Consider the following 198,557-nt stretch of genomic DNA (forward strand, 5'->3'; position numbering starts at 1 on the left):
GGAGGAATCCGACGACCAGTTCACGGGTGGCGGTGACCGCGGACGCGGACGCCCGCAGCACGGTGTCGGTGATCTTCCGGCTCAGTGCCCTGGCGTCCCGGTCGTGGAACACCGACGGGGCGACCTCGACGCTGATCAGCTCGCCGCGTGCCCCGACGACAGCGGTCACCTGGCCGTCGTCGGAGCGCTCGGTCACCCGCAGCTCCGCGAGCCTGGTCTGGAGTTCGTCCAAACCGGACCGAAGTCGCTGGTACTGGCCGTACACCTCGTCGAACCGCGCACGCAGCGCGCGGTTCGCGTCCCGGTCCGCGCTCTCGGCCACCGCCGCCCCCTTTCCGTCACCGTCAGTAGGGCCGACCATACCGGGCGCCACGGAATCCGTGGGGTCCGGTAACTTCAGGCTGTGATCGAACGACAGCAGGCCGAGCAACTCGCCGCCGTCTGGGCCCAACGGGACTCCGAGCGACTGGGATTCCCCTGCACTCCGGTGGTCGATGAGTTCGAGCTGGGCTACCTGGTCACGTCCACTGTGTCCCCCGACGCTCGGGCCCTCCCCGGCGACCTGCCCACCACGGTCATCGACAAGGAGACCGGCGAGGTGTCGACCTGGCCGCGGGTGCCGGCCGCCGCCGTGGAGGAGATGTTCCGCCAGCGCCGGCCGGCAGCTCCACGGGCGCCCCGCACCGTGGACCCGGCCAGCCAACTCCTGCGGGAGATCACCCGGCTGCCCACGCCCGGCGCCGTGGCGCACCTCACCCTCGACGGCCGCCTGCACATCGCGCAGGGCGCCAAGGGCGACATCGAGCTGCGCCATCACCCGCTGGTGCGGTCCTATTTGGACGAGCTGGCGCCCGGTCATCTGGTGCGGGGCGCCGAGCGGCACGCCGAGATGATCGTGGTCTCAGATGCCTTGCACGAAGAGGATCAGCGGCGCGCCGCCGAGGGCCTGCCTCGACTGACTCTGGACGAGGCGAAGGCGATCCTCGGCCGCAGCCGGATCGAGTTCTTCCGGATCCGTGAGTCGGGCGACCCCGCGGCCGGCCCCGCGAAGGTGCCGTGTGACTCGTGCGTGAACTTCCTGGTGGCGTTCACCGCACTACCCTGGCCGGTCCTCGCCTACGCGGAGGAATGGCGGTCTCGGCCTGCGGTCGACCCGGACCCCGGGCGGTTCCCGGCCGAGGTCGCGAATGCGCTCGTGGAAGCGGGTTGGCGTCCTCACTTCGGCGACGAGGTGTTGGCCGAGGCGGCGGTCCGGGACGTCCGGGCGGTCAGCGGCAGTCGACAGGGCCACGCCGTCTTCCCGGCCGTGATGCCCACCCTTACCGCCTTTCCTGGCCTGGAGACTCGTCGCCGGGGTCCCGGTGAACAGGTGTGGATCTCCCGGTTCGGCATCCGCCCCTGGGACATGGCCCACACCGCCGACACCCTCGCGGATTTCGGCTCGGTGCTGGGCGCCCGCCTGTTTCCGCTGGGAACGGAGCGTGGCGACAGCATCATCGCCGTCGACGAGCACGGCCGGATCTTCGCGCTCGATCAGGCCGGCGAATGGTTCCTCGGCCCCGACATCGACGCCGCGCTCACCACCCTGCTGCTCGGCCGCGCCCCCGTCCGGGTCCGCGACGACGGCACCTGGTGAGCGGCGCTACAGCCGCACCCCGGTCAGGACCATGACGCGCGGCTCGGTGTAGTCGTCCATGGCGCTGCGCAGGCCTTCCCGCCCCACGCCCGAGCCCTTCACCCCGCCGTACGGCATCTGGTCGGCCCGGTACGACGGCACGTCCCCGACGATCACGCCGCCGACGTCCAGCGTCCGGGACGCCAGGAAGGCGGTCTGCAGGTTGTGGGTGAAGACCCCGGCCTGGAGCCCGTACGCGGAGTCGTTGACGGCGGCGAACCCGGCCCGGTCGTCGGTGACCGGGGCGACGACCAGCACCGGCCCGAACACCTCCTCGGTGCAGACCTTGACCGAGGACGGCACCCCGCTGAGCACGGTCGGCGGGTAGGTGGCGCCGTTCCGCCGCCCGCCCACCTCGATGGTGGCGCCGGCGGCGACGGCCTCGTCGACCCACGCCTCGACGCGTTCGGCCGCTTCGACGGAGACCAGCGGGCCCACGTCGGTCAGCTCGGAGGTCGGGTCGCCGGTGCGCAGTTCCTCGACGGCCGCGACGAGCCGGGGCAGGAAGCCGTCGTAGAGCCATTCGTGCACGTACACCCGCTGCACGGCGATGCACGACTGCCCGGCCTGGTAGTTGGAGAAGGTGGCGATGCGGTGCGCGGCGAAGGTGAGGTCGCCGTCCGACGACCAGTCCTCGCAGATCACCGCCGCGGCGTTGCCGCCGAGTTCCAGGGTGACGTGCTTGTCGGGGGCGGCCCGGCGGATGGCGGCGCCGACCGGCCCGGAGCCGGTGAACGACACGACGGGCAGCCGGGGGTCGGCGACGAGGTCGGCGGCGCGTTCGTTGGGCAGCGGCAGCACCGAGAACATTCCCTCGGGCAGGTCGGTCTCGGCCAGGATCTCGCCGAGCAGCAGCGCGGAGAGCGGGGTGGCCGGGGCCGGCTTGACCACGATGGGTGCCCCGACGGCGATGGCCGGGGCGACCTTGTGCGCGACCAGGTTCAGCGGAAAGTTGAACGGGGCGATGCCCAGCACCGGCCCCTTGGGCACCCGCCGGACCAGCGCTATCCGTCCGGTGGCCGCCGGGTCGGTGTCCAGGCGTTGCAGCTCGCCGGAGAAGCGCCGGGCCTCCTCGGCGGCCCAGCGGAAGGTGGAGACGGCCCGGCCCACCTCGGCCTTCGCCCATTTCACCGGCTTGCCGTTCTCAGCGGTGATGAGGGCGGCGACCTCGTCGGCCCGTTCGGCCAGCCGCCGGGAGACGTGGTCGAGGGCGGCCGCGCGGGCGTGCGCGGGCAGGGCCGCGGCCGCCGCGGCCACCTCGGCGGCTGCCGCGACGGCGGCTTCGACCTGGTCGGGCGTGGCGAGGGTGGTACGCCCCACCGCCCGGCCGTCGTACGGGTGGGTGACGGTCAGCTCCCCCTCGCCGTGGGCGGGGCGGCCGGCGACATAGAAGGCTCTCGGCTCCACGCTCGGCAGCGTAGACCACGCAAGCCCGCGCGGAAACAGTTGCCCAAACCCTTGTCTGCCTCGGATTCAGTAGCCAAGATGGCAGTCAGATTGCGATAACCTCCGCTGACCTTCCCCCCGGCCACCCCTCGGAGACTTCTGATGAGCGACCAGCAACAGCTGCGCAACTTCGTCAACGGCGAGTACGTCGACCCGGTGGACGGCGGCTACGCCGACCTGATCGACCCGTGCACCGGCGAGGTCTTCGCCCAGGCGCCGGTCTCCGGGGCGGCGGACGTGGACAAGGCGATGAAGGCGGCCGCCGCCGCGTTCGAGACCTGGCGGGACGCCACGCCGGGCGAGCGGCAGAAGGCCCTGCTGAAGCTCGCCGACGCGGTGGAGTCCCGGGCGGCCGAGCTGGTCGACGCCGAGGTTCGCAACACCGGCAAGCCCCGCCAGCTCACCGCCGACGAGGAGCTGCCGCCGGCGGTGGACCAGTTCCGGTTCTTCGCGGGCGCGGCCCGCCTGCTGGAGGGGCGCTCGGCCGGGGAGTACATGGCCGGGCACACCTCGTACGTGCGGCGCGAGCCGATCGGCGTCTGCGCGCAGGTCACGCCCTGGAACTACCCGCTCATGATGGCGGTCTGGAAGATCGCCCCGGCCCTGGCGGCCGGCAACACGGTGGTGCTGAAGCCCTCCGACACCACCCCGGTGTCGACGCTGCTGCTGGCCGAGATCGCGTCGGAGTTCTTCCCGCCGGGCGTGTTCAACGTGGTCTGCGGCGACCGGGACACCGGCCGGGCCCTGGTCTCGCACCCGACCCCGCAGTTCGTCTCGATCACCGGTTCGACCCGGGCCGGCATGGAGGTCGCCGCGGCGGCCGCTCCGGACCTCAAGCGGACCCACCTGGAGCTGGGCGGCAAGGCCCCGGTGGTGATCTTCGACGACGCGGACGTGGCGGCGGCGGCCGAGGCGATCGCGGTCGGCGGCTACTTCAACGCCGGCCAGGACTGCACCGCCGCCACCCGGGTGCTCGCCGGGCCGGGCATCCACGACGACTTCGTGGCCGCGCTCGCCGAGCAGGCCCGCAACACGAAGACCGGCGCGCCGGACGACGAGGACGTCCTCTACGGCCCGCTCAACAACGCCAACCAGCTCAGCCGGGTACGGGGGTTCGTGGACCGGCTGCCGGACCACGCGAACGTCGAGACCGGCGGTTCCCGGCTCGGCGAGCGCGGCTACTTCTACGCCCCGACCGTGGTCTCCGGGCTACGGCAGGCCGACGAGATCATCCAGGACGAGGTGTTCGGCCCGGTCATCACCGTGCAGCGCTTCTCCGACGAGGACGAGGCGGTGCGCTGGGCCAACGGCGTGGACTACGGCCTCTCCGCCTCGGTGTGGACGAAGGACCACGGCCGCGCGATGCGGATGACCCGCCGGCTGGACTTCGGCTGCGTCTGGGTGAACACCCACATCCCGTTCGTGTCCGAGATGCCGCACGGCGGCTTCAAGCACTCCGGGCACGGCAAGGACCTCTCGGTCTACAGCCTGGAGGACTACACCCGGATCAAGCACGTCATGCACAACATCGAGGGCTGAACCTTGTCGAGCGAGGAACTGCACAAGCGCCGGGGGGCGGCCGTCGCCCGGGGCGTCGGCAGCACGATCACCTCCTACGTCGACCACGCGGGCGGCGGGACGATCACCGACGTCGAGGGGCGGGAGTGGATCGACTTCGCGGCCGGCATCGCGGTCGCCAACGTGGGCAACTGCGCCCCGAAGGTCGTCGAGGCGGTGCGGGCGCAGGTCGAGCGCTTCACCCACACCTGCTTCATGGTGGCGCCCTACGAGTCGTACGTGGCGGTCTGCGAGCAGCTCAACGCGCTGACCCCGGGCGACTTCGAGAAGCGCTCGGCGCTGTTCAACTCGGGCGCCGAGGCGGTGGAGAACGCCGTGAAGATCGCGCGGCACGCCACCGGGCGGCCGGCCGTGGTGGTCTTCGACCACGCGTACCACGGCCGGACGAACCTGACGATGGCGCTGACCGCGAAGAACATGCCGTACAAGCACCGGTTCGGGCCGTTCGCCGGTGAGGTCTACCGGGTGCCGATGTCGTACCCACTGCGCGACGGCGGCCTCGACGGGGCGACCGCCGCGGCCCGGGCGATCGAGATGGTGGAGAAGCAGGTCGGCGCGGAGAACGTGGCGGCGCTGCTGATCGAGCCGATCCAGGGCGAGGGCGGTTTCGTGGTGCCGGCCGAGGGGTTCCTGCCGGCGCTGCGCGAGTGGGCGACCGCCGCCGGGGTGGTGTTCGTCGCCGACGAGATCCAGACCGGGTTCTGCCGGACGGGCGACTGGTTCGCCTGCCAGCACGAGGGTGTCGAGCCGGACCTGGTCACCCTGGCCAAGGGCATCGCCGGCGGGTTGCCGCTCGCCGCGGTCACCGGCCGGGCGGAGCTGATGGACGCGGTGCACGTGGGCGGCCTCGGCGGGACGTACGGCGGCAACCCGATCGCCTGCGCGGCCGCGCTCGCGGCCATCGAGACCATGCACGAGCTGGACCTGGCCGCCGCCGCCCGGCGGATCGGCGCCGTCATGGTGGAGCGGCTGCGCGCGATCGCCGCCCGCGACCCACGTGTCGCCGAGGTACGCGGCCGCGGCGCGATGCTCGCCGTGGAGATCGTCCAGCCGGGCACGCTGACCCCGGACCCGGCCGCCACGGCGGCGATCTCGGCCGCCTGTCACGCGGCCGGCCTGCTCACCCTGACCTGCGGCACGTACGGCAACGTGCTGCGGTTCCTGCCGCCGCTCGTCATCTCCGACGACGAGCTGGCCCGCGGCCTGGACATCCTGGAGGCCGCGTTCGGCTGACCGAGGTCAGCCCCGATCGTGGAACACCACGGGCGTCGATCCCCCCAGGTGCCGCCCGTGGTGTTCCACCCAACGCCCGCCAACTCCTGCAGGCAGATCCAGCAGTACGCGTCGAGCCCGTCGGCCAGTGCCCGCCGGGCCATTCCGCGCAACTCGTTGACGAGCTCCGCCAGGAACTCCACGTCGGCGCCGCCCCACCAATCCTCGGCGGTCGCCCACACGGCGGCGACCGGCTCGAGCTCATCGCCCGGCCCGACTGCGGCGGCCCGCGCCTGCTCCACAGTGGCCGCGAAGTTGGTCGGTCAGGATGCCCACGACCGGCACGCCAGGACCCATCCCTGACAACGCCCCCACCGCGGCGGCATCCTGTTCTATAGTCCTACTGTCGTAGGACAATAGAAGGGCGTCGCGTGATCGAGTTCGTACTGGACGGCCGGTCCAAGGTGAACACCTATGTGCAGCTCATCCAGCAGGTCAAACAGGCCCTGCGGGTGGGGCTGCTGACCACCGGCGACCAGTTGCCCAAGGTCCGCGACGTCGCGCAGTCGCTGGCCATCAACCCGAACACGGTGCTGAAGGCGTACCGCGAGCTGGAGATCGAGGGTCTGGTCGAGGGACGCCCCGGCGTCGGCACCTTCGTCCGCCGGACCCTCGCCGGCTCGTCGCTGGCCGATCAGGCCGAACTCCGCGAGGAGCTGATTGCCTGGCTGCACCGCGCCCGCGCCGCCGGGCTCACCCCGGAAGACGTCACCGCCCTGGTCGAGACCACCATGCGGGCCGCGCTCGTCGCCGGCACGACGCGTGCCGAACCCGCCTCAGCAGGATGAGAGGACAGCTGATGGAAATCGCGCTCGAGGCCGAGCAACTCGGCAAACGGTACGGAAGAACCTGGGCGCTGCGGGACTGCTCGCTGCACCTGCCCGCCGGGCGGATCGCCGCCCTCGTCGGCCCCAACGGTGCTGGTAAGAGCACCCTGCTGCACCTCGCGGTCGGCCTGCTGCAGCCGGACGCCGGCGCGGTGCGGATCTTCGGCGAAACGCCGTACGCCAATCCGTCGGTGCTGCCCGGAGTCGGCTTCGTCGCCCAGGACACCCCGCTTTACCGGGACTTCACCGCCGCCGAGCTGGTGGAGGCGGGCCAACGAATGAACAAGAGCTGGGACGGGGCACTCGCCCGCAACCGGCTGGCCCAGCTCGGCATCCCGCCGAAGCTGCCCGTCGGCAAGCTGTCCGGTGGCCAGCGGGCCCAGGTCGCGCTGGCGCTCGCGCTCGCGAAGCGGCCCCGGCTGCTGCTCCTCGACGAACCGGTCGCCAGCCTCGATCCACTGGCGCGCCGGGAGTTCCTGCAGTCGCTGATGGGCAGCGTCGCCGACTCCGAGACGACCGTGCTGCTCTCCTCGCACCTGCTGGCCGACCTGGAACGGGTCTGCGACTACCTGGTCGTGCTGCAGGCCGCCCGGGTGCACCTGGCGGGCGCGGTCGACGACCTGGTCGCCGCACACCGGCAGATGGTCGGGCCTCGACACGGCGGCGAACCGATCGAGGGGGTCGAGGCCGTGGTCCGGGCGAGCCACACCGCCCGGCAGTCGACGCTGCTGGTCCGCACGACCGGGGAGATCTCCGCTCCGGAATGGACGGTGCACGACGTGACGCTGGAGGACCTCGTGCTGGCGTACCTCGCCGAGGGCGAGACCACCACGAGCCATGACGCCTGGGAGGTGCCGGCATGATCTGGTTGGCCTGGCGGCAGCACCGCAAGCAGCTGCTCTTCACCCTCCTCGGCTTCGCCGCGCTCGCGGCCCTGATGATCCCGATCGGCCTGTCGATGCGGCACAGCTTCACCGAGCTCGGGCTGCCGAACTGCGTCAGTCAGCTGGCGCGTTCGGACGTCGACCCGGTCACCGCAAACGGCTGTGAGTCGGCGTTCCGCCAGTTCACCAACCGGTACCAGAGCCTGAACCTGGTGGCGGTCCTGCTCGTCGTCCTGCCGGTGCTCGTCGGTCTGTTCTGGGGCGCCCCGCTGGTCGCCCGGGAGGTGGAGCACGGCACGCACCGGTTCGCCTGGACGCAGGGTGTCGGCCGGACGCGGTGGGCCCTGGTGAAGTTCGGCCTGGTCGTCACGGTCACACTGGCCCTGGCGATCGGCTACGGACTGGGCATGGCCTGGTGGGTCAGCCCGCTGACCCAGGCCGCGCACGAGGGCCGCCTCGGCTTCATCGTCTTCGACCTGCAGGGCATCGCCCCGATCGGCTACACCCTCTTCGCGGTGGCACTCGGCATCTTCGCCGGCACCCTCTGGCGCCGGATGCTGCCCGCCATGGGCGTCACCCTGGCCGCGTTCATCGGTGTCCGGGCGGCGGTGGCGATCCTGGCGAGACCGCACTACCAGCCCGCCCTTACCCGCACCTTCCCGATCGAGGGGGCCGATCTGCTGCGGGAGGACCGGGGCAACTGGGTCCTCGCCAGCGGCGTGCGCAACGCCGACGGGAAGATGCTGGCGGCCGACACGCGGATCATGTGCCCGCCGGGCGGCCAGGCACCGGACGGCGGCCGCTGCGGGGCCGATATCGGCGCCGGACCCGGCGCCTACAACTGGGAGCTCTACCAGCCGGCGGACCGGTTCTGGCCATTTCAGTGGATCGAGACCGGCATCTTCGTCGCCCTCGCCGCCGTCCTGCTCTACCTCGCCGTACGCCGGCTCCGCCGGATCGCCTGAGCGGCCCGGCCGGGTGGAACGCTCCGGGGCAGCCGCCCCGGTGTTCCACCCGGCACCGGACCGGCGCGGTCAGCGCAGCCGCTCCACCACGTTGCGGCGGACCAGGTTCTTGCCCGGCTCCCGGATCAGGTCCATGGCCGCCGCGTTGAGCAGCACGCAACTCCCGGACGGCCCGGTGACCGTCACGGTCGCCACCTTGCGGTTGTCCAGGTTGGTCACCCGCAGCCGCGTGCCCACCGGGAACTGCCCGCTGGTGGCGGCCGGCGCGCCGCCCTCGGCCGAGAAGGTGATCGCCCCGGTGCAGACGCTGGCGGGCGCGCCGCCGGGCTGGGCGTTGCCCGGACGGGCCTCGCCGGCCGGGGCGCCCCCACCCGGCCGTGCCGCGCCGGTAGCCGGGGCGCCGCCGTCGAGGCGTTCGACCAGGTTGCGGCGGATCACGTTCCTGCCCGGCTCGCGGACCAGGTCCATGGCCGCCGCGTTGAGCAGCACGCAACTCCCGGACGGCCCGGTGACCGTCACGGTCGCCACCTTGCCGTTGTCCAGGTTGGTCACCCGCAGCCGGGTACCCACCGGGAACCGGTCGCTGGTCGCCGCCGGCGCACCGCCCTCGGCCGAGAAGGTCACCGACCCCGCACAGGCCGACTGCCCGGCCGGGGCGGTCCCCGCGAAGCCCATCCCCGTGCCCACCGCGACGACCGCCGAGGCGGCCAGTGCCACGGTCGCCGCCAGCACGTGCTTGCGCTGCACCCTCACGTTGTCTCTCCCGTCGTCCGGTGATCGCGTTCGACGCCTGGTACGGACGGGAGGGCCGGACCGTTCAGCCGGGGCGGCGGATCACAACGGACCGTAACGGGTGTGCGGCGCTCCGGTGAGCAGCGCCCAGTAGCGGTCGCCGTAGGACCAGTGCCACCACTCGGTCGGGTAGTTCACCAGTCCCGCCCCGCTGAGCGCGGCCACCAGGATCTGCCGGTTCCGCCACGCGCTCACCGGGATGTGCCGCGCTGCCGTGAAGCAGGCGTCGGCGCTCTCCTCCGGGGTGGCGTCGAGGGCGGTGCCCATCGCCAACTCGATGCCGTCGGCGTCGCACAGGGTGAGGTCGACCGCGCCACCGGTGCTGTGCGGCGCCACCTCGACCGGCGAGACGAACTTGGTGGTCTCCCGGTGCAGCCGCTCCGCCGACCAGTCCGGGTAGCGCCGGCGCAGCTCGTCCCGGTAGCCGGTGAAGATGTCGAGCTGCGCCCGGTACGGCCGGTACCCCTCGACGACCAGGAGGCGCAGGCCGGCCGGCAGCGCGCGCTGCGCGGCCAGCAACCGGTCCGCGACCCCGCGCCGCACCCGGGCGTACGCCCCGGCGGGGTCGGCGGCCCGGACGTCCAGCCGCAGCTCCGGCATTTCCCGCAGGTCGACCAGCGGATCGCCGTCGTCCCGGCTGGACACCGCCGCGACCCGGGGATCGGAGAGCAGGATCATGCCGCACCCCCCGGCCGGGCCGCGTGCCGGGCGAACGCGAGCGCGACCAGGCGGTCAACCACCTCGGGGTAGTCGACGCCGGACTCGGCCCACACCTTCGGGTACATCGAGTGCGCCGTGAAGCCGGGCAGGGTGTTCAGCTCGTTGACGAACACCTCGCCGGTCGTCTCGTCGTAGAGGAAGTCGACCCGGGCCAGGCCCCAGCCGCCGATCGCCGTGAACGCCCGGACGGACAGCTCCCGGATCCGCTCGGTGACCTCGTCGGGCAGCGGTGCCGGGACGATCATCGGGTCGGCGTCGCCGAAGTACTTCTGCCGGTAGTCGAACCAGCCCCCCGCGACCCGGACCTCGCCGACCGCCGACGCCTCGGGGCGCCAGCCGCCGAGCACGCCGCACTCCAGCTCCCGGCCGGTCACCCCCTGCTCGACCAGCACCACGTGGTCGTGCCGGAGCGCCTCCTCGACCGCCGCCGCCAGGTCGTCGCCGTCGGCCACCCGGGAGATCCCGATGGAGGAGCCCATCCGGGCCGGCTTCACGAACAGCGGCCGGCGCAGCCCGACGACCAGCTTCTCCGGGTCCTCCGCGGCCCGCCAGGTCGGCGCGTCGAACCAGACGTGCGGGGTGGTCGGCACCCCCTCGGCCCGCAGCGCCCGCTTCATCGCCACCTTGTCCATGCCGACGGCGGAGGCGAGGATGCCGCACCCGACGTATGGCACCCCGAGCGATTCGAGCAGCCCCTGCACCACGCCGTCCTCGCCGTACGGGCCGTGCAGCACCGGGAAGACCACGTCCAGCTCGGCGTGCACCGTGGCGGGCGCGTCGGCCGCGGTGACCGCCACCGTGCCGGCGCGCGCCCCGGCCCGCAGCTCCACGGCGGGGCCGGTCACCGGCAGCCGGTCGTCGATGGCCCGGCCGGCGGCCACGTGCGCGCAACGCTCGGTCAGCACCGGCTCCGGCACCAGCCGCATCCCGCCCGCGCGGGTGATCCCGAGCGCGACCACCTGGTGGCCCCGCTCCACCAGGGCGCGAGCCACGCCGAGCGCCGAAGCGCAGGAGACCTCGTGCTCCGCCGACGGGCCACCGAACAGGACACCGATCCGAACCGCAGCGCTCACGCCGCCACCCCTTCCGTCCGGGCCGGGTCGGCGACGGGTCCCGCCGCCAGCCGGGCCACGAGATCCGCCTCGACATTGCCGCCGGTCAGCACCACACCGACCGTCCGGTACCGCCCGGGCACCCCGCCCTCTGAGCGGCCCGGCCCGCCTGCCACCCGCAGCACGCCGTCGGAGCCGCACCGGGCCGGGAGCCGCAGCACGCCGCCGGGGTCGTCCGACCCGGTCACCAGCCGCAGCGCGCCGGCCAGCCCGGCCGCCCCGGACGGCTCGACGAGAACCTTCAGCTCCAGCAGGAGCAGCCGGAACGCCTCGGCGATCGCGTCGTCGTCGACCCGGACGACGCCCCGGACGGCGTCCCGCGCCACCGCGAACGGCAGGTCACCGACGCAGCCGGGGCGCAGCCCGTCGGCGATGGTGGGCGCCGGGACGACCGGGGTGGGCCGGCCGGCGGCCAGGCTGCGGGCCAGCGAGTCGCAGCCGACCGGCTCGACGCCGTACACCTCGATCGGGGTGCCGGCGGCGGCCAGGCAGGCTCCCGCGACGCCGCCGCCCCCACCCACCGGCACCACCAGCGCGTCCAGCGGGGTGCCGGCGCGCTCCGCCTCCTCGATCAGCTCCAGGCTGGCGCTGCCTTGCCCGGCCACCACGTCCGGGTGGTCGTACGCGTCGACCAGGGGGTGGCCGTCGGCGGCGGCGAGCTGCCGGGCGGTGGCCAGCCGCTCCTCGACGGTGGTGCCGGCGAGGACCACCCGCGCCCCGGCGGCCCGGGCCCGGGCCACCTTGACCGGCGCGGCGTCGACCGGCAGCACCACGGTCGCCGCCAGCCCGTGCCGGCGGGCCGCCAGTGCCACGGCCACCGCGTGGTTGCCGGTGCTCTGTGCGACCACGCCGGTGTGGCCGGCCGCGGCGAGCCGGCCCACCGCCAGCATGGCGCCACGCATCTTGTAGGAGCCCCCGGTCTGGAGGTTCTCCGCCTTCAGCAGGATCCGGGTGCCGGCCAGCCGGTCGATCGCCGGGCAGTTCAGCACGGGGGTACGCACCACCCGGCCGGACAGCCACCCGGCGGCCTCCTCGACGCGGGCCCGGTCCGGCAGGGCCGGGGCGTGACTGCGGGACATGATTTCTCCTTTCGGGCAGGTGGCATCGCGGGATGCCGCATGGGCGGCTCCCGAGGGTCTTTGAGGGGTGGGTCAGCGCACGGCGGGTAGCTGGACGTCGACCCGCAGGCCGCCGTCCTCGCCCGGGCGGGCGGCGATGATGCCGTCGTGCGCCTGGGTGATCGAGCGGGCGATGGCCAGGCCGAGCCCGGCCCCGCCGCCCTGGTTGGTCCGGTCCCGGGCCAGGCGCCGGAAGGGTTCGAAGAGACCGGCGACCGCCTCGCCCGGGACGGTCTGGCCGGTGTTGGCGACGGTCAGCGCCGGGTCCCCACCGACGGTGACGGTGAGCCGGCCACCCGGCCGGTTGTACTTGATCCCGTTCTCCACGAGGTTGCCGACCAGGCGCTCCAGGAGCACCCGCTCGCCGGGCACGACCCGGGGCGCCAGCTGGCTCTCCACGGTCACCCCGGCCTCGGCCGCCCGGTCCGCGTACGCGGCCAGGACGGTGGTGACGATCTCGTCGAGGCGCTGCGGGGTGGAGGAGCGCAGCCCCTGGTCGCTCTCGCTGAGCGCGAGCAGGCCCTCGATGAGCCGCTCGTTGCGTTCGTTGGTCGCCAGCAGCTGGGCCGTGAGCAGGTCGAGCTGCTCGGCGGTGAGCGACTGGGCCATGCCGACCTCGATGAGCGTCCGCTGGACCGCGAGCGGCGTACGCAGCTCGTGGGAGGCGTTCGCGGCGAACCGCCGCTGCCCCTCGTAGCCCGCCGTGACCCGGTCCATCATGTCGTCGATGGCGCGGGAGAGCCGGGCCAGCTCGTCGCGCCCGCCACGCCGGATCCGGTGACCGAGGTTCTGCGGCCCGAGGTCGGCGATCGGGTCGGCGAGGTCGCGCACCGGGCGCAGGCACCAGCGGGCCGCCCCCCAGACCGCGAGCACGCCGGCCAGCAAGACCAGCAGCTCGATCAGCCCGGGCAGCACCGGGATCAGCGGGCGGACGGGCTCGCACACCACGCCGACGGTCTGCAGGTCGCAGAACGCCTGTGCCCGCCACCACACCCCGGCGAGCAGCTGCTTGCCGAGGCCGGGCAGCCAGTATCCGCCGAGCAGGGCGAGCGCCCCGACCAGCAGGACCCGACGGCGGGGGCTCACGCCGGGTCGCCGATCCGGTAGCCGGCCTTCGGCACGGTGTGGATGACGGACGGCTGGCCGAGCTTCTTGCGCAGCGTCATCACGGTGACCCGCACCGCGTTGGTGAACGGGTCGGCGAACTCGTCCCAGGCCTGTTCCAGCAGCTCCTCGGCGCTGACCACGCCGCCGCCGGCGCGCATGAGCACGTGCAGGACGGCGAACTCCTTGGGGCTCAGGCCGAGCGGCCGCCCGTCCCGGGTGACCGTGTGCCGGGCCACGTCGAGCACCACCCCGTGCCGCTCCAGAACCGGTGGCACCGCCGGGGCGGACCGCCGGCCCAGCGCCTGCACCCGGGCCACCAGCTCGGCGAAGGCGAACGGCTTGGTCAGGTAGTCGTCGGCGCCCAGCCCGAGGCCGGCCACCCGGTCCCGGATGCCGGCGGCGGCGGTGAGCAGCAGCACCCGGGTGCCGGCGTCGGACCCGGCGAGGCTGCGGCACACCTCGTCGCCGGTGGCGCCGGGCATGTCCCGGTCCAGCACGGCCACGTCATACCGGTTGACGCCGATCCGCTCCAGCGCGCCGTCGCCGTCGTAGCAGACGTCGACAGCCATCGAGAACCGACGCAGCCCCTCGGCGACCGTGTCCGCCAGCAACCGCTCGTCGTCCGCCACCAACACCCGCACCGCTGTCCGCTCCCCCGTGCTCCTCGGCCGTCCCGCATACGGTCCCAGGCAGGAGATAAGGGTTCCGTAAGCGCCGCCGGAGCAATCCTCCACGTCGGCGGGCACACACGGATCCCCCTCGCGCTCTCTGGGGCGTTCGTCCCGGCCGGAGGGGCCACCGGCGGCTACGGTGTGGGCCGGATCACTCCGGACGCCGGATCCCGAGGGTGCTCCGGGCCGGGAGCAGGCCGGTGGCCACGACCGCCCGGGTGACCGGGGCGACGAGCTGGGCGAACCGGCCGACCGCCGGCCCGAGCGCCCGCCACGGCGCGGCGGCCAGCTCGTCCGTCCGCCGCTCCACCTCGTCGCGGAGCCGACGTCCCGCGTCGGTGGCCGTCCCGTCGCCGTCGACCAGGCCCCGGGCGGCCAGCCGGTCCCGGGCGGCGTTCCACTCCTCGGCGGTCCAGCGGCGGCTGGCGAAGACCTCGACCGGGGCGGCGCCGACCGCGGCGAAGGAGACCAACGACTCGGCCGGGTCCAGCCCGGCGGTGCGCAGCGCGGCGATGTGGCCGTCGCCGCGGTGCTCGCGCAGGATCGTGACCGCCTGCCAGAGCGCCAGGTGCGGCGCGTCCGGCCAGGGCAGGTCGGCGTTGGCGGCGGCGAGCGGACGGCCGGCCAGGTCGGCGGCGCGCACCGCGCGGCGGGCCAGGGTGGCGGCCTCGGCCAGTTCGGCCGACTCGACCCGGTCGCCGAGCAGGGCGCGGAGCGCCCGGTCCACCCCGGACAGCCGGGCGGCGAGCACCTTGGCCGGGTCGGCGGTGGCCCAGACGGCCGGCACGTACTCGGCGACCATCCGGGGGCTGAAGCTGTAGAAGGTGGCAGCGACCAGGTTCGGGCCGGCCGCGCCGAGCGGGGCGCTGCGCAGCGCGAAGTAGCCGGGCCAGCGCTCCCCGGTGGGCAGGCCGAGCGCGGCGGCCTCCTCGGTCAGCTCGGGCGCGTAGTAGACCAGCGCGTGCAGGGGCTCGATCAGCTGCCACATCTTCCGGACCGTCGCCAGTTCCATCTCGACCTCCCGATCGCATCTTGTCGGTGTCAAGTTTGTAAGCGGCAACGGAACTTGTCAATGGCAAGTTCCGGGGCGGCTTGGCGATCGGTGGTGAGCTGGGTCACGATGGGCGCGAGGAGGTCGCCGATGGCTGACCCGTGGCTCGCCCTGGAATTCGGCGCCGATCCGGCGGAGCGGATCGCGCAGGTCGGCGCCGCCCACGAAGCGTTCCTCACCGCCGGCACCACCACCGGCCGGGTCCGCGACGTGGTCCGCCGGTCGTGGGAGCGGTCCGCGCTGCTCGACCCCGAGGCCACCGCCCCGGTCGACCTCACCGACGGCGCGCTGGCGAGCTACCGGGCCGCCCACCCACTGGCCCGCGTGCTGCCCCTCTTCCGCGACCTGCTCGGCGGCATCGCGCAGGACGGCGCCCACCTCATGGCGGTCTGCGACGCGGACGGGCGGCTGCTCTGGGTGGAAGGGCACCCGGGGGTGCTCCGGCACGCCGAGCGGATGAACTTCGTGCCCGGCGCCCGCTGGGACGAGGCCCACGCCGGCACCAACGCGCCCGGCACCGCCCTGGCCGTCGACCACAGCGTGCAGATCTTCGCCACCGAGCACTTCGTCCGGCCGGTGCAGCGGTGGACCTGCGCCGCCGCCCCGATCCACGACCCGGCCACCGGCCGGCTGCTCGGCGCGATCGACATCACCGGCGGGGACCACCTGGCCACCCCGCAGAGCCTGGCCCTGGTCCGGGCCACCGCCCGGGCCGCCGAGGCGTTCCTGGCCGGCGCCGCCCCCGCCGACCCCGACGTGCTGCACGTCGCCGCCCTCGGCCGGGACGAGGCGGAGCTGCGCGTGGCCGGCCGCCGGATCCGGCTCGGTCGCCGACACAGCGAGCTGCTGGTGCTGCTCCTCGACCACCCCGAGGGGCGCACCGGGGAACAGCTCGGACTCGACCTCTACGGCGACGACCGGCTGCACCCGGTCACCCTGCGCGCCGAACTGTCCCGGCTGCGCCGGGCGCTCGGCGAGGAACTGCTCGACTCCCGCCCCTACCGGCTGCGGCCGGCCGTGCGCGCGGACTTCCGCACCGTCACCGAACTGCTGGAACACGGCGATCCGGCGGGGGCGCTGCGCGCGTATCCCGGGCCCCTGCTGCCCGGGTCCGACGCGCCGGGAGTGGCGCGACTGCGCCGGCTGGTCGACGGCCAGCTCCGCGCGGCCGTGCTGGCCGCCGCGGACCCGGCGCTGCTCACGGCATGGACCGCGACGCCCGCGGGCGCCGACGACCTCACCGCCTGGCAGGCCCTGGCGCGGGCGTTGCCGCCGGGCGCGCCGCGCCGGCCGCTCGCCCTGGCCCGGGCCCGCCAGCTCGCCGAGGAGTACGACCTTCCGCGCGCAACGTTGCTGCAACGTCGCGGAAACTAACGTCCCCGCCGTCCACCCCTGACGGACGGCGGAGGTACCCATGACGCGCTACGACGCCCCCACCCACTGGCAGTCCCGATACGACCACTTCATCGGCGGCGAGTACGTGAAGCCGCACGGCGGCCGGTACTTCGAGAACCCCACCCCGGTGACCGGGCAGACCTTCTGCGAGGTGGCCCGGGGCACCGCAGAGGACGTGGAGAAGGCCCTCGACGCCGCGCACGGCGCCGCCGACGCCTGGGGCCGCACCTCGGTCGCCGAGCGGTCGCTCATCCTCAACCGGATCGCCGACCGCATGCAGGAGAACCTGGAATCCCTCGCCATCGCCGAGACCTGGGAGAACGGCAAGCCGGTACGCGAGACCCTGGCCGCCGACATCCCGCTGGCCATCGACCACTTCCGCTACTTCGCCGGGGCGATCCGGGCCCAGGAGGGCTCACTCGGCGAGATCGACGACGATACGGTGGCGTACCACTTCCACGAGCCGCTCGGTGTGGTCGGGCAGATCATCCCGTGGAACTTCCCGATCCTCATGGCGGTCTGGAAGCTCGCCCCGGCGCTCGCCGCCGGCAACGCCGTGGTGCTCAAGCCCGCCGAGCAGACCCCGGCCTCGATCCACTACCTGCTCTCGCTGGTCGCCGACCTGCTCCCGCCGGGCGTGGTCAACGTGGTCAACGGCTTCGGCGTCGAGGCGGGCAAGCCCCTGGCCTCCTCGCCCCGGGTGGCGAAGGTGGCGTTCACCGGCGAGACCACCACCGGGCGGCTGATCATGCAGTACGCCAGCGAGAACATCAAACCCGTCACCCTGGAGCTGGGCGGCAAGAGCCCGAACATCTTCTTCGACGACGTCAGCGCCGCCTCCGACGACTTCCGGGACAAGGCCCTTGAGGGCTTCACCATGTTCGCCCTCAACCAGGGCGAGGTCTGCACCTGCCCGTCCCGGGCGCTGATCCAGCAGGGTCACTACTCCGACTTCCTGGCCGCCGCCGTCGCCCGGACGCAGCAGGTCACGCAGGGGCACCCGCTGGACACCGACACGATGATCGGGGCGCAGGCGTCCAACGACCAGCTGGAGAAAATCCTTTCCTACCTGGACATCGGCCGGCAGGAGGGCGCGAAGGTGCTCACCGGCGGCGAGCGGGCCGACCTCGGCGGCGAGCTGTCCGGCGGGTACTACGTGCAGCCCACGATCTTCGAGGGCGACAACTCGATGCGGATCTTCCAGGAGGAGATCTTCGGTCCCGTCGTCTCGGTGACGTCCTTCGCCGACCTCGACGACGCCGTGAAGATCGCCAACGACACCCTGTACGGCCTCGGAGCCGGCGTGTGGACGCGGGACATGAACACCGCGTACCGGGCCGGGCGGGCCATCCAGGCCGGCCGGGTCTGGACCAACTGCTACCACGCCTACCCGGCGCACGCCGCGTTCGGCGGGTACAAGCAGTCCGGCATCGGCCGGGAGAACCACAAGATGATGCTGGAGCACTACCAGCAGACCAAGAACCTGCTGGTCAGCTACTCCCCCCAGAAGCTGGGCTTCTTCTGATGGGTGACCCCGTCACCCTGACGCCCGCGGCGGCCGGACTGATCCGGTCGCTGCGGGCGGCCCACGGCCCGCTGATGTTCCACCAGTCCGGCGGCTGCTGCGACGGCAGCGCCCCGATGTGCTACCCGGCCGGCGAGTTCCGCACCGGCGCCTCCGACGTGCTGCTCGCCTCGCTGGCCGTCGACGGGGTGCCCGAGCCCGTCGAGTTCTGGATGTCCACAGCCCAGTGGAACCTGTGGAAACACACCCGGCTCACGGTCGACGTGGTGCCGGGCCGAGGCAGCGGCTTCTCCCTGGAGGCCCCGGAGGGCGTCCGCTTCCTCATCCGCTCCCACCTGGCCCCCTGACTGTCCGAGATCTTTCAGCGCCATGGCGCCGCGCCGGTGGGATGCTGACGCCGGTCCACATCGGAGCAGCATCCCACCACCCCGCCAGATAGGAGCCCGCGCATGCGCCCGGTCAGACAGCCTCTGCTCGCCGCCGGCCTCGCCACGCTCGCGACCGCCGCCACGCTCGGCCTCGCGCCGGGCACCGCCGGCGCCGCCGCCCCGGCCCCGAAGATCTCCGTCAACTGGTTCGGCGCCGTCGACGTCCACGCGCACACCGCCACCATCGGCGGCCGGTACGCCTGCGGCGCCGAGCGGGGTCTCGCCTACATCGAGGTGCACCTCGGCCAGCGGGTCCGCCGCGAATCGGTCACCGGCTTCGGGTTCGGCGTGATCGGGGCGTGCACCGACGACCGCACCGCGGGCACGTGGACGGCGACCATCCCGGCCGACAGCGGCACCTTCCGTGGCGGGCCCGCCACGGCCACTGCCCGCCTCGTCGTCGAGCCCAACTCGCTCACCGAGACCACCGAGCCGCTCCGCCTCGTCCCGCACTGCCCCCGGCGTTGACCTTCAGGCGATCTGACGGAGATCGTCGCCGTAGTCGAAGATGATGCGCAGCTTCGCGCCGAGTGCGGTCGCGTAGCGGCTCAGGGTCGCCACCTCGTTCACGTCGAGATCGCCGTTCTCGATCTGGCTGACCCGGCCAGGCGTGACCCCCATGAGCTCGGCGACCTGTCGCTGGGTGAGCCCCAGCCGCTTGCGCTCCTCGGCCAGGTGGAAGGCGCTCACCCAGGCCTCGGTCTGGGCCCGCTCCGCCTCGTAGGCCGCGTCGTCCCCGCCGAGTTCGGCACGGACCTCGTCCCAGTCGTAGAACTCCGTCACGACTCCCCCCTTCGCTCGCGCTCATTGTCGAGCCAAGCCTCGTACGCAACCTCCGCCACCGGGATGTTCTGCTGATACCACCGGCTCCAGTTGCCCGCCTTGTTGCCCGCGACCAGGAGCACCGCCTGCGACCACGGGTCGAAGACGAACAACACCCGGATCGCCACGTCACGGCCCGATCGTGGGCGGCCCAACTATAGCTCGGGCTAAACAGCGGGGAGAAGGGTCAGCGGGCGTCGAGGAGGGGCTGGTGCGGATTCCAGGGGTCGCCGCCGGAGGCGTCGCGGCGGCGGCGGGCGATCGCCGACAGCGCCTCCAGCACCACCCGGTTGCCGAGGTACGCGGTGATGTCGGCGTGGTCGTAGGGCGGGGCGACCTCGACCACGTCCACGCCCACCACCGGCAGCTCGTAGCAGACCCGGCGGACCGCGTCGAGGAGCTGCCGGGAGGTGAACCCGCCCGGCTCGGGGGTGCCGGTGCCGGGGGCCATGCCGGGGTCGACCACGTCCACGTCGACGGAGAGGAAGACGCCCTCGCACTCGTCGGTGGCGATAGCGAACGCCTCCGAGAGGCAGGAGTCCAGTCCGCGCGCCACCACCTCGGTCATCTCGTACGAGCGCATCCGCTGCTCGGCCATCCAGGACAGCGTCTCCGGCCCCGGCCAGTAGCCGCGCAGGCCGATCTGGAGGAAGCGGTCGCCGCGTACGGCGCCGGACTCGATGAGCCGGCGCATCGGCTGGCCGTGCCCGTGCAGGGAGCCGAACTCGATGTCCCCGGTGTCGGCGTGCGCGTCGAAGTGCACCAGCGACACCCGGCCGAGCCCGTGATGGCGGGCCACGCCGGTGGCGTCGGGCAGGGCGATGGAGTGGTCGCCGCCGAGCACGATCGGGATGGCCCCGGCGGCGGCGACCGCGTGCACGGCGGTCTCCAGCGAGGCCAGCGAGCGTTCGATGTCGCCGGAGAACATCTCGACGTCGCCCGCGTCGTACACCTTCAGGTCCTGCAGGCCGTCCACGCGCAGCGCGAGGGACGGGCGGGAGCCGTCGTGCGGCAGGTAGCAGGCCTGGCGGATGGCGGACGGGCCGAACCGGGTGCCGGGCCGGTGCGAGGTGCCGCCGTCGAAGGGCGCGCCGACGATCACCACGTCGGCGTCGGCGTAGGTCACGGGCTCCTCCAGCGTGCACGGGGGCACGCCGAGGAAGGTCACGTCGGGGCCGAACATCGGGCCGTAGCGGGTCACCGCTCCTCCATTCCCCACGGCGAGCCGTAGCCGGTGAGCAGGTCGAGGAACGGCACCGGGGGCAGCGCCTCCGGGCCGAGCACGCCGACGCCGGACCACGCCCCGGTGGCCAGCAGCTCCAGGGCCACGACCGGGTTGACGGCGGTCTGCCAGACCACCGCCTGGTGACCGTACTCCGCCATCGACCACTCGTTGTCGACCACGTGGTAGAGGTAGACCCGCCGCGGCCGGCCGTCCGGCCCGGTGCCGGTCACGTACGTGCCGGCGCAGGTCTTGCCACGCATCCGGTCGCCGAGCGTGGCCGGGTCGGGCAGGCAGGCGGCCACGACGTCGCGGGGCGAGACCTGCGTGCCCCGCACGCTGACCTGCGCGGTCGAGTCCAGGCCGAGCTTGTGCAGGGTCTTCAGCACCTCGATGAACTCGTCGCCGAGGCCGTACTTGAAGGTGACCCGCTTCGCCTTGACCCAGCGCGGGATGAGCAGCACCTCCTCGTGCTCCACGTTGACGCACTCGACCGGGCCGATCCCCTCGGGGAACTCGAACACCTCGGGCTCGGAGAACGGCGGGGTGGTGTACCAGCCCCGGTCGGCCTCCCAGACCACCGGCGGGTTCAGGCACTCCTCGATGGTGGTCCAGATGGAGAACGAGGGAGCGAAGTCGTAGCCGTCGACGGTGAGGTTCGCGCCGTCGCGTACCCCGATCTCGTCGATCTCGGTGAACAGTTCGTCGGCGGCGTAGCGGGCGAAGACGTCGGAGAGGCCGGGTTCGACGCCGATGCCGCAGAGCGCCAGCCGCCCGGCGGCCGACCACTGGTCGGCGAGAGCGAACTGCTCGTCGCCGAGCTTCACCCCGGTCTCGGCGTGCGGCGCGTCCGGGTGCGGCCGGGACAGCGACATGGCCATGTCGAGGTAGTCGGCCCCGGCGGCGAACGCGCCGTCGAAGATCGGCATGACGAAGCGCGGGTCGACCGCGTTCAGCACGTGGGTGATCCGGTGCTCCCGGCAGAGCGCGGCGACCGCCTCGGCCGAGGAGGCGTCGACGGTCGCGGCGACGAACCGGTCACCGTGGCCGGCGACCGCCCGCGCGGCGCGGGCGGGGTCGTGGTCGGCGACCACCACGGTCTCGAAGAAGGAACGGCGGGCGGCGATGGATACGGCGGCGGAGCCGACGCCACCGGCGCCGACGAGGAGGATACGCATCAGGAGTCGAACCCCAGTCCAAGACGATCGAGAGTACGGAGCCAGAGGTTGCGCCGCCCCTCCCGCGCGTCGGCGCGGGCGAGCGACCAGCGGGTGAGGTTGATGCCGGTGGCCCTGATCGGCTCCGGCGGGAACGGCAGCGGCTTGCGGCGGACCAGGTCGAGCCGGGTCAGCGGGGTGTCCTCCCCGCCCAGCAGGTCGAGCATCACCCGCGCCCCGAACCGGGTCGCCCCGACGCCCAGCCCGGTGAACCCGGCCGCGTACGCCAGCCGCCCCTCGTAGGCGGTGCCGAAGAACGCGCAGAACCGGGTGCAGGTGTCGATGACGCCACCCCAGCGGTGGCTGAAGCGCAGCCCTTCCAGCTGGGGGAAGGTCGTGAAGAAGTGCGACGCCAGCGCCGTGAAGGTGGCTTCGCGCTGCTCCAGTTCCGGGGCCATCCGGTTGCCGTAGTGGTAGACGGCGTCGTAGCCGCCGAACAGGATCCGGCCGTCGGCGGTGATCCGGTAGTAGTGGAACTGGTTGCCGGTGTCGGCCAGCCCCTGCCGGTTGCGCCAGCCGATGGCGTCGCGCTGGGCGGGCGTCAGCGGCTCGGTCATCAGCGCGTAGTCGTAGACCGGCACCAGCCAGGCGCGCAGCCGGCGCAGCAGCGGCGGGAACGCGTTGGTGGCGAGCACCACCTGCCGGGCCCGGACCGCGCCGGGCGCGCCGTCCGGGCCGCCGGCCGTGGCCGCGCGCAGCGCGCCGCCGTCGCGGGCCAGCCCGGTGACCCGGGTGTGCTCGTGGATGCGGACGCCCAGGTCGAGGGCGGCACGGCGCAGCCCCCAGGCCAGCTTCGCCGGGTCGAGCAGGGCCACCCGGTCCCGGTCCCACATCCCACCGAGGTACGTCGGGGAGGCGACCTCGGCGCGTACCTCGTCGCGGTCGAGCAGCCGGACGTCGTGGCCGTACCGGCGGGCCAGCTCGGCGTCCTCCGCCAGCCCGGCGAGCTGGTACGGCTCGACGGCCACGGCCAGCTCGCCGGTGCGCTCGAAGTCGCAGTCGACGCCGTGCTTCACGACGGTGTCGGCGATGGCGTCGAGGTTCTCCCGGCCGAGCCGTTCCAGCTCGTCGATCTCGCCGGGCCACCGCTCGGCGCCGTTGGCGAGGCCGTGGGTGAGCGACGCGGCACAGAACCCGCCGTTGCGTCCGGAGGCCGCCCACCCGCAGGTGCCCGCCTCGACCAGGAGCACGTCCCGGTCCGGGTCGGCCTCCTTGGCGAGCAGGGCGGTCCAGAGGCCGGAGTAGCCGCCGCCGACCACCAGCAGGTCGGCGTCGTGGACGCCGGCCAGCGGCGGCAGCGGATCCGGGCGTTCCGGCCGGTCGAGCCAGTACGGGACGGGCGCGGCGTCGGCCAGCGCCCGGCCGGTATGCGGGAGTTTCATGACGCGCTCTTGGGGGCCCCGACGGCGGCGACGGGAGCCGCGAGGGCGGCGCGCCGGGCCCGGCGGCCGCGCAGCGAGCTGGCGCCGACCAGCAGCAGCGCGATCGCGAACATGGCCGTGCCGATGACGTTGACCTGCGGCGGGATGCCCCGCTGGGCGGCGCCCCAGACGTACATGGGGAAGGTGACCGTGGTGCCGGCGTTGAAGTTCGTGATGATGAAGTCGTCGAAGCTGAGCGAGAAGGCCAGCAGCGCGGCGGCCACGATGCCGGGCAGCACCAGGGGCAGGGTGATCCGCCGGAAGGTCTGCCACTCGCTGGCGTAGAGGTCCATGGCGGCCTCCTCCAGCCGCCGGTCCATGCCGGCGAGCCGGGCCTTCACGGTGACCACCACGAACGAGACGCAGAACATCACGTGCGCGATGACGATGGTCCAGAAGCCCTGCGGCACCCCGGCGGCCACGAAGAGGGCGAGCAGCGAGGTGCCCATCACCAGCTCCGGGGTGGCCATCGGCAGGAAGATCAGGCCGTTGATCCCGGACCGGCCGCGGAAGCCGTGCCGGACCAGTGCGAACGCCATGAGCGTGCCGAGAATGGTGGAGACCACCGTGGCGATCAGGCCGATCTCCATGCTGCGCACCACCGCGTCGCACATGTCGGAGGTGGCGCAGGGGTGGGTCCAGTTGTCCAGCGTGAACTCGTTGAAGTCGTAGGACAGCCGGCTGGACGGCCGGTTGAAGGAGAGTCCGGCGACCACGAGGATCGGCAGCGAGAGGTAGCCGAGGACGAGCAGTGCCACGCCCATCACCCACCGGTCGGCGAGCCACCGACGCATCAGAGCACCTCCTCCGTGCCGGCCTTGCGCAGGTAGACGAAGACGATCGCGAGGATCGCGGCCATGAGCAGGAACGACAGCGCCGCGCCCTGCGGGTAGTCCAGCCGGACCAGGAACGCCGAGTCGATGACGTTGCCGATCATGTACTCGTTGGGCGTGCCGAGCAGTTCGGCGTTGATGTAGTCGCCGGTGGCCGGGATGAAGAAGAGCAGCGTGCCGGCGATCAGCCCGGGCATCGACAGCGGCAGGGTGATCCTCCGGAAGGCGCGCAGCGGGCTCGCGTACAGGTCGCTCGCCGCCTCCAGCAGCCGCGGGTCGAGCCGCTCCAGGCTCGCGTACAGCGGCAGCACCAGGAAGGGCAGGAAGTTGTACGTCAGGCCGAGCACCACCGCGATCGGCGTGGCCAGCAGCCGGCCGTCCGCCCCGAGCAGGTGCACCTCGCGCAGCAGCCCGACCACCCAGCCGTTGTCCGACAGGATGGTCTTCCAGGCCAGGGTGCGCACCAGGAAGCTGGTGAACATCGGCGCGACCACGGCCACCAGCAGCAGGTTCTTCCACCGGCCGGCCTTCTGCGCGATCGCGTACGCCAGCGGGTAGCCCATGAGCAGCGCCAGCACCAATGCGATGGCCGAGTAGAGGAACGACCGGGCGAACTGCGGCCAGTACGCCTGCAACGCGACCCAGTAGTTGCCGACCTCCCCGGTCATGGCGTAGCCGGTGGAGAGCGACCCGCTCGGGTCGTAGAGGCTCGCCGCGGCGAGTTGGAGCAGCGGCAGGACGAAGAAGACCAGCAGCCAGGCGGCGCCGGGCAGCAGCAGGAGGTACGGCAGCAGCCTGTTCCTCCCCCGCCGGGGCCCCGGCGGCGCGGCCGGCTGCCCCGACGAGGTGGGTACGTGGGCCAGGGCGCTCATGACAGCGCACCCACCGGCGGCTCGTCGAGCAGCGGGCTGGTCTGGTCGTCCTCACCGGCCGCCCTGGGCAGCAGGAAGGCGTGCCGCGGGTCCCAGTGCGCGGCCACCGGCGCGCCGACGGGCAGCCGCCCGCCGACCCCGCTGTTCGCCGCGAACGCGGACAGCTCGCTGCCCCATGCCGTACGCACCAGGTACTGCGTGCTCACCCCGACGTACGAGGCGTCGCTGACCACGCCGCCGAGGTGCTGGTGGCCGGCGGGCACCTGGTCGGGGCCGCCGACCAGGTGCAGCTTCTCGGGACGTACCCCGAGGAAGACCGGCCCGTGTTCGGCCCGGGCCCGGCCGGCGGGCACCGCGAAGCGCGCGCCGTGCGCCGTGACCAGCACGTCGTGGCCGCTGCGGCCGGCGGCCTCGCCGGCCAGCAGGTTGGACTGGCCGAGGAAGTTCGCCACGAACGCGGTGGCCGGGTACTCGTAGAGGTCGGCGGGGGCGCCGAGCTGCTCGATCCGGCCGGCGTTCATCACCGCGACCGTGTCGGCCATGGTCATGGCCTCCTCCTGGTCGTGGGTGACGTGCACGAAGGTGATGCCGACCTCGGTCTGGATCCGCTTCAGCTCGATCTGCATCTGCCGGCGCAGCTTGAGGTCGAGCGCGCCGAGCGGCTCGTCCAGCAGCAGCACCTGCGGGTGGTTGATGAGCGCCCGGGCCAGCGCAACGCGCTGCTGCTGGCCGCCGGAGAGCTGGGCCGGCTTGCGCCGGCCGTAGCCTTCGAGCTGCACCAGCGAGAGCATCCGCTCGACCTGGTCGGTCACCTTGCGGATGCCCCTCCGGCGCAGCCCGAAGGCCACGTTCTCGTGGATGTCGAGGTGCGGGAAGAGCGCGTAACTCTGGAACACGGTGTTCACCGGCCGCTTGTACGGCCGCAGCCCGGCGATGTCCCGGTCGCCGAGCAGCACCTGCCCGCTGGTCGGTTCCTCCAGCCCGGCGATCATCCGCAGGGTGGTGGTCTTGCCGCAGCCGGACGCCCCGAGCAGGGCGAAGAACGAGCCCTGCGGGATGGTGAGGCTGAGGTCGTCCACCGCGGTGAAGACGCCGAACCGCTTGGTCAGGTTGGCCAGGCGCAGATCGCCGGCCGGTGTCTCGTGTCCCATGTGCCTCACGCCCCGATGACCTGCTGGAACTTGGCCTCGTACTCCTTCTCCCGCTTCTCGTCCAGGGCCATGAAGACCTTGGACTTCGACAGCATCGCCTCGTCGGGGAAGATGAGGGTGTTCGCGGCCAGCTCCGGGTCGATCTTCTCCATCTCGGCCTGCGCGCCCTTGACCGGGCAGATGTAGTTGACGTACGCGGCGAGCTGCGCGGCGACCGCCGGGTCGTAGTAGTAGTTGATCAGCTCTTCGGCGTTGGCCCGGTGGGTCGCCTTGTTCGGCACGAGCATGTTGTCCGACCACAGCATCACGCCCGAATCGGGCACCACGAACTTGATCTTCTCGTCCTCGAAGCCGAGCTGGATCACGTCGCCGGACCAGCCGATGCAGGCGGCGATGTCGCCCTTGGCCAGGTCGGGGGCGTAGTCGTTGCCGGTGAACTTGCGGATCTGCTTGGAGTCCACGGCCTTCTTCAGCTTGTTCAACGCGTCGTCGAACTGCGCCGTGGTGAAGTTCGCCGGGTCGTGCCCGTTGGACTGAAGCAGAAGGCCCATGGTGTCCCGCATCTCCGACAGCGCGGTCACCTTGCCCTTGAGGTCGGGGCGGGTGAGCAGCTCGTCGACGGTGCGGATCTCCTTGGTCACCTTGGCGTTGTACGCGAGCCCGGCCAGCCCGGACTGCCACGGGATGGCGAGCTGGTTGTCGCTGTCGAAGGAGCGGTTGCGCAGCGAGGGCAGCAGGTTCGCCTCGACGTTGGGCAGCTTGGCCTTGTCCAGCTTCTGGATCCAGCCGAGCCGGATCATCCGGGCCGCCATCCAGTCGGTGAGGACCATGATGTCGCGACCGGTGGTCTGGCAGCCGGCCAGCTGGTTCTGCACCTTGCCGAAGAACTCGTTGTTGTCGTTGACGTCCTCGGTGTAGGTCACCTGGATGCCGGACTTCTTGATGAACTCGTCCAGCGTGGGGCGCTTGGACTCGTCCTTCTCGTCGACGTCCATGTACTGCGGCCAGTTCGAGAAGGCCAACTTCTTCTCCGTGGCGGAGAGGTCGTCGCTCTTGCAACCGGCCTCGGTCTGCTGTGCACCCTTCGTGCCGCAGCCGGCCAGCGTGCCCGCCGTGGCGAGCAGGGCGGCCGAGCCGAGGGTCCCGGTGAGCAGACCACGCCGCGTGAGGTGCCGGTGGGGACTACGCATGTGACGACTCCTAGGGGGGTCATCGTCGGCGGCGGGACGGGGGTGGCGCGCCGGCGGGAGGGTCAATGGCGATGGACGACTGATCCTGACATGAGGTGACCTCCCTTACAAGGGATTCCGTTGCGGGATTAGCCAAGGACCACGAAATACGCCAGACTGCGCCGGGGCACTACGCTCAGCACGAGGATTCGGACATGGGGAGCGGACGATGGCCAACCGGCAACTGGAGAACGGCAACGGCAGCCGTCGCGTCACGGTGCGTGAAGGTGCCAGTCACGCTCTGCTCGATGACGTCGCCAAGCAGATCATCGAGCAGCTCCAGGAGGACGGGCGGCGTCCGTACGCGACCATCGGCAAGGCGGTCGGCCTCTCCGAGGCGGCGGTGCGCCAGCGGGTGCAGCGCCTGCTCGACGCCGGGGTCATGCAGATCGTGGCGGTGACCGATCCGCTCCAGCTCGGCTTCCCCCGCCAGGCCATGATCGGCCTGCGCACCGACGGCGACCTGGAGCGGGTGGCCGACCGTCTCGCCGAGTTCGAGGAGATCGACTACGTGGTGATCACCGCCGGGTCGTTCGACCTGCTGGCCGAGGTGGTCTGCCGCAACGACGAGCACCTGCTGGAGATCCTCCAGAAGCTGCGCGGGGTCTCCGGCGTGGTCTCCACCGAGGCGTTCGTCTACCTCAAGCTGCGCAAGCAGACCTACACCTGGGGCACCGCCTGATGCGGATTCCGTTGCGGTGACAAACGTCGCTCGCTGAATCCGTTGCCATCCGCCCCACACACTTGCGTTATCAGCATCGGCTGTGGGATAACCGTGGGCAGAGCGGCCGGAGTCACCCCTGACCGGCCCGAGACCCGATGGGGCTGACATGGCCAACGCCACCGACCACCTCTGGATGCACTTCACCCGGATGGCCAGCTACTCCGCCGGTGAGGTACCGACCATCGTGCGCGGCGAGGGCGCGTACGTCTGGGACTCGCAGGGCCGCCGCTACCTGGACGGGCTCGCCGGGCTCTTCGTCGTCAACGCCGGCCACGGCCGCACCGAACTCGCCGAGGCCGCCGCCAAGCAGGCCGGCGAGCTGGCCTACTTCCCACTGTGGTCGTACGCCCACCCCAAGGCCGTCGAACTGGCCGAGAAGGTCGCCTCGCTGGCCCCCGGCGACCTGAACCGGGTCTTCTTCACCACCGGCGGCTCCGAGGCCGTCGAGGCGGCGTGGAAGCTGGCCCGGGCCTACTTCAAGCGCACCGGCCAGCCGAACAAGTACAAGGTGGTCAGCCGGTACATCGCGTACCACGGCACCTCGATGGGCGCGCTGTCGATCACCGGCCTGCCCGGCATCAAGAGCGACTTCGAGCCGCTGGTGCCCGGCGCCATCAAGGTGCCGAACACCAACTTCTACCGGGCCCCCGAGCACGGCGACGACCCCGAGGCGTTCGGCCGCTGGGCCGCCGAGGAGATCGGCCGCGCCATCGAGCGGGAGGGGCCGGACACCGTCGCCGCGGTCTTCCTGGAGCCGGTGCAGAACTCCGGCGGCTGCTTCCCGCCGCCGCCCGGCTACTTCGAGCGGGTCCGGGAGATCTGCGACGCCTACGACGTGCTGCTCGTCAGCGACGAGGTGATCTGCTCGTGGGGCCGGCTCGGCGAGTACTTCGGCGCCGTCCGCTACGGCTACCAGCCCGACATCATCACCACGGCCAAGGGCATCACCTCCGGCTACGCCCCGCTCGGCGCGATGATCGCCAGCGAGCGGCTCATGGAGCCGTTCCTCACCGAGACCGGCATGTTCGCCCACGGTGTGACCTTCGGCGGCCACCCGGTCTCCTGCGCGGTCGCCCTGGCCAACCTGGAGGTCTTCGCCCGCGAGGACCTCGTCGGGCACGTCCGGGCCAACGAGGGCGCCTTCCGGTCCACCCTGGAGAAGCTCAACGACCTGCCGATCGTCGGCGAGGTCCGGGGCGACGGCTACTTCTACGGCATCGAACTGGTCAAGGACAAGGCGACCCGGGAGACCTTCGACGAGGCCGAGTCGGAGCGGCTGCTGCGCGGCTTCCTCTCCACCGCGCTCTTCCAGGCCGGGCTCTACTGCCGCGCCGACGACCGGGGCGACCCCGTGATCCAGCTCGCCCCGCCGCTGATCGCCCAGCAGCAGCAGTTCGACGAGATCGAGCAGATCCTGCGCGCCGTGCTGACCGAGGCATGGGCGCGCCTCTGACCGGCGACCCGTCGTCGGCCGGGGCCGGGGACCGCGACGGCGGCTCCCGGCCCCGCGCCGTCGGGGGCACCGACCGGACCCGCGTGCGCAGGCTGCCCGACCTGGCCGTCGACGACCGGGCGACGCTGCACGCCGTGCTCGACGCCGGCAAGGTCGCCCACCTGGCCATCGCCGACGGCGACCAGCCGTACGCGCTGCCGGTGGCGTACGCCCGGGACGGTGAGCGGGTGCTCGTGCACGGCTCCACCGGCAGCCGGCTGTTCCGGCACCTCGCCGCCGGCGCGCCGGCCTGCCTCACCGTCACCCTGCTCGACGGACTGGTGCTGGCCCGCAGCGCCTTCGAGTCCTCCATGAACTACCGCTGCGCCATGGTGCTCGGCACCCTCACCGCGCTCACCGGTGAGGCGAAGCTGGCCGCGCTGCACCGCCTCTCCGAACACCTGCTGCCCGGCCGCTGGGCGGAGATCCGGCCACCCTCGGCGAAGGAGCTGGCCGCCACGCTGGTGCTCGCCCTGCCGCTGGACGAGTGCTCGGTGAAGGTCAGCGCCGGCCCGCCCGACGACCCCGACGACGACCTCGACCGCCCGGTCTGGGCCGGGGTGGTGCCGGTCGTCGAGGCGTACGGGATACCGCAGCCCGACCCGCGGCTGCGCCACGAGCTGCCCCCACCGGAGTGGTGATGCGCTACCAGGACCTGTCGTACTGGCTGTCCAGCCTGGACGCCCCGCTGACCCCCCGCCCCGGCCTGCCCGGCGACACCGACGCCGACGTGGTGATCGTGGGCGCCGGCTACACCGGGCTGTGGACGGCCTACTACCTCGCCGCGGCCGACCCGTCACTGCGGATCGTGGTGCTGGAGAAGGAGATCGCCGGGTACGGCGCCTCCGGCCGCAACGGCGGCTGGTGCTCGGCGCTCTTCCCCACCTCGCTGCCGGCCCTGGCCCGCCGGCACGGCCGGGACCGGGCGCTCGCCATGCAGCGGACCATGCACGAGACCGTCCGCGAGGTCGGCCGGGTGGTCGCCGCCGAGGGCATCGACTGCGACTGGCGGGCCGGCGGCACCGTGGTGCTGGCCCGCACCGAGGTGCAGCTCGGCCGGGCCCGGGCCGCCGTCGCCGAGGCCCGCGAACACGGGCTCGCCGACGCCGACCTGGTGCTGCTCGACGCCGCCGAGGCCGCCGCCCGCTGCCACGCCGAGGGGGTACGGGGCGGCACGTACACCCCGCACTGCGCCGCCGTGCACCCGGCGAAGCTGGTCCGCGGCCTGGCCACGGCGGTGGAGCGACGGGGCGTACGCGTCTTCGAGCGGACCCCGGTGACCGCCCTGCGGCCCGGGGCGGCGGTGACCCCGGCCGGCGTGGTCCGCGCCCCCGTGGTGGTCCGGGCGACCGAGGGGTTCACCCCGGCGCTGCCCGGCCAGCGGCGGGCCGTGGCGCCCGTCTACTCGCTGATGGTGGCCACCGCGCCGCTGCCCGAGGCGACCTGGGCGGAAATCGGCCTGGCCGAGCGGGAGACCTTCTCCGACTACCGGCACGTCATCATCTACGGCCAGCGCACCGCCGACGGCCGGCTCGCCTTCGGCGGGCGGGGCGCCCCCTACCACTACGGCTCCCGGGTCCGCCCCGACTTCGACCGGGAGCCCCGGGTCTTCGTGGCGCTGCGCCGGGTGCTCGGCGAACTCTTCCCCGTGCTCGGACCCGAGGTGCCGGTGACGCACACCTGGGGCGGTCCGCTCGGCGTGGCCCGGGACTGGGCCGCCTCGGTGGGGCTGGACCGGTCGACCGGTCTCGCCTGGGCCGGCGGCTACGTCGGCGACGGCGTCGGCACCAGCAACCTGGCCGGCCGCACCCTGGCCGACCTCATCCGGGGCGAGCAGAGCGACCTGACCGCCCTCCCCTGGGTCAACCACCGCTCCCGAAGATGGGAGCCCGAACCCTTGCGCTGGCTCGCGGTCAACGCCGGCCTGAAGGTCATGTTCTCAGCCGACGAGGCCGAGCTGAGAACCAACCGCCCCTCCCGCCGAGCCAAGGCCTTCAACACCCTCCTGGGCCACTGACCCCAAACCCGCCCCCACCGAAAGGCCGCCCAAGCGGGTTGATCATGAAGTTGTTGCCACGACACGCCGAGGCGGAGGGCAACAACTTCATGATCACGCGGGCGAGCGGCTCCGCGGTGGTCTCGCAGGGGGCCTGGCCGGAGGGGACTTCTTAGTGGTTCGGGGGGATTACGCGGAGGTGGCCTCGGCGGCCCTGTTGGTGGGGCTGGGGGGCCTGGTGGTGGTGGTCGTCGTCGTCCGACGGGGGGCGCGGGGGTGCGGGGCGGGCGGCCTCGCGGACCGCCTCGGCCAGGGCGACCAGGTCATCCGTCGTCGGGGGCGGGGGCTCGAACTCGCCCTCGTGGCGCACCACGTCCCAGCCGCGGGGGGCGGTGAGGTTGCGGGCGTGCGGCTCGCACAGGTCGTACGTGTGCGGCTCGGCGAACGCGGCCAGCGGCCCCACCACGGCCGTCGACTCGTTGTAGACATAGGTCAATGTGGCGACCGCTTGCCGGGGGCAGCCGTTACGGGAGCAGCGCCGTGGTGACCTCACGGCGGCAGGGTATCTCCATTACCGGGTGCGGCGCACCGCTTCGCGTTGCGACACGCCCGTCATGGTGATCACAATTCGTCCGATCGGCGCGTCGGCGCGCCGGGCCGGCGGCGCGACGGCGGGCGACCCTGGTCCGGGGGCTACCCTTTGCGTCATGACGAGCCCGGAACACCGCCGCCCCGGCTCCGGCCGGCGCACCCACCGCGACCGCCACGGGCGGGGGCTGCGGGGGCGGCTGGTGCCGGCGACCGTGCCGCTGGCCCGGACCAAGGCCGAGGTCTTCGACGACCTGGTGCTGGACACGGTGGAGACGCTCGAACGCCGCTTCGCCAAGGAGCTGGCCGGGGTCGAGTTCGCCGTCGAGGACGTCCCGCCGGACCTGAACGTCTACGACTCGGACGTGCTGGAGGACGGCGAGGTCCCGCTCGCCCGACTGCTGCCGGGGCGCCCGGGCCGGCAGGAGGTGCCGCCCCGGATCGTGCTCTACCGGCGGCCGCTGGAGTTCCGGGCCATGGACCGTGAGGACCTCGCGGACCTCGTGCACGACGTGATCATCGAGCAGGTGGCGAACCTGCTCGGGGTCGACCCCGACGAACTGGCCTGAGCCGCCACCGGCGGCCCCACCGTCGCCACCTCCGACCGCCGGGCCCTGCCGCCCGTCACCGCGTCCCGGCCGGCCCCCGCCGGCCGGGTCGTCGGCCCGGACCCCGGGCGGCCCCCACCGCCCCGGTCCGGTACGCGCGTCAGGCGGCGACCCGCCGCTTGAGCTTGCGCCGCTCCCGCTCGGAGAGCCCACCCCAGATCCCGAACCGCTCGTCGTGGCCGAGCGCGTATTCGAGACACTCCGTCTTCACTTCACACCGCGAGCAGATGCGCTTCGCCTCGCGGGTCGAGCCGCCCTTCTCGGGAAAGAACGCCTCCGGGTCGGTCTGCGAGCACAGCGCCCGCTCCTGCCACTCCGGCGCGTTTCCGAGCAGGTCGGCCACCTCGAGCTGGCCGTCCATCCGTTGCCTCCTTGTCGCGCACCGGCGTCATCGCCGCTGCAACCCCCCACGCGAAAGGCGTGCTTGTTCGTCCGGTCACAATTTGTTGCGTTCCGCGCGAACAACCCCATTCAAATTACACGCGTGTAATGCGTGCGCCGTCAAGCCAAACTTGATAATGGAGTCGCCCTCCCGACACGTTCCGGGCGACCGCCGTGGCCGCCCGACCCTCGCAACCTGCCCTATCGATTCAGACCCCGGACGAGTAACGCCTTCCCCGGCGAGTTGCCCCAAGTTTTCTCCCGTGGCGCACCGGTGTGGACACCGCCGGCGGCCCCCGGTGGAGGCTTCCGGCGGGCCGCACCCGGGCGGTCGTCGTGACACCGTCCAAGATCAGCATTGGTGGGGCACAGGTTAACCCGGCCGCAGCGATACCGCCCCTCGAGGCCGCAGACGCCGACCGCGCCCCGCCCACCATGTGGACGAGGCGCGACGGTGCGGCGGCCTGAGCGGTCAGTCAGCTCCCGGAGGTGAGCTGGCCGGCCAGACGAATTCGGCGATCGCGCCGCCGGTGACGGAAATCGCTCCGGCGGGGGTGCGGTCGTCCCACCAGACGGTATAGAGGCCGGCCGCCAGATCCGGGTAGACGGCGCTGTGGACGACCCCGTCGCGGACGTGCCGCTCGCGTACGGCGGAGTGGGTGCGGGGGCCGTCCCGGTCGGCGCGGCTGATCTCGATCTCCCGGCCGTGCAGGTTCCGTCCGGTGTGGATGATCAGCGCGCCGGAGTCGCCACCCAGGTCGAGCACGACACTGCCGCTCTGCGAGGGACCGAGTGCGTGGTGGTCCATGGCCGGCCTCAGGACTTCGCCGCCGGCGGGTTGTTGAACCCGTCGTACGGCGTGCCGAGGAACGGGAAGTCACCGAGGAAGGGCGCCGTCACGTCGGCGGCGCTCAGCCCCGGTGTGACCGCGGCCGCCGCGGCGTCCGGCTTGAACGTCTTGTCCACCAGCGGCACGGTCAACCCGGCGATGGCCCGCAGGGCGATGCTCACCACGTCGTCGCCGACCCGCCGGCCGTTCGGGAAGCCCGCCAGGTCGCCGCCGAGCACGCCGAACCGGTCCGGCTTGCGGCTGGGCCGGATCGCCGTGTTCAGCCGCAGCATGTCGGCCTGCACGTCGCCGGTGGTGTTGGCGAAGCCGTCGATCAGCCCGGCCGGCACGCCGGTGAGCAGGATCGCCACGAGGTCCGCCCGCGGCTTCTTCGACTTGTTCAGCGCGTCCAGGTTGGGGAACACGCCCGGGTAGAGCGCGGGCAGCAGCGCGGCCAGTTCGGGGTGCTCGACGAACTGGACGAACCGCTTGTCCTCCGCCGGCGGCAGGGTGTTCCACAGGTCCTTCCTGGACATCGGCACGACGACCTCGTTGAACAGCGGGTTGCCCAACCGGGAGACCTGGGTGAAGGGACCGGCGGCGGTGTCCGCGGCCACCCGGTCGCCGAGCACCCGGACCTGCTGCCGGGAGGCCGTCGTCCAGACGCCGATGGTCGAGGCGCGGTCGGCATGGCCGTACCGGCTGGCCCTGCGCCGCACCTTGGCGAGCGGGACCTGCACGGCGATGCTGTGCACGTTCAGGCGGTCCAGCGCGTTGACCGGCTCACCCTCGGTCCTGAACAACTTCTTGCCGGCCACGTGCAGCTGCTGGAAGGGGCGCAGCGTGCCGAGGTCGAAGACGGCGCCCAGGTCGACGAAGAAGCCGTCGGCCCGCTGGCCGGCGAAGACCTTCTCACCTGTCGACAGCTTGAACGTCGCCTGCCGCACCAGGTCGGCGTACTTCGGTGTGGACAGCGGCCCGACGTTGCACGGCGGGCAGGGCAGCTTGTGCGCCAGCACGTGCTCCCGGCCGTCGGCGATCCGGGTCAGCCGGTAGAACTGCCGCCGGTTCCAGTTCCGGCTCTCCAGCGACTCGATCGGGCCGGTGTTGTAAAGAAAGCTGTTCGGATTCGTGATCTCGGTGGTGAATTCGAAACGATAGGTGACGTCGGGATAACCGTCGCCGTCGTTGTCGACGTGAATCTCGTACCGGACGTCGTCGCCGAACTCGAAGAAGTTGGGGCCGCCGGAGGGGAGCTGCACCGGCACGTAGTTCGCGATCAACGTGACCGTGTCGGGCTGGCTCGGGCTGACGAACGCGTACAGGTCGGAGCTGTCGGCGACCGGATCCTTGGCTATCTCCGGAGCCTCGCGGTGAGAGGACATGGCGGACCACACCTTCGTCGGGGGTAGCGGAAGTCGGGACCGGCGCCGGGAGCCCGCGCCGGGAGGGCCGCGCCGGTGCGGCGCGGGGAGGATCAGCGCCGGGCGGCGGCGCGGACCAGGCGGTCGGCCAGGCCGCGGTCGCGTACCTGGATCCGGGTCGTGCCGACGAAGACGTCCATGGCGCCGGAGGCCGCGTCGCGGAGGTGGACCACGATCGGCTCGTCGCGCCGGCCCGCCGAGGGGGCGTTCTGCGCGGCGGACAGGCCCGGCACGGTGAGGGCGGCGGCGCCCAGGGTGGCGCTCGCCGCGGCGGTCAACGTCTGCCGGCGGGTCAGTCGCGGCCAGGGCCGCCGCTTCGGCTCATCAGTGGTCATGGGCAACCTTTCCGGGCCGGCGCCGCAGCGCCCACGGTGGACCGGGACCCGGACGCCGCCGGATGCCCCGGGCTGGGGGCGCCGGCGGCGGTCCTCGCCGCAACCGCCGCCGGCATCCACTGGTACGGCCGGCGGCGGGGAAAGGTTCGACGCTACGCGCCGGCGTGACCGTACGCGGTCGTCCGCTTGCGGACCGGCCGGCCGGCCGCCGCCGCGATCCCCCGGAGCTGCTCCTCGGTCCGGGCCGAGCCGTTGCCCGAGCCGGCCATCCGGGAGATGGTCTCCTCCATGAGGGTGCCGCCCAGGTCGTTGCAGCCGCCCTGGAGCATCGCGACCGTCCCGGCGTCGCCGAGCTTCACCCAGGAGCACTGGATGTTGGCGATCCGGCCGTGCAGCAGCAGCCGCGCCATGGCGTGCACGACCCGGTTCTCCCGCCAGGTCGGGCCGGGCCGGGCGATGCCGGCCAGGTAGATCGGCGCGTTGGTGTGCACGAACGGCAGCGCCACGAACTCGGTGAAGCCGCCGGTGCGGTCCTGCACGCCGGCCAGCACCCGGAAGTGGGCCAGCCACTGGCCGGGGTGGTCGACGTGGCCGTACATCATCGTGGAGCTGGAGCGGATGCCCAGCTCGTGGGCCGTGCTCACCACCTCGACCCAGGCGGCGGCCGGCAGCTTGCCCTTGGTGAGCACCCAGCGCACGTCGTCGTCGAGGATCTCCGCGGCGGTGCCCGGGATGGTGTCCAGGCCGGCGTCGCGGAGCCGGAGCAGCCACTCCTTCACCGGCACGCCGGCCTTCGCGGCGGCCGTGACGATCTCCATGGGCGAGAAGGCGTGGACGTGCATCCCGGGCACCCGCGCCTTGATCGCCCGGACGATGTCGGCGTAGCCGGTGACCGGCAGCTTCGGGTCGATGCCGCCCTGGAGGCAGACCTCGGTGGCGCCGGCCGCCCACGCCTCCTCGGCCCGGTCGGCGACCTGCCCCAGGGAGAGCCGGAACGCGTCGGCGTCGCTCTCCCGCTGCGCGAAGGCGCAGAACCGGCAGCCCACGTAGCAGACGTTCGTGAAGTTGATGTTGCGGTTGACGACGTACGTGACGTCGTCGCCGACCGCGTCCCGGCGGACGTCGTCGGCGATCCGGCACAGCTCGTCCAGGGCCGGCCCGTCCGCGCCGAACAGCGCCAGCGTCTTGGCCTCGTGCGCCGGTTCCAGCAGCGCGGCCGGGTCGTCGGCGGCCAGTCGCAGGCCGGCCCGCAGGTCGGGGTCGCTCGCCACGGCCACCGGGACGGCGACCTTCGCGGCCACCTCCGACCAGTCGCCGTAGACGTCGTCGAAGTCGCCCCGCCGGTCCCCGGTCCGGCCGGTGGTGTCGATGGTGACGTGCAGGTCGGTACGCCCGCCGAACACCTCCTCCGGCTCCTGCCACGGCCGGCCCACCGGGCGGGCCGCCTCGACGGCGAGCCCGGTCTCCGGGTCGGCCAGGGCGGTGACGTGCGGCAGCAGGCGCGGATCGAGCCACGGGTCGCCGGCCCGGACGTACTCCGGGTAGACGGTCAGCCGCTCGCGCAGGGTGAAGCCGGCCTGCCCGGTACGACGCGCCAGCTCGTCCAGCTGCGGCCACGGCCGCTCGGGGTTGACGTGGTCCGGGGTCACCGGCGACACGCCGCCCCAGTCGTCGATGCCGGCGCGCAGCAGCAGGTCGTACTCGCCCTCGATCAGGTTCGGCGGGGCCTGGATCCGGGCCTTCGGGCCGAGCAGCACCCGGGCCACCGCCACGGTGGCGGCGAGGTCGTGCAGCTCCGCGTCGGGCATCCCCCGCATCGCGGTGTCCGGCTTGGCGCGGAAGTTCTGCACGATCACCTCCTGGAGGTGGCCGTACTCCCGGTGCGCCCGCCGGATGGCGAACAGCGCGTCGACCCGCTCGGCCAGGGTCTCGCCGATGCCGATGAGCAGGCCGGTGGTGAACGGCACGCCGACCCGGCCGGCGTCGTCGAGCACGCGCAACCGCACCGCGGGCTCCTTGTCCGGCGAGCCGTAGTGCGGGCCGCCCGGCTCGGACCAGAGCCGGGTCGCCGTGGTCTCCAGCATCATGCCCATGCTGGGCGCCACCGGCTTGAGCCGTTGCAGCTCCGACCAGGACAGCACGCCCGGGTTGAGGTGCGGCAGCAGGCCGGTCTCCTCCAGCACCGCCACCGCGCAGGCGCGCAGATAGTCGAGGGTGGAGTCGTAGCCCCGCTCGTCCAGCCACCGCCGGGCGGCCGGCCAGCGCTCCTCGGGCCGGTCGCCGAGGGTGAACAGCGCCTCCTTGCAGCCCTGCGCGGCGCCCTCCCGGGCGATGGCGAGGACCTCGTCCTTCTCCAGGTACGCGGCGGGCAGCCGGTGCGGCACGGTGGCGAAGGTGCAGTAGTGGCAGCGGTCCCGGCAGAGCCGGGTCAGCGGGATGAACACCTTCTTGGAGAAGGTGACGACGCCCGGGCGGCCGGCCTCCCGCAGCCCGGCGTCGCGGATCTCGCCGGCGGTCCGGAGCAGTTCGTCCAGGGCCGCGCCGCGCGCGGTCAGCAGCGCGCTCGCCTCGGCCACGTCCAGCGCCCGGCCCGTGGCGGCCCGGCCCAGGGCCCGCCGGACGCTCGCCTCGGTGGGGGCGGGATCGCTGCGATCAACCATCCGCCCAGCCTATGCGCTGCCCGGTGTGGAGCCGCCCGCCCCCGGCCAGGAGACGGGGGCGGGCGGCATCCGACGGCTCAGCGCGGGTAGTTCGGGTCCTCCCGGTCGAAGCGCTGGGTGCGGTCGTCCGGCGGGGCCGGGTGGCCGGGGTCGACCGGCTGGCGCGGGATGGCCTGGGTCGGGTCCGCGGACGGCGGCTGGCCGAACGGCGGGGCCGGGTGCGGAGCGCCCCCGTAGGCCGGCCCGGACTGCGGGGCGCCGAACGGCGGACTCGACTGCGGCGCGCCGAACGGGGGGCTCGACTGCGGGGCGTGCGGCGGGGCGCTGTTGAACGGCGGCGCCGACTGCGGCGGGCCGTACGGGCCGGGCTGCGGGTAGCCGCCCGGCTGCTGCGGCGCGCCGGCCTGCGGGTAGCCGCCAGGAGCCGGGTAACCGCCGGGCTGGCCCGGGCCGGGCTGCTGCGGCCAGCCGGGCTGCGCCTGGCCGTAGACACCGGGCTGCGGCTTCGGCTTCGGTACGTAGTAGAGGGTGCGCCAGATCTTGAAGACGACGAACGCGGCGATCGCGAAGACCGCCAGCCAGGCGACCCGGGTGAGCAGGCCGAGGAAGGCGTCCAGCACCTCGCCGTCGGCGAGCCGGCCGACCATCCAGATCAGGAAGGTGAGCGCGCCGAACACGGCGGAGACGGCGTATTCGATCAGCGCCACCAGGGTGATCAGCTTCGCCTTCGGCAGCACCGGGCGGACGTGGGTGGCCAGCAGCACGGCCAGCAGCGGCAGGACGGTCGACTCCAGGCCGACGAAGGCGAAGAAGGTGCTCCCGGCCCGGCCGCTGAACGTGCTGTAGTCGTCGACCGGCACCAGCAGGCGCAGCAGGCCGACGAAGAGCAGCACGGCGTTCGCGCCGAGCAGGACGAGCGCGGCCAGTTCGCGCAACGGCTTGGTCAACTGGCTGGCCTGCGTGGTGTCGCCGGACGCGGGCTCGGCGGGGCTGGTCACGGACTCCCCCTGGGGATGAAAACGGACAGTTGCCGACGTGAGCGTAGTCTCTCGGGCCACCGGGCGATCGACGGCGGCGCGTGCGGGAGGATGGACGCCATGCGCATCGTGGTTCTGACCGGCGGGATCGGGGGTGCCCGGTTCCTGCTCGGCGTCCGGGCCTACGCCAGGGAGGTGGGCGCCGAGGTGACCGCCGTGGTCAACGTCGGCGACGATCTGCTGCTGCACGGGCTGAAGGTCTGCCCCGACCTGGACAGCGTCATGTACACGCTGGGCGGGGGCGCCGACCCGGAGCGCGGCTGGGGCCGGGTGGGCGAGACCTGGACGGTCAAGTCCGAGCTGGCCGCGTATGGCGCCGAGCCGGCCTGGTTCGGGCTGGGCGACAAGGACATCGCCACCCACCTGGTGCGCACCACCATGCTCAACGCCGGCTACCCGCTGTCCCAGGTCACCGAGGCGCTGGCCACCCGCTGGCAGCCCGGCGTACGCCTGCTGCCCGCCACCGACGATCGTCTGGAGACGCATGTCGTCGTCGATGTCGACGGCGGCCAGCGGGCGATCCACTTCCAGGAGTGGTGGGTCCGCTACCGGGCGGACCTCCCGACGCACCGGTTCGTCTTCGTCGGCGCGGACGCGGCCAAGCCGGCACCCGGGGTGCTGGAGGCGATCCGCGCCGCCGACGTGGTGCTCGTGGCGCCCAGCAACCCGGTGGTGAGCATCGCCCCGATCCTGGCCGTGCCGGGCCTGCGCGACGCGGTCGCCGACGGTCCGGCCCCGGTCGTCGGGGTGTCCCCGATCATCGGCGGCGCGCCGGTCCGTGGCATGGCCGACCGCTGCCTGTCCGTGCTCGGCGTCGAGTGCAGCGCGGCCGGGGTGGGCGGCCTCTACGGCGGCCGGTCGGCCGGCGGCCTGCTCGACGGCTGGCTGGTCGCGCCCGAGGACGAGGGCACCGTGGTGCCGGAGGTGACCGTGCGCGCGGCGCCGCTGCGGATGACCGACGAGGCGGCGACGGTGGCGATGGTCCGGGCCGCGTTGGAGCTGATGTGAGGCTGGAGATCCTGCCGGTGCTGGGCATCGGCCACGTGACCGAGGGCGACGACCTGGCGGCGCTGATCGCCACCGCGGCGCCCTGGCTGCGCGACGGCGACGTGCTGGTGGTGACCAGCAAGATCGTGTCGAAGGCGGAGGGCCGGCTGGTCGACGTGCCGGCCGACGGCCCCGACCGGCTCGCCGCCCGGGACGAGGTGCTGGCCGGGGAGACCGCCCGGGTGGTGGCCGCCCGCGGAGCGACCCGGATCGTGCAGACCCACCACGGGTTCGTGATGGCCTCCGCCGGCATCGACGCGTCCAACGTGGACAAGACCCGGCTCGTGCTGCTGCCCGAGGACCCGGACGCCTCCGCCCGCGCGTTGCGGGCCGCGCTGCGCGAGCGGTACGACCTCGACGTCGCGGTCATCGTCAGCGACACCATGGGCCGGCCGTGGCGCAACGGGCTCACCGACGTGGCGCTCGGGGTGGCCGGCATGCCGGCGATCCGGGACCACCGGGGCGAGATCGACCCCTACGGCAACGAACTCCATCTCACCCAGATGGCCGTGGTGGACGAGCTGGCCGGTGCCGGCGAGCTGATCAAGGGCAAGTGCGACCAGGTGCCGGTCGCGGTGATCCGGGGCTACCTGGGCGCGACCCGGGACGACGACACGGGCGCCCGGGCGCTGGTCCGGGACGCGTCGCTGGACCTCTTCTCCCTCGGCACGGCCGAGGCGCACGCCGCCGGGCTGCGTGCGGCGGCCACCCTGGCCGACGGCACCGGCCCGACCCCGGCCGACCCGGCCGCCGTCGACCGGGCGATCGCCGCGGTCGCCGAGGTGGTCGCGCCCGGCACCGTCTTCACCCACGTCACCGACCAGGAGGTACGCGCCGGACTGGTCGCCACCGTGCCCGGCTGGCCGGCGCAGGCCAGCGGCCTGGTGCTCGGCACGGCACCGGCCCCGGTGGACCCGGCGGACCTGGTCCGGTTCGGCGCCGACCTGCAACGGCTGCGTACCGCGCTGGCCGCCGAGGGTGTCCCGTCGGCGCTGCTCGCCCCGCCGCCCGGAACCACCGCCAGCGCGGCCCTCGCCGTCTGACCGGGTGGGCCGGGCGGCTCGTCAGGCGTCGAGGACGGCCCGACCCAGCGGGGTCAGGGTGTGCAGGACGGTGTTGCGGTCGCGGTGGCTGACCAGCAGCCCGGCGTTGCGCAGCACGGTGGTGTGCTGGCTGGCCGCGGCGGCGGAGATGCGCAGCCGGCGGGCGACCTCCCCGGTGGTGCAGCCCTCGTCGGCGGCCTCCAGCACGCCCGCCCGGGTCCGGCCGAGCAGGGCGGCCAGCGCCTCCCGCTGCGCGGCGTCGGCGCGACCGGCGCCGCTGCCCGCCTCGGGCATGAGGCCGCCGAGCCGGTCGACGGGGTAGACCAGCACCGGCGGCAGGCTCGGGTCGAGCAGCGCGACCGGGGTGCGCGCGCAGAAGAACGAGGGAACCAGCAGCAGCCCCCGACCGTCGAGGTGCAGTTCCCGGCTGTCCGGGTAGTCGAGGACCTCCAGCACCCCGCCGTCCCAGCGCATGCTCGGGCGGAGGCTGGCCAGCAGCCCTTCGGCGCCGCCGTCGAGCATGGCCCGGGCGCGGCGGGCCCGGTCCGCCTCCACGGCGGCCTGGATCCGTGACCAGTACGGGGTGACGGCCAGCGACTGGTAGCGGAGCATCGAGTCGGTCAGGTGGCGCAGCACCTCGGGCTCGCCGCGGGCCAGCGCGCTCGCCGACGACGGCAGGGCGTTCTCCTCGGCCAGCAGGGTGAGGTCCCGGCGGAGCATGTCGGCCGGGGTGCCCCGGACGGCCTCCAGCCCGGCCTCCAGGCCGTCCTTGCTGGCGTACGGGGTGAGGAAGTCGGGGAAGTAGCCGCGGGGCGGGTTGAGGGCCAGCAACAGCCGGTAGCGTTCGGCCACGCTGTCCGTGCGCAGCCCGTGGGCCACGGTGCGTCGCCACTCGGTAAGCAGCGGGTCACGCCCGCGCCCCTGGAGCAGGTGCAGGCTGAGGACCAGTTCCCAGACCGGGTCCGCGGCGGGGGCCACCCTGGTCAGCAGGATGTCCTCGCGGGAGAAAACGACCTTCAGCATGGAACTCTCCCGGGCGGACAGAGGGAGTGCCCGCCACCCTGAGCACTGTACCCGCCGGCACTTATCTCCATTTTTAAGCGTGAGATGAAAAACCTCGACGGTGCGCGGCCGGTTTGGGCAGACTTCCCTTGCCCACCCGTTGCCGGGGCACGCCAGTGCCGGCCCGGTCGACGGTCAGCGGGCGCGCCGGTCGCCCGGACGGCACCACGAGGGTCTGCGGCTCTTCTCCGTGGAGGTGTCGTCCGGCGGCCGCTCAGCCGAGCCAGAGCGCCACCCGATGGTCCTCGTCGGTGACGTAGTAGCAGCGCCCGTCCAGCTCGGCCAGCCCCTCCACGTGGTGGAACGGCGCCAGCTCGGCCACCAGCTTCCCCGCCACCCGCGCGTCCGGACCGACGTCGTGCCGGAACCGGACGTGCCGCGAGGTGACCTCGCCGCCGTGCGGGTGGTCGTCCAGCAGCACCGAACCCTTGCCGACCGCGTCGATCGAGCCGATCACCGCGGCGTAGCCGCCGTCCGGCGTCGGGGCGACGGCCCGGAAGCCGGTCAGCGTGCCCGCCGGCGTCACCCCGGTCAGGGCGTACGCCCCGACGGCGCGCGGCCAACCGGGGTGTTCGCCGAACATGTCGGCCACCCCGGCCACCTCCACCAGGATCGGCTCGCCCTCGGCGGTCACCGGGAAACGCAGCCCGAGCAGCACCGTTCCGGCCGGAGTGAAGGCCGCCGCCTCGACGTTGAGCGGCAGGTCATCCTCGGCCAGCCGGCTCACCCAGCTCTTCGCCCGGGCGGTGCCCCGGGCCAGGGTCTCCACGATGAACCGCTGCCGGACCCGTTCCCCGGGCGGCAGCGGGGTCAGCGGCGCGGCGGCGAGCGCGTCGTTGACCGCCCGGTGCAGCCGGAACCGGTTGCGCACCACGTGCAGCGGCAGCGTCCCGCGCGCGGCGTCGTCCTCCCGGAACCGGGCCACGAACGCCCGCCGGGGGCGCAGCGGTCCGGCCTTGGAGCCGAAGTGCGAGCCGAAGACGTACACCCAGCCGTCGTGGTGGGCGAGCGCCTCGCCGTCCTCGGTGCGGCCGTTCTCCGGGCCGGCGTCGGCGGCCACGTGGTGCGCCACCCACTCGCCGTCCGCGCGCTCCAGCAACAGGGCCAGGCACTGTTCCACCGGGCCCTCGTCGAGGACGGTCCAGAATCCCCGCCGGGCGCCGTGGGCGCGCAGCAGGGCCGGGGAGCGTACCGGCAGCAGGTCGCTGGCCTCGTTGCCGGCCACGACGAACTCGACGAGTCGCAGGGTCACCCGGCCAGGGTACGGAGGGCGCGCCCGTACAGTGGCGGGGTGCCGGAGACCGAGACGTACGCCGACCTGCACGCCGACGCCACCGCGGTGCTGGGCCGCTGGACGGCGACCAGCCCGGCCGCCGCCGTTAACCGGGACCGGACCCTGGCGCTGCTCGCCGCCGGGCCGGTGGCGATGAGCCGGGCGCACCGGCCCGGGCACGTCACCGCCAGCGCCCTCGTGCTCGACCCGGCCGGCGACCGGGTGCTGCTCTGCCTGCACGGCAAGTTCCGCAAGTGGGTGCAGCTCGGCGGGCACTGCGAGCCCGGCGACCGGACCCTGGCGGCCGCCGCGCTGCGCGAGGCCACCGAGGAGTCCGGGATCGCCGGCCTGGTGGTCGACCCGGAGCCGATCGACGTGGACATCCACCCGGTGGCCTGCCAGGGCGGCTCGCTGCACTACGACGTCCGGTTCGCCGTGCTCGCCCCGGCCGGGGCGACCGAGCGGGTCAGCGCCGAGTCCGAGGCGCTGGGCTGGTTCCCGCCGGACCGGCTGCCCGAGCCCCTGGCCGACGGGACCGTCCAACTGGTGGCCCCGGCGCTGGCGACGCTCGCCCGGCGGGTCGCCGGCTGACCCGGGACCGGCTCAGACCAGCCCCTCCTCGCCGCGCTCCTTGAGCTCGTCGACGATCTTCTTCACGTCCTGCGCCCGGTCGCGCGGGCAGACCAGCAGGGCGTCCGGGGTGTCCACCACGATCAGGTCGTGGACGCCGATCGCGGCCACCAGCCGGCCGGACTGAGGCACCACCACCAGGCCGCTGGTGTCCCGCAGCAGCACGCCCGGCTTGGCGTCGCCGCCCAGCACCACGTTGCCGGCGGCGTCGGCGGGGAGCACCTCGCCGAGGGTGTGGAAGTCGCCGACGTCGTTCCAGCCGAAGTCGCCGGGGACGGTCGCCACCCGGCCGGCGGTCGCCGCGCCCTCCATCACCGCGTAGTCCACGGAGATCTTCGGCAGGGTCGGCCAGACCGTGCCGAGGACGTCGTCCTGCTCGGGGGTGCCCCACGCCGCCGCGATCGCGGTGATCCCCGCGTGCAGGGCCGGCTGCTGCCGGGCCAGCTCGGCCAGGAAGACGTCCACCCGCCAGACGAACATGCTGGCGTTCCAGAGGTGCCGGCCGGAGCGGACGTAGACCTCCGCCACCTCGGCGGCCGGCTTCTCCTTGAACTCGATCACCGGGCGCAGCGGGCTGTCGCCCACCGGCTCGCCGGTCTCCAGGTAGCCGTAGCCGGTCTCGGGGCGGGTCGGGGTGATGCCCACCGTCATCAGGGAACCCTGCTCGGCGCCGCGGATGGCCTGCCGGACCACCTCGGCCCAACGCGCCGGGTCACCGATGAGGTGGTCGGCGGCGAACGAGCCCATCACCGCCTCCGGGTCGCGCTCGGCGATCACCGCGGCCGCCAGCGCGATCGCCGCGCAGGAGTCCCGGGGCGAGGGCTCGACCAGGATGTTCTCCTCCGGCACGCCCGCCAACTGCCGGGCCACCGCCGCGACGTGCGCGGCACCGGTGACCACCAGCGTGCGCTCGGGGCTGGTCAACGGCGACAGCCGGTCGACCGTCGCCTGGAGAAGCGAGGCCGGGGTGCCGGTCAGCGGGTGGAGGAACTTGGGGTGGCCGGCACGGGACAGCGGCCACAACCTCGTGCCGCTGCCACCCGCCGGGATGACGGCGTAGAACATCAGCACATCATGCCCGAACCGCCGTGCTACGGGACCGGGGTCGGGCGTACCCGCAGGTGACACTCAGGAACGCGCACGGCTCCACGCGGCGATGTGCACCTCGGCGCTGGACTCCCACGTGAACTCCTTGGCGCGGTCGAACCCGGCCTTGGCCAGGGAGAGCCGGCGCTGCTCGTCGTCGAGCAGGGCGGTCAGGTCGGTGGCGATCTGGTCCGGGTCCTCGCTCGTGTACGCCACGGCGTCGCCGCCCACCTCGGGCAGGGAGAGCCGCGGGGTGGTGAGCACCGGCGCCGCGCACGCCATGGCCTCCAGGATGGGCAGGCCGAAGCCCTCGCCGTAGGACGGGTAGGCGGCGACCAGCGCGCCGCCGAGGAAGCCGGGCAGGTCGCCGTAGCGCAGGTAGCCGGGGCGGAGCAGCCGCAGGTGCGACGGCACCTCGGCCACCGCACGGTCGATGTCGTCGTCGTGCCCCTGGCCGCCGGCGATGACCAACGCGGGCGGGTTCTCCCGGTCGCCCACCGCGCGGGCCCAACCGCGGATCAGGTTCGGGACGTTCTTGCGCGGCTCCTTGGCCCCGAGGAACGCCACGTAGCTGCTGCTGCCGAGCCCGAGGCGGGCCCGGACGCGGGCCTTCTCCTCCTCGCTCGGGGCGTGGAAGGCGGCCTGGTCGACGCCGTGGTAGGCCACGTCGATCCGGGTCGGGTCGGCGTCCAGCAGGCGGATCAGCTCGTCGCGGGTGGCCTTGCTCGGCACGATCACCCGGTTGGCACGGCGCAGCGAGGTCTTGATCGCGCTGCGGAAGAAGGTGCGGCGCGACTTGTCGTAGTGCTCCGGCTCGGTGAAGAAGGTCGCGTCGTGCACGGTGACCGTGACCGGGCAGCCGGCCCGCAGCGGGCAGGTGTAGAAGGGCGAGTGCAGCACCTCGGCGCCGACCTGCTGGGCCAGCAGCGGCAGGCCGGTCTGCTCCCAGGCGAGCCGGGCGGGCCGGTGCGCGACGGCCGCCGGGGCGGGGATCACCTCGGCGCCGGGCAGCATCCGGGTGTAGCGCTCCAGGTCGGTGCGGAGGCTCACCACGGCCAGGTCCACGCCGGAGCCGCAGACCCGGCCGAGGGCACCGAGCAGGCCGTCGACGTATCTACCGACGCCGCCGCGATCGGCGGGGACACTCGTGGCGTCGATGAGCACGCGGGGCGGGCGACCGGCGGTCACGGGGCGACTCCTCAGGCTGGCGCGTCTGTGGGGAACAACACTGTCGGCAAGCCTACGCCGGGCCGGCTGCCCGACGCTGACTGCGACCCGACGGTACGCCGACTTGTCGTTGTCATCGAGTACGCGCCCCGGGCGCGTATCGTTCGCGCCGATGGCCGACAACATTGCCCGGGTGTTCGCCGACGCGATCGCGACCGACCCCGCCCGTCCCCTGCTGACCTGGTACGACGACGCCACCGGCGAGCGCACCGAACTGTCCGGCGCGACCCTGGCGAACTGGGTGGCCAAGACGGCCAACCTGCTCGTCGACGAGGTCGCCCTCGCCCCCGGCGACACGGCCGCCGTGCTGCTGCCGCCGCACTGGCAGACCGCCGCCGTGCTGCTCGGCTGCTGGTCGGCGAAGCTGACCGTGGCCGAGGCCCCGGGCGACGTGGACGTGCTCTTCGCCGCCGCCGGCCGGCTCGACGAGGCGGGCGCCTGGCCGGCCGGCGAGCGGTACGCGCTGGCCCTCGACCCGTTCGCGCTGCCGATGCGGGAGGTGCCGGCCGGCTTCGCCGACTTCGTGTCGGCGGTACGCGGTCACGGCGACCACTTCACCCCGTACCCCGGGGGTGGCGCGGGGGACGCGGCGCTGCTGGCCCGCGCGGAGGCCCGGGCCGCGGAGCTGTGCCTCACCCCCGGCGACCGGCTCCTGGCGGACGTGACCCGACACCCCGACCCGGTCGACTGGCTCCTGGCTCCCCTCACGGCGGGCGCCACCCTGGTCGCCTGCGCCAACCTGGACCCGACCCGCCTCGACTCCCGCACGGCGACGGAGAAGGTCACCCGGGCCCTGACCTGACGCGGAGGTCAGGCCGGGGTGGGGTCCTCGGCGTTGGCGCGGCGTTGGGCGAAGGCGGCGAAGGCGGTCAGCGACTCCGGGTTGGCCAGCGCGCCCCTGGCCGCGGCGTTGTCCACCGGGGTGCCGGTGAGGATCTTCTTCACCGGGACCTCCAGCTTCTTCGCGCTCAGGGTGCGCGGGACGGCCCGGACCTGGTGGATCTCGTCGGGGACGTGCCGCGGCGACAGCGCGGTACGCAGCTCCCGGCAGATCTTGCGCCGCAGCTCGTCGTCCAGCTCCAGGCCCGGGGCGAGCACCACGAAGAGGAGCAGCTCGCCGGCCCCGCCCTCGTCGTCCTCCAGGTGCACCACGACCGAGTCGACCACCTCGTCCAGCCCCTCGACCACCGAGTAGAACTCGGCCGTGCCGAGCCGGACGCCGCCCCGGTTGAGGGTGGCGTCGGAGCGGCCCGTGATCACGCAGCCGCCGCGCTCGTTGATGGTGATCCAGTCGCCGTGCCGCCAGACCCCCGGGTAGACCTCGAAGTACGCCTCCCGGTAGCGGGAGCCGTCGGTGTCGTTCCAGAAGCCGACCGGCATGCTCGGCATCGGCTCGGTGATCACCAGCTCGCCGAGCTGGCCGATCACCGGCGTGCCGTCGGCCGAGCGGGCCTCCACCTTCGCGCCGAGCGCCCGGCAGGTGATCTCCCCGGCGTGCACCGGCAGCAGCGGCACGCCGCCCACGAAGCCGGTGCAGACGTCCGTGCCGCCGGAGAGCGACTGGAGCTGGAGGCGGTCGCCGACGTTCTCGTAGACCCAGGTGAAGCCCTCGACGGGCAGCGGGGCGCCGGTCGAGCCCACCCCGCGCAGCGCGGACAGGTCGGCGTTCTCCTTCGGGACCAGCCCGGCCTTGCGGCAGGCCAGCAGGAACGGCGCCGAGGTGCCGAAGTAGGTGGTGCCGGTCTCCGCCGCCAGCCGCCAGAGCGCGCCCAGGTCGGGGTGGCCCGGGTTGCCGTCGAAGAGCACGATCGCCGCGCCCACCGCCGGCCCGGAGACCAGGAAGTTCCACATCATCCAGCCGGTGGTGGTGAACCAGAAGAACCGATCGCCCGGGCCCAGGTCGTGGTGCAGGGCCAGCATCTTCAGGTGCTCCAGCAGGATGCCGCCGTGGCCGTGCACGATCGGCTTGGGCAACCCCGTGGTGCCGGAGGAGTAGAGCACGTAGAGCGGGTGGTCGAAGGGCACCGGGGTGAAGGCCGGCGGCTCGTCGGTCTCCGCCGCCAGTTCCGCCCACGAGAGCGCACCCTCGGGGGCCTCGCCGGCCGGGTCGAGGTACGCGATGCCGACGGTGTGCCGCAGCGACGGCAGGGCGGCCCGGATGGCGGCCACCTCGGCGCGCCGGTCGACCGGCTTGTCGCCGTAGCGGTAGCCGTCGACCGCCACGAGCACCGTGGGCTCGATCTGCTGCCAGCGGTCGGTGACGCTGCGGGTGCCGAACTCGGGCGCGCAGGAGGAGAAGATCGCGCCGAGGCTGGCCGTGGCGAGCAGCAGGACGTAGGTCTCCGGGATGTTCGGCGCGTACGCCGCCACCCGGTCGCCCTTCCCCACGCCGAGCCGGCGCAGGCCGGCCGCCACCCGGCGGACCTGCTCGCGCAGCTGCGCGGCGGTCAGCGTCTCCGGCGCGCGGGTCTGGCCGTGCGCGATCACCACCGGGTCGTCGTCGCCGAGGCCGGGCATCCGCAGCACGTTCTCGGCGTAGTTGAGGGTGGCGCCGGGGAACCAGCGGGTGCCCGGCATGGTGCGGTCGGTGAGCGTGGCGGTAGGCGGGGTGTGCGCGACCACGTCGAACCAGTCCCAGACCGACCGCCAGAAGGCGGACAGGTCGGTCACCGACCACTGCCACAGCGCGTCGTAGTCGGCGAACTCCAGCCCGCGGTGCTCGGCCAGCCAGCGCAGGTAGTCACCGATCCGGGACCGCTCACGCACGTCGGCCGGCGGCGTCCACAGCACGTCACCCACTGTTCCACCCTCCCTGAGGCCCCGTCACGACACTGTGCATGGGCCGTGGCGCCATCTTGCCCTACCTCGCGAGGCAATTCTCCGCACCGGGTGCCGGTGACGGGGCGTGGCCGGCCCACACGCCCGGGCCGCGGGGTGTGTGGGCCGGCCTCCGTCAGCCGGCCCGGTGGGCCTGGATGGCGCGGCGGCGGGCCAACCGGTGGGCCCGGCGGATCTCGGCCTCCCGGTAGCGCCGCTCGTCCTCCGGCGTCTCCGGCAGCACCGGCCGGACCGGGCGCGGCGCGCCGCCCACGTCCACCCCCACGAAGACCAGGTACGCCGTGGCGACCCGGACGGGTTCGTCCTCGGCCGAGTCCCAGCGCTCGGCGACCACCTTCACCCCGACCTCCATCGAGGTGTTGCCGGTCCAGTTGACCTGAGCGTGCGCGTGCACCAGGTCGCCGACCCGGACCGGCTCGGAGAAGACGATCTCGTCGATCGAGGCGGTCACCGCGGTGCCCCCGCTGTGGCGGGCCGCCGCCGCCCCGGCGACGTCGTCGACGAACTTCATCAGTACCCCACCGTGAACGGTCCCGTACAGATTGACATCGACAGCGGTCATGATGCGACTCAGCGTGACGCGCGAGTACGAGGTCGGCTTGCCCTGCGGGGCGGAGGGGTGATCTGTCATGCCGAAAACGGTACGGTGCGCGGATGCGACATCTCTGGAGCTTCCTCGCCGGGTTGGTGGTGGCGCCCGTCACCTGGGTGCTCGTCACGCTCGGTCAGGACGGATCTGAGCGCACCGTGCACCGCTGGGTGGAGATCGGTACGTACAGCACGCCCAACCTGATCGAGCCGGCCGTCTACCTGGGCGTCGCCGGCATCCTGCTCGGCCTGCTCGGCACGCTGCGCTTCTCGCCACTCGGCCCGGCCGTGGCCGGGCTGCTGCTCGTGGTCCCCTACCTCGGGCTGTTCGTCGCGCCCTTCAGCGTGCGGGACCGGGTCCCCGAGAGCTGGAAGATGCTCGGGGACCCGCTGCCGCTGCGCCACCCCTTGGAGAACGGCACGCTGTTCCTGATCGGTGTGCTGCTGCTGATGGCCGTGTTCAGCGGCCAACGCTGGCGGCAGTGGCCACGCGGGGCGGCGGCCGAGGCGGAGCTGACCCCGGCCGCCGAGCCGATCGAGCACAACCCCCCGCTCGGCGACTGGCCCCCGGCGGGCCCGACGAAGGAGGGCGACACCGCCCCGCTCACGCTGGCGTATCCCGACACCCCCACCGAACCCCTGCCCCGCCGCTCCGGCGGCGAGTCGCCGTGGTCCGCGCCCCCGCGCGCGACCACCCGGCCGGAGGGCACCACCGAGATCCGTTGACGACTGCGGGCGGGCCGGTCACCCGGCCCGCCCGCCCGATCGTCACCCCCGGAGGGTCAGCCCTTGAGCAGCTGGCGCGCCATGACGATGCGCTGCACCTGGTTGGTTCCCTCGTAGATCTGGGTGATCTTGGCGTCGCGCATCATCCGCTCGACCGGGTAGTCCCGGGTATAGCCGTAGCCGCCGAGCAGCTGCACCGCGTCGGTGGTGATCTCCATGGCGGCGTCCGACGCGAAGCACTTGGCCGCCGCGCCGAAGTAGGTCAGGTCGGCGTCGCCCCGCTCGGACTTGCCGGCCGCCGTGTAGGTGAGCTGGCGGGCCGCCTCCAGCTTCATGCCCATGTCGGCCACCATGAACTGGATGCCCTGGAAATCGGCGACCGCCTTGCCGAACTGCTTGCGCTCCTGGATGTAGCCCTTGGCGTAGTCCAGCGCGCCCTGCGCGATGCCGACCGCCTGCGCGGCGATGGTGACCCGGGTGTGGTCCAGGGTCCGCATCGCGGTGGCGAAGCCGGTGCCCTCGGCGCCGATCATGCGGTCCGCCGGGATCCGGACGTTGTCGAAGTAGACCTCGCGGGTCGGCGAGCCCTTGATGCCGAGCTTCTTCTCCGGCGCGCCGAAGCTCACCCCGGCGTCGGACTTCTCCACCACGAAGGCGGAGATGCCCTTCGAGCGGGCTGTGGGATCTGTCACAGCGAAGACGGTGTAGTACTCCGAGACGCCCGCGTTGGTGATCCACCGCTTCACGCCGTTGAGCACCCAGTGGTCGCCGTCCCGGACCGCCTTGGTGGTCATCGAGGCGGCGTCGCTGCCCGCCTCCGGCTCGGAGAGGCAGTAGGAGAACATCGCGTCGCCGGCCGCCACGGGGGTCAGGTACTTCCGCTTCAGCTCCTCGGAGCCGGCCAGGATCAGCGGCATGGTGCCCAGCTTGTTCACGGCCGGGATCAGCGAGGACGAGGCGCAGGCGCGGGCCACCTCCTCGATCACGATGGCCGTGGCCAGCGCGTCCGCGCCGGCGCCGCCGTACTCGACGGGGATGTGCGGTGCGTGGAAGTCGGCGGCCCGCAGCGCGTCGTAGGACGCCTTCGGGAACTCACCGGTCTCATCCGCCTCAGCGGCGTGCGGAGCGACCTTCGCCGCACAGACCTCCCGGACCGCCTCCCGGATCGCGTCGTGCTCCTCCGGCAACCGGTAGACGTCGAACGACTGTTCTGCGGGCATGTCGGCCCTCCCCTTTCACCGCTATCATGCGCAGTCTGTGACGCCCGGAGGCCGCCAACTGACGCAGACTGAAGGATAGCCACCAGGGTTCGGGCGAACCCTACCGGCGGGTAGGCTCGCGCACGAGCGGGGGCGACAGGCCACAACTACCCTCACACACAGAGTTCCCCTCGGTGCCGGCCCTGGCGCCCCAGCAGAACGCGACGCAAGGAAGCGCCGCCAGTGCGAGCGGAGAAGACAGGCGTGACGATTCCGTACCCGAACACCCAGCCGATGCCCGCCATCGCCGCGGTGACGCCGCCCTCGGGCGCGGCCCGACCCCGGGTGACCTTCCTGGGCACCGGCTACCTCGGCGCGACGTACGCCATCTGCTACGCCGAGCTCGGCTACGAGGTGCTCGGCTTCGACGTGGACGCGGACAAGATCGCGAAGCTGAACGCCGGCGAGGTGCCGATCCACGAGCCCGGCCTGGACGAGCTGCTCCGGCGCAACCTGGCCGCCGGCCGGCTCCGGTTCAGCACCGACATCCAGGAGACCGCCGACTTCGGCGACGTGCACTTCATCTGCGTCGGCACCCCGCAGCGGGCCGACGGGATGGGCGCCGACCTGTCGTACGTCGAGGCGTCGGTGACCAGCCTCGCCCAGCACCTCAGCCGCAAGGCACTGATCGTCGGCAAGTCCACCGTGCCGGTCGGCACCGCCGAGTGGGTCGAGCAGCTGGTCGGCAAGCACACCCCCGCCGACCTGGGCGTCGAGGTGGCCTGGAGCCCCGAGTTCCTCCAGGAGGGCTTCGCCGTCGACGACGTGCTGCGCCCCAACCGGATCGTGGTCGGGGTCAAGAGCGAGTGGGCCAACGGCATGCTCTACGCCGCCCACAAGGGCGTCTTCGACCTGGCCGCCACCGAGGACCGCGAGGTGCCGCTGGTGGTCACCGACTTCGCCACCGCGGAGCTGGTCAAGGTCGCCGCGAACGCCTTCCTGGCCACCAAGATCTCCTTCATCAACGCGATGGCCGAGGTCTGCGAGGCCGCCGGCGGCGACGTGACCCAGCTCGCCCGCTCGATCGGGTACGACCCCCGGATCGGCAACCGCTTCCTCCAGGCCGGCCTCGGCTTCGGCGGCGCCTGCCTGCCCAAGGACATCCGGGCCTTCCAGGCCCGCGCCCAGGAGCTCGGCGCCGGCGAGGCGCTGCGCTTCCTGCACGAGGTGGACCTGATCAACCTGCGCCGGCGCACCCGGGTGATCCAGCTCGCGGCCGACCTGCTCGGCCGCCGCTCCGGCCCGGCCGGCCCGGACCTCTCCGGCACCCGGATCGCCGTGCTCGGCGCCACCTTCAAGCCGAACACCGACGACGTCCGGGACGCCCCGGCCCTCGCCGTCGCGGCGCTGCTCGGCAAGGCCGGCGCCGACGTGCACGTGTTCGACCCGCAGGGCGTGGAGAACGCCCGCCGGGCGGTGCCCGAGCTGAACTACGAGACCACGATGAACGACGCCGTCCGCGGCGCCGACCTGGTCTGCGTCCTCACCGAGTGGGCCGAGTTCCGCAACGCCGACCCGGTCGCGCTGGGCGAGCTGGCCAACGGCCGCAAGGTGGTCGACGGCCGCAACTGCCTGGACTCCACACTGTGGACGCAGGCCGGCTGGGAGTACCGCGGGATGGGTCGCCCCTGACCCCGTGAACCGTCGGCCGGTCGGCCGGGGACCCGATCCCCGGCCGGCCGGCCCTTTTTGTTGTCCGGAACGCGCCGGCAACTGTCGAAATCCGGGCCCGGTCAAGGCATGCTGCGACTGGGAGGTCCACCGTGCGGGGGCCGACCGGACGGGAGAGTGTCGTGCAGAGCTTCAGGTGCGCCTCGTGCGGGCGGGAGATCAAGCCCGCCGTCGTCTGCCCGCACTGCGGCGCGGACCAGCCACAGTGGGCCGAGCACCTGGCCGAGATCGAGCGCTCGATCGCCGAGATGAAGGCCCGCGACGCCGAGATCGCCCGCGAGCAGCGGCAGATCGCCGCCAAGATGCAGGCCGCCCTCTTCCAGCGGGACATCCTGGCGCACGCCGGTGAGGAACGGATCAAGCAGGCCACCCGGCCCCGCCGCGTGCTGCGCCGCCGGCCCGGCCGCCGCCCCCCGACCGCCACCACCGGCGCGCCGCCCCGGGTGCCCCGGCAGGGCGCCCCGTCGACCGGCCCGGAGGACCTTCCGCCCCCGCCGCCGCCCCGCAGCCGCCCACAGTGGCTCGACGTTGACAACCCGGAGCACCCGCCGGAGGCGTCCTCGCGGGAGGTGCAGAACATCCCCCTCGGGCTCGGCGCGCTGCTGCTCGGCGTCGCGGCGGTGGTCTTCGCCGCGGTCGCCACCAGCTCGATGGACGCGCTGGCCCGGCTCGGTGTGCTGCTGGTCGCCACCGTGCTGATGCTGCTCGCCCCGCCCGTGCTGGCCCGGCGCGGGCTCACCTCGACGGCCGAGACCATCGCCGCGGTGGGCCTGCTGCTGGTGCCGCTGGCCGGGTACGCGCTCTGGGCCGTCGACCGGATCGGCGGCGGCACCTCCGGCGCCGCCTTCTCCGGGTCGATCTTCCTGGTCACCACCGCGGTCGCCTTCGGGTACGCGTACGGGACCGGCCTGCGGGCGCCCCGCTTCGCCACCGTGCTGGCCGCCCAGCCGGTGCTGCCGCTGCTGGCGTACGAGCGGATCACCGGGCCGGCCGGGTGGGCGCTGGTGCTCACCGTGGTGGCCGTCGTCGACCTCGCGCTGGCCCGCTCGGCGGTGGTGGTCGAACGCCCGGTCCGGCGGGACCTGCCGATCCCTTCCCCCGAGCCCGCCCCGCCGAGGCAGCGCGCCGCCGACGACCGGCCCGAGTCGGACCCGGAGGAGTCCGCCGAGGTGCTCGGCGCGGAGCCGCCCCCCGGCGCGGAGCCGGTCCCGCCGGCGCGCCCGGTGCCGTGGCTGCGCGAGCTGACCTGGCTGCTGCACGGGGCGGCGGTCGCCGTCGCCCTGGCGTACGCGGTCACCGCCCTGCTGCGCGCCGCGACCGTGCCGGCCGCCGCCGGTGCGGGCGCCCTCCTGCTGCTCGCCGCGCTGGTCGGGCTCGCCGGGACGCTGGTGCTGCGCCGGCCGCCGCTGCCGGACGTGGGCGCCGGCATCGTGACCCTCGCGGTGATCGGCGCCCTGGGCCGGGTCGCCTCGGTCGCCTTCCCCGGCCGGTCGCTGCTGCTCATCGCGGCGGTCATCGCGCTCACCGGGTTCGCGGTCCGCGCCGTACCGGAGGCGGCCCGGCGGGGGCCGCAGCTCGCCTCGGCGGTCGCGCTCACGGTCAGCGGCCTCGTGGTGGCCGGTGGCGCGCTGCGCGCCGGACTGGCGCCGGTCCGCGCCGCGCTGCCCGCCTGGTCGGCGGACCTGAACGGGTGGCACGCCGAACTGGCGGCGGCGGTCGGCCCGACCGGGTGGCAACTCGCCGCCAGCGCGCTGCTGCTCACCATCGCCGCGGTGGTCGCCCTGCCGGCCGAGATCCGGCGCGAGTTCGCGGTCGTCGGGGCGGCGCTGACCGCCCTCGCCGTGCCGGCCTCGCTCGGGCTCGGCTGGGCCACCGCCTGCTGGCCGATGCTGCTGACCGCGGTGGCCATCGGCGTGCTCGGGCTCACCGCCGGCACCGAGCGCGCCGCGGTGGCCCACTCGGTGACCGCCGCCGGGCTGGGGCTCATCGGGGCCGGCGCCGCGCTCGCCCGGCCCGCGCTCACGGCCGCCGCGCTGACCCTGCTATTCCTGACCGGCGCGCTGGTCTCGCTGGCGCCCCGGGTCCGGATCGCCGCGGCCGCCGCGGACACCGTCTGCGCCTGGGCGGCCGGCGGGGCCGCGTTCGCGTTCCCGGGCGCGGTGGCCGCGTTCGTCGCCGCCACGGTGCCGACCGCGCCGACCCTCACCCAGGCGAACCTGCGCGAGGTCACCGTCCCGATCCTCGCGGCGAGCTTCCTCGGCGTCTGCGTCACGCTCGGCTACGCCGCCCTCGTCCAGGTCGCGCAGCGGCACCTCAGCGTGCCGCACGCGCTCGGCACCGTGCTGGGCGCGGTGGCGGTCGCCGCGGCCGGATTCGGCGCGCCCGGCGCCACCACCGCCGACGCCTGGGTGGGCGGGCTGCTGCTGGTGGCCGCCGCGCTGCTCGCGCTGGCCCCCCGGATCGACGCCGGCCGCCGCGCCGACCTGTCCCTCGACGGTTCCGACCTGGCCCTCGCCGCCACCACGGTGGCGCTCATCGCCACCCTGGCCCGGATCGCCGCCGTGCTGGCCCCCGGCGGCCAGCTCGTGGTGGCCGCCGCGCTGGTGACCGTCGTCGCCGTCGCCGCCCGGGCGATGCCCGAGGAGTGGCGGCGCGGGCCGGTCCTCGGCATCGCCGTCGGCGGCACGCTGATCGGGCTCATCGCGGCCTGGAGCGCGTTGCGCGGCGGGGTCGGCGTGCTGGCCACGCCGGGCCCGATCTGGGCCGGCGACCTGAGCGGCTGGCCGGCCGCGCCGACCGGCGGCTCGACCTGGCAGGCGCCGGTCGCGCTGGCGCTGCTGGCCGTGGCCGCCGGCATCCTGCTGCCGCCGCCCTGGAAGTACGACGTCTCCGGCGCGGCCGCCGTGCTCGCCACCATCGGCGCGCCGGCCGCGTTCGACCTGCCCTGGTGGTCCCCGGTGCTGGTGGGCGCCATGGTCGCCACGGTCTTCGGGATGGCGGCGGTGGCCGCGGCCGACCCGCGGGCCGCGCTGTCCCGGGCCACGGTGGCCGGTGTGGTCGCCCTGCACGCCGCCGGCGCCGGGCTGGTCCGCCCGTGGACCACCGCGCTGGCGCTGGGCAGCATCGCGCTCATCGGGGTGACCGTGGCCGCGCTGGCCCGGTCGCTCGCGCCGGCCATGGTGGAGGACGTCCGCACCGAGGGGATGCCGCCACACCTCGTGCAGGTCGGCGGTGCGGCGGCCGGCGCCGCGCTGCTCGCCCTGCCCGGGGCGGTGGCCGCCCTGGCCGCCGAGTACGGCCGACCCCCGCAGGTGGTGCTCACGGCCGCGCTGGCCGCGTCCAGCATCGGCCTGGCCGCGGTGGCGGCGGTCCGCCGGCAGGTGCCGCAGTACCTCCCCTACGCGAGCGTGGCCGTGGTCGGCGGTGCGACGGTCAGCGCCGCCGCCGCCGTGATCACCCACCTCCCCGCCGGGGTGTACGCCGCCGCGGCGGCGCTGCTCGGCGTGCTCGCCGAGCTGATCCGGGCCGCCACCGTCCCACCGGTCGGCTCGGCCCAACCGGTCCGCCGCTGGTCGGTGCTGCTCAACGGGGCGCTGCGCCGGGCGCCGGACGACCCCACCGAGCTGCGCTGGCGGGTCAGCCCGGCGGCCGGGGCGCTCGCCGCGGCGTCCCTGCCCACCGCCCTGGCCCTGGCCACCCTGGCGCCGGCGCTGGTGGTGGCGCTGGTCGAGCCGCTCCAGGTGCTGTCCCGGGTCTGGCAGGGGCCGCCGCCGGACCTGCTCACCCCGCCGCCCGAGGCGGTGGATCCCACGCACGTGCTCACCGCGCTGCTGCTCACCGCGACGGCGGCGCTCGCCGCCACCGGGTTCAGCGGCGGCCGGCGGTCCCGGGCCGTGCCGGTGATCCTGCCGGGCGCGGCGCTCACGCTGCTCATCACCCCGGTGGCGCTCGGCCGCGGCTGGCCGGTGACCGCGACGGCCGGGCTGGCCGTCTTCACCGTCTCGATGCTGGGGCTGGCGCTCACCCCGCCGCCGGCGCTGGCCGAACCGGCCCGCTCGATCCGGGTGGCCCGGGTACTGGTGTTCGCCATCGGGCTGGCCGCCGGGAACGCCGGGCTCGCCGGCAGCCTCGCCACCCGGGAGTTGACGCTGTTCACGCTGGGCGGCGCGGTCGGCGTGGGCACGGTCGCCGCGCTCTTCGGCACCACCCAGCGGGCCCGCATCCTCGGCTGGCTGTTCGCCTCGCTGATGGCGCAACTCTTCGTGCTCACCCTCGGCCTGGTGGCCGGGCTCGCCGCGGTCTGGTCCGCGTTCGGGGTGCTGGCCGTCGGGGCGGCGCTCCAGGTCTTCGCCACCGCCCTCCCCCGGCTGCGCCGGCCCGAGGCGTACCGGGAGGCCGCCACCGTCGAGTGGAGCGGCCACGCGGCGGCGCTCATCGCGCTGGCCCTGGCGTACGACTCGCCCCGGCACATCGCCGCGCTGCTGGCCGCCTGGGGCGCGGTCCTCGGGGTGGCGGCCAGCCGCCCGGGCCGGCGGCCGGTGGAGCGGAACCTGCTGTTCTGGGCGGTGGTGATCTGCGAGATCAGCGCCTGGTGGATCCTCATGCGGGTGGCCGACGTGGCGCTGCCGGAGGCCTACACGCTGCCGTTCGCCGCGCTCGCCCTGCTGGTCGGGGTGCTGCAACTGCGCCACCGGCCCGACCTGTCGAGCTGGGTGGCGTACGGGCCGGCGCTGGTCGCCGCGTTCCTGCCGACGCTGACGATCGTGCTGGCCACCGAGTCCAGCATGCTGCGCCAGGTGCTGCTGCTGCTCGGCGCCGTCGCGGTGCTGATCTTCGGCTCGACGAGCCGGCAGCAGGCGCCGGTGATCGTGGGCGCCACGGTCACCGCGGTCGCCGCGGTGCACGCGCTGTTCAGCCTCGGCCCGTGGCTGGTGCTGATCCCGGTCGGCTTCGTCCTGCTGGTGCTCGGCGCGAGCAACGAGCGCCGCCGCCGCGCCCAGGAACGGCTCCAGACGGCCCTACGCGGAATGCGATAAACCGGAGGGGTGGGCGCCCGCCGTCGAGGGCGGGCAGAGGGTGCCGGGTCCGGGCGCGTTCAGCCCAGGGAGGCGCGGAGGGTGGCTTCCTTCTCGGCCACCAGGTCCTCCAGGCTGGCCTGGTAGGCGGCCATCCGGTCGCGCAGCGCCGGGTCGGAGGCGCCCAGGATGCGCACGGCGAGCAGCCCCGCGTTGCGGGCGTTGCCGATCGACACCGTGGCCACCGGCACGCCGGCCGGCATCTGCACGATGGAGAGCAGCGAGTCCATGCCGTCGAGGTACTTCAGCGGCACCGGCACGCCGATCACCGGCAGTGGGGTCACCGAGGCGACCATGCCGGGCAGGTGCGCCGCACCGCCCGCCCCGGCGATGATCACCTTGACGCCGCGGTCGGCGGCCGACCGGCCGTACTCGATCATCTTGACCGGGGTGCGGTGCGCCGACACCACGCCGACCTCGTAGGGCACCCCGAACTCGTCGAGCGCCTCGGCGGCGGCCCGCATGGTCGGCCAGTCCGAGTCGCTGCCCATGATCAGCCCGACGGTGCTCATTCGCGTCCTTCCCGCAGCCAGCGGGCCGCACGCGCGGCCCGGGCCCGTACGTCGTCCAGGTCGTCGCCGAGCACGGTGACGTGCCCGATCTTGCGGCCCGGGCGCACCTGCTTGCCGTAGAGGTGGACCTTGGCCCCGGGTTCCGCGGCGAAGAGGTGGTGCAGCCGCTCGTCGATCGAGATGCCACCCGGCTCGCCGCCGAGCACGTTCGCCATCACCACGACCGGCGCGGTGAGCGAGGTGTCCCCCATCGGGTAGTCGAGCACGGCCCGCAGGTGCTGCTCGAACTGGGAGGTCCGGGCCCCCTCGATCGTCCAGTGCCCGGAGTTGTGCGGCCGCATGGCCAACTCGTTCACCACGAGCCCGGTGGGCGTCTCGAACAGCTCCACCGCCAGCAGGCCGACGACGCTGAGCGCGGTGGCCAGGTCGATGGCGAGCTGCTGCGCGGCCACCGCCCGTTCCTCCGGCAGGTCCGGCGCCGGGGCGAGCACCTCGACGCAGATGCCGTCCCGCTGCACCGTCTCCACCACCGGGTACGCGGCCACCTGGCCGAACGGCGACCGGGCCACCTGCACGGCCAGCTCCCGGCGCAGCGCCACCCGCTCCTCGACGATCAGCGGGGTGCCGCCGGCCAGCAGGGTGGTGGCCAGCTCGGCGGCCGCCGTGGCGTCCTCCACCATCCAGACACCCCGGCCGTCGTAGCCGCCGCGGGCGGCCTTGAGCACCACCGGCCAGCCGATCTCCGCGCCGAACGCCACCAGGTCGGCCGGGGCCGCCACCGGACGCCAGGCCGGATTCGGCGCGCCCAGCTCACCGAGCCGCTCGCGCATCACCCGCTTGTCCTGCGCGTGCACCAGCGCCTCGGCCGGCGGGAAGAGCTTCACGCCCTCCTCGGTCAGGGCGCGGATGTGCGCGTTGGGCACGTGCTCGTGGTCGAAGGTGACCACGTCGCAGCCCTTGGCGAAGGTGCGCAGGGCGGCGAGGTCGGTGTGGTCGCCGTACTGGACGTCGGCGGCGACCAGGGCAGCGCCGTCGTCCGGGGCGAGCGCGAGCACGCGCAACGACTGGCCGAGGGCGATGGCGGCCTGATGGGTCATCCGGGCCAGCTGGCCACCGCCCACCATTCCGACGACAGGCAGTCCGGTACGGGAATCCATAGCGCCGCCAGCCTATCGGGGCGGCGGCGGGCGACGGTCCGGAGGGCCGGACCTGGGAGGACCGGCTCCCGGTTGGCAGGATCACCCCCATGACGACCCGCGATCTGCTCCGCGGCCTGCCGGTGCTGGCCCACGACATGCCGTCCTTCGACCCGGCCGACGTGCCGGCGGAACCCACCGCCCTCTTCGCCGACTGGCTGGCCGGAGCGGTCGCCGCCGGGGTGGACGAGCCGCACGCCATGACGGTCGCGACGGTCGACGCCGACGGCGGGCCCGACGTGCGGGTACTGATCCTGAAGGACCTGGACGCCGAGGGCTGGCACTTCGCGACCACCGCCACCAGCGCCAAGGGGAGGCAGATCGCCAGCAACCCCCGCGTCGCGCTCGGCTTCCACTGGCGGGAGCAGGGCCGGCAGGTCCGGGTGCGCGGCACCGCCCGGCCCGCCGACCCCGCCGTCTCCCGGCGGGACTTCCTGGCCCGCCCGGAGGGCTCCCGGATCGCGACCCTGGCCGGCCGGCAGAGCGCCGTCCTCGCCGACCGCGCCGAACTGGACCGGGAACTGGCCGCGGTGCGGGCCCGGCTGGCCGCCGATCCCGGGCTGGTCGCCGAGGGCCACACGGTCTACTCGGTGCACCCCGCGAGCGTCGAGTTCTGGCAGGCCGACCGGGAGCGCCGGCACGTCCGGCTGCGGTACCGGCGGGACGCCGACGGGTGGAGCCGCGAACTGCTCTGGCCGTGACCGTCAGCCGAGCCGGCTGACCAGATCCTCGACCGTGGTGACCGGCCGGTCGCAGACGAACCCCCGGCAGACGTACGCGGTGGGCCGCCCGCCCAGCGCCGGCCGGTCGGCCAGCAGCGGCACACCGGGCTGGTCGGCGCGGCCCGCCACCATCACGGCCCCGGGCGGGGCGTGTCGGAGCGCGGCGGCCATCAGCGGGTCGCCCACCGGGTCGTCGGTGACCACCGCGATCTCGTACGGCCCGGAGAGCAGCGCCTCGCCGACCGTGGCCGAGTAGCCGGTGAACCGGGCGTGCCGGGCGACGATCGGCGCGACCGTCGACAGGGCCGCCTCGGCCGCCTCCCGGTAGCGGGTCTCCCCCGTCAACGCCGCGTACGCGACGAGCGCCGCGACCATCGCCGAGCGGCCGGCCGGGGTGGCGTTGTCGGTCGGGTCGGCCGGCCGGGTGACCAGGCGCTCGGCGTCGTCGGCGGTGTCGTAGAAGCCGCCGTCCGGTGCGGCGAACCGGGCCAGCGCCACGTCGAGGAGCTGACCGGCCAGCGTGAGCCAGCGACCCTCGCCGGTGAGCTGGTGCAGCGCGCAGAACGCCTCGGCCACGCAGCCGTAGTCCTCCAGCACGCCGGCCGGCTCGCCGACGACCTTGTCCCGGGAGACCCGGCGCAGCCGGCCGTCCACCACGTGCACGGCCGCCAGGTGCTCGGCGGCGTCCCGCATCGCGCCGTCGGCCACGATGGTGACGCCCTCCATGAGGTTGGCGTCCTCGTCGTCGGGGGACGCGTAGAGCGCCGCGACCTGCTGGAACTCGGCGATCGCGGTGATCGCGAGCCCGTTCCAGGCGGCCACCACCTTGTCGTCCCGGGCCGGTTGCGGGCGGGTGTCCCGGGCGGCGAGCAGCCGCCCCACCACCTCCTGCCAGCGGGCCCGGACCGCCGGGTCGGCGTCGTCCACGTCGCGGGCCAGCCGGAGCACGCTCGTGCCGCCCTCGAAGTTGCCCTGCTCGGTCACGCCGAACAGGTCGGCGGCGAACCGGCCGTCCTCCTCGCCCAGCACCTCGGCGAGCTGGGCCGGGGTCCAGACGTAGGTGAGGCCCTCGACGCCCTCGGTGTCCGCGTCCAGCGCCGAGGCGAAACCCTCGCCGGCCCGGTGCAGCTCGTCGGCGAGGAACCGGGCCGTGTCGCGGGCCATTCGCCGGGCCAGCCGGTCCCCGGTGAGCCGCCAGAGCTGGGTGTAGACCCGCAGCAGCAGGGCGTTGTCGTAGAGCATCTTCTCGAAGTGCGGCACCGTCCAGTGCCCGTCCACGGAGTAGCGGGCGAAGCCGCCGGCGAGCTGGTCGTGCAGGCCGCCGCGGGCCATCGCCTCGCAGGTGTGCCGGACGATCTCCAGGCTCCGGGTCGAGCCGGTGCGCTGGTGGTGCCGCAGCAGGAAGAGCAGGTTCATGTGCGGCGGGAACTTCGGCGCGCCGCCGAAGCCGCCGTTCGTCTCGTCGTACTCCGTGGCGAGCTGGTCGGCGGCGGCGTCCAGCAGCTCGGCGGTGAGCGGGGCGGTCAGGCCGCCCACGGCCTGCGCGCCGCCGATCGCCTCGACCACGGCGGCGCCCTGCCGGAGCACCGCCTCCCGCTGATCCCGCCAGGCGGTGGCGACCGAGCCGAGCAGCCGGATGAAGTTCGCCCGCGGGAAGTAGGTGCCGCAGAAGAACGGGGTGCCGTCCGGGGTGGCGAACACCGTCATGGGCCAGCCGCCCTGCCCGGTCATCGCCTGGGTGGCGGTCATGTAGACGGCGTCGACGTCGGGCCGCTCCTCCCGGTCCACCTTCACGCAGACGAAGTCGTCGTTCATGAGCTGGGCGACGCCCTCGTTCTCGAACGACTCGTGCGCCATCACGTGGCACCAGTGGCAGGCCGCGTAGCCGACCGAGATGAGCACCGGCACGTCGCGCCGCTTCGCCTCCGCGAACGCCTCGTCGCACCAGGGCCACCAGTCGACCGGGTTGTCGGCGTGCTGGAGCAGGTAGGGCGAGGTGGCGTCGGCGAGTCGGTTCACCCGACGACCATATCGAGCGCGGAGCGACTGTGCGGCGCGAGCGGGACGGCCGGGCCGGGGATGATTTCCCGGCCCGGCCGACCCGTCGATTCCGCTGTCCCGTCCGGCCCGGTGTCGGTGACGCGACCGAGCGACACGATCCGTCCTTCCGATATTCATCTTTGTTGATTTGAATCAGCGCATGCCCGGCGCCGCCGGGCCGTCCGAAGGAGACGGTTCATGCGCAGACTCCCCACCCTGCTCGCCCTCGCCGCCCTCGCCGGAACCGTGCTGGCTCCCGGCACCGCGTCGGCCGAGGTCCCGCCCGAGACCCGCTTCTCCGCCACCACCGGCGTCGGGATCCACAACGCGTACGAGCGCGGCACCTACCCCTACCTGGCCCAGGCGCTCGACGCCCGGCCCGGGCTCATCGAGCTGGACGTCTGGCCGGACGTGCTGACCCGGCAGTGGCGGGTCAGCCACTCCAACCCGCTCGGCAACGACAACAACTGCGTGGCCGCCACGAGCGCCGCCCAGCTCTACACCGGCACCCGGAACCGGAACCTGGAGCACTGCCTGGACGACATCCGGCTCTGGCTGGGCGCGCACCCCGAGGCCGGCCCGCTGGTGCTCAAGCTGGAGCTGAAGACGGGCTTCAGCGGCCGTACCGGGCAGGGGCCGGCCCAGCTCGACGCGGTGCTCGCCGCCCGGCTCGGCGACCGGGTGTTCCGCCCGGCCGACCTGCTCGGCGGTCACGCCGGCCTGGACGCCGCCGCGCGCGCCGATGCCTGGCCCAGCCGGGCCCAGCTCGCCGGCAAGGTGATCGTCGAGCTGATCCCCGGCACGGTCGAGGAGGGCAACCCGACCGACACGCTCTGGACCGACGTCGAGTACGCCCGCCACCTGGCCGGCCTCGCGGCGGCCGGCACGCTGGGCACGGCCCGCGCCTTCCCGGCGGTGCACCGGGCGCAGGCCGGCGACCCGCGCACCCGGTACGCCGACGCGAGCCTGCGGCCGTGGTTCGTGCTGTTCGACGGCGACGCCACCGCGTACGTCACCGGGGGCATCGACACCGCCTGGTACGACGCCAACCACTACCTGCTGGTGGTGACCGACGCGCAGAACGTGCCTCCGGCGGTCGGCGCGGGCGACGCCGACGCGGCGGCGGCCCGGGTGGCCGAGCTGGCCCGGAAGCACGCGAGCATCGCCTCCGCCGACTGGGCGACCCTGCCCACCGTCCTCGACGACGTGCTGCCCCGCGGCTGAACCGGCGACCGGCCGTCCCGCGCCGCCGTGGCGATCGGTCCCGGCGGCGCGGTCGGTCGCCCGGCGCGGAACGGCCGAAAGACCCGGGACGGCGAGGGTGCGGGACGGTCAGGAGGCGCCGTCGGCGCGGAGCGGGAGGACGTTGCCGCGCGCGGTGTCCCGCAGCGACCCCAGCACCGCACCGATCTTGTCCGCCGGCATCGGCTTGAAGAAGTGGTAGCCCTGGGCGGCGGTGCAGCCCAGCTCGGCCAGGGCGGTCCGCTGCTCGGCGGTCTCCACGCCCTCGGCCACCACCCGCAGCCCCAGCTCGTGCGCGAGCCCGACGGTGGTGCGCACGATCGCGGCGGCCTCCGGGGAGTCGGCCATCCGGATCACGAAGGAACGGTCCACCTTCAACTCGTCCACGGCGATCCGGGTCAGGAAGGTCAGCGAGGAGAACCCGGTGCCGAAGTCGTCGACGGCCAGCTGCACGCCCATCGCGCGGAGGGTGGCCAGCACCTCGTCGATGACCTCCAGCTCGCTCATCACCACCGTCTCGGTGATCTCCAGCACCAGCCGGTGCGGCGGCACCTGGTGCCGGCGCAGCGCCTCGCCGATCTCGGCCGGCAGCCGCGGGTCGAGCAGGCTGCGCGCCGACAGGTTCACCGAGATCGGGATGTCCAGCCCCTCGTGCGCCCAGCCGGCCGCCACCGCGAGGGCCTTGTCGAGCACGTAGCGGGTGAAGCTGCCGAGCTGCTCGCTGTTCTCCACCGGGCGGATGAAGTCCGCCGGACCGAGCCAGCCCCGGCGCGGGTGCCGCCAGCGGATCAACGCCTCCACCCCGGTCGGGGCGCCGGTGGCCAGGTCCACCGCCGGCTGCAACGCCAGCACCAGCTGGTCGTCGGCCTCCAGGGCCTCCCGCAGCTCCGCGAGCAGAGCCAGGTGGTCGGTGCTCGCCGCGTCGCGCGAGCTGTCGTACGCGGCGACGCTGCCGCCGCCCTCCTTCGCCTGGTACATGGCGATGTCGGCCCGGCGCAGCAGCTCGGTCAGGTCGGCGGTGCCCGCGTCGGCGACCACCACACCCACCGCCACCTCGACCGACATGCGCACCCCGGCCACCTCGGTCGGCGCGGCCAGCCGCTCGGCGATCTCCCGGGCCTGCCGCAGCGCGTACGCCAGCGGGGCGGCCCGATCGTCGACCACCGGGACCGTGGTCAGCAGCAGGGCGAACTCGTCGCCGCCGAGCCGGCCGAGCAGGTCGCCCGGACGGGTCATGGTGGCCAGCCGGTTCGCGGCCAGCCGCAGCAGCTGGTCGCCGGCCGCGTGCCCCAGCGTGTCGTTGACCTCTTTGAACTGGTTGATGTCGAGCAGCAGCAGCGCCACCGGGTGGTCGTGGGCGCGCTGCCGCAACGCCTGGTCGCCCTTGGCCAGCAGTGCGGCCCGGTTGAGCAGCCCGGTGAGCTGGTCGTGCACCGCCTCGTACGACGAGCGGGCGGTGACCAGCCGCAGCTCGCGGTGGGTCGCGGCGTCGTGCAGGGCGGCGGCCAGCGCGTCGCCGAACGCCGCGACGCCGTCCCGTTCCCGGGCAGTGGGCGGGGCGGAGCGGGGGAACCGGACCCGCAGCTGGCCGACCTCGGCGCTGCCCACGGCGAGCCGCCGGACCAGCTCGTGCTCGCCGGACCCGGTGGCCGACGGGGGTTCCACCTCGCGGTCGCGCACCTGGGCGCCGGTGTCCGCCCGGTAGCGGCGCCAGCGGCCGTCGCCCCGGGCCACGTCCACCTCGACCAGCTCGGCGCCGAACAGCGTGAGCGCCCCGGTCACGGCGGCGGTCGCCACGCCCCGCTCGTCGAGCTGGTTGAGCGCGGCGGTGGCCTCGGCGAACGCCCGCCAGGTCCGCCGCTCCTGGTCGGCCCGCAGGCGGTGCCGGTAGGTCTGCTGGAGCAGCCAGAGCGGCGGCGGCAGGAGCAGCAGCCAGCGCGGGTCGAGCTCCAGCAGGGTGACCACGACCAGGCCGACCGCCACGTTGCCCACGAACATGAGCAGCTTGCCGCGGAGCGCGGCGAGCAGCGGCGGACCGATGGGGATGCCGTGCAGCAGGGCGAGGCCGGCGCCGCCCAGCCAGGCGGTGGTGAGCAGGTAGGCCACCGCGCCGGCGGTCAGCGCGAGGGCCAGCTCCGGGGTGGGCGCGGCGAGCAGCGGCCGGCCGAGCGCGCTGGCGACCGCCGCGGCGAGCGCGGTGGCGGCGGTCAGCGAACCGGCGATCCGGACCAGCTCCAGCGCGGGCCGGCGGTCGGCGACCAGGGACATGCCGGTCCACGCGGCCCCGGTGCCGAGCAGGGCTGCGGCCGGCAGCCAGCCGGCCGGTACGAGGTAGAGGCAGACGACGAGGGCCGCCTCGCCCCAGGTGATGCTGACCATGCCCGAGGCGGTGCGGAAGCGCAGACGGGCGAGCTGCGCCACGGCGAACACGACGACGGCGACGCCGAACCGGACGAACCCGGGCAGCGGGTCGTCCGGCGGCAGGTGCGCGGGAACGGTGAGGCCGACCACGGCGGCCGCCAGGGCGGTGACGGCGACGGCGACGGTCAGCAGCAGAACGCCGACCGGCGTGCCGCGCAGGCCCCGCTCATCGGGGGGTTGGCCGGCCCGGCCGGAGGTCACGGGCCCACCTCGTCGGACGGCGGCCGGAGGGCACGGTCGGGGGCCGTTGCTGCCATCGACATCGGCGCCCCCCTTCCGCGCACGGCTCGGGGCCTTTACGGTCCCCCCGGCGGAAGGCTAAGCCAAAGCCGGTGGTCGCAACAGGGGTGGACGACCGGCTTCGGCGTGATTCACGCGCTGTTCAGCCGTTCCGGCGCTGCTGGGAGCCGTTGGGGGCGTTCGTCGGGGATTCCTGCGCGGCGGTCCCGTCTGTCGGATCGGCGACTGTCGAGTCGGCCCGGTCCGGCTCGGCCGGCCCGGTCTGCTGCGGGAACCGGTCGGGCAGCCGGCGCAGCCGGGCGTTCATGTTGCGGATCAACAGGACGGTGGCGGTGGCCAGCAGCACGATGAGGAAGAGGCCCATCGGGCCGGCCAGACCACCCGTGCGGGTGTCACCGAAGTTGTTCTCCGCGAGCACCTGGGCGGTGGTCAGCATGGTGTTCCTCCGATGTGCGGCTGACGACCAGCGTAGCCCGCCGGGAAATCAGCGGGCATGGCACGTCTCGCGCACCCCGGCGAAGAGGTCGGACTCGGGCAGCGGGCTGTCGACCATCGAGCGGGCGAGCTGGAAGTCCTCGGTGGGCCAGGCGCGCTGCTGAAGGTCCATCGGCACCTGGAACCAGAAGCCGTCCGGGTCGATCTGGGTGGCGTGGGCGCGCAGCGCGTCGTCGCGGACCGGGAAGTATTCGGCGCACTCGACCCGGGTGGTGATCCGCTCGCCCTTGTCGGGGCGGTCCTCCCAGCGCTTCATCCACTCCCCGTACGGCGACTCCAGGCCGGCGGCGAGCATCGCCTCGTGCAGCGCCATGATCTTGGCCCGGGAGAAGCCCACGTCGTAGTAGAGCTTGAGCGGCTGCCACGGCTCACCCAGCTCCGGGTGGTGGTCCGGGTCGCCGGCGGCCTCGAAGGCGGCCACCGCCACCTTGTGGGTCATGATGTGGTCGGGGTGCGGGTAGCCGCCCTCCTCGTCGTACGTGGTGACGACGTGCGGGCGGAACTGGCGCATGAGCCGCACCAGCGGGGCGGCCGCGACGTCGACCTCCTCCAGCGCGAAGCAGCCCTCCGGCAGCGGCGGCAGCGGGTCGCCCTCGGGCAGGCCGGAGTCCACGAAGCCGAGCCACGCCTGCTCGATGCCGAGGATGGCGCGGGCCGCGTCCATCTCGGCGCGGCGGATGTCGCCGATGTTGGCCCACACGTCGGGCCGATCCATCTTGGGGTTGAGCACGCTGCCCCGCTCGCCACCGGTGCAGGTGACGACCAGGACATCCACCCCCTCGGCGACGTATTTCGCCATGGTGGCGGCGCCCTTGCTCGACTCGTCGTCGGGATGGGCGTGCACCGCCATGAGCCGCAGCTGCTCTGCCACCATCGGCGCTCCTCGTCTGTGCCCGCCGGGCCCGGCCCACCCGGACCCGCCCGGCTGACCTGCCGGAATCTCCCCCCGCGCCCGCGAAAGCCCCCGTGCTGGCCGGTCGGCGGCGGGGCCGACCTGCCATCCTTGGCTCAGCGCCGGGCTGGGAAGATGGACTCTGCCATTCTTGCCGATGCCGCCGACAACAACGCCAGGAGATACCCGCCGGTGAGCGAGACGCACGCCACAATCGCACCGGGTGCACCGGTCTTCCCGCCCGGCCGCTACGGCCGCCGCCGGGAGCCGGGGCGCCGCCGTCCGCTCCTGCTCGTGCTGGTGGGGGCCCTCCTGCTCGCGCTCCTCGGGCTGCTCTCCGTGAAGCTCTACGGCCAGTACGGCGACCCCGACTACCGCGCCGAGGTGATCACCTACACGGGGATCACCGACTCCCGGGTGATGGTCGAGTTCCGGGTCACCGTCCCCGAGGGCGGCTCGGCGACCTGCCTGCTGCGGGCGCGCTCCCACGACGGCGCCGAGGTGGGCCACGTCGAGGCCACGGTGACCGCACCGCCCGGCGAACGGCACGTCCGGACCCGGCAGGAGGTGCCGACCACGGCCCGCCCCTTCATCGGCGAGGTGCTGCGCTGCCGACCGGCCGGCTGAGCCGGGAGCCGGCGAGCCGCCGGCACGCGTACCCCGGGTCCGACCGCCGGCACCCGGGGTGATCGGCGACACCCTGACGTGGTCGGCACTGGTAACTTGGTAGTTCACCTGTCAGCCAGTCCGCACCAACGAGGAGATCGCCTGTGTCCACCAATGACAACGAGGCGCCCGCCACCTGGCTGTCCCAGGACGCGTACGACCGCCTGCAGGCCGAGCTCGACGAGCACATCGCCAACCGGCCGGTGATCGCCGCCGAGATCAACGCCCGGCGCGAGGAGGGCGACCTGCGGGAGAACGGTGGCTACCACGCCGCCCGCGAGGAGCAGGGCAAGGCCGAGGGTCGCATCCTCTACCTGAAGGAGCTGCTCCGCACGGCCAAGGTCGGCGAGGCCCCGACCGCCGACGCGGTGTCGCCCGGCATGGTCGTCACGATCTACTTCGACGACGACGCCGACGACACGGAGACCTTCCTGCTCGGCTCCCGTGAGATCGCCTCCACGACCGACCTCACCGTCTACAGCCCCGAGTCCGCGCTCGGCAAGGCGATCCTGGGCGGCAAGGCGGGCCAGACCTGCACCTACACGGCCCCGAGCGGGGCCGACATCAAGGTGACGGTCGTCAAGTTCGAGCCGTTCTCCGGCTAGCCGCCAACCGGACCCGCGCCGGATGGCTCGGGTCCGACCCGACCGAGGCTGACAGGCTCCTCGGACCCGAGCTGGAACACCCCGACCGCCCCGACCGGCATCGTCCGGCCGGGGCGGTCGCGTCTCAGGGCTCACCCCTCGCCGGCGAAGACCACCTGGTAGCCGCTGGCCCGCAGGGCGCTGATCAGGGTGTCCGAGTGCTCGACGCCGCGGGTCTCCACCGACAGCCCCACCTCCACCTCGCCGAGCCGCAGGTGCGGGTTGGCCCGCTGGTGCACCACGTCGACCACGTTGGCCCGGTGCTCGGCGATCTCGCTGAGCAGCGAGGCGAGCTGACCCGGCCGGTCCGTGCAGCGGACGGTGACCCGCAGGTAGCGGCCGGCCGCCGCCAGCCCGTGTTCGATCACCCGCAGCATGAGCAGCGGGTCGATGTTGCCGCCGGAGAGCACCGCCACCACCGGCGCCTGCACCTCCACGACACCGGCCAGCAGCGCGGCCACGCCGACCGCGCCGGCCGGCTCCACCACCTGCTTGCCGCGTTCCAGCAGCATGAGCAGCGCCCGGGAGATGTCCTCCTCGGTGACCGTGACGATCTCGTCGACGAGCTTGCGGACGTGGGTGAAGGTCAGCTCGCCGGGGCGGCCGACCGCGATCCCGTCGGCGATAGTCGAGAAGAAGGGCAGCCGGACCGGCTCGCCGGCCTTGAGCGAGGGCGGGAAGGCGGCGGCGCTGGCCGCCTGCACGCCGATCACGCGTACGTCGGGGCGCAGCGCCTTGGCGACCACCGCCAGGCCGGAGATCAGCCCCCCACCGCCCACCCCGGTCACGATGGTCTTGACGTCCGGGCACTGTTCGAGGATCTCCAGGGCCACGGTGCCCTGCCCGGCGATGACGTCCCGGTGGTCGAACGGGTGGATGAACACCGCCCCGGTCCGCTCGGCGAAGGTCTGCGCCGCCACCAGCGACTCGTCCACCGTGTTGCCGACCAGCTCGACCTGGGCCCCGTACCCCTTGGTGGCGGCCACCTTCGGCAGCGGCGCGTTCACCGGCATGAAGACCGTGGCGTGCGCGCCGACCAGGCCGGCGGCGAGCGCCACACCCTGGGCGTGGTTGCCGGCGCTCGCCGCGACCACGCCGCGCTCCCGCTCCTCCGCGGAGAGCCGGGAGATCCGCACGTACGCGCCGCGGACCTTGTACGACCCGGCGCGCTGCACGTTCTCGCACTTCAACCAGGTCGGCCCGCCGAGCGCGGCGCTGAGCGGCCGGGACGGCTCCAGCGGGGTGGTGCGGGTGACGCCGGCGAGCAGTTCCCGCGCGGCCTGTACGTCGGCGAGACCGACCAGTTCCGTCATGCCCCGATCGTGCCACCCGACCCGGGCGGAACCTGCGGCGACGTCGCCGACGGATCCTCCGCCACCTGGGGCGACACGCCGGTGACGGGCTGCACCGGGACCGCGCCGGCCGGCCAACCGGGCTGCCCGGCCCAACCGGGGTGCGCGGGCGGCCCGGGGTGCCCGGCCCAACCGGGCTGCGCGGGCCAGCCGGGCTGCCCGGACCAACCGGGCTGCGCGGACCAGCCGGGTTGCGCGGGCCAGGCGGGCCAGGCGGGCACGGCCTTGGCGATCCGGTCCTGCTGCGCGGCGGAGATCCGCCGGATCAGCAGGACGAACGAGACACCGGCGACCAGGCAGACCAGCGCCGGGACGAGCCGCGGGCCGAGGGCCTGCCGGTAGTGGTCGACGTACGCCGCGAACTCCGCCGGGCTGCGGGGCGTCTCGGCCAGCTCGACGTACCGGTCGTTGTCGAGCTTGTTGATCGTCGCGTCGGCGGCGAGGAACAGCAGCCAGGCGGCCCACCAGAGCGCCACCAGCGGGGGCGTCCGCCGCCGCCACAGGCTGTCCCGGGCCACGTTGGCCAGCACCCGCGCCGGGACCACGAGGTTGGCGAACGGCACCAGCCAGCCGGCGATGGCCCAGGCGGGACCGAGGGACGGCAGCGCGCCCGGGAACGCGTCGAGGTTCCTCCGCACGCGCCAGGTCCAGACGATCACCAGCACGCCGGCGACCAGGAGGGCCACCATGTACAGCATCGCGAACAGCCCCTCGGCGACCACCGCGCCGAGCAGCAGGTCACCGTCGCGCCGTGCCGCCGCGGACTGCGCCATCCGCATGCCGACCAGGGGGAACAGCGCGCCCGGCAGGTACGACAGGGTGGCCACGCCGACCGCGACCGCCGCGGCCAGGCCGAAGCCAGGCACCGGGTAGGTGGGTCGGCCGGGCAGCACCGCCGGCATGCCGAGGGGCGTGGCACAGCGCTGGCACTCGTTGTACGCCGGGGATGTCGCGTCCCCGCAGGTCTGGCACCGCATCGCGACCGTCCGGAAGGTGTGCGCGTGAAGAGGTGCGCACACGCTAGACGATCATGCGCGGGCCGGCGACCCCGTCCCGACCCGGGGATAGCCGGGGGCGTGCCGCTGCCACGGCGCCTGCATCTCGAACTGGCCGGCGACGCCGAGCAGCAGCAGCTCCGAGCCTGGCGGGCCGACGAACTGCACGGCGACCGGCAGGCCGTCCGGGCGGCGGCCGACCGGCACCACGATGGCGGGCAACCCGGCGATGTTCCAGGGCGCGGCGTACGGGGCGTACCGGATGTTGGCCTTCATGTTCGCCACCCAGGACCGGCCGGACCAGCCGGCGGCCTCCGGCGGCGGGCCGGCCAGCGCCGGGGTGAGCAGCAGGTCGACCGAGTTGTCGGCGAAGAAGTTCACCGACCGTTCGCGCCAGGCGGCCCGGTCGGCCTCGCGCACGTACCCCCGGCGCTGCGCCCACTCGCCGAGCGCGACGTGCCGGCGGCTGCGCCGCTGCAGGCCACGCCGCTCCACGCCCGCGGCCTGCACGTCGGCGGCGGCCGCGGCGAACCAGGTGGCGATGCCCTGGAGGCCCAGCCGGGTCGGGTAGACCGGGTCGGCGGGAACGGTGTCGTGGCCGGCGGCGGCCAGCAGCCGGCCGGCGGCGGCGACCGCGTCCCGGTTCGGCGCGTCCGGCGAGACGCCGCGCACCGGCGAGCGCAGCGAGACGCCGACCCGCAGCCGCGGCGGCGGGACCAGCTTCTCCGGGCGCCGCCCGGCCAGCACCGAGAAGCCGACCACCGCGTCGGCCACCGTGCCGGTCAGCACGCCGTGCTCGGTGAGACCGAACCAGTCGTCCGCACCGAGCTGGCAGGGCACCACGCCCCGGCCCGGCTTGAGCCCGACCAGCCCGCAGCAGGCCGCCGGGATGCGGATCGAGCCGAGGCCGTCGTTGCCGTGCGCCATCGGCACGAGCCCGGCGGCCACCGCGGCGGCCGCACCGCCGGAGGAACCGCCGGGGGTCCGCGCCGGGTCCCACGGGTTGCGGGTCACCCCGGTCTCGTCGTCGGTGAGGGCCCAGAGGCCCAGCTCCGGCATCCGCGTCACGCCGAGGATCACCGCGCCCGCGCCGCGCAGCCGGCGGACCACCTCGTGGTCGGCCTCCGCCACCGGCGTACGCACGGCGGCCGACCCGTTCCACGTCGGCAGGCCGGCGACCGGGGTGTTCTCCTTGACCGCGACCGGCACGCCGGCCAGGGGGAGGTTGGCCAGGTCCTCCTGCTCGTCGACCTTCTCCGCCTCGGTGATGGCCTCACCGCCGCGTACCGCGCGGAACGCGGCCAGCTCGGCGTCGGCACGGGCGATGTGGTCGAGGTGGTCGGCCACGACCTGGGTGGCGGAGACGTCACCCCGGCGTACGCCGCGGGCGATCTGCTTCGCGGTCGCCCCCACCCAGGTCGTCGGCATGATGTCCTGCACGGCCATCCTCCCCAGCCAGCGGTCAGCCCAGCGCCTGCTCCAGATCGGCGAGCAGGTCGTCGACCGTCTCGATGCCGACAGACAGTCGCACGAGATCGCCGGGAACTTCAAGCGGCGAGCCGGCAGCACTCGCGTGTGTCATCCGTCCCGGGTGCTCGATGAGGGATTCGACCCCGCCGAGCGACTCGGCGAGCACGAAGAGCTTCGCCCGGTTGCAGATGTCCACGGCGTGCTCCTCGCCGCCCGCCGCACGGAAGGAGATCATCCCGCCGAAGCGGCGCATCTGCTTGGCGGCCACCTCGTGACCCGGGTGCGCCGGCAGGCCCGGGTAGATGACCTGCGCGACCTTGGCGTGACCGTCCAGGTAGGCGGCGATCCGCTCGGCGTTGTCGCAGTGCCGGTCCATCCGTACCCCGAGGGTCTTGATGCCGCGCAGGGTGAGCCAGGCGTCGAAGGGGCCGTTGACGGCGCCCATCGCGTTCTGGTGGTAGCGCAGCTCCTCGCCGAGCGCCCGGTCCGCGGCGATCAGGGCGCCACCGACCACGTCGGAGTGGCCGCCGATGTACTTGGTGGTCGAGTGCACCACCACGTCCGCGCCGAACGCGATCGGCTGCTGGAGGTACGGCGAGGCGAAGGTGTTGTCGACCACCAGCAGCGCGTCGGCCTCGTGCGCGACGGCGGCCAGCGCGGCGATGTCGGCGATGCCGAGCAGCGGGTTGGTGGGCGTCTCGACCCAGACGATCCGGGTGGCGCCGGGGCGGATCGCGGCCCGCACCGCGTCCGGGTCGGAGACCCGGGCCGGGGTGTACTCGAGGCCCCAGCGCTCGGCCACCTTGGCGAAGAGCCGGTAGGTGCCGCCGTACGCGTCGTCCGGGATCACCACGTGGTCCCCCGGCTTGCAGACGGTCCGCAGCAGGGTGTCCTCGGCGGCCAGGCCGCTGGCGAAGGCGAGGCCCACCGGCCCGCCCTCCAGGGCGGCCAGGCACTCCTGGAGCGCGTCCCGGGTGGGGTTGCCGGAGCGGCTGTACTCGTAGCCCTCCCGGGGCGCGCCGACGGCGTCCTGGGCGTAGGTGCTGGTCTGATAGATCGGCGGGATCACCGCGCCGGTGCGGGCCTCGGGGTCCTGACCGGCGTGGATGGCGAGCGTCTCGAAGCCGTGACTCATTCCCGAGACGTTAGTCCGCCCGCCGCGTCCCACCGCGTGGAACCCGCCCCGCGCGTCAGGTCCGCTGGCGTCGATCAAGAAGTTTGCGTCGGGATCGGGCGCTCAGGCGACGCGAACTTCTTGGTCAACAAGCCTCGGGAGGCCCGGGGCGCGGGCGGCTGGCCGGGCGGGCTCGTGGGCAGCGCCTAGCCTGGGCGGGTGAGCGGGTGCGTGTTCTGCGGGATCGTGGCGGGTGAGGTGCCGGCGTTCCGGGTCGCCGACGAGGCGGACGGCGTGGCCTTCCTGGACACCCGGCCGGTGTTCAAGGGGCACGTGCTCGTGGTGCCGCGGACGCACCTGGTGACCCTGGCCGACCTGCCGGCCGACGCCCTGCCCGGCTACTTCCGGCTGGTACAGCGGCTCGCCGTGACGGTGGAGGCCGGCCTGGGGTCGGGCGGGACGTTCGTGGCCATGAACAACAAGGTGTCGCAGTCGGTCCCGCACCTGCACACCCACGTGGTGCCGCGGACCAGGGGCGACGGGCTGCGCGGCTTCTTCTGGCCCCGGACGCGGTACGCCGACGACGCCGAGGCCGAGGAGTTCGCCGGCCGGGTCGCCGCCGCGCTGGCCTGAGTAGTCGGCCGTCGGGTAAGGAACCGGAGGCCGGCGCTGTTGAACCCGCTGGGAAAGCCGAGAGAGGAGTCCCACCGTGTTCCTTCGCCGCATGAAGGCCGAAATGATCTCCCCCGACCAGGCCCTGCCCGGCCGTCCGATCGCGATGCCGATCGGCGACCGGCACGAGGTGCTGCCGTCCTCGTTGAAGGGTCCGTTCCCGGCGGGCGCGCAGGTCGCCGTCTTCGGGATGGGCTGTTTCTGGGGCGCCGAGCGGCTCTTCTGGACCCTCCCCGGGGTGATCACCACGTCGGCCGGCTACGCGGGTGGATACACCACCAACCCGACGTATGAGGAGGTCTGCTCGGGGCTGACCGGGCACGCCGAGGTGGTCCAGGTGGTCTACGACCCGTCGAAGATCAGCTACGAGGACCTGCTGAAGGTGTTCTGGGAGAACCACGACCCCACCCAGGGCATGCGCCAGGGCAACGACGTCGGCACGCAGTACCGGTCGGCCGTCTACGCCACCACCGACGAGCAGCTGGCCACCGCGCAGGCGTCGCGGGACGCGTTCGCGCCGATCGTGGCGCGGGCCGGCAAGGGTGAGATCACCACGGAGATCGCCCGGCTCGGCGACTACTACTTCGCCGAGGACTACCACCAGCAGTACCTGGCGCCGACGAAGAACCCGAACGGCTACTGCAACCACGGCCCGAACGGGCTGAGCTGCCCGGTCGGCGTGGCCCGTACCGCCGGCTGAGCGTTCCGGTGTCCGTTTCCGGGCCTGCGGTGTTTGTCACACCGTGGGCCCGGCCCGATTCGGGCACCCGCCCCGCGCGGCCACCGGATCTTCGCCCAGCCCAGCGGCGCGATGAGCGTGGCCGGGCATCCTAGCAAAGACGTAACGTCACCGACATCAGCTCAACAGGCGAGCTGCAACAACCTCTGGCAGCATTGCCCGGCATGTGCGGACTGGCAGGAGAGTTCCGCCGTGACGGTTCACGGGCCGACGTGTCGGCCGTGGAGCGGATGGCGGCCACGATGAGTGACCGAGGGCCCGACGACAGCGGCGTCTGGTCCCAGGGACCGACAGCGCTCGGGCACCGACGCCTGAAAATCATCGACCTGTCCGCGGCCAGCGGCCAGCCGATCGTGGACGCCGCCGCCGGGCTCACCGGCGTCTTCAACGGGTGCATCTACAACTACCGCGAGCTGCGCGAGGAGTTGCAGGCCAAGGGGCACCGCTTCTTCTCCGCCGGCGACAGCGAGGTCGTGGTCAAGGCGTACGCCGAGTGGGGGCTCGACTTCGTCGACCACCTGGTCGGCATGTTCGCGGTGGCGATCAGCGAGCGGGACACCGGCCGGCTGGTGCTGGCCCGGGACCGGCTCGGCATCAAGCCGCTCTACGTGGCCGAGAGCCCCGGCATGGTGCGCTTCGCCTCGACCCTGCCGGCGCTGCTCGCCGGCGGCGGCGTCGACACGGGCATCGACCCGGTGGCCCTCGCCCACTACCTGAGCTTCCACAGCATCGTGCCGCCGCCGCGGACCATCCTGCGCGGCGTCGCGAAGCTCCCCCCGGCCACGGTCCGGGTGTACGAGCCGGACGGCAGCAGCCGCGACCGGGTCTACTGGGACCCGTCCTTCACCCGCGCCGCCGAGCGGGCCGGCTGGTCCGAGCGGGACTGGCAGGACGCGCTGCTCGAATCGCTGACCACCGCCGTCCGCCGCAGGATGGTCGCCGACGTGCCGGTGGGCGTGCTGCTCTCCGGCGGGCTCGACTCCAGCCTCGTGGTCGCGCTGCTGGCCGGCGAGGGGCAGTCCGGGCTGGCCACCTTCTCCATCGGCTTCGACGCGGTGGGCGGCCGGGAGGGCGACGAGTTCGTCTACTCCGACCTGGTGGCGAAGACCTTCGGCACCGACCACCACCAGCTCCGGGTGCCCACCGGCGACCTGCTGCCGCCGCTGGAGGCCGCCGTCGCCTCGATGAGCGAGCCCATGGTCAGCCACGACTGCGTGGCGTTCTGGCTGCTCAGCCAGGAGGTCGCCCGGCACGTCAAGGTGGTCCAGTCCGGCCAGGGCGCGGACGAGATCCTGGGCGGCTACCACTGGTACCCGCCGCTGGCCGGCGTCGACCGGGACCGGGCGCTGGAGACGTACGCGAAGGCGTTCTTCGACCGCGACGCGGCCGGCCTGGCCCGGGTGCTCAACCCGGCGTGGCTGGCCGACGGCGACCCGGCGCGGGAGTTCGTGGCCGCCCACCTGGGCCGGCCCGGCGCGGCGACCGCCGTGGACGCCGGCCTGCGCATCGACACCCAGGTCATGCTCACCGACGACCCGGTCAAGCGGGTCGACAACATGACCATGGCGCACGGGCTGGAGGCCCGGGTGCCGTTCCTCGACCACGAGTTCGTCGAGCTGGCCGCGAGCTGCCCGCCGGAGCTGAAGCTGGCCCAGGGCGGCAAGGGCGTGCTCAAGGAGATCGGCCGGCGGGTCCTGCCGCACGAGGTCATCGACCGGCCGAAGGGCTACTTCCCCGTCCCGGGCCTCACCCACCTGGAGGACAAGCTCCTCGACCGGGTACGCGACGCGCTCACCGCGCCCGAGGCCCGCCGCCGCGACCTGTTCCGCGCCGAGTACGTCGACGCGCTGCTCGCCGACCCGAACGCCGAACTGACCCCGTTGAACGGAAACAAGCTGTGGCAGCTGGGACTCCTGGAAATGTGGCTCCAGAGCCACGGAATCGACTGACCGTGACGGACACCCTCGCCACGGGCGCGGCGCGTACCGACCGGGAACGGGTGCTGGGCCGGCGCCGGGAGCGGGTCGGCCCGGGCGGCGACCCCGTCGCGCCGGGCACTCCCGAGCCGCGCCGGCGGCCCGCCGACGACTCCGGCGTGGTGCTGGACTGCGGCTGGGGCCGGCTCGTCTTCGGGCAGACCTTCGCCGAGCAGGTCGAGGTCGCCGACGTGCTGCGCTCCGAGGCGGTCGGCGCCCGGGACATCTGCATCTACCTGCGCGACCCGCACGTGCTGGTCTCCCGCCTCCCCGACGAGTTGTTCATCGACCCGTCGCTGACCTACCGGCTGCCGCTTGGCGAGCACCGGCCGGCCGCCACCGAGAGCGGGGAGATCCCGGGGCTGGCCGTCCGGCCGCTGCGCGACGCCGGCGACGCGGACGCGGTGAACCGGATCTACGCCCGCAACGGCATGGTGACTGCGCCCGTCGAGGTGCTCGTCGACAACGCGGGCACCGACCGGTTCCTGCACCTGGTGGCGGAGGACGCCACCGGCGAGGTGGTCGGCACCATCACCGGGGTGGACCACGTCGCGGTCTTCGACGACCCGGAGAACGGCGCCAGCCTCTGGTGCCTGACCGTGGACTTCAACACCGCGCCGCCCGGCACCGGCCAGGCGCTGCTCACCGCGCTGGCCGACCGGCTCGACGCGCGCGGCCGGGCGTACGTGGACCTGTCGGTGCTGGCCGAGAACTCGGGCGCGATCCGGCTCTACGAGCGGCTCGGCTTCCACCGCACCGGGACGCTCTGCGTGAAGCGGAAGAACCCGATCAACGAGCGGCTGTTCCTGCCCGCCATGCCGGCGGGGTACGACGAGCTGAACCCGTACGCGAAGATCGTCGCGGACGAGGCGATGCGGCGCGGCATCCGGGTCGAGGTGACCGACCCGCGCTGGGGCGAGCTGCGGCTGACCAGCGGCGGCCGGACCGTGCACACCCGCGAGTCGCTGTCCGAGCTGACCTCGGCGGTGGCCATGAGCCGCTGCGACGACAAGCGGGTGACCCGGCGCATCCTCACCGAGGCCGGGCTGTCGGTGCCGCGCGGCCGGACCGCCACGGGCGACGCCGACGACCTGGCCTTCCTGGCCGACGTGGGCCCGGTGGTGGTCAAGCCGGCCCGGGGCGAGCAGGGCAACGGCATCACGGTCGGGGTACGCACCCCCGAGGCCCTGACCGCCGCGGTCGAGCTGGCCCGCCGGTTCTGCCCCGACGTGCTCATCGAGGAGCTGCGGGAGGGCGAGGACCTGCGGGTGGTCGTCATCGACCACGAGGTGGTGGCCGCGGCGGTCCGCCGGCCCGCGCAGATCACCGGGGACGGGGTGCACGACGTCACCGAGCTGATCGAGCGGCAGAGCCGCCGCCGGGCCGCCGCCACCGGCGGGGAGTCCCGGATCCCGATCGACGACATGACCCGCGAGGTGGTGGCCGAGGCCGGCCACCGGATGCACGACGTGCTCCCCGAGGGGCAGGTGCTGGCGGTCCGCCGGACCGCGAACCTGCACACCGGCGGCACCATCCACGACGTGACCGCCGAGCTGCACCCGGCCATCGCCGAGGCGTGCGTGACGGCCAGCCGGGCGCTGGACATCCCGGTCACCGGGCTGGACCTGCTGGTCCCCGCCGCCGACCGGCCGGAACACGTGTTCATCGAGGCGAACGAGCGGCCCGGCCTGGCCAACCACGAGCCGCAGCCGACCGCTGAGCGCTTCGTCGACCTGCTCTTCCCCGGCACCCGGGCGCCGCAGCGGCTCTGGTCGCCGGCCGGCACGGGAGGGGCGGCGTGAGCCCGAAGCCGCTGGAGCTCGACCTCGACTACCTGCGCCAGGTGCTGGTCGAGCTGCTGGAGATCCCCAGCCCGTCGGGGCGTACCGACCACATCCAGCAGTACGTGGGCGAGCGGCTCTCCGCGCTCGGCATCAGCTCGACGCTGACCCGGCGCGGCGCGCTGAGCGCCTGCCTGCCCGGGCCGCGGCAGACCGGCGCCGACCGGGCCATCGTGGTGCACACCGACACCATCGGCGGGATGGTGAAGCGGCTCAAGGAGAACGGCCGGCTGGAGGTCAAGCCGATCGGCACGCACAGCGCGCGGTTCGCCGAGGGCGCCCACGTGCGGATCTTCACCGACGACCTGGACCGGGTGGTCACCGGGCAGGTCCTGCCGCTGAAGGCCAGCGGGCACCGCTACAACGAGGGCGTCGACCTCCAGGGCGTCGGCTGGGAACTGGTGGAGGTCCGGGTCGACGAGCCGGTCACCGACGAAGCCGGCCTCCGGGCGCTCGGCGTCGACGCCGGCGACTTCGTCGCGCTGCTGGCCAACCCGACGATCACCCCGAGCGGGTACGTCAAGTCCCGGCACCTGGACGACAAGGCCGGGGTTGCCGCCGTGCTGACCGCGTTCAAGGCGATGGTCGACGCGGGCGTCACCCCGGCGGTCACCGCGCACCTGCTGGTCACGGTCACCGAGGAGATCGGGCACGGCGCCAGCCACGGCCTCGACCCCGACGTCGCGGAGATCGTCTCGGTGGACGCCGCGGTGGTCGCGCCCGGCCAGCAGTCCCGCGAGGACGCCGCCACGCTGGCCATGGGCGACGGGGTGGGCCCGTTCGACTACCACCTCACCCGGCACCTGGCCGCCATCGCCCGCGAGCACGGCGTCGACCTGGTCCGGGACGTCTTCGACTACTACCGCTCCGACGTGGCGGCGGCGGTCGAGGCCGGCGCGCACGCCCGGGTGGCGCTGCTCGGCTTCGGGGTGGACGCCACCCACGGGCACGAGCGCACCCACCTCGACGGGCTGCGGCACCTCGCCCAACTGCTCTGCCTCTACCTCCAGAAGCCGCTGGTCTTCCCCGAGTGGGACGCCGAGCCCGAGGGCGATCTGGCCGACTTCCCGTCGCTGGCCGTCCAGCCCGCCTCCGAGGAGGGCCCCCGCGTGGAGTGACGCCGCTGATTCCCGCTCCGGCCTGTGATCGAAATCCGTTGCCGGGCTCGCCGGGAAGTGGATAGCGTGGCGGTACACGGGAAAGGAGGTGGTCCAGACTTGTATAGCAATCGGACTCGTGAGGTGGCTGTCCGCTAGCCGCTGTCCTCGACAGTGAAACACCGTCCGCCGCGAGGCGGGCATCATGCACCATCGTCGAGACCGTGTGGCAGCGGTGCGGCGAAACCACGACAGCCACCCGACCCCCGGGGTGCCGGCCCAGTCCAGCCGGCCCGCGCGCGAGCGCGGAAGCCCCGGGGGTCGCTTCATGTGTGAGGGGGACCCGCATGTCGATGCGCGAACTGGCGGTGCTCGGCACGGCCAGCCAGGCCCCCACCCGTTACCGCAACCACAACGGCTACCTGCTGCGCTGGGACGACGAGGTGCTCCTCTTCGACCCCGGCGAGGGCAGCCAGCGGCAGATGCTGCACACCGGGATCTCCGCCACCGACCTGACCCGGATCTGCGTCACCCACTTCCACGGCGACCACTGCCTGGGCCTTCCCGGCATGATCCAGCGGCTCTCCCTGGACCGGGTCCCGCACCCGGTGGCCGTGCACTTCCCCGCCGGGGGCGCCGACTACTTCGCCCGGCTGCGCCACGCGTCGAGCTTCTACGAGACCGCCGAGCTGGCCGTCGAGCCGATCGAGGCGGACGGGCAGCGGATCGCGCTGGGCATCGGCACGCTGGAGGCCCGCCGGCTGCGGCACCCCATCGAGACGTACGGCTATCGGCTCGTCGAGCCGGACGGCTGCCGGGTGCTGCCGGAGAAGCTGTCCGCGTACGGCATCGCCGGTCCGGCCGTCGGTCAGCTCCTGCGTGACGGCCACCTGGACCTCGACGGGCGCCGCGTCACCCGGGACGAGGTGAGCGTCACCCGGCCGGGGCAGCGGTTCGCCTTCGTCATGGACACCGGGCTCTGCGACGGCGTTTGGGCCCTGGCCGAGCACGCCGACCTGCTGGTCATCGAGTCGACCTTCCTGGAGTCGGAGGCCGCCCTCGCCGCCGAGGTCGGCCACCTCACCGCCGGCCAGGCAGCCCGGGTGGCGGCCGAGTCGGGGGTACGCACGCTCGTGCTCACCCACTTCTCCCAGCGGTACGCGGACCCCCGCCGCTTCGCCGACGAGGCCCGCCAGCACTTCACCGGTGAGCTGGTGATCGCCGAGGACCTGATGACGGTTCAGGTGCCGCCCCGCCGGGTAGCCTCGGCCGGGTGACGATCTCCCTACGCCCCGCCACCGGGGCCGACCTCATGGCGGTCGGCGCCCTGCACCAGCGGTCTCGGGTCGCGGCGTACGCGTCGTTCCTGCCGGCGGACTCGCTGGCCGATCCGACCCCGGAGGCGATGGGCCGGTACTGGACGGAACGGGTGGCCTGGGAGGGCGCGGACCACCGGATGACCGTGGCCGAGCGGGACGGCCGGCTGGTCGGCTTCAGCTACCTGGGGCCGGACGACGCCGGCGACCCGGCCACCGGCCTGCTCAACGCCATCCACCTGGAGCCGGACGAGCGGGGCCGGGGCACCGGGCGGGCGCTCATGGTGGACGCCCTCGACGCCATGCGGGCCCGCGGCTGGTCCCGGGCGGCGCTCTGGGTGCTCCGGGAGAACGCGACGGCCCGCCGGTTCTACGAGCGCGGCGGCTGGACCGCCACGGGCGAGCAGCGCGACGACGTCATCGGCGCCACCGTCGTCCCCCAGCTCCGCTACGCCCGTTCGCTCTGAGCGGATCGGGGCATGGGCGTCGATGCCGGCGCGTTGGCACCGGCATGGACACCGAGCACACCGAGCGGGCGGAGGACGCCGCGCTCGACGCGTACTCCCGGGTGGTGACGGGCGTGGCCGCCCGGGTGCTGCCCAGCGTGGCCGCCCTGTCGGTGCGGACCCCTCGCGGCGCCGGCGCCGGCTCGGCCGTGGTGATCGGCCCGGACGGGCTGCTGCTCACCAGCGCCCATGTGGTGCAGGGCGCCCGGGACGGGTCGGCCGCCTTCGGCGACGGCACCGAGACCGAGTTCCGGGTGGTCGGCGCCGACCCGCTCTCCGACCTGGCGGTGCTGCGGGCGGAGCGGGCGACCGTCGAGCCCGTCGAGCTGGGCGACGCGGACCGGCTGCGGATCGGCCAGCTCGTGGTCGCGGTCGGCAACCCGCTGGGGCTGGCCGGTTCGGTCACCGCCGGGGTGGTCTCCGGCCTGGGTCGGTCGCTGCCGGCCCGGGACGGGCGGGTCACCCGGCTCATCGAGGACGTCATCCAGACCGACGCGGCGCTGAACCCGGGCAACTCCGGCGGGGCGCTTGCCGACTCGGCCGGCCGGGTCGTCGGGGTCAACACGGCGGTCGCCGGGTACGGCCTCGGGCTGGCCGTGCCGGTCAACGCCACCACCCGGCAGATCATCGCCGACCTGACCAGCGACGGCCGGGTGCGCCGGGCCTGGCTGGGCGTGGCCGGGGTGCCGGTGCCCCTGCCACCGGAGACCACCGCCCGGACCGGGCAGCGGCGCGGGCTGCGGGTGGTCGAGGTGGTGCCGGGCAGCCCGGCCGGGATGGCCGGGCTCTACCTCGGCGACGTGATCGTGGCGGCGGGTGGCCGGCCCGTGCAGGACGGCCAGGGCCTGCAACGGCTGATGCTCGGCCCGGCGATCGGCGCCCGCCTGCCCGTCACGGTGCTGCGTCGCGGCGCCTTCGTCGACGTCATCGCCGTCCCCACCGAGCTGGGGCGCTGACACGACGAGGGCCGCACCCCCGGCGGGGTGCGGCCCTCGTGTCGTCGGTCAGCGCGCGCCGAGGTGGGCGAGCAGGTCCTGCCGGGTCAGCACGCCCTTGGGCTTGCCGTCGACAAGCACCAGCGCGGCATCGGCCTTCTCCAGCAGCGCGACCGCCTCGCTCACCGGCTGGCCACCACCGATCATGGGCAGCGGGTCGGCCATGTGCCGCTCGATCGTGTCGTGCAGGTGGGCCTGGCCGGTGAACAGCGCGTCGAGCAGGTCCTTCTCGGCGATCGAGCCGGCCACCTCGCCGGTCACCACCGGCGGCTCGGCCTTGAGCACCGGGAGCTGGGAGACACCGTATTCCCGCATGTAGTCGATGGCGTCGCGGACCGTCTCGGTCGGGTGGACGTGCACCAGCTCCGGCAGGCCGCCCGGCTTGCCGCCGAGCGCGTCGGCCACCGTCGGCTCGGCGCCCGAGTTGTCCAGGAAGCCGTAGCGGGCCATCCACTGGTCGTTGAAGATCTTGGACAGGTACCCCTTGCCGCTGTCCGGCAGGAGCACCACGATCACGTCGTCCGGGCCGGCCTTGCGGGCCACCTCCAGGGCGGCCACCACGGCCATGCCGCAGGAGCCGCCGACCAGCAGCCCCTCCTCGCGGGCCAGCCGCCGGGTCATCTCGAAGGACTGCTTGTCCGAGACCTCGACGATCTCGTCGGCCACGCTCCGGTCGTAGGTCTCCGGCCAGAAGTCCTCGCCGACGCCCTCGACCAGGTAGGGCCGGCCGGTGCCGCCGGAGTAGACCGAGCCCTCCGGGTCCGCGCCGATCACCCGGACCCGCCCCTCGGACGCCTCCTTCAGGTAGCGGCCGATGCCGGAGATGGTGCCGCCGGTGCCGACGCCCGCCACGAAGTGGGTGAGCTGCCCCTCGGTCTGCCGCCACAGCTCTGGGCCGGTGGTCTCGTAGTGCGAGCGCGGGTTGGCCGGGTTGCTGTACTGGTTGGGCTTCCAGGCGCCCGGGATCTCCCGGGCCAGCCGGTCGGAGACGTTGTAGTAGGAGCGCGGGTCCTCCGGCGCCACGGCGGTCGGGCAGACCACCACCTCGGCGCCGTACGCCCGCAGCACGTCCTGCTTGTCCTGGCTGACCTTGTCGGGGCAGACGAAGACGCACTTGTAGCCCTTGAGCTGGGCGACGAGGGCCAGCCCGACGCCGGTGTTGCCGCTGGTCGGCTCGACGATCGTGCCGCCCGGCTGGAGCAGGCCCGCCTTCTCGGCGTCCTCGACCATCCGCAGCGCGATCCGGTCCTTCACCGAACCGCCCGGGTTGACGTACTCCACCTTCGCCAGCACGGTCGCCTGGATGCCCTCGGTGACGTTGCGCAGGCGGACCAGCGGGGTGTTGCCGATCAGCTCGACCACGTTGTCGTAGTACCGCACCTCGTTGTGCCCTTCGTCGCGCCGCCGTCGTGGGGCGGCCGGTAAGTCGTCAGTTCGTCGCCCAGGGTACGTGCCCTCAGGGCGCCACATGCCCCGGGATGACGGACCTGCGACGCGCCTCCCACTCCAGGAAGCGGTCGGTCTCGGCGAGCACGCTGCCGGCCAGCCAGGTGACCATCACCGCGTCGTCGGCCAGGCCGAAGATCGCCAGCGGGATCTCCGGCAGCAGGTCGATCGGCGAGACGATGTACGCCGTGGCACCGGCCATCAGGGCCAGCCGCAGGCCGCCGTCGTACTCGCCGCGGGCCGTGGCCCGGATCATCCGGGGCAGCGCCGCCAGCCGGACGCCCAGCGACGGGCCACCCCGCGCCCCGGCCGCCAGCGCCCGGGCCAACGCGGTGAACGCCGCGCTCCGCTTCAATGTCTTAGCCATCTCCTCGCCCCTCTCCGCTCGATCAGGGTGCGGTCCCGGCGCAAGCCCGCCCCTACCCGTACCGGTACCCGGAACGGTCCCGTTCCAGCCGTGGCGATCACGGGGAGAGCGGGTGTCGTGGCGGCACGATAATGTCGGTGCATGGGGGACGCTGGTTCCGTCGCGCCGGGCGGCTGGCAGCGCGCCCGGCGGATCGCCCGCCTGACGGCGATCGGCACGGGCGCCACGGTGGCGGCCACCGTCGCCACGGGCGGGGTGCTGCTCGGGCAGGCCCGCCAGGCCCGGCGCACCATCCCGATGGCCGAGGCGCCCCCGCCGCGCTGCGACGGCGTCTACGGGGCGAAGCTGCCCGGGCCGCCGGTCACCATGGTGATCCTCGGTGACTCCTCCGCCGCCGGCTACGGCGTGCACCGCCGCCGGGAGACACCGGGCGCGCTGCTGGCCACGGGGCTGTCCCGCCGGCTGCACCGGCCGGTCCGGCTGCACCGGTTCGCCGTGGTGGGCGCCCTGTCCGCCGGGCTGAAGCCGCAGGTCGAATCGGCCCTGGAGGTCGAACCGGACATCGCGGTCATCCTGGTCGGCGGCAACGACGTCACCAACCGCACCCCCCTGTCGGTGGCCGTGCGCTACCTGGTCGCCGCGGTCCGCACGCTGCGGGCCGCCGGCTGCGAGGTGGTCGTGGGCACCTGCCCCGACCTGGGCGCCATCCGGCCCATCCAGCCGCCGCTGCGCTGGCTGGCCCGGCGCTGGAGCCGCCAGCTCGCCGCCGCCCAGACGGTGGCCGTGGTGGAAGCGGGCGGCTGGACGGTCTCCCTCGGCGACCTGCTCGGCCCGCGGTTCGCCGCCGAGCCGGCCCGGATGTTCGCCTGGGACCGGTTCCACCCGTCCGCCGAGGGGTACGCGGTCGCCGCGGCGGCGCTGCTGCCCACCATGCTCTCCGCGTTGGGCGCGGGCCAGGAACGCCGGCCCTCGCTCGCCGGGGTCGAGGGCGTGCGGTCGCTGCCCGAGGCGGCCCACGAGGCGGCCCGGCACGCCGGCACCGAGGTCAGCGGCACCCGGGTCCGGGGCCGCGAGCGCGGGCCGGGTGGGCGCTGGGCGCAGCTGCGTCGGCGGGCCTTCTTCGGCGTCGGCGCGGTGCCGCAGCCCGGCGCCGCCGGCGACCCCGCCCAGCTGGAGGGACTGGCATGAGCGGGGCGGCGGGGGCATCATCAGCAGGCACAACGTGTGCCATGCTCATGTCGACGCCGTTTCGCCACGAGCAGACCGGCCCTCGGGCCGTGGGAGCTGGGGAGGTGTCGCCATGACCGAGCGTAACGAGCTCGCGGTCCGGCTCGGTCGGGCCGCCGCGCTCTCCCTGCTCGCCGGCACGGTGGGCGGGGCGGCGGTCCTCGCCGGCCAGGCCATCGCCGCCCGCAGCCGGGAGTACGCCCAGCCCGAGCTGGGCCTGGCGCTGCGCGCCACGGTCGGCCGGGCGGACGCCCCGCCGCTGCGGCTGGTGCTGCTCGGCGACTCGTCGGCGCTCGGCGTCGGCGTCGAACGCTTCGAGGAGACCATCGGCGGCCAGCTCGCCCACCTGCTGGCCGAGGGACCCACCGGCCGGCGGGTCCACCTGTCCAGCGTGGGGGTCTCCGGGTCCCGCTCCACCGATCTGGCCACCCAGGTGGCCCGGGCGCTGCTCGGCGAGCGGCCCGACGTGGCGGTGATCCTCATCGGGGCGAACGACGCCACGGGGCTGGCCCGCCCGGCCGACGCCGCGGCCTACCTCGGCTCGGCGGTGCGCCGGCTGCGCGAGGCGCACGTCGAGGTGGTCGTGGGCACCTGCCCCGACCTCGGCGCGGTCCGCGCGGTCGCGTCCCCGCTGCGCCAGGTGCTCGGCTGGTCGGGGCGGCGGATGGCGCGCGCCCAGACAGCCGCCGTGCTCGACGCCGGCGGCGGTGTCGTCGACCTGGGCACCGAGACCGGCCCGGTGTTCCGGGCGGATGCCGGCACCCTCTGCCACGACGGCTTCCACCCCTCCGCCGACGGCTACCGGGTCTGGGCGCACGCCCTGCTCCCGGCGGTCGAGGCGGCCGCCACTGTCGCCCACCGGCACCACCACTGAGCGCCGGCGGGTGACATTTCCCGCCCGCTGAGCAGCTTCCGTCGCAAGTTACTCGCGGGTTAACGTTGGTTTCATGCCGATTGAGTCGCCCCGCGACGCCGTCATCGTCGCCACCGCCCGGTCCCCCATCGGCCGCGCGATCAAGGGTTCCCTGCGGGAGGTCCGCCCGGACGACCTCGCCGCCACCATCGTCCAGGCCGCCCTCGACAAGGTCCCGGCGCTCGATCCCACCACCATCGACGACCTCTACCTGGGCTGCGGCCTGCCCGGCGGCGAGCAGGGCTTCAACATGGCCCGGGTGGTCGCCACCCTGCTGGGGCTGGACGGCCTACCCGGCGCCACGCTGACCCGCTACTGCGCCTCCTCGCTCCAGACCACCCGCATGGCGATGCACGCGATCCGGGCCGGCGAGGGCGACGTCTTCATCTCCGCCGGTGTGGAGACCGTCTCCCGGTACGCCCGGGGCAACTCGGACACCCTGCCGCCCGAGGCGCAGGCGCTGGTCGGCGGCGGGTGGGAGAACCCGCGCTTCGCCGAGGCCCGCGAGCGCTCGAAGGCCCGGGCCCAGGGCGGCGCCGAGGTGTGGACCGACCCGCGCGAGGCCGGCCAGCTCCCCGACATCTACCTGACCATGGGCCAGACGGCGGAGAACCTCGCCCAGGTCCACGACGTCACCCGCGCGGACATGGACGCGTTCGGCGTGCGCAGCCAGAACCTCGCCGAGAAGGCGATCGCGGACGGCTTCTGGGCCCGCGAGATCACCCCGGTCACCACGCCGGACGGCACCGTCGTGAGCACCGACGACGGCCCGCGCCCCGGGGTCACCCTGGAGGCGGTCGCCGGCCTGAAGCCGGTCTTCCGCCCGGACGGCCGGATCACCGCCGGCAACTGCTGCCCGCTCAACGACGGCGCCGCCGCCGTGGTGGTCATGAGCGCCGAGCGGGCGCGGGAACTGGGGCTCACGCCGCTGGCCCGGATCGTCTCCACCGGCGTCACCGCGCTCTCGCCCGAGATCATGGGCCTGGGCCCCGTCGAGGCGTCGAAGCAGGCGCTGAAGCGGGCCGGCATGACCATCGACGACGTCGACCTGGTCGAGATCAACGAGGCGTTCGCCGCCCAGGTGATCCCGTCGTACCGGCAGCTCGGCATCCCGGAGGAGAAGCTGAACGTGATGGGCGGCGCGATCGCCGTCGGCCACCCGTTCGGCATGTCCGGCGCCCGGATCACCGGCACCCTGCTCAACGCCCTGGAGTGGCACGACAAGACCATCGGTCTGGAGACCATGTGCGTCGGCGGCGGCCAGGGCATGGCCATGGTGCTCGAACGCCTGAACTGAGGTCGATTCACCGGACCGGGAGCCGGGTACGGGAGGCGCCATGGCGACCGTCGTGGAACGCGAGCGCAAGTACTCCGGCGACGAGGGATTCCGGCTGCCCGACCTGACGGGGTGCGGTGGCGTCGCGACGGCGTCCGACGCCACCGCCCTCGACCTGGACGCGGTCTACTGGGACACCGCCGACCTCCGGCTGGCCCGCAGCGGATACGCGCTGCGGCGGCGGACCGGCGGGCACGACGCGGGCTGGCACCTCAAGGTGGGCGCGGTCGGCGGAGCGCGCACCGAGCACCAGTTCCCGGCCGGTCCGGAGGACGCCGACCCGCTGGCCGAACTGGTCGCGCTCTTCCGGGGCGCGTCCCGGGGCCGGCCGGTCGCCCCGGCCGCGCGGGTCGTCACCCGCCGCCGGGAACGCCGCCTGCTGGACGCGGCCGGCCGCACCCTGGCCGAGGTGGCCGAGGACGACGTACGGGCCGAGGACCTGGTCGGCGGCGAGCGGCAGACCTGGCACGAGATCGAGGTCGAGCTGGTCGACGGCGACGAGGCGCTGCTCGACGCCGTCGACGACCGGCTGCGCGCGGCCGGCGCCCGGACCGTCCCGGTCTCGAAGTCGCACCGCGCCCTCGGCGGCCGGCTCGCCGCCACCCGCCCGGCACCCGCCGACCCGGCGGCCGCGCCCGTGGTCGACTACCTCACCGCCCAGCGCGACACGCTGATCGGCCACCACGCCGGCGCGCTCGGCGGCGACGAGGACGCCGTGCACGACATGCGGGTTGCCGTCCGCCGGCTCCGCTCCACGCTGCGGACCTTCCGCGGGCTGTGGGACCGGGCGGAGAGCGAGGGCGTACGGGCGGAGCTGCGCTGGCTGGGCGGGCAGCTCGGGCCGGTCCGGGACGTCCAGGTGATGGCCGCCCGGCTGGCCGACGCCGTCCACGCGGAACCGGACGAGCTGGTGCTCGACCCGGTCGAGGCCCGGTTCGCCGAGCGGTTCGCCGCCGACCTGGCCGCCGCCCTCGACGGGCTGCGCGCCGCGCTCGGCTCCGACCGCTACACCGACCTGCTGCGCCGGCTGGACGCGCTGGTGGAGGGGCCGACCGCGCGGGCCGTACGGCCCCGGTGGGTGACCCGCCGGGTGCGTCGCGCGGTGACCCGCTTCGACGAGCGGCTGGACCGGGCGCTGGCCGGCGGCGGGGACGACGACACCGCGCTGCACGAGGCGCGCAAGGCGGGCAAGCGGGCCCGGTACGCCGTCGAGGTGCGCCGGCCCGACGCGAAGCTGGTGGACCGGTTGAAGGACCTCCAGGACGCGCTCGGCGCGCACCAGGACTCGGTGGTGACCCGGGAGGTGCTGCGCGAGCAGGCGCTGCGCGCGTACGCCGACGGCGAGAACACCTTCACCTACGGCCTGCTGCACGCCCGCCAGGCCGCAGTGGCGGACCGGGCCGGGCCGGCGCTGGCCCGGGCGCGGGACCGGGCCCGCCGCCGGAAGGTGCGGCGCTGGCTGAAGGGCTGACCGGGGCTACAGGGCGGACCGGGTCCGGGCGACCGCGGCGGCCGCCCCGGCCAGCACCGGCTCCGGCGCGTCGGCCGCCAGCAGGTCGGCGGTGACCACCCGGAGCTGGTCGGGCAGGGCCAGGTCGCTGGGCAGACGGGGCACGTCGCGGCGCGGCTCCCCCTCGGCGTCGGCCGCCAGGTTGGCGATCTCCTGGACCAGCTTGTGCACGAGGTCGGCGCGGGACACGTTGCCGCCCTCGGCCGCCGCCGACCAGCGCGGCTGCTCCCAGTGCCCGACCTGTCGGACCAGCAGTGTCACGGCCCGGTCCAGTTCCGCTGCGCTCATCGCGGTGGATTCTACGGTCAGCGGCGGACGTAGCTGAGCAGGCGGAGGATCTGCCAGTACAGGAAGATCAGCCCGACCAGCAGCCCGAAGGCGCAGAACCAGGCGTACCGGCGGGGCAGGCCGTTGCGGGCCGACCGCTCGACCAGGTCGAAGTCGAGGACGAAGCTGAGCGCCCCGGCGATGATGGCGACCACCGAGAAGAGGTACGGCAGCCAGCCGACCCGCGCCGTGAGGCTGTAGACCTCGGCGCCCTGCCGCCCGGTGAGCAGGTAGGTGACCAGGTTGACCAGGCCGATGGCCACGATGCCGATGAGCGTGCCGAGCACCAGCCGGGCCAGCCGCGGGGTGGCCCGGATCAGCCGGGCCCGGTAGAGCAGCGCCATGCCGAGGAAGACCCCGAAGGTGCCGATCACCGCCTGCGCCACGATGCCCGGGTAGACCAGTTCGAATGCCCGGCTGGCCACCCCGAGCAGCACGCCCTGGAGCACCGCGTAGCCCGCGATGAGCGGCGGGTTGGTGATCTGCTTCAGGGAGATGACCAGCACGAGCACGAGGCTGGCCAGGGCGCTGCCGGCCAGCGCCGCGGAGATCCAGACCGCCTGCGGCACGAGCACCCAGGCCACCGCCGCGGTGACGCCGGTGAGCAGCAGCAGCCCGACCGTCCGGCTGACCACGTCGGCCACCGTCATCGTGTCGGCGGCACCTACGCCGAGCACCTGCCGCTCGGTCCGGCCCACGTCGTCCAGCCGGTCCAGCACCGGGTTGGCACTGCGCACCGCGACCTCCTCGCGCCGACGTACCCCGGCTCCCACTCTGCCCTCGGCGGCCCGGCGGCGACGGGCAAACGACGACGCCCGCCGCCGCGGGCGCGGCAGGCGGGCGTCGCAGGTCGGGCGGGGTCGGTCAGTCGTCGCCCTGGAAGTAGCTGAGCAGGCGCAGGATCTCCAGGTAGAGCCAGACGAGGCCGACCACGATGCCGAACGCGGCCGTCCAGGAGTAGCGCTGCGGGAGCCCCATCCGGACACCCTCCTCGATCTCCGCGAAGTTGAGCACGAAGCTCAGCGCGGCGACCACGATGCAGACCAGGCTGAACCCGATGGCCAGCGGGCTGCCGTCGCGGAGGTGGGTGTTGACGCCGAAGAGCGCGAGCACCAGGTTGATCAGCATGACGCCGAAGAGGCCCGCGATGATCGCCACCATGATCCGGGCGAACTTCGGCGTGGCCCGGATGATCCGCGCCTTGTAGATCATCGCCATCAGGAAGAAGACGCCGAAGGTGGCGACCACGGCCTGGAGCACGATGCCGTCGTAGAAGGTGTCGAACGTCTTGCTGACCATGCCGACGAAGACGCCCTCGACGATCGAGTACGCCACCACGAGCGCCGGGTTGGCCATCCGGGAGAACGAGATGATCAGGCCGAGGACCAGGCCGACCACCGCGGCGCCGATCCAGGCGACGCCGGTCAGGGCGTCCGGCACGAGCACCCAGGCCGCGGCGGCCGAGGCGCCCAGGATGCCGAGCATCAGCACCGTCTTGACGACCACGTCGTCGAGCGTCATGGGGGTGACGGTCGGCGGGGCCGCCGGGTAGCCGTGACCGGTCGGGTACGGCTGCTGCTGCGGGTAGGGCTGGTACTGCTGGGGATATCCGGGCTGACCGTACGGCCCGGGCTGGGCGTACCCGGCCGCCCGCTCCCGCTCAGCCGCCTGGCCGAGCCGGGCGAGCACCGGGTTCGTGGACTTCACTTCTCAGGCCTCCCTCAGGGGGTCGATGCACGTGAACGTGCCTCTCCAGGGTAAACGGGGTGGCAACGCCCTGCGCGGCGCGAAGCTGTGGGAAAGCTGAGAGTCTGGTGCCCGGGGCGGGGGTCGAACCCGCACGCCTTGCGGCAGCCGCTTTTAAGGCGGCCGTGTCTGCCGTTCCACCACCCGGGCGGGTGAACACCGGCGCGCCGACACGCGGCGGTGCAGGTCTCACCGTAGCGGCTGCGCCGCGGCCGGGCGTACCCCGAGGGGCCCGGCCGATATGGTCGAGGCCGTGACCAGCGCCGCCCGCACAGCCCCCGGGCCCGACCCCGACCAGGCACTCCGCCTCGACCCGGCGCCCCGCCCGGGCCGGGCGGCCCGGCTGCTGGCCGCCGGCCGCCGGCACCGCGCGGACCTGCTGGCCGGGCTGCTCTTCGCCGTGCTCGCCGGCTGGCTCACCCACGGGCTGTGGCCGGCGCCCGGGCAACGGGTGCTCGCCCTCAACCCGGCCGACCAGACCCTCTACGAGTGGTTCCTGGCCGCCGACTCGCGCGCCCTGTTCGGCGACTTCGGCCTGATCACCGACCGGCTCAACGCGCCGGACGGCGTCAACCTCATGACCAACACCACGGTCATCGCGCTCGGCGTGCTGCTCGCCCCGGTCACCCTCGTCCTCGGGGCGCCGGTCACCTTCGCCCTGCTGGCCGCGGCCAACCTGGCCGGCACGGCGCTGGCCTGGTACCTGCTGTTCACCCGGACGCTGCGGGCCCGCCGGCTCGCCGCCGGGCTCGGGGCGGCGCTCTGCGGCTTCGGCCCCGGCATGGTCTCGCAGAGCAACGCCCACCTGCACATGACCGCGCAGTGGCTGGTCCCGGTGATCGTCTGGCTGGTGGTCCGGCTGCTCCGGGCCGCCGACCCGGCCGGCCGGCCGTACGGCCCGGACCGCCGCCGGCTGGCCACCTCGTCGCTCGGGCTGGCCGTCACCGTCACCCTCCAGGTGTTCATCGGCGAGGAGGTGCTGTTCCTCACCGCGCTCACCCTGCTGGTCATGGCCGTCGCGTACGGGCTGGCCGACGGGGCGCTGCTGCGCCGGGCGCTGCCGGGCTTCGCCGGCGGGCTGATGTGCGCCGCCGGGCTGGCCCTGTTCGTGCTGGCGTACCCGCTGTGGCACCAGTTCGCGGGGCCGCAGGGCGTCTCCGACGGGATGTTCAGCCCGCACTACTTCTCCGCCGACCTCACCGGCTGGACCCGGCTCTCGTCGCTGTCCGTGCTGGGCGGCGACGACGCGGCCCGCCTGACCACCGGCCCGGCCGAGTTCAACACCTTCCTGGGCTGGCCGCTGCTGCTGGTCGCCGTCGGCTGCGCGCTCTGGCTGGGCCGGCGCGCCCTGGTGGTCGCCTGCCTCGCGGGGGCGCTGGTCATGGCGGCGCTGTCGCTCGGCCCCGAAGTGGTGGTCGGCGGGGAGCGGACCGGGGTGCCCGGCCCGTACGCCCTGCTCGCCGGGTTCCCGGTGGTCGACGGCGCGCTGCCGACGCGGTTCGGCCTGGCGGTGCTGCCGCTGGTCGGTACGGTGCTCACCCTGGCCGTGCACCGCGCGCTGGGCGAGCGGGGACGGGCCCGGCGGCTGGTCCCCCTCGCGGTCGGCGCGGCCCTGCTCAGCGTCTTCCCCGTGCCGCTGCCCACCACCGACCGGCCGCCGCTGCCCGAGTTCGTCACCGGCGGGCACTGGCGGCAGTGCGTACGCCCCGGCGGGGTGCTCGTGCCGGTGCCCACGGCCACCCCGAAGGATCCGTGGCCGATGCGCTGGGGCACCGCGGCCGACGCCGCCTTCGGCATGCCGGAGGGCTTCTTCATCGGCCCGTACGGCCGCAACGGCTCGGCCACCATGGGCACGTACCAGCGCCCCACGTCCGCGCTGCTGGCCGACGTGGCCAGGCGGGGGGTGGCGCCGGCCGTCGGTGACCGGCAGCGCCGGCAGGCCGCCCGGGACATCGAGTTCTGGGGCGCCTCCTGCGTGGCGCTGACCGACGACGCGCCGCACGCGGAGACCCTGCGCCGCACCCTCGAACAGCTCTTCGGGCCGGGCACCCGGATCGCCGACGCCTGGACCTGGCGGTTCTGAGCCCGGAAACGGCGAAGGGCCCCTCCCGTACGGGAAGGGCCCTTTCCGGTCGTCTCAGACGCGCGCGCCGACCGGCGGCGCGGACGCCTCGGCGAACTCCTCGCGCGGGTCGTGCAGCTGGCCCAGGGCGACCACCTCGCGCTTGAGGACGAACGCCAGCGTCCAGTCGACCACGACCCGGACCTTGCGGTTGAACGACGGGATCCGCGACATGTGGTACGTGCGGTGCATGAACCAGGCCGGCCAGCCGGTCATCTTCACGCCGTAGACCTGCGCCACGCCCTTGTGCAGGCCGAGGCTGGCCACGCTGCCGACGTGCTTGTGCTTGTAGTTGACCGGCTCGCGCCCGCGGATCACGTTCGCGATGTTGTCGGCCATCCGGGCGGCCTGCCGCACCGCGTGCTGCGCGCTCGGCGAGCAGAAGTTGCCCGGCTCCTTGGTCAGGTCCGGCACCGCGGCACAGTCACCGGCGCTCCACGCGCCCTCGACCACCCGGTCACCGTCCACGATCTGGAGGGTGGGCAGGCAGGTGACCCGGCGCCGCTCGTCGCGCGGGAAGTCCGTCGCGTCCAGCATCGGCGACGGCTTCACGCCGGCCGTCCAGACGATCGTGTCGGACGGGAAGACCGAACCGTCGGAGAGCTTCGCCACCCCGTCGACGCAGGACTCCAGCCGGGTGTCCAGCCGGATGTCCATGTTCCGCTTGAGCAGCTGCTGCACCGTGTAGGCGCCCATGTCCCGGTCGACCTCGGGCAGCACCCGCTGGGTGGCTTCGACCAGCACCCAGCGCATGTCGTCCGGCTTCAGCTCCGGGTAGTAGCGCAGCGCGTCCCGGGCCATGTCCTCCATCTCGGCGAGCGCCTCGATGCCGGCGTAACCGCCGCCGACGAAGACGAAGGTCAGCGCGCGGCTGCGAACCTCGGGGTCGGTGGTGGCGGCCGCCACGTCCAGCCGGTCCAGCACGTGGTTGCGCAGGAAGATGGCCTCACCGATGGTCTTGAACCCGATGCCGTGTTCGTGCAGGCCGGGGATCGGGAGGGTGCGGGAGACCGATCCGGGGGCGACCACGACGTGGTCGTACTGGATCTCGCGGGTCGGGCCGCTGATCGGCTGCACGACGGCGGTCAGGCGGTCGTGGTCGATCCGGGTGACCGTGCCGGCCACGACCTTGCACTTGCGCAACTCCCGCCGCAGCGGCACCACAGCGTGCCGCGGGGAGATGTTGCCCGCCGAAGCCTCCGGGAGGAACGGCTGGTAGGTCATGTGCGGCTGCGGGTCGACGACGATGACCTCGGCCTCACGGGAGCTCAGCTTCTTGGACAGGCGCAGAGCGGCGTACAGGCCCACGTGCCCGGCACCCACGACAAGGATCCGCTTCGGATTCACGTCATCTATCTTTCCCCGGGGGCCTCGGCTAATCCCGATCGAGACCCCGTTCTGTGACGGAGCACAACCCCTGTGACCTGCGCAACTTTGCGCGGCGTCCCGCTATCTGCGACGCAGGAGCCAGGCCAGGAGGCCGCTGACGCCCACCGCGACCAGCAGCCCCACCACGGTCGCCACCTGCGACCCGGCGTCCCCGCCGGCCCCACCGAGCGAAGCCAGCACGATGCCGAGCACGGCGCCGGCCAGCACCACCCCGCCGGCCCGGGCCAGCCAGCGCAGCACCAGGTCGGGGTCGACCACCGCGTCGTAGGGCAGCAGGGCGGCCAGCGCGCAGAGGGTGTGCGCCAGATAGAGCAGGGTGGCCACGGCGAGCAGCCGCCACAACGCCGGCGGCCGGTCGAAGCCCAGCGTGGCGAGCAGCCAGCCGCCCACGGTCACCAGCGCCGCGAAGGTCGGCCAGAGCCGGCGCGGACCGACCGCCGGCAGCACCGCCACCACCGTGAGGGCCAGCAGCGACCGCGGCGTGAAGGCCTGCGCCGGGTACGCGACCAGGAAACCGACCAGCACCGCGAAGAAGATGCCGGCCCGCACCAGCAGCGGCGTCGGGCTGACCCGCCCCACCGCGTACCGGAGCGCCCGCACGCGCTCGGTCATCCCCTCGACGAGGTCGTTCATCGGCGCCACTCTTCGTTCGCGACTGCGGGACTCCGCTCCGCTGCGTTCCTCGCGCTCACCGCATGCCCGCCTTCGGGGCCGTCGCCAGGCGTGCCACGTCGCGCAGCACCTGGTCGAGGCTGCCGGCGCCGGCCCAGCGCACCACCGGCACGCCGTGCTCGCGGAGCTGACCGATCATCGTGGCGCGGTCCAGCCGCCACAGCCGGTACGCCACCTCGGCCCAGCCCCGGTCCTTCGGCACCGGCAGCTCGGCCGGCAGGGTGTCCACCGCGACCACGAACCGCCCGCCCCTGGCCATCCGGGCCAGCATCTGCGCCGACCGCTCGTCCAGCAGCGGTGTGAGCACCACCACGAGCGCGTCGGAGGAGAGCAGCTGCGGGCCGAAGACCTGGTCGTACGGCTCGTGCGGGGAGGACTCGGCCTTGACGTCGAGCAGCCACTCCAGCACGGTCAGGTACTGCCGCCGGCCGGTGGCCGGGCGCAGCCGGCGGGCCGCCGGACCGTATTCCAGCAGCGCTACCCGGTCACCGCGGTGCAGGTAGTGCTCGGCGATCGCGGCGGCCGCCCGGACTGTGGTGTCCAACACGGACGCCGGGCCGCGTACGCCGCCGGAGCGGCCCGCCTCGGCCAGCACGTCGAGCAGCACCACCACCTCGGCGTCCCGGTCGGAGAGGGTGGCCGCCACGTGCAGCTGGCGGGCCCGCAGCGAGACCCGCCAGTCGATCCGGCGCAGCCGGTCCCCGGGCGCGAAGACGCGGACCCCGGCCAGCTCGCCGCCCTCCCCCGGCCGGCGCGAGTGGTGCGCGCCGACCAGACCGGCGGCCCGGGGCATCGCCTCCACCGCCTCGAACGGCTCGGTCATCGGGTAGACCCGCGTCCGGACCGCGTCGGTGACCACGGCCCGCGACACGAGCAGCCCGTCCGCGGCGGCCACCCGGGCGCCGGCCGGGCCGATCGGGTGCCGCCCCCAGCGCAGCGCCGTCCCGGTCAGCTCCAGGTCGACGGCGGAGCCGGACGGCACCGAGGTCACGAAGGGCCGGTCGGCGCCGCCGGAACGGCTCACGTCCACCCCGGACCCGCCGAAGCCGACCTTCTCCACCCGCAGCCAGCGCGACATCCGGGTCCGCACCACCGCCACGTCGTAGGAGACGGTGTCCGGGTTGGCCACCGCCACGGTGGCGGCCATCGGCGCGCCCTCGACCAGGTGCGTGTCCCCGACGCCGATCTCCAGTTCGGGCAGCGCGGTGGGCCGGCGGCGCAGCGCGTACGCGGTGCCCAGCGCGAACGGCGTGGCCAGCACGACCAGGTCGATCCGGCCGAGCAGCACCGCCGCGACCAGCAGCAGGCCGGTGAGCAGCACGGCACGGCCGAGCGCCCAGGTGGGCGCCCAGCCGCTCGCCGGTTCCTGTCGGTCGGTCATCAGCGCCCGACGGGTCCGGCCGCGTAGCTGGGCAGCGCGCCGCTGGCGGGGGCGGGCGTGGACTCCAGCACCTCACCGACCACGAAGGACGGATCGACCCGGCGCAGCCACATCTCCGGGCGCAGGGTGATCCGGTGCGCCAGCGCGGGCACCGCCACCGCCTTGACGTCCTCCGGCACCACGTAGTCGCGGTTGGCGAGCACCGCGCGTACCCGGGACAGCAGCAGCAGCGCCAGCGAGCCGCGCGGCGACGCGCCGACCAGTGCGGACGGGTGCTCGCGGGTGGCCGCGGTCAGCGCCACGACGTACCGGCCGATCGAGTCCTCGACGACCACGTCCTCCAGCGCGGCCTGCATGGCGCGCAGCGTGGCGGCGTCCACCACCGGCTTGATCTCGGCCTCCTCGCGGCGGCGGGCGATACGCCGTTGCAGCACCTCCCACTCCTCGTCGTGGTTCGGGTAGCCGAACGAGACCCGGAGCAGGAACCGGTCGAGCTGGGCCTCGGGCAGCGGGTAGGTGCCCTCGTACTCGATCGGGTTGGCGGTGGCGAGCACGTGGAACGGCTCGTCCAGCCGGTAGGTGACGCCCTCGACCGAGACCTGCTTCTCCTGCATCGCCTCCAGCAGCGCCGACTGGGTCTTCGGCGGGGTCCGGTTGATCTCGTCGGCGAGCAGCAGGTTGGTGAAGACCGGGCCGGCGCGGAACGAGAAGTCGCCGCTGCGCTGGTCGTAGAGGAAGGAGCCGGTGACGTCGGCGGGGAGCAGGTCCGGGGTGAACTGGAGGCGCCGGAAGTCCAGCCCCAGGGCCTGCGCGAACGAGCGCGCGGTGAGCGTCTTGCCCAGGCCGGGCAGATCCTCCAGCAGCACGTGGCCGCCGGCCAGGATGCCGGCCAGGACCAGCTCCAGCGCCTCCCGCTTGCCGACCACGACGGTGCCGACCGCGTCCAGCACCGCGCGGGCCAGCCGGCCGACCTCGGCGGGGGGCATGCTCCGGTCCACGTCGTTCATGACAGCTTCTCCAGTTCGGCGACGATCGCCGCGAGGTCGCGCGGCGTCGGGGGGCGGCGGGCGGGGGTGCCGAGGAACGTCCACAGCCGCTCGCCCAGCAGGGCGCGGGCACGGGCCGGATCGGACTCACGGGTGACACCGTGCTTCTGGCGCAACCGCTCGTCGGCCAGCTCGCCGAGGCGGGGCAGCACCCGCTCGGTGAACCGTTCCCGGTTGTCGGAGCACCAGTCCAGCGGGCGTTCCCACCCGTTGATGGCGTCACGGAGCGCGTCCCGGGCGGCCCAGTTCCAGGTGCCGGGCTCCTCGCCGGCCGGGGCACGGCCGCCGGCCCGGGGCGGCGGCGGGGGCGACAGCGCGGCGGTGACCCGGCGGACGGCGAGCACGGCGAGCACGCCCGCCACGATGATCCAGAGCGAGACCTGGAGGCCGACCGCGCGCAGCCCGACGACGACCACCACCACGATCGCGGCGGTGACCGCCAGGGTCCGCAGCACCCAGCGCGCCCGCCCGCCGCCCGGCCGGGGCGCCTGCTCGGCGGGCTCCTCGGCGAACGAGAGCAGGTCGTCGATGCTGGTGCTCATGGCGTCATCTTCGTTCGCGACTGCGGGGCTCGCAGACCCGGCTCACTCCTCGCGCTCACGGCGTCGCCTCGCCGGCGGCCACCGTGGTCAGTTCGCCGCGCAGCCGGCGCAGGGCGGCCCGGGCCTGGTCGCGCATCCGCTCGTCGACGGTGTGGGTGGCGTACCGGGCCTCGCGGTAGACGTGCGCGAAGCCGTCCAGCACGTCGGCGCTGGCGATGGCCGGGACGCCGGCCGCCGGGTCGCCGCGCAGCAGCCGGCTGACCAGGTCGGTGGGGGTGTCCCCGGCGCGCCGGGGCACGCCGGCCTCGTCCGCGGCCTCCTCCAGCCGGACCCAGCAGGCGATCACCGCGGTGCGCGGGTCGGTGGACCGGTCGTCCAGGTCCTCCAGGCCGGCGTCCAGCGCGGCCACCACCTCTCGGGCGGTGCCCTCGGCGGTGCGCCGCGCCCGCTGGGTGGGCACCGCGCGGGTGGTCCGGCGCAGCGCCCCGCCCAGCACGGTCCAGAGCACGTACCCGACGACGGCCAGCACGGCCGCACCGAGCAGCACGACGGCCGTGGTGGCGAGCCACCCCGGGATGCCACCCGAGGTGGTTTCTCCCAGGTCTCGGGGCTCGACCGTGATCGAGGGCGCGGGCTCGGCGGAGGGGTAGTCCGGCACGTACGGGATGTTGTCGGCGGCGGGCGGGATCCGGCTCGCCCCGATGGTGGAGTGCCCGGCGGCGAGCGCGGCGACGGCGAGCAGCAGGGTCACCGCCGCGACCGGCCACCACCTGCGCAGCACGCCGAGGTCCATCCCACCGCCCCACGCAATCCTCAGTCCACCCCGGCCAGGTCCTTCGCCCGGGCGAACACGTCGTCCAACATCGCTGGTGTCAGCCGCCCGGTGAAGGTGTTCTGCTGGCTCACGTGGTAACAGCCGAGCAACGCCGGTGCGGACGTGCCGGACCAGTGTGCCCCATGACCGAAGGCCGGGCGCGGCGTGGGCGGGCGCTGCCCGTACACGTGGCGCAGCACCGGCCACCACGCGGCCCAGGCGAACGCCCCCAGGGCGACCACAACGCGCAGCGTGGGCCGGATCAGCGCGACCTCACGGTGCACCCACGGCGCGCAGGTGTCCCGCTCGGCCGGGGTGGGCTTGTTGTCCGGCGGCGCGCAGCGCACGGCGGCGAAGATGCGGGTGTCCCGCAGGGCGAGGCCGTCGTCGGCGGACACGCTTGTCGCCTGGTTGGCCAGCCCGGCCCGGTGCAGCGCGGCGAAGAGCACGTCCCCGGAGCGGTCCCCGGTGAAGATCCGGCCGGTGCGGTTGCCGCCGTGCGCGGCGGGCGCCAGGCCGAGGATGCCGATCCGCGCGTCCGGCGGGCCGAAGCCGGGCACCGGCCGCCCCCAGTAGTCCTGGTCGCGGAAGGCCGCCCGCTTGACCCGGGCGACCTCCTCCCGCCAGGCGACCAGCCGCGGGCAGGCGAAGCAGTTGCTCACGGCCCCGTCGAGGTCGGCCAGGTCGGTCGCCCGCGCGGCGCGGGCGACCACCTCGGCGGGGGTACGCGGCTCAGCCAAGCTTCGCCCGGAAGAGTTCCAGCGTGCGGGCCCAGGCGGTGGCGGCGGCCCGCTGGTCGAAGTGCTCCGGCCGGTCCTCGTTGAAGAACGCGTGGGCGGTGCCCGGGTAGTCGTAGGTCTGGCAGGTGCCGCCGGCCGCCTCGATGGCCCGGCGTACGCTCTGCACCCCGTCGGCGGCGGAGAGGCCGTCCGCCTCGGAGCAGTGGACGAGCGCGGCTTTGCCGGCGTAGCCAGCCCAGTCGGTGCGGCCGGCGTTGTCCGCCGCGCCGGTGCGGCCGGCGTTGTCCACCGCGCCGGTGGGCATGCCCTCCCAGGGCAGCCGCGGGTAGAAGCCGGCCGTGGCGACGATCCGCTCGGAGAACGTGCCGGACCAGAGTGCCAGGCTGGCGCCGGCGCAGAACCCGGCGCAGCCCACCTTGCCGGCGACCTCGGGCCGGTTGGCGAGGTATTCGGCGGCGGCCGCGATGTCGCTCGCCGCCTCGTCCATCTGGGTGCTGTTCAGCATCTGCCGCGGCTCACTCGGCTTGCTCGCCGGGCCGCCGTGCCGGAAGTCGGGCGCGAGGGCGACGAAGCCGGCCTCCGCGAAGCGGTCCACCACCGCCCGGACGTGGGGCACCAGGCCCCACCAGTCCTGGATGACGATGACCGCCGGGCTGGCCGCACCGCCGGAGGGTATCGCGAGATACCCCTCGCTCGTCCCCCCGTTGCCGGTGAAGCTCACCATCTCGCCCATGGTTCCCGTCCTCCTAGCGGTCAGTCATCGTTGGCTGGTCGCACAGTGGGTGTTACGTGCGGGTAGCGTGCCACGCGCTCACCGGCCCGGGGAAGACGAAAGAACAGTGGCATTCACCTCCTGTTCGTCTCCCGGACCGGTCCGTCACCGCCGCCGCGCCCGACCGGCGGACCGCCGTGCGCCCCGGCGCCCGGTGCGGCCCTCCATCATGGACGCGCAAAGGGGCGCCCGCCGGTCGGCGGGCGCCCCTCAACGGTCGGCTTCAGCGGGTCGGCACGGGCTTCAGCGGGTCGGCACGGGCGTCGGCGTGCTCGCGCCGGGCAGGGCGGACGGGCTCACGGTCGGTGCGGGGACGGCGCTCCCGCTCGGCGCGGGAGCCACGCTCCCGCCGGGGGCCGGGGTGACGCTCCCGCCGGGGGCCGGGTCGACGCTCGGGCCGGGTGCGGGCGGGGCGTTCAGGGTCGGCGCGGCCGGCGCCGGCGGCCCGAAGGGCGCCCGGTCGGGGCAGTACGGGTAGGCGTTGCGCGGCGCGGGCATGTTGCCGCTCGCGTCCAGGCAGCTCGGCCAGCCGAGCCGGATCGGCACGCCGTTCTGGTCGAAGAGCTGGGCGTTGCGGACCAGCCGCCCCTCCTGGTCGTAGACGAAGACGTCCTCGATGCGGTCGTACCGGCGGTCGACCGCCACCTCCTGGTAGCTGTCGAACTGGTCGGAGCTGGCGTGCTGGTCGACGTTGACCAGCATCGCGAAGGAGAAGATCAGGAACGCCGCGGTGCCCAGTCGCAGCAGCCGCCGCGGCCAGCCCCGGACGCCGGGTGCGCGCCGGCCCAGCCACACCGAGGCGAGGACCGTGCCGGCGAGCAGGAACAGGCCGGCCAGCACGCTGCCGTCGAGCCGGGGAAGCAAGCCGGACGGCTCCTGGAGCACCACGGAGATCACCAGCGCCGCGAGCCAGCCGCGCAGCAGCCACCAGGCCGGACGCAGCGGGCGGAGGAACTCGCTCACCGAGGACTGCCCGAGCAGCGGGCCGAGCTGGGTGTCGAGGGCGCGGAGCTGGACGCCGGCACGCGCCTGCGCGGCGGCCAGTCGCCGACCCCGGCGCGCCGGACCGGCTCCCGCCTCGGCACCGGCGGCGGCCCGCAGTTCGGCCGCGTACGCCTCCGGCTCGCCCAGCCGGTCGACAAGCGTGCCGTCGGTCTCGGCGGCCACCTCGGCGAGGTGCTCCGGCAGGTCCTCGGTCAACTCGTCGCGCACGGCGGGCGGCAGGTCGGCCAGGGCGGCCCGCACCCGGTCGACGTAGTCCGCGATCTCCTGCCCCGTGACGGTCATGCCGCCATCCCCCGATCGTCGAGCAGTGCGTCCATGGTGGTGGCGAAGGAACGCCAGGTCTTGCCGGAGCGGGTGAGCTGATCCCGGCCGGCGGCGTTGAGTGAGTAGTACTTGCGGTGCGGACCGGACTCGCTCGGCACCACGTAGGTGGTCAGCAGGCCGGCGGCGAAGAGCCGGCGCAGGGTGCCGTAGACCGAGGCGTCGCCGACCTCCTCCAGGCCGGCCTCGCGCAGCCGGCGGAGGATGTCGTAACCGTAGCCGTCCTCGTCCTTGAGCACGGCGAGAACGGCCAGGTCGAGCACGCCCTTGAGGAGCTGCGTCGTATCCACGCTCCGCACACTAGTGTGGATTGCGTAGTACCGTCAAGAACATGGTAGCTACGTAGGCTCGGGGCATGTCGTGGAGCAGCTACGCGTCCTTCCTGGTCTTCGCCACCGTGCTGATCCTGATTCCGGGGCCGGACTTCGCCGTGGTCACCCGCAACACCCTCGCCGCCGGTAGGCGCCGGGGCAGGTGGAGCGCGATCGGGGTGACCGCCTCGAACGCGGTGCAGGGAGTGACCGCCGCCGCCGGGCTGGGCGCGCTCATCGTCCGCTCCCAGCCGCTGTTCGAGGCGATCCGGTGGGCCGGCGTGGCCTATCTGGCGTACCTCGGGGTGCAGGCGTGGCGGTCGGCCTGGCGCGGCGACCACCCGCCCCTGGCCGGCGACACCACCGCCACGCCCGGGCAGGCGCTGGCCGGGTTCCGGCAGGGCTTCCTGTCCAACGTCACCAACCCGAAGGTGCTGGCGTTCTACCTGGCCGTGCTCCCGCAGTTCGTCGGCGGCGCCGCGCCGATCGGCATGCTGCTCGCCTTCGCCCTCAGCCACGCCGTGCTCAGCCTCGCGTACCTGCTGGTCCTGGTCGCGGCGCTGGACCGGGCCCGGGACCTGCTGTCGCGGCGGCGGATCCGGCGCTGGCTGGACGGGCTGACCGGGGTGGCGCTGCTCGGCTTCGGCGCCCGCCTCGCCACCGAACGCACCTGACCGCGGCGCGCGGATCGACTTAATTTTCCCTTATGGGGCCTGCTCATCGACGCGGAACATCGGTACGGTCCCCCGATGCGACACCTCGGAACCGTGCTCGCCGCGGCCATCGTCGGCCCGCTGGCCTGGATACTCTTCGCCCTCGGCCAGGACCGGTCGGAACGGGCGTTCGCCGCCGCACAGAACGGCGGTGCACTGGACAGCGCTGATTTCGTTCGACCCGCGCTGGTGCTGGCCGCCGCCGGGATCGTGCTCGGGCTCATCGCCACGCTCCGCTTCTCCCCCCTGGGCGCGGCGCTGACCGGACTGGCCTACTCGGCCAGCTACCTGGGCCTGCTGGTCAGCCCGACCAGGGTGACGAAACTGTTCGACCACGAACTGACCCTGAGCGGCCACCCGGTCGACCTGGCGGCCCCGCTCCGGACCGGGACGACGCTGCTGGTCGGCTCGCTGCTCCTCGTCGGGGTCGTGAGCATCCGCCGTTGGCAGCGGTGGCCGCGGCCCGCCGACGACACCCCCGCGTCGCCGCAGGCGGACGAGTTCATCCCGCCCGCGACCCCACGGGACCGCCCGCTGGGCGTGGACGGTCTCGGGCTGGGCACGCCCCGCAGCACCCCCGAGCCCGAGCCGGTTCGGGCCGGCGCTTCCGCCGGGGCGGACGGTTCCGACCGGAGCGGACGATCGGACTGGGCCGGGCTGCTGGCCGGCGGCTCCGCGGCCCGGTCCGGCCGGTCGCCGGACTGGCCGCGCCAGCGTTCGCGGTGAGCCGCCGACGGCTCACCGCGCCGGCTACTCGTGGTGCTGCGTCACGTTGACGACCGTGCCGTTGGGGTCGCGGACGAAGAACCGGCGCAGCCCCCACGGCTCGTCGGTCAACGGGTAGACGATCTCGGCCCCGGCGGCGACACAGCGGGCGTGCACGTCGTCGAGGTCGTCCACCTCGATCGACACGTCGGCGTGGACGCCGGCCCTGACGTCCAGCTTCATCACGGACAGCTGGACCTCACGCACCTCGCCGCCGAAGAACAGGATCCACTCGAGCCCGTGACCGCCGTCGAGGCCGATCAGGTCCCGGTAGAAGCGACTGCTGGCCTCGAAGTCGTCGGAGAGGATGTTCGGCTTGATCCGCTTGACCGCCATCCACCGACCCTAGGCGCCCCGACCACGCCGACACGACGCCCGGAAAGACACACCACGTCTCAGGCGCACCGTGGCCGCGGTCAAGAGCGGGGAAGGCCGCGGTACGCGTCCAGCCAGGCCCAGTCACCTGGGCAGGTCGCCAGCTCGGCGAGGCAGTGGTCGAGGGCGTCCGGCAGGGTCCTCGTGTCGACACGGATCACCTGCCGACCACCGAGTCCGGGCCCGGAGAGCAGCATGGTCCAGGGCCGGCCGTTGAACTGCGCCATCCGCTCCCGGTCGACGCGGATGAGGACGTCGACCTGCCGCCGCCCCAACTCGTCCATGAGCAGCTCGACGTCGATCACACCGGGCCGCCTCAGGCCAGGGACCAGGCGATGCCGTCGAGGATGTCGTGTTCGGAGGCGACCACCGAGGGCATCCCGGCGCGTTCCATGATGACCCGCAGGACCAGCGCCCCCGCGCCGATCACGTCGGCCCGCCCGGGGTGCATGACCGGGATGGCCAGCCGCTGCTCGCGCGTCTTGCCCAGCAGGTCGGCGGTGACCTCGGCGACCTGGTCGTACGACACCCGGGCGTGGTGGATGCGCTCCGGGTCGTACTCCTGGAGCCCCTGGGCGATGGCGACCACGGTGGTGACCGACCCGGCGAGCCCGACCAGGGTGGCGGCCTCCCGGCCCGGTACGGCGGTCAGCGCCTGGTCCACCGCGACGGCGATGTCGGCCTGCGCGGCGGCGACCTCGTCCAGGCCGGGCGGGTCGCCGTGCAGGTGGCGCTCGGTCATCCGGACGCAGCCGATGTCCATGGAGATGGCCGCCTGGACGCCGCCCTCGCGGGTGCCGACCACGAACTCGGTCGAGCCGCCGCCGATGTCGACCACCAGGTACGGCGGTTCGGCGTCGGCGGGCAGGCCGCGGACGGCGCCGGTGAAGGAGAGCCGGGCCTCCTCGTCGCCGGTGACCACCTCGGGCGCCACCCCGAGGGTCTCCTCGACCATGGCGCGGAAGTCGGCGGCGTTCGACGCGTCGCGGGACGCGGAGGTGGCGCACATCCGGACCTTCTCGGCGCCCAGCTTCTCGATCTCCGCCGCGTAGTCGGCGAGCGCGACCCGGGTGCGCTCGATCGCCTCGGGCGCGAGCCGGCCGGTCCTGTCCACGCCCTGGCCCAGCCGGACGATCTCCATCCGGCGGCTCAGGTCGACCAGCGGGGCCTGCGGCCCGGCGGACGGGTCGGGCAGGTCGGCGACCAGCAGTCGGATCGAGTTGGTCCCGCAGTCGATGGCGGCCACACGCGTCGTCACGGCTGTCACCCTACGGCAGCGGGACCGGCCGTCGAGCGGATCAGTCGTCGGCCGCGGGGCGGCCGAGCAGGTGGGCGCCGAGCGGGGTGAGGCGGTGGCGGACCGCGCCGCCGTCGCGCTCGGTGGCGAGCAGGCCGGCGGCGCGCAGCGCGGTGGCGTGCTCGGAGGCCGTGGAGAGGCTGACCCCGACGCCCCGGGCCAGCGCCGTGGTGGTGTGCGGGCCCGGCTCGGCGAGGTGACGCAGCACGGCGGCCCGGGTGGCGCCCAGCACGCCGGCGAGCGGGTCGACCGCCGGGTCGGTGGCCCGTGCCGGCATCGCGGCGGGGTACACGAGCAGGACCGGCCGACCGGGTTCGACCAGGACCCGGGGCAGCGGGCCGGCCACCGGCGACGGGAGCAGCACCATCCCCTCGCCGGTGCCGGTCACCTCGCCGCTCCACCAGGTGCGCACCTCCAGCACGGGTGGCCGCCACCGGATCGCCGGGTGCAGCCCGCCGAGGAGGCCGGCCAGCCCGCGCCGGGCCAGCCGGTGCGCGGCGTCGGCCAGCTGCCGCTGGTGGACGGTGGTGAGGGTGGACCAGTGCGGGGCCAGCACCGCCCCGAACCAGGTGTCGAGCGCCCGGCCGAACAGGTCGAGCACCGCCGGCTCGGCGGCGGCGAACCCGCGCCGCAGCGGCGTCGCGGCGACCTCGGCGTAGGCGGCGGCGACCTCCGCCCGGACCCGGCGGGCCGGGGTGGACCGGATCGCCGCGAGGCCCGCGGCCACCGAGTCCAGCCCGTCGAACGGGGTGAGGAAGTCCGGCAGCCGCCCGCGGGCCGGCAGCAGGTGCCGCAGCGACGCGGCGGCGGCGCGGACCCCGCGTACGGAGGTCGCCGCGCCGGCGGCCGCCACGAGATCCGGCGCCATGGCGACGGTGGCCGGATCGTGCAGCGCCTGGCAGGCCAGCATGGCGGTGCCGACCGGGTGCAGCCGGTCGACGAACCGTACCCGGCACAGGTCCGCCGGTCCGAGGTGCAGCCGCAGCATGGGAGCAGCGTGCCCGGCTTCGGCGACGACCGAAAGGGTTGACCGGCCCGGCTCCCGGATCCGACGGTGGAGCCCGGTCGACCCACGGGGAGGACGGGACGTGCGGCGGACGATCGCGGTGCTGGCGGGACTGGTTCTGGCGTTGACGGGTGGGGCGTGCGGAGGGAAGGGCGGGACGGTCGCCACGCCGGCGCCCGCCGAGCGGCCGGCCGCCGGGGACCATGAGCTGACCCTCCGCCACGACGGTGTGGAACGGCGCTACCTGCTGCACGCCCCGCCCGGCTACGACCCGGCGCGCCCCACGGCGCTGGTCATCGCGCTGCACTTCTTTCCCGGCAGCGGGGCCTGGATGCGGGAGCTGACCGGCCTGGACGCCCGCGCGGACCGGGAGAACTTCCTGGTCGCCTACCCGGACGGGCGGGACGGCGGCTTCAACGCGCTGATCTGCTGCGGGTCCGCGGACGACGTCGGCTTCCTCACGACGCTCACCGGCCATCTGGTCGACACCTGGCGGGCCGACCCGGACCGGGTCTACCTGACCGGCATCTCCAACGGCGGTGACCTGAGCTTCCGCCTCGCGGTGGAGGCCACCGGCCTGTTCGCGGCGATCGGCGTGGTCAGCGGCGGTTACAGCGGCCCGCTGACCGAGCCGGACAGCTACGTGCCGAAACGGCCGGTCTCGGTGATCACCTTCGTGGGCGGGCAGGACCGGTACGCCGGCATCTTCCAGGACGGGCTGCGCACCTGGCAGCGGCGGCTCGGCTGCCGGCCGGTAACGGGCAGGACGCCGGCGGCCCCGGCCGGCCTGAGCCGGGCCGACGCGCGCTGCGCCGACGGCAGCGACGTGACCGTGTGGAGCCTCCCCGAGATGGGGCACTCCTGGCCGGGCGCCACGTCGGGGCAGCTCGCCGCACGGGACGCCGGCGTCTCCGCCACCGACCTGATCTGGGAGTTCTTCGCGGCTCACCCGCGACGCACGTGAGGCGGGTCAGAGGCGCAGCAGCATGCGGCTGTTGCCGAGGGTGTTCGGCTTGACCCGTTCCAGGTCGAGGAACTCCGCGACGCCCTCGTCGTAGGAGCGGAGCAGTTGCTCGTAGACCGGCTGTGGCACCGGGGCGCCGTCGATCTCGCGGAAACCGAACGAGCCGAAGAAACCGGTCTCGAAGGTGAGCACGAAGATCCGGGCGACGCCCAGCTCGCGGGCCGCGTCGATCAGCTCGCCCACGATCCGGTGCCCGATCTTGTGCCCCCGGCAGGACGGGTCGACCGCCACCGTGCGGATCTCGGCCAGGTCCTCCCACATGACGTGCAGCGCGCCGCAGCCGACCACGGTGCCGTCGGCCGTGACCGCCACCCGGAACTCCTGCACATCCTCGTAGAGGGTGACGGTGGCCTTGCTGAGCAGCCGCCGGTCGTCGGTGTAGGTGTCCACCAGCCGCCGGATACCCCGCACGTCGGCGGTGCGGGCGCGGCGGACCACGATCTCGTCGGCGGCGGTCATCTCACTCCCCCGCGGGCACGTCCACGCAGGGGCCGGCGGCCCACCACTTCTCCACCAGGGCGAGGGTCTCGTCGCCGAACGGGTTGACCCCCGGCCCGGCGGCGAGCGCGTGCCCGAGGTGCACGTGCAGGCACTTGACCCGCCCCGGCATGCCGCCGGCGGAGATGCCGGCGATCTCCGGCACCTGGCCGATCGCCTCCCGGCGGGTCAGGTAGTCCTCGTGCGCGGCCCGGTAGCGGGCGGCCAGCTCCGGGTCCTCGGCGAGCCGTTCGGCCATCTCCTTCATGAGCCCGGCGGACTCCAGCCGGCTGCACGCCGCGGTGGCCCGCGGGCAGGTCAGGTAGAACAGCGTCGGGAAGGGCGTGCCGTCGGCCAGCCGGGGCGTCGTCTCCACCACGTCGGGCAGGCCGCACGGGCACCGGTGGGCCACCGCCCGGGTGCCGCGGGGCGGGCGTCCGAGCTGCGCGGCCACCGCGGCCAGGTCGGCCTCGGTGGCCGGCTGGCGCTCCGGCGGGGGTACGGATTCCGCCGCCGGATCCTGCGGTGGTACGACGCTCAATGGTGCCTCTCTCGTCTGTCGGTCACTTGTCGGGGCGCTCGGCGTTGGCCGCCTGCACGCTCGACCACAGGGTGTCGTACCAGGGGTCGGGCGGCTTCGGCGGCCCCGGCGTCGCGCCCTTGCCGGCGTCCTTGGCGGCCCCGTCCGGGTCGGAGAGCACCACCAGCAGCGTCTCGCCGGGCCGGCCCATGAAGAACCGCTCCCGGGCCTGCGTCTCGATGTACGCCGGGTCGTGCCACTTCTCCGCCTCGACGGAGAGCTGCTCGATCCGCTTGCGCTGGTCGGCCTGGGCCGCCTCCATCCGCTCGATGTCCCGCTGCGTGTCCAGGTACACCCGGATCGGATAGGTGTAGGCCAGGGCGAGCGCGATCAGCACCGCGAAGAGCACGGTGGCGCGCCCGGTGAAGCGCCGGGGTTGGGGTGCGGTGAGCCGCTTGACCGTGCCACCGGCCGCGGTACGCCGGGCCGCGGCGGGGCGGCTCGCGGAGCGTACCCCCTCGGTGGCGCGGGTGGCGCCGGGCGACCGGCCGGCGGCGCGCGGCTCGGCGCGGACGCCGGCGTCGCGGGCCGTCGACCGGACCCGGGCCCCGCCCGGCCGGCCGGCCTGACCCGGCCGACGGGCGGGCCGCTGGCCACCCGGTGTGCGGCGCTGCTGCATCGTCACACCCCTCCCCCGGAGCTCTCGGCTCAGGCCGAACGGTAACGCGGGAACGCGCCGGCACCGGCGTACCGCGCCGCGTCGGCCAGCTCCTCCTCGATGCGCAGGAGCTGGTTGTACTTCGCGACGCGGTCGGAGCGGGCCGGGGCGCCGGTCTTGATCTGGCCACAGCCGGTGGCGACCGCCAGGTCGGCGATCGTGGTGTCCTCGGTCTCGCCGGAGCGGTGGCTCATCATGCACTTGAAGCCGGCCCGGTGGGCCAGGTCCACGGCGTCCAGGGTCTCGGTGAGCGAGCCGATCTGGTTGACCTTCACAAGCACCGCGTTGGCGGCCTTCTCGGTGATGCCCCGGGCGATGCGCTGCGGGTTGGTCACGAACAGGTCGTCGCCGACGATCTGGATCCGGTCGCCGAGCGCCGCGGTGAGGGTGGCCCAGCCGCTCCAGTCGTCCTCGGCGAGCGGGTCCTCGATGGAGACGATCGGGTAGTCGCCGGCGAGCTTGGTGTAGTAGTTGCTCATCTCCTCGGCGCTCTTCGCGCTGCCCTCGAAGGTGTAGCTGCCGTTGTCGAAGAACTCGGTGGCGGCCACGTCGAGCGCGAAGACGATGTCGGTGCCCAGCCGGTAGCCGGCCTTCTCCACGGCCTCGGCGATCAGGTCGAGCGCGGCGGCGTTGGTCGGCAGGTTCGGGGCGAAGCCGCCCTCGTCGCCCAGGCCGGTCGACAGGTCCTTCTTCTTCAGCACCGACTTGAGAGCGTGGTAGACCTCGGCGCCGGAGCGGAGCGCGTCCCGGAAGGTGGGCGCGCCGATCGGCGCGATCATGAACTCCTGGATGTCGACGTTCGAGTCGGCGTGCGCGCCGCCGTTGAGGATGTTCATCATCGGCACCGGGAGCAGGTGCGCGTTCGGGCCGCCCAGGTAGCGGAAGAGGCTCAGCTCGGCGCTGCCGGCGGCGGCCTTCGCCACGGCCAGCGAGACGCCCAGGATGGCATTGGCGCCCAGCTCGGCCTTGTTGTCCGTGCCGTCGATGTCGATCATCTTCTGGTCGATCAGCCGCTGCTCGCTGGCCTCGTAGCCGATGAGCTGGTCGACGATCTTGTCCTCGATGTTGGCGACGGCGTTCTCGACACCCTTGCCCAGGTAGCGGTCCTTGTCACCGTCGCGCAGCTCGATCGCCTCGAAGGCGCCGGTGGAGGCGCCGGACGGCACCGCGGCGCGGGCGATCGTGCCGTCGTCGAGCCCGACCTCGACCTCGACCGTCGGGTTGCCCCGCGAGTCCAGGATCTCCCGGGCGACGATTCCCTCGATGGTTGCCACTGAGTCGCTCCTCGTTTGTGTGTTCCGGTCCGGTATGGGCCGCGACGGTGCGGCTGAGGCAGGTGTTAAACGCAGCGTATCGGTCCCCGCCTTCACGTACCTGTCTCGGGGCGGCATCCGGTGACTGAACGCGAGGGGCCTCGCCCCACGCGGACCCTCACGTGAATCCCCCACGACGACGGGCGACACGGACATTCCCGGATTAGCGGGCCTCAACCGACAACGGGTTTGCGAGAGCTTGCGTCGATCGACAAGGCTGGGCACCATGCCCGCCGCCTCGACGACTCTCCGCGTGCTCGCTGCCTCGGCCATCGCGTCGCTCTCGGTCACCGGCTGCCAGGCCCTCGACGACACCGGGGTCGCCCTCGGGCGGGCCGACCTGGTCAACGACCTCGCCGCCCGGATGGACCGGGCGCTGGAGCAGACCTGGGCCGCCGAATACCAGCTCAGCGGCGGGCGGACCGCCTCCATCGCGCAGACCGAGGAGCCGCTGCGCTCCTCGTACACCTGGCCGGACGGCAAGATCACGGTGACCCAGGAGGCGGTGAGCCGGTGCCGGACCGCGGCCGGACGCACCTTCTGCACGGTGTCGCCGCCGGTGCTGACCGCCGGCAAGCCGTCGGTGGTCGTGTACGGCGAGGCGCGCGAGCACGGGCTGGTCACCCCGCCGGCGGTGATCCGGCTGCTCACCGAGGCGGCGCTCAACCCCGAGGCGATCATCGAGCAGACCGACACCACGCTGGCCGGGCACCACGCCGCCTGCGTCGACGTCACCGGATCCGGCGACCACTTCACCGCCTGCGTGACCACGGAGGGGGTGCTGGGCAGCTTCATCGGCACCCTCGACGGCAAGCCGGCCGAGGTCACCCTGAGCCGCTACACCGACACGGTCGAGCCGGCCGCCTTCGAGCTGCCGGCCGGGGCGGCCGTGGAGGACCGCCGCCGGACCACGTCGTGAGCCCCGGCGGCGCCGGAACCCGCACGCCCCGCGACGCCGACGAACCGGACCGGACGGGCGCACCGGGCGCCGCCCCGGCCCGCTTCCTTCCCGCCGCCGACCACGGCCGGCCGCCGCACCCGGACGACCTGGGCCTCGCGGTGGCCGGGCGGAAGCTGCTCACCGGCGCCGACGGGCGGCTGCCCAGGATCGGCGAACTGGCCGCCGGGATCGGCTGGGTGCCGGTCGGCACGCTGGACGGGGTGCCGGCCTGGGCGGCCGAGGCCGCCGACCCCGACGCGCTGCCGGGCCGCTGGCGCGGGTGGCGGAGCCTCGCCGCCGACCTGCCCGAGCCGCACGCGGCCCTGGCCGGGCGGGCGCTCGCCGTGGTCACCTGGCGGCGCACGCACCGCTGGTGCGGGGCGTGCCGGACCGAACTGACCGACGTGCCCGGCGAGACCGCGCGGCGCTGCCCCGCCTGCGGGCTGACCGGGTTCCTGCCGCTCTCCGTCGCGGTGCTGGTGGCGATCACCCGCCCCGGCCGGGCCGGCGGCCCCGACGAGCTGCTGCTGGTCCGGCACGCGTACGGGCCGACCGAGCTGTGGGCGCTGGTCGCCGGGTTCGTCGAGGCGGGCGAGTCGCTGGAGGCGGCCGCCCACCGCGAGGTCGCCGAGGAGGTCGGGCTGGCCATCGACCGGCCCACCTACGTGGACAGCCAGCCCTGGGCGATGTCCGGGCCGGGCACCCTGCTCGCCGGCTTCACCGCCACCGTCACCGACCCGGCGGCCGAGCCGGTGGTCGACCCGAAGGAGCTGACCGAGGCGCGCTGGTTCCCGGTGGACGCGCTGCCGGCGGAGCTGCCTCCGGCGTACTCCCTGTCGCGCTGGCTGGTCGACGCGGCCGCCGCCCGCGGGTCGCGCTGAGGGGTCAGATCCCCAGCAGGGTCCGCAGGTGGCGGGGCGGCGGGCAGTCGTGCGCCAGCATGGCGTCGTGCCAGTCGCGCACGGGCACCCCGTCGGGCCGGGCGCGGGCGATGTCGGCCATCTCGCTGTAGCCGACGAAGTAGGTGGAGAGCTGGGTGGACGTGAGCAGCGCCCGCCGCCACTTGCCGGCCGCCTCGCCCTCCTCCTGGAAGCCGCGCCCGGTCATCAACGCCATGGCCTCCGACTCGGGCAGGTCCTCGCAGTGCACGAGCTGGTCGAGCAGCGCGTTGATGGTCATCCGGAGCTGCATCTTGAGCTGCTGGAGCCGGACCGGCAGCCCGCCGAAGCCGAGCCCGGCCATCAGCTCCTCGGTGTAGACCGCCCAGCCCTCGATGAACACCCCGGACTCGGTGAGCGCGCGGACCCGGGTCGGGCCGGCGTAGCGGCGGGCGTGGGCGAGCTGGAGGAAGTGGCCCGGCATCGCCTCGTGCACGGTCAGGTTGCGGATCATGTGGTCGTTGTATTCGCGGTAGAACGACTCGACCCGCTGCGCCGGCCAGTCCGCCGGGGTGGGCGCGATGCAGTAGAAGGTCGGCACGTCGGCCGTCTCCAGCGGGCCGGGCGAGTCGCAGTAGGCCACCGCCACGCCCCGGGCGAACTCCGGCATCTCCTGGATCACGCACGGGTCGTCGACCAGGCTGATCAGGTCGTGGGCCCGGACGAAGTCGCTCGCCTCGTCGAGGGTGACCGAGGCGAGGTCGACGATGGTGGCGTCGTCCGGGTGCTCGGCGGCGAGCAGGTCCAGCGCCCGGCGGACCGTCTCGTCGTCGGCCGGGCCGCCGACCAGCTCGACGGCCGCCGCGCGGATCTCCGCGGTGACCCGGTCGAGGTTGTCCCAGGCGCGGCGCTGGACCTCGGCGGCGCTCAGCTCGGTGTCGAGGGTGTGCCACAGCCGCGCCTCCCAGCGCCGCCGGCCCAGCCGGGGGTCGCGCCCCGGGCCGGCGTCGGCGGCCAGGCCGATGCGCAGCCAGGCCACGAACTCCTCCAGCGCGGCGATCGCCGCGGTGGCCGCCGGCTCGACCCGGTCGTGCAGCGCGGGCGCCTCGGCGAGCAGCCCGGGCACCTCGTCGCGGATCAGCGCGGCAGTGCCGGTGAACTGCCCGACCGCCGTCTCGGCGTGGATCCGCGGCATGTCGCGCAGCGTCGCGCGAGCGGTCGCCAGCGCGTCGGGTACGGCGGCCAGCCGCCCGGCCAGGTGGGTCAGCCGCTCCTCGACCGGCGCGTACGGGCGGGCCATGAGGGCGTGCAGCAGCGGACCCGGGTTGTGCCGCAGCGGGTCCCACTCGTGGCCGCGGATCTCGGTCGCCTCGAACAGCCCGCGGTCGACCATGCTGCTGAGCAGCGCGTGGTCGACCCGTTCCTCGACGTCGAGCGAGTCGGGGTCGATCTCGGAGAGCGCGTCGGCCGCGTCCTTCAGCATCGCCTGGTCGGCGGCGAGGGCATCGGCGGACAGGTCGGGCAGCCGGTCGTCGTACCGGTGGTCCCCGGCCGACGTGGCCAGCCCGGGCCGGCTCTCCAGCAACGCCTCCACGATCCGCTCGGCGAGCGGCACGAACGACTCCATGCCGACGACCCTACCGATCTCCGCCGACGTTTCCGGCGCCGCCGACGCGGGCGCGGCCCGTCCGGTCAGCCGGTCCGGTCCCCGGCGGCGCGTTCGGCGTCGCGGACGGCCTCCGCGTACGCCAGGGTGGCGCGGCGGAGGGCGGCCTCGGGGTCGATGCCGGCCTGTCTCGCGGCGGCGACCGTGGCCAGGAGGCCGGCGCCGAGTCGCGCCTCGGGGTCGACCTGGGACTCCGCCAGCGGTGGCGGGACGGCCAGGCCGATGCGACCGGCACGGTCCAGGATCTTCGCGGCCAGCGCGAGCGCGGGCTGGCTCAACGCGATGCCGTCCAGCACCGACTCGCGGGTCTTCTCGGCCCGCTTGATCCGCTCCCAGTTCGCCTCGATCTCCTCGATCGAGCCGGCCTGCGCACCGGAGAAGACGTGCGGGTTGCGGCGGACCATCTTGTCGACGAGGCCGCCGGCCACGTCGTCGACCGTCCAGCGCCTGCCCTCCGGCAGGTCCTCGGCCAGCCGGGCGTGCAGCAGCACCTGGAGCAGCACGTCGCCCAGCTCCTCGCGGAGCGCGTCGGTGTCGTCGGCGCTGATCGCGTCGTACGCCTCGTAGCACTCCTCCAGCAGGAAGCCGGCCAGGCTGCGGTGGGTCTGCGCCCGCTTCCACGGGTCACCGCCCGGGGAGGCCAGCCGGTCCATCACCTCGACCGCGTCCAGCAGCCGGGCCCCCGGCGGGTCCCAGGACCCGTACATGAGCTCCAGCTCGGCGAGCCCCGGTTGGCGGGCCAGCCGCAGCCCCAGCTCGCGGGCGAGCGCCTCGTCGCCGGCCGGGCCGGCCAGCCAGACCGCGCTGCCGTGCGCGGCCGCCGCGTCGAGCAACGCCTGCGTGCCCTCGGTCACCACGCTGACCTCGGCGCCCGTCGACCGGACCGCCGTGGCCAGCTCGCTCTCCGCGCCGGTCAGCACCGGCGCGGAGCGTACGACGTCCCAGGCGGCCGCGGTCAGCAGGCCGGCCGGCAGCCGGGGCGAGGTGACCAGCAGGACGATGCGCGCGGTCATGCTCAGGGCGCCACCGACGCGCTCGGCTCGGCCGTGCCCGGCTCGGTCGACTCGGGCTCCGGCGTGGAGATCTCGGTGACCGCGGAGCCGGGCTCGCCCAGCGGCACGGAGACCGCGGCCACGTCGCCCTTGAAGCTGAGCAGCGGGAAGAGCAGCGGGCGGTAGCGCGGGTTCACCGAGACGTCGTAGTCGCCGATCGCGTCGGCGAGCACCTTCCGGGTGGCCAGCGCGGACCGGAGCTGCGCACCGTCGAGCTGGCCGGCGGCGTCCGCGTCGCTGACGTCCGGCGGGATGGCGCCGGCGGAGCGGCCCGCCGCGATCACGGTCGCCAGCTCCTCCTGGGTGGGAGCGGCCTGCTCTCCGGCCGGCACCCCGGACAGGCAGGTGTAGAACTCGGCGACCCGCTGCGGGTAGACGGCGTCGGCCGGCAGGCCCGTCTGCTGGGCGACCTGCGCCGCGCTGACCTGCCCCTGCGGCTGGTAGCCCTTGTCGGCGGAGAGGTCGCGGCACACGTCCAGCAGAACCAGGCTGGCCACCACCTGGTCCCGGCCCGGCAGCATGGCCGAGGCCTGCTGCGCGGTGGCCGGCGAGGCGGCGAGGCCGTCCCGCATCTCGTCGAGGATCGAGGTGACCTGGTCCTCGGTGACCCGGTGGTCACCGATGTAGGCGGCGACCCCGGGCTCGGTACGGCAACCGGTGAGGGCGACGAGGCCGACCGCCACGCTGGCGACGGCGACAAGACGGCGAGCACGCATGACGGCCACTCTCTCACGGCCGGCGGCCGGCTGTGACGCCGCCCACCTCACCGCGCCCCCGACCCGGCCGGCTGCGCCGCGACCGGCTCGCTGTGTCACCTTCCGCTCGCCACTGCGGGGCTGGCAGAACCGGCCAGCTCCTCGGGCTCGCCGAGCACATCCTTGAGGAGCTGCGCGCACCACTCCAGCAGCGCCTGGTCGCGCAGCGGCTCGCCGCCGACCCGGCGGGTGCTCGGCCGGGGCACGCTGACCTGGTCGAGCGCCTGCTTGTAGACCGAGTCCGGGTGGTAGCGCTTGAGGCGGAGCTGCTTCGAGTCGGGCAGCGGCAGCGGGCCGAACCGGATGTGCTTGCCCTGCATCGACACGTCGGTGAGGCCGTACCGCCGGGCCAGCAGCCGGAACCGGGCCACCGCGACCAGGTTCTGCACCGGCGCGGGCGGCTCGCCGTAGCGGTCCGTCATCTCGGCGACCACCTCGCGCAGCCGCTCGGAGTCGCGGGCCTCGGCCAGCTTGCGGTACATCTCCAGGCGCAGCCGCTCCACGCCGACGTAGTCGTGCGGCAGGTGCGCGTCGATCGGGAGATCCACCTTGACCTCGGTCTCCTCCTCCGCGTGCTCACCCTTGAACGCGGAGACCGCCTCGCCGACCATCCGGACGTAGAGGTCGAAGCCGACGCCCTCGATGTGCCCGGACTGCTCGCCGCCGAGCAGGTTGCCGGCGCCCCGGATCTCCAGGTCCTTCATGGCCACGTACATGCCGGCGCCCAGCTCGGTGTGCTGGGCGATGGTGGCCAACCGCTCGTGCGCGTTCTCGGTGAGCGGCTTGTCCGGCGGGTAGAGGAAGTAGGCGTACGCCCGCTCCCGGCCCCGGCCGACCCGGCCGCGGATCTGGTGCAGCTGCGCCAGGCCGAGCAGGTCGGCCCGCTCGACGATGAGGGTGTTGGCGTTGGGGATGTCGATGCCGGACTCCACGATCGTGGTGCAGACCAGGACGTCGAACTCCTTCTCCCAGAAGCCGACCATCACCTTCTCCAGCGCTTCCTCGCCCATCTGGCCGTGCGCCACGGCGACCCGGGCCTCCGGCACCAGCTCGCGGATCCGGCGGGCCGCCTTGTCGATCGACTCGACCCGGTTGTGCAGGTAGAAGACCTGCCCGTCGCGGAGCAGCTCGCGATGGATCGAGGCGGCCACCTGTCGGTCGTCGTACGCCCCCACGAAGGTCAGCACCGGGTGCCGCTCCTCCGGCGGGGTGGCGATGGTGGACATCTCCCGGATGCCGGTGATCGCCATCTCCAGGGTGCGCGGGATCGGGGTGGCCGACATGGCCAGCACGTCGACCGAGGCGCGCAGCGTCTTCAGGTGCTCCTTGTGCTCGACGCCGAAGCGCTGCTCCTCGTCGATGATGACCAGCCCGAGCTGCTTGAACCGGGTGGCCGACTGGAGCAGCCGGTGGGTGCCGATGACGACGTCGACGGTGCCGTCGGCCACCATCTCCAGGGTCCGCTCGGTCTCCTTCGGCGTCTGGAACCGGGAGAGCTGCCGGATGGTGATCGGGAACTGGCTCATCCGCTCGGCGAACGTGTTGTAGTGCTGCTGCACCAGCAGGGTGGTGGGCACCAGCACGGCCACCTGCTTGCCGTCCTGCACCGCCTTGAACGCCGCCCGGACCGCGATCTCGGTCTTGCCGTAGCCGACGTCGCCGCAGATCAGCCGGTCCATCGGGACGGTCTGCTCCATGTCCCGCTTGACCTCTTCGATGGCGGCGAGCTGGTCGGGCGTCTCCTGCCAGGGGAACGCGTCCTCCAGCTCCCGCTGCCACGGGGTGTCCGGGCCGAACGAGTGCCCCTTGGACGCCTTGCGGGCGGCGTAGAGCTGGATGAGCTGCGCGGCGATCTCGCGGACCGCCTTGCGGGCCCGGGCCTTCGACTTCTGCCAGTCCGAGCCGCCCATCTTGTGCAGGGTGGGCTGCTCGCCGCCGACGTAGCGGGACAGCTGGTCGAGCTGGTCGGTGGGGACGAAGAGGCGGTCGCCGGGCTGGCCGCGCTTGCTCGGCGCGTACTCGATGACCAGGTATTCCCGGCTCGCGCCGTTGACCGTGCGCTGGACCAGCTCGACGTACCGGCCGATGCCGTGCTGCTCGTGCACCACGTGGTCGCCGGCCTTCAGCTCCAGCGGGTCGATGGTGTTGCGCCGCCGGCTCGGCATCTTGCGCATGTCGCGGGTGGAGGTGCCCCGGCCGCCGGTGACGTCGTTGCCGGTGAGCAGCACGAACCGGGACGCCTCGTCGACGAAGCCGGCGGTCAGGCAGCCGCAGGAGACCAGCACGTCGCCGGGGGTGGGCGCGGCCGGCACCTCCTCGGTGAGCCGGGCGCCGAGGCCGGCGTCGCGGAGCACCTCGACGGCCCGCTGGGCGGGGCCGTGCCCCTCGAAGACCAGCGCGATCGACCAGCCCTCGCCGGCCCAGCGCTTGAGGTCGTCGACCACCCGGGCGGTCTCGCCGTGGTAGAGCGGTGCGGGCTGGGCGGCCAGGGTCACGGCGATGGCGTCGTCCGGGGTGACGTCGACCTCGGTGGGCTCGTCCTCCCAGGGCTGCCGGGCGGGCGCGGCCTCGGCCTCGACCAGGCCGAACGGGGCGAGCGTCCACCAGGGCTGGCGCAGGGCGCGGGCGGTCGTGCGTACGTCGGCGAGGGTCTTGAAGGCGGCGGCGCCGAGGTCGACCGGGGCCTGGCCCCCGACGGCGGCCGCGGCCCAGCTGGCCTGGAGGAACTCGTCGGAGGTACGCACCAGGTCGTGCGCCCGGGTGCGGATCCGCTCGGGGTCGCAGAGCAGCACGTGGGTCCCGGCCGGCATGCAGTCGACCAGCAGCTCCAGGCTGTCGCTGCCGAGCAGTGCGGGGACCAGGGACTCCATCCCCTCGACCGGGATGCCCTCGGCCAGCTTGTCGAGGATCTCGGCCAGCTCGGGGTGCTCCTGCGCGAGCGCGGCGGCCCGCTTGCGCACGCCCGGGGTGAGCAGCAGCTCGCGGCAGGGCGGCGCCCAGAGCTGCGGCACGCCCTCGATGGTGCGCTGGTCGGCGACGGCGAAGGTGCGGATCTCCTCCACCTCGTCGCCCCAGAACTCGACCCGGGACGGGTGCTCGTCGGTGGGCGGGAAGACGTCGAGGATGCCGCCGCGCACGGCGAACTCGCCGCGCTTGGTGACCAGGTCGACCCGGGCGTACGCCATGTCGGTGAGCCGGCGGGCGACCTCCTCCAGGTCCGCCTCGTCGCCGGCGGCGAGCTGCACCGGCTCCAGGTCGCCGAGCCCCTTGAGCTGCGGCTGGAGCAGGGAGCGGACGGGCGCCACGACGACCCGCAGCGGGCCGGTGCGGCCGTGCGCGTCGGCCGAGCCGGGGTGGGCCAGCCGGCGCAGCACGGCCAGCCGCCGCCCGACGGTGTCGGAACGGGGCGAGAGCCGCTCGTGCGGCAGCGTCTCCCAGGACGGGAAGACCGCCACCTGCTCCGGGGGCAGCAGGCTGCCGAGGGCGGCGGCGAGGTCGTCGGCCTCGCGGGTGGTGGCCGTCACGGCCAGCACGGGACGACCCGCGCCGCCGGCCGGCTCGTCGGCCGCGACGGCGGCGACGGCGAACGGGCGCAGCGCGGCCGGGGCGGTGAGGTCGAGGCCGTCGACCTGGGCGGCACCGGAGCGCGCCAGGTCACGCGCCCGGGCCAGCCCGGGGTCGGCCAGGGCGGCGGAGAAGAGGCCGGTGAGCATCTGTGATCACTTCCAGGAGGTCGGCGCACGGCGACGACCCCGCGTCCGGTGCGGACGGGGGGTGGCACCGTTCGAGACTATCTCCCTGCCCGGACATTCCGGGCCTCAGCCGCGCGCCCTGAGATCGATCTTGACGGGTTCGCGTCCGGCGTGGTGCGGTGGGTCGCATGACGGGTGAGTACCGGGCGGTCTTCGACGCCGAGGTGATCTTCGCGAACGGCGGCGGACTGCGCACCGACGGGTTCCGGCTGGACATCCCGGGCCCGGAGATCACCGACGACGAGCTTGCCGCGCTCCTCGTCCGGCACCTCGGGCTGCTGATGGTCGGCGAGGTGCGGATCACCAACCGGACGGTCGTCGAGGAGCCGCACAAGGGCGGTCGCGGGGTGGCCGCCCCGGCGGCCGGCGGGCGGCGGCTCGTCGAGCTGAGCCACGTCATCACCGACGGCATGGTCACTTTGCCCGGCTGGCAGCCGCCCCGGGTCACCGACTGGCTGACCCGCGAGGCCTCCCGCGAGCGGTACGCGCCGGGCGTCGAGTTCCACGTGGCGCAGATCGACATGATCGCCAACACCGGCACCTACGTGGACACGCCGGCGCACCGCTGGGCGGACGGCCCCGACCTGACCGGCATCCCGCTGGACCGCCTCGCCGACCTGCCCGGGCTGGTGGTCCGGGTGCCGGCCGGCACCCGGGCGGTGGACCGCCTCATGCTGGCCCCGTACGAGGTGGCCGGCCGTGCGGTGCTGCTGCACACCGGCTGGGACACCCACTTCGGCACCGACCGGTACGCCGGCCCCGACGCGCCGTACCTGACGGCCGACGGCGCGGACTGGCTGGTCGAGGCGGGGGCGGCGCTGGTCGGCATCGACTCGATCAACATCGACGACATGACCCCGGCGGCGGCCGGCGAGCGCCCGGCGCACAGCGCCCTGCTCGCCGCCGGGGTGCCGATCGTCGAGCACCTGACCAACCTGGCCGCCCTGCCCCCGGAGGGGTTCCGGTTCACGGCCGCCCCGCCGCGGGTCGCCGGCATGGGCACCTTCCCGGTCCGCGCCTTCGCCTCCGTCGCCGGCTGACCTCGGCCGGCCACGGGCCGCGCGGCTCCGACCGCTCGCCGGCGTTCAGGCCGGATCGGCGTCGGCTGGCGGGGGTGCGGGCGCCGACCAGGTGAGCCGGCCGGCACGCAGGTCCTCGACGACCGACCGCAACCACCGCTCCTCGGCGGCGGCGATCGCGTCCAGGTGCTCGTCCTCGAGGTGGAAGACCCGGGGCAGGTCGGCGTGCGCGGCCAGCGCGGCGGCCCGCTCCTGCCGGGCCTGCCCGATCCGGTCGGCACGCCGTTCCAGCAGCTCCGCCGCCTCCGCCGGGCTGATCATCGCGAGGTGTGACAGGGCCGCCGGGAACTGCGGGAACTCCTGCTTCGGCTCGACCAGCATCGCCCTCAGCCAGGTGCGCGCGACCCGCCGCCCGGCGTCGGTCAACTCGTAGACGGTGCGTTCCGGGTACGCCTGGTCCCGGCCGGTCTCCCGCACCGCGATCAGCCCGTCGGCGTGCAGCCGCTCGATGGTCCGGTAGAGGCTCGCCCGCTGCCCCACGTTGACCACCTGGTCCTTGCCCCACTGCTTGATGAGCCGCTGCACCCCGTACGGGTGCAGCGGTTCGTGGTGCAGCAGGGCCAGCACGGTCAGGGCGAGCGGTGAGCTCCGGGCAGCGGCGTCCATGCCGATGATTCTAGAGCCATCAGAACTAGTTGACACGGACTAGTTTCACTGAAACTATTCACCTTGGAACGCGACGGAAGTTCCGCGGCGGGAAGGAGCGAGGAGATGGGCACGGTACGGACGGCAGTGGTGATCGGCGGCGGCATCGGCGGCACGGTCACCGCCATGGCACTGGCCCGGGCGGGCATCGAGGCGACGGTGCACGAGGCGTACCCGGGCGGGGCGGACGGCGTCGGCGCGATGCTGAGCCTCGCCCCGAACGGCCTGGCGGCGCTGCGCATCGTCGGGGCCGAGGAGGCGGTCCGGGCGGCCGGCCACCCGGTCCCCGGTGTGGTCATGGCCGACGGCGCGGGAAACCGGCTCAGCGAGTTCCACGGCTTCCCCGGGCTGCCCGCCACCCACGTGATGGCCCGCGCCGACCTGTACCGGGCGCTGACCGAGCAGGCGCTCGCCCAGGGCGTGAAGATCGAATACGGCCGGCGCCTCGTCGGGGCCGAGGAGGATCACGACGGCGTCACCGCGGTCTTCGCCGACGGCAGCACCGCCCACGCGGACGTGCTGATCGGCGCCGACGGCATCCGCTCCACGGTCCGGACGCTGATCGACCCGACCGCGCCCGGGCCCGAGTACGCCGGCGTGCTCGGCTTCGGCGGGCTGGTCACCGGGGACGTGGCAACGACCGAGGACGTGGCACCCGCCGAGCCGGGCACCATGTACTTCGCCTTCGGCAGCTCGTTCATCGGCTGGTGGCGGCTGCCCGACGGGCAGGTCTGCTGGTTCGCCAGCATCCCCCGCACCGAGCCGCTCACCTGGGCGGAGGTCCAGCGGATCCCGGCGGAGCAGTGGCTGGCGCGGCTGCGCGAGCGCTACGCGGACCACGTCCCCGGGGAGCGGCTGCTGGCCCACACCGCGCCGGACACGCTGATGGCCACCGGGCCCATGGAGCGGATGCCGTCCGTGCCGCACTGGCACCGGGGTCGCCTGGTCCTCGTCGGCGACGCGGTCCACGCGCCCTCGTCCAGCTCCGGCCAGGGCGCCTCGCTCGCCATCGAGAGCGCCGTCGAGCTGGCCCGCTGCCTACGCGACCTGCCGGATCACGCCGCCGCGTTCGGGGCGTACGAGCGGCTGCGCCGGAGCCGGGTGGAGCTGATCGGCGGCAACGCGGCCGCCACGAACCGGGCCAAGGCCGGCCAGGCGGGCGGGCGACCCGCCATGCCGACCCCGGAGCAGATGTTCGGCCCCGTCCACCGCCACCACATCGACTGGCACGCCACGGCGCCCGGCGAGGTTCAGTAGCGCACCGAGATCCGGCGCTCGACCGCGTCGACCCGGATCTCCCCGCCGTACGGGATGATCAGCTGCGGGTCGGTGTGGCCGAGGTCGACGTCGAAGACCACCACGGGGTCGTCGGCGTACGGGGCGAGGGCCCGGAGGATCGCCTCCCGCTGCGCCTCGCCCCAGGCCAGCCGCTCGTCCAGGGTGTGCGGCTTCTCGAAGTCCCACGCCTTGGGCCGGCCGACCACGATGGCCGGGAAGCCCGCGAGCAGCCCGCGCTCGCCCAGGTTGCGCACGATCCGGAAGACCTCCTGGGCGCCGGGCAGCTCGTTGGAGGTCTCGACGACGAGCACGGACCCGGCCAGCTCGGCCGCCGAGGGCACCCGGTCGGTGGCCATCAGCCAGTGGATGATCTCCAGGCAACCACCCCAGGTGCGGCCCTGGACCACCCGGGCCGGCCCGTGCCAGCGCCAGCCCTCACCGGGGAACATCACCGGCTCGTCGGCGAGGGTCGCCGGGTCCCGCCAGTCGCGCGGCTCATCGCCCCACTCCGGTGCCGGGGTCAGGTCGTACCAGCCGGAGGTGAACAGCGCGGCCCGCAGCGAGTCGAAGGTGAGCGGGTGCGGCGCGCCGGACCGGCCGAGGTGCACGAGAACCGATCCGCCGTGATAGGCCACGATGCCCAGCCGGTAGAGGTGGTTGAGCACGTTGGTGTTGTCCGAGTAGCCGAAGTACGGCTTCGGGTTGGCCCGCAGCACCGCGTCGTCGAGGAACGGGGTGACCGTGATCAGGTCGTCCCCGCCGACCGTGGCGAGCACGGCGGTGACGCTCGGGTCGGCGAAGGCGGCGGTCAGGTCACGCGCCCGGTCGCGCGGGTCGGCCCCCATCCGCCGGGTGGTCGGGTACTCCACCGGCTCCAGCCCGAACTCCTCGCGGAGCCGGCGCAGGCCCAGCTCGTACACGTGGGGGAAGAGGCCCGGCAGGCCGGCGGAGGGCGAGACGACCGCGACCCGGTCGCCCGGCTCCGGCTTCTGGGGGTAGTGGGGCAGCGCCATGATCCGAAGCTATCGGGCCGCGCCAGCGAATTCCGCCGGAAGAAACCGCCCGGGTCGGGCATATGCGGGCAATAGGCTGAGCGCGTGGACGAGGCGCAGCGGAACCTTCCGGTACGCGACTGGCTACCCCGAACGGCGGCGCTGCTGCTCGGCACGCTCGCCCTGGCCACCGCGTTCATCGCCGCCTACGTCGGCGCGCTGCACCAGCCCACCCCGCGCGACGTGCCGGTCGGCGTGGTCCTCGGCGACCAGCGCGCCCAGGCCGTCATGGCCGCCGTGCGCCAGCGCACCGACAAGATCGAACCCATCGAGTACGACGACCCGGGCGCCGCCGACGACGGCCTCACCAGCCGCGAGGTGTACGGGGTGCTCACCTCCGGCCCGGACAACGGGTTGCGCCTGACCACCGCCACCGCCTCCGCCCCGGCCGCAGCCGAACTGGTGACCCAGGTGCTCGGGCAGGCCGCCCAGCAGGCGAACCTGCCGATCCAGGTCACCGACGAGGTGCCGGTCGAGTCGACCGACCCGCGCGGCCTGGTCCCCTTCTACCTGGCGGTCGGCTACGTGCTCGGCGGCTACCTGGCCTCCACCGCGCTGGGCCTGCGGACCGGCACCGCCCCGGTCAGCCTGCCCCGGGCCGGGCTGCGGGTCGCCGCCCTGGCGGTCTACTCCGTCGTGCTGGGGATCGTCGGCGCCACGGTCGTCGGCCCGGTGCTCGACGTCTGGCACCACGACATCCCCGCGGTCGCGGCGGTCGGGGCGCTGGCGGTCTTCGCCGCCGCCATGGTGGCCAGCGCCGTGCAGGCGTGGCTCGGGCTGCTCGGCACCGGCATCGTGATCCTGCTGCTGGTGGTGCTCGGCAACCCCGGCTCGGGCGGCATCTACGCCCCGGAGTTCCTGCCGGCCTGGCTGCGCGGGATGCACCGGTGGAACGTGCCCGGCCTGGCCACCGACCTGATCAAGTCGGCGGTCTACTTCGACCGCCGCTCGACGGGTTGGGCGCTGTCCGGGCTCACCCTCTGGGCCCTGCTCGGGATCCTCGGTCTGGTCACGGCGACGGCCTTCCGGGCGCACCGCCGGGCCGCCCGGGCACGCGCCCGCCCCGACACCACCGGCGCGCCGGCCGCCCATGGCTGAGCCCGCCGCCCCGTCCCAGAGTGCAGATCATCACGCGGTCCCCCTCCTGCCGCCGGGGCTCGCGCGGATACCATCCAGAGAGTCGGACAGCGCTGTCCTTCGTACTCGCGTAAGGAGCGCACCGTGACCGACCAGCACGACCACGACGGCCCCGACGCCGCTCTCCGGGCCGACATCCGCCGCCTCGGCACGCTGCTCGGGCAGACCCTCGCCCGGCAGGAGGGGCGGCCGCTGCTCGACCTCGTCGAGGAAATCCGCGCCCAGGTCCGCTCCGACCCGCCGGCCGCCGCCCAACGCCTCGGCGGGCTCGACGTCACCACCGGCACCAAGCTGGCCCGGGCCTTCTCCACCTACTTCCACCTGGCCAACATCACCGAGCAGGTGCACCGGGCCCGCGACCTGCGCCGGCGGCGGGCCACCCACGGCGGCTGGCTGGACCAGGCCGCCAAGATGATCGCCGAGCGCGGGGTGCCGGCCGAGGAGATCGCGGCCGCGGCCCGCCGGCTCGCGGTACGCCCGGTCTTCACCGCCCACCCCACCGAGGCGGCCCGCCGGTCCATCCTGTCCAAGCTGCGCGCGGTCGCCGACGAGCTGGACGCCGAGACCGCCAACGCCATCCTCTACGGCGCCAGCGACGAGGGCCCGGCCAACCGGCGCCTGGCCGAGCTGCTCGACCTCATGTGGCAGACCGACGAGCTGCGGCTGGACCGGCCGGACCCGACCGACGAGGCGCGCAACGCCATCTACTACCTGCGCGACCTGCACGCCGAGGCCGCCCCGCAGGTCCTCGACGACCTCGCCGACACGCTGCGCACCCTCGGCGTGGAGACCTCGCCGACCGCCCGCCCGCTGACGTTCGGCACCTGGATCGGCGGCGACCGGGACGGCAATCCGTTCGTCACCCCGGCGGTCACCCGCGAGGTGCTGCGCATCCAGCACGAGCACGGCATCGAGGCCACCGAGAAGGCGATGGACGAGCTGATCAACGAGGTCAGCGTCTCCCGCCGGCTGCGCGCGGTCTCCCTCGACCTCTCCGCCAGCCTCGCCACCGACCTGGACGCGCTGCCCGAGGTGGCGCCCCGGTTCCGCCGGGTCAACGCCGAGGAGCCCTACCGGCTCAAGGCGCGCTGCGTGAAGGCCAAGCTGGCCAACACCCGGGAGCGGCTGCGCGCCGGCACCCCGCACGTGCCGGGGCGGGACTACCGCGGCTCGGCCGAGCTGATCGCCGACCTGGAGCTGCTGCGCGCCTCGCTGGCCCGCAACTCCGGGCAGCTCACCGCCGTGGGCCGGCTCGCCTCGACCATCCGTACCGTCTCGGCGTTCGGGCTGCACCTGGCCACCATGGACGTCCGGGAGCACGCCGAGAAGCACCACGAGGTGCTCGCCCAGCTCTACGCGGCCGTCGGCGAGGTGTCCGACTACCCGTCGCTGACCCGGCTGGAGCGCACCAAGCTGCTCGCCGACGAGCTGGCCGGCCGCCGGCCGCTCTCCACCCAGGACAGCCCGCTCACCGAGTCGGCGCAGAAGACGTTCGACGTGTTCGGGGCGATCCGCGAGGCGCAGGACCGGTTCGGCGCCGAGGTGATCGAGTCCTACATCATCTCGATGACCCTCGGCGTGGACGACGTGCTCGCCGCGGTCGTGCTCGCCCGCGAGGCCGGCCTGGTCGACGTGCACAGCGGCCGGGCCCGGATCGGCATCGTGCCGCTGCTGGAGACCCCGGCCGAGCTGAACGCCGGCGGCGAACTGCTCGACGAGCTGCTGTCCCTGCCGGCCTACCGGGCGCTCGTGGCGGCCCGCGGCGACGTGCAGGAGGTGATGCTGGGCTACTCCGACTCGAACAAGGAGGCGGGCATCACCACGAGCCAGTGGTCCATCCACCGGGCCCAGCGGGCGCTGCGGGACGTGGCCGCCCGGCACGGCGTACACCTGCGGCTCTTCCACGGCCGGGGTGGCACGGTCGGCCGGGGTGGCGGCCCCACCCACGACGCCATCCTGGCCCAGCCGTACGGCACGCTCGACGGCGCGATCAAGGTGACCGAGCAGGGCGAGGTCATCTCCGACAAGTACACGCTGCCCGCGCTGGCCCGGGAGAACCTGGAGCTGACCGTGGCGGCCGTGCTCCAGGCGACGCTGCTGCACACCGCGCCCCGGCAGCCGGCCGAGATGCTGGAGCGCTGGGACGCGACCATGGACGTGGTCTCCGAGTCGGCCTTCCGGCGCTACCGGTCCCTGGTCGAGGACCCGGACCTGCCGGCCTACTTCTGGGCCTCCACCCCGACCGAGCTGCTCGGCGCGCTGAACATCGGTTCCCGGCCAGCGAAGCGGCCGAACACCGGCGCCGGGCTGGCCGGGCTGCGGGCCATCCCGTGGGTGTTCGGCTGGACGCAGACCCGGCAGATCGTGCCCGGGTGGTTCGGCGTGGGCTCCGGGCTGGCCGCCGCGCGGACGGCCGGGCTGGCGGACGTGCTCGCCGAGATGAACCGGAACTGGCACTTCTTCCGCACGTTCCTGTCGAACGTCGAGATGATGCTGACCAAGACCGACCTGAGCATCGCCCGGCGCTACGTGGAGACCCTGGTCCCGAAGAAGCTGCACCCGATCTTCGAGAAGATCGAGCAGGAGTACGAGCTGACCAAGCAGGAGGTGCTGGCGGTTTCCGCCTCGCCGGCCCTGCTGGACAACTCGCCCGTGCTCCAGCGCACCCTGGCCGTGCGGGACACCTACCTGGAACCGCTGCACCACCTCCAGGTGGCCCTGCTGCGCCAGTACCGGGACTCCGGCGCCGCGGGCCGCGCGGTGGCCACCGCGCCGGGCGGCCGCCGCGCCCCGAACGACGGCACGGCGCTGGAGCGGGCCCTGCTCACCACGGTCAACGGCATCGCCGCCGGCATGCGCAACACCGGCTGACCCCGGTTGACGAGGAAGGCCCCGGTCGCGCCGACCGGGGCCTTCGTCATCCGCGCGGGCGGGCTACCAGTCGCCGCCGCCGAAGTCCCCGCCGCCGAAGTCGCCTCCACCGAAGTCGCCGCCGAAGTCCCCGCCGCCATAGCCGCCGGAGTAGTCGCCCTGGCCACCGAAGTCCTGGCCGGCGAAGTCCTGCCCCTGGTCGCCGAAGTCCTGGCCCTGGTCGCCGTAGTCCTGGCCCTGGTCCTGGCCCTGGTCCTGGCCGTCGTTGAAGCCCTCCTGGTAGCCGGCCTCGTAGCCGTAGCCCGGGTCGGCGAAGGCGGGCGAGAAGAGCGCGTCGGCGATCAGGATGCCGCCGAGCACGCCGGCCCCGGTGCCGAGCGCCGTCTTCCACCAGGGGGTCGAGTACCAGCCGGCCGGCACCGGCCGGCCCTGCCAGTTTCCGCCCGGATAGTAGTAGGGCGTCTGGTTTCCCGGCTGGGGTCCGGCCCGGTAGGTCTGCCCCTGCACGTTGACCTCGCGCTCCTTGGTGAGCATCCCCGCGCCGCGGGCGGCGGCCAGCGGCGGCAGCTCCGGGCCCGGGTCGATGCCCATGGCGGTACGCGCCGCCCGGATGTACGCCAGCCCCTCCAGCGCGGTCTCCCGGGCCAGCGCGAACTGGTGCGGGGTGCGGGCCTGCTCCAGCTGGGAACCGGCCGCGTTGTACCGCTCACCCGCGTCGGCCAGCGCCTGACGGACGGCCGGGGCGTCACCGTGCAGGTTCATCAACTGCCCGCCGAGCCGCTCGTACCAGCGCTGCGCCTCAGCGCGCGCGTCGGCCAGCTCGGTGGCCCGCCGGGACCTGCTCCCCCACCGCCAGAACACGAGCGCACCTCCGAGCATCAGGATCAGGACCACCCACAGGGCAACCTCCATGACCTCGAACGTACCCAGCGGGCGCACGTCGTACCCGTTTGGCAAGCTCTTCGGCATGAGCTTCTCGACGCTGGCCGTGGTGGTGCTCTGCCTCGCCGCGGGCGGCGCGGTGGGCTGGCTGGCCGCCCGGTCCCGCTCGGCGGCCGACATCGCCCGGCTGGAGGCGACGCTGGCCGCCACCCGGGAGGGCGAAGGGCGGCTGGAGCAGTCCATGCGGGCGCTCAGCTACGAGGCGACCGCGCAGTCCCAGGAGGCGGTGGCCCGGGCCGTGGCCCCGCTGCACGACACCCTTCGCCGCTACGAGCAGCGGGTCGCCGAGCTGGAGCGCGACCGGGTCGACGCCTACGCCGAGCTGCGCGAGCAGGTGCGGTCGATGAGCGCGGTCTCCGGCGAGCTGCGCACCGAGACCAAGCAGCTCGTGGCGGCGCTGCGCGCCCCGCAGGTGCGCGGCCGGTGGGGCGAGCACCAGCTGCGCCGGATCGTCGAGGCGGCCGGCATGCTGGAGCACTGCGACTTCAGCGAGCAGGTCACGGCGGCCACCGACCACCAGGGGGTCCGCCCCGACCTGGTGGTCCGGCTGCACGGCGGCCGCACGGTGGTGGTCGACGCCAAGGCGCCCTTCGACGCCTACCTGACCGCCATGGAGGCGCGCGACGAGCGGGGGCGGGACACCCACCTCGACGCGCACGCGCGGCACCTGCGGGCGCACGTCGACGGGCTCGCCGCCAAGACCTACTGGGCGGCGTTCGACCAGACCCCGGAGTTCGTGGTGCTGTTCGTGCCGGCCGACCCGTTCCTCGACGTGGCGTTGCAACGCGACCCGTCGCTGCTGGAGCACGCCTTCGCCCGCAACGTCGTGCTGGCCACGCCGGCCACCCTGGTGGCGCTGCTGCGGACGGTGGCCTACTCCTGGCGGCAGGAGGCGCTGGCCCGCAACGCGGCCACCGTCCACTCGCTGGCCCGCGAACTCTACGGGCGGCTGTCCACCCTGGGCGATCACGTCAGCAAGCTCGGCGGCGCGCTGGGCGGGGCGGTGACGGCCTACAACCGGGCGGTCGGCTCGCTGGAGGCGCGGGTGCTGGTCAGCGCCCGCAAGCTGGCCGAGCTGGGCGTCTCCGACCAGGAGCTGGTCGCCCCCGCACAGGTCGAGCTGGCACCCCGCCAGCCGCAGGCGCCGGAGCTGGTGGAGGGGATGTCCACAGCGGCCGAACGACCGGCGCGCATCGACGGTTGACGCGCAACGTGACGACGACGGCCGATCCGAGTCACGGAGTGGTCACAACCTACTTCGGAGTAGTGACACCGGCAGGGCCAGACCGAAGGATCACGGTCACGTGTGCCCTGTTTCTGTAGGGCCCTGTTCTCTGGAGGAAGAGAACGTGAGTCAACCCCGCAACCGGAGCCGGCGTACCTCCGCCGCGCTCTTCGCCTCGGTCCTGGCGGCCGGCGCCATGACCGTCGGGGGTGGCGCCGCGACCGCGAGCGCAGCCCCCGCCGCCGCCCCCGACGTCCCGCAGCCGACCGCTGCGAAGACGCTGGGCGCCCACGACGCCAAGCTCCTGGACGAGGCGGAGGCGAAGCACGCTCCGACCGTCACCCTGATCATCGCCGCAAAGAAGGGCTCGGCCAAGAAGGTCGCCGACGGGCTTGCCGGCCTGGGCGCCTCCGTGAGCCAGCGCTACGACCAGGTCGGCTACCTGCTGGCCAAGGTCCCCACCGCGAAGGTCCTCAAAGCCGCGACGCTCCCCGGCGTCTCCGCCGTCGACCTCGACGAGACCATCAAGCTCCCCGACCCGACCCCCGAGGCCGCCCCGGCCGGCGCGAAGACCGCCGCGCAGGGCGAGACCCTGGCCGGCCCGGGCGGCGACACGGGCCCGGTCAACCCGTACATGCCGACCAACGAGACCGGCGCGGAGGCCTTCAAGGCCGCGCACCCGGAGTGGGACGGCCGCGGCGTCACCATCGGCATCATGGACTCCGGGGTGGACCTGGACCAGCCGGCGCTGCAGAAGACCACCACGGGCGAGCGCAAGATCGTCGACTGGGTCACCGCGACCGACCCGCTCGAGGACGCCTCCTGGCGCGCCATGGCCACCGACGTGGCCGGCCCCTCGTTCACCACCACGCTGGGCACCTGGACCGCGCCGGCCGGCTCGTACAAGTTCAACGTCTTCCGCGAGAACGTCACCGCGGGCAGCGACGCGCGGGGCGACGTCAACCGCGACAATGACACCAGCGACTTCTGGGGCATCCTCTACAACCCGGCCAACGGCGACGTCCGGGTCGACGCCAACCAGAACAACGACTTCACCGACGACGAGCCGATGCGGCCGTACAAGGAGAAGTTCCAGGTCGGCCACTTCGGCACGGACAACCCGGCCACCGCGGTGCGCGAGCAGATCCCGTTCGTGGTCGAGTACCGCAAGAACGTGGACATCGCGCCGGCCGACGGCCAGGCCGGCCCGTACTACGACTTCGTCAACATCGGCATCATCGAGAGCACCCACGGCACCCACGTCGCCGGCATCACCGCCGCCAACGACATGCTGGGCAACAGCGCCTTCGACGGCGCCGCCCCGGGCGCCAAGCTGGTCTCCGCCCGGGCCTGCTCGTGGGGCGGCGGCTGCACCGCGGCCGCGCTCACCACCGGCATGGTGGACCTGGTGGTCAACCGCAAGGTCGACGTCATCAACATGTCGATCGGCGGCCTGCCGGCGCTGAACGACGGCGCCAACGCCCGCTCCGAGCTCTACAACAGCCTCATCAGCACGTACGGCGTGCAGATGTTCATCTCGGCCGGCAACTCCGGTCCGGGCCTGAACACCGTCGGCGACCCCTCGGTGGCCGGCAACGTCGTCAGCGTGGCCGCGAACGTCAGCAAGGACACCTGGCTGGCCAACTACGGCTCGGTGGTCCGCAAGGAGAACGCGCTGTTCAACTTCTCCTCGCGCGGCCCGCGTGAGGACGGCGGCTTCAAGCCCAACATCTCCGCCCCCGGCTCGGCCATCTCCACCGCGCCGACCTGGCAGCCCGGCAACCCGGTCCCCGAGGCCGGCTACCCGCTGCCCCCGGGCTACCAGATGCTGAACGGCACCTCGATGGCCTCGCCGCAGGCCACCGGCGCCGCCGCGCTGCTGCTCTCGGCCGCCAAGGCGACCGACACGGCGGTCACCCCGGCCGCGCTGCGCCGGGCCGTCTACACCTCGGCCAAGCCGATCGCGGGTGTCCCGACGTACGCCCAGGGCTACGGCATGTTCAACGTGCCGGGCGCGTGGAACCTGCTCGCCGCGGGCGTGCAGACCCGCGGCTACACCTCCTCGGCGCCGGTCTGCACCGAGCTGTCGGCCAACCTGACCCGGTACAACCCGGCCACCGGCGGCTTCGAGCCGACCCCGAACGTGGGCACCGGCATCTACAACCGCTGCGCGGCCGGCGAGGGCGGGCAGAAGGTCAAGGAGAGCCGCTACTACGAGGTCAAGCTGACCCGCACCAGCGGCCCGAACAAGGGCCTCCAGCACACCGTCGCCTTCCGCGGCAACGACGGCACCTTCTCGGCCCCCGCGGTCGTGTGGCTCCCGCTGAACAAGACCGTCACCGTCAAGGTGAAGGCCAAGCCGCTGACCGCCGGCGCGCACGGCGCGATCATGACCGTCGACGACCCGGCCACCTCGGTGGTCGACTTCGAGGTCGCCACCGTCGTGGTCGCCTCGGCCGCGGTCTCCGCACCGGCCTACTCGTTCTCCACCGAGGGCTCGGTCGAGCGGAACGGCTTCACCTCGTACTTCGTGACGGTCCCGGAGGGCGCGGGCGCGCTCCAGGTCAACCTCTCCGGCATCGCCACCGGCTCGCAGACCCGGTTCATCGCCTTCAACCCGTACGGCGTGCCGGTCGAGAGCACCGCGAGCACCGGCTGCTACACCAACTTCTCCGACGCCGCCGCCTGCAAGCCGCAGGAGCGGGACTACCAGAACCCGCTGCCGGGCGTCTGGGAGATCGAGGTGGAGGCCCGGCGTACGTCGCCGACGCTGGACAACCCCTTCCAGCTCCAGGCACGGGTGCAGGGCGTCAAGGTCGAGCCGGCCGTGGTCGAGCTGCCGTCGGTGACCGCCGGCGCCCCGACCGAGGTGAGCTGGGGCCTGACCAACGTCTTCGGCCCGGTCCAGGTGACCGGCGTCGGCGGCCCGCTGGCCAGCGTGCACGCCGAGCGGCCGAGCATCGCCCAGGGCGCCCGCCAGGAGTACACGGTGGACGTCCCGGCGGGCGCCACCTCGTTCACCGCGCGGATCGGCAACCCGTCCGACCTGAGCGCCGACCTGGACCTGTCGGTCTTCCTCGGCGCGACCCGGGTGGGCCAGTCGGCCGACGGTGACTCGGAGGAGGCGGTCACCCTGACCAGCCCGGCCGCCGGCACCTACCGGGTGGTCGTGGACGGCTACGCGATGAGCGACCCGACCACCGCGTACGACTACCGCGACTCGTTCGCCGCCCCGGCGCTGGGTTCGCTCTCGGCCCCGAGCACCCCGCTGGCCCTGGCCAACGGCGCCACCGCCACCCTGACCGGCACGGTGACCGCCCAGGCCACCCCGGCCGCCGGCCGGGAGCTCTACGGCGACCTGGCCGTCACCACCACCGAGGGCGCGGTCGTCGGCCGCGGCTCGGTGGAGGTGGGTGCGGTCAGCTGACCCGCTGACGTCCGGAGCCCCGTCCCCCGTCGGGGGGCGGGGCTCCTTGGTTCCGGCTTATCCCCGGGGAGTGCGGGGTCAGGCGCGGCGGGCGGATTCGACGACGAACGGGGTGCCCTGCTGGCAGGTGGTCATCATGCCGGGCTCCGGGCGGCCGGTGACCTCCACCCGGGCGCCGGGCGTGAGCACGTCGCGCGGGCCGCCGATCAGCAGGTGGTCGTCGATCAGCAGGCAGTTCGGCTCGACGCCGGCGCGGATCGTGCCGGTGAGCGTGGTGGCGCCGGGGCCGGGCGGCTTCGACGGGCCGCCCTTCCAGGTGGGATCCGGGCGGCTGGGGCCGATGCTCGGACCGGTGCTGGGGCCGGGGTCGGGCTGGCTGGTCACCGGGGCGGCTCCCGTCGGGGTGGGGCCGGCGGGCTCGGCGCCCGGGCCGGCGCAGGCGGTCAGCGCCGCGCCGGCGAGCAGGGCGACGAGCGCTGTCCGAGGAGTCTTCATGAGCGCTTGGACGTGGCGGGCGGTCGTTTCGTTCCGGCCGGTCAGCCGCGGGCCGCCGCGGCCTTCAGGTCCCGCTTGAGCTCCTGCGGCAGCGAGAAGGTCAGCCGCTCGTTGGCGGTGGTGATCTCCTCGACGTCGGCGAAGCCGCGCTCGGCCAGGTGCGCGAGCACCTGCTGGACCAGTTCGTCCGGCACGCTGGCGCCCGAGGTCAGCCCCACGGTGCGGGCCCCCGCCAGCCAGGCGTCGTCGATCTCGTGGGCGAAGTCGACCAGGTATCCGGCGCGGGCGCCGGCGTCCAGCGCCACCTCGACGAGGCGGACCGAGTTGGAGGAGTTCCGTGAGCCCACCACGATCACCACGTCGCAGTCCGGGGCGATCTCCTTCACCACGTGCTGCCGGTTGGAGGTGGCGTAGCAGATGTCGTCGCTGGGCGGGGACTGGAGCAGCGGCAGCCGCTGCTTGAGCCGGGCCACGGTCTCCAGGGTCTCGTCGACCGAGAGGGTGGTCTGGGAGAGCCAGACGACCTTGTCGGGGTCGCGCACGGTGACCTTGTCGACGCCGTCCGGGCCGTCCACGAGCTGGATGTGCGCGGGCGCCTCACCGGCGGTGCCGATGACCTCCTCGTGCCCCTCGTGGCCGATGAGCAGGATGTCGTAGTCCTCGGCGGCGAACCGCCGGGCCTCCTGGTGCACCTTGGTGACGAGCGGGCAGGTCGCGTCGATCGCCTTGAGCGAGCGTGTCTTGGCCTGCTCGTAGACCTCGGGCGCCACGCCGTGGGCGGAGAAGATGACGGTGGCGCCCTCGGGCACCTCCTCGTTCTCCTCCACGAAGATCGCGCCCTTGGCCTCCAGCGTCCGCACCACGTGCTTGTTGTGCACGATCTGCTTGCGGACGTAGATCGGCGCGCCGTAGAGCTTCAGCGCCTCCTCGACGGTCTGCACCGCCCGGTCCACGCCCGCGCAGTAGCCGCGGGGCTTGGCCAGGAGCACGCGCTTGCCGGTCCGGGAAGTCTCAGCCTCAGTCACCCGACCATCGTACGTGCCTCCCTTTCCCCCGCCGGACTGCGAGCTGTGCCACGTTCGGGGCACGCCTCCGCCTGACGGGGGCCCGTCGGGGGTGGGGCTTAGGGTGGGCGGGTGAGCGACGGGGAGCGGAGCACGTCCGAGGAGCCGTGGCCGGTCCGGGTGGTGAGCCAGAAGGTCGGTGCCTGGATTGCCCGGTTGGGGTGGGTCTGGGTCGACGGCCAGGTGGCGCAGATCAGCCGGCGGCCCGGGGCGAGCACCGTCTTCCTGACGCTGCGTGACCCGTCGGCGGATCTCAGCCTGACCGTCACCACCAACCGTGACGTGCTCGACGCGGGCGCGCCGGAGCTGCGCGAGGGCGCCCGGGTGGTGCTGCACGCCAAGCCCGAGTTCTACGCCGCCCGGGGCACGCTCAGCCTCCGCGCCGACGAGATCCGCCAGGTCGGGCTCGGCGAGCTGCTGGCCCGGCTGGAGAAGCTCAAGAAGTTGCTGGCCGCCGAGGGGCTCTTCGACCGGGCCCGCAAGCGCCGGCCGCCGTTCCTGCCCGGCCGCATCGGGCTGATCACGGGCCGCGCCTCGGCCGCCGAGCGCGACGTGCTGACCAACGCCCGCCGCCGGTGGCCGGCCGTGGAGTTCCGGACGGTCAACGTGGCGGTGCAGGGCCCGAGCGCGGTGCCCGACATCGTGGGCGCGCTCAAGGTGCTCGACGCCGACCCGACGGTCGACGTGATCGTCATCGCGCGGGGCGGCGGCGGCATCGAGGATCTGCTCCCCTTCTCCGACGAGGCGCTGTGCCGGGCGGTCTTCGCCTGCCGCACGCCCGTGGTCAGCGCGATCGGCCACGAGACCGACACGCCGCTGCTCGACTACGTCGCCGACGTGCGCGCCTCCACGCCGACCGACGCCGCGAAGCGGATCGTGCCCGACCTCACCGAGGAGGTGCGTCTCATCGGCCAGGCGCGGTCCCGGCTGGAGCGGGCCGTGCGCAACCTGGTCGACCGGGAGCAGCACCGGCTGGACCTGCTGCGCTCCCGCCCGGTGCTGGCCCGCCCGCAGGTGATGGTCGACCAGCGGGCCACCGAAGTCGCCGCGCTGCGCGACCGGACCGGGCGCTGCCTGGACCACCGGCTGGGCGCCGCCACCGACGACCTGCGGCACACCCTGGCGCGGCTGCGCGCCCTCTCCCCCGCGGCCACCCTCGACCGGGGCTACGCCATCGTCCAGCGCGCCGACGGGCACGTGGTCCGCGCCGCGTCCGAGGTGGCCAAGGGCGACCCGCTGCGCGTACGCCTCGCCGAGGGCGAGCTGACCGCCACCGTGGACGGCTGATGGAATGGGACCCGATGACTGACACGACGAAGGACGAGCAGCTCAGCTACGAGCAGGCCCGGGGTGAGCTGGCCTCGGTGGTCGAGCGGCTGGAGGCGGGCGGCACCTCGCTGGAGGAGTCGCTGGCGCTCTGGGAGCGCGGCGAGCAGCTCGCCGGGATCTGCCAGCGCTGGCTGGACGGCGCCCGGGCCCGCATCGACGCCGCCCGGCAGCGCGCCGAGGACTGAGCGGCGGGACGGCCGGAGCCGTCCCGCCGGCACGCTCAGTTGAACAGGTTGTAGAACTCCGCCGGCGCCTCGACGACCTGGTCGGCCGGGGGCTTCTGCGCGGCGGCGGCGTTGCCGTAGTCCGTGTAGGTGATCTTCAGGTCCTGCGCGGCGCTCTGGCCGGCGGCCGGAATCTGCAGCACCAGCTCGCTGAGCCGGCCCTGCGTGTCGACCTTGGCGGTGAACGGCACCGACTGGGCCTGCGCGCCGAGCGCGGTGATCACGGCCGGGTCGAGCGAGCCCGCCTCGGCCGCCTTCGACACGTCGACGGTGCCCGCGTACGCGCCGTCGCCGGTCTTGCGGACCTCGGTGACGCCCTGGGTCAGCACCGCGCTGCCGGCCGGGTCGACCTTGTCGAAGTCGAAGCCGAGCGCCCGGTTGCCCTTGATCCGGGTCTGGTCGAGGTGCTGGTACTTGCCGAGGTTGAGGTTCTTGAGCCCCGGCACGCTGGCGGCGGCCTTGCCGCCCAGTTCCAGCTTGACCCAGCTGTCCGGCTTGGCGTGGATGAGGTCCAGCTTCATCATCAGGTCCGACGACGGGTCGCCGATCGTCATGCGCATCTCGGCGCTCTGGCTGGGCTCGTGCACCTGCCCCTCGGCGGTGGAGCCCGCGCCGGACATGGTGAACCGGAAGTTCCCGTCGCGGATCGCGTTGGTGGAGTCCAGCAGGGCCTGCTTGGCGTCGCCGGCGGGCGTGCCGCTCGGGGCGATGCTGCCGGAGGCGGTCGGGGTCGCGGAGGCCCCCGCCCCGGCGGTGCCGGTGTCGTTGCAGGCGGCCAGGCCGGGAATGAGCAGCGCCGCGGCGAACGCGGTGGCGCTGAAGCGTCGAATCTTCACGTCAACCTCTCCAGGTGGGTCGTCCGGCCCACGGAGGTGCCGGAGTCGGGCGCCGCAGCCCGGACGCCGGCTCCGGCGCACGAGCCCGATCCGGCCGGTGTGGTCGGCCCCGGCGGGCTCGTGCCCCCTTCTGTTCCCTGAAGCGGTGTTCCGCAATCCCTGTCCGGTGCGCGACGGCACCGGGGGCGGCGGTCGGGGACGGCGCGAGCCGCCCCCGACCGCTGGAGGATCAGCCCTTGAACATCTCGTAGATGCTGGCGGGGGCCTCGACGACCTGGGCGGCCGGCGGGGTCTGCACCGGGGTGGCGGTGCCGTACTCGGCGTAGGTGACGGTCACGGTCTGCGCCTCGGCGGCGCCGGCGGCAGGAACCTGCACGGCGAACTCGGTGAGCCGGCCCTGCGCGTCGAGCTTGGCGGTGAACGGCACGGCGGTGGCCTTGGTGCCGAGGGCCTTCACGGTCTCGGCGTCGAGCAGGTCCGAGTCGGCGGCCTTGCTGGCGTCGATGGTGCCCTCGTAGGTGCCCTCGCCCGTCTTCTTGACGTCGGTGATCGCCTTGATCATCTTGTCGCTGCCGGCCGGGTCCACGTCGCTGAAGTCGAAGTTCAGCTCCTTGGCGTCCTTGATCCGGGTGCGGTCCAGGTGCTGGTACTTGCCCTTGGTCGCCTTGAAGCCCGGGATGGCGTCGGCCATCGCGCCGTCCAGGTCGAGCTTGAGCCAGCTGTCGGTGTCGATGAACACCAGGTGCATGGTCATCGAGATGTCGTCGGCGGCGGACGCGCCGCTGGACATCTTCATCTCGGCGCTCTTGGACGGCATGTGCACCTTGCCGTCCCCGTTGAACTCGCCACCCTTGATGGCGAAGCTGAAGTTGCCCTTCTGGATCTCCTTGGTGGAGGCGGCCAGCGCCTCCTTCGGGTCCGCGGGCACCGCCGGGGCGGTGGACTTGCTGTCGGCGGTCGGCGAGTCGGCCTCGGTCTTGCAGGCGGCCAGACCGGGGACGAACAGGGCGGCGGCGAGGACGCCGACGCTCCACCGTCGAATGTTCACGGCTGTCTCTTTCCGGTTGCTGTCCGGGACGCGTCACGCGTACCGGTTTGTCGGGCCCGGGCAGCGTAGCGGACCGCCGCCGGCACCGGGGGCAGCGGCGGCGGGAGCGGTTCAGCGCAGCGCGGTGGCCAGCTCGCGCAGCTCCGCCTCCCCGGCGTCACCCACGACGATCACCGTGCGGTTCGGCTCCAGCAGGACGAGGGCCTGCTCGTTGCCCCGGGCCGTGTACCGCTGCCAGCTCACGCCGCCGGGCAGGTCGGCCGGGCCCTGCGGCTGGCCGCCGCTCAGCTCGGCCGGCAGCAGCTTCTCCGCCGGCAGGTTGCTCTCCACCAGCTGCGCGCCCCGGCCCTCCGGGGTCAGGTAGCCGATGCGCAGCGTGCCGCCGCCGGGCTCGGTCTGGTAGCGGGCGCTGACCGTACGCCAGTCGGAGCCCAGGTCCCGCGGCTGCGCGACCGGGAAGGCGTTGGCCGCGCGGGCCTGCTCGACGGCGGGCGCGGGGTCGACGGTGACCGGGTCGTCCCCGCCGAGGAAACCCCGGTAGAAGGCGATCAGCAGGGCGATCGGGACCAGCAGCACCAGCAGCGAGAGCGCCATGTCCTTCGGCGACCGCTCGGACCGGGCCTTCTCCTTCCGGGCGGGCGGGGCGGGATGCTCGCCGGCGTCCGCCGTCGGCACGGGCCCGGTCGGCTCGACCAGGGCCGGTTCCCCGGCCGGCGGGGCCGCCCCGGCGGTCGGTCGCACCGGCGGCTGGCCGTCCGGCGGGGTGGCGTCGGTCGGTGCGCGGTCGGCAGGCTGTGCGGGTTCCACCCGGCCATTCTCGCAGCCGTCCGGGTGACGTGATCCTGGCCTCCTCCGCCCCGCTCCGGCGTCGAACCTGAGATCGTGTGAGGATCAGCGACAAAACCGGCGGCGGCGACGGCCGCATCCCGCCGGTCCACCCCGCAACGTCGCGAGGAGGAAGCCGTGATGACAACCACCAGGACGCGGACCCCGCAGGACCTCGACCGTAACCTCGCCCTCGATCTGGTCCGGGTCACCGAGGCCGCGGCCATGGCCGCCGGTCGCTGGGTCGGCCGGGGCGACAAGGAGGGCGGCGACGGTGCCGCCGTCGACGCCATGCGCAAGCTCATCAACTCGATCCCGATGCGCGGTGTCGTGGTGATCGGCGAGGGCGAGAAGGACAACGCCCCGATGCTCTTCAACGGCGAGGAGGTCGGCGACGGGACGGGTCCCGAGGTGGACGTGGCGGTCGACCCGATCGACGGCACCACGCTGATGAGCAAGGGCATGCCGAACGCGCTCGCCGTGCTCGCGGTGGCCGAGCGGGGCGCGATGTTCGACCCGAGCGCCGTCTTCTACATGGAGAAGCTCGCCGTCGGCCCGATGTACGCCGACGTGGTCGACATCAACGCCGGCGTGGCCGAGAACATCCGCCGGATCGCCAAGGTCAAGGGCACCGACCCCGCCGAGGTGACGGTCTGCGTGCTGGACCGGTCGCGCCACGACGACCTGGTGAAGCAGATCCGGCGTACCGGGGCGGGGATCCGGTTCATCTCCGACGGCGACATCGCCGGCGCCATAGCGGCGGCCCGGGGCGAGTCGGACGTCGACGTGCTGATGGGCATCGGCGGCACCCCGGAGGGCATCACCGCGGCCTGCGCGCTGAAGTGCATGGGCGGCATGATGCAGGCCAAGCTCTGGCCCAAGGACGCGCAGGAGCGGGAGAAGGCGCTGGCCGCCGGGCACGACCTGGACCGGGTGCTCCTCACCGACGACCTGGTGACGGGCGACAACTGCTTCTTCGTGGCCACCGGCGTCACGTCCGGTGACCTGCTGCGCGGCGTGCGCTACCGGGCGGGCGGGGCGTACACCCAGTCGATCGTGATGCGGTCCAAGAGCGGCACGATCCGGGTGATCGACTCCTACCACCGGCTGGAGAAGCTGGCGCTCTACTCGGCGGTCGACTTCGACGGGCGCCCCCTGGCCGAGCAGGAGTGACCACGACCGGGACGGCGGCGCCCCCGACGCTGTCGACCACGCGGCGGGTCGCCGGCACCGGGCTGGCCACCGCCTCGGGGGTCGCGGTGGCCGTCCAGTCCCGGATCAACGGCGAACTCGGCGTACGGCTGGCCGACGGGATCGCCGCCGCGGTGGTCTCGTTCGGCGTGGGCCTGCTGGTGCTGCTCGTGCTGGTCCCCGCCACCCCCGCCGGCCGGCGGGGGCTGGCGGCCCTGCGGGCCGAGCTCCGGGACGGCTCGCTGCGCCCGTGGCAGTGCCTCGGCGGGGTCTGCGGCGCCTTCCTGGTCGCCACCCAGGGGCTGACCATCGGCACCCTCGGCGTGGCGGTGTTCACGGTCGCGGTGGTGGCCGGGCAGACCGGCAGCAGCCTGCTGGTCGACCGGGCCGGCATCGGCCCGACCGGCCGGCAGCCGGTCACCCCGAACCGGCTGATCGGCGCGGTGCTCACCGTGCTGGCCGTGCTGCTGGCGGTCGGCGACCGGCTCGGCGACCCGGGCGCCCTGGCGCTGGCCCTGCTGCCGCTGGCCGCCGGTGTGGGCATCGCCTGGCAGCAGGCGGTCAACGGCCGGGTCCGGGGGGCGGCCGGCAGCGCCATGACCGCCACGCTCGTCAACTTCACCGTCGGGACGGTGGCGCTGCTCGCCACCTTCGCGGTGGAGGTCGCTGTCCGCGGCCGCCCGGCCGGGAGTTTCCCGGCCGAGCCGTGGCTCTACGTGGGTGGCCCCATCGGCATCGTGTTCATCGCGCTGGCCGCCGCCATCGTCCGGTTCACCGGCGTGCTGCTGCTCGGCCTGGCCACCATCGCGGGGCAGGTGGTCGGCGCCGTCCTGCTGGACGTGCTGCTGCCCACCGCCGCCTCCCACCCGACGCCGACCACCCTGCTGGGGGCGGGGCTGACCCTGGTCGCGGTGCTGGTCGCCGCCCTCGGGCCGCCCCCGCGGCCGGTCATCCGCGCAGCGCCGCCACCGTCTCCTTGACCACCCGGTCCAGCGGCGTCGCCTCGACGCCGAGGGTGGCGATGGCGGCGGTCGAGTCCAGCACGTAGGGCCGGTCGAACTGGTAGGCGGTCTCCCGCAGTTCGCGGGCGAACGGGTTGGCCAGCCCGGCGACCCAGAGCATGGGGTACGGCATCCGGGTGAGCCGCGGCGCGGGCGCGCCGACCAGGGCCGCCGCCCGGCCGGCCAGGTCCCGCATCGACACGGCGGGGGCGCTGGGCACGTGCCAGGCCCGTCCCCAGGCCCGCTCGTCGGTGGCGGCGGCGGCGAGGGTACGGGCGACGTCGGGAATGTACGTCCAGGTGTGCGGGGCGTCCCAGTCGACCGGCAGGAACACCCGCTGCCCGGCGAGCACCCGGGGCAGCACCATCATGGCCAGCGAGGTGCCTTCGGGGCCGACGTAGTCGGAGCCGCGTACCTCGGTGATCCGGGCCCGGCCCGCCTGGTGCGCGGCCAGCGCGTCGGCCCACATCCGGTTGCGTACCCGCCCCTTCGTGCCGGTGGCGGCGAGGGGGGTCGCCTCGGTCATCGGGGCGTCGACCGGACCGTACCCGTAGAGGTTGCCGACGGTGGCGAGCACCGCGCCGGTCCGCTCGGCGGCGGTAAGCAGCGCGGCGGCCAGCGGGGGCCAGTCCAGCGGCCACCGGTGGTACGCCGGGTTGGCGCAGTTGTACAGCGCCGCGGCGCCCTCGGTCAGCGCGGTCAGCCGCTCCGCGTCGGCGGCGTCGGCGGCGATCCGCTCGATCGCGGGGTGCGCGGGCCCGGTGCCGCGGCGGGTCACCACGCGCACCCGCTCGCCGCGCTCGGCGAGGAGGCGGGCGGTGGCGGTGCCGACGGGTCCGGCGCCGACGATCACGTGCTGGGCCATGGGGGCCACCCTTCGAATCAGGAGTTCGATGTGAGAGCACTGCTCTCGCAACAGAGCATGCACCGCAACCGACCCCTTCGTCAAGAGCAGTGCTCTCGGTTTTGATTGGCGCTCTCATCCATGGCAGAGTGGAGGCATGGTCGCTCCCTCGCTCCGCGCCCGGGTCCGCGCCGGAATGATCGACGAGATCAAGGCCGTCGCCCGCCGCCACCTGGCCACCGACGGCGCGAACCTGTCGCTCCGCGCGGTCGCCCGGGACATGGGCATGGTCTCCTCGGCGATCTACCGCTACTTCCCGAGCCGCGACGACCTGCTCACCGCGCTGATCCTCGACGCGTACGAGGCGCTCGGCGACGCCGTGGAGGCGGCCGACGCCGGAGCCGACCGCGCCGACCTGCGCGGGCGCTGGCACGCCGCCTGCCGGGCCGCCCGGTCCTGGGCGCTCGCCCACCCCGCCGAGTACGCCCTGCTCTACGGCAGCCCCGTCCCCGGCTACGCGGCGCCGGACGACACCGTGGCGCCGGCCCAGCGCCCCCCGGTGACCCTGGTCGGCATCCTCCGCGACGGGGTGGCCGCCGGGCTGCTCACCCCGTCCGGCGAGGACCTGCCCGAACCGCTGCGGTCGGACGTGGCCGAGCTGGGCGCCCTGATCGCCGTGGACCTGCCGCCCGCCCTGCTGGCCCGGGGCATGGCCGGCTGGACCCAGCTCTTCGGGCTGATCAGCTTCGAGCTGTTCGGCCGGATCAACCGCACGCTGCCGCACCGCGACGAGTACTTCGACCACCAGACCGGGCTCATGGCCGACCTGATCGGCCTGCCCGCCGACTGAGCGCGCCGGAGCCGGTCAGGTGCCGTCGGACGAGTGGCCGGGGAAGAGGTGCGCGGCCGGGTCGATGACGACCGCCGCGTTGTTGACGGCGGTGGCCGCCTCGCCGAAACCGGTGGCGATCAGCCGGACCTTGCCCGGGTAGTCGGTGATGTCCCCGGCCGCGAAGATCCGGGGCAGGTTGGTGGCCATGGCGCTGTCGACCACGATGTGCCGCCGGTCCAGGTTCAGCCCCCACTCGGCCAGCGGGCCCAGGTCGGCGGTGAACCCGAGCGCGGCGACCACGGTGTCCACCGGCAGCGTCTCCACCGCGCCGCCGCGCACGGTCAGCTCGGCGCCGGTGACCCGGTCCTCCCCGTACAGCCGGCTCACCTCGGCGTTGACCACGATCCGCACCGGCAGCGCGCGCACCCGGTCGACGGTCGAGGCGTGCGCGCGGAACCGGTCCCGCCGGTGCACCAGGGTCACCGAGCGGGCGATCGGGGCCAGCGTCACCGCCCAGTCGAACGCCGAGTCGCCGCCGCCCACGATGAGCACGTCCCGCCCGGTCAGCTCGGTCGGCTGCGGTACGAAGTAGACGATCCCGCCGCCCACGAAGCTGTCGGCCACCGGCAGCGGCCGGGGGCTGAAGCTGCCCAGCCCGCCGGTGACCAGCACCGCGCCGCAGCGCAGCTGGTCACCCCCGGCCAGCCCGAGCACCGGCCGCCCGTCCAGGTACGACAGCTTCTCGGCGCGCACACCGAGCAGGTACTCCGGGCGGAAGGGCGCGGCCTGGGCGACCAGGTTGGCCACCAGCTCGCGCCCCTTGATGGCGGGGAACCCGGCGACGTCGAGGATGAGCTTCTCCGGGTACATGGCGGTGACCTGCCCACCCGGCTCGGGCAGCGCGTCGATCACGGCCACCGAGAGCCCGCGGAACCCGGCGTAGTAGGCGGCGAACAGCCCGGCGGGACCGGCCCCGATCACGGCGACATCGACCTCGCGCATGGCGTACCGTCCCGTCACTTCGCCAGGGATCAACGCGTGCTGATCCCGACGGTAGGCGGGCGGGTGGCCGCGGGCAAGCATGTCCCGCCGGCGGGTGGACGCGCCGTCAGGGCGACGTGACCGGTGGTGACCCGAGCGGGTCCCGCCCCGCGACCTCGGCCCGGCGGCGGCGGAACAGGACCGCCGCGACGACCCCGCCGAGCAGCCCGAACAGGTGGCCCTGCCAGGAGATGCGCTCGTCGGTGGGGAGGATGCCGAGCAGTTGCCAGCCGTAGAGCAGACCGACCAGGAGCACGACGGCGAAGTTCCACCAGCTCCGCTCGACGATGCCGCGGGTCAGCAGGATGCCGAGGTAGCCGAAGATCACCCCGCTCGCGCCGACCACCACCGAGTTGGGCGAGCCGGTGAACCACACCCCCAGCCCGCTGACCAGGATGATCACCAGGGTGGACCAGAGGAACCGGCGGGTGCCGGCGGCCAGCACGAAGGTGCCGAGCAGGATCAGCGGGATGCTGTTGCTGTAGAGGTGGTTCCAGCCGGCGTGCAGGAACGGCGAGAAGAACACGCCGTCCAGCCCCTGAATGCGGTGCGGGATGATGCCGGCGGTGACGTCGAGGTCGGCGTTCAGGCCGACGTCGACGGCCTCGACGAGGAACAGCACCGGCACCACCGCGCACATGGCGACGAAGGCGCGGCCGAGGGAGGCGTAGAACGCCTCGGTGCCGAACCGGTGTGGGTCGCCGCCCGTCGGGCCGTCCTGCCAGGTCATCCGTCAAGAGCTATCAGCAATCGCGGCGGACCGCCACCCGAGCCCGGCACGACGACGGCGGGGCGTGCGAATCTCCGCACGCCCCGCCGTCGATGTCCGATCAGTACCAGCCGGTGCTCTGCGAGTGCGCCCAGGCGCCGCAGGGGTCGTCGTAGCGGCCCTCGATGTAGCCGAGGCCCCACTTGATCTGGGTGGCCGGGTTGGTCTTCCAGTCGTCCGCCACCGAGCCCATCTTGCTGCCCGGGAGGGCCTGCGGGATGCCGTAGGCGCCGGACCCCTCGTTGTAGGCCTTGTGGTTCCAGCCGCTCTCCTTGGTCCAGAGCTTGTCCAGACAGGGGAACTGGTCGATGCCGAAGCCCTCGTCGAGCATGATCGCGCAACCGATCTTGCGGTTGCCGCTGAACTCCTCGCACGAGGACGGGATCGGCCCGTCGTACGGCTTGGCCGCCGCCTTCTCCGCGGCCTCCCGCTCCTTCTTGCGGGACGCGGCCGCCGCCTCGGCCTCCTTGGCCCGCTCGGCGGCCTCCTTGGCCGCCGCGGCGGCCCGGAGCTTGGCCTGGTACTCGGCGGCCCGCTGCTTGGCCGAGGCCAGGCGGTGGTCGGCCTGGAGGTCGCGCTGGTACGCGTACTCCGTCCGGTCGACCTTGAGGCCCACCTGCGCGGTCAGGCCCTGTTGCTGGGTCTGTCGGTCTTCGCCCAGGTAGAAACCACCGGCAACGCCCACGGAGAGCAGCGCGACAGCGGCCGTACGGGCGCCGAACCGGCTCCACAGCCGACTCACGAAGTGTCCCTTCGTCGGGGGCAAGGACACGGCGCGACGCGTGGCCCTGGAGCGGCCGCGCCGGCGCCGTGAGCGCCCCGACCCTCTCGGTCGCAGCCGACGCACCGGTGCTCGCAGCTCTCCGCCGGGCTGGTGGTGTGTCGTAAGCGCTCGATGGACACCATTGCGCACAGTGAGGCCGATGGGAAACCAAGGACGCCAAATGTGATCTGCGCCACAAGGCGAGCGCCATCAAATCGGGACAAACCTCACCCTCAGAGCGGAATGTCCTCCAACAGATCGGTGACCATCGCGGCGATGGGAGAACGCTCCGAACGGCTGAGGGTGACGTGCGCGAAGAGGTGATGGCCCTTCAGCGCCTCGATCACCGCGGTCACCCCGTCGTGCCGCCCGACCCGGAGGTTGTCCCGCTGCGCCACGTCGTGGGTGAGCACCACCCGCGAGCCCTGACCGATCCGGGACAGCACGGTGAGCAGGACGCCGCGCTCCAGGGACTGCGCCTCGTCGACGATGACGAAGGCGTCGTGCAGGCTCCGGCCGCGGATGTGGGTCAGCGGCAGGACCTCCAGCAGGCCCCGCGAGGTGACCTCCTCCAGCACGTTCTCGTGCACCACCGAGCCGAGGGTGTCGAAGACGGCCTGGGCCCAGGGCGACATCTTCTCCGACTCCGAGCCGGGCAGGTAGCCCAACTCCTGGCCGCCGACGGCGTACAACGGGCGGAACACGACGACCTTCTTGTGCCGGCGGCGCTCCATCACCGCCTCCAGGCCGGCGCAGAGCGCCAGCGCCGACTTGCCCGTGCCGGCCCGGCCGCCGAGCGAGACGATGCCGATCGACTCGTCCAGGAGCAGGTCGAGCGCGACCCGCTGCTCCGCCGAGCGGCCGTGCACGCCGAACGCCTCCCGGTCGCCGCGGACCAGCCGGACCGTCTTGTCCGGCAGCACCCGGCCGAGCGCCGAGCCCCGCCCCGAGTGCAGCACCAGGCCGGTGTGGCAGGGCAGGCCGGCGGCGGCGTCGAGGTCCAGCGTCTCCCCCGCGTACAGCCGGCCGATCTCCTCCTCGGCCAGTTCCAGCTCGGCCATCCCGGTCCAGGTGGGGTCGCTGGCCTGACCGTGCCGGTACTCGTCGGCGCGCAGGCCGACCGAGGCCGCCTTCACCCGCAGCGGCATGTCCTTGCTGACCAGGGTGACCTCGCGCCCCTCGGCGGCGAGGTTGAGCGCCACGGAGAGGATCCGGGCGTCGTTCGACTCGTTCCGGAACCCGGGCGGCAGCACCCCGTCGTCGGTGTGGTTCAGCTCCACCCGGAGGGTGCCGCCCTGGTCGTTGGCGGGCACCGGCCGGTCCAGCCGGCCGTGCCGCACCCGCAGCTCGTCCAGCATGCGCAGCGACTTCCGGGCGAACCAGCCCAGCTCGGGGTGGTGGCGCTTGCCCTCCAGTTCGGAGATCACCACCAGCGGCAGCACCACCTCGTGCTCGGCGAAGCGGTGGAACGCCGCGGGGTCGGAGAGGAGGACCGAGGTGTCCAGCACGAAGGCCGTGCCGGCTGGTCGGGGCTCCTCGGTGCCGGCGGACGCGGCGGCCGCGCGGCGACCGCGGGTGCTCCGGCGGGTGGTGGCGGTCGCGGCCGGGGTCTGGTCGGCACCGGCGGGGGTACGGCGAGTGGTCACAGGCCTGCTCCGCGGATGGGCACCCGGCCACCCGAGTTCCGCCTCGTCCGGTGCCCGGTGGACACGGGGTCGGATGCGGGCCCCGTGCGCGAGGTCGCAGGTCCGGGCTGTCCGGCTGGCCCGGGAAAGCCCCGTGCCATGCCTAGACGCTAATCGCCGCGGGCCCGGTCGGCTAGTGGTGCGAGTGGATCACTGTTCCTTCTCCGTGCGCGACTGCGGGGCTCGCGACACCGGCTCACTCCTCGCGCTCACATCTGACCCGGGAGATGAACGGCGCGCGGCGGACCGGCCGGGATGCATGCCCCCTGCGCGCATCCCGGCCGGCGGAGCCGTCGTCACCGGTCTGACGACGGCTCCGACGGTGCGCGTCCGCCGCGGACGGCACACCGTGCTCTGGCGGACCTCAGCCCTGCCGCCGCACCAGGGTCCCGGTCCGCGGCCCACCGCCGGCCGCGCCGAACGAGGAGCCGGTGTACGTGGTGCCCTGCCGGGTGGCCAGTCCGCCGAACTGGGCGGTCGCGGTCGCGGTGGCACGCAGGGCCGGGCCGGACGCGGCCCGGGCGGTGACCGCGGCGGGGACGGCTGTGCCGGCGAACGGCGTCGTGCGCCCGGCCGGGGTGGTCACCGCGGCCGGGGCGGGGCCGGCCAGCGCCGAGGCGATCGCGGCCTGGGCATCGCGGCGGCGGCGGTTCCAGGCGCCCCGGTCGCCGTCGAAGTAGCCCTGGCGGTAGCCGAACCGGTAGCCGATCCGGTAGCTGAGCTGGCCGTGCAGCCGGCCCGCCGCGTAGCAGGTCGAGCCGAGCACGAGGACCAGGACGACGGCCAGAAAGGGACTCATCGCTCGTCCGCCCCGGGCAGGGGATCGATGACCAGCAGCCGCTCCAGGTCGGCGGTGCTGACCTCCTCGACCAGTTCGACGCTGATCCGGCAGCCGTCGACGATCACCTCGGCCACCGAGGCCCGGCGGATCTCGCCGCCGGCGTCGTAGACCCGGACGCTCAGCTCGGGACAGCCGAGGTGGGTCCGCCAGGCGTCCCACTCGTCGCGGTCGCCGACGCTGAGGGAGAGGTAGCGGCAGCCCCGAGCGAGGTAGAGCCGCCACGGGGCGCTCAGCCCGGCGGTCACCCCGTCCGCGATCAGGCCGAAGGCCTGCGCACGGGTCGCGAGCTCGGTCACGAGACCCCCTCGGCACCCGCGGAGTGACGCATGTGAGCACTCGTCGTCTCATGCACGTGACACACCGTAAGTTGTCTCATGAGCGTGACAGTATCAGCTTTTCGTCTGTTTACCGCCGTACTGGCGTCCATCTATTCTGCCCGGGTGACACCCCTCAGGAAGAGCGCTGGATCGTTTACCGAGAATCGTGGATCACCGTCACGTGGGCGTGACAGCAGCGTGCCGGGACGCGCCACGGAGACCGACTGGTCGTACCGTCACGGGGTGACCGAGACCGCGAACGCACGGAAGATCGCCTTCGCCACCTTCGTCCGCCGCGCGCTGGAGGACGCGCGCGCCATGCGGGCCTGGAGCGGCACCGAGGTCTCCCGGCGTACCGGCGTCTCCCGCCAGACCATCAACCGGTGGGTACGCGGCGACTGGGCCAGCGACCCCGAGGCCGAGCGGGTGGTCGCCTTCTGCGAGGGGCTGGGGCTCAACCCCGCGGCCGCGTTCGTCGCCCTCGGCTGGGACCGCGCGGCCACCCCCCGCGCCACCCCCACCCCGCCGCCGATGGATCCCGATGTCGAGGCGCTGCTGCGCCGGCTGGTCGACCCGAACGTCTCCGAAGCGGAGAAGTTCCACATCCGGGAAACCATTCGCTACCTCGCTTACCGCCCGACACTCCCGGCCGATTCCGGAAAACGAGGCAGACAGGCCGGATAGACGACACGCCAGTTAGTTCCGCAAATGGCGAAAGAACGGCCGGACAGATCCGATCGATGCCCTCCGGGCGCGGATCGGACGCGCTAGCGTCCCTGTTTGTACTGCTCGGGGCTCGTCATCGGCGGGGGGACGGGACACAGCCGAACTCAGCCCTGCGGGACAGAAGGAGGGGTCTGTCCATGACCCTGAAATGGTTGGCAGTCGTGGTCGCGGTGGTGTCGGTGACATCGTGCGTGACCGGCAACGTGGTGGTCGGCGTTCTGGACGGCGGGCAGCTTCCCCTGGTCGTCAACCTCTTCGCCCTCATCACGGCCGGCACCGCGGTGGTCCTCGCCGTCGTCGCCGAGCTGCACGACCGGCTCAACGACCGGGTCAGCGCGCTCACCGAGTTCCTGGTGGCGCGGCTCAACGAGATCGAGGCGCACACCGGCGACCGGAACACCGGCTTCGTGGAGGGCTACCTGCTGAGCCACGGGCAGGAAGCGGCCGTGGTGCCGTTCGGACGCCGGGGACGGGGAGCCGCCGAACGCTGACCATCCGCGTCGTCCCGACGTCACATCTCGGCCACGAATACGCCGCCGTGCCCGGGGTACGCTGTCGCGCGTGCCGCCGTTGAATCTGGGCAACCAGCAGCCGAAGACCCCGTTGGACGCCGAGCACGCGTGGCGCGCCACCGCCGCGCGCGCGGGCGACATGGTGCTCTTCTTCGACTTCGACGGCACCCTCGCGCCGGTCGACGACGACCCGACCGCGGTCCAGCCCGCGCCGAAGGTGCTCGCCGCGCTGGAGGCGCTCGCCCCGCGGGTCCGCCGGATCGCCATCGTCTCCGCCCGCCCGGTGGAGTTCCTCCGCGACCACCTCGGCGGCCTCGCCGGCATCGACCTCTACGGCCTCTACGGCCTGGAGCACAGCCACTCCGGCGGCGAGACCGTCACCGAGCCGGCCGCCCTGCCCTGGGTGCCCACCATGGCCGAGCTGGCCGAGCAGGCCCGCGCCGAGCTGCCGCCCGGCGCCCTGGTGGAGTTCAAGCGGCTCTCCGTGGCGCTGCACTGGCGCACCGCGCCGCAGCTCGGCGACCTCGTGCAGGAGTGGGGCCGGGCCCGGGCCGAGCGGCTGGGCCTGCGCTGCCAGGCCGGGCGCATGGTGCTGGAGCTGAAGCCCCCGGTCGACCGGGACAAGGGCATGGTCATCGGCGAGGCGGTCCGCGACGCCGGCGGCGCCTGGTACTTCGGCGACGACGTCTCCGACATCAAGGCGTTCGCGGCGCTGCGCGCCCGGGCCGCCACCGACCCGCAGTTCCTCGGCGTCTGCGTGGCCGTGGCGAACCCGGAGACCGGTCACGAGGTGGCCGACGCCGCCGACCTGACCCTGGACTCCCCCGCCGCCCTCGGCGACTTCCTCACCGAGGCGCTGCCCCACCTGGCCTGAGGCCGGACCTCAGGCGCCGAAGCGGCGTTGGCGGGTGGCGTAGGAGCGCAGGGCCCGGAGGAAGTCGACCCGGCGGAAGTCGGGCCAGTTGAGTTCGCAGAAGTAGAACTCCGAGTGCGCGCTCTGCCAGAGCATGAAGCCGGAGAGGCGCTGCTCACCGCTGGTCCGGATGATCAGATCCGGGTCGGGCAGGCCCTTGGTGTAGAGGTGCTCGGAGATGTGGTCGACGTCGATCGAGTTGGCCAGCTCCTCGACGGTGCCGCCGGTGGCGGCGTGCTCCAGCAGCAGCGAGCGGACCGCGTCGGCGATCTCGCGCCGGCCCCCGTACCCGACGGCGATGTTGACCTGAGCCCCGCCGTCGCGCTGCCGGGTGCGCTCCTCGGCCGCCTTGAGCGCGGCGGCGTGTTGCGCGGGCAGCACGTCCAGGGCGCCGACCATCCGCAGCCGCCAGGGGTTGCCCTCCTCGGCCAGCTCGGTGGTGAGGTCCTCGATGATCTGGAGCAGCGGGTCCAGCTCGGCGGCCGGTCGGGAGAGGTTGTCGGTGGAGAGCAACCAGAGCGTGACGTGCCCGACACCGGCGGCGTCGCACCAGCGCAGCAGCTCCTTGATCCGTTCGGCGCCCATCCGGTGGCCGTCGTTCGGGTCGACGAAGCCCATCTCGCGGGCCCATCTGCGGTTGCCGTCGCACATCACGCCGACGTGTCGGGGCACGGGCTTGCCCGCGAGCTTCGCCGTGAGCCGGCGCTCGTACACGGAGTAGAGGAGTTTCCGCAGAGTCATCACCTTGCAGGGTAGCGACCCGCGCGAGAGATCAGTGTCTCGGTGGCGCAACGCGCGATGCGAGGCCGAAGCCGATCATGCCCAGGGTGCGGGCGTCGAGACGTCCGTCACCCAGTCCCAGCTCCACCACGGTCCGGTAGACCCGCTCGTCACGGCGGGCGGCACGCACCGCCGCGTCGACCACCCACCGGCGCCGGGCCAGCCAGGCCGCCACCGAGCTGTGCCGCAGGTGGGTGCCGAGCCGGCGGCGCAGCGCGTCGGCGTACCGGCTGGCCGCCCGGTCGGGGGCTCCGGCCGCGGCCGCGCCGGCCAGGGCCCCGGAGCGCAGCGCGTAGAAGATTCCCTCGCCGGTGAACGGGTTGATCAGCGAGAGCGCGTCGCCGGCCAGCACCACCCGGCCCCGCCCCGGCGCCGGCCGGTGGGTCGAGAGCGGCAGGTGGTGGGCGCGCAGGTCGGTCACCGCCGCCGGGTCGGTGCCGGGGAGCAGGGCGGCCAGCCGGTCCAGCAGGTGCGCGCGGGTCAGCGGCTCCCCGCGCAGCACCTCCCCGTACCCGACGTTCGCCCGGCCGTCGCCGATCGGGAAGGACCAGGCGTACGCCGGCCAGCGCGGCGACGAGGTGACGATGAGCTGCTCGGGCGGGCCCGGGAGCGTCGGGGCGTAGCCCCGGATGGCGAGGGCGAGGTGCCGGTCCGGGTTCACCGGGTGGCCGAGCGTCCGGCGCAGCACCGAGCCGGCCCCGTCCGCACCGACCACCGCCCGGGCGGCCAGTTCCCCGTCGAGCACCACCCGGTCGTCGCGCACCTCCACCGCGCGTACGGTGTGCCGGCGCAGCTCCGCCCCGGCCGCGGTCGCCGCCGCCACCAGCCGCGCGTCGAACACCCGGCGGGGCACCGTGTACGCGGGCCGGGGCAGTGCCCGGGCCACCGTGCCGCCACCGGGGCCGACCAGGCGCAGCGCGGGCAGCGGGGGGTACCCGTCGACCGCCCCGCGCACCCCCAGCTCGGTGAGGACGTCCAGCGCGTGCGCGGCGATGCCGTCCCCGCACGCCTTGTCCCGGGGAAAGTCGTACCGGTCGAGCAGCAGCACCCGCGCCGCCCCGCCCCGCCGCGCGGCCAGAGCGGCCGCGGCCCCCGCGGGCCCGGCCCCGACCACGACCACGTCCCACAACTCCCCCACCCCGCCATCCTCCCCGCCGTGCCCCGCCCTCCGAGCACGCCGCGCCCACCCCGCCCCGACCCGTCGGGTTGATCAAGAGGTTTGCGTCGGGGAACGGCCGGATTCTGACGCGAACTTCTTGATCAACGGGGCGAGGACGGGGAGGGCTGCGAGGTGGTGCGGTGGAGGGAGTAGAGGGTCAGGAGGGCTGCTGTCAGGAGCGGGGCGCCGTCTCGGATCAGGCCGTCGACGCCGAGGAGCCACCAGCAGAGAGGGAGGTCCACGGCGAGGGTGGCCAGGGTGATGGCGACCAGGAGCTTGCGGGCCCAGGGGCGGTCGCGCATCAGGAAGGCGGTGCAGAAGAGCACCGCGTAGCTGACCGCGATGCCGGCGGCGAACCAGAACAGCACGGCCGGCACGGCGCTGATCCGCCCGTCCAGGATGGACCCGGTCGCGATCAGGGCCGGGACCAGCATCAGCGGGCTGTAGGTGAAGGCGGCGACCCGGGCGGTGAGCAGCCAGCCGGTGACCGGCGGGCGCTTCGGGACGACCTCCCGCCAGGAGATCACCCCGCCCTCCACGACCAGGCCCTTGCGGTGCCGGACCAGGTGCCCGCCGACCGCGTCGGAGCGGTAGAGCAGCGCCACCACCGCGACGCAGAGCGCGGTGAGCACGCCGAAGCCGAGCAGACCGGGCAGCGGCGGCACCCCCGCCCGGGGCACGACCAGCCGACCGACCGCGAAGACCGTGGTCACCGCGAGGATCAGCCCGAACGGCTTCGCCACGGCCCGGCCCCGCTTGACGTGGCCGATCAGCACGAGGAAACCCAGCGAGCGCAGCATCGCCCAGCCGGTGCGGACCGCGAGCCCGAACTCCTGCTCCGGGGCGTACCAGTAGTTGAGCAGCTCGACCACGACGGTGGCCGCCGCCGTCACGGCGAGCAGGGTGGTCAGCGCCCGGACGGCGGACGGCCGCCGGACCTCGACAGGTTCGGCGGCCGTCCTCATGGCATCCGGTGTTGCCCGGTGCGGGCTTCCGTCACACCTCTACTTCTGCGGCTCCGCGTCGAGCCGGGCGCGCAGCGCGTCCAGCTCGGCCCAGAGGACGCCGGGGAGCTTGTCGCCAAACTTCTCGAACCACTCGGTGACCAGCGGCAGCTCGTTGCGCCACTCCTCCGGGTCGACCTTGAGCGCGATCCGGACGTCCTCCGGGGTCATGTCCAGGCCCTCGACGTCGAGCGCGTCCTGGGCGGGGACCATGCCGATCGGGGTCTCGACCGCCTCGGCACGACCCTCCAGGCGCTCGATGACCCACTTGAGCACCCGGGAGTTCTCGCCGAAGCCCGGCCAGAGGAAGTTGCCCTCGGCGTCCTTGCGGAACCAGTTGACGTAGTAGATCTTCGGCAGCTTGGCCTCGTCGCCGTCGGCGCCCTTGCCCATCTCGATCCAGTGCCGGAAGTAGTCGCCGGCGTGGTAGCCGATGAACGGCAGCATCGCCATCGGGTCGCGGCGGACCACACCGACCGCGCCGGACGCGGCGGCGGTGGTCTCCGAGGAGAGCGTGGCGCCCATGTATACGCCGTGCACCCAGTCGCGGGCCTCGGTGACCAGCGGGACGGTGTCCCGGCGGCGGCCGCCGAACAGGATCGCGTCGATCGGCACGCCGTTCGGGTCGTAGTAGTCGTCGGCCAGGATCGGGCACTGGGTGATCGGGGTGCAGAACCGGCTGTTCGCGTGCGAGGAGAGGTTGTCGCTCTCCGGCGTCCAGTCGTTGCCCTTCCAGTCGATCAGGTGCGCCGGCGGCTCACCCATGCCCTCCCACCAGATGTCGCCGTCATCGGTGAGGGCCACGTTGGTGAAGATGGAGTTGCCGCGGTCCAGCGTCCGCATGGCGTTGGCGTTGGTCTTCCAGTCGGTGCCGGGCGCGACGCCGAAGAGGCCGTACTCCGGGTTGATCGCGTAGAGGCGGCCGTCCGGGCCGAACCGCATCCAGGCGATGTCGTCACCGATGGTCTCGACCTTCCAGCCCGGGATGGTCGGCTCCAGCATGGCCAGGTTGGTCTTGCCGCAGGCGGACGGGAAGGCGCCCGCGATGTGGTAGACCTTGCCCTCCGGAGAGGTGATCTTGAGGATCAGCATGTGCTCGGCGAGCCAGCCCTCGTCGCGCCCCATCACGCTGGCGATGCGGAGCGAGTAGCACTTCTTGCCGAGCAGCGAGTTGCCGCCGTAGCCGGAGCCGTAGGACCAGATCTCGCGGGTCTCCGGGAAGTGCGAGATGTACTTGGTCTCGTTGCACGGCCAGGCCACGTCCTGCTGGCCCGGCTCCAGCGGGGCGCCGATCGAGTGCAGCGCGTGCACGAAGTCGGCGTCGTCCCCCATCGCGTCCAGGACCTTCTGGCCCATCCGGGTCATGATGCGCATCGAGGCGACCACGTACGGGCTGTCGGTGATCTCGACGCCGAACATGGGGCTCTCGGCCTCGACCGGCCCCATGCAGAACGGGATGACGTACATGGTGCGGCCGCGCATGGACCCGCGGTACAGCTCCGTCATCGTCCGCTTCATCTCGGCCGGCGCCATCCAGTTGTTGGTGGGGCCGGCGTCCGCCTCGTCGGCGGAGCAGATGAAGGTGCGCTCCTCGACCCGCGCGACGTCCGTGGGGTCCGTCCGCGCGTAGAACGAGTTGGGCTTCTTCTCGGGATTCAGCCGGATCAGGGTGCCGTTCTCGACGAGCTCGTCGGTGAGGCGGCGCCACTCCTCATCGGACCCGTCCACCCAGACCACGCGGTCGGGGGTGGTCAGTTCCGCGACCTCACGTACCCAGGCGAGCAGTTTGGGGTGGGACGTCGGGGCCTGATCGATACCCCGAACAGTAGCCGGAGCAACCATGTCACATCTCCTTGTGGTCGACGCTGACCGATGTATGGGATGCACGAGTTCTGGCGAGCCGGTGCGCCGCCTTCGTGGAAACCTGGGATTGGCCTCAGCGTAAACCGGGCTGCCTCCCCAGTCAGTGGGACTGGTTGTGAAGAACTGCACAAGGTACGGCCACGCTGCGGCATCGCGATCTCTTACCCGCTTTCGCGCGCAGTTTCACGCAAATCTTGCGAAGAACCTCCGACGGCCCGGGACCTCGCCAACCCGGCGGAGGCCTCCGATGCGGGGAAGGCGACCGTCATGTCACGAACGACGATTCCGTGATCCGCTCCACAATTCCGTACGCCCGGTCACACTCCGCTCACGGATATCGGAACCAGACGGCGGTCGCCGGAAGGGGCCCGGCCACCCGTGGGCGACGCGCGGGTGCGGCGGACCGCCGACTCGCCGTAGCGGCCGGTCCCCGGAGCGCGCACCCGGTACTCTCGGCGGGTGGCCGCGACGATGACCGGGGACCAGCCGGGGGCTCCGCAGACCCGTCGAGGTCTGATCGGAGCCCTGATCGACCGCTTCGGTCACCTGGTCCGCGAGATGAGCAAGTTCGCCACCGTCGGCGGCTTCGCCTTCCTCGTCGACTTCGCCCTCTTCAACTACCTGGCGAGCGTGCGGCACATGCCGCCGGTGGCGGCCAAGACCATCTCCACCGTCATCGCGGCCACCCTGGCGTTCCTGGGCAACCGGTTCTGGACCTGGCGGCACCGCCAGCGCTCCCACCCGGCCCGGGAGTACGCACTGTTCTTCTTCTTCAACGCGGTGGGCCTCGGCATCGCGGTGGCCTGTCTCGCGATCAGCCGCTACGGGCTCGGCGCCATCTGGCCCGAGGTGTTCCAGACCCCACTGGCCGACAACATCGCCAGCTTCATCGTCGGCACCGGCCTGGGGACGCTGTTCCGGTTCTGGTCGTACCGACGGTTCGTTTTCGTCGAGGCGGGAACTCCCCCCGTTCCGGCGACGAGCCGCGACCGAGAGTCCGGGGCGTGACCCACCGCCCATCCCGTCCTGCCGGGCCCAGCCGGCCCTGCCCACTGTCTTAAGGTGTTCCGCATGCCTCTTGTCCGTCTGCTGCCCGAGCGCTGGCAGAAGTTCATCCACGAGGCGCTCAAATTCGGCATCGTCGGCGGCATCAACACCGTCATCAATTACGCGGTGTTCAATGCGCTGGCACTCACGGTTTTCCGCGACGGCCAGCTCAAGGCGACCGTCATCGCGACCATCGTCGCGACGATCACGTCGTATCTGATGAATCGGCACTGGACGTACCGGGACCGGCCGAAGTCGGCGCTTCGCCGCGAATATGTCCTGTTCTTCGTCTTCAACGGCGCGGGCCTGGTCATCGAACTCGGCGTCCTGGCGCTGGCCAAGTACGGCCTCGGCGTACACAGCCTGCTCGCGTTGAACGTGGCGAAGACCGGCGGCGTGCTGCTGGCCACCCTGTTCCGCTTCTGGTCCTACCGGACGTTCGTGTTCCAGCCGGTGCCGAAACACGCCGAGGAGACCTGGCACACCATCCCGCGCGACGAGTGGGACACCATGGCCGAGATGGACCCGGTGGCCGAGCTGGCCGAATCGGTAAGCGAACTGGAGGAGACCGAGCCGCCGCTCGGCGAGCGGCGCGCGGGCGACTACGCCCCGCAGCAGGGCCGTCCCGCTCCCGCGGACGCCGGCCTGGGCCGCACCCTCGGCGCCGACCTCGACGCCGAACTGGCCGCCGAACTCCAGCCCACACCCCGCCGCGCCCCGCGCCGCTGACGGACCCGGCGCTCCGGCGCCCGCCCAGCGGGCGCCGGAGGACCCGGGGGGTCAGGCCGACGGGTCGCGCAACGGCTTGCCCTCGGTCATGTCGGCCAGGATCTCGCGCATCTCGCCGTCGCCCAGGCTGTGCCTGTCGTGGTGGGCCTCGACCAGCTCGTAGAGCTTCGTCTGGACCTTGTCGACGTGCGGCACGTCGGTGAGCACCGACTGGCCGCGCTCACCTGCGGACTCGATGGTCAGCGTGCCGCAGCCGAGCATCCGCTCCACGAACTTCTGGTGCATGGCGTGGTCGTTGATCCGGGTCAGCGGCAGGTCGCGCCGGTTGCGGGAGAACACCCCCTCCTGGAGCAGCACCCGCTCGTTGGTGAAGAGGTAGTGGGTGGTGCGCCAGACCAGGAACGGCCACAGACCCAGCCAGAACACCAGCACCAGGCCGAGCGCGGCGATCACGTAGAGCGCGATCGTGCCGCCGTCGCCATCGGGCAGCAGGACCCAGCCCGCGACCACCGCCGCGACGGCGAGCACCAGCACCAGGATCGGCCGGATCAGGGCCTTCCAGTGCGGGTGCAGATGCAGCACGACGTGCTCGTCCTCGGTGAGCACGTCTTCGGGGAACGCCACGGGAACCTCCTCGCAGAACAGGACGCGCTGACCGTAACCGGTCGGCGCATCCTCCGGGATCGGCCGCGCGGAGGGTGCTCAGCGCAGATGCAGCACGTCGCCGGCCGCGAGGCGCAGCTCGCCCCCGGGGCCGTCGACCAGCAGCTGCCCGTCGGGGTCCACGCCGGTGGCGGTGCCGCGCACCTCCCGGCCGTCCGGGAGCAGCACGCGGACCTGCCGGCCGACCGTGGCGCAGCCGGCCAGGTAGGCGTCCCGCAGGCCACTGGCGACCGCGTCGCCGCCCGCGTCGCGCCAGCGCTCGTACCAGTCGGCGAGCGCGCGGAGCAGGGCCCGGAGCAGGGGGTCGCGGTCGGTGGCGGTGGCCCCGGCGAGCTGGAGCGAGGTGGCCGGCAGCCCGGTCGGGTTCTCCGGCAGCTCCTCGGCGCGCAGGGTCACGTTGAGGCCGATGCCGACCACGATCGCCGGCGGCCGGTCCGGCGCCGGGCCGGGCACCGCCTCGGCCAGCACGCCCGCGCACTTCGCGCCGTCCAGCAGCAGGTCGTTCGGCCACTTGAGCCGGGCGTCCAGCTCGGCCAGGCGGGCCACCGCCTCGACCAGCGCGACGCCGGCCAGCAGCGGCATCCAGCCGTACCCCGAGGGTGGCACGGGCGCCCAGCCGCGCTCCGCGACGGCCTCGCCCGGCCGGAGCAGGACGCTGGTCGCGATGCCGGCCCGCGGCGGCGACTGCCAGACGCGGCCGCGCCGGCCCCGGCCGGCGGTCTGCCGCTCGGCGACCACCACCAGGCCCTCCGGCTCACCGGCGCGCGCGGCCTCGACCACGTCGGCGTTGGTCGAGCCGGTCTCGGCGCGCAGTTCCAGCCGGCGCCACGGCCCGTGCGGCGCGACCAGCGCGCGACGCAGCCGGGCCTCCGACAGCGGCGGGCGGTCCAGATCGGTGTACGGCGAGCCGGGCATCCCGCCAGCCTACGGCCCGCACGCCGCCGGGTCGCCGGGAAGCGGTGAGGCGCACTGCACAGCGGCACCCACCTGAACCATCGTTATATTCCCTGAGTGACTACCGAGACCGGGATCAACATCCACACGACCGCCGGCAAGCTGGCGGACCTGGAGCGACGGCTCGACGAGGCGGTGCACGCCGGGTCGGCACGCGCGGTCGAGAAGCAGCACGCGCGGGGCAAGAAGACCGCTCGCGAGCGGATCGAGATGCTCCTCGACGAGGGCTCCTTCGTCGAGCTGGACGAATTCGCCCGGCACCGCTCGACCAACTTCGGGCTGGAGAAGACCCGCCCGTACGGGGACGGCGTGGTGACCGGCTACGGCACGGTGGACGGCCGGCAGGTCTGCGTCTTCGCGCAGGACTTCACCGTCTTCGGCGGCTCGCTCGGCGAGGTCTTCGGCGAGAAGATCGTCAAGCTGATGGACCTGGCCATGAAGATCGGCTGCCCGGTCGTCGGCATCAACGACTCGGGCGGCGCGCGGATCCAGGAGGGCGTCGCCTCGCTCGGCCTCTACGGCGAGATCTTCTTCCGCAACGTGCGGGCCAGCGGCGTCATCCCGCAGATCTCGCTGATCATGGGTCCGTGCGCGGGTGGCGCGGTCTACTCCCCGGCGGTCACCGACTTCACCGTGATGGTCGATCAGACCTCGCACATGTTCATCACCGGCCCCGACGTGATCAAGACGGTCACCGGCGAGGACGTGGGCATGGAGGAGCTGGGCGGCGCCCGCACCCACAACGCCCGCAGCGGCAACGCGCACTACCTCGGCACCGACGAGGAGGACGCGATCGAGTACGTCAAGGCGCTGCTGTCGTACCTGCCGTCGAACAACCTGGACGAGCCGGTGGTCTTCGACTCGCCGGCGATCCTCGACATCACGGACGCCGACCGGGAGCTGGACACGCTGATCCCGGACTCGGCCAACCAGCCGTACGACATGCACCAGGTCATCGAGCACGTCCTCGACGACGGCGAGTTCCTGGAGGTCCAGCCCCTCTACGCGCAGAACCTCGTGGTCGGCTTCGGCCGCGTCGAGGGGCGCCCGGTGGGCGTGGTCGCCAACCAGCCCATGCACTTCGCCGGCACCCTCGACATCGCCGCCTCCGAGAAGGCCGCCCGGTTCGTGCGCACCTGCGACGCGTTCAACATCCCGGTGCTGACCTTCGTGGACGTCCCTGGCTTCCTCCCCGGCACCGGGCAGGAGTGGGACGGCATCATCCGCCGCGGCGCGAAGCTCATCTACGCGTACGCCGAGGCCACCGTCCCGAAGGTCACCGTCATCACCCGCAAGGCGTACGGCGGGGCGTACGACGTCATGGGCTCCAAGCACCTCGGCGCGGACCTGAACTTCGCCTGGCCGACCGCCCAGATCGCGGTGATGGGGGCGCAGGGCGCCGTCAACATCCTCTACCGCTCGGAGCTGGCGAACGCCGAGGACCCGGCCGCCGTCCGGGCCGAGAAGATCGCCGAGTACGAGGACACCCTGGCCAACCCGTACATCGCCGCCGAGCGCGGATACGTCGACGGGGTGATCCCGCCGCACGAGACGCGTACCCAGGTCGTGCGGGCGCTGCGGGTGCTGCGCACCAAGCGCGAGACCCTGCCGCCGAAGAAGCACGGCAACATCCCGCTGTAGCAATCGTTGCCGAGGCCCCCACCGGATGTCCGGCGGGGGCCTCGGCGCGTCAGCAGCCGGGGTTCGCGGCGGCGCACATCCGGCCGGCGGCGACGCGGGCCAGGTCCAGCAGCCGCGCCTGCGTCATGGTGTTTCCCGGCACGCCGGGCTGGAGGGGGTCCTCCGGAACCAGGACCGTGACCAGGTCGCCGACCCGGACGACCAGCCGGTCCTCGGGCCGGGGCGGGATGACCACCGGTTCGCCGGCCGCCGGCTCCACCGCCACGGACATGGAGTGCCGGAGCAGGATCGCCTGGTCGCCGGCGAAGGCGCTCGCGGCAACCGTCCACTGGTGCACCACCATCGTGTCGACCATCCCCTGATCGCCCTGAAGCCGGTTCATCTGCCGCCATCCCGCACAGGCCGCCACCGACCGGTCGAGGTCGGTGAAGAGCCGCTGCGCCGCCCCGGGTTCCAACCGGTAGACGTCCTGACTGATGACCGGCCTCCGGTAGGGGGCGGATCCGCTCAGCTTGGTGGACCCGATCAGTGTCTGCGAGCGCGAGTAGCGCGAGACGGCCTGATCCCCTGGCAGCCCCTGCTCCTGTGCGCACGTCCGGAGGACGTCGTCGACCCGGACCGGCTCGTCGAGGCCCGTGTCGCCGAGCCGCTCGTCGGTCTTCTCCGGCACCTCGGCCGGGGTCAGCAGCGCCTCCACGGGGATCTCCGCGCGCCCCCCGGCGCCGACGCCCGGTGGGAGTGGTGCCGGCGCCCCGGCACGGCCGACGGCGACGGCCGAGACCGAGGCGACCGCCAGCACGGCCGTGGCGGCCGCCACCGCGGTACGCCGGCTGCGCCGTCGGGCCATGCGCCGGATCTCGGCCGGCTCCGGCCAGCGGACCTCCCGCAGGTCGCGGTGGACCAGTTCGACGAATGTCGCGTCGTCACGCATCTGCGGCCTCCTCCTCCAGATCCACGACGGCCAGCAGCCCGGCCAGCGCGGCCCGCCCGCGCGAGAGCCGGGCCTTGACGGTGCCCACCGGCGCCTCGGTCTCCCGGGCCACCTCGGCCACCGGCATCCCGAGCAGGTAGTGCAGCGCGATGGCGGTGCGCTGGGCCTCCGGCAGCCGGCGCAGTGCGGCCACCACCTCCAGCGTTTCGGTGCTCGGCGCGGGGACGCTCTCCTCCGCCCCGTGCCGCAGGTACGCCCGGGCACGGCTGCGCAGGCTGCGCCACCGGCTCACCGCGATCCGGCTCGCCACCACCCGCAGCCAGGCCTCCGGGTCGTCGTACCCGCGTACCGTCGGCCAGCGCTGCCAGGCCCGGATGTACGCCTCCTGCACGGCGTCCTGGGCCTCGGCCAGGTTGCCGGTGAGCACGTAGACGAAGCCGAGCAGCCGTTGCCGGCTGCCGCGGTAGAACTCGTCGAATCCCTCGCTGTCGGGCACCTGTCACCTCCCCGTGTTCGCAGGGGACACGCCTGGCGCGCGGGGTGCGGTTGCCCGGTCAGCCGACCAATTTCTCCAGCTCCGCGAGGGGGAAGCCGCCGGCCGGGATGCGCTCGCGGACCGCCCGGCGGACGGCGGCCTGGACCGCCTCGTTGGCCGGGGTGGGCACCCCGTGCAGCCGGCCGAGCAGCACGATCTCGCCGTTCAGGTGGTCCGCCTCGGCGGAACCGGCGCCCCGGGCGAGGCTCTGCCAGGTGGAGCCGCCGGCCCGCTCCTCGCCGTCGACCGGCCGGTGCCGTACCCGATCGCCCCGCTCGGCGGCCTCCTCCTCGCGGGTCGTGTGCGGGATGCCGGCGGTGGCCAGCGCCTCCTCGCCCTCGGCGCGGACCCGGGCGACCAGCGGCTCGGGCACCTCCGGGCCGAGCAGCGCCTGGAGGCCGTTGCCCAGGTTGCCGAGCAGCTTGCCGTACTTCCAGCGCATCACGTCGTCGCGGACCGGTGCGACGAACCCGGCGGCGGTCAGGTCGGCGGCGATCGCGCGGCTGGTGTCGTCCGCGCCGGACGGGTAGCGGCCGAGGTGCAGCATCCCCGGGTGCGGGTGCCCGTTCGCCACGACCACACCGGGTTCCAGGTGGGTGGCGGGCAGCCAGACGCAGACCGGGTGCACCCGGGCGAACAGCCGCAGCGCCGCCGGCTCGTTGGCGACGCCGTTCTGGGCCAGCACGATCGGCAGCCGCTCGCCGGCCGTCCCGCCGCCCTCGACCGGGGTGTCCACCCAGGTCGCCAGGGCCGCCGCGGTGTCCTGGGACTTGACCGTGAGCACCAGCACGGTGTCCGCCGGCAGCGGGCGGTCGTCCGGCCCGGCCAGCGCGGGCAGCCGGCTCGTGACCGTGCCGTCCGGCGTCCGCAGGGTCAGGCCCCGCTCCCGGAGCGCGTCCAGATGCGCGCCGCGGGCGACCAGCGTCACGTCGCGGCCGGCCTCCCCCAGCCGTACGCCGATGGTGCCGCCGACCGCGCCCGCCCCGATGATCACGTATCGCACCCGTCCGATTCTGCCCCTCCCCGGCCCGGCGCTCGGGGGCGGGCGGGGCACCGCTCAGATGGTCAGCCCCGCGTCGGTGAGGATCGGGCCGGCGAGCAGCAGCGCGCCGGCGCCCAGCGCGGCCAGGCTGACCAGCAGGAACACGGTCACCCAGAACAGCGGCGGGAAGGGGGTGAGCCGGGCGAGCTGGTCCGCGTCGGACTCGGGCATCCGCCCCCGGCTGCGCAGCCGTTGCAGCTCGATCACCGGGCGGACGCCGCCGAAGAGCAGGAACCAGACGGACGTCCAGGCGAACGCGGCCTGCACCTGCGGCGAGGCGTACCAGGAGACGGCGAGCACCACGCCCCCGGTGACCAGCAGGGACAGCACGCCGAAGACGTTGCGGATCATCACCAGCATGGCCAGCAGCAGCGCCACGGCCACCCAGAGCAGCAGCGTGATCCGGTTGCCGGCGAGCAGCCACGCCCCGGCGAGACCGATCAGCGACGGGGCGACGTACCCGGCCAGCAGGGTGAGGATCATCCCCGGGCCGCTGGGGCGGCCGGCGGAGAGGGTGAGCCCGGAGGTGTCCGAGTGCAGCCGGATGCCGCGCAGCCGCCGGCCGGTGAGGAGGGCCGCGAGCGCGTGGCCCCCCTCGTGCGCGATGGTCACCGCGTTGCGGGCGATCCGCCACGGCAGCCGGGTGCCGACCACGACCACCGCGACGACGGCGGTCAGCAGCACCAGCAGTGGCGGCGGGTCGGGCTGGGCGCCGAGCAGCTTGTCCCAGAGGGTGGTCAGGCCGTCGATCAGGGGCATGGGCGGGGAGCCTACCGGCCTGAGCTGTGTCGTTCGAGAGGCGCAGCGTCGTAGCGCCGCTGAACCGACCCGCACCGGTCATCGAGGCGACGACGATCGTCAATGAAAAATTCTTTAAGTCCCCTTGCGATCTAGGGCAGTTACCTCCAAAGATTGGCGTCAATCATTTGACGTCCTGGAGGCATCAATGGCTCGTACCAGACTCTCCGTGCGCCGGCTGCTCGCCGCCGCCCTGACCGTCGCCGCCACCGCGGCGGCGGGCCTCGTCGCGACCGCCGGACCGGCCGCCGCGGCCACCACCCCCGGCATCGACGTCTCGCGCTACCAGGGCACCATCAACTGGACCAGCGTGCGGAACGCCGGCATCCAGTTCGCCTTCATCAAGGCGACCGAGGGCACGAGCTACAAGGACCCGAACTTCAACAGCAACTACACCAACGCCTACTACGCCGGCGTCATCCGCGGGGCGTACCACTTCGCGCGGCCGAACCTCTCCTCCGGCGCGACCCAGGCCGGCTACCTGGCCAGCAACGGCGGCGCCTGGTCGGCCGACAGCCGCACGCTCCCCGCCGCGCTCGACATCGAGGCCAACCCGTACAGCGGGGGCTACTGCTACGGCCTGAGCACCACCGGGATGCGCAACTGGATCCAGGACTTCCTGAACACCTACCGCTCCCGCACCGGCCGGTACGCGGTCATCTACACCACCACCAGCTGGTGGAACCAGTGCACCGGCAGCTGGACCGGCCCGTGGGCCAACCACCCGCTGTGGCTGGCCCGCTGGTCGAGCACGCCGGGCACCCTCCCGGCCGGCGCCCCGGTGTGGAGCTTCTGGCAGTACACCAGCACGGGCAGCGTCTCCGGGATCAGCGGCAACGTCGACCGCAACTACTGGAACGGTGACCGCACCCGGCTGATCGCACTGGCCAACAACACCGCCTGACCGTCATCCACGGTCGCCAGTCGGCGGCAGCGGGATCGGCTACGACCGAGGTCGACAGCTGGTCCGGCTGCCGCCACTGTCGTCCTACCGCCGGGGTCACGCCCTACGTCGCGAGGCGACCGGCACGGGGACGGCGCCCCGACCGGCCAGGGTGGTCCGGCGGGCCAGTCGCCACGTCGCCACCCCCGCGACGGTGAGGGCGACGACACCGAGCGCCGCGACCGGCGCGGACAGGCCGGCGCTCACCAGCAGCAGAACCACGTCCCCGAGCGCGACCAGCATCCACAGTGCCAGCCGGGGGCCGGTGTCCTTGTGTCGGTAACCCATGTCGTACCTCCTTCCGTCGTCGTGGGTCTCAATACCCCCGAGGACGGAAGGCCATGCGAGTCAGTTTCGCAACGGCGGGATTCGCCGGGTCAGTTCACCCGATCGGGCTGGAAGCCCTTGGTGATGATCTCCCAGTTGGCCAGGTTGGCGTCCCAGGCGTTCGCCGGGACCTCCCAGCGCAGGGCGTAGCCCCGGTTGCTGGCGGTGGCCACGCCCCGGTTGCGCACGTGGAATCGGGTGCCGCTGTCCCGCGTCTCCAGCCAGTCCCAGTCGGCGCAGGTCCGGTACCAGTCGCACGGCTTGATGCTGACGTACTGGTAGGCGGTGACCCGGCTCCGGCGGGCCGGCTCCTGCTGCCGCCAGTCCGCGGCCGCGTCACTCTTCGGCGAGTTGGTCCACTGGATCAGCAGCACCCGGTTCGTGCCACCCACCTCGTAGAGCACCACCGAGTTGTCGGCGGAGCGGACCCGCGCCTTCCACCCGTTCGGGATCGGCACCTTGAAGCCGATGGGGCCCTCGTAGAGGGTCCACCCGGCCGGCAGCACGAAGCCCGTGGGCGACGGCGTCGCCGAGGGGGTCGCGCTGGGCGCCGCGCTGCTCGGCGCGGCCGAGGTCGGCGCGACGCTCGTCCCCGGCGCGGGCGGGGCCGCGGCGGACGAGGTGGTGGCGGCCTGCTGCCCGCCCTTCTTGTCGCCGTCACCGGAGTTGAGCAGCGGCACGGCCACCGCCAGGCCGACCAGCAACACCGCGACCAGGGCGCCGATCAGCAGGTTGCGCCTGTTGCGCTCCGGCTTCGTGCCCGGGAGCACCGCCGCCCGGCCGGTCGACGGCGCCGGGCTGACCGGCTCGGCCAGCACCGACGTGGGGTTCCTCGGCGGGGCCGGCGGCTCCACCACCGGCTCGCCGTCCAGCCGCGTCTCGTCCAGGGCCGGGTCGGCACCGTCCACCCGGGTGTCGTCGACCACCGGCTCGGCGTCGAGCTTCGTGGTGGGCTCGGCGACCGGCGGGGCCACCTTCGCGGTGGGCGCGGCGTCCGCACCGGCCGGCACCTTGGCGGTGGCGCCGGCGATCCCCGCGGCACCTGCGGCGGCCGCCGCGGTCGTACCCCCGTCGGGCTTGCGCGGCGCCGGGGTCACCGGCGGCTCGGCCTGGTCGTCGGCCGGACGCGGCGCCGGCACCAGCGGAGGGCGCGGCCCGCGCGGACCGTTCGGCCCCGGCCGGCGTACGCCGTCCAGCAGCGAGATGCCCTTGGCCCGCCGCCCCGCGGCCTTGCGCAGCATGCGCTCCGCGATCTCGGCGGTGATCCGCTCCTCCGGGTCCTTGCGCAGCAGGCCCTGGAGCACCGGCTTCAGCGGCCCGGCGTTCTTCGGCGGCGGCAACGGCTCGGTGGCGAGGGCGGCCAGGGTGGCGATCGCCGACGGCCGCGCGTAGGGCGACTTGCCCTCGACGGCGGCGTAGAGCGTGGCGCCCAGCGACCAGAGGTCGGCCTCCGGCCCCGCCGTGCCGTCCTTCGCCCGCTCCGGCGCGATGTACGCGGGCGAGCCCAGCACCATGCCGGTGCGGGTCACGTTCGGGTCGCCCGGGATCGTGGCCAGGCCGAAGTCGGTCAGCACCACCCGGCCGTCGTTGCCGAGCAGCACGTTGCCCGGCTTCACGTCCCGGTGCATGACGCCGGCCTTGTGCGCGGCCTTCAGCGCGCCAAGCACGCCGAGACCGATCTCGACGGCCTTCGCCGGCGAGACCGGGCCGTCCTCGGCGATGGTGTCCTGCAGGGACTTCGACGCCACGTACTCCATGACGATCCACGGATCGCCGTCGGTGCGCAGCACGTCGAAGATGCGGACCACGTTGACGTTGTTGAGCCGGGCGATCGCCCGGGCCTCCCGCAACGAGCGTTCCCGCATCTCGCGGCGCTCATCCGGCGTGAGGCTGGGCGGCGGAACGAGTTCCTTGATCGCCACGTCGCGGTGCAGCACCTCGTCGCGCGCCTTCCACACCCGACCCATGCCGCCCTGGCCGAGCGGTGAGAGGAGCCGGTACCGGTCGGCGACGAGTTGGGGAAGCGCGTTAGACATCGCTGAGACCGTACCCGGCAGCCGCGACCCGTACACCGGCGGCACGCCACTGTGCGGTGAAGGTCAAGTTCTGGACGCGTACCCTGTCGGCATGTCTGCCGAAGAGCCGCTGTTCCGGATCGTCCGCGGCGTGCCCAGCGCCGAGGAGCTGGCCGCCCTGGTCGGCGCGATCGTGGTGCGCACCCGGCCGGCCGCGGCCACCGCGCCGGCCGCCGTGTCGCACTGGGCGCGCAGCGCCCGTCCGGCCGGCGCGGCGCCGGTCGCCGGCCCCGGCGCGTGGCGCGCCTCCGGCCTCCCCCGCTGACCCTTCCCGGGTACGCCGCCCGCGCATCAGGACTGCCGGGATCCGCGACGAGCCATTAACCTCACTGAGGGAAACCGTGCGGTGACGGGCAGGGAGGGTCGATGATCCCGGAGGACAACCAGCCGGCCGGCTGGCTGCGTGACTACGGCGGCATCGAAGCCGACATCCGACGGATGCGCGAGTTCGCCGACCGGCTCCAGGACGAGGTGACCCGCAACTACGCCCCCCACCTGTCGTACATCGCGGACGACATGAAGGCCCCGGTCCCCAACCCGGCCGACGCATTCGTCGAGCTGGTCCAGTTCCTCCAGGCCCACCACGAGACCCAGCAGGCCACGGTCAGCATGGTCTGGGACCTGGCCCCGGCCACCGGCCGGCTGGCCGGCGCCGCCGCCCACATCGCCACCAGATACGGCGACTCCGACGCGTTCTCCTCGGCCCGGGTCGCCGACGTGGAACGTGCCCTGGCCGCGCCGTCCACCGCGGCGGCCCGCCCCGTGCCGCCCCTGGCCGATCCGACCGCACCCGAGCAGGGGCGGGTGGTCCTGCCGTGATCGAACGGGGCAGCGGGCGCACCTCCGGGCTCACCGACTGGCGGCTCATGGACGTGCTCAGCATGTGGGCGTGCCTCCAGGACCAGGACACCACCGGCCAGTGGAAGCAGGTCGCCGGCTGGCGCAAGGTCTGCGACCTCGCCCTGACGCACCTCAGCCGGCTGCGCGAATACCGGCGCGGGCTCGCCGAGGCGTGGCCACCGGAGACCAACGCCGCCGCGCGGGCGTACCTCGGTGAGCTCGACCAGCTCATCGACCAGGTGCAGCGCACCCACGACGCGGCCGCCGCGAACTACGACGCGCTCGCCGCCGCCACCCGCGCCATCGGCAGCACCCGCGCCGAACTCCAACCGCTCTACGACGAGTACGCGGAGAAGGTGCGGCAGAAGCGGGCGTACGAGACGATCCTCGCCGACCCGAAGGCGGTGGCGGGGAGCCGGCTGCCGGAGAAGCCCCCGGTGACGGATGCTGACCTGGAGCAGCTGAACGTACGTGCCCGCGGGTTGATGACGGGACTGAGCGGCGAACTCCAACAAGCCCAAGTCATGCTCCGCCAACCTCCACCGAGAAAGTGGCCGGGCCGCGATGATGGTGCAGCAGGCCCCAACGAACAGTCGATGGCGCCGGTTATCCCACCTATCGTGGCTGTGCCCCTGCCGACGGCGAGCAGGAGCACCCGCCCGGGTCGGCAGGCAACGGCAGGAACCCCTCTATCGAGTCCTTCAGCGCCGGGAGTGGGGCCAATTCTGGGTGGGGCGGGAGCAGGGCTTGCACCGCCACCCGTTAGCTCAAGCGTCAGCCCGGGCACACCTCACGCCCAGCCCATGCCCCAGCAAAATTTCGGCACGCCACCTTCCATCACCAGTTTTCCGAACTCGTCGGGCCGTTTATTGCCTCCAAGCCGCCTTGGAGAGCCACGGGGGCCACTCGGGCGGCCATCAGTGGGTGACGCCAAGAGCCTTCCACACGCAACTCCACCGAGGACCCCTCCCTTGGGGGGACTGATTGGTGGCGCGCCAGGGATGGGGGTTAGCCAGCCAAGCTCGTCAGTCCCGCCGCGTCGCGTCAATCCTGTCGGTGGTGTAATCGGAGGCGGTGGAGCGGGCACGGCACCAAGCGGCGCAGCGGGGTCACGTCCCGGTGCTGGGAGGGCTGGTGGAACACATAACCTGTCCCCGATCGGCGGCGCACCTGGTTTGGGCCCGACGGGCGCGGGAGGATCGCCGAACCGTTCAATTCGCGGCAGCCAAAGCGAGCGAGACCAGCGCATTTGGGATCCCGACCATCCTTGGGAAATCGACGAAGGCACGCCGCCCATCGTCCGCCCACCCGAGGACAAGGGACCCATTGACCCGGGACCAGCAATCGGGTTTGATAGGTGAGACGTGCCGCAACTTTCGCCACCGCGCAAATCGCTATTGCAGGAGCAATGCTTTGCACGTCACCTGCACTCGCGATCGAGGCGCCACCCCCGAGGACTGATCCAGTTCGCAATAGCGAGTGGCACCTACGCTACCTCAAGGCAGATCAGGCACAGCGGCACGCCACAGGCGCAGGAGTGACCGTGGCAGTACCGGATACTGGCATTGCGCTCCACCCAGACTTGCGGAAGAACCTACTTCCCGGCCTCGACACGACCAACAACAAGGCAGGCGATGGCCGACGAGACTTAGATGGCCACGGGACTGGCATGGCTGGCCTGATCGCTGCCCATGGCGGCCCTGGAAATACAGGCATCCTCGGCATAGCCCCGGAAGCAAAGCTCCTCCCGATCAGGGGCAAAGAGAGAAGTGAAGGCGGAAACACAGAAGACCTCGCAGCCGGCATAGACTTCGCCATCGAGCACGGCGCTGACGTGATCAGCATCTCTGCGGCTGCGGGAGCAGACATACGCCTTCAGCAAGCGATCAGAGCTGCAATTCAGGCGAACATCGTAGTTGTAGCAGCAGCCGGCAATACGACAGAATCTTCTATTGTGGAGTATCCGGCTAGCAGCCCTGACGTGATCGCAGTTGGCGGTATCGATAGGAACGGGAATCGGGCAGCAATATCCGTCAGCGGTCCAGAGATCGACGTAGTGGCGCCGGCGGTGGACATTTACAGCACCGGGATCAATGGCGGTTATCGCGTCGGCACTGGTACGTCCGATGCCACCGCGATCGTGGCCGGGGCTGCCGCGTTGATCCGTTCCAAGTACCCCGATCTCCCCGCTCAGGAGGTCGCCCACCGCCTGACCGCCACCGCGATCGACAAGGGCCCGCCCGGCCGCGACGACGAGTACGGCTACGGCGTCATCGACCTCGTCGCCGCCCTTACCGCCGACGTCCCCCCACTCGGCTTCGAATCGCCGTCGGTCACCGCGCCCACCTCGACGGCGGCCCACAACAACAGCGACGACAACTCGACCGCCCGCGGCCTGGCCACGCTGGGCGTGTTGCTCGCGGCGGGCGGCGGTTATCTGGTCTGGCGCCGCCGTCGACGTGCCGGCGACCCGCCGCCGCGGATCAGCCGGTAGCGTCGGTGGGGTGTTGACCTCCGTGCCGCTGCGCCTCGTACTCGCCTCGCAGAGTCCTGCCCGCCGCAAGCTGCTCCAGGCCGCCGGGATCGAACCCGACGTGCTGGTCAGCGGCGTGGACGAGTCGCAGGTGGTCAGCGATCGGGCCGAGGAGCTGTGCCTGGAGCTGGCCCGGCTGAAGGCGCAGGCGGTGCTGGGCCGGCTGCGTCCCAACCCGGACGAGCGGACGCTGGTGCTCGGCTGCGATTCGGTGCTGGCGTTTGACGGGGAGATTCTCGGCAAGCCGACCGACGCGGCGGACGCCACCCGGCGGTGGGAGCGGATGCGTGGGCGCAGCGGGGTGCTGCACACCGGTCATTGTCTGATCGACGTGGTGCACGAGTCACGCGCGGAGGCGGTCGCCTCGACGACCGTGCACTTCGCGGACATCAGCGACGCGGAGATCGCCGCGTACGTGGCGACGGGTGAGCCGCTGGCGGTGGCCGGGGCGTTCACGATCGACGGGCTGGGCGGGGCGTTCCTGACCGGCATCGAGGGCGACCCGGGCACGGTGGTGGGGCTCTCCCTGCCGCTGCTGCGTAATCTCCTCGCCGACTTGGAGCTGAACATCACCGACCTGTGGACGAAGGTCGCGCCCGGGGGCCAGGAGATCGAGCATCTCGGCTAACGTCCGATCATGAGCACGAAGCCGTTGCCGCTGACCCCGGAACTGCACGCGTACCTCGTGGCGCACGGATCCGCCCCCGACGAGATCGTCCGGGAGCTGGCCGAGGAGACCCGCGCCGCCCTTCCCGCCCAGGCGGACATGCAGGTCGCGCCCGAGCAGGCCGCGTTCCTGACCTTCCTGACCCGGCTGCTGGGCGTGCGGCAGGCGGTGGAGGTAGGCACGTTCACCGGCCTCTCGTCGCTGGCCATCGCCCGGGGCCTCGCCGAGGGCGGCCGCCTGACCTGCTTCGACATCTCCGAGGAGTACACGGGCGTGGCCCGGCGCTACTGGACCCGGGCCGGCGTGCAGGACCGGATCGAGCTGCGTATCGGTCCGGCCGCGGAGACGCTGCGCCAGCTGCCGCAGGAACGCTACCTGGACCTGGCGTTCATCGACGCCGACAAGGTCGGCTACCCGGTCTACTGGGACGAGCTGGTGCCCCGGATGCGCCCGGGCGCGGTGATCGCCGTGGACAACACGCTGCGCGGCGGCCGGGTGCTCGCCCCGCAGAATGCCGACGACCGCGCCATCGCCGCCTTCAACGACGAGATCCTCGCCGACGTCCGCGTCGAGGTCGTCATGCTCCCCATCGCCGACGGTGTGACCCTGGCCCGGGTGCTCTGACCAGCCGCCGTGGTGGCGCCGTGGTCCGCACCCGCCGGGCATCACCACCCGCGCCGACCCGGCGCCGATCAGGCAACGACCGGAGGCAGGTCGAGCCGGGGAGCGGTCACGCGGCGGCGGCGACCGGGGTGCGGTCGTCGCCGGGTGCGGGCCGGCGCAGGGCGCGGCCGAGCCGCACGGTGAGGAGCATGGCCGCGGCGATGAAGCCGGGCAGGAGCAGGAAGGCCAGGTGCGGGCCGACGCCGTCGGCCACCCACCCGAGCGCGACCGGCGCGATCCCGAAACCCACAGCCATCGAGTACGACGCCCAGCCGGCCGCCTTGTCCGCGGCCGGCCCGGCCGCGGCGAGGGCGATGGAGATCGCCAGCGGGTAGTGCAGGGCGTTGCCCAGCCCGAGCACGACCAGGCCGGTGACCGCCAGCCAGCCGACCGGGGCCGACCAGAACAGCGCGAACCCGGCCAGGGAGACGGTCAGCGCGGCGAGCAGCAGCGGCACCGGCGGCCAGCGCAGCGCGAGCCGGCCGCCGGCCAACCGGCCCACGAACATGCCGCAGACGATCGCCGCGACGGCCGCGGACGCCCCGCCGGCGCTGAGCCCGGCGTGGGTACGGAGCACGTCGGCGGTCCAGAGCGACAGGCAGACCTCGATCGAGCCGGTGACCGACATCAGCACCCAGGCGATCCAGTACGCCCGCGGCAGCCGCCCGGCGACCGCGCGATGTCCGAGATCTTGGACAGTTTCCGTTCGAGACGAACGGTGAGTCTCCAAGATCGGACGTGCCGGCCGAGCGGGCGCGGCGGCAGCCGCGACAGCGGGTGCGGCCTTCGGGAGGCGTACCCGGAAGGTCAGGGCGGCGAGGGCGACAAGCGTGATGAGCCCGACCTCGACGGCCATCACCGGCCGCCAGCCGAGGCCGCCGTCCACGGTCGCGCCGATGACCAGCGGCGCGAGGATGCCCATGCCGGCGCAGGCCGCGTTGGCCTCGCTGAGCGCGGCGGGCGCGCCGGGCCCGTGGTGGGCGGTGAGCACGACGTTGACTCCGCTGATCACCATCATGCCGAAGGTGGCGATGACCGCGACGGCGGCGATGGTGGCGGGCAGCGGGCGGAGCAGGCCGAGGGCGGTGACGCCGGCGGCCACGCCGGCCAGCCCGAGCCAGATCGCCGGGCCGCGGCCGAGGCGGCGGGCGGCCGGCGCGAACAGCGCGCCGCCGGCCAGCGCGCCGACCGCGATGCCGGTGCTGTGCAGGCCGGCGACGGCGGCGCTGGTGCCCTGTTCGTCGCGGAGCAGCGGGACGACGGGACCGAACCCGTAGAGGAAGAAGCCCCACATTCCCAGCTGGGCGTAGGTCAGCCAGGTCGTCCGGTCACGGGTGAGGCGGGGCACCGGCCTTACGCTACGCGCGCGCGGCCGGCACCCCGCCCCGGTTGAGAGGCAGCTCTCGTCCCCCTCAGCGGACGCTGCGCGCGAACTGCCGCGCGGCCCAGACCACGCCGGCGACGGCGAGCACCGCGATGATCGTCAGGCCCTGCCAGACCTTGTCGTTGCCGAGTTCACCGGCGAATAGCGCCCGGGTGCCGTCGACCGCCCAGGAGAACGGGTTCCAGTCGGCGACGCCCTGGAGCCAGCCGGGGGCGTACATGAGCGGCAGCAGGATGCCGGAGAGCAGCAGCACCGGCTGGGCCACGGTGTTCATGAGCGGGGCCAGCGCGTCCTCACTCTTGACCTTGAGCGCGACGCCGTAGGAGACGGCCGAGGTCATGAGCGCGATGAGCGCGAGCATCAGGTAGGCCAGCAGCAGGTAGCCGATGAAGACGCGCAGGTCGAACAGGAGCGCGAGCAGGGTGATGATGACCGCCTGCGCGATCAGCGAGACCACGTCCCGCAGCGAGCGGCCGAGGAGCAGGGCGAGGCGGCTGACCGGGGTGACCCGGGACCGCTCGATGACCCCGGCGCGCAGCTCGGCGATCAGGCCGAAGCCCTGGAACAGGCCGCCGAAGATGGCCAGCAGCACGAGCAGGCCGGGTACGAAGATCTTGTACGCCTCGGCCTGGGTCGACACCCGCAGCGCGGGCTTGAGCAGCGGGGCGAAGAGCAGCAGGTACATCACCGGCTGGAAGACGCCGACGAAGACCCAGACGGGGTTACGCAGCAGGAGCTGGATCTGCCGCTGGAAGATCAGCCACGTGTCGCGGGCGAGTTTCATGTCAGTGCTCCCGATGCTCAGGACTCGCGCAGCGAGCGGCCGGTCTTGGTGAGGAAGACGTCGTCGAGGCTGGGGCGGTGCAGCTCGATCGAGCGCAGCTCCAGCCCGGCGTGGTCGAGGCGGCGCAGCACCTGCGGGATGGCGGTGGCGCCCTCGTCGACGTAGAGCCGCAGGCCACCCTCGTCGACGGTCTCCAGCTTGCTGACGTACGCCTCGGTGTCGAGCAGTTCGGCGGCCTTGGGCGCGGTGGCGGCGTCGAGGCCGACCAGCACGACCTCGCCGGAGATCTCGCGCTTCAGCTCGGCCGGGGTGCCCTCCGCGACCACCTCGCCGTGATCCATGATCGCGATCCGGTCGCAGAGCGCGTCGGCCTCGTCGAGGTAGTGCGTGGTGATGAAGACGGTCATCCCCTCGGTGCGCAGCCGGCGGATCTCGTCCCACATGTGGGCCCGGCTCTGCGGGTCGAGGCCCGTGGTCGGCTCGTCCAGGAAGACGATCTTCGGTTCGTGGATGATGCCGAGCGCGATCTCGACGCGCCGGCGCTGGCCGCCGGAGTAGGTCTTGCACTTGCGGTCGGCGTACTCGCTGAGCTGGAAGGCGTCCAGGGCGCGGGCGGCGCGGCGGTGCGCCTCGGCCTTGGAGATGCCGTAGAGCCGGGCGTGCAGCACCAGTTCCTCGCGGGCGGTGGACTCGTCCCAGGTGCTGCCGCCCTGGGCCACGTAGCCGATCCGCCGGCGCACCTCGGCCGGGTCCTTGCGCAGGTCGGCCCCGGCGATGGTGGCCTCGCCGCCGTCCGGCTCGATGAGGGTGGCGAGCATCCGCAGGGTGGTGGTCTTGCCGGCGCCGTTGGGGCCGAGGAAGCCGAAGATCTCCCCCTCGGCGACCTCGAGGTTGACGCCGCGGACCGCGTCCACGGTCTTCGTCTCGCGACCCGCGCGGGAGCGGAACGACTTCCGCAGCCCCCTGGTCTCGATCATGTCTGCTCCTGGTCCTCCGGGCCGGACGCGACCGGCCGTCGATGGTCCGCGAGGACGCACGGCTCCCCCACGGCTCGCGCAGAGACTAACGCGATATAGCTCTTGTGGTCAACGTTGATTATTCCGCGTTGGGAGCGCCGTCCCGCCAGCCCGGCCACCCCTCGGCCTGCTCCAGCCCAGCAGGCAGGTACGACACTCCGGACTCGATCCGCTCGGCGATCCGCTCGCACCAGGCCATCTCCGCCTCGGCCCGGGCCAGCCAGAGCTCGAACATCCAGCCGACGTGCACCGGCTTGCGGTTGCGCACCCAGTCCGAGTCCAGCGAGGCCCGCATCGACTCGACGCCGGCCCGCAGGAGGTTCGCCCGGTTACGCAGGGCCGCCGCCGCCTCGTCGCGGGGCATGGCGGGCAGGAACGAGAAGGCCGCCACGAACGGGTCCGGTGGCTCGTTGAGCTGCCACCACTGCGCCCGCAGCAGGGTCTCGAACTCCTCCTCGCCCTTCGCCGTCACCTCGTACGTGGTGCGGGCGGGGCGGGCGCCGACCTGCTCCACGGAGACCGTCCGGAGCAGCCCTTCGTCGGTGAGCTTGCGCAGCGCGTGGTAGATCGAACCGGGCTGCACGTTGGCCCACTTGTCCGCGCTCCAACTGAGCAGCTCACGGCGTACGTCGTAGCCGTGCACCGGCTGCATCCACCTGACCAGGCCCAGAATCATCATCCGTGTTGCCGACACCGGGCAAGCGTAATAGCCAAATTTGACTACAGTGCGGCATCCCACACTGAGCGATCGTTAGGGCCGAATTCCCCGGCCGATACACTCCCGGCAACGACCTCGGGAGGAGCCACCAAGGTGCGCAAGGTACTCATCGCCAACCGCGGCGAGATCGCCGTCCGCGTCATCCGCGCCTGCCGCGACGCCGGCCTGGCGAGCGTCGCCGTCTACGCGGACTCCGACCGGGACGCCCTGCACGCCACCCTCGCCGACGAGGCGTACGCCCTGGGTGGCGACACGGCGGCCGACAGCTACCTGCGGATCGACAAGCTGATCGACGTGGCCGCGAGGGCCGGCGCCGACGCGGTGCACCCCGGCTACGGCTTCCTCTCCGAGAACGCCGACTTCGCCCAGGCCGTCATCGACGCCGGGCTGAGCTGGATCGGCCCGACCCCGCAGGCCATCCGCGACCTGGGCGACAAGGTGACCGCCCGGCACATCGCCCAGCGGGCCGGCGCGCCCCTGGTCCCCGGCACGCCGGACCCGGTCGGCAACGCCGACGAGGTGATGGCCTTCGCCGTCGACCACGGGCTGCCGGTCGCCATCAAGGCGGCGTTCGGCGGCGGCGGGCGCGGCCTCAAGGTGGCCCGCACCATGGAGGAGATCCCGCACCTGTTCGAGTCGGCCACCCGCGAGGCCGTCGCGGCGTTCGGCCGGGGCGAGTGCTTCGTCGAGCGCTACCTGGACCAGCCCCGCCACGTCGAGGCGCAGGTCCTGGCCGACCAGCACGGCAACGTGATCGTGGTGGGCACCCGGGACTGCTCCCTCCAGCGCCGGCACCAGAAGCTGGTCGAGGAGGCCCCGGCGCCGTTCCTCACCGAGGCCCAGCGCCGCCAGATCCACGACAGCGCCAAGGCGATCTGCCGGGAGGCCGGCTACCACGGCGCCGGCACGGTGGAATACCTGGTCGGCGCGGACGGCACCATCTCCTTCCTGGAGGTCAACACCCGGCTCCAGGTCGAGCACCCGGTGACCGAGGAGACCTCCGGCATCGACCTGGTCCGTGAGCAGTTCCGCATCGCCGACGGCGAGAAGCTGCGGTTCACCGAGGACCCGACCCCGCGCGGGCACTCGATCGAGTTCCGGATCAACGGCGAGGACCCGGGCCGCAACTTCCTGCCCGCCCCGGGCACCATCACCGCGCTGCGGCTGCCCACCGGGCCGGGCGTGCGGGTCGACACGGGCGTCGCGGCCGGCGACGTCATCGGCGGCAACTTCGACTCGCTGCTGGCCAAGGTGATCATCAGCGGCGAGACCCGCACCGAGGCGCTGGAGCGGGCCCGCCGCGCGCTGGACGAGATGGTCGTCGAGGGCATGGCCACGGCGCTGCCCTTCCACCGCCTGGTGGTCCGCGACGAGGCGTTCACCGCCGAGCCGTTCACCGTGCACACCCGGTGGATCGAGACCGAGTGGGACAACACCGTCCCGGCCTTCACCGCCGCCGCCGGCGCCGCCGAGGGGCCGGCCGAGCGCGAGACCGTCGTGGTCGAGGTGGGCGGCAAGCGGCTGGAGGTCACCCTCCCGGCCGGCCTCGGCGGGGGTACGGCGGCAGCCGCGCCCGCCGCGAAGAAGCCGGCCCGCCGGGGCGGCGGCGCCAAGGCCGGCGCGGCGGCCGGCGGCGACACGCTCGCCTCGCCCATGCAGGGCACCATCGTCAAGATCGCCGTGGCGGACGGGGACACCGTCGCCGAGGGCGACCTCGTGGTGGTCCTGGAGGCCATGAAGATGGAGCAGCCCCTGCACGCCCACAAGGCCGGCACGGTCAGCGGCCTGTCGGCCGAGGTCGGTGCGGTGATCACGGCCGGCGCCGCGATCTGCACCATCTCCTGACGTCCGCGGCGGTCCCGCCGGCCGGGGTGGTTTGGGCCACCAGCGGCGGCGGGACCGGCCGCGAGCGGGAATGATGGCCGGGTGCGGTTCCTTCATGGCGCGGTCCCCGCGCACGACCTGACCTACAACGACGTCTTCATGGCGCCCAACCGCTCCGAGGTGGGCTCCCGGCTCGACGTCGACCTGGCCTCGGCCGACGGCACCGGCACCACCATCCCGCTGGTGGTGTCGAACATGACCGCGGTCGCCGGCCGCCGGATGGCCGAGACGGTGGCCCGGCGCGGCGCCATCGCGGTGATCCCGCAGGACATCCCCATCGAGGTGGTGGCGAACGTCGTCGCCTGGGTCAAGCAGCGGCATCTCGTGCACGACACCGCGATCACGCTCGGCCCCACGGACACCGTGGGCGACGCCATCCACCTGCTGCCGAAGCGGTCGCACGGCGCGGTGATCGTGGTGGACGAGGCCGGCCGCCCGCTCGGCGTGGTCACCGAGGCCGACACCGTCGGGGTGGACCGCTTCGCCCAGCTCCGGCACGTCATGTCGACCGAGCTGCACACCGTGCCGGCGGACGCGGACCCGCGTACCGGCTTCGACCGGCTCTCGGCGGGCCGGCGGCGGCTCGCCCCCGTGGTGGACGCCGAGGGGCGCCTGGTCGGGGTGCTGACCCGGTCGGGCGCGCTGCGCGCCACGCTCTACAAGCCGGCCGTTGACGACCGGGGCCGGCTGCGCGTCGCCGCCGCGGTGGGCATCAACGGCGACGTGACCGGCAAGGCGGCCGCCCTGCTGGAGGCCGGGGTGGACACCCTCGTGGTGGACACCGCGCACGGGCACCAGGAGCGGATGATCTCGGCGCTGCGGACGGTCCGCAAGCTCGACCCCGCAGTGCCGGTGGCGGCGGGCAACGTGGTCACCGCCGACGGCGTGCGCGACCTGGTCGAGGCGGGCGCCGACATCATCAAGGTCGGTGTCGGGCCGGGCGCCATGTGCACCACCCGGATGATGACTGGCGTGGGCCGCCCGCAGTTCTCCGCGGTGCTCGACTGCGCCGCGGCGGCCCGCTCGCTCGGCCGGCACGTCTGGGCCGACGGCGGCGTACGCCACCCGCGGGACGTGGCGCTGGCGCTCGCCGCGGGCGCCTCGAACGTGATGATCGGCTCCTGGTTCGCCGGCACCTACGAGTCGCCCGGCGACCTCTACACCGACGCCGACGGCCGGCGCTACAAGGAGAGCTTCGGGATGGCCTCGGCCCGCGCGGTGAGCGCCCGTACCGCCGAGGACAGCGCCTTCGACCGGGCCCGGAAGGCGATCTTCGAGGAGGGCATCTCCTCGGCCCGGATGTACCTGGACCCGACCCGGCCGGGTGTCGAGGACCTGATCGACGAGATCATCTCCGGGGTGCGCAGCGCGTTCACGTACGCGGGCGCCCGCAACCTGGAGGAGTTCCACGAGCGGGCCCTGGTCGGCGTGCAGAGCACCGCCGGCTACACCGAGGGCATGCCCCTGCCGACGAGCTGGTGACCCCGGGGCCGGGTCCCGCGCGGAGAGGCCCGGCCGTCAGGGGAAGAGCCGGCTGATCACGGTGCGGGCGGCGGCCTCCGGGTCGGGGCCGACCCGGGGCGGCAGGGCGCCCGAGAGCCAGAGCGTCGCGAAGCCGTGCACGATCGACCACGCCGCCAGCGCGTCGACGTCCGGCCCCCGGCCGGTACGCCGGGCCACGCCGGTGCGCAGCAGCTCGCCGGCGCGGGTCCGGGCGGCCACCACCTCGGGATCGTCGGCCCGGTAGAGGTCGGGGCGGAACATCACCTCGAAGTGGGCCCGGTGCCGGACGGCGAACCCCACGTACGCCACCCCGGTGTCGACCAGATCGTCGCCGGCGTTCCCCAGCGCCTCGGCCAGCAGCGCGAACCCCTGGGCGGCGAGCGCGGTGAGCAGCCCCGCCTTGTCGCCGAAGTGGTGTGCGGGGGCGGCGTGCGAGACGCCGGCCCGGCGGGCCAGGTCGCGGAGGCTCAGCGCGGCCGGGCCGGACTCGGCCATCACCTCCACCGCCGCGTCGAGCAGGGCGCGGCGAAGGTCTCCGTGGTGGTACGCGCGGGACTGGGTCATGCGCACCACTCTAACTTGCCATTGACAAGATGGCCCTTCGCGGCGCAATCTTGTCACCGACAAGTTGACCCCTCGGGAGGCGTACCCCATGGCACCTCTGATCGCCCTCGTCGCCGGCACCGCGGCGGCCCGGCTCGCCGGCCTGCTCGGCGTCGACGCCCTCGACGGCTGGCACCCCGCCCTGCGGATCGGCCTGGCCCTGATGTTCGTGCTGACCGCCTCGGCCCACTTCCTGTCCCGCCGCGCCGACCTGATCGCCATGGTGCCGCCGCGGCTGCCCCGGCCCGACCTGCTGGTCACCCTGACCGGGGTGTTCGAACTGGCCGGCGCGCTCGGGCTGCTCCTGCCGGCCACCGCGCGGGCGGCCGCCGCCGGCCTGGCGCTGCTCATGCTGGCCATGTTCCCGGCCAACGTCTCGGCCGCCCGCCGCGGGCTCACGCTCGCCGGCCGCCCGGTCACCCCGGTCGGCGTCCGGACGGCCCTCCAGGTGATCTTCGTGGCCGCCGCCCTGGCGGTGGCGTTCGGCTGACCGCGAAAATAGTTTGGGGCCTTACCGTTCGGGGGCTAATCTAACGCCCGTGAACATGGGACCGCTCGTCCGCTTCCCCGACGCGCTCCAGCAGGCGCCGCTCGGCCGGCTCATCTCCATCGCCGGGCACATCGTCGAGCAGCACTGGGGCCGCTACCTCGCCGAACACCACGGGCTCACCTCCGCCGGCATGCGGGTGCTGCTCGTCCTGCTGCGGGCCGGCGACAGCACCCACCGGGAGATGGCGGAGCGGTGCTTCGTCCGGCCCGCCACCCTCACCGGCATCGTCGACACCCTGGAGCGCGACGGCTTCGTCGCCCGCCGCCGGGACCCCGCCGACCGGCGCAGCGTCCAGCTCAGCCTCACCGACAAGGGCCGGGAGCACGCGCTCGCCATCATCGACCTCATCCACAGCAACCGGCCGCTCACCTCGGTCGACGCGGACCCGGCGAAGCAGGCGGTCATCCGCGAGTTCCTCACCGAAATCATCACGAGCATGTCCGATGGCGACCTTCGCCGGTTGAACCGGGACAGCGAGTCCGACACCGAGAACCCATCGGGGAGCCGTCCGTGCTGATCCGCCTGCTCCGTACCCACCTGCGCCCGTACCGGCGGTTGCTGGCCGCGGTGGTGGCCTTCCAGTTCGTCGGCACGATGGCATCGCTCTATCTGCCGAGCCTCAACGCCGACATCATCGACCGCGGCGTGGCCGTCGGCGACACCGACCAGATCCTGCGTACGGGCGGCTGGATGCTGCTCGTCAGCCTGCTCCAGATCGCCTGCTCGATCGTCGCCGTCTATCTCGGCGCGAAGACCGCCATGGGCTTCGGCCGCGATGTCCGGGCCGGCATCTTCGCGCACGTCAACCGCTTCTCCGCCCGCGAGGTGGCCCGGTTCGGGGCGCCCTCGCTGATCACGCGGAACACCAACGACGTGCAGCAGGTGCAGATGCTCGTGCTCATGAGCTGCACCATGCTGGTCGCCGCGCCGATCATGAGCGTCGGCGGCGTGGTCATGGCGCTCCAGGAGGACGTGGGGCTCTCCTGGCTCATGCTGGTCTGCGTGCCGGTCCTGGCCGTCGCGCTGGGCCTCATCACCCGGCGGATGGTCCCGGGCTTCCGGCTCATGCAGACCCGGATCGACACGGTCAACCGGGTGCTGCGCGAGCAGATCAGCGGCATCCGGGTGGTCCGGGCCTTCGTCCGCGAGCCCTACGAGACCGAGCGGTTCCGGGTGGCGAACACGGACCTGACCGCGACCGCGCTGCGGATCGGCCGCCTCCAGGCGCTGATCTTCCCGGTGGTGATGCTGGTGCTCAACGTCTCCAGCGTCGCGGTGCTCTGGTTCGGCGCGGAGCGGGTCGACTCCGGCCAGATCCAGGTCGGCGCGCTCACCGCCTTCCTGCAGTACCTGATGCAGATCCTGATGGCGGTCATGATGGCCACCTTCATGCTGATGATGGTGCCGCGCGCGGCCGTCTGCTCCGAACGGATCGTCGAGGTGCTGGACACGGAATCGTCGGTGGTGCCGCCGGTCGAGCCGATGATCGCGATGACCCGGCGCGCGGAGCTGGAGTTCCGCCGCGTCTCCTTCCAGTACCCGGGAGCGAGCGCGCCGGTGCTGCACGACATCTCGTTCCGGGCCAGCCCCGGCCGGACCACGGCGATCATCGGGTCCACCGGCGCCGGCAAGACCACCCTGCTCACCCTGATCCCCCGGCTGGTCGACCCGACCGCCGGCGCCGTGCTTGTCGACGGGGTGGACGTGCGGCTGCTGGAACCGGACGAGGTGTGGCGCCGGATCGGCCTGGTGCCACAGCGGCCGTACCTGTTCAGCGGCACCGTCGCCAGCAACCTCCGGTACGGCAACCCGGACGCGACCGACGCCGAACTCTGGGCGGCCCTGGAGATCGCCCAGGCCCGGGACTTCGTCGCCGAGATGCCGGGCGGGCTGGACGCGCCGATCGCGCAGGGCGGCACGAACGTCTCCGGCGGCCAGCGGCAACGGCTCGCCATCGCCCGCGCGCTGGTCCGCCAGCCGGAGATCTACCTCTTCGACGACTCCTTCTCCGCGCTCGACCTCGGCACGGACGCCCGGCTGCGGGCCGCGCTGAAACCGGTCACCGCGGACGCGGTGGTGGTGATCGTGGCCCAGCGGGTCTCCACGATCATCGACGCCGATCAGATCATCGTGCTCGAGGACGGGGGCGTCGTCGGGATGGGACGACACGAGGACCTGCTGGTGACCTGCCCGACGTACGCCGAGATCGTGGCGTCCCAGCAGACGGCGGAGGTGACGGCATGAGCGAGCGCAGCGAGCGAACCAGCCAGCTCAGTGGCCGCGGGGGTCATGACGGCGCCGAGCGAAGCGAGGTGACGGCATGACGGCCGTACCCGGACAGAAGCCGGCGCCGGACGCGAAGGCCGACGGGCAGGCGCCGCAGCGGCTGCCGGCGGCGGCCGCCGCACGGCGCGGCGGGGGGCCGCCGTGGATGGGCGCCGCCATGCCGGCGGAGAAGTCGATGAACTTCGGGCCGTCCGCCCGCCGACTGCTCGGCCGCCTGCGGCCGCACCGGTTCTCCCTGGCCGCGATCATCACGCTGGCGGTGGCCAGCGTCGGGGCGAGCGTGATCGGTCCGAAGATCCTCGGGCACGCCACCGACATCATCTTCGCCGGTGTGGTCGGCCGGCAGATCCCCGCCGGCACCACCCCGGAGCAGGCGGTCGCCGCGGCCCGGGCCGCCGGCAACGACAACTTCGCCGACATGCTGGCCCGGATGGACGTGGTGCCCGGGGCGGGCATCGACTTCACGGCGCTGGGCCGCACCCTCACCCTGGCGCTCGCGCTCTACCTGGGCGCCAGCCTGCTCATGTGGTGGCAGGGCTGGCTGCTCAACGGGGTCGTGCAGCGCACCGTGCTGCGGCTGCGCGCCGAGGTGGAGGAGAAGCTCAACCGGCTGCCGCTGCCCTACTTCGACAAGCAACCCCGGGGCGAGCTGCTCAGCCGCGTCACCAACGACATCGACAACATCTCGCAGACCCTGTCGCAGACGCTCAGCCAACTGCTCAGCGCGCTGCTCACCGTGGTCGGCGTGCTGGCCATGATGTTCTGGATCTCGCCGCTGCTGGCGCTGGTCGCCCTGGTGGCGGTGCCGCTGTCGGTGGTCGTCACCCAGCAGATCGCCAAGCGCTCGCAGCGCCGGTTCATCGCCCAGTGGCGGCACACCGGCGAGCTGAACGGCCTCATCGAGGAGACCTACACCGGCCACGAGCTGGTCAAGGTCTTCGGCCGGCAGCGCGAGGCGCAGGCCGCCTTCGCGGCCAAGAACGACGAGCTGTTCCAAGCCAGCTTCGCCGCCCAGTTCATCTCCGGGATCATCATGCCGGCGATGATGTTCGTGGGGAACCTCAGCTACGTCGCGATCGCCGTGGTCGGCGGGCTGCGGGTGGCCTCCGGCACGATGAGCCTCGGCGACGTGCAGGCGTTCATCCAGTACTCGCGGCAGTTCACGCAGCCGCTGACCCAGATCGCCTCGATGGCCAACCTGCTCCAGTCCGGGGTGGCCTCGGCCGAGCGGGTCTTCGAGGTGCTCGACGCCGAGGAGCAGGTCCCGGACCGGCCCGCCCCACCCAAGGTCACCGGCCGGGTGGAGTTCGACCACGTCTCCTTCCGCTACGACCCGGACAAGCCGCTGATCGACGACCTCTCGCTGGTGGCCGAACCCGGGCACACCGTCGCCATCGTCGGCCCGACCGGCGCCGGCAAGACCACCCTGGTCAACCTGATCATGCGGTTCTACGAGCTGGACGCCGGCCGGATCACCCTCGACGGGGTCGACATCAGGTCCATGAAGCGAGCCGAGCTGCGCGGCCGGATCGGCATGGTGCTCCAGGACACCTGGCTCTTCGGCGGCACCATCCGGGACAACATCGCGTACGGGCGGCCGACCGCCACCGAGGAGGAGATCCTGACCGCGGCCCGGGCCACCTTCGTGGACCGGTTCGTGCGCAGCCTGCCCGACGGCTACGACACCGTGATCGACGAGGAGGGCAGCAACGTCAGCGCCGGCGAGAAGCAGCTCATCACCATCGCCCGGGCGTTCCTCGCCGAGCCGTCGCTGCTGATCCTCGACGAGGCGACCAGCTCGGTCGACACCCGCACCGAGGTGCTGCTCCAGCGGGCCATGGCGGCGTTGCGCAGCGACCGGACCAGCTTCGTCATCGCGCACCGGCTCTCCACCATCCGCGACGCCGACCTGATCCTCATGATGGAGCAGGGCCGGATCGTCGAGCAGGGCAGCCACGACCAGCTGCTCGCCGCCGACGGCGCGTACGCCCGGCTCTACCGGTCGCAGTTCGCCGGCGCCGCGATCGACGAGGAGGCCGCCGCGCCGCTGCCGGCCGGCGGACCGCCCGGGCTGCCGGGCGGACCGCCCGGACGGCCCGGCGGCGGACCGCCCGGGCAGCCGGCCACCGCGCCGGCCGGGCGCTGACATGGGCGCCACGAGCGGCGACCCGGCCGGAGCGACGCCCCGCCGGTCAGGCCGGCGGGAGCAGGTCGGCCGAGCGGGCGGCCACCACGGCGCCGACCAGCCCCAGCGCGTCAGCCGCCGGCATCGGGTCGAGCCCGCGCCCGTCGCGCAGGCGCAGGGCGACCGACCCGTCGGCAGCCTCCCGGCGGCCGATCACACCGACGTACGGCACCTTCCGGCGGGCCGCGTCGCGGATCCGGGCGCCCAGCGAGCCGGCCAGGTCGACCTCGGCCCGCAGCCCGGCCGCCTCGGCCCGGCGGGCCAGCGCCACCGCCGCGTCGGCCTGGCCGTCGTCGACCGGGAGCAGCACCAGCTGCACCGGGGCGTACCAGGCCGGGAAGGCGCCGGCGTGCACCTCGATGAGGTACGCGAAGAGCCGCTCCATGCTGCCCACCAGGCTCCGGTGCACCATGACCGGCCGCTTCCGGCGCCCGTCCGCGTCGGTGTACGACAGGTCGAACCGCTCCGGCTTGTCGAAGTCGAGCTGGACGGTGGAGATGGTCGACTCCCGGCCGGCCGCGTCCACGATCTGGATGTCGATCTTCGGGCCGTAGAAGGCGGCCTCGCCCGGCCCTTCGTGGTGGTCGACCCCGTCGAGCGCGGCGCGCAGCAGTTCCTCGGCCCGCGCCCAGTCGGCGTCGCCGCCGACGTACTTCTCCCCCGGCCCGCGCAGCGACAGCCGGAACCCGGCCGGCCGGACGCCGAGCGCGGCGTGCGCCTCGCGGATCAGCCGGAGGATCTCGCGTACCTCGTCTCCGACCTGCTCCAGCGCGCAGAAGTTGTGCGCGTCGTTCAGCGAGATGGCGCGGACCCGGGACAGGCCACCGAGCACCCCGGAGCGCTCCGCCCGGTACATCCCGCCGATCTCCGCGACCCGCAGCGGCAGCTCCCGGTAGGAGCGGCCCCGGGCGCGGAAGACCAGCGCGTGGTGCGGGCAGAGCGCGGGGCGCAGCACGAACTCGTCGTCGGCGCTCAGCCGCATCGGCGGAAACATGTCGTCGGCGAAGTAGCCGAGGTGACCGGAGAGCTCGAACAGCTCCCGTTTGCCCAGCGGCGGCGAGTACACGTGCCGGTAGCCGGCGCGGCGCTCCAGTTCCCGCACGTACTCCTCGACGGCGTGCCGGGCGGCCGCGCCGGCCGGCAGCCAGATCGGCAGCCCGGCGCCCGCGAGGGGGTCCGAGACGAACAGCTCCAGGTCCCGGCCGAGCCTGCGGTGGTCGATCATGTCGCTCTCCTTGATCGGGTACGACCCGGAGGCGAGCTGACCCGGAACGCCGCGAGGCCCCGGAGCGGATCGCCCCGGGGCCTCGTCGACGGAAACGTCAGTGCGGCGCGCCGGGGATACCCGGCGTCGTGGTCAGTACCGCGCTGCGCATGCGGCGACGGTACGCGCGGCGGCGCGGCTGCGGCACCTGGATTTCGCGACGCACCCGGCGGTGGTGCGGTGGGAGCGGGTCGCCGGCACGGGACCTGCCGGCGACCCGCGGCGGCCCGTCCGTCGGGAACGGGGGACCCGACGTCTCCGGAGCCGCGCGCCGACAACGGTACGCCGCCGATCGTCGATCCGCCGCCCGCCCCCGGGGCCGGCGACGCCTTCGCGGCTCGTCACATCCGGCGGGGCTGCGTCGTTGAACACCGGTGGCCTGCCGGTGTCGCCGGTCACCGCCGGACGGGGCCGATCACGGTGACGCGGGACACGCCGTCAGGCTCGGTACGGTCGAACGGGGAACTCCGGCGAGGTGGCGGTCGTGGCCGAATTCATCTCTGACGTCGCGTCGCCCACCTGGGCGTACGCGGTGCTGCTCACCCTGCTGGTCGCCGACGCCTTCGTGCCGGTGGTGCCGACCCAGGTCGTCATGATCACCAGCGGGGCACTGACCGTCTACGGCGGGCTCAACCTGCCGCTGACCATCGCGGTAGGCGCGCTCGGCGTCTTCGCCGGCGACCTCGCCTGCTACGTGCTGGGCCGCACCGCACCCGCCCGCCGCGAGCCGCGACACGGGTCGCCGGGCCGGGCCCGTCGGGCCGCCGCCCGGGTCACCCGTGGCCTGCGCGAACCCGGGCCATTGGTGATCCTGCTCTGCCGGTTCGTGCCCGGCGGCCGGATGGCGGCCTGCTTCTCGGCCGGGCGCAGCCGCTACCCGTACCGCCTCTTCGTCCTGTACGAGGCCGCCGCGGCCATCTGCTGGGCGGCGTACGGGACGCTCGTCGGCCACCTCGGCGGCGCCGCGCTGACCGAGTCGGCGTGGCGGCTGCTGCTGATCGGCGGAACGGCGGCGGCCGGGTTCGCGGCGGCGGGCTGGGCCATGACGGTGATCAGCGCCCGCCACACCCGCTCCGAACCCGAGGTGACGGTCGACTGACCCGCGTGTTTCCGCTGCCCTCGTGTGTCCGGGCGGGAAGCGATATAAGCTGCCCTTATATTGGCGACATGTGGGAGATCAGGCTGCATCCAGAGGTCGAAGCGTGGTTCCTGGACCTGTGCCGGACCGATCGCCTCACGGCTGACCTCGTCAGCGAGGCGATCGACCTGCTCGGGGAGCACGGCCCCGCACTGGGACGCCCTCTGGTCGATCGCCTGAAAGGCAGCACCTTTCATCACATGAAGGAGTTGCGACCCGGCTCGGCCGGACCGACGGAGGTGCGGATGATCTTCGCGTTCGATCCGTTGCGGGAAGCTGTGTTCCTCGTGGCCGGGGACAAGGCGGGGCAGTGGCAGAGTTGGTACCGGACGGCCATCCCCCTGGCGGACGCACGATTCCAGGAGCACCTCATCAGCCTGAAGGAAGTCCAGCAATGACAGATGGAGTGAACTGGCGGGACGTCAAGGCCCAGGCGAGGAAGATCGACCCGACCTGGGACGAGCCTGAACGTGCGGCTCGGCGTGGGCAGCTGCGGGAGCAGATGCTCGCCTCGGTCAGCGGTGCGCAGCTCGCCGAGATCCGCAAGCAGCTTGGCATCACCCAGACTCAGTTGGCCGAGGCCGCGGGTCTGTCCCAGGCAAGGATCAGCCAGATCGAGAACGGGGAGAGCACCAACCTGGAGACGCTGAGGGCCTACGTGACCGGCCTCGGCGGGCATCTCGACGTCGTCGCCCGGATCGGGAACATCCAGCTCAACGTTGCCTGACTCCGTGCGCCCCCGGAGCAGCCGGTAGGGGGCGACCCCGGGATCGAAGTGGGTGGTGGTCCCCGATCCGTTTCGGGCGGTTCCGGCGACAGGCTGAGGCATGCCTGGAACCCGGAACAGCGGCCTGCTGGCCCTCGGCGGGATCGCCCTGGCGGCGGTGCTCGCCGTCCTCGGTCACCTCGAGGTGAGCGACGACCTGAATCCCTGGTCGCTGACCGTCAGCGACTTCGCCGTCTCGGACCGGGGCGGCGTCATCGACACGGCCATGGCGGTGCTGGCGGCGGCCACGGTCGTGCTCCTGCCGGCGCTGCGCCGGGCCGGCGCGGGCCGGTTCGCGGGGGCGCTGCTGGTGGCCTGGTCCGCCGGCCTGCTGGCCGCCGCGGTGGTGCCCACCAACGAGCCGGGGCTCCCCATGGACACCGCCGCCTACCTGCACCGCTACGCCTCGGTGGTGGCCTTCCTGGCCCTGCCGGTCGCCGGCTGGCTGCTCGCCCGGCCGCTCGGTGGGCGGGCCGCCGGCTGGCTGCGCGGGCTCACCCTGACCAGCCTGCTGCTGGCCGCGGCCATGATCTGGTCCGCCTACCCTGGCGACCGGCTGCTGATCGGCCTCGCCGAACGCCTGCTCATCCTCACCGAGGTCGCCCTGCTCGCGGTGGTCGCGGCCACGCTGGCCGGGCGTCGCGTCGGCGGCGTGGCGGTGCCCCGGGGGTGGGAACACCGCCAGCTCGCCGAGGTGGCGCGCGAGGTCACTCCAGCTCGTGGAGCATGAGCTGACGGGCCGCCTCGGTGATCGAGCCGGACAGGCTCGGATAGATGGTGATGGTCTGGGCCAGCTCGTTGACGGTGAGGTTGTTCTCCACCGCCATGGTGATCGGCAGGATCAGCTCGCTGGCCTTCGGCGCCACCACCACGCCGCCGATCACCTGCCCGCTGGCGGGCCGGCAGAAGAGCTTCACGAAGCCGTCGGCCAGGTCGTCCATCTTCGCCCGGGCATTGCCGGAGAGCGGCAGCATCACCTGGCGGGCCGGGACCTTGCCGGCGTCGACCTCGTCCTGCGAGACGCCGACGGTGGCCAGCTCCGGGTCGGTGAACACGTTCGCCGCGACGGTACGCAGCCGCAGCGGCCGGACGGCCTCGCCGAGCGCGTGCCACATGGCGATCCGGCCCTGCATGGCGGCGACGCTGGCCAGCGGCAGCACCCCGGTGCAGTCGCCGGCCGCGTAGATGCCGGGGACGTTGGTCCGGGAGACCCGGTCGACCGTGACGTAGCCGCCCCGGGCCAGCTCGACGCCGTACTCGGCGAGGCCCAGGTCGGCGGTGTTGGGGATCGAGCCGACCGCGATCAGCGCGTGCGAGCCGGCCACCACCCGGCCGTCGGAGAGCACCACCTCGACGCCGTCGCCCACCCGGCGGACCGCCTCGGCGCGGGAGTTGTTGAGGATGGTCATGCCCCGGTTGCGGAACACCCGCTCGATGGCCGAGGCGGCGTCGGCGTCCTCGTGCGGCATGACCCGGTCGCGGCTGGAGACCAGGGTGACCGCGACCCCCATGGCCAGGTACGCGCTGGCGAACTCGGCGCCGGTCACGCCGGAGCCGACCACGATCAGCTGCTCGGGCAGCTCCGGCAGGTCGTACACCTGGCGCCAGGTGAGGATGCGCTCGCCGTCGGGCAGGGCAGTGGGGAGCTGGCGCGGGGTGGCGCCGGTGGCGATCAGCACGGTGGTGGCGGCGATCGAGTACTCCTCGCCACCGTCGGCCGGCGAGACGATCACCCGGTGGGTGTGACCGAGGGTGTCCTCGCCGAGCCGGGCGGTGCCGGCGACGAACTCGACCCCGGCCTTGATCAGCTTGGCGTGGATGTCCGCGGACTGGGCCAGGGCGAGCCGCTTGACCCGCTCGTGCACCGCCGGGGCGTCGACGGTGACCGCCTCCAGCCCGTCGGAGTGCACGCCGAACTCCTCGGTGTCCCGGTAGCCGGTGACCACCTCCGAGCTGGCGATGAAGGTCTTGGACGGCACGCAGTCGGAGAGGACGCAGGCGCCGCCGGCCCCCTCGGCCTCGACCACGGTGACCTCAGCGTCCAGCTGGGCGGCGACCAGCGCCGCCTCGTACCCGGCCGGCCCCCCGCCGATGATCACGATCTGGCTCACGGAGCCATCCTTTCGTTCGCGACTGCGGGGCTCCGCTCCGCTGCACTCCTCGCGCTCACCCGCGCTCGCCCCCGATCAATGGTCACAGTGACTTTCTTCTCCCCGTCGCGTTCGACACGCACCGTCGTATTCTCCCCCACCCGTCGGCCGGGCTATCGTCATCGCCGTGCGTCTTTACGCCGCTTACGGCTCGAACCTGGACCCCGCTCGCATGCGCGCCTACTGCCCGCATTCGCCGATGGTGGACACCGGCTGGCTGGAGGGGTGGCGGCTCACCTTCGCGGGCGAGGACGTCATCGGCTGGGAAGGCTCGGTCAGCACGGTCGTCGAGTCGCCGGGCGACCGGGTCTTCGTGGCGCTCTACGACATCCACCCGTACGACGCGGCCCAGCTCGACGAGATCGAGGGCGTCACCTCGGGGACGTACCGGAAGCTGACCGTCCGCGTCTCGACGCTGGACGGGGACGTGACCGCCTGGGTCTACGTGTTCGACGGGTACGAGGGCGGCCTGCCGACGTCGTGGTACCTGTCGGAGATCGCGAACGCGGCGGAGAAGGCGGGCGCGCCGGACGACTACGTCACCGAGCTGCGGTCCCGCCCCACCGGCACCGCGTCCGCGTAGCGCGTCTCCCACGTCTCCAGTCTCCTCCGGCCGGTTCCCCGGCCGGGCGTCGACCCCGCGGCGGGTCGCGTATCACACACCGGCGGCGGGCACGCTCCGCTCGTACATGTCGGTCCAGCGCGCGTCGGCCAGCCGCACCGAGCGGTAGAGGGTGACCGGGGCGGTCGGGTTGGCCAGGTCGACACCGAGGCCGGCCTCGGCCCGGCCCTTGGCGGCGTAGACGGCGAAGGCCCGGCGCAGCAGCGCCGCCCCCACCCCGCGCCGCCGGTAGGCGGGCAGCACGGACAGCGTCCGGACCCAGCCCATGTCCTGGTCGAGAGCCTGGTCGGAGGACTGGAGGGCACCGGCCGGCTCGCCGTCGACCTCGGCCAGGAACCACTCGTCCCACACCTTCCCGGAGGAGGGGAGCGCCTCGCGCCACTGGTCGAAGCCGACCGGCTCGTAGTCCGGGGTGTCCCGGAACGCGATGTCGAAGATCCGGTGGAACAGCCGCAGGTCGGACTCGTCGTCGGCGCGCAGCGGCCGGACGGTCACCCCGGCCGGGAGCGCCGGCTCGGCAGGCAGGTCGGCCAGCGAGCGGGTCATCCGGATGTACCGCTTGAGCCGGGTGAAGCCCGCCGCGGCCAGCTCCTCGGCCCAGCGGGTCTCCGGGGCGAAGACGGCGGTACGGACGGTCAGGGCGGGCAGGCCGCGTTCGGCGGCCCGCTCGGCGACCCGGTCGAGCAGCCGGGCCAGCAGCGGGGCGCGCAGGTCGGCGCCCCGGTCGGGGTCGACGTAGACCTCGACGAACTCCCGCCCCACCCCGGTGGGGTTGCTCAGGATGGTCCACCCCACCGCGGTGCCGTCCGGGTCGGTGACCAGCCAGGAGTCCCGGGCCATGTCGACGAAGGGCGCGGTCAGGGCGTCCCGGACGTCCTCGGCATCGAAGTCGGGGTAGCCGACCGCGAAGGTGTCGGCGGCGTGCACCACCGTGAGGATCGCGGGCACGTCGTCGAGGGTGGGGCGGCGGGCGGTCCAGCCGGCGGGAATCGTCACGCGGCAGATATTGGCAGCCGCTCCGGCGACCCCGCTTCCCATTTATCGGCCCCGGAGGCCCAGCCGCGCGGCGGTCAGCAGATTGAGCAGTTCCGCGCCCTCGCCGGGCCCGAAGGCCCGGAACGCCGGGGAGACCAGCCGGTCGGTCACCGCCTCGGCCCAGAGCCGCCGCCGCACCAGCGGCCCCACCGGCGGGTACGGCGGCGGCCAGCCGCACGCGGCGGCCCCGGCGTCCCCCTCCGGCCCGGCCAGCACCGCCTCCAGCGGGGTCATCCCGGAGGCCCGCACCGCCAGCAGGTACGCCCCGGCGAAGTGCTCGCGGAGCAGCAGCAGCGCGACGGCCGCCCGGGCGCCCGGCGCGGGATCGTCGACCGGCATGGCCCGCCAGGCGGCGAAGAGCGGCATCCCGCTGCCGTCCGCCGCGTCGACGGCCCGCCGCAGCAGCCCGGCGAGCCGGGACGTCTCCGGTGTGTCACCCAGGTTGGCCACGCCCCACCGGCAGCACTCGGCCAGGTTCGCGGCCGCCACCTCCAGCGGCGGGACGGTCCGCACGGCGGCGTCCCAGCCGTCGGCGACCGCCTCCGGTGCGATGAAGCCGAGCGCGGCGGCGACCGTCTCGGCGCGCACGTCGCCGAGGGCCCCGGCCCGGCCGGTGATGTAGAAGGCCCAGCCGGAGATGCCGAGCAGCCGGGCCCGGCGCAGCGTCGACGGGCAGCGGGAGAACGCCTCCCCGAGCTCCAGCACCAGCGGCTTGCTGGCGGCGGCGACCTGCTCCGGGGTCATCGGCGGCACCCCACCGTCCGTCCACCGTGGTCATCCATCACGGTCAGTCTGCCCCGTGACCACCCTCCGCGGCATCCCCCTCTTCGGCGTCGAGCGCCTCCAGCGCGGCCTCCACCTCGCCGGTGCGCCGGCGGGCCGCGGTGAGCGACCGCTCCGCGCCCCGGCGAGCCAGCTTGGCCCGGCTCAGCTCCTGCTCGGCGACGGCCCGGCGGCGTTCGAGTTCGGCCAGCTCGGTCTCGATCCGGTCCAGCGTCGCCCCGCCGTCCCGTTCGGCGTCGGTGGCCTCGGCCAGCTCCGCCTCGGCCCGCTCCTGCTCGTCGCGGGCCTTCGCCAGCTCGCGTTCCACGGCCCGGCGGCGCTTCGCCCGCTCGGCCCTCGCCGCCCGCTCGGCGGCCCGCTCGTCGCGCGTCCGCCGGGCCTCGGCGCGCTCGACCGCCCGGTCCGGTACGGCGGGTTCCTCCTCCCCACCACCGGTGACCAGCCGCAGCTGCGGCCGGGGCACCTCGCCGAACCCGGCGTAGTGGGTGGCCCGCAGCAGCCGGCCGGCGCGTACCTGCTCGGCCACCTCGGTGTCGGAGAGCGCCGCGTTCAGCGTCGCCTCCACCTCACCGAGCGGCAGCTTCCCGACCGGCGGGGCACCCGGTTCGGCGGCGGCGAGCTTGCGTACCTCGGCGACCAGGGCGCCCACGACGGCCCGGCGCTGCGCGGACAGCTCGCGGAGCCGGCCGCCCCGCAGTTCGCGCTGGGCGGAGCGGAGCGACTCGGCGAGCTGCGCCAGGTCGGCGACCAGCTCCGGGCGGCGGATGGCGAGGAGGTTGACCAGCCAGGCGGCGACGGTGGGCCGGCGCAGCTTGCCGATCTCCCGGGCGCCCTTCGGGTCGCCGGCCCGGCGCGCCTCGGCGACGGCGGCGTCCCGGGCCGCGACGAACCGGTCCGGCGGCGTCGCGTAGAGCCGCTGGACCAGGTCGGGGGGTGGACCGGCCATGCGGGGTCAGGCGTCGATCCGGGTGCCCGGTTCCAATCGCCGGTACTCGGTCTTCGACATCGCGGTGTACTGGCGGTCGAGCACGCCGAAGCCCCTGTCGTTGAGCAGCCCGTCGTGCAGCGCGAAGGCCCGCCGCGGGGCGACCGCCCGGATGAAGTCGAGCACTTCGGAGAACTTCGACCAGGGCGCGTGGATCGGGGCGAAGAGCGTGTCCACCTGGATGTCGTCGGGGACGACGAGCGAGTCGCCCGGGTGGTAGACGACGTCGTTGAACACGTAGCCCAGGTTCTGGACGACCGGGATGTCCGGGTGGATGACGGCGTGCTGCCCGCCGTACGCGCGGACCGCCACGCCGGCGGCGGTGAACGACTCGCCCGGCACGACCACGGTCAGCGCCTCGGCCGCGTCGCCGAGGGCGCCGGCGAGCGAGGCGGGACCGAGAACGGGGACCGGACGCCGGTCCAGCGCGCGGGTCAGCGCCTCGACGTTCACGTGGTCCGGATGCTCGTGGGTGATGAGCACCGCGTCCACCCCGTCGAGCGCCTCGGGTTCGCTGTAGACACCGGGGTCCACGACCAGCACTCCGCCGTCGTGCTCCAGCCGGACGCAGGAGTGGGTGTACTTGGTGACCTGCATCGTGACTCCTCGATTATCGAATCGTGACGTCCTCAGCGCAGTCTGCCGGAACCGGCGCGGTGTCGCGTCGCGTCCGACGTATCGGTCCCGCAGCGGGACCGCCGGAGGATCGGAGCGGGGACATGAGGATACGGGACAGCCGGCGCCGGGGCCGGGCGCTCGCGGCGGCCGGGCTGCTGGTGGTGTTGGGCGTCGGGGCCTGTAGCGCGGGCGGTGACTCGGGTGGCGACAACGCGGGTTCGGCCGCCCAGCCGCAGGCGGCGGCGGGTGGGGCGGCGGACCGGGATCAGGCCGCGCCGGAGAAGGCGCAGTCCGGTGCGGGCGGCGCGGACCTGCGGGTCGACCAGCGGGCGATCATCTACACCGGAACGCTGCGGGTGCGGGTGGACGACGTGGAGCGGGCGGCACGCGAGGCGAGCACGGCGGTGACGGCGGCCGGCGGTTTCGTCGGCGGCGACCAGCGCAACAGCGACTCCGCCGACGCCCGTGCCGAGTTGGTGCTGCGGGTGCCGGCGGACCGGTTCACGAACGTGCTGGAGGCGCTGGCGAAGCTCGGCAGGCAGGAGCGGCGCGAGGTCCGGACCGAGGACGTGACCGAGGAGACCGTCGACCTGGACGCCCGGATCGCCACCCAGCGCGCCCGGGTGGACAGCGCCCGGCGGCTGCTGGCCCGGGCCACCTCGATCACCGACCTGGTCACGCTGGAGAACGAGGTGGGCCGCCGGGAGGCGGATCTGGCCTCGCTGGAGGCGAAGAAGCGCCGGCTCGCCGACCTGACGGCGCTCTCCACCGTCACGGTGACCTTCGTCGGCCCGGAGGCCGCGGCCACCGAGGACGAGGAGGACCTCGGCTTCCTGGCCGGGCTGCGGGGCGGCTGGTCGGCGTTCCTGGGCTCCCTGCGGGTGGCGCTCACCGTGCTGGGCGCGGTGCTGCCGTTCGCGGTGGCGATCGGCGTGCCGGTGGCGCTGGTGGTGGCCCTGGCGCGTCGCCGCGGGCGCCGTACGCCGCCGGCCGGTCCGGCGCTGCCGGGGCCGGCGGGTCCGGTGCCTAGCGGGCCGCCGCCAGTGCCCGCAGCGCGGTCTGGACCATGAGGCGTACGCCGACCGGGATGGCGCGCTCGTCCACGTCGAACGAGGCCCGGTGCAGGTCCACGTTGGGCCCGTTCCGGCCGACGCCGAGGCGGGCGAGCGCGCCGGGCACGTGCTCCAGGTACCAGGAGAAGTCCTCGCCGCCCATGCTCTGCGGGGTCTCGGCGATGCCCTCCGGGCCGAGCGCTGCCGCGGTGGCGGCGGTGAGCACGCCGATGGCGCGGGCGTCGTTGGTGACCGGCGGCCGGCCGCGCAGGTATTCCAGGTCGACGGTGGCGCCGGTGGGCGCGAGGACGTCCCGCACCACCTGGGCCACGATCTTCGGGGCCTGGTCCCACGTGTCCCGGTCCATCACCCGCAGGGTGCCGGCGGCGCAGGCCTCGGAGGGGATGACGTTGTAGCGGGTGCCGGCCGAGGCGTGGCCGAACACCAGCAGCAGCCCGCTGTTGGCCGGCACCCGGCGGCTGACCAGGGTCGGCACCTCGGTGACCAGCCGGCCGAGCGCGTCGACGAGGTCGACGGTCAGGTGCGGGCGGGCGGTGTGCCCGCCGGGCCCGGTGAGCCGCACGGTGACGTTGTCGGCGGCGGCGGTGATCGGGCCGACCCGCAGGCCGACCTTGCCGACCGGCAGGTTCGGGTCGCAGTGCACCGCGAAGATCTGCACGACGTCGTCCAGGCCGCCGGCCTCGATGACCTCCAGCGAGCCGCAGGGCAGGATCTCCTCGGCGGGCTGGAAGATGAGCCGCACCCGGCCGTCGAGCTGACCGAGGTCGGCGAGCTGGGCGAGGAGCATGCCCACGCCGAGCATGACGCTGGTGTGCACGTCGTGCCCGCAGGCGTGGCAGACGCCGTCCACCGTGGACCGGTACGGCACGTCCTTCGGGTCGGTCAGCGGCAGCGCGTCGATGTCGGCGCGGAGGGCGATCACCGGACCGTCCGGGCGCCCGTCGATGTCGCAGATGACGCCGTTGCCCTTGGGCAGCAGGCGCGGGCTCAGCCCGGCGAGGGAGAGCTCGCGGTGGACCAGGGCGGCCGTCTCGAACTCCTCGCCCGACAGCTCCGGGTGGGAGTGGATGTGACGGCGGGTGGCGATGAGGCCGGGTACCCGCAGCGCGAGCAGATGGTCGAGCTCGAATGGCAGGGGCTGGGACCCGGTCGGCGCCTCCGGCCAGGACGACGCCAGCGGGCTGCCCGACGGCAGCGTCAACGCACTCGTCACGTCGAATTCTCGATCACTAGAGATGGATGGATCATCGGGGAGAACAGCAGACAGCCTAGACCTCCGGCGGTGACGCTGCGCAACGTCTTTCGCGTAGCGGTCGGACCGCGCAGCGTCACGAATGCCCTGGTGGGAGGGCCCGAATATCTGCGGGACAGCAGGTAGATCGCGGTCGAACGCCGTCATCTGCCCCACACCTCCTACAACGCGTAACCGATTCATCGGTCACCAAATCCCCGGTTGTCGTTCCGAATTGTCGCATTAGTCGCGGCAATTAACTGCCGCTCCGACAATTGCGTGACAACGGTCGGCTGTCGAGCGACTCCCGACGGTGACATGCCGGTCCTGACTGCGACCGCACAGGCTGTCCGTCCGGTTCACCCGACCGGCTTACCCGCATTCCCGATCCGCACACGCGCGCCGACTCCGGCCACGCTGCCCGACGGACCCGGGAGCGGCGCCCGGGCGGCGTCGCCCGGGGAGGATCCACACCGAGCCGTCACCGCCCCCGCCGCGTGCGGGGAGAGCATCGACTGTACGCCGCCCTGCGGCGAACGCCCAGGTCAGCGCGCGTCGGG

The 198,557-nt window shown here is 73.6% G+C and carries 187 protein-coding genes and 1 tRNA gene (1 of these 188 only partly in view); 79 read left to right on the forward strand and 109 right to left on the reverse strand.

The window, feature by feature from the left end; all coding sequences use genetic code 11:
• Positions 1–322, reverse strand: partial view of a YbaB/EbfC family nucleoid-associated protein gene (locus NLX85_RS06830; RefSeq protein WP_254332375.1) — the 5' portion only. Its footprint begins 92 nt before the window's first position; only the first 322 of its 414 coding nucleotides appear in the window; its start codon is at positions 320–322; its stop codon lies beyond the left edge, outside the window.
• A gap of 81 nt (positions 323–403) precedes the next feature.
• Between NLX85_RS06830 and NLX85_RS06835 the strand changes: the two genes are divergently transcribed.
• Positions 404–1,636: an SUKH-3 domain-containing protein gene (locus NLX85_RS06835; RefSeq protein WP_254332376.1), complete on the forward strand. Its 1,233-nt coding sequence runs from the start codon at positions 404–406 to the stop codon at positions 1,634–1,636.
• 6 nt (positions 1,637–1,642) lie between these two features.
• Here the strand turns inward: NLX85_RS06835 and NLX85_RS06840 are convergent, their stop codons facing one another.
• A complete protein-coding gene (locus tag NLX85_RS06840) occupies positions 1,643–3,082 on the reverse strand; it encodes an aldehyde dehydrogenase family protein (protein ID WP_254332378.1) in 1,440 nt (479 codons plus the stop codon).
• A 141-nt stretch (positions 3,083–3,223) separates the two neighbouring features.
• On the opposite strand from NLX85_RS06840, the gene NLX85_RS06845 reads away from it, so the two are divergent.
• The 5 genes from NLX85_RS06845 to NLX85_RS06865 all read left to right on the forward strand — a co-directional run bounded on the left by NLX85_RS06845 (position 3,224) and on the right by NLX85_RS06865 (position 8,647).
• Positions 3,224–4,660 carry a gamma-aminobutyraldehyde dehydrogenase gene (locus NLX85_RS06845; RefSeq protein ID WP_254332380.1) on the forward strand — a complete coding sequence of 479 codons (1,437 nt, stop codon included), beginning with the start codon at positions 3,224–3,226 and terminating at the stop codon, positions 4,658–4,660.
• A gap of 3 nt (positions 4,661–4,663) precedes the next feature.
• Complete coding sequence (gene gabT / locus NLX85_RS06850; RefSeq protein WP_254332382.1) at positions 4,664–5,932, forward strand: 4-aminobutyrate--2-oxoglutarate transaminase; 1,269 nt, start codon at positions 4,664–4,666, stop codon at positions 5,930–5,932.
• A 410-nt stretch (positions 5,933–6,342) separates the two neighbouring features.
• Positions 6,343–6,759 (forward strand): GntR family transcriptional regulator, encoded by a 417-nt coding sequence (locus NLX85_RS06855; RefSeq protein WP_254332389.1) that lies wholly within the window; start codon positions 6,343–6,345, stop codon positions 6,757–6,759.
• Positions 6,760–6,770: 11 nt separating this feature from the next.
• A complete protein-coding gene (locus NLX85_RS06860; protein ID WP_254332391.1) occupies positions 6,771–7,661 on the forward strand; it encodes an ABC transporter ATP-binding protein in 891 nt (296 codons plus the stop codon).
• Positions 7,658–8,647, forward strand: coding sequence for an ABC transporter permease (locus tag NLX85_RS06865; RefSeq protein ID WP_254332393.1), 990 nt, complete (start codon positions 7,658–7,660; stop codon positions 8,645–8,647). Before NLX85_RS06860 ends, NLX85_RS06865 begins: the two co-directional genes overlap by 4 nt.
• Before the next feature lie 69 nt (positions 8,648–8,716).
• Here the strand turns inward: NLX85_RS06865 and NLX85_RS06870 are convergent, their stop codons facing one another.
• The 7 genes from NLX85_RS06870 to NLX85_RS06900 all read right to left on the reverse strand — a co-directional run bounded on the left by NLX85_RS06870 (position 8,717) and on the right by NLX85_RS06900 (position 15,179).
• A complete protein-coding gene (locus NLX85_RS06870) occupies positions 8,717–9,400 on the reverse strand; it encodes a septal ring lytic transglycosylase RlpA family protein (protein ID WP_254332395.1) in 684 nt (227 codons plus the stop codon).
• An 81-nt stretch (positions 9,401–9,481) separates the two neighbouring features.
• Positions 9,482–10,117 (reverse strand): M15 family metallopeptidase, encoded by a 636-nt coding sequence (locus tag NLX85_RS06875; protein ID WP_254332397.1) that lies wholly within the window; start codon positions 10,115–10,117, stop codon positions 9,482–9,484.
• The gene (locus NLX85_RS06880) at positions 10,114–11,232 is read right to left on the reverse strand and encodes a D-alanine--D-alanine ligase family protein (RefSeq protein WP_254332399.1); all 1,119 of its coding nucleotides are present in this window, start codon (positions 11,230–11,232) and stop codon (positions 10,114–10,116) included. The genes NLX85_RS06875 and NLX85_RS06880 overlap by 4 nt, the downstream gene beginning before the upstream one ends.
• Positions 11,229–12,350 (reverse strand): threonine/serine dehydratase, encoded by a 1,122-nt coding sequence (locus NLX85_RS06885; protein WP_254332401.1) that lies wholly within the window; start codon positions 12,348–12,350, stop codon positions 11,229–11,231. The genes NLX85_RS06880 and NLX85_RS06885 overlap by 4 nt, the downstream gene beginning before the upstream one ends.
• Positions 12,351–12,422: 72 nt before the next feature.
• Positions 12,423–13,475, reverse strand: a complete 1,053-nt coding sequence (locus NLX85_RS06890; protein WP_254332403.1) for a HAMP domain-containing sensor histidine kinase — start codon at positions 13,473–13,475, stop codon at positions 12,423–12,425.
• The gene (locus NLX85_RS06895) at positions 13,472–14,137 is read right to left on the reverse strand and encodes a response regulator transcription factor (protein WP_254332405.1); all 666 of its coding nucleotides are present in this window, start codon (positions 14,135–14,137) and stop codon (positions 13,472–13,474) included. The genes NLX85_RS06890 and NLX85_RS06895 overlap by 4 nt, the downstream gene beginning before the upstream one ends.
• Before the next feature lie 181 nt (positions 14,138–14,318).
• The gene (locus NLX85_RS06900) at positions 14,319–15,179 is read right to left on the reverse strand and encodes a hypothetical protein (RefSeq protein WP_254332407.1); all 861 of its coding nucleotides are present in this window, start codon (positions 15,177–15,179) and stop codon (positions 14,319–14,321) included.
• 129 nt (positions 15,180–15,308) lie between these two features.
• Between NLX85_RS06900 and NLX85_RS06905 the strand changes: the two genes are divergently transcribed.
• The 4 genes from NLX85_RS06905 to NLX85_RS06920 all read left to right on the forward strand — a co-directional run bounded on the left by NLX85_RS06905 (position 15,309) and on the right by NLX85_RS06920 (position 19,034).
• Positions 15,309–16,592, forward strand: coding sequence for a GAF domain-containing protein (locus tag NLX85_RS06905; RefSeq protein WP_254332409.1), 1,284 nt, complete (start codon positions 15,309–15,311; stop codon positions 16,590–16,592).
• A gap of 40 nt (positions 16,593–16,632) precedes the next feature.
• Positions 16,633–18,138 (forward strand): aldehyde dehydrogenase, encoded by a 1,506-nt coding sequence (gene adh, locus NLX85_RS06910; RefSeq protein WP_254332411.1) that lies wholly within the window; start codon positions 16,633–16,635, stop codon positions 18,136–18,138.
• Positions 18,138–18,485 carry a DUF779 domain-containing protein gene (locus NLX85_RS06915; protein WP_254332413.1) on the forward strand — a complete coding sequence of 116 codons (348 nt, stop codon included), beginning with the start codon at positions 18,138–18,140 and terminating at the stop codon, positions 18,483–18,485. Before adh ends, NLX85_RS06915 begins: the two co-directional genes overlap by 1 nt.
• A 102-nt stretch (positions 18,486–18,587) precedes the next feature.
• Positions 18,588–19,034, forward strand: a complete 447-nt coding sequence (locus NLX85_RS06920) for a hypothetical protein (RefSeq protein WP_254332416.1) — start codon at positions 18,588–18,590, stop codon at positions 19,032–19,034.
• A gap of 3 nt (positions 19,035–19,037) precedes the next feature.
• On the opposite strand, the gene NLX85_RS06925 is transcribed toward NLX85_RS06920, so the two are convergent.
• The 9 genes from NLX85_RS06925 to NLX85_RS06965 are packed head-to-tail and all read right to left on the reverse strand — an operon-like array spanning position 19,038 to position 27,294.
• A complete protein-coding gene (locus tag NLX85_RS06925; protein WP_254332418.1) occupies positions 19,038–19,349 on the reverse strand; it encodes a helix-turn-helix domain-containing protein in 312 nt (103 codons plus the stop codon).
• Positions 19,346–19,516: a type II toxin-antitoxin system RelE/ParE family toxin gene (locus NLX85_RS06930; protein ID WP_254332420.1), complete on the reverse strand. Its 171-nt coding sequence runs from the start codon at positions 19,514–19,516 to the stop codon at positions 19,346–19,348. Before NLX85_RS06930 ends, NLX85_RS06925 begins: the two co-directional genes overlap by 4 nt.
• Before the next feature lie 59 nt (positions 19,517–19,575).
• Entirely contained in the window at positions 19,576–20,589 is a 1,014-nt protein-coding gene (gene speB / locus NLX85_RS06935) for an agmatinase (RefSeq protein WP_254332427.1), read from the reverse strand.
• Positions 20,586–21,788 carry a saccharopine dehydrogenase family protein gene (locus NLX85_RS06940; protein ID WP_254332429.1) on the reverse strand — a complete coding sequence of 401 codons (1,203 nt, stop codon included), beginning with the start codon at positions 21,786–21,788 and terminating at the stop codon, positions 20,586–20,588. The genes speB and NLX85_RS06940 overlap by 4 nt, the downstream gene beginning before the upstream one ends.
• On the reverse strand, positions 21,788–23,209 hold the full coding sequence (locus tag NLX85_RS06945) for an FAD-binding oxidoreductase (protein WP_254332431.1): 1,422 nt from the start codon (positions 23,207–23,209) through the stop codon (positions 21,788–21,790). The genes NLX85_RS06940 and NLX85_RS06945 overlap by 1 nt, the downstream gene beginning before the upstream one ends.
• A complete protein-coding gene (locus NLX85_RS06950; protein ID WP_254332433.1) occupies positions 23,206–24,042 on the reverse strand; it encodes an ABC transporter permease in 837 nt (278 codons plus the stop codon). The genes NLX85_RS06945 and NLX85_RS06950 overlap by 4 nt, the downstream gene beginning before the upstream one ends.
• Positions 24,042–24,953 (reverse strand): ABC transporter permease, encoded by a 912-nt coding sequence (locus NLX85_RS06955; RefSeq protein ID WP_254332434.1) that lies wholly within the window; start codon positions 24,951–24,953, stop codon positions 24,042–24,044. Before NLX85_RS06955 ends, NLX85_RS06950 begins: the two co-directional genes overlap by 1 nt.
• Positions 24,950–26,104, reverse strand: a complete 1,155-nt coding sequence (locus NLX85_RS06960) for an ABC transporter ATP-binding protein (protein ID WP_254332436.1) — start codon at positions 26,102–26,104, stop codon at positions 24,950–24,952. Before NLX85_RS06960 ends, NLX85_RS06955 begins: the two co-directional genes overlap by 4 nt.
• A 5-nt stretch (positions 26,105–26,109) precedes the next feature.
• Entirely contained in the window at positions 26,110–27,294 is a 1,185-nt protein-coding gene (locus tag NLX85_RS06965) for a PotD/PotF family extracellular solute-binding protein (RefSeq protein ID WP_254332438.1), read from the reverse strand.
• A gap of 208 nt (positions 27,295–27,502) precedes the next feature.
• On the opposite strand from NLX85_RS06965, the gene NLX85_RS06970 reads away from it, so the two are divergent.
• The 4 genes from NLX85_RS06970 (at position 27,503) to NLX85_RS06985 (ending at position 31,566) form a co-directional block, all read left to right on the forward strand.
• Entirely contained in the window at positions 27,503–28,015 is a 513-nt protein-coding gene (locus tag NLX85_RS06970; RefSeq protein ID WP_254332440.1) for an Lrp/AsnC family transcriptional regulator, read from the forward strand.
• A 148-nt stretch (positions 28,016–28,163) separates the two neighbouring features.
• Positions 28,164–29,510 carry an aspartate aminotransferase family protein gene (locus tag NLX85_RS06975; protein WP_254332442.1) on the forward strand — a complete coding sequence of 449 codons (1,347 nt, stop codon included), beginning with the start codon at positions 28,164–28,166 and terminating at the stop codon, positions 29,508–29,510.
• Positions 29,495–30,190: a pyridoxamine 5'-phosphate oxidase family protein gene (locus tag NLX85_RS06980; protein ID WP_254332444.1), complete on the forward strand. Its 696-nt coding sequence runs from the start codon at positions 29,495–29,497 to the stop codon at positions 30,188–30,190. The genes NLX85_RS06975 and NLX85_RS06980 overlap by 16 nt, the downstream gene beginning before the upstream one ends.
• The gene (locus NLX85_RS06985) at positions 30,190–31,566 is read left to right on the forward strand and encodes an FAD-binding oxidoreductase (protein WP_254332446.1); all 1,377 of its coding nucleotides are present in this window, start codon (positions 30,190–30,192) and stop codon (positions 31,564–31,566) included. The genes NLX85_RS06980 and NLX85_RS06985 overlap by 1 nt, the downstream gene beginning before the upstream one ends.
• 151 nt (positions 31,567–31,717) lie before the next feature.
• Here the strand turns inward: NLX85_RS06985 and NLX85_RS06990 are convergent, their stop codons facing one another.
• Positions 31,718–32,098 (reverse strand): DUF3499 domain-containing protein, encoded by a 381-nt coding sequence (locus NLX85_RS06990; RefSeq protein ID WP_254332453.1) that lies wholly within the window; start codon positions 32,096–32,098, stop codon positions 31,718–31,720.
• A 154-nt stretch (positions 32,099–32,252) separates the two neighbouring features.
• On the opposite strand from NLX85_RS06990, the gene NLX85_RS06995 reads away from it, so the two are divergent.
• The gene (locus tag NLX85_RS06995) at positions 32,253–32,702 is read left to right on the forward strand and encodes a metallopeptidase family protein (RefSeq protein ID WP_088963879.1); all 450 of its coding nucleotides are present in this window, start codon (positions 32,253–32,255) and stop codon (positions 32,700–32,702) included.
• A 139-nt stretch (positions 32,703–32,841) separates the two neighbouring features.
• On the opposite strand, the gene NLX85_RS07000 is transcribed toward NLX85_RS06995, so the two are convergent.
• The 6 genes from NLX85_RS07000 to NLX85_RS07025 form a co-directional block, all read right to left on the reverse strand.
• Positions 32,842–33,102 carry a WhiB family transcriptional regulator gene (locus tag NLX85_RS07000; protein WP_013284161.1) on the reverse strand — a complete coding sequence of 87 codons (261 nt, stop codon included), beginning with the start codon at positions 33,100–33,102 and terminating at the stop codon, positions 32,842–32,844.
• Between the two features lie 492 nt (positions 33,103–33,594).
• On the reverse strand, positions 33,595–33,930 hold the full coding sequence (locus NLX85_RS07005; RefSeq protein WP_254332455.1) for a phospholipase: 336 nt from the start codon (positions 33,928–33,930) through the stop codon (positions 33,595–33,597).
• An 8-nt stretch (positions 33,931–33,938) separates the two neighbouring features.
• Positions 33,939–35,336, reverse strand: coding sequence for a DUF4331 domain-containing protein (locus NLX85_RS07010; RefSeq protein WP_254332457.1), 1,398 nt, complete (start codon positions 35,334–35,336; stop codon positions 33,939–33,941).
• A 92-nt stretch (positions 35,337–35,428) separates the two neighbouring features.
• A complete protein-coding gene (locus NLX85_RS07015; protein WP_189192817.1) occupies positions 35,429–35,710 on the reverse strand; it encodes a hypothetical protein in 282 nt (93 codons plus the stop codon).
• 152 nt (positions 35,711–35,862) lie between these two features.
• Positions 35,863–38,370: a bifunctional FO biosynthesis protein CofGH gene (locus tag NLX85_RS07020; RefSeq protein WP_254332459.1), complete on the reverse strand. Its 2,508-nt coding sequence runs from the start codon at positions 38,368–38,370 to the stop codon at positions 35,863–35,865.
• A 77-nt stretch (positions 38,371–38,447) separates the two neighbouring features.
• Positions 38,448–39,368 carry a hypothetical protein gene (locus tag NLX85_RS07025; protein WP_254332461.1) on the reverse strand — a complete coding sequence of 307 codons (921 nt, stop codon included), beginning with the start codon at positions 39,366–39,368 and terminating at the stop codon, positions 38,448–38,450.
• A 99-nt stretch (positions 39,369–39,467) separates the two neighbouring features.
• On the opposite strand from NLX85_RS07025, the gene cofD reads away from it, so the two are divergent.
• Positions 39,468–40,415, forward strand: a complete 948-nt coding sequence (cofD, locus tag NLX85_RS07030) for a 2-phospho-L-lactate transferase (protein WP_254332463.1) — start codon at positions 39,468–39,470, stop codon at positions 40,413–40,415.
• On the forward strand, positions 40,412–41,497 hold the full coding sequence (locus NLX85_RS07035) for a coenzyme F420-0:L-glutamate ligase (protein WP_254332465.1): 1,086 nt from the start codon (positions 40,412–40,414) through the stop codon (positions 41,495–41,497). The genes cofD and NLX85_RS07035 overlap by 4 nt, the downstream gene beginning before the upstream one ends.
• Before the next feature lie 21 nt (positions 41,498–41,518).
• Here the strand turns inward: NLX85_RS07035 and NLX85_RS07040 are convergent, their stop codons facing one another.
• Positions 41,519–42,520, reverse strand: a complete 1,002-nt coding sequence (locus tag NLX85_RS07040; RefSeq protein WP_254332472.1) for a helix-turn-helix transcriptional regulator — start codon at positions 42,518–42,520, stop codon at positions 41,519–41,521.
• Positions 42,521–42,773: 253 nt separating this feature from the next.
• Entirely contained in the window at positions 42,774–43,811 is a 1,038-nt protein-coding gene (locus tag NLX85_RS07045) for a DUF4185 domain-containing protein (protein WP_254332474.1), read from the reverse strand.
• Positions 43,812–43,850: 39 nt separating this feature from the next.
• Here NLX85_RS07045 and NLX85_RS07050 point away from each other — a divergent pair, with 39 nt between their 5' ends.
• A complete protein-coding gene (locus NLX85_RS07050) occupies positions 43,851–44,423 on the forward strand; it encodes an NUDIX hydrolase (RefSeq protein WP_254332476.1) in 573 nt (190 codons plus the stop codon).
• Positions 44,424–44,435: 12 nt separating this feature from the next.
• Here NLX85_RS07050 and NLX85_RS07055 read toward each other — a convergent pair whose 3' ends face one another.
• Both NLX85_RS07055 and NLX85_RS07060 read right to left on the reverse strand, forming a co-directional pair.
• Entirely contained in the window at positions 44,436–45,527 is a 1,092-nt protein-coding gene (locus NLX85_RS07055) for a mannose-1-phosphate guanylyltransferase (RefSeq protein ID WP_254332477.1), read from the reverse strand.
• 63 nt (positions 45,528–45,590) lie between these two features.
• Positions 45,591–46,736: a glycosyltransferase family 1 protein gene (locus NLX85_RS07060; protein ID WP_254332479.1), complete on the reverse strand. Its 1,146-nt coding sequence runs from the start codon at positions 46,734–46,736 to the stop codon at positions 45,591–45,593.
• Between the two features lie 151 nt (positions 46,737–46,887).
• Here NLX85_RS07060 and NLX85_RS07065 point away from each other — a divergent pair, with 151 nt between their 5' ends.
• The gene (locus NLX85_RS07065; protein WP_254332481.1) at positions 46,888–47,577 is read left to right on the forward strand and encodes a TIGR03089 family protein; all 690 of its coding nucleotides are present in this window, start codon (positions 46,888–46,890) and stop codon (positions 47,575–47,577) included.
• Positions 47,578–47,585: 8 nt separating this feature from the next.
• Here the strand turns inward: NLX85_RS07065 and NLX85_RS07070 are convergent, their stop codons facing one another.
• Together NLX85_RS07070 and NLX85_RS07075 are read right to left on the reverse strand one after the other, a co-directional pair.
• Positions 47,586–49,574, reverse strand: a complete 1,989-nt coding sequence (locus tag NLX85_RS07070) for an acetoacetate--CoA ligase (RefSeq protein ID WP_254332483.1) — start codon at positions 49,572–49,574, stop codon at positions 47,586–47,588.
• Between the two features lie 154 nt (positions 49,575–49,728).
• A complete protein-coding gene (locus tag NLX85_RS07075) occupies positions 49,729–50,244 on the reverse strand; it encodes an acyl-CoA thioesterase (RefSeq protein WP_107077192.1) in 516 nt (171 codons plus the stop codon).
• A 23-nt stretch (positions 50,245–50,267) separates the two neighbouring features.
• Between NLX85_RS07075 and NLX85_RS07080 the strand changes: the two genes are divergently transcribed.
• Complete coding sequence (locus NLX85_RS07080; protein WP_254332485.1) at positions 50,268–50,927, forward strand: hypothetical protein; 660 nt, start codon at positions 50,268–50,270, stop codon at positions 50,925–50,927.
• Between the two features lie 56 nt (positions 50,928–50,983).
• Here NLX85_RS07080 and NLX85_RS07085 read toward each other — a convergent pair whose 3' ends face one another.
• On the reverse strand, positions 50,984–52,147 hold the full coding sequence (locus NLX85_RS07085; RefSeq protein WP_189192830.1) for an acyl-CoA dehydrogenase family protein: 1,164 nt from the start codon (positions 52,145–52,147) through the stop codon (positions 50,984–50,986).
• A 243-nt stretch (positions 52,148–52,390) separates the two neighbouring features.
• On the opposite strand from NLX85_RS07085, the gene NLX85_RS07090 reads away from it, so the two are divergent.
• Entirely contained in the window at positions 52,391–53,818 is a 1,428-nt protein-coding gene (locus tag NLX85_RS07090; protein ID WP_254332487.1) for a UDP-glucose/GDP-mannose dehydrogenase family protein, read from the forward strand.
• A 161-nt stretch (positions 53,819–53,979) separates the two neighbouring features.
• Positions 53,980–58,893: an SCO7613 C-terminal domain-containing membrane protein gene (locus NLX85_RS07095; RefSeq protein WP_254332489.1), complete on the forward strand. Its 4,914-nt coding sequence runs from the start codon at positions 53,980–53,982 to the stop codon at positions 58,891–58,893.
• Positions 58,894–58,952: 59 nt separating this feature from the next.
• Here the strand turns inward: NLX85_RS07095 and purE are convergent, their stop codons facing one another.
• Together purE and NLX85_RS07105 are read right to left on the reverse strand one after the other, a co-directional pair.
• Positions 58,953–59,444 (reverse strand): 5-(carboxyamino)imidazole ribonucleotide mutase, encoded by a 492-nt coding sequence (gene purE, locus NLX85_RS07100; RefSeq protein WP_254332491.1) that lies wholly within the window; start codon positions 59,442–59,444, stop codon positions 58,953–58,955.
• Complete coding sequence (locus NLX85_RS07105) at positions 59,441–60,601, reverse strand: 5-(carboxyamino)imidazole ribonucleotide synthase (protein ID WP_254332493.1); 1,161 nt, start codon at positions 60,599–60,601, stop codon at positions 59,441–59,443. The genes purE and NLX85_RS07105 overlap by 4 nt, the downstream gene beginning before the upstream one ends.
• An 89-nt stretch (positions 60,602–60,690) precedes the next feature.
• On the opposite strand from NLX85_RS07105, the gene NLX85_RS07110 reads away from it, so the two are divergent.
• Positions 60,691–61,341, forward strand: coding sequence for a pyridoxal 5'-phosphate synthase (locus tag NLX85_RS07110; protein ID WP_254332501.1), 651 nt, complete (start codon positions 60,691–60,693; stop codon positions 61,339–61,341).
• A gap of 3 nt (positions 61,342–61,344) precedes the next feature.
• Here the strand turns inward: NLX85_RS07110 and NLX85_RS07115 are convergent, their stop codons facing one another.
• Entirely contained in the window at positions 61,345–63,381 is a 2,037-nt protein-coding gene (locus NLX85_RS07115; protein WP_254332503.1) for a thioredoxin domain-containing protein, read from the reverse strand.
• Positions 63,382–63,600: 219 nt separating this feature from the next.
• On the opposite strand from NLX85_RS07115, the gene NLX85_RS07120 reads away from it, so the two are divergent.
• The gene (locus NLX85_RS07120) at positions 63,601–64,626 is read left to right on the forward strand and encodes a phosphatidylinositol-specific phospholipase C domain-containing protein (protein WP_254332505.1); all 1,026 of its coding nucleotides are present in this window, start codon (positions 63,601–63,603) and stop codon (positions 64,624–64,626) included.
• A gap of 108 nt (positions 64,627–64,734) precedes the next feature.
• Here the strand turns inward: NLX85_RS07120 and NLX85_RS07125 are convergent, their stop codons facing one another.
• From NLX85_RS07125 to mca, 3 genes are all read right to left on the reverse strand, one after another.
• Positions 64,735–67,266 (reverse strand): putative bifunctional diguanylate cyclase/phosphodiesterase, encoded by a 2,532-nt coding sequence (locus NLX85_RS07125; protein ID WP_374628057.1) that lies wholly within the window; start codon positions 67,264–67,266, stop codon positions 64,735–64,737.
• Positions 67,267–67,447: 181 nt separating this feature from the next.
• On the reverse strand, positions 67,448–67,741 hold the full coding sequence (locus tag NLX85_RS07130; protein WP_254332507.1) for a hypothetical protein: 294 nt from the start codon (positions 67,739–67,741) through the stop codon (positions 67,448–67,450).
• Positions 67,742–67,789: 48 nt separating this feature from the next.
• Complete coding sequence (gene mca, locus NLX85_RS07135; protein WP_254333687.1) at positions 67,790–68,671, reverse strand: mycothiol conjugate amidase Mca; 882 nt, start codon at positions 68,669–68,671, stop codon at positions 67,790–67,792.
• Between the two features lie 213 nt (positions 68,672–68,884).
• Here mca and NLX85_RS07140 point away from each other — a divergent pair, with 213 nt between their 5' ends.
• Together NLX85_RS07140 and greA are read left to right on the forward strand one after the other, a co-directional pair.
• The gene (locus NLX85_RS07140) at positions 68,885–69,319 is read left to right on the forward strand and encodes a DUF4307 domain-containing protein (protein ID WP_254332509.1); all 435 of its coding nucleotides are present in this window, start codon (positions 68,885–68,887) and stop codon (positions 69,317–69,319) included.
• Between the two features lie 143 nt (positions 69,320–69,462).
• Complete coding sequence (greA, locus tag NLX85_RS07145; RefSeq protein ID WP_154230043.1) at positions 69,463–69,963, forward strand: transcription elongation factor GreA; 501 nt, start codon at positions 69,463–69,465, stop codon at positions 69,961–69,963.
• A 131-nt stretch (positions 69,964–70,094) separates the two neighbouring features.
• On the opposite strand, the gene ilvA is transcribed toward greA, so the two are convergent.
• From ilvA to NLX85_RS07170, 4 genes are read right to left on the reverse strand one after another with little or no spacing between them, the layout of a single operon-like run.
• Positions 70,095–71,315, reverse strand: coding sequence for a threonine ammonia-lyase (gene ilvA / locus NLX85_RS07150; protein WP_254332511.1), 1,221 nt, complete (start codon positions 71,313–71,315; stop codon positions 70,095–70,097).
• The gene (locus tag NLX85_RS33260) at positions 71,312–72,373 is read right to left on the reverse strand and encodes a DUF4328 domain-containing protein (protein WP_308210679.1); all 1,062 of its coding nucleotides are present in this window, start codon (positions 72,371–72,373) and stop codon (positions 71,312–71,314) included. Before NLX85_RS33260 ends, ilvA begins: the two co-directional genes overlap by 4 nt.
• A gap of 9 nt (positions 72,374–72,382) precedes the next feature.
• Positions 72,383–73,795, reverse strand: coding sequence for an amidase (locus NLX85_RS07165; RefSeq protein WP_254332513.1), 1,413 nt, complete (start codon positions 73,793–73,795; stop codon positions 72,383–72,385).
• Between the two features lie 16 nt (positions 73,796–73,811).
• Positions 73,812–74,954, reverse strand: a complete 1,143-nt coding sequence (locus NLX85_RS07170; RefSeq protein ID WP_254332515.1) for a cystathionine gamma-synthase — start codon at positions 74,952–74,954, stop codon at positions 73,812–73,814.
• A 198-nt stretch (positions 74,955–75,152) separates the two neighbouring features.
• On the opposite strand from NLX85_RS07170, the gene NLX85_RS07175 reads away from it, so the two are divergent.
• From NLX85_RS07175 to NLX85_RS07210, 8 genes are all read left to right on the forward strand, one after another.
• Positions 75,153–75,566 carry an HIT family protein gene (locus NLX85_RS07175; RefSeq protein WP_254332517.1) on the forward strand — a complete coding sequence of 138 codons (414 nt, stop codon included), beginning with the start codon at positions 75,153–75,155 and terminating at the stop codon, positions 75,564–75,566.
• Positions 75,567–75,642: 76 nt separating this feature from the next.
• Positions 75,643–76,305: a peptide-methionine (S)-S-oxide reductase MsrA gene (gene msrA / locus NLX85_RS07180; protein WP_254332526.1), complete on the forward strand. Its 663-nt coding sequence runs from the start codon at positions 75,643–75,645 to the stop codon at positions 76,303–76,305.
• A gap of 203 nt (positions 76,306–76,508) precedes the next feature.
• Positions 76,509–78,293 carry an N-acetylglutaminylglutamine amidotransferase gene (locus tag NLX85_RS07185; RefSeq protein ID WP_254332528.1) on the forward strand — a complete coding sequence of 595 codons (1,785 nt, stop codon included), beginning with the start codon at positions 76,509–76,511 and terminating at the stop codon, positions 78,291–78,293.
• Between the two features lie 2 nt (positions 78,294–78,295).
• Entirely contained in the window at positions 78,296–80,122 is a 1,827-nt protein-coding gene (gene ngg / locus NLX85_RS07190; protein WP_254332530.1) for an N-acetylglutaminylglutamine synthetase, read from the forward strand.
• Positions 80,119–81,279, forward strand: a complete 1,161-nt coding sequence (locus tag NLX85_RS07195; RefSeq protein ID WP_254332532.1) for an osmoprotectant NAGGN system M42 family peptidase — start codon at positions 80,119–80,121, stop codon at positions 81,277–81,279. Before ngg ends, NLX85_RS07195 begins: the two co-directional genes overlap by 4 nt.
• Positions 81,280–81,605: 326 nt before the next feature.
• On the forward strand, positions 81,606–82,535 hold the full coding sequence (locus NLX85_RS07200) for a ribonuclease Z (RefSeq protein ID WP_254332534.1): 930 nt from the start codon (positions 81,606–81,608) through the stop codon (positions 82,533–82,535).
• Positions 82,532–83,041 (forward strand): GNAT family N-acetyltransferase, encoded by a 510-nt coding sequence (locus NLX85_RS07205; RefSeq protein WP_254332536.1) that lies wholly within the window; start codon positions 82,532–82,534, stop codon positions 83,039–83,041. The genes NLX85_RS07200 and NLX85_RS07205 overlap by 4 nt, the downstream gene beginning before the upstream one ends.
• A 44-nt stretch (positions 83,042–83,085) precedes the next feature.
• On the forward strand, positions 83,086–84,036 hold the full coding sequence (locus NLX85_RS07210) for a S1C family serine protease (RefSeq protein WP_254332538.1): 951 nt from the start codon (positions 83,086–83,088) through the stop codon (positions 84,034–84,036).
• Between the two features lie 48 nt (positions 84,037–84,084).
• On the opposite strand, the gene NLX85_RS07215 is transcribed toward NLX85_RS07210, so the two are convergent.
• The gene (locus NLX85_RS07215) at positions 84,085–85,455 is read right to left on the reverse strand and encodes a cystathionine beta-synthase (protein WP_254332545.1); all 1,371 of its coding nucleotides are present in this window, start codon (positions 85,453–85,455) and stop codon (positions 84,085–84,087) included.
• 76 nt (positions 85,456–85,531) lie between these two features.
• Positions 85,532–85,888 (reverse strand): YkvA family protein, encoded by a 357-nt coding sequence (locus NLX85_RS07220; protein ID WP_254332548.1) that lies wholly within the window; start codon positions 85,886–85,888, stop codon positions 85,532–85,534.
• Between the two features lie 141 nt (positions 85,889–86,029).
• On the opposite strand from NLX85_RS07220, the gene NLX85_RS07225 reads away from it, so the two are divergent.
• From NLX85_RS07225 to NLX85_RS07240, 4 genes are all read left to right on the forward strand, one after another.
• Complete coding sequence (locus NLX85_RS07225) at positions 86,030–87,076, forward strand: SGNH/GDSL hydrolase family protein (protein ID WP_254332550.1); 1,047 nt, start codon at positions 86,030–86,032, stop codon at positions 87,074–87,076.
• Positions 87,077–87,188: 112 nt separating this feature from the next.
• A complete protein-coding gene (locus NLX85_RS07230; protein ID WP_254332552.1) occupies positions 87,189–87,989 on the forward strand; it encodes an SGNH/GDSL hydrolase family protein in 801 nt (266 codons plus the stop codon).
• A 73-nt stretch (positions 87,990–88,062) separates the two neighbouring features.
• The gene (locus tag NLX85_RS07235; protein ID WP_254332554.1) at positions 88,063–89,325 is read left to right on the forward strand and encodes an acetyl-CoA C-acetyltransferase; all 1,263 of its coding nucleotides are present in this window, start codon (positions 88,063–88,065) and stop codon (positions 89,323–89,325) included.
• 40 nt (positions 89,326–89,365) lie between these two features.
• Entirely contained in the window at positions 89,366–90,835 is a 1,470-nt protein-coding gene (locus NLX85_RS07240; protein WP_254332556.1) for a CYTH and CHAD domain-containing protein, read from the forward strand.
• 6 nt (positions 90,836–90,841) lie between these two features.
• Here the strand turns inward: NLX85_RS07240 and NLX85_RS07245 are convergent, their stop codons facing one another.
• From NLX85_RS07245 to NLX85_RS07260, 4 genes are all read right to left on the reverse strand, one after another.
• The gene (locus tag NLX85_RS07245; RefSeq protein ID WP_254332558.1) at positions 90,842–91,162 is read right to left on the reverse strand and encodes a hypothetical protein; all 321 of its coding nucleotides are present in this window, start codon (positions 91,160–91,162) and stop codon (positions 90,842–90,844) included.
• Positions 91,163–91,179: 17 nt separating this feature from the next.
• Positions 91,180–91,938 (reverse strand): Bax inhibitor-1/YccA family protein, encoded by a 759-nt coding sequence (locus NLX85_RS07250; RefSeq protein WP_254332566.1) that lies wholly within the window; start codon positions 91,936–91,938, stop codon positions 91,180–91,182.
• A gap of 127 nt (positions 91,939–92,065) precedes the next feature.
• Positions 92,066–92,908 (reverse strand): Bax inhibitor-1/YccA family protein, encoded by an 843-nt coding sequence (locus tag NLX85_RS07255; protein WP_254332568.1) that lies wholly within the window; start codon positions 92,906–92,908, stop codon positions 92,066–92,068.
• A gap of 105 nt (positions 92,909–93,013) precedes the next feature.
• A tRNA-Leu gene (locus tag NLX85_RS07260) sits at positions 93,014–93,097 on the reverse strand.
• 103 nt (positions 93,098–93,200) lie between these two features.
• Here NLX85_RS07260 and NLX85_RS07265 point away from each other — a divergent pair.
• Complete coding sequence (locus tag NLX85_RS07265; protein WP_254332570.1) at positions 93,201–95,030, forward strand: hypothetical protein; 1,830 nt, start codon at positions 93,201–93,203, stop codon at positions 95,028–95,030.
• Between the two features lie 54 nt (positions 95,031–95,084).
• Here the strand turns inward: NLX85_RS07265 and NLX85_RS07270 are convergent, their stop codons facing one another.
• From NLX85_RS07270 to NLX85_RS07315, 10 genes are all read right to left on the reverse strand, one after another.
• Positions 95,085–96,416, reverse strand: coding sequence for an NAD(P)/FAD-dependent oxidoreductase (locus tag NLX85_RS07270; protein WP_254332572.1), 1,332 nt, complete (start codon positions 96,414–96,416; stop codon positions 95,085–95,087).
• 102 nt (positions 96,417–96,518) lie between these two features.
• Positions 96,519–97,091: a hypothetical protein gene (locus tag NLX85_RS07275; RefSeq protein WP_254332574.1), complete on the reverse strand. Its 573-nt coding sequence runs from the start codon at positions 97,089–97,091 to the stop codon at positions 96,519–96,521.
• A gap of 55 nt (positions 97,092–97,146) precedes the next feature.
• The gene (locus NLX85_RS07280; RefSeq protein WP_254332576.1) at positions 97,147–98,511 is read right to left on the reverse strand and encodes a DUF58 domain-containing protein; all 1,365 of its coding nucleotides are present in this window, start codon (positions 98,509–98,511) and stop codon (positions 97,147–97,149) included.
• Positions 98,511–99,518 (reverse strand): MoxR family ATPase, encoded by a 1,008-nt coding sequence (locus tag NLX85_RS07285; RefSeq protein ID WP_254332579.1) that lies wholly within the window; start codon positions 99,516–99,518, stop codon positions 98,511–98,513. The genes NLX85_RS07280 and NLX85_RS07285 overlap by 1 nt, the downstream gene beginning before the upstream one ends.
• Entirely contained in the window at positions 99,515–100,099 is a 585-nt protein-coding gene (locus NLX85_RS07290) for a hypothetical protein (protein ID WP_254332581.1), read from the reverse strand. The genes NLX85_RS07285 and NLX85_RS07290 overlap by 4 nt, the downstream gene beginning before the upstream one ends.
• Before the next feature lie 55 nt (positions 100,100–100,154).
• The gene (locus NLX85_RS07295) at positions 100,155–100,892 is read right to left on the reverse strand and encodes a DUF4129 domain-containing protein (protein WP_254332583.1); all 738 of its coding nucleotides are present in this window, start codon (positions 100,890–100,892) and stop codon (positions 100,155–100,157) included.
• Between the two features lie 20 nt (positions 100,893–100,912).
• Complete coding sequence (locus tag NLX85_RS07300; protein ID WP_254333689.1) at positions 100,913–101,626, reverse strand: uracil-DNA glycosylase; 714 nt, start codon at positions 101,624–101,626, stop codon at positions 100,913–100,915.
• Between the two features lie 19 nt (positions 101,627–101,645).
• Positions 101,646–102,386 (reverse strand): dienelactone hydrolase family protein, encoded by a 741-nt coding sequence (locus tag NLX85_RS07305; protein ID WP_254332585.1) that lies wholly within the window; start codon positions 102,384–102,386, stop codon positions 101,646–101,648.
• 282 nt (positions 102,387–102,668) lie between these two features.
• On the reverse strand, positions 102,669–103,712 hold the full coding sequence (locus tag NLX85_RS07310) for a hypothetical protein (RefSeq protein ID WP_254332586.1): 1,044 nt from the start codon (positions 103,710–103,712) through the stop codon (positions 102,669–102,671).
• On the reverse strand, positions 103,709–104,041 hold the full coding sequence (locus tag NLX85_RS07315; protein ID WP_254332588.1) for a PadR family transcriptional regulator: 333 nt from the start codon (positions 104,039–104,041) through the stop codon (positions 103,709–103,711). The genes NLX85_RS07310 and NLX85_RS07315 overlap by 4 nt, the downstream gene beginning before the upstream one ends.
• A gap of 65 nt (positions 104,042–104,106) precedes the next feature.
• Here NLX85_RS07315 and NLX85_RS07320 point away from each other — a divergent pair, with 65 nt between their 5' ends.
• Entirely contained in the window at positions 104,107–104,736 is a 630-nt protein-coding gene (locus NLX85_RS07320) for a LysE family translocator (RefSeq protein WP_254332590.1), read from the forward strand.
• A gap of 75 nt (positions 104,737–104,811) precedes the next feature.
• Positions 104,812–105,501, forward strand: a complete 690-nt coding sequence (locus NLX85_RS07325; protein WP_254332592.1) for a hypothetical protein — start codon at positions 104,812–104,814, stop codon at positions 105,499–105,501.
• Positions 105,502–105,525: 24 nt separating this feature from the next.
• Here NLX85_RS07325 and NLX85_RS07330 read toward each other — a convergent pair whose 3' ends face one another.
• The 4 genes from NLX85_RS07330 to NLX85_RS07345 form a co-directional block, all read right to left on the reverse strand.
• Positions 105,526–105,876 (reverse strand): VOC family protein, encoded by a 351-nt coding sequence (locus NLX85_RS07330; RefSeq protein WP_254332594.1) that lies wholly within the window; start codon positions 105,874–105,876, stop codon positions 105,526–105,528.
• Positions 105,877–105,956: 80 nt separating this feature from the next.
• Positions 105,957–106,220, reverse strand: coding sequence for a hypothetical protein (locus NLX85_RS07335; protein WP_254332596.1), 264 nt, complete (start codon positions 106,218–106,220; stop codon positions 105,957–105,959).
• A gap of 11 nt (positions 106,221–106,231) precedes the next feature.
• Entirely contained in the window at positions 106,232–107,161 is a 930-nt protein-coding gene (locus tag NLX85_RS07340) for a Ppx/GppA phosphatase family protein (protein WP_254333691.1), read from the reverse strand.
• Positions 107,162–107,213: 52 nt separating this feature from the next.
• Positions 107,214–108,200, reverse strand: a complete 987-nt coding sequence (locus tag NLX85_RS07345; RefSeq protein ID WP_254332598.1) for a helix-turn-helix transcriptional regulator — start codon at positions 108,198–108,200, stop codon at positions 107,214–107,216.
• Between the two features lie 100 nt (positions 108,201–108,300).
• Here NLX85_RS07345 and NLX85_RS07350 point away from each other — a divergent pair, with 100 nt between their 5' ends.
• A complete protein-coding gene (locus NLX85_RS07350; RefSeq protein WP_254332600.1) occupies positions 108,301–109,182 on the forward strand; it encodes a PHB depolymerase family esterase in 882 nt (293 codons plus the stop codon).
• A gap of 6 nt (positions 109,183–109,188) precedes the next feature.
• On the opposite strand, the gene NLX85_RS07355 is transcribed toward NLX85_RS07350, so the two are convergent.
• The 4 genes from NLX85_RS07355 to eno are packed head-to-tail and all read right to left on the reverse strand — an operon-like array spanning position 109,189 to position 112,231.
• A complete protein-coding gene (locus tag NLX85_RS07355) occupies positions 109,189–109,701 on the reverse strand; it encodes an amino-acid N-acetyltransferase (RefSeq protein ID WP_212838011.1) in 513 nt (170 codons plus the stop codon).
• Between the two features lies 1 nt (position 109,702).
• A complete protein-coding gene (locus NLX85_RS07360; RefSeq protein WP_254332602.1) occupies positions 109,703–110,260 on the reverse strand; it encodes a DUF501 domain-containing protein in 558 nt (185 codons plus the stop codon).
• A 22-nt stretch (positions 110,261–110,282) separates the two neighbouring features.
• The gene (locus tag NLX85_RS07365) at positions 110,283–110,918 is read right to left on the reverse strand and encodes a septum formation initiator family protein (protein ID WP_254332604.1); all 636 of its coding nucleotides are present in this window, start codon (positions 110,916–110,918) and stop codon (positions 110,283–110,285) included.
• A gap of 29 nt (positions 110,919–110,947) precedes the next feature.
• Positions 110,948–112,231 carry a phosphopyruvate hydratase gene (gene eno / locus NLX85_RS07370; RefSeq protein ID WP_091313900.1) on the reverse strand — a complete coding sequence of 428 codons (1,284 nt, stop codon included), beginning with the start codon at positions 112,229–112,231 and terminating at the stop codon, positions 110,948–110,950.
• Between the two features lie 265 nt (positions 112,232–112,496).
• Between eno and NLX85_RS07375 the strand changes: the two genes are divergently transcribed.
• Both NLX85_RS07375 and NLX85_RS07380 read left to right on the forward strand, forming a co-directional pair.
• A complete protein-coding gene (locus tag NLX85_RS07375) occupies positions 112,497–113,189 on the forward strand; it encodes a hypothetical protein (RefSeq protein ID WP_254332606.1) in 693 nt (230 codons plus the stop codon).
• Positions 113,186–114,091, forward strand: a complete 906-nt coding sequence (locus NLX85_RS07380) for an NAD(+) diphosphatase (protein WP_254332608.1) — start codon at positions 113,186–113,188, stop codon at positions 114,089–114,091. The genes NLX85_RS07375 and NLX85_RS07380 overlap by 4 nt, the downstream gene beginning before the upstream one ends.
• Before the next feature lie 4 nt (positions 114,092–114,095).
• On the opposite strand, the gene NLX85_RS07385 is transcribed toward NLX85_RS07380, so the two are convergent.
• The 4 genes from NLX85_RS07385 to mfd form a co-directional block, all read right to left on the reverse strand.
• Positions 114,096–115,715, reverse strand: coding sequence for a DUF885 domain-containing protein (locus NLX85_RS07385; protein ID WP_254332610.1), 1,620 nt, complete (start codon positions 115,713–115,715; stop codon positions 114,096–114,098).
• 65 nt (positions 115,716–115,780) lie between these two features.
• The gene (locus NLX85_RS07390) at positions 115,781–116,767 is read right to left on the reverse strand and encodes a nucleoside triphosphate pyrophosphohydrolase (RefSeq protein WP_254332612.1); all 987 of its coding nucleotides are present in this window, start codon (positions 116,765–116,767) and stop codon (positions 115,781–115,783) included.
• A gap of 2 nt (positions 116,768–116,769) precedes the next feature.
• Positions 116,770–117,522, reverse strand: coding sequence for a hypothetical protein (locus tag NLX85_RS07395; protein WP_254332614.1), 753 nt, complete (start codon positions 117,520–117,522; stop codon positions 116,770–116,772).
• 95 nt (positions 117,523–117,617) lie between these two features.
• On the reverse strand, positions 117,618–121,274 hold the full coding sequence (gene mfd, locus NLX85_RS07400) for a transcription-repair coupling factor (RefSeq protein WP_254332616.1): 3,657 nt from the start codon (positions 121,272–121,274) through the stop codon (positions 117,618–117,620).
• Between the two features lie 167 nt (positions 121,275–121,441).
• On the opposite strand from mfd, the gene NLX85_RS07405 reads away from it, so the two are divergent.
• Positions 121,442–122,353: a cyclase family protein gene (locus NLX85_RS07405; RefSeq protein ID WP_254332618.1), complete on the forward strand. Its 912-nt coding sequence runs from the start codon at positions 121,442–121,444 to the stop codon at positions 122,351–122,353.
• A 45-nt stretch (positions 122,354–122,398) separates the two neighbouring features.
• On the opposite strand, the gene NLX85_RS07410 is transcribed toward NLX85_RS07405, so the two are convergent.
• On the reverse strand, positions 122,399–122,998 hold the full coding sequence (locus NLX85_RS07410; RefSeq protein ID WP_254332620.1) for a PadR family transcriptional regulator: 600 nt from the start codon (positions 122,996–122,998) through the stop codon (positions 122,399–122,401).
• 105 nt (positions 122,999–123,103) lie between these two features.
• Between NLX85_RS07410 and NLX85_RS07415 the strand changes: the two genes are divergently transcribed.
• Positions 123,104–124,294, forward strand: a complete 1,191-nt coding sequence (locus tag NLX85_RS07415) for an FAD-dependent monooxygenase (protein WP_254332622.1) — start codon at positions 123,104–123,106, stop codon at positions 124,292–124,294.
• On the opposite strand, the gene NLX85_RS07420 is transcribed toward NLX85_RS07415, so the two are convergent.
• The gene (locus NLX85_RS07420; protein WP_254332624.1) at positions 124,288–125,328 is read right to left on the reverse strand and encodes a S66 peptidase family protein; all 1,041 of its coding nucleotides are present in this window, start codon (positions 125,326–125,328) and stop codon (positions 124,288–124,290) included. The two genes, NLX85_RS07415 and NLX85_RS07420, sit on opposite strands and share 7 nt — an antisense overlap.
• Before the next feature lie 84 nt (positions 125,329–125,412).
• Between NLX85_RS07420 and NLX85_RS07425 the strand changes: the two genes are divergently transcribed.
• Both NLX85_RS07425 and ppc read left to right on the forward strand, forming a co-directional pair.
• On the forward strand, positions 125,413–126,465 hold the full coding sequence (locus NLX85_RS07425; protein ID WP_254332626.1) for a hypothetical protein: 1,053 nt from the start codon (positions 125,413–125,415) through the stop codon (positions 126,463–126,465).
• 123 nt (positions 126,466–126,588) lie between these two features.
• A complete protein-coding gene (ppc, locus tag NLX85_RS07430; RefSeq protein WP_254332628.1) occupies positions 126,589–129,375 on the forward strand; it encodes a phosphoenolpyruvate carboxylase in 2,787 nt (928 codons plus the stop codon).
• Positions 129,376–129,438: 63 nt separating this feature from the next.
• On the opposite strand, the gene NLX85_RS07435 is transcribed toward ppc, so the two are convergent.
• Positions 129,439–130,287 (reverse strand): hypothetical protein, encoded by an 849-nt coding sequence (locus tag NLX85_RS07435; protein WP_254332635.1) that lies wholly within the window; start codon positions 130,285–130,287, stop codon positions 129,439–129,441.
• A 55-nt stretch (positions 130,288–130,342) separates the two neighbouring features.
• Between NLX85_RS07435 and NLX85_RS07440 the strand changes: the two genes are divergently transcribed.
• Positions 130,343–131,521, forward strand: a complete 1,179-nt coding sequence (locus tag NLX85_RS07440) for a DNA recombination protein RmuC (RefSeq protein WP_254333693.1) — start codon at positions 130,343–130,345, stop codon at positions 131,519–131,521.
• 145 nt (positions 131,522–131,666) lie between these two features.
• A complete protein-coding gene (locus NLX85_RS07445; RefSeq protein WP_254332637.1) occupies positions 131,667–134,969 on the forward strand; it encodes a S8 family serine peptidase in 3,303 nt (1,100 codons plus the stop codon).
• Positions 134,970–135,047: 78 nt separating this feature from the next.
• On the opposite strand, the gene NLX85_RS07450 is transcribed toward NLX85_RS07445, so the two are convergent.
• Positions 135,048–135,464, reverse strand: a complete 417-nt coding sequence (locus NLX85_RS07450; RefSeq protein ID WP_254332639.1) for a hypothetical protein — start codon at positions 135,462–135,464, stop codon at positions 135,048–135,050.
• Positions 135,465–135,505: 41 nt separating this feature from the next.
• Complete coding sequence (locus tag NLX85_RS07455) at positions 135,506–136,489, reverse strand: 4-hydroxy-3-methylbut-2-enyl diphosphate reductase (RefSeq protein ID WP_254332641.1); 984 nt, start codon at positions 136,487–136,489, stop codon at positions 135,506–135,508.
• Positions 136,490–136,600: 111 nt separating this feature from the next.
• On the opposite strand from NLX85_RS07455, the gene xseA reads away from it, so the two are divergent.
• Together xseA and NLX85_RS07465 are read left to right on the forward strand one after the other, a co-directional pair.
• Entirely contained in the window at positions 136,601–137,815 is a 1,215-nt protein-coding gene (gene xseA, locus NLX85_RS07460) for an exodeoxyribonuclease VII large subunit (protein WP_254332643.1), read from the forward strand.
• A 14-nt stretch (positions 137,816–137,829) separates the two neighbouring features.
• Complete coding sequence (locus NLX85_RS07465) at positions 137,830–138,042, forward strand: exodeoxyribonuclease VII small subunit (RefSeq protein WP_091321990.1); 213 nt, start codon at positions 137,830–137,832, stop codon at positions 138,040–138,042.
• A gap of 35 nt (positions 138,043–138,077) precedes the next feature.
• Here NLX85_RS07465 and NLX85_RS07470 read toward each other — a convergent pair whose 3' ends face one another.
• The 3 genes from NLX85_RS07470 to NLX85_RS07480 all read right to left on the reverse strand — a co-directional run bounded on the left by NLX85_RS07470 (position 138,078) and on the right by NLX85_RS07480 (position 140,772).
• Complete coding sequence (locus tag NLX85_RS07470; protein ID WP_254332645.1) at positions 138,078–138,917, reverse strand: hypothetical protein; 840 nt, start codon at positions 138,915–138,917, stop codon at positions 138,078–138,080.
• A gap of 229 nt (positions 138,918–139,146) precedes the next feature.
• Positions 139,147–139,965: a hypothetical protein gene (locus NLX85_RS07475; RefSeq protein ID WP_254332647.1), complete on the reverse strand. Its 819-nt coding sequence runs from the start codon at positions 139,963–139,965 to the stop codon at positions 139,147–139,149.
• Positions 139,966–140,076: 111 nt separating this feature from the next.
• Positions 140,077–140,772: a DUF4245 domain-containing protein gene (locus tag NLX85_RS07480; protein ID WP_254332648.1), complete on the reverse strand. Its 696-nt coding sequence runs from the start codon at positions 140,770–140,772 to the stop codon at positions 140,077–140,079.
• Between the two features lie 159 nt (positions 140,773–140,931).
• Here NLX85_RS07480 and glpX point away from each other — a divergent pair, with 159 nt between their 5' ends.
• Both glpX and NLX85_RS07490 read left to right on the forward strand, forming a co-directional pair.
• Complete coding sequence (gene glpX / locus NLX85_RS07485) at positions 140,932–141,963, forward strand: class II fructose-bisphosphatase (RefSeq protein ID WP_254332650.1); 1,032 nt, start codon at positions 140,932–140,934, stop codon at positions 141,961–141,963.
• Positions 141,960–142,961, forward strand: a complete 1,002-nt coding sequence (locus tag NLX85_RS07490) for a DMT family transporter (RefSeq protein WP_374628058.1) — start codon at positions 141,960–141,962, stop codon at positions 142,959–142,961. The genes glpX and NLX85_RS07490 overlap by 4 nt, the downstream gene beginning before the upstream one ends.
• Here NLX85_RS07490 and NLX85_RS07495 read toward each other — a convergent pair.
• A complete protein-coding gene (locus tag NLX85_RS07495; protein ID WP_254332652.1) occupies positions 142,930–143,847 on the reverse strand; it encodes an NAD-dependent epimerase/dehydratase family protein in 918 nt (305 codons plus the stop codon). The genes NLX85_RS07490 and NLX85_RS07495 overlap by 32 nt on opposite strands.
• Before the next feature lie 136 nt (positions 143,848–143,983).
• On the opposite strand from NLX85_RS07495, the gene NLX85_RS07500 reads away from it, so the two are divergent.
• Positions 143,984–144,676, forward strand: a complete 693-nt coding sequence (locus tag NLX85_RS07500; RefSeq protein WP_254332653.1) for a TetR/AcrR family transcriptional regulator — start codon at positions 143,984–143,986, stop codon at positions 144,674–144,676.
• A 15-nt stretch (positions 144,677–144,691) separates the two neighbouring features.
• On the opposite strand, the gene NLX85_RS07505 is transcribed toward NLX85_RS07500, so the two are convergent.
• The 6 genes from NLX85_RS07505 to NLX85_RS07530 all read right to left on the reverse strand — a co-directional run bounded on the left by NLX85_RS07505 (position 144,692) and on the right by NLX85_RS07530 (position 150,053).
• On the reverse strand, positions 144,692–145,660 hold the full coding sequence (locus tag NLX85_RS07505; protein WP_254332655.1) for an NAD(P)/FAD-dependent oxidoreductase: 969 nt from the start codon (positions 145,658–145,660) through the stop codon (positions 144,692–144,694).
• Between the two features lie 106 nt (positions 145,661–145,766).
• Positions 145,767–146,429, reverse strand: a complete 663-nt coding sequence (locus tag NLX85_RS07510) for a rhomboid family intramembrane serine protease (RefSeq protein ID WP_254332657.1) — start codon at positions 146,427–146,429, stop codon at positions 145,767–145,769.
• A 100-nt stretch (positions 146,430–146,529) separates the two neighbouring features.
• The gene (locus NLX85_RS07515; protein WP_167544550.1) at positions 146,530–147,210 is read right to left on the reverse strand and encodes a lytic transglycosylase domain-containing protein; all 681 of its coding nucleotides are present in this window, start codon (positions 147,208–147,210) and stop codon (positions 146,530–146,532) included.
• Between the two features lie 254 nt (positions 147,211–147,464).
• On the reverse strand, positions 147,465–148,877 hold the full coding sequence (locus NLX85_RS07520) for a PhoH family protein (RefSeq protein ID WP_254332665.1): 1,413 nt from the start codon (positions 148,875–148,877) through the stop codon (positions 147,465–147,467).
• A gap of 403 nt (positions 148,878–149,280) precedes the next feature.
• A complete protein-coding gene (locus NLX85_RS07525; RefSeq protein ID WP_254332667.1) occupies positions 149,281–149,715 on the reverse strand; it encodes a hypothetical protein in 435 nt (144 codons plus the stop codon).
• Positions 149,712–150,053 (reverse strand): hypothetical protein, encoded by a 342-nt coding sequence (locus NLX85_RS07530; protein ID WP_254332669.1) that lies wholly within the window; start codon positions 150,051–150,053, stop codon positions 149,712–149,714. The genes NLX85_RS07525 and NLX85_RS07530 overlap by 4 nt, the downstream gene beginning before the upstream one ends.
• Before the next feature lie 264 nt (positions 150,054–150,317).
• On the opposite strand from NLX85_RS07530, the gene NLX85_RS07535 reads away from it, so the two are divergent.
• The 3 genes from NLX85_RS07535 (at position 150,318) to otsB (ending at position 152,186) form a co-directional block, all read left to right on the forward strand.
• Entirely contained in the window at positions 150,318–150,758 is a 441-nt protein-coding gene (locus tag NLX85_RS07535) for a helix-turn-helix domain-containing protein (protein ID WP_254332671.1), read from the forward strand.
• A gap of 179 nt (positions 150,759–150,937) precedes the next feature.
• Positions 150,938–151,291: a hypothetical protein gene (locus NLX85_RS07540; protein WP_091314007.1), complete on the forward strand. Its 354-nt coding sequence runs from the start codon at positions 150,938–150,940 to the stop codon at positions 151,289–151,291.
• A 70-nt stretch (positions 151,292–151,361) separates the two neighbouring features.
• Positions 151,362–152,186, forward strand: coding sequence for a trehalose-phosphatase (gene otsB, locus NLX85_RS07545; protein ID WP_254332678.1), 825 nt, complete (start codon positions 151,362–151,364; stop codon positions 152,184–152,186).
• Positions 152,187–152,195: 9 nt separating this feature from the next.
• Here the strand turns inward: otsB and NLX85_RS07550 are convergent, their stop codons facing one another.
• From NLX85_RS07550 to NLX85_RS07565, 4 genes are all read right to left on the reverse strand, one after another.
• A complete protein-coding gene (locus NLX85_RS07550; RefSeq protein WP_254332680.1) occupies positions 152,196–152,966 on the reverse strand; it encodes an isoprenyl transferase in 771 nt (256 codons plus the stop codon).
• Between the two features lie 31 nt (positions 152,967–152,997).
• The gene (locus NLX85_RS07555) at positions 152,998–154,134 is read right to left on the reverse strand and encodes a geranylgeranyl reductase family protein (protein WP_254333697.1); all 1,137 of its coding nucleotides are present in this window, start codon (positions 154,132–154,134) and stop codon (positions 152,998–153,000) included.
• A 131-nt stretch (positions 154,135–154,265) separates the two neighbouring features.
• Positions 154,266–155,129 (reverse strand): hypothetical protein, encoded by an 864-nt coding sequence (locus tag NLX85_RS07560; protein WP_254332682.1) that lies wholly within the window; start codon positions 155,127–155,129, stop codon positions 154,266–154,268.
• 39 nt (positions 155,130–155,168) lie between these two features.
• Positions 155,169–157,010, reverse strand: coding sequence for a phosphoenolpyruvate carboxykinase (GTP) (locus tag NLX85_RS07565; protein WP_254332684.1), 1,842 nt, complete (start codon positions 157,008–157,010; stop codon positions 155,169–155,171).
• 492 nt (positions 157,011–157,502) lie between these two features.
• On the opposite strand from NLX85_RS07565, the gene NLX85_RS07570 reads away from it, so the two are divergent.
• A complete protein-coding gene (locus NLX85_RS07570) occupies positions 157,503–158,039 on the forward strand; it encodes a GtrA family protein (RefSeq protein WP_256566553.1) in 537 nt (178 codons plus the stop codon).
• Positions 158,040–158,102: 63 nt separating this feature from the next.
• On the forward strand, positions 158,103–158,807 hold the full coding sequence (locus NLX85_RS07575) for a GtrA family protein (RefSeq protein ID WP_254332688.1): 705 nt from the start codon (positions 158,103–158,105) through the stop codon (positions 158,805–158,807).
• A gap of 51 nt (positions 158,808–158,858) precedes the next feature.
• Here the strand turns inward: NLX85_RS07575 and NLX85_RS07580 are convergent, their stop codons facing one another.
• A complete protein-coding gene (locus NLX85_RS07580; RefSeq protein ID WP_254332690.1) occupies positions 158,859–159,431 on the reverse strand; it encodes a PH domain-containing protein in 573 nt (190 codons plus the stop codon).
• Between the two features lie 78 nt (positions 159,432–159,509).
• A complete protein-coding gene (locus NLX85_RS07585) occupies positions 159,510–160,385 on the reverse strand; it encodes a biotin--[acetyl-CoA-carboxylase] ligase (RefSeq protein WP_254332692.1) in 876 nt (291 codons plus the stop codon).
• 96 nt (positions 160,386–160,481) lie between these two features.
• Between NLX85_RS07585 and NLX85_RS07590 the strand changes: the two genes are divergently transcribed.
• Positions 160,482–162,065: an acyl-CoA carboxylase subunit beta gene (locus NLX85_RS07590; RefSeq protein WP_254332694.1), complete on the forward strand. Its 1,584-nt coding sequence runs from the start codon at positions 160,482–160,484 to the stop codon at positions 162,063–162,065.
• 49 nt (positions 162,066–162,114) lie between these two features.
• Here NLX85_RS07590 and NLX85_RS07595 read toward each other — a convergent pair whose 3' ends face one another.
• From NLX85_RS07595 to NLX85_RS07610, 4 genes are read right to left on the reverse strand one after another with little or no spacing between them, the layout of a single operon-like run.
• Positions 162,115–162,996, reverse strand: coding sequence for a hypothetical protein (locus NLX85_RS07595; RefSeq protein WP_254332696.1), 882 nt, complete (start codon positions 162,994–162,996; stop codon positions 162,115–162,117).
• Positions 162,989–163,492: a SigE family RNA polymerase sigma factor gene (locus NLX85_RS07600; RefSeq protein ID WP_254332698.1), complete on the reverse strand. Its 504-nt coding sequence runs from the start codon at positions 163,490–163,492 to the stop codon at positions 162,989–162,991. The genes NLX85_RS07595 and NLX85_RS07600 overlap by 8 nt, the downstream gene beginning before the upstream one ends.
• A gap of 58 nt (positions 163,493–163,550) precedes the next feature.
• Positions 163,551–164,534 carry a ketopantoate reductase family protein gene (locus NLX85_RS33385; protein WP_254332700.1) on the reverse strand — a complete coding sequence of 328 codons (984 nt, stop codon included), beginning with the start codon at positions 164,532–164,534 and terminating at the stop codon, positions 163,551–163,553.
• Between the two features lie 54 nt (positions 164,535–164,588).
• Positions 164,589–165,332, reverse strand: coding sequence for a M50 family metallopeptidase (locus NLX85_RS07610; protein WP_254332701.1), 744 nt, complete (start codon positions 165,330–165,332; stop codon positions 164,589–164,591).
• Between the two features lie 187 nt (positions 165,333–165,519).
• On the opposite strand from NLX85_RS07610, the gene NLX85_RS07615 reads away from it, so the two are divergent.
• Positions 165,520–166,275, forward strand: coding sequence for a GH25 family lysozyme (locus NLX85_RS07615; protein WP_254332703.1), 756 nt, complete (start codon positions 165,520–165,522; stop codon positions 166,273–166,275).
• A gap of 96 nt (positions 166,276–166,371) precedes the next feature.
• Here NLX85_RS07615 and NLX85_RS07620 read toward each other — a convergent pair whose 3' ends face one another.
• Positions 166,372–166,602 carry a hypothetical protein gene (locus tag NLX85_RS07620; protein ID WP_254332705.1) on the reverse strand — a complete coding sequence of 77 codons (231 nt, stop codon included), beginning with the start codon at positions 166,600–166,602 and terminating at the stop codon, positions 166,372–166,374.
• An 89-nt stretch (positions 166,603–166,691) separates the two neighbouring features.
• Complete coding sequence (locus NLX85_RS07625) at positions 166,692–168,677, reverse strand: serine/threonine-protein kinase (protein ID WP_254332707.1); 1,986 nt, start codon at positions 168,675–168,677, stop codon at positions 166,692–166,694.
• A gap of 91 nt (positions 168,678–168,768) precedes the next feature.
• Between NLX85_RS07625 and NLX85_RS07630 the strand changes: the two genes are divergently transcribed.
• The 5 genes from NLX85_RS07630 to NLX85_RS07655 all read left to right on the forward strand — a co-directional run bounded on the left by NLX85_RS07630 (position 168,769) and on the right by NLX85_RS07655 (position 173,380).
• Positions 168,769–168,981: an acyl-CoA carboxylase subunit epsilon gene (locus tag NLX85_RS07630; protein ID WP_254332709.1), complete on the forward strand. Its 213-nt coding sequence runs from the start codon at positions 168,769–168,771 to the stop codon at positions 168,979–168,981.
• 101 nt (positions 168,982–169,082) lie between these two features.
• Positions 169,083–169,535: a hypothetical protein gene (locus NLX85_RS07635; protein WP_254332713.1), complete on the forward strand. Its 453-nt coding sequence runs from the start codon at positions 169,083–169,085 to the stop codon at positions 169,533–169,535.
• A 1,429-nt stretch (positions 169,536–170,964) separates the two neighbouring features.
• Positions 170,965–172,050, forward strand: a complete 1,086-nt coding sequence (gene mycP, locus NLX85_RS07645; protein WP_256566558.1) for a type VII secretion-associated serine protease mycosin — start codon at positions 170,965–170,967, stop codon at positions 172,048–172,050.
• Between the two features lie 10 nt (positions 172,051–172,060).
• Positions 172,061–172,717, forward strand: coding sequence for a nucleoside triphosphate pyrophosphatase (locus NLX85_RS07650; protein WP_254332719.1), 657 nt, complete (start codon positions 172,061–172,063; stop codon positions 172,715–172,717).
• Positions 172,718–172,726: 9 nt separating this feature from the next.
• Positions 172,727–173,380 (forward strand): O-methyltransferase, encoded by a 654-nt coding sequence (locus NLX85_RS07655; protein ID WP_091314075.1) that lies wholly within the window; start codon positions 172,727–172,729, stop codon positions 173,378–173,380.
• A 106-nt stretch (positions 173,381–173,486) separates the two neighbouring features.
• Here NLX85_RS07655 and NLX85_RS07660 read toward each other — a convergent pair whose 3' ends face one another.
• From NLX85_RS07660 to NLX85_RS07675, 4 genes are all read right to left on the reverse strand, one after another.
• Entirely contained in the window at positions 173,487–174,767 is a 1,281-nt protein-coding gene (locus NLX85_RS07660) for a sugar MFS transporter (RefSeq protein WP_254332721.1), read from the reverse strand.
• A gap of 64 nt (positions 174,768–174,831) precedes the next feature.
• Positions 174,832–175,587 carry an ABC transporter permease gene (locus NLX85_RS07665; protein WP_254332722.1) on the reverse strand — a complete coding sequence of 252 codons (756 nt, stop codon included), beginning with the start codon at positions 175,585–175,587 and terminating at the stop codon, positions 174,832–174,834.
• Between the two features lie 17 nt (positions 175,588–175,604).
• Positions 175,605–176,564: an ATP-binding cassette domain-containing protein gene (locus NLX85_RS07670; RefSeq protein WP_254332730.1), complete on the reverse strand. Its 960-nt coding sequence runs from the start codon at positions 176,562–176,564 to the stop codon at positions 175,605–175,607.
• A gap of 118 nt (positions 176,565–176,682) precedes the next feature.
• Positions 176,683–177,282, reverse strand: a complete 600-nt coding sequence (locus NLX85_RS07675) for a PadR family transcriptional regulator (protein ID WP_254333699.1) — start codon at positions 177,280–177,282, stop codon at positions 176,683–176,685.
• A 132-nt stretch (positions 177,283–177,414) separates the two neighbouring features.
• Between NLX85_RS07675 and NLX85_RS07680 the strand changes: the two genes are divergently transcribed.
• Positions 177,415–179,166, forward strand: a complete 1,752-nt coding sequence (locus NLX85_RS07680) for a biotin carboxylase N-terminal domain-containing protein (RefSeq protein ID WP_254332732.1) — start codon at positions 177,415–177,417, stop codon at positions 179,164–179,166.
• Positions 179,167–179,247: 81 nt separating this feature from the next.
• Entirely contained in the window at positions 179,248–180,687 is a 1,440-nt protein-coding gene (locus NLX85_RS07685) for a GuaB1 family IMP dehydrogenase-related protein (protein ID WP_254332734.1), read from the forward strand.
• Between the two features lie 36 nt (positions 180,688–180,723).
• Here NLX85_RS07685 and NLX85_RS07690 read toward each other — a convergent pair whose 3' ends face one another.
• Positions 180,724–181,272 (reverse strand): TetR/AcrR family transcriptional regulator, encoded by a 549-nt coding sequence (locus NLX85_RS07690; protein ID WP_254332736.1) that lies wholly within the window; start codon positions 181,270–181,272, stop codon positions 180,724–180,726.
• 88 nt (positions 181,273–181,360) lie between these two features.
• On the opposite strand from NLX85_RS07690, the gene NLX85_RS07695 reads away from it, so the two are divergent.
• The 4 genes from NLX85_RS07695 to NLX85_RS07710 all read left to right on the forward strand — a co-directional run bounded on the left by NLX85_RS07695 (position 181,361) and on the right by NLX85_RS07710 (position 186,293).
• The gene (locus NLX85_RS07695) at positions 181,361–181,801 is read left to right on the forward strand and encodes a DoxX family membrane protein (protein WP_254332738.1); all 441 of its coding nucleotides are present in this window, start codon (positions 181,361–181,363) and stop codon (positions 181,799–181,801) included.
• A 55-nt stretch (positions 181,802–181,856) separates the two neighbouring features.
• Positions 181,857–182,378, forward strand: coding sequence for a MarR family winged helix-turn-helix transcriptional regulator (locus NLX85_RS07700; RefSeq protein ID WP_254333700.1), 522 nt, complete (start codon positions 181,857–181,859; stop codon positions 182,376–182,378).
• Positions 182,372–184,105, forward strand: a complete 1,734-nt coding sequence (locus tag NLX85_RS07705) for an ABC transporter ATP-binding protein (RefSeq protein ID WP_254332745.1) — start codon at positions 182,372–182,374, stop codon at positions 184,103–184,105. The genes NLX85_RS07700 and NLX85_RS07705 overlap by 7 nt, the downstream gene beginning before the upstream one ends.
• Positions 184,106–184,181: 76 nt before the next feature.
• The gene (locus NLX85_RS07710) at positions 184,182–186,293 is read left to right on the forward strand and encodes an ABC transporter ATP-binding protein (protein ID WP_254332746.1); all 2,112 of its coding nucleotides are present in this window, start codon (positions 184,182–184,184) and stop codon (positions 186,291–186,293) included.
• 46 nt (positions 186,294–186,339) lie between these two features.
• Here NLX85_RS07710 and thrS read toward each other — a convergent pair whose 3' ends face one another.
• Positions 186,340–187,572 (reverse strand): threonine--tRNA ligase, encoded by a 1,233-nt coding sequence (gene thrS, locus NLX85_RS07715; RefSeq protein WP_308210700.1) that lies wholly within the window; start codon positions 187,570–187,572, stop codon positions 186,340–186,342.
• A gap of 508 nt (positions 187,573–188,080) precedes the next feature.
• Between thrS and NLX85_RS07720 the strand changes: the two genes are divergently transcribed.
• The 4 genes from NLX85_RS07720 (at position 188,081) to NLX85_RS07735 (ending at position 190,230) form a co-directional block, all read left to right on the forward strand.
• Entirely contained in the window at positions 188,081–188,695 is a 615-nt protein-coding gene (locus NLX85_RS07720) for a DedA family protein (RefSeq protein WP_254332750.1), read from the forward strand.
• A gap of 68 nt (positions 188,696–188,763) precedes the next feature.
• On the forward strand, positions 188,764–189,132 hold the full coding sequence (locus NLX85_RS07725) for a type II toxin-antitoxin system RelE/ParE family toxin (RefSeq protein WP_254332752.1): 369 nt from the start codon (positions 188,764–188,766) through the stop codon (positions 189,130–189,132).
• Entirely contained in the window at positions 189,129–189,461 is a 333-nt protein-coding gene (locus NLX85_RS07730; RefSeq protein WP_254332754.1) for a helix-turn-helix domain-containing protein, read from the forward strand. The genes NLX85_RS07725 and NLX85_RS07730 overlap by 4 nt, the downstream gene beginning before the upstream one ends.
• Positions 189,462–189,561: 100 nt before the next feature.
• Entirely contained in the window at positions 189,562–190,230 is a 669-nt protein-coding gene (locus tag NLX85_RS07735) for a DUF998 domain-containing protein (RefSeq protein WP_254332757.1), read from the forward strand.
• Here NLX85_RS07735 and NLX85_RS07740 read toward each other — a convergent pair.
• Positions 190,208–191,611 carry an NAD(P)H-quinone dehydrogenase gene (locus NLX85_RS07740; protein WP_254332759.1) on the reverse strand — a complete coding sequence of 468 codons (1,404 nt, stop codon included), beginning with the start codon at positions 191,609–191,611 and terminating at the stop codon, positions 190,208–190,210. The two genes, NLX85_RS07735 and NLX85_RS07740, sit on opposite strands and share 23 nt — an antisense overlap.
• Before the next feature lie 166 nt (positions 191,612–191,777).
• Between NLX85_RS07740 and NLX85_RS07745 the strand changes: the two genes are divergently transcribed.
• Positions 191,778–192,233, forward strand: a complete 456-nt coding sequence (locus NLX85_RS07745; protein ID WP_154229937.1) for a gamma-glutamylcyclotransferase — start codon at positions 191,778–191,780, stop codon at positions 192,231–192,233.
• 72 nt (positions 192,234–192,305) lie between these two features.
• On the opposite strand, the gene NLX85_RS33390 is transcribed toward NLX85_RS07745, so the two are convergent.
• From NLX85_RS33390 to NLX85_RS07765, 4 genes are read right to left on the reverse strand one after another with little or no spacing between them, the layout of a single operon-like run.
• Positions 192,306–193,268 carry a GNAT family N-acetyltransferase gene (locus tag NLX85_RS33390; RefSeq protein ID WP_254332761.1) on the reverse strand — a complete coding sequence of 321 codons (963 nt, stop codon included), beginning with the start codon at positions 193,266–193,268 and terminating at the stop codon, positions 192,306–192,308.
• A gap of 42 nt (positions 193,269–193,310) precedes the next feature.
• Complete coding sequence (locus NLX85_RS07755; protein WP_254332762.1) at positions 193,311–194,051, reverse strand: hypothetical protein; 741 nt, start codon at positions 194,049–194,051, stop codon at positions 193,311–193,313.
• Positions 194,052–194,094: 43 nt separating this feature from the next.
• Complete coding sequence (locus NLX85_RS07760) at positions 194,095–195,036, reverse strand: hypothetical protein (RefSeq protein ID WP_254332764.1); 942 nt, start codon at positions 195,034–195,036, stop codon at positions 194,095–194,097.
• 6 nt (positions 195,037–195,042) lie between these two features.
• Positions 195,043–195,672: an MBL fold metallo-hydrolase gene (locus NLX85_RS07765; RefSeq protein ID WP_254332766.1), complete on the reverse strand. Its 630-nt coding sequence runs from the start codon at positions 195,670–195,672 to the stop codon at positions 195,043–195,045.
• Positions 195,673–195,794: 122 nt separating this feature from the next.
• On the opposite strand from NLX85_RS07765, the gene NLX85_RS07770 reads away from it, so the two are divergent.
• A complete protein-coding gene (locus NLX85_RS07770) occupies positions 195,795–196,763 on the forward strand; it encodes a DUF4349 domain-containing protein (protein WP_254332768.1) in 969 nt (322 codons plus the stop codon).
• On the opposite strand, the gene NLX85_RS07775 is transcribed toward NLX85_RS07770, so the two are convergent.
• Positions 196,720–197,979 carry an amidohydrolase gene (locus NLX85_RS07775; protein WP_254332770.1) on the reverse strand — a complete coding sequence of 420 codons (1,260 nt, stop codon included), beginning with the start codon at positions 197,977–197,979 and terminating at the stop codon, positions 196,720–196,722. The genes NLX85_RS07770 and NLX85_RS07775 overlap by 44 nt on opposite strands.
• Positions 197,980–198,557 lie beyond the last annotated feature (578 nt).

The organism is Micromonospora sp. A3M-1-15 (genome assembly GCF_024213425.1).
GTDB lineage: Bacteria > Actinomycetota > Actinomycetes > Mycobacteriales > Micromonosporaceae > Micromonospora > Micromonospora chersina.

What these genes read in the sequence shown, in the direction of transcription:
- NLX85_RS07010 (WP_254332457.1), bottom strand. Translation starts at nt 35,336, where the DNA reads ATGTCCTCTCACCGCGAGGCTCCGGAGATAGCCAAGGATCCGGTCGCC.
- NLX85_RS07420 (WP_254332624.1), bottom strand. Translation starts at nt 125,328, where the DNA reads ATGGCGCTGCCCCACTACCCCCAGAAGCCGGAGCCGGGCGACCGGGTC.
- NLX85_RS07305 (WP_254332585.1), bottom strand. Translation starts at nt 102,386, where the DNA reads ATGGGCGAGATGGTGAGCTTCACCGGCAACGGGGGGACGAGCGAGGGG.
- NLX85_RS07245 (WP_254332558.1), bottom strand. Translation starts at nt 91,162, where the DNA reads ATGAGCGCAGCGGAACTGGACCGGGCCGTGACACTGCTGGTCCGACAG.
- NLX85_RS07055 (WP_254332477.1), bottom strand. Translation starts at nt 45,527, where the DNA reads ATGTTCTACGCCGTCATCCCGGCGGGTGGCAGCGGCACGAGGTTGTGG.
- NLX85_RS06970 (WP_254332440.1), top strand. Translation starts at nt 27,503, where the DNA reads ATGGCCAACCGGCAACTGGAGAACGGCAACGGCAGCCGTCGCGTCACG.
- NLX85_RS07405 (WP_254332618.1), top strand. Translation starts at nt 121,442, where the DNA reads ATGACGGGTGAGTACCGGGCGGTCTTCGACGCCGAGGTGATCTTCGCG.
- NLX85_RS07440 (WP_254333693.1), top strand. Translation starts at nt 130,343, where the DNA reads ATGAGCTTCTCGACGCTGGCCGTGGTGGTGCTCTGCCTCGCCGCGGGC.
- NLX85_RS07450 (WP_254332639.1), bottom strand. Translation starts at nt 135,464, where the DNA reads ATGAAGACTCCTCGGACAGCGCTCGTCGCCCTGCTCGCCGGCGCGGCG.
- NLX85_RS07170 (WP_254332515.1), bottom strand. Translation starts at nt 74,954, where the DNA reads ATGAGTCACGGCTTCGAGACGCTCGCCATCCACGCCGGTCAGGACCCC.
- NLX85_RS07655 (WP_091314075.1), top strand. Translation starts at nt 172,727, where the DNA reads ATGAGCACGAAGCCGTTGCCGCTGACCCCGGAACTGCACGCGTACCTC.
- NLX85_RS07220 (WP_254332548.1), bottom strand. Translation starts at nt 85,888, where the DNA reads ATGGCTAAGACATTGAAGCGGAGCGCGGCGTTCACCGCGTTGGCCCGG.
- NLX85_RS06945 (WP_254332431.1), bottom strand. Translation starts at nt 23,209, where the DNA reads ATGAAACTCCCGCATACCGGCCGGGCGCTGGCCGACGCCGCGCCCGTC.
- mycP (WP_256566558.1), top strand. Translation starts at nt 170,965, where the DNA reads ATGCTTTGCACGTCACCTGCACTCGCGATCGAGGCGCCACCCCCGAGG.
- NLX85_RS07040 (WP_254332472.1), bottom strand. Translation starts at nt 42,520, where the DNA reads ATGCTGAAGGTCGTTTTCTCCCGCGAGGACATCCTGCTGACCAGGGTG.
- NLX85_RS07495 (WP_254332652.1), bottom strand. Translation starts at nt 143,847, where the DNA reads ATGGCCCAGCACGTGATCGTCGGCGCCGGACCCGTCGGCACCGCCACC.
- NLX85_RS07465 (WP_091321990.1), top strand. Translation starts at nt 137,830, where the DNA reads ATGACTGACACGACGAAGGACGAGCAGCTCAGCTACGAGCAGGCCCGG.
- NLX85_RS06885 (WP_254332401.1), bottom strand. Translation starts at nt 12,350, where the DNA reads ATGTCCCGCAGTCACGCCCCGGCCCTGCCGGACCGGGCCCGCGTCGAG.
- NLX85_RS06915 (WP_254332413.1), top strand. Translation starts at nt 18,138, where the DNA reads ATGGGTGACCCCGTCACCCTGACGCCCGCGGCGGCCGGACTGATCCGG.
- NLX85_RS07130 (WP_254332507.1), bottom strand. Translation starts at nt 67,741, where the DNA reads ATGCTGACCACCGCCCAGGTGCTCGCGGAGAACAACTTCGGTGACACC.
- NLX85_RS07330 (WP_254332594.1), bottom strand. Translation starts at nt 105,876, where the DNA reads ATGGCGGTCAAGCGGATCAAGCCGAACATCCTCTCCGACGACTTCGAG.
- NLX85_RS07670 (WP_254332730.1), bottom strand. Translation starts at nt 176,564, where the DNA reads ATGATCGAGACCAGGGGGCTGCGGAAGTCGTTCCGCTCCCGCGCGGGT.
- NLX85_RS07005 (WP_254332455.1), bottom strand. Translation starts at nt 33,930, where the DNA reads ATGGACCACCACGCACTCGGTCCCTCGCAGAGCGGCAGTGTCGTGCTC.
- NLX85_RS07290 (WP_254332581.1), bottom strand. Translation starts at nt 100,099, where the DNA reads ATGAGCACCAGCATCGACGACCTGCTCTCGTTCGCCGAGGAGCCCGCC.
- NLX85_RS07165 (WP_254332513.1), bottom strand. Translation starts at nt 73,795, where the DNA reads ATGGCCGTGCAGGACATCATGCCGACGACCTGGGTGGGGGCGACCGCG.
- NLX85_RS07710 (WP_254332746.1), top strand. Translation starts at nt 184,182, where the DNA reads ATGACGGCCGTACCCGGACAGAAGCCGGCGCCGGACGCGAAGGCCGAC.
- NLX85_RS06955 (WP_254332434.1), bottom strand. Translation starts at nt 24,953, where the DNA reads ATGAGCGCCCTGGCCCACGTACCCACCTCGTCGGGGCAGCCGGCCGCG.
- NLX85_RS07200 (WP_254332534.1), top strand. Translation starts at nt 81,606, where the DNA reads ATGTCGATGCGCGAACTGGCGGTGCTCGGCACGGCCAGCCAGGCCCCC.
- NLX85_RS07755 (WP_254332762.1), bottom strand. Translation starts at nt 194,051, where the DNA reads ATGACCCCGGAGCAGGTCGCCGCCGCCAGCAAGCCGCTGGTGCTGGAG.
- NLX85_RS07375 (WP_254332606.1), top strand. Translation starts at nt 112,497, where the DNA reads ATGCCCGCCGCCTCGACGACTCTCCGCGTGCTCGCTGCCTCGGCCATC.
- ilvA (WP_254332511.1), bottom strand. Translation starts at nt 71,315, where the DNA reads ATGACGGAACTGGTCGGTCTCGCCGACGTACAGGCCGCGCGGGAACTG.
- NLX85_RS07275 (WP_254332574.1), bottom strand. Translation starts at nt 97,091, where the DNA reads ATGAACGACCTCGTCGAGGGGATGACCGAGCGCGTGCGGGCGCTCCGG.
- NLX85_RS07765 (WP_254332766.1), bottom strand. Translation starts at nt 195,672, where the DNA reads ATGCAGGTCACCAAGTACACCCACTCCTGCGTCCGGCTGGAGCACGAC.
- NLX85_RS07690 (WP_254332736.1), bottom strand. Translation starts at nt 181,272, where the DNA reads ATGACCCAGTCCCGCGCGTACCACCACGGAGACCTTCGCCGCGCCCTG.
- NLX85_RS07235 (WP_254332554.1), top strand. Translation starts at nt 88,063, where the DNA reads ATGCCGATTGAGTCGCCCCGCGACGCCGTCATCGTCGCCACCGCCCGG.
- NLX85_RS07560 (WP_254332682.1), bottom strand. Translation starts at nt 155,129, where the DNA reads ATGAGGACGGCCGCCGAACCTGTCGAGGTCCGGCGGCCGTCCGCCGTC.
- NLX85_RS07620 (WP_254332705.1), bottom strand. Translation starts at nt 166,602, where the DNA reads ATGGGTTACCGACACAAGGACACCGGCCCCCGGCTGGCACTGTGGATG.
- NLX85_RS07585 (WP_254332692.1), bottom strand. Translation starts at nt 160,385, where the DNA reads ATGCCCGGCTCGCCGTACACCGATCTGGACCGCCCGCCGCTGTCGGAG.
- NLX85_RS07510 (WP_254332657.1), bottom strand. Translation starts at nt 146,429, where the DNA reads ATGACCTGGCAGGACGGCCCGACGGGCGGCGACCCACACCGGTTCGGC.
- NLX85_RS07345 (WP_254332598.1), bottom strand. Translation starts at nt 108,200, where the DNA reads ATGCTGCGGCTGCACCTCGGACCGGCGGACCTGTGCCGGGTACGGTTC.
- NLX85_RS07385 (WP_254332610.1), bottom strand. Translation starts at nt 115,715, where the DNA reads ATGGAGTCGTTCGTGCCGCTCGCCGAGCGGATCGTGGAGGCGTTGCTG.
- NLX85_RS06995 (WP_088963879.1), top strand. Translation starts at nt 32,253, where the DNA reads ATGACGAGCCCGGAACACCGCCGCCCCGGCTCCGGCCGGCGCACCCAC.
- NLX85_RS07625 (WP_254332707.1), bottom strand. Translation starts at nt 168,677, where the DNA reads ATGTCTAACGCGCTTCCCCAACTCGTCGCCGACCGGTACCGGCTCCTC.
- NLX85_RS07525 (WP_254332667.1), bottom strand. Translation starts at nt 149,715, where the DNA reads ATGAGTCCCTTTCTGGCCGTCGTCCTGGTCCTCGTGCTCGGCTCGACC.
- NLX85_RS07295 (WP_254332583.1), bottom strand. Translation starts at nt 100,892, where the DNA reads ATGGACCTCGGCGTGCTGCGCAGGTGGTGGCCGGTCGCGGCGGTGACC.
- NLX85_RS06985 (WP_254332446.1), top strand. Translation starts at nt 30,190, where the DNA reads ATGCGCTACCAGGACCTGTCGTACTGGCTGTCCAGCCTGGACGCCCCG.
- NLX85_RS07075 (WP_107077192.1), bottom strand. Translation starts at nt 50,244, where the DNA reads ATGACAGATCACCCCTCCGCCCCGCAGGGCAAGCCGACCTCGTACTCG.
- NLX85_RS07505 (WP_254332655.1), bottom strand. Translation starts at nt 145,660, where the DNA reads ATGCGCGAGGTCGATGTCGCCGTGATCGGGGCCGGTCCCGCCGGGCTG.
- NLX85_RS07085 (WP_189192830.1), bottom strand. Translation starts at nt 52,147, where the DNA reads ATGCCCGCAGAACAGTCGTTCGACGTCTACCGGTTGCCGGAGGAGCAC.
- NLX85_RS06980 (WP_254332444.1), top strand. Translation starts at nt 29,495, where the DNA reads ATGGGCGCGCCTCTGACCGGCGACCCGTCGTCGGCCGGGGCCGGGGAC.
- NLX85_RS07665 (WP_254332722.1), bottom strand. Translation starts at nt 175,587, where the DNA reads ATGAAACTCGCCCGCGACACGTGGCTGATCTTCCAGCGGCAGATCCAG.
- NLX85_RS07065 (WP_254332481.1), top strand. Translation starts at nt 46,888, where the DNA reads ATGGCCGACAACATTGCCCGGGTGTTCGCCGACGCGATCGCGACCGAC.
- NLX85_RS07230 (WP_254332552.1), top strand. Translation starts at nt 87,189, where the DNA reads ATGACCGAGCGTAACGAGCTCGCGGTCCGGCTCGGTCGGGCCGCCGCG.
- NLX85_RS07725 (WP_254332752.1), top strand. Translation starts at nt 188,764, where the DNA reads ATGTGGGAGATCAGGCTGCATCCAGAGGTCGAAGCGTGGTTCCTGGAC.
- NLX85_RS07570 (WP_256566553.1), top strand. Translation starts at nt 157,503, where the DNA reads ATGACCGGGGACCAGCCGGGGGCTCCGCAGACCCGTCGAGGTCTGATC.
- NLX85_RS07760 (WP_254332764.1), bottom strand. Translation starts at nt 195,036, where the DNA reads ATGGCCGGTCCACCCCCCGACCTGGTCCAGCGGCTCTACGCGACGCCG.
- NLX85_RS07610 (WP_254332701.1), bottom strand. Translation starts at nt 165,332, where the DNA reads ATGCCCCTGATCGACGGCCTGACCACCCTCTGGGACAAGCTGCTCGGC.
- NLX85_RS07225 (WP_254332550.1), top strand. Translation starts at nt 86,030, where the DNA reads ATGGGGGACGCTGGTTCCGTCGCGCCGGGCGGCTGGCAGCGCGCCCGG.
- NLX85_RS06940 (WP_254332429.1), bottom strand. Translation starts at nt 21,788, where the DNA reads ATGCGTATCCTCCTCGTCGGCGCCGGTGGCGTCGGCTCCGCCGCCGTA.
- NLX85_RS07020 (WP_254332459.1), bottom strand. Translation starts at nt 38,370, where the DNA reads ATGGTTGATCGCAGCGATCCCGCCCCCACCGAGGCGAGCGTCCGGCGG.
- NLX85_RS07280 (WP_254332576.1), bottom strand. Translation starts at nt 98,511, where the DNA reads ATGACCGACCGACAGGAACCGGCGAGCGGCTGGGCGCCCACCTGGGCG.
- NLX85_RS07395 (WP_254332614.1), bottom strand. Translation starts at nt 117,522, where the DNA reads ATGCGTGCTCGCCGTCTTGTCGCCGTCGCCAGCGTGGCGGTCGGCCTC.
- NLX85_RS06900 (WP_254332407.1), bottom strand. Translation starts at nt 15,179, where the DNA reads ATGGAACTGGCGACGGTCCGGAAGATGTGGCAGCTGATCGAGCCCCTG.
- NLX85_RS07310 (WP_254332586.1), bottom strand. Translation starts at nt 103,712, where the DNA reads ATGACCGTCACGGGGCAGGAGATCGCGGACTACGTCGACCGGGTGCGG.
- NLX85_RS07730 (WP_254332754.1), top strand. Translation starts at nt 189,129, where the DNA reads ATGACAGATGGAGTGAACTGGCGGGACGTCAAGGCCCAGGCGAGGAAG.
- NLX85_RS07320 (WP_254332590.1), top strand. Translation starts at nt 104,107, where the DNA reads ATGTCGTGGAGCAGCTACGCGTCCTTCCTGGTCTTCGCCACCGTGCTG.
- NLX85_RS06950 (WP_254332433.1), bottom strand. Translation starts at nt 24,042, where the DNA reads ATGCGTCGGTGGCTCGCCGACCGGTGGGTGATGGGCGTGGCACTGCTC.
- NLX85_RS07700 (WP_254333700.1), top strand. Translation starts at nt 181,857, where the DNA reads ATGGGACCGCTCGTCCGCTTCCCCGACGCGCTCCAGCAGGCGCCGCTC.
- NLX85_RS06865 (WP_254332393.1), top strand. Translation starts at nt 7,658, where the DNA reads ATGATCTGGTTGGCCTGGCGGCAGCACCGCAAGCAGCTGCTCTTCACC.
- NLX85_RS06965 (WP_254332438.1), bottom strand. Translation starts at nt 27,294, where the DNA reads ATGCGTAGTCCCCACCGGCACCTCACGCGGCGTGGTCTGCTCACCGGG.
- NLX85_RS06860 (WP_254332391.1), top strand. Translation starts at nt 6,771, where the DNA reads ATGGAAATCGCGCTCGAGGCCGAGCAACTCGGCAAACGGTACGGAAGA.
- NLX85_RS07735 (WP_254332757.1), top strand. Translation starts at nt 189,562, where the DNA reads ATGCCTGGAACCCGGAACAGCGGCCTGCTGGCCCTCGGCGGGATCGCC.
- NLX85_RS06875 (WP_254332397.1), bottom strand. Translation starts at nt 10,117, where the DNA reads ATGATCCTGCTCTCCGATCCCCGGGTCGCGGCGGTGTCCAGCCGGGAC.
- NLX85_RS07540 (WP_091314007.1), top strand. Translation starts at nt 150,938, where the DNA reads ATGACCCTGAAATGGTTGGCAGTCGTGGTCGCGGTGGTGTCGGTGACA.
- NLX85_RS07415 (WP_254332622.1), top strand. Translation starts at nt 123,104, where the DNA reads ATGGGCACGGTACGGACGGCAGTGGTGATCGGCGGCGGCATCGGCGGC.
- NLX85_RS07595 (WP_254332696.1), bottom strand. Translation starts at nt 162,996, where the DNA reads ATGCGTGACGACGCGACATTCGTCGAACTGGTCCACCGCGACCTGCGG.
- NLX85_RS06975 (WP_254332442.1), top strand. Translation starts at nt 28,164, where the DNA reads ATGGCCAACGCCACCGACCACCTCTGGATGCACTTCACCCGGATGGCC.
- NLX85_RS07435 (WP_254332635.1), bottom strand. Translation starts at nt 130,287, where the DNA reads ATGGAGGTTGCCCTGTGGGTGGTCCTGATCCTGATGCTCGGAGGTGCG.
- NLX85_RS07635 (WP_254332713.1), top strand. Translation starts at nt 169,083, where the DNA reads ATGATCCCGGAGGACAACCAGCCGGCCGGCTGGCTGCGTGACTACGGC.
- NLX85_RS07325 (WP_254332592.1), top strand. Translation starts at nt 104,812, where the DNA reads ATGCGACACCTCGGAACCGTGCTCGCCGCGGCCATCGTCGGCCCGCTG.
- NLX85_RS07390 (WP_254332612.1), bottom strand. Translation starts at nt 116,767, where the DNA reads ATGACCGCGCGCATCGTCCTGCTGGTCACCTCGCCCCGGCTGCCGGCC.
- NLX85_RS07410 (WP_254332620.1), bottom strand. Translation starts at nt 122,998, where the DNA reads ATGGACGCCGCTGCCCGGAGCTCACCGCTCGCCCTGACCGTGCTGGCC.
- NLX85_RS07615 (WP_254332703.1), top strand. Translation starts at nt 165,520, where the DNA reads ATGGCTCGTACCAGACTCTCCGTGCGCCGGCTGCTCGCCGCCGCCCTG.
- NLX85_RS07695 (WP_254332738.1), top strand. Translation starts at nt 181,361, where the DNA reads ATGGCACCTCTGATCGCCCTCGTCGCCGGCACCGCGGCGGCCCGGCTC.
- NLX85_RS07120 (WP_254332505.1), top strand. Translation starts at nt 63,601, where the DNA reads ATGCGCAGACTCCCCACCCTGCTCGCCCTCGCCGCCCTCGCCGGAACC.
- NLX85_RS07185 (WP_254332528.1), top strand. Translation starts at nt 76,509, where the DNA reads ATGTGCGGACTGGCAGGAGAGTTCCGCCGTGACGGTTCACGGGCCGAC.
- NLX85_RS07000 (WP_013284161.1), bottom strand. Translation starts at nt 33,102, where the DNA reads ATGGACGGCCAGCTCGAGGTGGCCGACCTGCTCGGAAACGCGCCGGAG.
- NLX85_RS07285 (WP_254332579.1), bottom strand. Translation starts at nt 99,518, where the DNA reads ATGAACGACGTGGACCGGAGCATGCCCCCCGCCGAGGTCGGCCGGCTG.
- NLX85_RS07550 (WP_254332680.1), bottom strand. Translation starts at nt 152,966, where the DNA reads ATGACTCTGCGGAAACTCCTCTACTCCGTGTACGAGCGCCGGCTCACG.
- NLX85_RS06920 (WP_254332416.1), top strand. Translation starts at nt 18,588, where the DNA reads ATGCGCCCGGTCAGACAGCCTCTGCTCGCCGCCGGCCTCGCCACGCTC.
- NLX85_RS07630 (WP_254332709.1), top strand. Translation starts at nt 168,769, where the DNA reads ATGTCTGCCGAAGAGCCGCTGTTCCGGATCGTCCGCGGCGTGCCCAGC.
- NLX85_RS07210 (WP_254332538.1), top strand. Translation starts at nt 83,086, where the DNA reads ATGGACACCGAGCACACCGAGCGGGCGGAGGACGCCGCGCTCGACGCG.
- NLX85_RS07080 (WP_254332485.1), top strand. Translation starts at nt 50,268, where the DNA reads ATGCGACATCTCTGGAGCTTCCTCGCCGGGTTGGTGGTGGCGCCCGTC.
- NLX85_RS06960 (WP_254332436.1), bottom strand. Translation starts at nt 26,104, where the DNA reads ATGGGACACGAGACACCGGCCGGCGATCTGCGCCTGGCCAACCTGACC.
- mfd (WP_254332616.1), bottom strand. Translation starts at nt 121,274, where the DNA reads ATGCTCACCGGCCTCTTCTCCGCCGCCCTGGCCGACCCCGGGCTGGCC.
- NLX85_RS07565 (WP_254332684.1), bottom strand. Translation starts at nt 157,010, where the DNA reads ATGGTTGCTCCGGCTACTGTTCGGGGTATCGATCAGGCCCCGACGTCC.
- NLX85_RS07240 (WP_254332556.1), top strand. Translation starts at nt 89,366, where the DNA reads ATGGCGACCGTCGTGGAACGCGAGCGCAAGTACTCCGGCGACGAGGGA.
- NLX85_RS07110 (WP_254332501.1), top strand. Translation starts at nt 60,691, where the DNA reads ATGACGACCCGCGATCTGCTCCGCGGCCTGCCGGTGCTGGCCCACGAC.
- NLX85_RS07365 (WP_254332604.1), bottom strand. Translation starts at nt 110,918, where the DNA reads ATGCAGCAGCGCCGCACACCGGGTGGCCAGCGGCCCGCCCGTCGGCCG.
- NLX85_RS07575 (WP_254332688.1), top strand. Translation starts at nt 158,103, where the DNA reads ATGCCTCTTGTCCGTCTGCTGCCCGAGCGCTGGCAGAAGTTCATCCAC.
- NLX85_RS07105 (WP_254332493.1), bottom strand. Translation starts at nt 60,601, where the DNA reads ATGGATTCCCGTACCGGACTGCCTGTCGTCGGAATGGTGGGCGGTGGC.
- NLX85_RS07500 (WP_254332653.1), top strand. Translation starts at nt 143,984, where the DNA reads ATGGTCGCTCCCTCGCTCCGCGCCCGGGTCCGCGCCGGAATGATCGAC.
- purE (WP_254332491.1), bottom strand. Translation starts at nt 59,444, where the DNA reads ATGAGCACCGTCGGGCTGATCATGGGCAGCGACTCGGACTGGCCGACC.
- NLX85_RS07015 (WP_189192817.1), bottom strand. Translation starts at nt 35,710, where the DNA reads ATGACCACTGATGAGCCGAAGCGGCGGCCCTGGCCGCGACTGACCCGC.
- NLX85_RS06845 (WP_254332380.1), top strand. Translation starts at nt 3,224, where the DNA reads ATGAGCGACCAGCAACAGCTGCGCAACTTCGTCAACGGCGAGTACGTC.
- NLX85_RS07355 (WP_212838011.1), bottom strand. Translation starts at nt 109,701, where the DNA reads ATGACCGCCGCCGACGAGATCGTGGTCCGCCGCGCCCGCACCGCCGAC.
- NLX85_RS07675 (WP_254333699.1), bottom strand. Translation starts at nt 177,282, where the DNA reads ATGATGATTCTGGGCCTGGTCAGGTGGATGCAGCCGGTGCACGGCTAC.
- NLX85_RS06905 (WP_254332409.1), top strand. Translation starts at nt 15,309, where the DNA reads ATGGCTGACCCGTGGCTCGCCCTGGAATTCGGCGCCGATCCGGCGGAG.
- glpX (WP_254332650.1), top strand. Translation starts at nt 140,932, where the DNA reads ATGACAACCACCAGGACGCGGACCCCGCAGGACCTCGACCGTAACCTC.
- NLX85_RS07770 (WP_254332768.1), top strand. Translation starts at nt 195,795, where the DNA reads ATGAGGATACGGGACAGCCGGCGCCGGGGCCGGGCGCTCGCGGCGGCC.
- cofD (WP_254332463.1), top strand. Translation starts at nt 39,468, where the DNA reads ATGCGCATCGTGGTTCTGACCGGCGGGATCGGGGGTGCCCGGTTCCTG.
- adh (WP_254332411.1), top strand. Translation starts at nt 16,633, where the DNA reads ATGACGCGCTACGACGCCCCCACCCACTGGCAGTCCCGATACGACCAC.